This window comes from Marinobacterium weihaiense, assembly GCF_019061305.1.
GTDB lineage: Bacteria > Pseudomonadota > Gammaproteobacteria > Pseudomonadales > Balneatricaceae > Marinobacterium > Marinobacterium weihaiense.
Genome location: NZ_JAHQZT010000009.1, coordinates 1 through 175,718 on the forward strand (window position 1 = coordinate 1; position 175,718 = coordinate 175,718).

Sequence of the window (175,718 nt, forward strand, 5' to 3'; positions counted from 1 at the left end):
GTCATCACAAAAGCCAGTATCTGATCACAAATGCCTTGGTGGAGGAAAGCTCAAAGACTGAACTGATTACTTTTTGTTCACGCTCTCGCCCTGGGTTCCCTATTGTTCTAAAACCGAAAGAGCGGCTTGTTGAGCTGTATCGCAAGGATGAAAATGATGAACGAATGCGCTTAGAGTTACCAAGTGATCCTGAATCTGCATCATTTATAAAATACACTCAAGATACTCTATATGAATACAATGCTTTTATATCTAAACAGTGTATTTGTTTAGATTTAACAGATGATCATCTAAAGCAAACTGCTGAGGCCCTTAAACGCAACACTGTAAAAGACCCTGTATGCTTTTATTCAACACAGCTCAGACGCATATTTTCACGCGGAAGTATGCAACAGGGAGGTCGTTTCTATGGCGGCTGGTGGCAACAGTTACCGGAAAGGTTCAGAGCACATATTACGATCAATGGTGAAAAAACTGTAGAAGTGGATTTCTCATCTATTGCATACACTATTCTGTATGCTGAAAAAGGCTATTATATTGAGGCTGGTTCAGACCCTTATGACATTGGCTTACCGAACTGGCAGGGTAAGGATGACCAAAGGCGTAAGGTCATTAAGAAATTTATGAACGCCCTAATCAATGATTATAAGGGGAACTATAGCCTATCAAAAAGCCTAGAAGCAGAGATAGGTATGTCAAATAGTGATCTGAAAGCACAGGTATTGAAGCGGCACTCTGCCATTGCCGATGATCTTGAAGCAGGGAAAGGGCTATGGACACAATTTAAAGATAGCCAGATTGCATTCAGTGTTATGGAATCACTAACAAAACAAGATATACCTGTGCTACCTATACATGATAGTTTTATTGTCCGTTGTGAAGACTATAAAAGACTATTCACTGAAATGTTTATTGCTGCATCTATATATTGTAACTTTTTACTACAAACAGATGCTAATCCTCCAAGAAGGCTAAAGGATTTTGGATTAAAAGGTGTCGATTATGAATTTGATAAGAATACTTTATATCTGACAGAAGTTATCGGTGAGTCTTTCAATCATAACACAAGGATGAATCAGTTTTATTTAAGCTGGTTGAAGCAACAGCCAAAGACAGAAGAAACAGAGGATAAAACAGGGAATACTAAAAGAACAGGGTTAATATTCGGTAATGCTAAGTCTTAATAACCTATCTATAGGTATTTTATAATTTCTCTGTAGGGGCTACATCATTACAGATGTGTTTATAAAGGCAATATAGAATATTAACAATATGATTTATCAAGGGAAAAGTCCTCTATAGAGAATTAAGGGTTAGACATAACCACTGATAAAATATTCAGCCTTATACATCTCTATAGATTCTTTATATGATCTCTGTAAATACCAGATCATTACAGAGCAACCTATAAAGACACTATAGATTATTAACAGGGTAGTGTAATAACAGGAAGCATAGCTTCAATTACTTACATTCTGTTATTAAATATAACAGCCTCTATAAGGGAATCAATAGTAACGTAATAACACTTTTTATCTGGGGTCTCTTCTCTGACCCCTTTCTCTTATATTAATCTGTTATAGCGGCCTGTTAATGCCTTTAAAGACCCTTCTCATTACCCGGTACAAATTCATAAACCAGCACGAATGTTAGCCAACACCTCTCTCGAAAACATAAATTGTAACAACTCGCTTTCTGATCCTCAGAGGCTCTACAAGCTGCTTTAAGGTCCACCCACCTCTACCTACTGGTAATTCCTAAACGCAGCTTCTAACCTACTTCTCGTAACTCTCAGTGGTATATTCAAGTCTATCTACAACAGTGACCAAATCCCTCACTTCAAAGCCATGCGTATAGACATCAGTCTGTCCCAACGAAGTAACCTTGTGACCAACGATCTGCTGAATGGCTGATTCGTTAATACCACCCGTTCTTCTAAGCATAGTAACAACCGTATGACGGAAACTATGAAAGTCTCTCTTTAAACCCTGTTCATCATACCTTTCAACACCGACTTGCCTCTGAAGGCCATACAGCCATGAAGTCATTTTTTGACCATGGCAGTTTGGAAACAGCAAACCATCAGCGCAGCCTTTAACGTAGTCAATAAACCCATACTCAAGCAGCTGTTTATGAATCGGAACACTACGGTTACTGTTCTTGGTCTTTGTTGAACCAGCACTGTCAGAAATCACCATATAGTATCTTTCAGAAGCAGCATCTAACCGTATATCTTGCTTCCTGAGCTGAGTAATCTCCCCCGCCCTGCAGCCATGATAAAGCGCCAGCAATCCCACCCATTTGCGCTCAGTATGATCCATGGACAGAAACCCCTGCCCCATCAAAAGCGCTTCATGCTGGCGGTAGTAACCTCTGTTACTCTCCAGATCCAAATTCAGCTTCAACCCCCTTGCTGGTGAGTCTTTCAAGTGGTCTTCTGTCACTGCATAAGCAAACACGCCCTGAAGAAACTTTCTCAGGTTGTCAGCACTGCCCTGTGACTGGCGATCACTTTCAGGTATATCCACCTCATCGACATAGGCCACCAGCTCAGGCCAGCTCATCTGCTTGTAGGGGCTTGTGTTCAGACGGGGTAATCTCAGATAGTCCTGTACCACTGAACGGATCTGTTTGCGCTCTATGCAGTCGATAGCTGTACTGGTGAAATCAGGATGTATATGCCGGATATACGCCATGAAACGCTCATATTCCTGCTGCTGTTTAGGCTTCAATGGCTTTACGGGGTCATTCACTTTGCTGTGTAGAAACTGGTCATACAGATCTACAAACGATATAGCATCTGAAGCACCTTCATCCCTGAAATATTCAACAGCCTGATCGTACTCTGACAGCCTGTTGTCCATCAGAAGCTGGTTTGCATCTGCCCGCTTCTTCCACAGCTTATTGCGAAGTATGGCTAGTTCCTGAAGGGTTTCATCATCAACGGTGAAGCCCTTTTCTTCGAGCCACTCTGCCACATCAGCCTTGGCAGAACTCAAATCCAAGGTGCTCAAAGGGTTTAGAAACTGCCAATTCTCCATAACCGACAAGACAGCTTTAATGGAGCGAGGATCTTCACCGCCTGAAAGCTGCTCAGAGATGCTGGCTGGTCTGGATTTCAATGCTTGATAGTGGATTGCACGATGTTCCTGTTCGTACTCTTCAACAACTGATCGAGCCATTACCTTCAAGTCCTTTGCACATAGATTCCCTGCTCTGAACAATGCCACAGCACCAAGCAGCTTACCAACCAGTATTCTGGCTGTGCTGGCACTGTCAGTCTTGAGTGATACACGAATTGGTGGTTTTGCTGGCGCTCTGACTTGCAGGTAATAGATCCGGTTACGCTGAGTCAGATAGGAAGCTGCGTAGTCCACTCTGTAGTCCACCTTGTAGTCCAGTGGTACTGAGCGAACCTAAAACTGATACAAAACAACCAGTTGGAAGGAGTTGAGAGTCTGCCGATAAGCCGGGTTTTGTCGTGGACAATCATTCATCTAGGACCAGCGTCGCCACTGGTCTCAAGCGACCTACCCGGACCCGGCGCGGGCCACGCCTTAATGGGTCCCTATTTGGTCTTGCTCCGGGTGGGGTTTACCATCGCCGTGGAGTGTTGCCACCCACGCGGTGCGCTCTTACCGCACCATTTCAACCTTACCGTCATCCGAAGATGCTTAGGCGGTATACTTTCTGTTGCACTTTCCGTCGGCTCGCGCCGCCCAGACGTTATCTGGCACCTTGCCCAATGGAGCCCGGACTTTCCTCCCCTGCGCGAACGCAGCGACGATTGCCTGGCAGACTCTCGGCGCGAAGTATAACCGGCTGACGGCACGACGCAAGCAAATCCGGGACCAATCAGGCAATCAGCAGCTGATATAGCCGATTTTTCTTCTCGCCGGTAATCTCGGCGGCTACACCGGCTGCTTTTTTCGGTGGTAACTCCTTGGCCAGAATACGCAGAATGCGCTCGGCTTCGGGGTCGATGGCATCATCCGCCGTGGCCGTTTCAGCCCCCTGTACCAGCACCACGAATTCGCCCCGCTGCTGATTGCTGTCCGCTTCAATCCACTCCACCAGCCCTGACAGGGTATCGCCGTGGATCGTCTCGAAGGTTTTGGTCAGCTCGCGTGCCACCACGGCATAGCGCGCATCCCCGAACGCGGCCTGCATCGCCTTAAGGCTCTCCACGATACGGTGGGTCGACTCGTAGAACACCAGCGTTTCGGTATTGCTTGCCAGGGTTTCCAGTGCCTGGGCGCGCGCACCGCTTTTCGACGGCAGAAAACCGATGAACTGAAACCGGTCGGACGGCAGCCCCGACGCCGACAGCGCCGCCACAAAGGCACAGCAGCCCGGCACCGGTGCCACTCTGAAGCCGGCTTCACGCACGGCCCGCACCAAGTGAAAGCCGGGATCGGAGATCAACGGTGTACCGGCATCACTGATCAACGCCAGCGAATGGCCGGCTCCAAGCAGGTTGATGACATGCTCACACCGCTGCCGCTCGTTGTGATCATGCACTGATATCATCTGCCCTTTAATGTTAAAGTGTGACAGCAATCGGCCGCTGTGACGGGTATCCTCGGCGGCGATGTAATCAACGCTGGCCAGGACCTCGCGCGCGCGCTCCGACAGGTCTGCAAGGTTGCCGATCGGCGTGGCCACGATATAGAGAACGGGTTCTGACATTAGGACATCCATCTGTTGGCAAGGACTGGGATTATATGACGAATTTACACCGGCTGTCTTTCAGCCTGCTGCTGGCCACCGCCCTGCTGACCGGCTGTGCCAGCCAAACCACACCCCCCGAAGTGGTCGACAAGACAGCCGGCCCTGCTGCCGGTGTTGACAGCCTGCTGCGCCAGGCCGACACCCAACCGGCCACACCTGCTGCCGAGCTGCGCCTGCAGGCGGCACGCCAGCTGGCCCAGCGCGGTGAAAACGCACGTGCACTGGATGTATTGGACGCCATTGATGTCAGCCGCATCCCGCCCACACTGGCATTCGAGGTTGCCAAACTGACCGCTCAACTGAGCCAGAACGAACAGGACCCGGCCACCATACTGCGCCAACTGGACCCGAAACGATTTGACAACCTGTCCGCCCAGCAGCAAGCCACGCTGGGTCAGCTGCGTGCCGATGCCTGGCTGCAGCAGGACGACCCTATCGGTGCCGTCCGTGAACTGATCGTCAGCAGCCTGCTGACTCTGGACCCGCAGGAGCAGCAGCGCTATCACAACCAGATCTGGCAGCTGCTGCAAAACATCCCGTTCGATCAGATCAAGGCCGCAACACGCCAGGATAACGATTATCAGGAGCAGGGATGGTTCGAGCTGGCAGCAATGCTACAAGAACGTGCAGGCCTGGCCGAGCGAGAACAAGCGCTGCAGAAATGGGGCATGATGTGGCAGTCTCACCCCGCCCTGCTACTGCCCCCTGCCGGTCTGGTCGGTATCGACCGCGACGGCGAGCAGCTACGAGTACAACGCATCGGTGTCATTCTGCCACTAAGCGGCGAGCTTGCTAAACCAGCACAGACACTGCGTAAGGGCATGGAAGCGGCACTGGAGGTGGCCCGTCGCCAAGGCAAGTCAGTCCCCCGATTGGTCCTGCTCGATTCCACCGGGCTGAACGATGTTGCCCCCTTGCTGATGCAGGCGCGCCAACAGGGCGTGGAGCTGCTGATCGGTCCACTCAATCCGCAACTAATCAACCAGCTGGCGGCTCTGCAGAACCTGGAAATCCCAGTGCTGGCCCTGAACGCATCCGAGCCGGGACCTTCGCAACCCTGGCAACTAGAACTCTCTTCAGAACATGAGGCCCGCATGATTGTCCGTCGTGCCCTGTCCGAAGGGCATCGTCGCGTTCTACTGGTCACGCCTGGCGCCGAGTGGGGCGACCGTGTCGCCAGTGTTATGCGTGAGGAGCTGGAGAGTGCCGGCGGCCGCGTGGTGGGCACCCTGCGCTATGACACCAGCGGCAATTACAACGAGCAGATCGGTAACCTCATGCTGACCCCGCAAAGTGCAGCTCGTGAAAAGCAGCTGCGTGCCGTGGTTCGCCATCGACTGGAGTTTCAGGAACGCCGTCGCAAGGACGCAGATGCTATCCTGATGACCGCCCTGCCGGATGCCGCTCGCTTGATCAAGCCGATGCTGGACTACCATTTTGCCGGCGACCTGCCCGTTTACGCCACATCACATCTGTATGAAGGGCATCCCGATGCCACACGTGATGTCGACCTCAACGGTATCACCTTCTGTGACCTGCCCTGGCTGCTGCAAGCGCCGAGCGAAGCGCAGCGCCTGCTCAGCAGCAATGGTGAAAACACCCTGTCACGCTCGGGGCGACTCCTTGCCCTGGGCGTCGACAGCATCAATGTCTACCCTTGGCTACCTCAGCTGGAACGCAGCAGCGGTACCTTTCTGGTAGGGGAAACCGGCCAACTCAGCATGAGTGCCGGCAAGCGCCTTGAGCGCACCCTCAGCTGCACCCCGTTTGAGAACGGTATTCCGGCCAGCCTGGCCCAGGAGAGCAGCGACAACAACTGAAGGAGATAACGCGATGGACCGCAACCGAATCGGCATGGACGCCGAACGGCGGGCCAGCGAGTGGCTGTGCAGTCAGGGACTGTCACTGCTGCAACGCAATGCCCGTTGCCGTTTGGGTGAGATTGACCTGATCATGCAGGATGGTGACCAGATCGTATTTGTCGAAGTGCGTGCACGCGCCGGCAAGTACTTCGGTGGTGCCGCCGCCTCGGTGGATTGGCGCAAGCAGCAGAAGCTGATTCAGGCTGCACGCTTTCTGCTCAGCCGGAATCCGCACTGGAGCACGTACCCTTGCAGATTTGATGTTCTCGCCTTTGAAGGGGACTCGGAGACGACCCCACCAATATGGTATAAAGACGCCTTTCGCCCATGAAACATGCTCAAGAACACCGGAAACGCTTTTAATGGAACTTGAAGACCGTATCGTCAGTCAGTTTCACAACACCATGGAGATGCATGCGCTCACCATCGAGCAGCATACTCCTCTGATTGCTGAGGCCGGTGAACTCCTGCTGCAATGCCTGGTCAGTGAACAGAAGATTTTGTGTGTCGGCAATGGCGGATCCGCTGCGCTGGCACAACATTTTTCATCTCTGCTGCTGAATCGCTTTCGCCATGAACGCCCGGGCCTGCCAGCCATGACGTTGAATGATGCGGCAGCCATGAGCGGCATCAGCGAAGACACTGGCTTTGCCGATGTCTACTCGAAGCAGATACGCGCCCTGGGGCAGCCCGGTGATATCTTGCTGCTGATCTCGACGCACGGCCGCGCCAACAGCCTTGTACAAGCTATTCAGGCGGCGCATGACCGCGAAATGATGGTGATTGCACTCAGTGGTGGTGATGGCGGCAACATGGCTGCACTGCTGTTGCCGGACGAGATCGAGATTTGTGTACCTGAGGCCGAGGATGCTCTGATCCACGGCGCTCACCTGCTGGTGTTGCACTGCCTGTGCGACCTGATTGAATATCAACTGTTTGGAGGCTGATCGCTATGCTCAAACGCCCCCTGATCGCTGTCGTGCTGGCATCCACACTGCTGTCGGGCTGCTCCAGCCTGATCAGTGCCAGCCGTGAAGAACCCATCCAGGAAGACCAGGGCAGCCGCACCTGGGGCCGTTACCTGGAAGACGAGTCCATCGAAACCAAGACCCTGGTGAACATCAGTAAGGGCTCTCAGGCTCTGGCTCAGTCACACATCAATGTGGTCAGCTACAATGGTCAGGTACTGCTGATAGGCCAGGTCCCGGACGAGAACATCAAGCGTGAGGCCTCCGAGATTGCTCGCCAGGTGCGGCATGTTCGCAAGGTGCACAACGAGCTGGAGATTGCCGGCCCCACATCAACCATCGTGCGCAGCAACGATGTCTACCTGACCAGCCGCATCAAGGTGCAAATGCTGGCCGATAAGCGCGTTGAAGGCGGGCGCATCAAGGTGGTCACCGAAAATGGCGTGGTGTATCTGATGGGCCTGGTGACACCGGCCGAAGCGGATATTGCCGTTGACATTACCCGCTCGGTTGCCGGTGTGCGCAAGATCGTCAAGGTTTTCGAATATATCGGTGCCTGACAAGCAGCGCCTGCTGCCTGTCAGGCTGCAGACAGCTTACTTGACGACCCGCAGTGACGGTTTGCCCTTGCTTTTCGGGCGCGGCGCTTCTGCCGCCTCTTCCGGGTCCATATCCTGCGGGTCTACTGCTTCCAGCACCGGTGGCTGCTCTGCCTGCTCAGCCTGCTGCAACAGCTCCTCGACACCGGGCTCCATGCCAAAGCCCATGCCCATGCCATTCTCCCGCGTGAAGATAGCCAGTACCGCCACCATCGGCGCATAGACGTTCATCGGCACGCCGCCAAAGCGCGCGCTGAAACTGATACCCTGATCATCGATCAGCAGCCCCTGCACGGCGCCCGGGGCAATGTTGAGCGTGATTTGTCCGTCTTGTATAAACTGTTCCGGCACCTGCACACCCTGCAATGTGGCATCGACAGCGATGTGGGGCGTCATGTTGTTATCCAGCACCCACTCGTAGAGGGCGCGCAACAAATAGGGACGGCTGGGTTTGATTTCGCTCATGACAACTCCTGGTTGGTGCGAGTTCAGGCTTCCCTGCGACGCAGCATGTACATCCTGTATATAAAAAAGGGATGAAGTTGCCTCCATCCCCGGTCGTTCTGCATCATGCTACTGATGCTCAGTCGCGCAGCTCTCGCTCGTACTCGGACAGGCTGGCCTGGAAGGATTCACGCTCGAACAGGCGCTGCATGTACTCCTGCAACGGCTTGGTCTGCGCGTCCGGCAGCTCGATTTCCAGCTGCGGCAGACGCCACAGGATTGGAGCCAGACAGCAGTCTACCAGAGTAAATTCGTCACTCATGAAGAACGGCTTTTCGGCAAAGATTGGTGATACCGCTACCAGACTGTCGCTCAGCTCCTTACGGGCCTGATCCAGTTCGGCTTCGGTACCCTCATCCGCCAGAATGCGATCAACCAGCACACACCAATCACGCTGGATGCGGTGCATGTACAGACGGCTCTCAGCACGGGCAACCGGGTAGACCGGCAACAGGGGCGGATGCGGGAAACGCTCGTCGAGGTATTCCATCATCACATTCGGCTCGTACAACACCAAATCCCGATCCAGCAGGGTCGGAAGCGTGTTGTAGGGGTTCTGCGCTGCCACGTCCTCCGGCAGCTCGCTGGCTTTACACTCGACAATATCAACTGCCACGCCCTTTTCACAGAGCACGATGCGCACCCGGTGACTGTAATGGTCGGAACCATCCGAATAAAAGGTCATGGAAGAACGCTTGGCCACTACGCCCATCGAACTATCCCCATCAAAAATTTGCTGCTGAAAACAAAAAAACCTACGCGACCTTGCGGCCGCGTAGTCTCGGACTCATCACCCGATGGCTATCAGTGTACGTCTTTCCAGAACTCTTTCTTCAGAGCAAAGGCAAACACGAACAGGATGGCCAGGAAAATCAGAACCTTGGTACCCAGACGCTCAGACTCGAGACGTGAAGGCTCACCCATATAGGTCATGAAATTCACCAGATCGTAGATGGTCTGGTCAAACTCTTCCGGAGTCTGGCTGCCGGCTTCCTGCACCTTCAGGCAGCCGCCCATGGTCTTGCCGGTCAGCGGGTCGATCTCTTCGCTGCCACCGTGAGCCAGCTCTTCCGGTGTACAGTAATTGACCACCTTGCCCTGCAGATCTTCCAGCACATTAGGCATACCCACGTCCGGGAACACGGCGTTGTTCACGCCCCAGGGACGGTTTTCGTCCTTGTAGAAGCTGCGCAGGTAAGTATAGACCCAGTCAGAACCACGTAGACGCGACTCCAGAGTCAAGTCGGGCGGCGGCGCACCGAACCAGCCTGCAGCATCTTCCTTGGCCATAGCGCTCTTCATGTGATCGCCGATCTTGGTATTCGGATCGAAAATCAGGTATTGCTCGACCAGCTCATTCGGCATTTCCAAGTCCTGAGCGGCACGCTCAAAACGCTGGTAACCGGCTTCGTGACAGCCCATGCAGCGGTTGACGAATGTCTGCATGCCCCGCTGCAGTGAAGCCTTGTCAGTCAGATCGACATCAATCGAATCCAGCGGCACTCCAGCGCCGCCGGCGGCACTGGCTGTCATCGGAGCCAGCGCCATCATCAGTGTGATAAGGAACTTTTTCATTAGCCTGTAACCCTTTCCGGAACCGGTTTAGTGCGCTCCATGCGTGTGTAGAACGGCATCAGCAGGAAGAATGCGAAGTACAGCGCGGTACACAGCTGAGACAGCATGGTACGGCCTTCAGTTGCCGGCAGAACACCCAACACACCCAGAATCACGAAGCTTACAATGAAGATCAGCAGTGCGATCTTGCTCAGCCAGCCCTTGTAACGGATGGAGCGGACCGGGCTGCGATCCAGCCAAGGCAGTACGAACAGGATGGCAATGGCAGCACCCATGACGACAACACCCCAGAACTTCGCATCCAAACCGAACATCGGGAAAGTAATCGCACGCAGCATCGCGTAGAACGGCGTGAAGTACCAGACCGGTGCAATGTGGTCAGGTGTTTTCAGCGCGTTTGCCGGTTCGAAGTTAGGCTTCTCGAGGAAGTAGCCGCCGCCCTCAGGGAAGAAGAACACCACGGTGCAGAATACGAACAGGAAGACCACAACACCTACAATGTCTTTCACGGTGTAATACGGATGGAACGGAATGCCATCCAGCGGTACGCCGTTTTCGTCTTTCTTGTCCTTGATCTCGATACCATCCGGGTTGTTGGAACCCACTTCGTGCAGCGCGATGATGTGCAGGACAACCAGCGCCAGGATCACGATCGGCAACGCGATAACGTGCAGCGCAAAGAAGCGGTTCAGTGTAATGCCAGAGATCAGGAAGTCACCACGGATCCACTGCTGCAGATCGGGACCAATCACGGGGATTGCACCAAACAGGGAGATGATGACCTGGGCACCCCAGTAGGACATCTGGCCCCACGGCAGCAGGTAGCCCATGAAGGCTTCGGCCATCAGTGCCAGATAGATGGTCATGCCGAAGATCCATACCAGCTCGCGTGGCTTGCGGTAGGAACCGTACATGATGCCACGCAACATGTGCAGGTACACCACCACGAAGAAGGCAGAGGCACCGGTAGAGTGCAGATAGCGCAGTAACCAGCCATATTCCACATCACGCATGATGTATTCGATGGACGCGAACGCACCTTCGGCGCTCGGGTTGTAGCTCATGGTCAGCCAGATACCGGTCAGGATCTGGTTAACCAGCACCAACAGTGCCAGAGAGCCGAAGAAGTACCAGAAGTTGAAGTTCTTCGGTGCGTAGTATTTCGACAGATGGTCTTCCCACATGGCAGTTGCCGGGAAGCGGTCGTCAATCCAGCCCATCAGGCCCGGATTACCTTTATTGCGTGTACCAGCCATTATGCAGTCTCCGGATCAACACCGATAACCAGTGTGTTGTCATCTTCATACGAATGCGGCGGAATGACCAGGTTGGTCGGCGCCGGTACAGACTTGTACACGCGACCGGACAGGTCAAAGCGCGAGCCGTGACAAGGGCAGAAGAAGCCACCCAGCCATTCCGGACCCAGATCTTCTGGCGCCACTTCCGGGCGATAAGTCGGTGAGCAACCCAAATGAGTACAAATACCCACCATAACGGCGTATTCGGGGCGCACTGCACGCGCAGCGTTCTTCGGAATGTAATCCGGCTGCTGCGGCTTTTCAGACATCGGATCAGCCAGACGTTCGTTCAGCTTCTCCAGGTTGGCCAGTGCCTCTTCTCCACGACGGACAACCCACACCGGCTTGCCACGCCACTCAACGGTCATCTGCTGACCTGGCTCCAGCTTGCTGACATCCGCCTTTGCAGGTGCACCTGCGGCTTTCGCCTTGGCACTCGGATTCCAGGAAGCCACGAACGGGACGGCCGCTCCTACAGCACCCACTGCACCTACTGCAGATGTGGCACCGATCAGGAGACGACGTCGACCCTTATTCACGCCGTCATTGCTCATTAACTTCATCTCCCCTCAATCGATCTGCCGCCCCTTGTACGAGCACAATAAGCTGACAGGTCGCTCAGTCATGAAAAAACACAAAATCGGTTTGTTCAAATGCGCCGAATGTTAATGAAAATACCCTTTTTTTACAAGGTAAAAAGCCCCCGCCATTAGGCGAACACGCTTTTCATTGACATGGCGCTAAAACGAAAAAAGCCCACAACCACAAGGGTTGCAGGCTTTTCTGAATCGCCATGAGCGGCAATGCCGCCAGCAATTAACGCTTGGAGAACTGCGGACGCTTACGTGCTTTGCGCAGACCCACTTTCTTACGCTCAACCATACGAGCGTCACGGGTAACGTAACCCGCTTCACGCAGCGCACCACGCAGGGTTTCGTCGTATTCCATCAGGGCACGCGTGATGCCGTGACGAATCGCGCCAGCCTGGCCGAAGCCACCGCCACCCTTCACTGTGATGTGTGCATCGAACTTCTCAACATTGTCGGTCAGTTCCAGCGGCTGCATGACGATCATGCGCGCGGTAACGCGACCGAAGTACTCTTCGAGAGTACGGTTGTTGATGGTGATCTTACCAGTACCCGGGCGCAGGAACACACGAGCAGTAGAGGTTTTGCGACGGCCGGTACCGTAATACTGAGTAGTAGACATTTTCGCCTTCCCCTTAGATGTTCAGTTCTTTCGGCTGCTGAGCCTGGTGCGGATGTTCGGCACCAGCGTAGACCTTCAGCTTGGTGTACATGGCACGACCCAGCGGGCCTTTCGGCAGCATGCCCTTGACGGCCAGCTCGATGGTGCGCTCAGGGAAGGTCTGTACCATCTTGTTGAAGTTTGCTTCCTTCAGGCCACCCGGAAAACCGGAATGACGATAGTACATCTTGTCGTTGCGCTTGTTGCCGGTCACGTTTACTTTCTCGGCGTTTACAACAACGATGTAGTCACCGGTATCAACGTGCGGAGTGTATTCCGGCTTGTGCTTGCCACGCAGACGGCGGGCAATTTCAGTAGCCAGACGACCCAGAGTTTTACCTTCTGCGTCGACAACATACCAGTCGCGTTTTACTTCGGCCGGCTTGGCGGTAAAAGTAGTCATGGAGGTTTCACCTTACAATTTAAGTCTCGAATCGAAGATTCCGACTTACCTTATAGTTATTGGTTAGCGCATGGCACTAACGTACACTTTTTCGGCACCCTGCAATCAGGGAGCGCGCATTATACCTGCGCACCCGCCCTCTGAGAAGAGCTAAATGTATTTTCAGCCGGCGCGGTGCTCGCGTGCCAGATACTCGTGCGACTGCATCTCCAGCAAACGGCTCTGGGTGCGCTCGATCTCGAAGTTCAGGCGTCCTTCCGTGTAGATCTCGTGGATCGGCACTTCAGCAGAGATGATCAGCTTGACGCCGGAGTCGTAAAACTCGTCGACCAGGTTGATGAAGCGGCGCGCCGCATCGTCATTCTTCAACCCCATCTGCGGCACGTTACTCAACAACACGGCATGATAGATCTTGCCCAACTCGATATAGTCATTCTGAGAGCGTGCACCGAGGCAAAGATCATCAAAATTGAACCAGGCCACGTCCTCACAGATACGACGCGCCTGAATCGTGCGGTTATTGATTTCCACCTGGGCATTGACTTGCTCTTCTTCCAGATCCGGCGCCAGGCTTTCAAAGCTCTGCGCCAAACTCTGATCCGCCGCATCGTCCAGCGGCCAGTGATACAGCTCGGCCTGTTCCAGGGTGCGCAGACGGTAATCCACGCCACCGTCCACGTTGACCACTTCAGTGTATTGTTTCAGCATGTCGATCGCTGGCAGGAAGCGCTGACGTTGCAGGCCGTCTTTGTACAAACCATCAGGCACAATATTGGATGTGGCCACCAGCGAGACGCCGTTGCTGAACAGCTCCTGCATCAGGCCGCCAAGAATCATCGCATCGGTGATATCGGAGACGAAGAACTCATCGAAACAGATGATGCGCGCCTCTTCGGCGTACTTGCGACCGATCTCCACCAGCGGATTCTTGGTGCCATCCAGCACCTTGAGCTCGGCGTGAACACGCTGCATGAAACGGTGGAAGTGGGTCCGCATCTTGCGCTCGAACGGCAGACTGTCGTAGAAGGTATCCATTAGATAAGTCTTGCCACGCCCCACGCCTCCCCAGAAGTACAACCCTGTGACCGGCTCCTGCTTCTGGCGTTTGAGCTTGCCGCCCAGGCGCTGCATCAGGCCGGGCTTGGGTGCACGCTCCGCTGCGACCAAGTCATCATACAGGCGCTGCAAATGCCCTACCGCCATTTCCTGGGTCGGATCATATGAGAAGTCATCACGTTTCAGATCCTGCTGGTAACGTTCAAGCGGAGTCATTTTCAGTCTTTACCTCTGATCGGTTTATGCACACCACAACGGGGGCGAACTTTACTGCCGAAGCCCTCGTTGCGCAAATCCCGCCACACCGAAGCACCTCGACACAGGGTCAGATCAGGGCATCAAAGCCCCAACAGCCTGACCAACACAGGCACGATAAAGGCCGTCAGCAGCCCGGTCAGCCCCATCGCAAGGCCGGCAAACGCCCCGGCAAGGGTACTGAACTCAAATGCAAAGGCGGTGCCGAAGCCGTGAGCCGACAACCCAAGAGTAAAGCCCTTGACGGCGTCATCCTCGATTTTCAGCCAACGGAACAGCGGCGGTGCGACCAGGCAGCCAATGGCACCCGTAATCAACACCAAGCCCGCCGCCAGCGACGGGTATCCGCCGATTTTTTCGGCGATACCGATCGCAATAGGCGATGTGACCGACTTGGGCGCCAGCGACAGCAGGGTTGCTTCGGATGCGCCCAGCAACCAAGCCACGGCGATCACGGAGAGCGCAGCTGTTACGGCCCCGCAGCTGCAAGCGATCAACAGGGGCAGCAACATTTTCTTAACCCGCTCGAAGTGGTCATACAGCGGAACAGCCAAGGCTACTGTCGCCGGTCCGAGCAGGAAGTGGATGAACTGCGCCCCTTCGAAGTACGTGTTGTAGTCTGTGCCGGTCAGCTGCAACAACACGATTATCAAGGACAGCGCCACCAGCACCGGATGCAACAGCGGCGTACCGCCCACCCGCCGATTGAGCCAGCTCGTGAACAGAAAGGTGGCAATGGTCACGATGATCCACCACAGGGGTTTGGCAGCAAAGTAGACCCAGAAACTGCTCATGACTTGTCTCCCCGTGCACCCAGATCAAGATTGCGGGTCAGCCGCTTGAGTACCAGCGCCGTCACCAGCACTGTAACCACCGTGCTCACTACCAGTGACGTCAGGATCACCAGCCACTCCGCCGCAATCAGCTCAGCATGTACCATGAGGCCGACACCGGCCGGGACAAACAGCAGCGCCAAATGCCGGAGCAGCCCTTCGGCAGGGGTACGAATGGTCGCCGGAACCTTGCCGTGGGCAATCAAGCCCGCCAGCAATAACACCATTCCCATGACCGGACCGGGCACTGGCAGGCCGGCTGCCAGCACAATCCACTCTCCCAACAACTGACATACCAGCAGCAATAACAGCCCCGCCAACATGCTTGCCTCCTGTACTTATTGTTCTTGAAGCGGGCGAGTGTACTTATTTTCTTAACAATTTTCTCTTCGACTCTTGGCAAACGCCGCCAGCCTCTCTATAATGCGCTCCGTTCCTGATTGAGGGGCGTCATACGACAAACTCTTAATCAGAACAAATACTTAGCTTCAGCTTTGTCGGGGTGTAGCTCAGCCTGGTAGAGCACTGTCTTCGGGAGGCAGGGGTCGTAGGTTCAAATCCTGTCACCCCGACCACTGGCTGGAACTAAGTATCATTGCGTCGGGGTGTAGCTCAGCCTGGTAGAGCACTGTCTTCGGGAGGCAGGGGTCGTAGGTTCAAATCCTGTCACCCCGACCAATTCTTCTTTCCCGCCTTTCTGTTTCCTTCAGTATTTTTCAACTGATCAATCCATGCGACTAAGGTAGAATGCTGCCTTTAGTTTTTACTCGTGGATTTTTGTCATGCTGGACAAGCTCTTCAAGCTCTCCGAGCACCAAACAACCGTCAAAACCGAATTGATCGCAGGCCTGACCACCTTCCTGACCATGGCCTATGTCATCTTCGTCAATCCCACCGTCCTGTCGGATACCGGCATGGATCCGGGCGCCGTGTTCGTGGCCACCTGCCTGGCCGCCGCCATCGGCTGCTTCGTGATGGGATTCTTTGCCAACTACCCCATCGCCCTGGCTCCCGGTATGGGCCTGAATGCCTTTTTCAGCGTCACCGTCGTCGGCCAGATGGGCTACAGCTGGGAAACCGCACTCGGCGCCGTTTTCATTTCCGGGGTATGTTTTTTTCTACTGTCGATCTTTCGCATCCGCGAGTGGATCATCAACAGTATCCCCGCCTCGCTCAAGGGCGGCATCGGCGCCGGCATCGGCCTGTTTCTCGGCTTTATTGGACTGAAGAATGCCGGCATTGTCATCAATGAAGACACCACGCTGGTTACCATTGGCGACATGAGCCAATGGGGCGCCATCATGGCCTGTCTGGGCTTTATCATCATCGCCACCCTGTATTACCGCCGCATGACCGGCTCGGTCATGATCGGCATTCTGGCGATTACTCTGGTCAGCCTTGCGACCGGGCACGTCGAGTTCAACGGTATCCTGTCTGCCCCACCCTCTCTGGCACCAACCTTTGCCCAACTGGACATCCAGGGTGCCCTCAGCATCGGCCTGGCAAGTGTTGTATTCTCGTTCCTGTTTGTTGATCTGTTCGACACCTCGGGCACACTGATTGCCGTGGCCCAGAAAGGCAAACTGCTGGATCAGCAAGGACGATTGCCACGCCTGGGGCGGGCACTGATGGCCGACTCGACCGCCACCATGGCCGGCTCGGTCATGGGCACCTCCACCACCACCAGCTACATTGAATCCGGCGCTGGCATCGCGGCCGGTGGTCGTACCGGCCTGACGGCGGTCATCGTCGGCATGCTGTTTCTGGCCAGCCTTTTCCTGTCACCGCTGGCCGGTACCATTCCGCCCTACGCAACCGCTCCCGCCCTGCTGTTTGTGGCCGTATTGATGACCCACAGCCTGGTCAAAATCGACTGGGACGATATCACCGAAGCCGCACCGGTGGTCATTGCCACCGTCAGCATGCCGCTAACCTTTTCCATCACCACTGGCATCGCCTTTGGCATCATCTCCTACACCGCCATCAAGGCCCTGAGCGGTCGCTTTGATCAACTCAACCCGGCACTCTGGGTACTGTCGGCACTCTTCGTAATCAAGATGGCTCTGTACGGCTGATACGGCTTCAGGCGTCCTTCGGGGCGCTAACAACTGGTGCTGACCGACCTGCAGCACTTTCCGCTGAAGCCTGAGACCAAGCCCGCCGACACACAGAACAGAGAGCATGCGCCTACAGACAATAAAAAAGGGGTGAAGACTATGTCTTCACCCCTTTTTTTACCAATCGCCTGATCAGAGAATCAGACGACGGATATCACTCAGCAAGCCGTTCAGGTCGGTCAGGAAGCGACCGGCATCACCGCCATTGATGGCACGGTGGTCATAAGACAGGCACAGCGGCAGCATCATGCGCGGCTCGAACTCCTTGCCATTCCAGCGCGGCTTGATATCCGCTTTGGAGATCCCCAGGATCGCCACTTCCGGCGCGTTGACGATCGGCGTGAAGCCGGTGCCGCCAATGCCACCCAGGCTGGAAATGGTGAAGCAGGCACCCTGCATCTCATTCGGCTTCAACTTGCGATCTTTGGCCTTGCCAGCCAGTTCGGTCGCTTCACGCGCCAGCTCATAGACACTCTTCTTATCCGCATCCTTGATCACCGGCACCATCAGACCGTTCGGCGTATCCACTGCAATACCAATGTTGACGTACTTCTTGAGCACGAGGTGCTCGCCATCATGGTGCAGGGACGCATTAAACTTCTGATGACGCTTGAGCGCAATGGCGGCCGCCTTGATCATGAACGGCAGCGGAGTCAGCTTAACGCCCTCTTTCGCCGCCGCATCCTTCATGTCCTTGCGGAAGGCTTCAAGCTCGGTGATATCCGCATCATCAAACTGGGTCACGTGCGGAATGTTCAGCCAGCAACGCGACATGTTGTCACGGGTGATCTTGTCCACCTTGCTCAGCTTGACCATCTCGGTTTCACCGAATTTGCTGAAGTCCACCGGCGGAATCGGCGGAATACCACTGCCTGCCGTTACCGCTGCCGCCGACCCTTTCTCGGTCAGCTGCTTGAGCGCCGATTTGACGTAAGCCTGCACGTCTTCCTTCAGAATACGGTTTTTGCGGCCAGTGCCAGACACGTTGGCCAGCTCGACACCGAACTCACGCGCCAGCGCCCGCACGGCTGGACCGGCATGCACCTTGCGATTTTTCTGCTCCAGCGCATTCAGATCGACACTTTTATCTGCTGCCGGAGCAGCCTTGGCAGGTGCTGGTGCAGGAGCCGGTGCTGCCGCCTTGGGCGCTGCCGCAGCCGAGGCCGGGGCGGCTTCTGCCGGAGCACCCGCTACCTCAAGCTCAAGAATCAGGTCGCCTTCATTGACCTGAGCTCCTTCCTGAATCTTCACGGACACCACCTTGCCGCCTTTCGGCGCCGGCACTTCCATGGAGGCCTTATCGGTCTCTAACGTGATCAAGCTGTCGCCTTCGGCAATTTCGTCACCAGCCTTCACCAGCACTTCGATCACGTCCACATCGGTGGCACCGGACAGATCAGGTACCGTTACCGGCTCGACACCACCAGACTGTGCCGGTGCTGCCGCAGGGGCAGTCGAGGCAGCTGGTGCTTCTGCCGGAGCCGCTTCAGTTGCGGGCGCAGATGCAGCGGCAACATCACCGGCAACCTCAAGCTCCAGCAGCAGATCACCTTCATTGACCTGATCACCTTCCTTGATCTTCATGGAAACGACCTTACCCCCCTTGGGCGCTGGCACTTCCATGGAGGCTTTGTCGGTCTCCAGCGTGATCAGACTGTCACCTTCGGCAATCTCGTCACCGACCTTCACCAGCACTTCGATCACATCCACATTTTCAGCACCGGACAGATCCGGCACCAGCACCGACTCGACACTGGAAGCCGTTGATGCGGACGCTGCAGGTTGGGCCACGGACTCGGACGACACTTCAGGCTCAGCCTTGGCCGGCTCGGCGTCTGCAGGGGCTTCGGCTTGGGGTGCACCTTCAGCCTCTAGCTCCAGAATGGCGTCACCTTCGTTGCAGGTACCGCCTTCGGCCACGATGATGTTCTTAACCACACCGGCATGCGTGGACGGCACTTCCATGGAAGCCTTGTCCGTTTCCAGCACGATCAGGGAGTCACCTTCAGCAACGGTATCACCGACGCTGACGCACACTTCAATGATGTCGACGTTTTCGCTACCGCCGATATCGGGCACTGTAATGGTAGTCGTAGTCACAATAAGTCCTCTCGCAATAAACCAGTCAGATGTTCACTCGCCCGTCACTTACAGTGTCCAGGGCGCCGGCCTCTCCGGGTTGATGTTGAACGTCTGAATGGCCTTGGCGACAACCGAAGCCTCCAGCTTGCCTTCTTCCTGCAGCGCCTTAAGTGCCGCGACCACCACATAGTAGCGGTTGACTTCGAAGAACTCGCGCAGCTTGCCACGGGTGTCCGAACGACCGAAACCGTCGGTGCCCAGCACCTTGTAGCGGCGCGGGATGTATTCACGCAGCTGATCGGCGTACATGCGGATGTAATCAGTCGAAGCGACAACCGGACCTTCATGCCCTTCCAGGCACTCTTCCACATAGGACTTGCGCGCCTCTTCTTCCGGATGCAGCAGGTTCCAGCGGCTGACAGCCTGGGCATCACGGCGCAGCTCATTGATGGACGTGGTGCTCCAGACATCCGCCTCGACACCAAATTCATCACGCAGAATGGTCGCCGCTTCGCGTACTTCGCGCAGAATGGAACCACAGCCCATCAGCTGCACCTTGAGATCGGATGCCTTGCCCTCTTCCAGCAGGTACATGCCTTTGATGATGCCCTCTTCGGCCCCCTGCGGCATTTCCGGATGCTGGTAGTTCTCGTTCAGCGTGGTGATGTAGTAGAAGCGGTTTTCCTGCTCCTGGTACATGCGGCGCAGGCCGTCCTGCACGATCACCGCCAGCTCGTAGCCGTAAGTCGGGTCGTAGGAGACACAGTTCGGAATCATCTGAGCCATCAGGTGGCTGTGACCATCCTGGTGCTGCAGGCCCTCACCGTTCAGCGTGGTACGGCCGGAAGTGGCGCCGATCAGGAAGCCGCGCGCCTGGGAGTCACCGGCCGCCCAAGCCAGGTCCATGATGCGCTGGAAACCGAACATGGAATAGAAAATGTAGAACGGCACCATGGCGCAGCCATTGTTGGCGTAGGAGGTCGCCGCGGCAATCCAGGCCGACATGGCACCGGCTTCGTTGATACCTTCCTGCAGGATCTGGCCGTTTTTGGACTCCTTGTAATACATGATCTGATCAGAGTCGTGCGGCACATAGCGCTGACCTTCAGACGAGTAGATGCTCAGCTGACGGAACATGCCTTCCATACCGAAAGTACGCGCCTCATCCGGCACAATCGGCACCACGCGCTCACCCATCTGCTTGTCTTTCACCAGCGTGCTGAGCACACGGTTCAGCGCCATCTGGGTGGACAGGGTACGTTCGCCGCTGGACTTGAGCTGACCTTTGAAGGCTTCCAGCTCAGGGATCTGCAGCTGTTCGAACTCGGTACGGCGCGCCGGGTAGAAACCACCCAGCTGCTTGCGGCGCTCGAACATGTACTTCATCTCCGGAGAATCCGGCGACGGACGGTAGTACGGCACGCTCTTGAGCTGGTCATCGGACAGCGGGATGTTGAAGTTGTCGCGGAACGCCTTGAGGTCGTCCAGCGCCACTTTCTTCATCGAGTGGGTATCATTCTTGGCCTGGCCGGACTGACCGGTGCCGTAGCCCTTGACGGTCTGCGCCAGAATGACGGTCGGCTGCCCCTTGTGGTGGAACGCCTGGTGGTAAGCCGCATACACCTTGTACGGGTCGTGGCCGCCGCGGTTCAGGTTCATGATCTCGTCGTCGGACATATCCTTGACCATCTCGGCCAGCTCCGGATATTTGCCGAAGAAGTGCTCACGGGTGTAGGCACCACCATTGGCCTTGTAGTTCTGCAGCTCGCCATCGCAGACTTCATCCATGCGCTTGCGCAGCAGGCCCTTTTCGTCCTTCTCGAACAGCGGATCCCAGTGACGGCCCCAAAGAACCTTGATCACGTTCCAGCCAGCACCCTTGAAGACGCCTTCCAGCTCCTGCACGATCTTGCCGTTACCACGGACCGGGCCGTCCAGACGCTGCAGGTTACAGTTGATCACGAAGATCAGGTTTTCCAGCTGCTCGCGGCCGGCCAGAGAGATGGCACCCAGGGTTTCCGGCTCGTCACACTCGCCGTCGCCCAGGAAGGCCCAGACCTTGCGATCACCGCGCTTGACCAGATCACGCGCCGACAGGTAACGCATCACGTGCGCCTGGTAGATCGCCTGGATCGGTCCCAGACCCATGGATACGGTCGGGAACTGCCAGAAGTCCGGCATCAGCCAGGGGTGCGGGTAGGAGGACAAGCCATTGCCGTCCACTTCACGGCGGAAGTTATCCAGCTGCTCTTCGGTCAGACGGCCTTCCAGGTAGGCGCGGGCATAGATCCCCGGGGAGATGTGGCCCTGGAAGAACACCATGTCGGATTCGCGACCTTCGGGGCCATGGAAGAAGTAGTTGAAGCCGATATCGTACAGTGTTGCGGAGGAAGAAAAGCTGGAGATATGACCGCCAAGCGCATCTTCGTTATCGTTGGCGCGCATCACCATCGCCATGGCATTCCAGCGGATGAAAGAGCGGATACGACGCTCCATGAACAGGTCGCCCGGCATGCGAACTTCGTCACGTGGCGAAATGGTGTTCACATAGGATGTATTGATGGTGGCGCCCGCATCAACTCCCATTGTAGACGCCTTGGCGCCCAGCTCGCGCAGCAGGTAGCGCGCGCGCTCATCTCCATCGTTTTTGGCGACGGATTCAAGAGCATCCATCCATTCCTGGGTTTCGATTGGATCGATATCTTCAATCATGTCTCGCACTTTGCCTTCTCCGATCACTTGTAAGCGTGGATGTGCCAAGATCAGCCAGCGCCAGCGTGGATTGCACGCGAGAGCACATCGAGCCGTCCCGGTTATTGTGGTTTTATGTGTAGTAATACTACATTTGCATCATACTTTTGTCTATAAAGCCCCATGAGCTAGGGGTTTACCCACACAAAGACCCTGCCTTGTGTAGTATTATGACACTTGTCAAGCCTCCTCCTCTCGGCTCAGACTAGACCGTCTTAACGCTCTTTCCAAGCGGGTGCGCTCGCGCCCCTGTTCCAGCAGCACCTCCTCGACAAATGCCAGATGGTCATGCGCCGCCTGTCGGGCCGCCTCGGGCTTCGATTCCAGAATGGCCTGCAGCAGCAGCTGATGCTGCTCATGGATGCGCTCGCGCATGGCACCTTCGGGATAGATCTGCTGCAGGTTGTCCCAGATGTGCTGACGCAGCAGATTGAACAGGGCCCGCATCATGTGCAGTAGCACCACATTGTGGGTGGCCGCTGCGATGGCCAGGTGGAACTCGACGTCGGCGGCCACTTCCCGATCGAAGGACTTGTCGTCATGACAGGCCTGCAGACGGTCGAAGCAGGCCTGAATGGCCGCCTTGTCGGCCGGCGTCGAGCGCAGCGCCGCATAATAGGCGCTGACGCCCTCCAGCGCGTGACGAAACTCCAGCAGGTCATACTGCGACTCGGGGTGAGCCTTGAACAACTCCAGCAACGGATCCGACAGGCCAGCACCCAGATCTTCGGACACGAAAGTGCCGCCGCCCTGGCGGCTGATCAGCAGCCCACGCGCGGCCAGCTTTTGCATGGCTTCGCGCACCGAAGGACGCGAAACTTCAAACTGTGCCGCCAGCTCCCGCTCGGGCGGCAATCGCTGACCTGGCTGCAGCGTCCCCTCCAGAATCATTGTTTCCAGCTGCTGCATGATGACATCGGAAATACGCGGCTGCTTGACGCGTTTATAGACCATACTTGCTCATGTCCTGTCAGAGGTATCAATCTGCTTGAAAATAAATTGGTTTGACCAATATTTCAAGAAAGCGCATGCAAAATCACGTTGACAGGTCGATGCCGACACTCTTAAAGTCCATAAAACCAATCTGGTTAATTGGTCTTACCAATATCGGTGATTGTATGAAACCTGAGTTCCGCGCTTTCCACGAACAGCTGCAACGCTTCATCCCCTCCGAACGGCTGATAACCGACCCGCTGCGTACCTTGGCCTATGGCACCGACGCCAGCTTCTATCGTCTGATTCCACAGATCGTGGTGCGTATCGAAAGCGAAGACGAAGTCTCGCACTTGATCGGCCTGGCGCACGAGCACGCCATTTCGCTGACCTTCCGCGCCAGCGGCACCAGCCTGTCGGGACAGGCGATTACCGACTCGGTGCTGGTCCAGCTGGGCGACGGCTGGACCGACTATCACATCGGCGATAACGCCCATACCATCCGGTTGCAGCCGGGCATCATCGGCGCCCAGGCCAACCGCTATCTGGCCCCCTTCCAGCGCAAGATCGGCCCGGATCCGGCCTCCATCAATGCGGCTCGCATCGGCGGCATCGCCGCCAACAATGCCAGCGGCATGTGCTGCGGTACCGCTCAGAACAGTTACCGCACCCTGCACAGCATGCGCATGGTACTGCCGAACGGGGCCGTACTGGACACCGGCGATGCAAACTCGGTGGCACGCTTTCGCGAGCAGCACCCGGCTCTGCTCGATAGCCTTGCCGCCCTGGCCGAGCTGACGCGTGCCAACCCGGAACTGAGACAGCGCATCGAGCACAAGTACCGTCTCAAAAACACCACCGGCTACGCACTCAATGCCCTGATCGATTTCACCGACCCGATCGATATTCTTCAACACCTGATGATCGGCTCCGAAGGCACTCTCGGTTTCATCGCCTCCATTACCTACAACACCGTGCCCGACCACCCGCACAAGGCGTCGGCACTGATCTTTTTCGACAGCGTTCGCACCACCTGCGAAGCCGTGGCCAGGTTGAAGCCCACCCCGGTGGATGCCGTCGAACTGATGGATCGTGCCGGCCTGCGCTCCGTGGAAGACAAACCGGGCATGCCCGGCTTCATTCGCGAACTGCCGAACGATGCCGCCGCGCTGCTGGTAGAAACCCGTGCTGTCAGCGCGGAGGCTCTGCAGAACCAGATCGACGCCATCGAAGCGGTACTGGCACCACTGGATATCAGCCACCCCTACGCCTTCAGCACCGACCCGGAGGCGTGCGCCCGCTACTGGGCCATTCGCAAGGGACTGTTCCCGGCGGTCGGTGCAGTTCGTGACACGGGTACCACGGTGATCATTGAAGATGTCGCCTTCCCGGTGGAACGCCTCGCCGACGCCGTGACTGACCTGCACCGCCTGTTCGCGCGCTGGGATTACCCCGAAGCACTGATTTTTGGCCATGCTCTGGAGGGCAATCTGCACTTTGTCTTTACTCAGTCCTTTGAAAGTGACGACGCTCTGCGACGATATGAAGGCCTGATGGACGACGTGGCAGAACTGGTGGTCAACCGGTATGACGGTTCCCTCAAGGCCGAACACGGTACCGGGCGCAACATGGCCCCCTACGTCGAGCTGGAATGGGGGCCGGAAGGCTACCGCCTGATGCAACAGATCAAGCAACTACTGGATCCGGCCGGCATCCTCAACCCCGGCGTCATTCTCAACGACGATCCACAGGTCCACCTGAAAAATCTCAAACCCATGCCGGCCGCACACCCGCTGGTCGACAAATGCATTGAATGCGGCTTTTGCGAGCCGGTTTGCCCCTCCCGCGACCTGACCCTCACGCCACGCCAGCGCATTGTGGCCTGGCGCGAGATCAGCGCTCTGGAGCGCAGCGGCCAGGACCCGGACCGTCTGCAGCAGCTGCAACGTGATTACGCTTATCAGGGCGACGCCACCTGTGCCGCTTGCGGGCTCTGCTCCACCAACTGCCCGGTCGGCATCAACACCGGCGACCTGACCCGTCAGATACGCCACGATCGCAATATCTCGCGCACTCCGATGGCCAACTGGCTGGCCGAGCACTATGGCGGTGTCATGCACACCAGCCGCCTGTTGCTGGGCGCCGCCGACCGTACTCATCAGCTGCTGGGCACCGCACGCATGCGCCGCCTGACCGGGGGGGTTCGCACGCTCAGCGGCAACCGTGTGCAGCAGTGGACCCCGGCTATGCCCACGGCATCGCCCCGGGTTAAGATCGACGCGACTCCCGCGCCGACACCGGCCGGTCAGGTCGTGTATCTGCCCAGCTGCGCCAGCCGCACCATGGGCCCCATGCGCGGCAGCGTTGAAACCGCTTCACTGGCGGACACAACGGTGCAATTGCTGCACAAGGCAGGCTTTGAGGTCATCCTGCCCCTCCGGCTGGAAAGCCTGTGCTGCGGCATGCCCTTCCAGTCCAAGGGCATGTTCGAGGCCGCCGACCTCAAGCGTCAGGAACTCATGAAACAGCTGCTGGACGCCAGCGATGGCGGGCGGATTCCGATCTATTCCGACACCAGCCCCTGCAGCCTGCGCCTGCAGGAAGGGCTGCCGGCCTCGCTGCAGGTTTTCGACAGTATCGATTTTCTGGACCGTTTCGTCCTGACACGGCTCGACATTACCCCTGTCGAAGAGCCAATCGCACTGCATGTCACCTGCAGCAGCCAGCGCCAGGGGCTCGACACCGCACTCAAGCGCATCGCGTCGGCCTGCAGCCGGGATGTGGTGGTCCCGGAGCAGATCACCTGCTGCGGTTTCGCCGGCGACAAGGGCTTTTCGACGCCGGAACTCAATGCCAATGCACTGCGCTCCCTGAAGGCTCAGGTGCGTCACTGCAACGGCGGTTATTCCACCAGCCGCACCTGTGAAATCGGTCTGAGCCACCACAGCGGGATCGAGTATCGCTCGCTGGTATACCTGCTCAACCGCTGTTCACGTCCCAAGCCAGAAGAGGAGATTGCTCATGTCACTCCCTGAGATCAACACCATCCTGTATACCACGCCGCTGGACCAGTATTCGCGGCCGGTGTTTCGCCACGCCGTTCAGCTTGCCCGCATGACAGGCGCGCGCATTCACATGTTGCATGTCATCGAGCCCATTGGCGAAATGGGGCACGCTCTGATCAGCAACTATCTGCCGGAAGACCTGATCAGGCGCATGCACGATGAAGGCATCGACAAGGTTCTGGTGCAGATGCGCGAGCGCGTGCGGCAGTTCATCATCGATGAATGTGCGGCGCTGGCAGAAGACGACCTTCCGGTGATAGAGCCCAGGGTTGCGGAAGGTCCTCATGCCGATACCATTCTGGAACAGGCTGAAAAACTGGGGGCAGATGTTATCATCATGGGCGCCGAAAACCGGTTCGGCCACCACAGCAACACGGCAAACCAGGTCATACGCGCGGCCTGGATTCCCGTGTATGTGGTCCCCACCGGAAAACAATATCTCTGACCGGGCAGCCAGGCTGGCTCGTTCGGGCCAGCCCAAGGACTTTTCATGGACAGTACGCTTGCCCTGCTGGAGCGCATTTTTCTTACCGTTTTCCCCCTTGTCGCCATTGTCGGCACCGGCTTCTTCTACGCCCGGGCACGGCATACCGACATGTCGATTGCCAACCGCATCAACATCGATGTCTTCTGCCCGGCACTCATTTTCTCGGTGATGTCCGCCAAATCCTTTGATCTGCCGGCTTACTCCAGCCTGGCCATTGGAGCGCTTATCGTCGTGCTCGGCTCGGGCCTGCTGATCTGGCCGTTGTGTCGACTGCTGGGCGTCCAGCTGAAAACCTTCCTGCCGCCGATGATGTTCAACAACAGCGGCAACCTGGGCATCCCGCTGCTGGTGCTGGCTTTCGGCGAACAGGCACTGCCGGCCGCAGTGGTGCTGTTTCTAGTCGAGAACCTGCTGCATTTCACCGTCGGCATTTATATGCTCGACCACCGTACCAACCCGTTCAACGTGCTGCGCATGCCAATGATCATCGCTACCATTGCCGGCCTGATGTTCAGCACCCTGGACTGGACACTGCCCGATGCGGTACAAGTCCCCATTGACATGCTCGGTCAGATTGCCATCCCGCTGATGCTGTTCGCACTGGGCGTACGCATGACCAGTGTGGACTTCAGCAACTGGAAGATCGGACTCTGGGGCACGCTGCTGGCACCATTGAGCGGCATTCTCGTCGCCCTGTCATTGCAGCCCCTGCTGCAACTGGAACCGCTGCAGTTCAGCTATCTGCTGATTTTTGGCGCCCTGCCTCCGGCCGTGCTCAACTACATGATGGCCGAACGCTATCAGCAGGAGCCGCAACAGGTGGCATCCATTGTCCTGCTGGGCAATATCGGCAGCCTGGTGGTGATTCCACTGGTACTGGTGTTTGCACTACGGGCGGGATGACAAAAAAACGGGCAGCCGAGCGGCTGCCCGAAAGGTTACTGCGCTGGAGTGGGTGCAGGCGTCAGCAGAATGAATTCGCGATTCTTTTCCAGTGTGGCAGGACCGATGCCGCGCACATCCGTCAACTGCTCGGCAGCCACGAAGGGACCGTTCGTTTCACGGTAATCCACGATGGCCTGAGCCTTGGCCGGGCCAATGCCGTTCAACGAAGCCGCGATCTGTTCCGCAGTCGCCGTATTGATATCAACCGGCTCGGCCGCCAGCGAGAAAGGGGAAAACAGCAGGGAGGTGGACAGCAGAACGCTGCCAAGCAGACGCTTGATCATGATTGCTTCCTTTCGTTTGGAGTAAAGCCAGCCATCCTTGACCGGCTCTGTAAGCCTAGGGCAAAACGGTCTGCAAAACAGGCCCGCCTCGCCCTGAATTGATCTCGATCAGTTTCAGTGTCGTGAAAGTGCCTGTGCCACCTCGGCTTGTATGCGAGCGGCAACATCTGCCGGAGCCTCCGCCTGGGTAATCGGGCGTCCGATGACCAGGTAATCACTGCCGGTGGTAATAGCCTGCGCCGGGGTCATGATGCGGCGCTGATCACCCTGCTCGGCATCCGCCGGACGAATCCCCGGTGTTACCAGCGCAAACGGCTGCTCAATGGCCGCTCGAATCGCCGACACTTCCTGTGCCGAACAGACAACCCCGTCCAGCCCGGAGGCCTGCGTCAGCTTGGCCAGGCGTACCACCTGCTCCATCGGATCCACATCCAACCCCAGTTCGACCAGGTCCTCACGCTCCATGCTAGTCAGTACGGTGACACCGATCAGCAGCGTACGGTTGTCACGTACCTGCTCCAGCTGCTCGCGTGCGGCACTCATCATGCGGCGTCCGCCGGACGCATGCACGTTCACCATCCAGACGCCCATTTCGGCCGCCGCACGCACGGCACGGGCCGTGGTGTTGGGAATGTCATGAAACTTGAGATCCAAAAAGACATCGAATCCCAGGGCATGCAGCGCCTCCACGACAGACGGGCCACAGCGGGTAAACAGTTCCTTGCCGACCTTGACGCGGCAGACGGACGGGTCCAGTTGGCGTGCCATCTGCAAGGCCTGCACCTGATCCGGATAATCCAGGGCAACAATGATTCGGTTGGTATCGATGGTCATATCGGGTTCTCTTACTCGCCTTCCAGCCCTTGTATCGGGCCAGTCGTGCCCCACTGCTTGCAGGACGGACACTGCCAATGCAGTACCCGACCGGCAAAGCCACAGTGGCTGCACTGATAAATGGGTTTACTCTGTTCAAGCTGCCCGGTCAGCCCCCTGAGCACACTCAGGCTCTGTTTGGCGCTGCGGGAGCCATAGTCTATATGCATGTCGATCAAGCGGTTGAACCCTTTGATCGAGGGACGCTTTTTCAACTCTTCCGTGAGAAAGGTGCCGGCGGCATAGACATCCTTGCGCTGCCAGATGCGGTCGGCCAGTGCCATGATAACGCTGGCCGATGGCGCGCGAGACAACCAGTGCCGCAGCTGTTGTTCAAGTTCGTCGTTAGAACCGAGGGCATGGTGGCACTCCACCATGGGGACAACGGCTTCGGAAACAAACCGTGCATTCTGTAGCACCACCTGCTGCAATGACTTGATGGCCGGGCGCCAGCGTGCCTGCGCCATCAGCAGGCGTGCCCACAACAGGCTGGCGCGGCAGCAGCTGGCGTCATGAGACAGCGCCTGGCGCAGGCTGTGTTCGGCCGCCGCCACATTTCCATCACACCGGTACCGTTCAGCTAGCTCGCAACAATAGTGCGCCAGCTCGCGTTCGATCTCGGTCCGTTCCGTCACCGGTAATTCGAGCGCCGTATCCAGTGCCGCCTGCCACTCTTTTTCTTTCTCGTAGAGCTTTACCAACAACTTGACGGCGCGATGACGCACCGCACTTTCCGGTGCCTGACGAATGATATCATGTAGCAGGTTTTCGGCCCGATCCAGCAGACCCAGCGCCTCATAGTCGCGCGCCAGCGCCATCTGAATGCGCAAGGAATCGTCACGCGACAGATCCGGCCGAGCCAGCAGCGTCTGATGGATGCCGACTGCCCGATCAACCTCCCCCTTGCGGCGAAACAACTTTGCCAGAGCAAGATGGGCAGGAATGGTATCAGAATTGACTTCCAGCGCGCGAATGAAGCTTTCGATCGCTTCATCCGTATTATCATTGATCAGATGATCAAGCCCGATGAAATAGTCTCGACCAGGCTCCTGCCGTCCCGGCTCGCCACCGGAGTGTTGGGACGCCTGAAAGCGTCCCAGCCACCAGCCGATGCCCACGGCCAGAAACAGCGGGACGATCATCAAGACATCGGATGACATGCCAAAATCAGTCTTTCAGACCTGCCGTGCGCAATTGATCCAGTTCCTTGCGCAGCAGCTGCTCTTTGCGACGCCCTGAACGCAGCCGCGTTTTCAGCGCCAGCAGCGCAAAACTGCTCAGCACAAGCCCGCAGGCCGCTCCCAGGACAAAGACCGCAATCAGCCACAAGGACAGGCTAGCTTCAGGCAGGGTAAAGAACACCAGGTCGATGCTGACAGGCTGGGTGTTGTGGATGGTAAACAGAATGCCAATGCCGACAACGATCAGTGCCAGCAAGGTAAAAACAAGTTTTTTCAGCCAGTTCACGCGTTATTCCTCTGCAGTTGACCGGCACTATTATGACAGCGAATTCAGTAACCGGCTTTTAGCCCTTCGTTCACCTGGTCGCGCAGCTCCTTGCCCGGTTTGAAGTGGGGGACGTACTTGGCTGCCAGGGGAACCGCTTCTCCCGTTTTAGGGTTCCGCCCCATACGTGGGGCACGATAGTGTAACGAGAAGCTTCCGAAACCGCGAATTTCGATACGATCGCCCGTCGACAGGGCATCGGTCATATGGTCCAACATGGTCTTGACCGCCAGCTCCACGTCCTTCACCGATAGTTCGGGATGGGCATCAATCAAACGCTCGATCAACTCTGATTTGGTCATAACGCCTCCGGTTCAGACCGAAGGCCTCGCCATGCGAGGCCCCAGACTAGAGCGATGGTGGGTGAATCAGGAATCCTGCTTTTTCATTTGCTGCTTGATCAGATCACCAATAGTCGTCGGTCCCTGTTCCGGTTCAGCCTGGGCCTGCACAGTCTTCATTGCCTGCTTGGCCTGAGCCCGCTCCATCTGGCGCACGGACAGGTTGAGCACACGGTTGCGACGATCGATGCTCAATACGGCCGCTTCGACTTCCTGCCCCGTCTTGAGTTCGGTGGTCAGATCGTCCACATGCTCTTCCGACAGCTCAGACACCTTCAGCACCGCTTCCACGCCCTCGGCCACGGCAATGACCGCTTGGCGCGGCGTGACGGACTCAACCTGACCTTTCACCAGCGTGCCTTTGGGATGCCCGTCGGCAAACTGGCCGAAGGGGTCCGAGTTGAGCTGCTTGATGCCCAGCGCGATACGCTCACGTTCGGGGTCAACCGACAGGACCAGCGCTTCAACTTCATCACCCTTGTTGTAGGTCTTCATCGCCTCTTCACCTGTCTGGTCCCACGACAGGTCGGACAGGTGCACCAGGCCATCGATGCCGCCATCCAGCCCGATGAACACGCCGAAGTCGGTGATCGAGCGCACCCGCCCCTTGATCACGTCACCCTTGGCATACTGGCCGGCAAACTGCTCCCAGGGATTGGCCTGGCACTGCTTCATGCCCAGCGAGATGCGGCGACGCTGCTGATCGATGTCCAGAATCATGACCTCGACCTCATCCCCCAGCTGCACCACCTTGGAGGGATGAATGTTCTTGTTGGTCCAGTCCATTTCGGAAACATGCACCAGACCTTCGATACCCGGGGCGATTTCGGCAAAGCAGCCGTAGTCGGTCAGGTTGGTCACTTTCGCCGTGACCCGACTGCCCACCTTGTATTCGTCGACCAACTTGTTCCAGGGATCTTCCTGCAGCTGCTTGAGCCCCAGGGAAACACGCTTGCGCTCGGCGTCGTAGCGCAGCACCTTGACGTCGATTTCATCACCCACGGTCAGCACCTCACTCGGATGCTTGACGCGTTTCCAGGCGATATCGGTGATGTGCAGCAGGCCATCAATGCCGCCCAGGTCGATGAAGGCACCGTAATCGGTCAGGTTCTTGACGATACCCTTGATTACCAGACCTTCTTCCATTTTCTCCAGCAGCTTTTCACGCTCCTGGCTATAGGCTTCTTCCAGCACGGCACGGCGAGATACCACCAGATTGTTGCTGCGGGCATCCAGCTTGACGATACGGAGCTCCAGCTCCTGGCCATCCAGATGGGAGGTATCACGCAGCGGCCGCACATCCACCAAAGAACCGGGCAGGAAGGCATTGAGACCGTTGACACTGACGGTCAGACCGCCACGCACCCGACCCACAATGTGGCCTTGCACGTTGCTGCCGGCCTCGAACGCCTGCTCGAGCACGCCCCAGGCCTCGATGCGCTTGGCACGCTCGCGGGACAAAACGGTTGAGCCGAAACCGTCTTCAAGTGTTTCCAGTGCAACACGCACCTCGTCGCCCACCTGAATATTGCATTCGCCCTTGTCGTCACGGAACTGCGCCAGCGGGATAACCCCCTCCGACTTGAGTCCTGCATTGACGATCACCAAGTCGTTCTCGATCGCCACCACGGTACCGGTCACGATCGATCCAGGTACCATGTCCAGCTCTTTCAAACTCTCTTCAAACAGCTCCGCAAAACTTTCGCTCATTACCGTTCCTTCCCAAGTTTGGCTACATCAACGCAGCCCTCTGTGCCTGGCTTCATCCAGTACGGCTTGGAGCACCGCTTCAATACTCATGCGAGTGGTGTCGAGCCTCACTGCGTCCGGCGCCGGTTTCAGCGGCGCGACCACGCGATTCATGTCACGCGCGTCACGTGCCTTGATATCGTTCAATATATCATCAAGGCTAGCACCGGGTTCCTTGCTAATCAACTGCTTATAACGGCGCTGTGCACGCTCTTCCGCACTGGCATCCAGATAGATCTTCAGTTCGGCCGACGGGAACACCACCGTGCCCATGTCACGGCCGTCCGCGACCAGCCCAGGTGCCCGGGCGAAGTCGCGCTGGCGGTTCAAGAGGGCGGCACGCACCGGGCCCAGTGCCGCGATAACAGACGCATCTTCACCGACTCGCTCGTTGCGAATGGCATGTGTCACCTCTTCACCTTCCAGCACGATCTGCATCTCCTGCCCCTCGTCGGCCGGCCGGAACTGCACGTCCAGATGCGCGGCCAGTACTTCCAGTGCTTCCACATCCTCCAGTGCAACGCCGTGATGACGGGCCGCCAGCGCTGTCAACCGATACAGGGCACCACTATCCAGCAGCTCCCATCCCAGCTCGCGCGCCAGCAATTGACAGATCGTACCCTTGCCCGATCCACTGGGGCCATCGACGGTGATGACCGGCACCTGTTTCTCACGGATGGACATCAGTCCTCCTCCTTATGCACATTCAGACCCACGCGCTGTGCCTGCTCGACAAAATCGGCATAGGCCGCCAGCAGCACACCGCCTCGGGTCACTTTTACGGTTTCGGCACCACAGAGACCGGCAGCCACCGCCGCCATGGTCATCCGCAGACTGCCCTGCGCTTCGAAGCAGCCACCCGCAAGCGAGCCGCCCTGAACGCTAATACTGTCGTCATCCTGCTCAATCTCGGCGCCCAGCGCCTGTAGCATGCCGACCGTGCGATGCACGGGATCATCTTCCTTGTGCAGCAAAGCCTTGAGCCCGGTAAAACGGCTCTTTCCGGCCGCCACGGCCGCCGCCACCAGCAACAGCGGCAGCTCATCCAGCGCCGCGGCCAGGTCCAATGCCGTCAGCACCACAGCCTGCAGCGGTTGCGCGGCTGTAATGACCAGGTCCGCAACCGGTTCACCCAGCTGCTCGCCACGGTGCTGCACCTCGATTCCGGCCCCCATGCGCTGCAGCACGGCCAATGCGCCGGCGCGGCTGGGGTTGATTCCCACCGCCAGCAGGCGATATTGGCCGCGCGTGCGGGCCGCCCCGGCCACCAGCATGAACAGCGTGGCCCAGGACATGTCACCGGGCACCGCGATCCGGGTCGCACTCAGACGGCCCTGAAGCGGCTGCAGACACACCTGCCCTTCGCCCACAACCAGTCGGGCCCCCATCGCCGCCAGCATGCGCTCGGTATGATCCCGTGTCGCCACCGGCTCGTGAATGCGGGTTTCGCCTTGAGCCCAGAGCCCTGCCAGCAGCAGACAGGATTTGACCTGGGCACTGGCCACCGGCAGGGTGTAGTCGATGCCGACCAATGTCTGGCCACCACGAATGCGCAGGGGCGCACCACCCTGCGGCCCGGTTTCGATGCGTGCCCCCATGCGGCGCAACGGCTCGACCACACGGGTCATGTCACGCTGACACAGGGCTTCGTCACCGAACAACTCGGTATCAAACGGCTGTGCCGCCAGCACGCCTGCCAGCAGTCGCATTGCCGTGGCCGAGTGCCCCAGATACAGGGGACCAGGTGGCGGCTTGAGGCCCTGCAAGCCCACGCCGAATACCCGTACCTGGCCCTGATGCGGCCCTTCGATCACAACGCCCATGTCCCGCAGCGCCTGCAAAGTCGCCAGGCTGTCCTCGTTTTCTAGGAACCCGGTAATGTCGGTAACGCCTTCGGCAATCGCCGCCAAGATAATGGCGCGGTGCGAAATCGACTTGTCACCGGGCACGCGTACCTCGCCGCTCAACTCGCCACCGGACTGGGCTCGCAAGTGTACGGCCCGTGTATGATCATTCGATGAATAAGACGACTTGTTGAGCAGGCGCGTAAAGTGGTCGCGGGCCGCCTTGGCGCGGGTAAAAATGCCCAGCATGCCCTCACTGTCGCCCTGCTCGATGGCTTGGCGCAGGCGCGCCACGCCCGTGGTGTAGCGATCGATCTGGGCCAGAATGGCGCTGCGATTGGCGATACAGATATCGTGCCACATGGTCGGGTCACTGGCGGCAATGCGGGTAAAGTCGCGAAAGCCGCCGGCGGCATAGCGGAAGATATCCAGATTTTCCTCTTCCCGTGCCAGCGTATCGACCAGCGAGAATGCCAGCAGATGTGGCAGGTGACTGGTTGCGGCCAGTACCTCGTCGTGACGATCCACTTCCATCTGCAACACTTCCGCGCCCACCGCCTGCCACAACCGCGCCAGCTCAAGCGTGGCATTGGGGTCGGTATCCGCCAGAGGGGTCAGGATCACCTTGTGATGTTCGAACAGGTCGGCATCAGACGCACGCACACCGCTCTTTTCGGCACCGGCAATGGGATGTCCGGGGATGAAGGTGGGCGGCAGGTGGCCGAAAATGCGCCGCGCAGCCTGCACCAGGTTGCCCTTGGTACTGCCGACATCCGTCACCAGCGTCTGCAGTCTCAGGTGCGGCCGAATCTCTTCCAGCACCCTTTCCATCGCCTTAACCGGTACGGCCAGCACGATCAGGTCGGCCGCGGCCACTTCCTGCGGCAGGGCCTGCGCCACCCGGTCGATCACGCCGAGTTCGAGCCCGAGGCGGCATTCGTCGGCGTTGCGATCCGACCCGACCACCTCATCGACACAGGCACGCGTCTTCAGGGCTTTGGCGAGAGAGCCGCCGATCAGCCCCAAGCCGATGATCAGAACCCGGCGCAGCGGGTAATGTGAAGCCGATGAATAATTCAGCACGCGAGCACCTGCTTGAGTGCCCGCAGGAAGCGGTCATTCTCCTCCGGCAAACCAATGCTCACCCGCAGGTGATGCGGCATCCGGTAGCCGCCCAGCGGACGCACGATAACGCCTTCGCGTAGCAGCGCTGCAAATACCGGTTGCGCCTCTCGCGCCACATCCACGGTGATGAAGTTACCATGGGAGGGAATGAAGCCAAGCCCCTGCCGGATCAGCCCCTGCTCCAGCTGGTTCATGCCGGCACGGTTGACCTCGACGCTGCGTTGCAGGTAATCGGTATCGTCCAGCACGGCACAGGCAGCCGCCAGCGCGGGTTCAGAAACATTGAACGGCTGGCGTACCCGGTTGAGCAGGTCCGTGATGTCCGGACTCGCCGCAGCAAAGCCGACCCTGAGCCCGGCCAGGCCCCAGGCTTTGGAAAAGGTGCGTGTAACAACCAGGTTCGGGTAGTGCGGCAACAGTTCGAGACCGTCCGGTATGTCCTCCCCCTGCATGTACTCGGTATAGGCCTCATCCAGAACAACCACGATGTTGTCGGGCACCCCGTCCAGAAACGCGATCAACTGGTCGCGCGGCAGTGCGGTCCCGGTCGGGTTGTTGGGGTTGGCAATGAACACCAGGCGGGTACGCTCGCCAATGGCCTCGGCCATGGCCTGCAGGTTGTGGCCGTATTCATGCGCCGGGGCAATGACGGCACGTGCGCCGCAGGCCTGGGTCACGATCGGATACACGGCGAAGGCATATTCCGAGAATACGACCTCGTCACCCGGGTTGAGAAACACGCGCGCAATCAGCTCCAACACGTCATTGGAGCCGTTGCCCAACGTCAGCAGGTCGGCATCGAGTCCATAATGGTGGTGCAGGGCTCGCTTGAGTTCAAAGCCGTTGCTGTCGGGGTAACGCGTGGCTTCGGTCAGAGCGGCCCGTGCCGCGGCCAGTGCGCACGCGCTGGGGCCCAGGGGGTTTTCGTTGCTGGCCAGCTTGACGATATTGCTGATGCCCAGCTCACGTTCCAGCTCACTCACCGGCTTGCCGGCTTCATAGGGCATCAGCCCCTGCACGCCGAGTGTCGCCAGTGCCATAAAATCACATGACATGGGGTGACATCCTTCTGGTCGGTCGACTTTAGAGAACGGCTTTCGGGTAGGAGCCGAGGTGCTTGACCTCCACCTGCAGACCATTCAGCTCGGCCAGCAGCTCCTGAACACCCGCATCGGTGTTATGCCCTTCAAAGTCAATATAGAACAGCGTCTTCCAGTCGTGTTCACCGCTGCTGCGGGTTTCCAGCCGGGTCAGGCTGATACGGCGACGATGAAACGGTGCCAGCAGGTCATGCAGGGCTCCCGGCTCATCCTGACAGACCAGCAACAGGGAGGTCTTGTCATGGCCGCTGGGGCCAATGGCATCGCGTCCGACCACCAGAAAACGCGGACTGCGAGCGGTTGCGTCACTGGAGGCTTCCGGAGACAGCTCCACTTCACCGCAGATGAAGAGATCAAAACGGCGAAACAGGTCCAGCGTGTGGCGAATCAGGCCGGCGTCTTCAGTCTCGATCGGCACCACGGCGTAATGCGCCCGCCCCTGCTCGACGGCACGGAACACCTGCTCCAGACTGTCCATCGCATGGCACTGCGCCGCCTGGCCAAAGTGTTTCTGTGCCGCCTGCTGGGTGAAAGTGCCTTCGGGGCCGAGGAAGACCACATCCATCGGCTCTTCCAGCGCCAGGCACACCGACATGATTTCCCTGAACAGACGAGCGACCGTTGCATCCCCCAGCGGCCCCTCGTTGCGCGCCATCACGGCACGTAATACCTGGGCTTCCCGTTCGGGGCGATAGAACACTGGGATTTCATCCGCAGCACGATAGCGCTCCTTGACTTCTGCAACCTGCTGCGCCAGCCGGGCGCGATCGTTCAGCAGCTGGTGGACCTGACGGTCCACCCGATCGATCTGGTCACGCAGCACGCGCAGCTCGGCTTCTTGAGCATCCGCCGCCGGCGGTTGATTGCCACTCATGGTTCAGGCCTGCTCCTTCTCGAAGCGCTGCATGAAGTCGATCAGGGCATCAACGGCGGCCTCAGGCACGGCATTGTAGATGCTGGCACGCATGCCACCCACGGAGCGATGCCCCTTCAGGTTCAGCAGGCCTTCGGCGTCCGCCAGCTCCAGGAAACGCTTGTCCAGCGCCGCGTCCGCCAGGGTAAAGGGCACGTTCATGATCGAACGGTTGTTAATAGCCACCGGATTGGCGTAGAAATCGCTGCCGTCGATGGCAGCATACAGCTTGGCCGCCTTGCGACGGTTCAGTTCGGCCATCGCTTCGACACCGCCCTGGCGCTTGAGCCACTGGAATACCAGTCCGGCCAGATACCAGCCAAAGGTCGGCGGCGTGTTGTTCATGGAGTCCGCATCAGCATGGACCTTGTAGTCATACATGCTCGGCGTACCCGGAAGTACCTGACCGACCAGGTCGTCACGCACAATGACCACCGTCAAACCGGCCGGGCCGATGTTCTTCTGTGCACCGGCGTAAATCAGACCGAAACGGCTGACATCGATCGGAGCCGAGAGGATATCGGAAGACATATCCGCCACCAGGGGGACGTCACTGCTGTCGGGAATGTAGTCAAACTCGACCCCACCAATGGTTTCGTTGGTGGTGTAGTGCAGGTAGGCCGCATTCGGGTCCAGCTGTAGTTCAGACTGGGTCGGTGCGGATGTAAAACTGTTGGCCTCGGTGCTGGCCACTACGTTGACCTTGCCGTAACGCTGCGCTTCCTTGATCGCCTTCTTGGACCATACACCGGTATTGATATAGTCGGCCGATTCAGCGCCCCGCAGCAGGTTCATTGGCACCATGCCGAACTGTGCCGTGGCACCGCCCTGCAGGAACAGTACCTTGTAGTTGCCCGGAATGCCCATGAGATCACGCAGGTCCTGCTCAGCCTGCGCCGCCACGCCCACATACTCGGCGCTGCGGTGGCTCATTTCCATAATTGACAGGCCCTTATCGTGCCAGTCCAGCAACTCGGCCTGCGCCTGCAGCAGTACCTCTTCCGGCAGTGCCGCAGGGCCGGCACTGAAGTTGAATTTGCGCGTCATATCGTTGTTTACTTCCACGAGTATCAGAAATTAGTTGTCAGTTGCATCCGGTGCCGCTGCTTCAGCAGCTGCAGGTTCGGCAGTGATCGAGACACCCGCCGGGTCAGCCGCATCACCTGCATCGGTCACCGTATCATCGTCTTCCGGCTCCTCGATGCGTGCGATGCCGACCAGCGCCTCTTCTTCGGCCAGGCGGATCAGCATCACCCCCTGAGTGTTGCGGCTCAGGCTGGAAATTTCACTGCTGCGCGTCCGTACCAAGGTACCGCGGTTGCTGATCAGCATGACATCATCGCCGTCGAACACCTGCACCGCGCCGGCCAGCTGGCCGTTACGTTCGGTACACTGCATCGCGATGACCCCCTGGCCACCGCGCCCGCGTAACGGGAACTCATCAATGCGGGTTTTCTTGCCATAGCCGTGCTCGGATGCGGTCAGTACTTCGCCGCCTTCCTGAGGCACCATCAACGAAATCACGCGTACCTCATCGTCCATCTTCACACCACGCACGCCCCGTGCGGTTCGCCCCATGGCACGGACGTCACTTTCGTTGAAGCGAATCGCCTTGCCGGCACTGGTCACCAGCATGACATCATCCTGGCCGCTGGTCAGCGAAGCGCCGATCAGGCGGTCGCCCTCAACAATATCCAGCGCGATCAGGCCGGTGCTGCGCGGACGCGAGAAGGCATCCAGCGGAGTCTTTTTAACGGTGCCATTGGCCGTGGCCATGAAGACAAAGCGCTCGGGATCGAACTCTTTCACCGGCAGAATAGTGCTGATCCACTCGCCTTCGGACAACGGCAGGATATTGACCACCGGGCGCCCGCGCGAGGCTCGGCTGGCCGGCGGAATCTCGTACACTTTCAACCAGTAGACCTTGCCCATGTTGGTAAAGCAAAGCACGGTGTCGTGGGTATTGGCGATCAGCAGGTGTTCGATGAAGTCTTCATCCTTCATCGCTGTTGCCGACTTGCCCTTGCCGCCACGGCGCTGGGCCTGATAGTCGGTCAGCGGCTGGGTCTTGGCATAGCCGGCATGGGAAATGGTGACCACCATATCTTCTTCGGTGATCAGATCCGCCACGGTCAGATCCTGCATGGAGGCCTGAATTTCGGTGCGGCGCTCATCGGCATACTCGGCCACCAAGGTTTCCAGCTCTTCGCGGATCACCTCCATCAGCCGCTCGTAGGAGCCCAGGATGTGCAGCAGTTCGGCGATTTTTTCCAGCAGCTCACGGTACTCACCGATCAGCTTTTCGTGCTCCAGGCCGGTCAAGCGGTGCAGGCGCAAGTCAAGAATGGCTTGGGCCTGCACCGGCGACAGGAAGTACTGGCCATCACGCAGGCCATACTGCGGCTCCAAATCTTCCGGACGACAAGCGGTTTCACCGGCACGCTCCAGCATGTCGGTAACGTTGCCCGGCACCCAGGGGGTGGAGATCAGACGTTCTTTGGCTTCGGCCGGGGTCGGCGACTGGCGAATCAGCTCGATCACCGGATCGATATTGGCCAGTGCGATGGCCAGACCTTCCAGCACATGACCGCGCTCGCGCGCCTTGCGCAGCTGGTAGATGGTGCGACGGGTCACCACTTCACGGCGGTGGCGCACGAAGCATTCAAGGATGGTCTTGAGGTCCAGAATCTTCGGCTGGCCATCAACCAGCGCCACCATGTTGATGCCGAACACGCTTTGCAGCTGGGTCTGGGCGAAGAGATTGTTGATGATCACTTCGGGCACTTCACCACGGCGCAGCTCGATCACGATGCGCATGCCGTCCTTGTCGGACTCGTCACGCAGCTCGCTGATCCCCTCGATCTTTTTCTCCTTGACCAGGTCGGCGATCTTTTCGATCAGGCGGGCCTTGTTGAGCTGATACGGGATCTCGGTGATCACCAACATCGGGCGACCGTTCTTGGGATGATCTTCGATATGGTGACGGGCACGCACGTAGATACGGCCACGACCGGTGCGATAGGCCTGCAGAATGCCGGCACGGCCGTTGATGATGCCACCGGTGGGGAAATCCGGCCCCGGGATGGACTCCATCAGCTCGTCGATGCTGATATCCGGGTTGTCAATCAGCTCGATACAGCCCTTGACCACCTCGCCGAGGTTGTGTGGCGGGATATTGGTCGCCATGCCCACGGCAATACCGGCGGAACCATTGACCAGCAGGTTCGGCACCCGGGTCGGCAGTACGGCTGGAATTTTTTCGGTGCCATCGTAGTTGTCGACGAAATCAACCGTTTCCTTGTCCAGATCGGCCAGCAGCTCATGCGAGATCTTGGCCATGCGGATTTCGGTGTAACGCATGGCGGCCGCGGAATCACCGTCGACCGAGCCGAAGTTGCCCTGGCCGTCGACCAGCATGTAACGCATGGAGAAATCCTGCGCCATGCGCACGATGGTGTCATACACCGCACTATCGCCGTGCGGGTGGTATTTACCAATGACATCACCCACGACACGCGCGGATTTCTTGTACGGCTTGTTCCAGTCGTTGTTCAGTTCGTTCATGGCGAACAATACGCGCCGATGAACCGGTTTCAGGCCGTCACGCACATCCGGCAGAGCTCGGCCTACGATCACGCTCATGGCGTAGTCGAGGTAGGACTGTTTCAGCTCGTCTTCAATGTTGACTGGCAGAACTTCTTTGGCTAAATCACCCATTCGCACAGCTTTCCTTGATCCGGTACCCGAGCACGCCCTGATGGCGCGCTTGTAAACTGCGGAAGTATACCACAGCACGGATCAATTCACGCTAACCTGCCGCGCTCAACCGGCAGGTTATTGCCTTCAGACAATCCATGTCCGCAATGTAGCGGGCAGCGCATTGCGACGCTGGCGCAACAGCGGCACCAGCTGTTGCCACAGCTGCTCGAATGACTGTGACGACACTCCCAGCTGCTCCAGATACAGGTCGATGTACGGCGCATGCGTTGTGCGCGACTGCTGCCCATCCAGCAGCCACTGTGCAACATGCAACAAGGCCACGGCACTACACCACTGCCGCGGCAGCCGTGACGGCGGCACCCGGGCCGGATAGTGCTGCAGCGCTACCACCTGCCAGACCGGCTCCGGCAGCGACCAGGCCTGCAACAGCCCGGCCCCCGGAACGCCCACCGGCACCCGCCTAATCAGTTCTCGACAGGCTGGTTGCTGGCGCTGCATCAGTGCCAACACGACACGCCCGATATCCTGCAGCAGGGCAATGGTGGCCAGTTCCGCCGGTCGCCCGCGGCCGGTCAACTGGGCCAAGGCAAAGGCAATATAGGACAGCATCACCGAACGCTCGTGGCTGTGCCTGAAGGTATCGCTGTCTGGCAGGGATTTGCGCAGCGTTTCCGCCATGATGATCTGATACACTCCTTCAAACCCCAGCAGCGTGATGGCATGCGACAGGTCGGTGATATCACGCTCGAAGCCATACGCCGGGGAATTGATCACCTTGAGCAGAGTCGCAGTCATGGCCGGGTCCTCGCGCACCAGATCCACTACCTGGGCGCGCGTACTATCCTCATCCAGTAGGCGCTGCAACAGTTCAAGGCTGGAAACCGGCAGCCGCGGCATGCGCCCGATGACATTGAACATCAACTCGGTGCTTTCCAGACCCGCCGCCAGCAGACGCCCTTCTCGCCAGGCCAGGTCCGACAGTTGCTGACAGCGCTGCTGCAGACTCCGGTTGGCTTCCAGCAGCTGCGCAGATAGACGCGCGGCAAAGCTGTGCCCCCAGGCCAGCAAGGCCGCCTGGGTGGTCTCGTGCAACTGGTCAAATGCAGTACTGGACAGCACCAACAGCTGGCCGGGCGTAACCGCTCCCAGCGTCAGATCAGTTGCCGCCATCCCTTGCGCCGACAGCCGGTTCAGTACCGCACCGGCTTCCAGCGTCAGCGCCGGCGTGGTCAACCCGGACAACTTCAACGCTCCTCGTCGCACCAGTACCAGTTGATGCAACATATCCGGGTGCTGCTCCAGCAGGTTTTCCCCCGCTTCAAAGCGAATACTGTCAGCCCGATTGACCAGTTCCACCATGGCCGGGCCGGACAGCCCCATCCAGCCGGACTCCGCGTTGCCTTCGCGCTCGGGCTGACGCCGCGCACGCTTCCATAAATCGTTCATTGCCCCTCCATTACACTCCTTGTTCGACGCCAGATTTCACGCCACTGAGCATAGTGCTAGAATGCGCGGATCTGAAATTATGAGCAAGGGTAGCGATCATGAACGAGGACCGCGGGCTGAATCTGGACCCGGCTGAAATTGCCAAGTTTGAAGAACTGGCCAGTCGCTGGTGGGATCGCGACAGCGAATTCAAGCCCCTGCATGACATCAACCCGTTGCGTGTGGACTTCATCGACCGCATCGGCCAGCTGGCCGGCAAGCAGGTGTTGGATGTCGGCTGTGGCGGCGGCATTCTGTCCGAGGCCATGGCTCATCGCGGCGCTGACGTCACCGGCATAGACATGGGGGAAGCCCCGCTGAAGGTCGCCAAGTTGCACGGCCTTGAAAGCGGCGCCAAGGTCGTATACCGCCGCATCACGGTGGAGGACCTGGCCGATGAACAGCCCGAAAGCTTCGACCTTGTAACTTGCATGGAAATGCTTGAACACGTTCCCGACCCGGCGTCGGTTGTCCGCGCCTGCGCCCGCCTGGTACGCCCCGGCGGCACCGTATTCCTGTCGACGCTGAACCGCAATCCGAAGAGCTATCTGTTCGCCATCCTGGGCGCCGAACGTGTGCTCAAGCTGGTACCCGCCGGCACCCATGACTTCAACAAGTTTATCCGCCCGGCCGAACTGGGCGAAATGGTACGCCGCGCCGGCCTGGATATCGACGAAATGACCGGCCTGGTCTATAACCCGCTGACCAAGGTCTATCGCCTGGATGACAGCGACGTTGACGTCAATTACATGCTGGCCTGCCACAAGGGTACAGAAGCATGACGACCAGGGCAGGCGTTCTGTTCGACCTTGATGGCACTCTGCTGGACACGGCTCGCGACTTTCATCGCCTGGTCAACCACATGCTGGCCCAGGCGGACCGCCCTCCCATTGCCTTCGACAGCATCCGCACTCAAGTGTCCAACGGCGCGCGTGCCATGGTCTGCCATGCGTTCGAACTAAGCACCAACGATGCCGCGTTCCCCGCACTGCACCGCCAGCTGCTGGATGATTATGCTGAACAGCTGCTGATTGACAGCACCCTGTTTCCCGGCATGCCGGAGCTTCTGACCTGGCTGGATGACAACGATATCCCCTGGGGCATCGTCACCAACAAGCCGGCACGCTTTACCCTGCCGCTGCTTGCCGCACTGGGCTTGGATGCCAGCTGCGGCAGCACCGTTTGCCCCGAGGACGTCACACAACCCAAACCGGACCCGGAAGGGCTGCTACTAGCCTGCCAACAACTGGGGGTAACGCCGGAACACAGCTATTACGTCGGCGACCATATACGTGATATCGAGGCCGGGAAGGCCGCCGGCATGGCTACCATTGCCGCCGGCTGGGGGTACCTGAACCCAGGCGAGACACCGCAGCAGTGGCACAGCGATCACGTCAGCGAGCACTCTGCCGAACTGCAACCCCTGCTACACTCTCTACTGCAGGCCCGCTGAGCCGGTGCCTGCCGCCAGACTCTTGACCAAGGAGCTTAGGATGTTTCACTACAACGCCCCTGCCGACCTGCTGCGTGACCGCGTCATTCTCGTTACCGGAGCCGGCGAGGGTATCGGACGTGCCGCGGCCTGGCAGTATGCTGCTCATGGTGCCACGGTGGTGCTGCTGGGCCGCACGCTGGAAAAACTGGAATCATTGTACGATGAAATCGAAGCCGCCGGTTATCCACAGCCGGCCATCGTGCCGATGAATCTGGACTCTGCCGCCGAGCACGACTACATCGAACTGAGCAACCAGCTGTTTGATGAGTTCGGCCGCCTGGACGGCGTCTTGCACAACGCGGGCCTGCTGGGCATGCGCACCCCCATCGAGAATTATGACCCCATTACCTGGGAGCAGGTCATGCGCGTCAACGTGCACGCCCCCTTCCTGATGACCCAAACTCTGTTGCCGCTGCTGCACCGCTCGGATGATGCATCCGTCATTTTTACGTCATCCGGTGTGGGACGTACCGGGCGCGCCTACTGGGGGGCCTATGCCGTTTCCAAGTTTGCCACCGAAGGCATGATGCAGGTGCTGGCGGATGAGCTGGAGAATGATCCGAGCATTCGCATCAACGCCATCAACCCCGGTGCCACACGCACCCAGATGCGCGCCTATGCCTACCCGGCCGAACCGCCGGAGAACAACCCGACACCCGCCGAGATCATGCCGATATACCTGTATCTGATGGGACCGGATAGTCGCCAGATCAATGGGCAGTCTCTGGATGCCCAGGGCGAAGGCCGCGCCTGACGCCACGGCCTCGCAAGGAAGGAAGCCCCGAACAGGGCTTCCGCATCATGCCTTACACGCGGCGACCGCGCTTGTTGCCGGAATTGCGTTTGCCGACCGAGCGCGCCTTGGTGCGACTCTTGCCTGGCGTGCGCGGCTTGTCTTCTTCGGACTGGCCCTTGATCACCGCCTGCCGCACGCGTTGACGCTTATACAAGCGCTGCTCCCGTTCCGATTCCAGCGGTGTCGGGCGGTGCGTCCGCGCAGAGTCCAGTTCCAGCTCACGCGCCAGCAGTTCAACTTCCTTCGGCGCCAGTTCACGCCACGTCCCCACTTTGATATCACTGGGCAGAAATACCGGGCCGAAGCGCACCCGCTTGAGGCGGTTGACCTGCGCCCCCTGGGATTCCCACAGACGGCGCACCTCACGGTTGCGCCCTTCCATCACCACGCAGTGATACCACTTGTTGGCCCCTTCACCATCGAAATAGCGCACATCGGTAAAGCGCGCCATACCATCTTCCAGCAGCACTCCCTGCTGCAGACGCTCCAGCATGGCATCATCCACATCACCCAATACACGCACCGCGTACTCGCGATCAATCTGCATCGACGGATGCATCATCCGGTTGGCCAACTCGCCATCGGTGGTGAAGATCAGCAGACCGCTGGTGTTGATATCCAGGCGACCGATCGCTACCCAGCGCCCCTGCTTCAGCGGCGGCAGGTTGTCAAAAACCGTCGGACGCCCTTCGGGATCGTGGCGGGTACACACCTCGCCCAGCGGCTTGTTGTATACCAGTACACGACGCTCGGCTGTTGCCGCGAAGGTCAACGCAACCTCCTTGCCATCCACACAGACACGGTCCTGGGCACTGACCCGGTCGCCGAGCGTCGCTGGCTGGTCGTTCAGCATGATACGACCACTCTCTATCCAACGCTCCATCTCACGACGTGAGCCAAAGCCGGAACGCGCCAAAACCTTTTGCAATTTTTCATCCTGCATTTTGACGTCTCCTGCGGAAACCCGACGGGCTTCCCGACTTGGTAAGCTTCAATGAAAAAAGCCCCTTCGGGTATCCCGAAGAGGCTTTCTGTATCAGCATGATGCCCGATCAGTCGACGGTCGGCAACTGATCTTTGGTCAGATTATTCTGTTCCATGTATTCACGGAAGGGAATTGGCGTACGGCCACGCCCAGACCAGTGGTGCTCTTTGCCTTCGCTGTCCTTGATCACGTATTTGGCCTTTACGGACTTGCGCGCAGTCGGCTCGACACCCTGCTTGAGTTCTTCAAGGTCAATATCCGCTTCTTTCATCAGACGCTGAATTTCTTCAAGCTTCTGTTTCTTGGCCTGTTCGATTTCAGCCTCACGTTTGGCCTCTTCTTCGATTTCGGCACGGATCTCGTTAAGGTCGGTGATTACCTTGTCGATATCAGCCAGTTTCATACCCTGGCACTGCTTACGCAGAGAATTCTTGCGCGTCAGTGTCTTGATGAAGTCAGTCATTTTAAAGCGCCACTTTTGATAAGTTGATATTTCCAATTATCGCTATAAAAGACCATATTTCAATATGAGTGATGCAATTTATTTAAAATGTTCTGTATTCCCTGCCCCTTCACGAACAATCACGGGAACCTCATCTATCATATTAACAACACTGGTGGCCTCCATGCCGCAATAACCGCCATCAATCACCAGATCAACCTGGTGCTGTAACAGATCACGCATCTCATAAGGATCGGTTAAGGGTAATTCCTCATCCGGCATTATCAGCGAGGTGCTCATGATAGGTTCACCCAGCTCGGATAATAATGCTGCCACAATGGCATTATCGGGCACGCGAATCCCGATGGTACGACGCTTCGGGTGCAGCAGTCGACGCGGCACTTCCGTTGTGGCCGGTAAAATAAAGGTATAGGCGCCCGGCGTATGCGCCTTTAACAGACGAAAGGTCTGGTTATCCACCTTGGCATAGGTGCCGATTGCTGAGAGGTCGTCACATACCAGCGTAAAGTTATGCTTGTCATCCAGGCGCCGTATCTGTTTTATGCGATCAACGGCCTTTTTGTCGCCCAGATGACAACCAAGGGCATATGCACAATCGGTGGGATAAATGATGATACCGCCATTGCGCAGTATGTCGACCGCCTGTTTAATCAAGCGCGGCTGGGGATTTTCCGGGTGGATCTGAAAAAACTGGCTCATAAAGCCTCCTGCATATTGGTCCTGGGCGCGTGGTCCTCACGCACCCGCGTGAATCCGATGAATGATATGGCGTGGCGTTTCAACGCGCGGAAAACGCCCCAGCCCCGTCCAGTGATGTTTGGGGTCATGAAAGTCACTGCCCGAGGAGACGAGCAAGTCCAGCGTGTTCGCCACCCGCATCAGCAAACCGATCTGATCAGGACTGATACCGGGGTAGGCCACTTCAAACCCGTCAATACCCTTCTGTTGCAAATCGGCCAGCAATAGCCGCAGACGCGAGAATGTCAGCTTGTACTTGGTCGGATGCGCAAGTATGGCCTTACCTCCGCTGGCTTGCACGATGCCCATGGCTTCCTCAATACTCGGCCACTCCGCCTTTACATCGCCGACCTTGCCCTGCCCGAGATACCGGTCAAATGCCTCGTTCTCGCTGCTGACCACACCGGCCTGCAACAGAGCCCGCGCGAAATGGGGTCGACCAATCTGCCCGGCTCCGGCCTGCAGGCGTGCGCGCTCAAGAATATCAGCCGGTGCCCGCTTGCCAACCAGCCGTGTCGCTATCTTGGCCGCCCGCGCTTCACGCAACTCGACCAACCGCGCTTCGTATGCCTGCCAGCCCGGGTACGCCGGATCGATTCCCAGCCCCAGCAGGTGCAGGCTGCGCCGCCCCCATAGACAGGTCAGCTCAATGCCGGGAATGAAATGAATATCCCGAGCGGCTGCCGCTACCGCCGCCTCCTGCAGGCCGGCTAGAGTATCGTGGTCGGTCAACGCAAGGTAGTGAATGGACGCGTTGGCAGCACGCTCCACCAGCTCGGTCGGGGACAGGGCACCGTCAGATGCGGTACTATGCATGTGTAGATCGAACCTGGGTTCATCTGCACGGTTCTGGTCAGTCACGATAAAGGACACACCTCCGGACTCAATTTACTTCAAGAATAGTAGGCCGATGAAACTATTACTCGATTTTCTCCCAGTCATTATATTCTTTGCCGTCTACAAATTCAGTGGCGATTTCATTCTGGCAACTGCCGTCCTGATACCGGCCACATTGTTACAGATGGCTTACACATGGTTCAAAACGCATACCATCGAGAAAATGCAACTGGTGACCCTGGGCCTTGTCGTCGTACTGGGGGGGGCGACCATTCTGCTGGATAACAAGGCGTTCCTGCAATGGAAACCGACTGTTGTTAACTGGCTATTTGCCGCCGCCTTTTTGGGCAGTCATTTCATCGGCAGTAAAACCATTGTAGAGCGCATGATGGGCGCAAGCCTGGAGCTGCCTGCACGAATATGGCGACAGTTGAATACTGGTTGGGTTCTGTTTTTCACTCTGATGGGCATTTTGAACCTGGCCGTGATGTACACCCTAAGCGAAGAGGCCTGGGTGAACTTCAAACTCTTTGGCATGCTGGGCTGTACACTAGTATTCGTACTCGCGCAAGGGGTATATATCTCACGCCACATGCCACAGGACCATCAAGAAGGAGAAAAATAATGTATTACGCCATCATGGCTGAAGATCATGCCGACGTGCTCGACAAGCGCATGGCGGCACGGCCCGATCACCTGGCCCGTCTGGAGCTGCTCAAGCAGCAGGGGCGCCTGCTGGTCGCGGGTCCGCATCCGGCACTGGATACTGAAGACCCGGGGCCTGCCGGCTTTACCGGCAGCCTGGTGATCGCCGAGTTTGACTCCCTTGAAGACGCCCGACTCTGGGCCGATGCAGACCCTTACGTGACAGCGGGCGTATATAATAAAGTCACCGTAAAACCATATAAAAAAGTATTGCCCTGAGATAGTATACCTGTCAGCTGACACAGCTCTCGGATGTCATCAGCATGGCGTGCGGGCAGAACCAAGGTTCGGCTGCTGTTAAGGCGATATTTGTTGTAATTTGTACTAAACTTTTTTGCAAATACAAACATCCACCTGGCACAAGGATATGATGATGAAAAAGATTGCAATTGCTGCTGGATTGGCGATGGCCATGGGCGCGTCTGCCGCTCAGGCTGCAGTTCCGGGTTACGCCGTCAACTCCAGCGACACCATCTGGCGCACCAGCTTCGGCGAATGCTGGCACACCGGTTTCTGGACTCAGGAACAGGCTGTCGAAGGCTGCGACAATGTAATGGCCAAGGCGGAAGAGCCGGCCCCGACTCCGGCTCCGGCACCTGCCCCAACAGCTACCATGGCTGACGTTGAGAAGAAGTTCGCTGTTTACTTCGACTTCGACAGCACCAAGGTTGACGATGTCAGCAACGTCGTGAACTACATCGGCTCCCTGTCCAGCCTCCAGAGCGTCAAGCTGGTTGGTTACGCTGACTTCATCGGCTCCGCTGCCTACAACCAGAAGCTGTCCGAGCGTCGCGCACGCTCTGTTGCAGCCAAGCTGGAACAGGCCGGCGTTGATGCCAGCAAGATGTCCATTGGCTTCATGGGCGAGTCAGCTCCGGTTGCAAACTGCACTGGTCGCGGCGCCGAGCTGATCGCTTGTCTGCGTCCGGACCGTCGTGTAGACGTTGAAATCATGGGTCAGAAGCGCGTTCAGAAGTAACCTGAAACTCAGCTGAGACCTCGAAAAAGCCGGCCTGAGTGCCGGCTTTTTTGTAGCTTCATTCACACGGCCATGGATTTCTCGCATGCTGAAAGCCTTCTGCCTGGCCTGGGCACTGTGCTTGTGCACCCTGACCGCCCACGCCGCTTCGACCTATCCTGACCAAAAAGTGGTGTACCATATCAATTACAATGACAGCACACGGCTGTCGGCTACCCTCACCAATATCCGCAACCATATTGATACCCTGGGCGAAGACCATCTCGACCTACGCGTCGTGGTGCATGGTTCTGCCATTGAGTATTTCATGGAGGCGACCACCGACAGCAACAAGCAGATCACGCTGGATACCCTGCGCCTAAGCGGTGCCCGCTTCATCATTTGCGGCAATACTCTGGATGGCTACGGCATCGACCGCAAGGCGCTGTATGACGTTACTCCCGAAGACGTGGTCCAGGCCGGACTGCCGGAAATCGTCCGCCTGCAACAGCAGGGCTTCAGTTACGTCAGCCCCTGATTACACCTGGGCAATAAAAAACGGCAGCCAATGGCTGCCGTTTTCGGTTAACGCATCGAACTGGCAATATCAGCCAACCCAGACACGCGCGTTGCGGAACATGCGCATCCAGGCACCGTCCTCAGACCAGTCATCCGGCGCCCAGGAGTTCTGTACGCCACGGAAGACTCGCTCCGGGTGTGGCATCATGATGGTGACACGGCCATCCGGCGTGGTCAGACCGGTGATGCCCAGCGGAGAACCATTGGGGTTGGCCGGGTAAACCGTGGTGGCATCACCGCGGTTATCCACATAACGCACCGATACGGTACCGGATTCATTGAGCATGCGCAGATGTGCGTCGTCTTCAAACTCGGCACGACCTTCGCCATGCGCAATCGCAATCGGCATACGCGAGCCGGCCATGCCCTGCAGGAAGATAGACGGGCTGTCCTGCACTTCCACCATTGCCACACGCGCCTCGAACTGCTCGGACTGGTTGCGCACGAAGTGCGGCCAGAGGTCCGCGCCCGGGATCAGCTCGTGCAGGTTGGACAGCATCTGGCAGCCATTGCACACGCCCAGCGCGAAGGTGCCTTCACGCTCGAAGAAAGCAGAGAACTGCTCGCGCGCCACCGCGTTGAACAGAATCGACTTGGCCCAACCTTCACCGGCACCCAGAACATCACCGTAGGAGAAGCCGCCACAAGCGACAAGACCACGGAACTGATCCAGGGTGATGCGACCGGACAGGATGTCGCTCATGTGCACGTCGATCGCTTCGAAGCCGGCACGGTCAAACGCCGCCGCCATTTCCACCTGACCATTGACGCCCTGCTCGCGCAGGATCGCTACTTTCGGGCGTACACCGGATGCAATCAACTCGGCCGCCACGTCATCGTTCTGGTCGAAACTCAGGCTGACATTCAGCCCCGGGTCTTCACGATCCAGCAGACGGTCGAACTCCTGCTGTGCACACTCGGAGTTGTCACGCAGTGCCTGAATGCGGAAGGAGGTTTCGCTCCACCAGCGCTGCAGCTGGATCAGATCAGCACTGTACACTTCCTCGTCATCGAAGAAGCAGTTCAGCTGCAAATCCGGGTTCAGCGTACCCACCACCTTGGCCACGTCAGCCAGGCCCGCCGCGTTCAGTTCGTTGAGCACGGTCTCCATATCGTCGCGACGCACCTGGATAACGGCGCCCAGCTCTTCGTTGAACAGCGCCGCCGCCAGCTCGGAGGTATCTTCCGCCAACAGATCCAGATTCAGGTCAATACCGGTACGGCCGGCAAAGCCCATTTCGGCAATGGTCGCCAGCAGGCCACCGTCAGCCCGGTCATGGTAGGCCAGCAGCAGGCCCTGCTCGTTCAGTTCCTGAATGGCGGTAAAGAAGTTGGCCAACAACTCGGCGTTGTCCACGTCGGGCACGCTTTTGCCCACTTCGTTGTACACCTGAGCCAGTGCCGAAAGCCCCATACGGTTCTGGCCATTGCCCAGATCCAACAGAATCAGGTCGGTCTCGCCCTTGTCGGTCCGCAGCTGCGGCGTCAGTGTCTTACGTGCATCCAGTACCGGTGCAAAACCGGAGATGATCAGCGACATCGGCGCAGTCACGCTCTTCTGCTCGCCATTGTCATCCCAGACGGTGCGCATGGACATGGAATCCTTGCCCACCGGAATGGTGAGGCCCAGTTCCGGACACAGCTCCATGCCCACCGCTTTCACAGTGTCGTACAGCTTTTCGTCCTCACCGGCATGACCGGCGGCACACATCCAGTTGGCGGACAGTTTGATGTCGGCCAGTTCACCGATGCGGGCCGCCGCCAGGTTGGTGATGGTCTCGCCCACCGCCATGCGACCGGACGCCGGAGAATCGACCAGTGCCAGCGGAGTACGCTCACCCATCGCCATGGCTTCACCGGCGTAAGTATCGTAGGACGCAGTGGTCACGGCACAGTCGGCCACTGGCACCTGCCAGGGACCCACCATCTGATCACGGGCCACGGTGCCGGTGATGGAGCGGTCACCGATGGTGATCAAGAAGGACTTGGACGCTACCGCCGGCAGTTTGAGCACGCGCTCGACCGCATCGGCCAGCTCGATTTTACTGCTATCGAATTCCGGCACTTCGTAGGTCTTGCGCTCAACGCTGCGGTGCATCTTCGGCGGCTTGCCGAACAGCACGCTCATCGGCAAGTCGACCGGCTTGTTGTCGAAGTGGGTGTCACCGAGTGTCAGGTGGTGATCTTCGGTGGCTTCACCGACCACAGCAAACGGACAACGCTCGCGTTCACAGATCGCTTCGAAACGAGCCAGATCTTCCGGCTTGACCGCCATCACGTAGCGCTCCTGGGCTTCGTTGCACCAGATTTCCAGCGGCGACATGCCCGGCTCGTCGTTGTTGACGTTGCGCAACGCGAAGTTGCCGCCACGACCACCGTCCTTCACCAGCTCAGGGAAGGCGTTGGACAGACCACCGGCACCCACGTCGTGAATGAAGGCAATCGGGTTGTCGTCGCCCAGCTGCCAGCAGCGGTCGATCACTTCCTGACAGCGACGCTCGATCTCCGGGTTGCCACGCTGTACGGAGGCAAAGTCCAGATCAGCCGAAGAGCTGCCGGAGGACATGGAAGAGGCCGCACCGCCACCCAGGCCGATCAACATCGCCGGGCCGCCTAGGCAGATCAGCTTGGCACCGACGGTGATTTCGCCCTTCTCGACATGGTCTTCACGGATGTTGCCCAAGCCACCGGCGATCATGATCGGCTTGTGGTAGCCGCGCACTTCGTCACCGTTGGCACCCGGCACCTGCTGTTCGAAGGTACGGAAGTAACCGGTCAGGTTGGGACGACCGAATTCGTTGTTGAACGCAGCACCGCCGATGGGGCCTTCGATCATGATATCCAGCGCGGAAACGATACGCTCAGGCTTGCCGTAACCGGATTCCCAGGGCTGCTCAAAGCCCGGAATGCGCAGATCGGATACGGTGAAGCCGGTCAAGCCCGCTTTCGGCTTGGAACCACGACCGGTAGCACCTTCGTCACGGATCTCGCCGCCGGAACCGGTGGCCGCACCGGAGAACGGCGCGATGGCGGTCGGGTGGTTGTGCGTTTCCACCTTCATCAGAATGTGGATCGCTTCCTGGTTGTAACCGTACTGGCCGGTAGCCGGGTTCGGATAGAAACGGCCCGCTTCGCTGCCCACGATCACGGAGGCGTTATCCTTGTATGCGGACAGGACATTCTGGCCACCCAGGTTATAGGTGTTGCGAATCATCGCAAACAGGGAGTGCTCCTGACGCACGCCATCGATATCCCAGCTGGCATTGAAGATCTTGTGGCGGCAATGCTCGGAATTCGCCTGGGCGAACATCATCAGCTCGACATCGTTGGGATTGCGCCCCAGTCCCTTGAAACTTTCGACCAGATAATCGATCTCATCATCCGCCAGCGCCAGACCCAGGTCGACATTTGCCTTGACCAGCGCCTCGCGGCCACCGTCCAGAATATCGACCTGTGTCATCGGCCGTGGCTGCTCGTGGCGGAACAGAGCCTGCGCCTGATCCAGCTCGTCCATGACGGCCTCGACCATGCGGTCGTGCAGCAGAGCACTGACCTGTTCCTGCTGTTCGGCCGTCAGTGCCTGTTCGCTCTGAACATAGTAAGCCAGGCCGCGCTCAAGGCGCTCGATGGCGTCCAGGCCGCAGTTGTGGGCGATGTCGGTTGCCTTGCTGGACCAGGGCGAAATGGTACCCGGACGCGGTACAATCAAAAACAGTTGACCAACCGGTGCACCAGTGCTGGCCCGGGGACCGTAACGCAGGATACGATCAAGAACCTGGGACTCCTGGTCTTCCAGATCACGCTTCAGATCTGCAAAATGGACAAATTCTGCGTATAGTCCGCTGACGGCCGGTACGATGGACTGGACCTGTGACAGCAGCTTGGCATGACGAAAAGACGAAAGAGCGGGAGCTCCACGCAGTACGAGCATGTTGATATCGAGCCTCTTGGTTCTACCTGCGAATCAGGCGTTGGAGAGCATTAATTAAGTGGTGATTTTACCCGATCAGGGCATCGAGATACAGAATAGCAGAGCCTATGTTTAAACTGCGGCAAGCCCCCTACCTGCGCGCGCTCATCTATGTCATTGTCCTGGCCACCATCGCGGCGGGCCTGACACTGATGGGGTTGAACACGCCAACCCAACTCGAAGCCATCAAGGCCAAGGGCAGCGTTCGCTTTGCCACGACCAATACGCCGCTCACCTACTACATCCGCAAGGGCAAACCCGCCGGCTTTGAGTACGAGCTGGCCCGCGCCTTTGCCGACCATTTGGGCGTTAAGCTGGAGCTAGCCTTGCCTGGCAACTTTGCCGGCCTGTTCGATGTGCTCCAGCAGCGCAACGCCCATATTGCCGCCGCCAGCCTGACAGCCACACCGGCACGACGTGCCCATTTCGATTTTTCGCCGGCGTACCGTCAGAGTGCACCTGTCGTCATTTACCGAGTACGCCGGGGTAACCCGGCACCGGATGACATCAGGGATCTCCAAGGGCGCAGCATTGAAGTCCTGCCCGGCTCCAGTCATATCGAATTGCTGCACCGACTGCGCAAACAGCACCCCGAGTTGAACTGGCGCAGCCGTCCGGATGACACGGTCACCGATCTGCTGGACCGTGTCCATGCCGGCGAGCTGGACTACACCATTCTCGACTCGACTGTTTTCGAAGCCCAGAAATCCTTTCACCCGGGACTCAAGGCAGCCTTTGCGCTGCAGCCACCACAACCTGTTGCCTGGATGCTGAACCAGCACCATGACGGTACGCTCAAGGCCGAGCTGGATCGATGGTTCAACCTCGATAGCACTCAAAAGCTGATCAAGACACTGGAAGAGCGCTATTTCGCCCGAACCAACCCGCTGAATTTCTTTGACACCGTCACCTTTCGGCGCGACCTCGAGGAACGTTTCCTGCCACTGCTGCCCTGGTTCCAACAGGCGGCAGAGGAGACCGGCATCAACTGGCTGCTGCTGGCCGCCATCGCCTATCAGGAGTCTCACTGGAAAGCCGATGCGGTATCACCCACCGGCGTGCGCGGCATCATGATGCTGACCAATGCCGCCGCCCGGGAGGTGGACGTAAGGGATCGTACCGATGCCCGCCAGAGCATCATGGGCGGGGCGCGCTATCTGACTATCGTCAAAAAGAAGATCCCTGACCGTATTCCCGAGCCCGACCATACCTGGTTTGCTCTGGCCGGTTATAATGTGGGGTTCGGGCACTTGGAAGACGCCCGCATTCTGACTCAGAAAGCCGGCAAGAACCCGGACAAGTGGCAGCACGTGCGCGAGTTTCTCCCCAAGCTGAGCCACCCCAAGTACTATGCACAAACCCGTTACGGCTACGCCCGCGGTCATGAACCGGTGCAGTACGTCAGCAATATTCGCAAGTACATGGAGCTGCTGCGCTGGGAAGTAGACAGCGGCAACACGCTGGAACTCCCCACGACGGGCAAGCCGCCGGTAACGGAAACCCCTGTTACACCGGAAAATCCCGCACCGGACCCGCTGCGCCTCAACAACCTGCCCACGACCCTCTAGTCGGTTGCCTGGTGACGCAATTGCTTGAGCCGCTTCTTTTCGGCACGCCGCTGCCTGAAAAACGTACTGATCACGGCGGCACACTCCTCTGCCATGACGCCGCCCTGGTAGAGCGGGTGATGATTGAGCCAGGGCTGATCGAACAGCTGCTGGTTGCTCACCAGCGCCCCGGCCTTGGGCTCGGTGGTGCCGAACACCACCCGCTCGATGCGCGCATGCACAATCGCACCGGCACACATAGTGCAGGGCTCGATGGTCACGTAGAGGGTTGCACCCACCAGGCGGTAGTTGCCCACCCGGGCAGCCGCCTCGCGCAGCGCCATGATTTCAGCATGTGCCGTGGGATCATGACCACTGATGGGACGATTCCAACCCTCGCCAACCACTTCGCCATCCAGCACCAGCAGCGCGCCCACCGGCACTTCGCCCAAGCCGGCCGCCTTTTCGGCCAGCTGCAGCGCCTGCTGCATGTAAAACTGATCCTGCTGCTCCATACTCATATCGCCACACTTATCCACAGCCCGCTGCAACGCAGACAGAAAAAAGCCCGCATACGCGGGCCTTTTCAACTGATCATATCAGGACGCTGATCATTCCCACTCGATCGTGGCCGGCGGCTTGCTGGACACGTCGTAGGTCACACGTGAAACCTGAGCAATCTCGTTGATGATACGGCCAGACACCTTCTCCAGCAGCTCGTACGGCAGGTGTGCCCAGCGAGCGGTCATGAAGTCGATGGTTTCCACCGCGCGCAGCGCGATTACGTATTCGTAGCGACGGCCGTCGCCAACCACGCCCACGGACTTCACCGGCAGGAAGACCGCAAAGGCCTGGCTGGTCTTGTGGTACCAGTCAGCATTGTGCAGCTCTTCAATGAAGATGGCATCGGCCTCACGCAGAATGTCAGCGTATTCCTTCTTTACCTCACCCAGGATACGCACGCCCAGACCCGGTCCCGGGAACGGATGACGGTAGACCATGTCATACGGTAGACCCAGCTCAAGGCCGATCTTGCGCACTTCGTCTTTGAACAGTTCTCGCAGCGGCTCAACCAACTCGAACTTCATGTCTTCCGGCAGACCGCCCACATTGTGGTGCGACTTGATCACATGCGCCTTGCCGGTCTTGGAGGCGGCCGACTCGATCACGTCCGGGTAGATGGTGCCCTGCGCCAAGAAACGGCAATCTTTGAGCTTTTCGGACTCATCATCGAACACTTCGATGAAGGTGTTGCCAATGATCTTGCGCTTGGCTTCGGGGTCATCCACACCATGCAGACGACTCAGGAATTGCTCTTCAGCATTGGCACGAATCACGTTCACACCCATGTTGCGGGCAAACATGTCCATGACCTGCTCGCCTTCTCCCTTGCGCAGCAGACCATTGTCCACGAACACGCAGGTCAGCTTGTCGCCAATCGCCTTGTGCAGCAACGCTGCGACGACGGATGAATCAACACCGCCGGACAGCCCCAGCAGTACCTTTTCGTCACCGACCTGCTGCTGCACCTTCTCAACCAAATCCTGGATAATATTAGCGGCGGTCCACAGCGCTTCGGTATCGCAGATTTCGCGCACGAAACGCTCCAGGATACGCAGGCCCTGCTTGGTATGCGTCACTTCCGGGTGGAACTGAACCCCGAAGAGGTTGCGCTGCGGGTCACACATGGCGGCAACCGGTGCCGAGTCTGTGGCGGCAATGACATGGAAGCCTTCCGGCATCTCGGTCACCTTGTCACCGTGGCTCATCCAGACATCCAGCGACAGGCTGCCGTTGTTGGCAATATGGTCCTCGATGCCTTCCAGCAGACGACTGGGGCTGTCCGCCAGACGTACACGGGCATAACCGAACTCACGCTTATCAGAGCTGCTGACCTTGCCGCCGAGCTGCTCCGCCATGGTCTGCATGCCGTAGCAGATGCCCAGCACCGGCAGCCCCATGCTGAAGACACACTCCGGTGCACGCGGAGAGTCCAGTTCGGTGACGGACTCAGGGCCGCCGGCCAGAATGATACCCTTGGGGGCAAATTCACGAATCGCTGCTTCATCCATGTCGAAGGCATGAATCTCGCAGTACACGCCGATTTCGCGCACACGGCGTGCAATCAGCTGGGTGTACTGGGACCCGAAGTCCAGAATCAGGATGCGTTGCGCGTGAATGTCTTTGCTCATACTCAGTGACTCCACCGAATGCTGGCCGCCAGGCGGCACAAACAAAAAGTGGGGCAGTCTGACGCCCCACTTACAGGTTAGTGATTAATCAGTTCAGCCCACACGGTAGTTGGGCGCTTCCTTGGTGATGCTGACATCATGCACGTGGCTCTCGGTGATACCAGCATTGGTGATGCGAACAAACTTGGGCTTGTTGCGCATTTCTTCAACGGTGGCACAACCGGTGTAGCCCATGGAGGCACGCAGGCCACCCATCAGCTGGTGCACCACGCCACCCATCGGACCCTTACAGGGTACACGACCTTCAATGCCTTCCGGTACCAGCTTCTCGGCGCCATCTTTGGCATCCTGGAAATAGCGGTCGGATGAGCCGGTCAGGCCTGACATGGCACCCAGTGAGCCCATGCCACGGTAGGACTTGAAGGCTCGCCCCTGGAACAGTTCAACTTCACCCGGCGCTTCATCAGTACCGGCCAGCATAGAGCCGACCATGACAGCAGAGGCACCGGCAGCAATCGCCTTGGAGAAGTCACCGGAGAAGCGCACACCGCCGTCCGCGATAAGGGGCACGCCGTGCTCACGCAGCGCAGCCGCCACGTTGGCAATCGCAGAGATCTGCGGCACCCCGACACCGGCCACGATGCGTGTGGTGCAGATGGAGCCCGGACCGATACCGACCTTGACGCCGTCAGCACCGGCTTCAGCCAGTGCCACTGCAGCTTCAGCCGTGGCGATGTTACCACCGACCACCTGTACCTGCGGGAAGTGCTCTTTCACCCAGGCGACACGCTCAATCACGCCACGGGAATGGCCATGCGCGGTGTCCACAACCACCAAATCAACACCGGCCGCAACCAGTGCCTTGACGCGATCCGGCGTTTCCGGGCCGGTACCGACGGCAGCGCCAACAATCAGGCGACCCTGACTGTCCTTGGCGGCGTTCGGGAAAGCCTGCGCCTTGTTGATATCTTTCACGGTCATCATGCCGCGCAGCGCAAAGTTGTCGTCCACCAGCAGGATCTTCTCGATGCGATGCAGACGCAACAGTTCGCGAATCACTTCTGGATCTTCACCTTCTTTGGCCGTTACCAGACGATCTTTCGGCGTCATGATGGTGGAGACCTTGGCATCCATGTCGTGCTCGAAACGCACGTCACGGCTGGTCACGATGCCAACCAGCTCACCGTTGTCTACAACCGGAAAACCGGAAAAGCTCAGTTCACGTGACAGCTCGATGATTTCACGAACGGTCGTGTCAGAACTGCAGGTAACAGGGTCGGTCACCACACCGGACTCGAACTTCTTAACACGGCGCACTTCTTCAGCCTGCTGTTCGATGGTGAGGTTCTTGTGGATGATGCCGATACCGCCTTCCTGGGCCATCGCAATCGCCAGACGGGATTCGGTAACCGTATCCATTGCCGCCGAGACCAGCGGAATATTCAGTTCGATACCCTTGGTCAGGCGGGTTTTCAGTGAGACGTCTTTCGGGAGTACCTCAGAGTACCCCGGAACCAGCAAAACATCATCAAAGGTTAGCGCTTCTTCAACGATTCGCAACATACTGAACCAGCCTGTATTTCTATGAAAAATTAAACCGGAAATTATACACAAAATCTGTCTCAGCGGCAAACCAAAATAACGGCGGATGTCAAGTTTGACGGGGTGGTTTAAGATAGGCACATGAACCGACTTACTCCTACGCCCAACCGCACCGCCATCAGCGTCAGTGAGCTCAATCGGCAGGTCAAATCCCTGCTCGAACACTCCTTCATGACCCTGATGATCGAAGGCGAAATCAGCAACCTGGCCCGACCCTCGTCCGGGCACTGGTACTTTACCCTCAAGGATGACCGCGCCCAGGTACGCTGCGCCATGTTCCGTAGCCGCAACCAGCAGGTTCGCTTTCGCCCCAAGGAGGGCGACCAGGTCACTGTCCGAGCCAAGGTCAGCCTGTACGAAGGCCGCGGCGACTTCCAACTGATCTGCGAACAGATGCAGGAAAGCGGTCAGGGGCGGCTGCAACAGGCTTTTGAACAGCTCAAGCATCGCCTGGAGCAGGAAGGCCTCTTTACCCAAGCCCGCAAGCGCCTCCTGCCCCGACCACCTCGTCATATTGGGGTCATCACCTCACCGACCGGCGCCGCCATTCATGACATTCTGCAGGTCTTGGCCCGGCGCTGTCCGGCGATGCCAGTCGCACTCTACCCCACGGCCGTGCAGGGCGCCGAAGCCGCCGCTCAGATCGTCCGCGCCATTGAACTGGCCAACCGGGACGGTCGTTGTGATGTCCTGATCCTGGGACGCGGCGGCGGCTCCCTCGAGGATCTCTGGCCGTTCAATGAAGAAGCCGTGGCCCGGGCCGTGGCCGCATCCGTCATTCCTGTGGTCTCGGCCGTGGGGCACGAGGTGGATATCTCAATCAGTGACCTAGTCGCCGACCTGCGCGCCCCCACTCCGTCTGCCGCTGCCGAATTGCTCAGCCCGGACCAGAGCCTGCAGCAGCAACAGCTGCGTCAGCTACGCCAGCGCCTGGCCCGGCGCACGCGCCAGCTGCTGGAGCGCGAGCAGCGACGCCTGGATCACCTGCGTGCCCGGCTGCGCCACCCCGGCGAGCGCCTGCGCGAGCAGTCCCAGCGCTTGGATCAACTCGAACTCCGGCTGCAGCGCGCCCTGCAGCAGCGCCTGCAATGGCGCCACACCCGCCTTTCCGTGCTGGAACAGCGCCTTCAGCGCAGTTCGCCACAACGCCTGCTGGCACACAAGCAGGAACAGTTGCAGCCGCTGCATCAGCGCCTGCACCAGAGCATGCGTCAATTGCTGCAGCAGCGACGCCAGCAGCTGCAGTTCCAGGCACGCCAGCTGCACAGCGTCAGCCCCCTGGCCACGCTGGAGCGCGGTTACGCCATCGTGCAGACCGAACAGGGCCAGGCAGTCACGCGCCAGGATCAGGTCAAGCCAGGCGACCGGGTCAGGGTGCGCCTGCATCAGGGACAGCTGGCCTGCACCGTTGACCGGTGTTCGGACTGATCAGCCGCGCAAGCTGTGGTAGCATCTGCTCCCTTGTGAACAACTCGATACAGGCGATACATATGTCAGAACAGGCTTTGGAAACAACCGAACAGCACGCCAGCTACGGCATTGGCCGTCAGATGGGTGACCAGCTGGCCCAGGGCAGCTTCGACGGCGTGGACGTTGAAGCCGTAATCACCGGTCTGCGCGACTCCTTCCATGGTGAAGCACTGCGCGTGCCGGCAGAACAGATCCAGGCGGCCTTCCAGGAAATCACCCAGCGTCTGCGCGCCGAGCAGGAAGCCAAGGCCAAGGAAGCCGCTGCTGAAGGCGAACAGTTCCTGGCTGAAAACGCCAAGCGCGATGGCGTGATCACCCTGGAGTCCGGCCTGCAGTACGAAGTAATCAACGCTGGTGAAGAGGGCGGCGACAAGCCGACAGCCCAGAGCAAGGTCCGCACGCACTATCACGGCACGTTCATCGACGGCAAGGTATTCGACAGCTCCTACGAACGCGGCCAGCCGGCCGAGTTCCCGGTCGGCGGCGTGATCGCAGGCTGGACCGAAGCCCTGCAGCTGATGACCAAGGGGGCCAAGTGGCGCCTGTATGTTCCCTTTGAGCTGGCCTACGGTGCCCAGGGTTCTCCGGGCGGCATCCCGCCCTACTCCACTCTGGTATTCGATGTCGAGCTGATCGACATCCTGTAAGGCCCGAGGGCACCCTGGCGGTGCCCTTTTTATTGCGCATTGCGCACATGCAGTTGAACGGGGGACACCATGCTGCTGCATTTTCAACGCCACGGCCAGGGCGAGCCACTGGTCATCCTGCACGGCCTGTTCGGTACCCTGGAAAACTGGGGCGCACAGATCAAGGCTCTGAGCGAGCAGTTCGACGTGATTGCGGTTGACGCCCGCAACCACGGCCGCTCGCCCCACAGTGACGACATGAACTACGCGGCCATGAGCGCCGATCTGCTGGCGCTGCTGGAGCACCTGCAACTGGGGTGCATCAACCTGATGGGACACTCCATGGGCGGCAAGGCCGCGATGCAGTTTGCCCTCGACCACCCGGAGCGGGTGTCACGACTGATCGTGGTGGATATCGCCCCGGTACGTTATGAAGCCCGCCACAACGCGGTGATTGAAGGGCTCAAGCAGATCGACCTGGCGAGCCTGAAAAGCCGTGGTGATGCCGACCGCCTGCTGGCCGAGTACGTGGATTCGGCACCCACCCGCGCCTTTCTGTTGAAAAACCTCTACCGCAACGAGGCCCGGCAGTTTGCTTGGCGCATGAACCTGCCGGTACTGGAGCAGCAGTATGCCAACATCGGTGCCGCCCCCGAGGGCGCGCCCTATACCGGCCCGGTACTGTTTATCAAAGGCGGGGACTCGGACTACCTGCTGGCCGAGCACCAGCAGCCGATTCAGCAGCTGTTCCCCAATGCCGGTTTCAAGATCATTGCCGGTGCGGGACACCTGCCGCATGTGGAAAAGCCGGCTGCCTTCACGCGCCTGGTGGAAAAATTTCTGCGGGATTGAAAGCGTCAGGCCTGAAGGCTGAACAGGGAACCCGGTGGATACAAGGGGCTGTAGGCGCCGCTCTTGATCAGTTGCTGTTGCACGCTGTTAAGGCCGTTGGCACCGCTGTCGTTGGCGGCAGTGGCGCTCGCTGTGCCCGGGGCGGTATCGGTGGCCGGACGCGTGCCTGTATTGTCACCGCCGGGACCGGCCGACTCGGAACCACTGACAGCCTCGTTCTCGGTGTCAGACTCATCCACCGCCGACGCTTCTTCCTGCAGGCGGGTCAGCTCCGCACGAGCATCCGCTGCCATGGCGCGGGCACTGGCGGCCACGCGGTAGTCCTGTGAAGAAGGCTCTGCCGGAGCCATGGCGGCACGAATGATGGCTTCCGCCTTCTCTAGGGTCGCGCGCGGATTACCGCTGACCGCCGAGGTATCAATGCTGACCTCGCCACCAACGGCATACATGCGCCCGTCCGGTCCGCGCTGATAATCGTAGGACACGGCACCGGTATGACCACCACCGGCGGCCTGGTGCGCCATTTCGTGCTGCCGTACTTCCAGATCCCGCGCACTCAACTCACGCAGTATCTTCTGTTCCTGCAGTTGCTGCGCCGCATTCTCATCACCGGCGCGCAGGCTCGCCTGCCCCTTGTCGGTGGCCTCAACCTGGTCACGCGGCTCTGCCGAACGCCCACTGGCAGGTTCGACCGTACCATCAGCGACCGTCGTGCGCGCAGCAGGTGCACCACCACTCCCTTGGGCGGGCGCGTAGCCAGTCGTGACTGGACTGGATGAAATACTGGACAGCAGAGGCATGGCGTCCGTCTTCCCGTGTGCTCAGGCGCGCGTATCGATCAGGTTGCCCAGCACCTCATCGGTCTGGTTGACCACCTTGGTCGCGGCCGCTTCGGTGGCCTGATCGACACTGCTTTGCGCCACGGCCGGGTTAACGTCTCGACCGGATGCCAGCTCGGCATTTTCCGCACGCCCCACCCCCTGAGCATCGCCCGATGCCTTGGGTGTGTTATCCAGCGTACGGTTGACATTGAACATGCCACTATTCTGAGCGGAGGTGATATTCATGGTGAAACCTCTGTTGATCCTTGGGGCCGAAAGCACAACCGAAGGCTCGAGTCAGATTGACCTGCTCAAGCTTCAATGCCCACTACACTATGTACTCGAGTATAGATCAAGCCGGATCCTTGGTCACTTTTTAATCACTCAGCAATGGCTGCAAATCAAGATGATCGGCCACGGCTCCTGCCGATGGCTGATTCAGCCAGGGTACCCGCCCCAGCAACGGCGCCCGAAACAGTGTTTCCAATGTTGCCAGGTTTTCATCTGGACAACTCATTTCAGGATCCACATGATTGGCGACCCAACCCGCCAGGCGCAAGCCATCGCGGGCGATCGCTTCGGCCGTCAGGATGGCGTGATTGATGCAGCCCAACTTCATACCCACCACCAGGATTACATCCAGTTCCAGCAACTGTGGCAGTCGCGCCAGGCTTTCACGCATGCTTAACGGCACCCGCCAACCACCGGCGCCTTCCACCAGAATCAGGTCTGCAGGCTGCATCATGGCGCCACGGCAATAAGCGGCCAGACGGTCAGCGCTGAGGTTACGTCCTTCCTGCTGGGCTGCGATATGCGGCGCGATGGGGGGTTCGAATGCAATCGGGTTGACCTGCTCATAACTCAGTTTAACGCTGGCGGCCTGCTGCAGTTGCAACGCATCGGAATTGCGCAGGCCGTCTTCCGTTTGCTCACAACCCGCAGCCACCGGCTTCAACCCAATGGTTTTCAGGTTCTGGCGATTCGCAGCAGTTAGCAAACCAGCGGTCACCAGGGTCTTGCCGGCATCCGTATCGGTACCGGCGATAAAGAAACGCTTTTTCACTGGGGCTCCTTGAGCAGTTCCAGATAGTAGACTTCGTAGGTGGCAGGCAGCATGCCATCAGCCTGGCGCTGCTGCTCATAGGCCTCCAACAGACAGGTCAGGCGTTGACGACTGCTCAGCCCCCGCTCACGCCGGCTGTTGACGTTGTGTGCGCCCAGTGCCTTGAGTTCATGCATCAGCCCCTGCAGGCGACTGTAGCGAAGAACCTTGTATTCAGTCTCGCAACGGACCAGCTGCAAGCTGACATTGTGCGCCAACAACTGCGTCAGAGGGATGAAGTTGTTCACATGCACATCGTCGTCTACGACTGCCCAGGCCTGCTTGAGCTCGTGAAGGGTATCCGGCCCCAAAGTGGCCAGCAGGCAGCGCCCACCAGGCTTGAGTACACGCGCCAGTTCGGCTAGCAGACGCTCTGGCTGCTCACACCACTGCACGGCCAGGCTGGACCAGATCAAATCGACACTGGCATCCGCCAGCGGCAGCTGCTCGGCATCGCCACACAAGTAGTAAGCATCGGGCACAGGGCGCTGCTCACGTGCAAAACTGAGCATGCCGTGAGCAAGATCCAGGTGCAGCAGCGGGGTCTGTGGGTAACGCTCGCGCAGATAAGGTGCCGCATAACCGGTACCACAGCCCAGATCAAGTACATGGCCCTCTGCCTGTTGCGGCAGCCAATCCAGTAGCTGGTCGGCGATATCGCGCTGCAACTGAGCAACAGAATCGTAACTCTCGGCGGCGCGGCTGAACGCCTGGGCGACCTTGCGTTTATCGCGCTGCATCAATACCGTCCATCTGTCGTTGAATAGATGCCAATACCGCATCGGCATGACTGATAAATGGCAGGTGGGCGCTGTGCTCCAGCAACTGAACATTCAGGGTGTTATTCAGTACTTTAGCCGCTTCAGCCAGTGCCTGGGGCACCAACTGATCCTCGCTCCCCAGTATCAGCTGGGCCGGGCAGCTCAAGCCGGACAGCGCCGGACGCAGGTCAGACTCCAGCAGCCTCAGGGCCGGTGCCAGCGCCTGGGGCTCGGCATTCGCCATCACGGCTTTCAGGTGTTTGAGCGCGTCACGCGCCCTGACGGATCCCCGGGTTTGCAGAGCCGCAAAGCGCTGCAGCGTCTTGGTCTCGTTGTCGGCCAGTGACTCGACGAAGGCGCCGAACACCTCAGGTGCCATGGCACAGGAACAGTCGTCACGCGCCACAAAACAGGGGTTGGCGGCGATCAGGCTCAGGCTTTTGACCCGCTCCGGTGCCTGTTCAGCCACCGCCAGTGCCAGCTGACCACCCAGAGACCAGCCCAGCCAGTGAGCACTCTCAGGAGCAGTGGCCAGCAGGGACGCCACCACCGCGTCCAGCGACATATCGCCAGCGGGAGCAGAACGCCCCAGCCCCGGTAGATCGATCAGCGTCACCCGGTAACGCTCGGCGAGACGGTCGGCAAAGTCGCCCCAGATATTGGAGCTCAGCCCCCAGCCATGCAGCAGCACCAGGTCCGGACCACTGCCTCGCGTCTCAGTCCACAGGCTCACGCAGCACCTCCTGCACGAACGGCATCCAATGCATCCAGCAGACGGTCGACCTGTTCCTCAGTGTGAGCGGCACTAAGAGTGACGCGCAAGCGCGAGCTGCCCGCCGGTACGGTCGGCGGACGGATGGCACTGATGAAGATGCCGCGCGCTTCCAGTTCAGCACTGATGCGCATCGCTTCACCGGCATCGCCGATCAGGATCGGCTGGATCGGTGTCGGCGAGTCCATCAGTTCATAGCCCAGCTGTTCGCAGCCGCTGCGGAAGCGCTTGATCAGCTGCGCCAGCTTGTCTCGACGCCAGCCCTCGGTCTGAACCAGCTTGAGACTGGCACGGGTGGCCTGGGCCACGGCCGGCGACATGCTGGTGGTATAGATATAAGTGCGAGCAAACTGGATCAGGGTTTCGATCAGCACTTCGGAGCCGGCGACAAAGGCACCGGAGGTGCCGAAGCCCTTGCCCAGGGTGCCGATCAGTACCGGCACGTCCTCGTCGCTCAGACCCAAGTGCTCGACACAGCCGCCACCGGTCGCCCCCAGACAGCCAAAGCCATGGGCGTCATCGACCATCAGCCAGCCGTCGTGCTCGCGGGTGACACGGCTCAATTCGTGCAGATCGGCAATATCGCCATCCATGCTGAACACGCCATCGGTGACCACCAGCTTGCGCCGGGCCTCGGAGCGGCTCAGGCGCTGGGCCAGGCTGGCGGGATCGTTGTGCAGGTAACGCTGGAAACGAGCACCGCTGAGCAGGCCCGCATCCAGTAAGGAAGCGTGGTTGAGGCGATCCTGAAACACCGCGTCCTGCTTGTCGATCAGGGCATTGATGGCACCGATATTGGCCATGTAACCGGTGGAAAACAGCAACACTCGCTCACGGCCGGTGAATGCAGCCAGCTCTTCTTCCAGCGCATGATGCGCTTGTGAGTGACCATTGACTAGGTGAGAGGCACCGCCACCCACACCATAGGTATCGGCGCCCTGCTTGAGCGCCGCGATCACTTCGGGATGGTTGGCCAATCCCAGATAGTCGTTGGAGCAGAACGCCAGGTAACGCTTGCCATCGACGCTGACCTCCGGCCCCTGGGCCGACTCCAGCACCCGACGCTGGCGGTAGAGGTTCTCCTGCCGCCGCGCCTCAAGCGCGGCCGCCAGATCGTTGAAGGACATGGATCGGCCTCAGTGCGTGGCGCTGGCGTCGATGAACAGCTCGGCGTCCTGCTGCGCCTGAATCTCGGCCGCCAGTTTCTGCTCCTGGTCGGCATCGGAGTCTTCGATACGCTGCTCCGGACGGATACCCAGGCGCTTGAACAGCTGCAGGTCGCGGTGGGTTTCCGGGTTCGGCGTGGTCAGCAGGCACTCGCCATAGAAAATGGAGTTGGCACCGGCAAAGAACGCCATGGACTGAAGTTCGTCCGACATCTGCTCACGACCGGCGGACAGACGCACATGGGATTTCGGCATCATGATGCGCGCCACGGCGATGGTGCGGATGAACTCCAGCGGGTCCAGGTCTTCCACGTTTTCCAGCGGCGTACCCTGTACCTTGACCAGCATGTTGATCGGCACCGATTCCGGCTGCTGCGGCAGATTGGCCAGCTGCATCAGCAGGCCGTAACGGTCCTTGGCGGTTTCACCCATACCCAGGATACCGCCACTGCAGATCTTCATGCCGGAATCGCGCACGTGCTGCAGGGTATTCAGGCGATCCTCGTAGGTACGGGTGGTGATGATCTTGTCGTAGAACTCCGGCGAGGTGTCCAGATTATGGTTGTAGTAGTCAAGGCCCGCCTCGGACAGCTGCTCGGCCTGGGACTCCTTCAGCATCCCCAGCGTCATGCAGGTTTCCAGCCCCATCGCCTTCACGCCCTTGATCATCTCGATCACGTAGGGCATGTCGCGGTCGGTCGGGTGCTTCCAGGCCGCGCCCATACAGAAGCGGGTGGAGCCGGATGCTTTCGCCTGCTTCGCCTTGTTCAGCACCGCTTCCACTTCCATCAGGCGCTGTTTTTCCAGGCCGGTGTTGTAGTGGGCGCTCTGCGGGCAGTACTTGCAGTCTTCCGGGCAGGAGCCGGTCTTGATCGACAGCAGAGTGCTGACCTGTACTTCATTGGGATTGAAGTGCTGGCGGTGTACGGTTTGTGCCTGGAACAGCAGATCATTCATCGGCAGTTCGAACAGTGCACGGACCTCCTGTTCGGTCCAGTCGTGACGCACTTCAGCCTGGTTTTGCATGACTCCAATCCCCTTGTGACATAATCTTGATCCGGACACCCAAGGAGTGGGTGTCGACAATTTTTATGGTTCCGATCATAAAGCGGCAGAGGAAACTGTCAACCTATGTCTTCACAACAAATAAACAGCTGGATAAAAAACAAACAAATCTGTGCATTATGCTCGATTCGAGGGGCCGACCATCACGGACTCTGCGCCGGCTGCCATGCCGACCTGCCCTGGCTACTGCATTACTGCCGTTCCTGCGCCTTGCCGTTGCCGCTATCAGCATCGCCCGGCAGCCTATGTGGCCATTGCATCCGGCAGCCGCCGGCGTTTGATCGCACTCTGGCCGCCTTCGAGTACGACTTCCCCCTCAGCCAGCTGCTGCCGACCATCAAGTACCATCGCCAGCCCGCTCAGCTAGGCTGGCTGGGCCGCGTGCTCGCGGACTACATTCGTGACCGGCAGGACGGGGACTGGCCCGAGGTACTGGTCCCAGTACCCATGCACACACTGAGTGAGTTCAAGCGCGGCTTTAACCAGGCACGTCTGCTGACACAAGTACTGGGACGGTCACTGCACTTGCCGCTGGCAGAACCGGTCCGCAAGGTCCGGCGCACGCCGCACCAGATGGCCCTGAGCCTGGAAGATCGCTGCCAGAACCTGCAACAGGCGTTTGCAGTCCATGCCCGACCGCCCCGTCACTTGGCGCTGGTCGATGATGTCATGACCACCGGCACCACTGTAAACACGCTGGCCCAGGCACTGAAGGCTGCCGGGGCGGAGCGTGTCGATGTTTGGGTGCTGGCCAGAACGGCAGAGGTCCGTTAAATTGAAGCTATCACTTATCAACATCGACCGGAACAGGGATGCCCATGCGCCTTCGCCTGCTTGGCCTCGTGGCCGCACTCATGCCCATGACAGCAGCCACGGCCGAGCTGAATCTGGCCGTGGCCGCCAATTTCAGGGCTCCGCTGGAGCAGCTGGTACGCCAGTTTGACCCTCGGCAACAGCACACAATTGCCATTAGCAGTGCCTCTACCGGCGTGCTCTATACCCAGATTCGCCAGGGGGCGCCGTTCGACATTTTCTTGGCCGCCGACCGCGCGCGCCCCGAACGCCTGGCCAGGGAAGGGGCGGGGTTGGCTCATACCCGCATGACCTACGCCATAGGCCGCCTGGCCCTCTGGCAGCCAGGCCGTCAGCCTGACTCGCTGAACGACCTGCTGCCGGCACCGCTGGCCCTGGCCAATCCGAAAACCGCCCCCTATGGACTGGCGGCACAGCAGGCACTGGGCGCCTCGGGCCGCGATCAGGGCATCCGCCGTATTCAGGGCAGCAACATCGCCCAGGCGTTCCAGTTCGTCCACAGCGGCAACGCTCCTCAGGGACTGGTCGCCCACGCGCAATTGGTACAGCTGCAGATTCCGACCCGCGAATGGACGCTCGTGGCCGCCGAACTGCATGCCCCAATCGAGCAGCAGTTGATTCAGCTGCAGCGCAGCGCCGACAACCCACTGGCCGAGCGCTTCCTGCAGTTCATGCAGTCCGATACGGCACGCCGCATGATACAGGCCGGCGGTTATCAGGTGCCCCATGCTGCCGACTGAGCAGGACCTGGCGGCCCTCTGGTTGACCCTACAGCTGGCCGGACTGACCACCCTGATCCTGCTGCTGCTGGGTACGCCCTTTGCCTGGTGGCTGGCGCATACCCGCTGCCGCTGGAAAGTCATCCCGGAAGCGTTAGTGGCCCTGCCGCTGATCCTGCCGCCGACGGTGCTGGGCTTTTATCTGTTGCTGGCCTTTGCCCCCGATGGCCTGCTGGGCGCCCCCTGGCACTGGCTGACCGGCAGCGGTCTGGCTTTCAGTTTCAGCGGTTTGCTGATCGGCTCGGTGCTCTATTCACTGCCGTTTGTGGTGCAGCCGCTGCAGGGCGGTTTTGAACAGCTGGACCTGCGCCTGCTGCAAGCGGCCGAAACGCTGGGCGCCGGGCGCTGGTCACTGTTTCGTCGTCTGGTGCTGCCGCTGTGCAAGCGCAGCTTTCTGACCGCGACCACCCTGGGCTTTGCCCACACCGTCGGCGAGTTCGGCGTGGTACTGATGATCGGCGGCAATATTCCCGGCAGCACCCAGGTGCTGTCCATCGCCCTGTATGACCATGTGGAAACCCTCGACTACACCCGTGCGCACTGGCTGGCTGGCGGCCTCCTGCTGTTCTCGGTCACCCTGCTGCTGGTGCTGTACAGCCTCAATCGGCGCCCCTCGATGGAGCCGGCACGATGAGTCTGGAACTGGCCCTGTACCATGATTACCGACGCTTCGAACTGGATGTCAGCCTGACCCTGCCGGGCTCGGGAGTCACGGCGCTGTTCGGCCCCTCCGGCTGTGGCAAGTCGACCCTGCTGCGACTGCTGGCCGGTATCGAACCGGCCCGCAGGGGGCGGGTCTTCTTTGAGGGCGAATGCTGGCAGGACAGCGAAGCCGCGCTCTGGGTAGCGCCACGACAGCGGGACATCGGCATGGTGTTTCAGGATGCGCGCCTGTTCCCGCACCTGAGCGTACAGGACAACCTGCGCTTTGCCGGACGCTATGCACGCCGGGGCGTGGCGCTGGATGAGCAGCACCTGATCGAACGACTGCAACTGGAGCCTCTGCTGTCACAGCTGCCGGCCACGCTGTCCGGTGGCCAGCAACAGCGGGTCGCACTGGCCCGCGCCCTGCTCAGCCGCCCCCGACTGCTGTTGATGGATGAACCGCTGAGCGCCCTGGATCAGGCCTCTCGCCAGTTGCTGCTGGCCCTGATCGTCGACCTTCAACAGCACCACCGGCTGCCGATACTCTACGTAACCCATGCCGTGGACGAAGTGCTGCGCCTGGCCAATCACATGGTGCAGCTGGAAGCGGGCCGCGTGGTTGCCGAGGGCGCACCCACGGAGCTGTTTGGCCGCCCGGATACCGCGCCGGCACTGGAAGACTGCGCGCTGCTCAAGGGAGAGGTGATCGAGCAGGACCTGACCGACACCATGAGTGCGGTACGCTGTGCGCCCGACCTGCCCCCGATCTGGATTGCCGGCACGGCACATCCTGTGGGCAGCACCGTCATGCTCAGCCTGCAGGCGCGGGACGTTGCCCTGTCGCTGCATCCCCTGGCGGGGACCAGCCTGCAGAACCAGCTGCCGGTTCAGGTTGAAGCCATCACCATGGATCACCACGGGGGACCCCGGATTGCACTGCGCTTCGGCGAACATCGCCTGCCGGCCATGATCAGCCACCGCGCCCTGGCGCAGCTGCAGCTGCATACCGGGATGCCGCTCTGGGCCCTGATCAAGTCGGTGGCCGTGGAACATCAATAATCAGCCCCACCCCGGCGCTCGACCCTGCAGCTCCGCTTTGCTAGGTTGGTGGCCTCGGTATTTAAGGAGAGACACCGCACATGACATTGGAAATGCTGGGCCAATTGTTTGGCGGCATTGGCCTGTTTTTGCTGGGCATGCAGCTACTGACCAACGGTCTCAAACAGGCTGCCGGACGCTCGCTCAAGGCAACCCTGGAAAACGCCACCGGCTCACTCCTTCGAGGTGTACTGTCCGGCGCCCTGATCACCGCACTGGTGCAGTCCTCCAGTGCGGTGACCGTCGCCACCTTGGGCTTTGTCAATGCAGGTCTGCTGTCGCTGGCCCAGTCGGTCTCGATCATTTACGGCAGCAATATCGGCACCACCATGGTGGGCTGGCTGGTCGCACTGATTGGCTTCAAGTTCAAGATCAGCGCTTTTGCCCTGCCTCTGATCGGCATGGGCATGGTGCTGCGCGTCAGCGGCGGTAACAGCCGGCGCGCCTATATCGGCACGGCGCTGGCCGGCTTCGGCATCTTCTTTATCGGCCTGGATTTTTTACGCACCGGTTTTGACGGCCTCAGCGCTTCGATCCCCTTGGCCGAGCTGGGCGCGGGGCCGCTGGCACTGGCGCTGTTCGTGCTGGCCGGGATTGTACTGACCTTTCTGATGCAAGCCTCGGCGGCAGTCATCGCCATTGCCCTGTCGCTGGTGCACACCGACAGCATTTCCCTCGCCGCCGCCGCCGCACTGGTGATCGGGGCCAATGTCGGCACCACTACCACGGCGCTGCTGGCCTCCATCGGCGCAACGCCCAATGCCCGCCGCATCTCGGCCGCGCACGTGCTGTTCAACCTGCTCACCGGCCTGGTCGGCCTACTGCTGCTGATGGCACTGGCCGGCACCCTTGACCGGCTGGACCCGGCCCGGTTTGATCTGGTTACCATGCTGGCGCTGTTTCATACCCTGTTCAATATCGTTGGCGTGCTGTTGATGTGGCCCTTGACCGATCGCATGGTCAACTTCCTGAAAAAGCGTTTTCGCACTCAGGAGGAACGGGAATCCAGCCCGCGCTACCTGGATAACAATATCATCACCACCCCCTCGCTGGCGGTGGAAGCGATCAACATGGAGCTGGCCCGGGTCAGTCGCATCTGCAGCCGCATGTCCCGGGAAGCGATCAGTGCCGAGCGCGGCGCCTCCGAACGCCTGCAGCAACAGTATGAAAGTACCGGCCAGCTGATCAGTCGCATCGTGGCCTTCAACCAGGAGCTGGCACGGCAGAACCTGAACGTGGAAATCAGTGAAACGCTGCCTGTTTCATTGCGCGTGGCCCGTTACCTGAGTGAAATGGCACGACTAGCCGCCCGCCTGCCGGAGTATTATCCGGTGTTCGAGCAGCTGGAGGATTCCGGTATTCGCTCCAGCGTACACGACTATCAACAGGCCGTGATTCACCTGATCGACGCCTGCGAGGTCAGCGAAGACCGGGCGATCCAGGGCTACGAGGCCCATCAGATGAAGCGGGAAATGGAGCGCGAATACCAGCATCTCAAGAGCAATCTGCTCAACCAAACCCTGTCCAGCCAGCTGACTCCGGCCGACTCAGTCACCCTGCTGGACGCGCTCAGCCACATCCACCGCCTGGCGGAACAGGCCGAAAAGGCGTCCCGCTACTGGAGCAGCACCACCCCGGTGCAGCATCGTGCTGCACTGCTGGAGCCGGAGTGATGCGATATACTGCGACTTCCACGCCACAGCGGAGCCGCCGATGAACCAGCCCCATGACTACCCGATGCAGGCCATCGGGTTTATCCACAGCCCTTTTGACGAGAAATTCGGCATCCCGCGCCAGCCCGGTCTGGCGTCCATTCGCGCCAGCATCGAGCTGGTGCCGCCCTTTGCCAGCGCCGATGCCGTGCGCGGTCTGGAGCAGTGCAGTCACATCTGGCTGGTGTTCATCTTCAGCGCCACGGCCGACAAAGGCTGGAGCCCGACCGTACGACCGCCACGCCTGGGCGGCAACCAGCGCCTGGGCGTGTTTGCCACCCGCTCGCCCTTCCGCCCCAATCCCGTCGGCCTGTCCTGCGTACGCCTGACCGGCATCCGCTCGGAAGGGGAACGAGTCTGGCTCGATGTGGAAGGCGCCGATCTGCTCGACGGTACGCCCATTGTGGATATCAAGCCCTACCTGCCCTACTCCGATAGCCTGCCGGAGGCCGAATTTGGCCTGGCGTCCCGCATCGAGCGCCTTGAGCTGCCGGTCCTTTTCAGCGAGGAGGCCGAAACCGCCTGCCGGACCGCCGCCGTGCGGCTGAACCAGCCACTGGAGCGGCAGATCCGCGAGATACTGCTGTGCGACCCGCGCCCAGCCTACAAGAAAGGCGACGGCGAGCGGGTGTACGGCATCAGCCTCTACGGCCTCAATATCCGCTTTCGCATCGACAGCCAAAAAATCGACGTTCTGAGCATTACCCCCAACTCGGAGATCTGATTCATGCGCACTCGCCCCCCTTTTGTCCCCGCCCTGCTCATGGTGTGGCTGGTCATGCTGCTGGGGGGCTGCGATGCCGCGCAGGAAACCCCGCCCAAGGCCGAGCGCTCGCGCCCCGCCCAGCTGTTCACGGTGCGCAATGCCGATGCCGCCATGCAGCGCGAGTTTCCCGCCACGGTTCAGGCCTGGCGCAGCGCCAGCCTGGCGTTCCGTGTGCCCGGCACACTGGAAGCTCTGCCGGCACAGGCCGGCCAGGAAGTCAGCCAAGGACAGCTGCTGGCGCGCCTGGACAGCACCGACTACCGCCGCGTGCTGGACGAGCGCGAAGCCCGCTTCGAGCTGGCCCGGATCCGCTACCGCCAGCAGGAGTCATTGCTGGCCCGCAACTACACCTCGGAGGTCAGCTTGGACGAGGCCCGTGCCGAGCTGAAAGCCGCCCAGGCCGCACTGAACATTGCCCGCGACAACCTGGGCTATACCCGTCTGGAGGCGCCTTTCAGCGGGGTCATTTCGCGTCTGCAAACCGAAAACTTCCAGCAGGTTCAGGCACAGCAGCCGGTGCTGCTGTTGCAGGACGAGAGTCGGCTCGATATCCGTTTCGGCGTGCCCGAATCAATCATCAGCCGGCTGCGACCGGACTTGGAACCCAATGACGACATCTGTGGACAAGTCCGCTTTACCGCTCACCCGGCCCATGAATTCACCGCCTGTTATGCCGAACACGAAGTGGTGTCGGACAACCGCACCCGCAGCTATGAAGTCGTGTTCCGCATGGAACGCCCCGAAGCTTTTCCAGCGCACAGCGGCATGAGTGTCGAGATGAAAGTCAACCTGGCGCCCCTGCTGCAGCCGGTCAGTCAGCCGGGATTACCGGTCCCGGTGGGCGCCGTGTTCATGCGTGATGGCTATCACTGGGTCTGGCGCCTGGACGCGGACAGCCGCGCCCGGGCCCTGGCGGTCACGCCGCTGCAGGTGCGCGGCAGCCTGATGCTGATTGAGGCGGAGCTGAGCCCCGGTGATCAACTGGTGGCCGCTGGGGTCAGCCGGGTGCGCGAGGGCATGCGCCTGCATGCCATTCCCCGCGAGCGCGGACTCTGACCGGAGGCAGCATGAACCTGACCGAATACGCCATCCGCCAGCGGGTCATCAGCTGGATGTGTGTACTGCTGCTGTTGACCGGCGGCGTGCTTGCCTTTTTTGACCTGGGACAGTTGGAAGACCCCGAATTTACCGTCAAGGAAGCGATCATCGCCGTGTCCTATCCCGGAGCAACGGCGCTGGAAGTCGAGGAAGAGGTCACCCTGCCAGTCGAGATGGCCCTGCAGCAGCTGACGCAGGTGAAAACCATCGAATCGATCTCGTCGGCAGGGCTGGCCCAGATCACGGTGGAGATGAAAAGCACCTACCGGGAGCAGGAACTGCGCCAGATTTGGGATGAGATGCGCCGCAAACTCACTGATCTGGCGCCCGGCTTGCCGCCGGGCGTGGGCCCCATGCAGATCAACGATGACTTCGGTGACGTGTTCGGCATTTTCCTGGCCCTGACCGGCGACGGCTTCGATTACCGTGCGCTGGAAGACTACGCCGACTTCCTGCGCCGAGAGCTGGTACTGGTGGAGGGTGTCAGCAAGGTCAGCATCGGCGGCCAGCGCCAGCAGCAGATCATTGTCGAGGTGGACCGCAACCGCCTAGCCGCCATGCAGGTTTCGCCGCAGATGATCCAGCAGGCGATCAACTCACGCAGCCTGATCAGCAATGCCGGCAGCCTGCGCATCAATGGCCAGCGGCTGCAGATCCGCCCCGAGGGCAGCGCCACCTCGGCCGAGCAGCTCAACAACCTCCTGCTGGGCCAAACCGGTGGCCAACTGGTCTACCTCAGTGATGTCGCCGAGGTCTACCTCGACTACGTCGAGCCGCCCACCCACCTGTACCGCTTCAACGGCCAACAGGCGCTGACCCTGGGCGTATCCTTTACCTCGGGCGTCAATGTGGTGGAAGTCGGCCAGCGTGTGCGCGACCGTCTGGAAGCACTGGATTACCGGCGTCCGGTCGGCATGTCACTGGACACCGTGTACGATCAGCCGCGCGAAGTCGACACCTCGGTCAACGACTTCCTGATCAGCCTGGCACAGGCCATCGCCATCGTGGTGCTGGTCCTGCTGCTGACCATGGGCGCCCGTTCGGGGCTGCTGATGAGCCTGGTGCTGCTGCTGACCATTCTGGGTACTTTCATCATCATGAACCTGGCCTCAATCAACCTACACCGGGTGTCGCTGGGGGCCCTGATCATTGCACTGGGGATGTTGGTCGACAACGCCATCGTCATTACCGAGGGCATCCTGATCAACCTGCAGCGCGGCTACAGCCGCCTGGAAGCGGCCGTCCGCATCGTCAGCCACACCCGCTGGCCCCTGCTCGGCGCCACCCTGATCTCAATCACCGCCTTTGCACCCATCGGGCTGTCGCCCGACGCCACCGGCGAATTCACCGGCAGCCTGTTCTGGGTGCTGTTCATCTCCCTGCTGCTGAGCTGGCTGCTGGCCATTACCCTGACGCCCTTTCTGGCCTCGGTGCTCTTTCGCGAGCAGCCCGGCGACCAGCCTGCCATCGAGCCCTACCAGAGTCTGTTCTACCGGCTATTTGGCCGCCTGCTGGGGGGCGCCCTGCGCTGGCGCTGGCTGACCCTGAGCCTGGCGTTGGGACTGCTGATCGCGTCAGTTGCCGGTTTCAAATACGTCAAACAGGGCTTTTTTCCGGATGCCACCCTGCCGCTGGTACAGGTCGATTACTGGCTACCGCAGGGTAGCGATATCCGCACCACCGAGGCCGACATCGCCCGCATCGAGCAGGCCTTCCTGCAGCTGGACGGTGTCACCCGCGTCACCAGCACTTTGGGGCGCGGTGCCGAGCGCTTCATGCTTACCTATGCCCCCGAACGCCAGTACGCCAGCTACGCCCAGCTGCTGGTGCAGACCGATACCAGCGCACGGTTGGAAGCGGTCATGCCGACCATCCGCCGCTACCTGCAGCAGCATTACCCCCAGGCCCACAACAAGCTGACCCGCATCTCCATCGGGCCGACCGTCAAGTCGAAGGTGGAAGCCCGCATCAGCGGTCCCGATGCCGAGGTCCTGCGCCAGCTGGGCCAACAGATGATCACTGAGGTCTTCGATGCCACGCCGGGGGCGGTCAACATCCGCCATGACTGGCGTGAACGCACGGCCGTCATCGTACCCCGGTTTGACGAGGCCGAAGGCCGGCGTTTAGGCATCACCCAGGCGGACCTGGCCAGCGCCATTGCCCGCAACGCCCAGGGACAACAGGCCGGGCTGATCCGTGACGGCAGCCGCCTGTTGCCGGTGCTGCTGCGCCCGCCACAGGCTCAGCGCCAGGCGCCGGAGCAGCTGGAGTCCATCCCCATTTTCAGCCAGACACTGCAACGCTGGGTCGATGCCGGTCAGGTCATTACCGCCATCGACGTCGGCTGGGAAGACCCACTGATCATGCGCCGCGATCGCAAGCGTACGCTGACGGTCATGGCCGATCCCTCCGCCGCCAGCGGGCTGACGGCTGCCGAGCTGTTCAGTCGCATTCGTCCGGCCGCCGAGGCGCTGCCCCTGCCGGAGGGCTACAGTCTCGACTGGGGCGGCGAGTACGAGGTGCAGCAGGAAGCCAATCAGGCGCTGTTTGCCTTTGTGCCCTTCGGTCTGCTGGTAATGGTTATCATCACCGTCCTGCTGTTCGGGTCGGTACGCCAGACACTGGTCATCTGGCTGACCGTGCCCATGGCCGTCATCGGGGTCACGATAGGCCTGCTGACCATGCACACCGCATTCGCGTTTACCGCCCTACTGGGCATGCTCAGCCTGAGTGGCATGCTGATCAAGAACAGCATCGTGCTGGTGGAGGAGATCAAGCGTCTGCATGACGAGGAGGACTGCAGCTGGCATGATGCCATCGAAACTGCGGCGGTCAGCCGTCTGCGTCCGGTCACCATGGCAGCCCTGACCACGATTCTGGGCATGCTGCCACTGCTGCCGGACGCGTTCTTCCGACCGCTGGCCGTTACCATCATGTTCGGGCTGGGCTTTGCCACCCTGCTGACGCTGGTGGTCGTGCCAGTGCTGTTTGCACTGCTGTACCGCATCAAATACTAGTTGTCAGCCCGGGCGGGAAAGCATCATAATATAAGAAAATTCTGATATAAGGTGCTTATCATGCCGGATGCACACCCTGACCCGACCCGACGCCAACCCTGGCTGGCCCTGTTTCCCGTGGCCTTCTTTGCCAGTGTCATGGGACTGACCGGCCTTACCCTGAGCTGGCAGAAGGCCGTGTACAGCCTCGGGCTGGCACCGCTGGTCAGTCAAGTGCTGCTGGTTCTGACCGCCTGTGTACTGCTCGGCCTGACCTGCACCTATCTGCTCAAGGCACTCAAACACAGCGATCAGGTGGTAGCGGAGTTCCAACACCCGATCCAGATCAGCTTTTTCGCCGCTTTTTCCATCAGCCTGCTGCTGCTGGCCGTGGCCACCCTGGAAGTGTCCATGGCTCTGTCACATTATCTGTGGATCTGCGGTGCCGGACTGCACCTGATGCTGACCCTGCACGTGATGACCCAGTGGATTCATCATGCACGCTTCAAGGTGCAGCACAGCACGCCGGCCTGGTTCATTCCGGTTGTCGGCAACATCATTGCCCCAATTGCCGGGGTACAGCACGGCTATGTGGAAGCCAGCTGGTTCTTTTTCGCCATTGGCCTGCTCTATTGGCTGGTGCTGAAGACACTCATTTTCAACCGCATCCTGTTTCACGACCCGCTGCCAGAGAAGCTGCTGCCCACCCTGTTCATCATGATTGCCCCGCCCGCGGTTGGCTTTGTCGCCTATCTGCAGCTGAACAACGGCCAGGTCGATAACTTTGCGCGCCTGCTCTACTACGCCGCCTTGTTCATCACCCTGCTGCTGTTCACCCAACTGCCGCGCTTTTCACGCATCCGTTTCTATCTGTCCTGGTGGGCCTACAGCTTCCCGCTGGCGGCCTTTGCCATTGCCACCCAGAGCATGTGGTTGCATACCCGAAGTGATTTTTTCCTGGTATTGAGCTGGGCCACACTGGTGGGCGTCACCTTTGTCGTCATGCTGCTGCTGGTCAAGACGACTCGGGCCCTGGTCACGGGCCAGCTGTTTCAGCCCGATTGAAGCCGATACCCGCACTCTGGCAGCTCGGCGCACATGTGTTAAGCTGAGTTCAGTCCTATTGATGACGAGACCACAACCGCATGCGCAGAATCAGCTATATTCTGGTACTGGTGGGTCTGTATGCGGGCGTGGCACTTTTTCTGCACCATATACGCCAGGACAAGGAGCAGCAGTACCTTGATCATGCGGCCACCCTGTTGTCGACCACCTATACGGCAAGCCTGGAACGCTACGCCCTGGCCATGGATACCTTTCACTCCAGCATGAGCCAGCAACCCGGGCTGATGGCACTGCTGAATGCCGGGCTGAATGAACGCCCACCGAACGCCTTCATGCGCGACCAAATTCATGCCCGCCTGCTGCCGCGGTATCGCTATCTGCAGTCCCGTGGCATCGAGCAGTGGCAGCTGCACCGCCGTGACGGCAGCAGCTACCTGCGCTTCCACGCTCCGGGCACCCATGATGACGACCTGCTGCCGGTTCGACCATCGCTGCGCCAGCTACACGAAAACCCACGCCCCAGTTATGGCTTTGAAGTCGGCCGCCTGTTCATCGGCTTTCGCTTCATCTACCCTCTGATCGAGCAGGGTGAACTGGTCGGCAGTATGGAGACCGGCGTTTCTTTCGACCATATCCGACGCACACTGGACGATCTGGCCCCCGGCCAGGTATTCATGTTCCTACTGCACCGCGAAACCGTGGAAAGCATCGGCTTTGATCACCTGCGAGATCACCTGTCGGCATCGCAACTGAGCCACAATTTTCTGATAGACCATCTGCACCAGGCCTCCCCCGAACAACAGGGCCTGCCATTGCCGGCCCTGCTCGAACAGCTGGCCTCCTACCCCCTCGACACCCGTTTTAAACAGGGCCAGCCCTTTTCCCTGCCGCTCTATCATCAAAGTTTGGGGTACAGCGCTGCCTTCATGCCGGTGTACAGCTTTGACCAGCACCTGAGCGGCTACATTCTCGCCCTGCATCCCGAGCCGCCGCTCACCGGCATACAGTGGGAATACTACACCGGTCTGGTCATCAGCCTGGTGGTGATTCTGCTGCTGGGCTGGCTGGTGCTGAGCCTGCACCACCAGCGCCAGCGCTTCTGGTCACAGCAGCAACGCCTAGATGCCATCGGACGTGCCGTGGGCGAGGGCATCTACGTCACCGATCTGAACGGCCACACCCTGTTCGTCAATGAGGCCGCCTGTCGCATGACCGGTTACAACGCCGACCGCCTCTATGCCAGCAACCTGCACACGCTACTGCACATCCATTCCCCCTCCACCACGGCCGCACCCTGTCCGATGCTGCAAGCCGCCCGGACGGGCACGGCCTACGAGGGGGACGAGCTGTTCAGAACCCGCACCGGCCAGGAACTGCCGGTGGTGGTCACCAGCCTGCCGCTGATCGAACAGGACGAGATTACCGGTACGGTCAGCGTGTTCCGTGACATCTCTGAACGCAAGGAGAATGAGCGCAAGCTGGAAGAGCTCGCTACTACCGATCCTCTGACAGGCCTGCCCAACCGCCGCGCCTTTCTGCAATACCTGCAGGAAGAGATCCGGCTGAGCAAGCGTCTGGGGCATGAAAGCGCCTTGATGATGGTGGATTTCGACCACTTCAAGGCGATCAACGACCGCTATGGCCACCAGGCAGGGGATGACGTGCTGCAGCATTTTGCCCGCGAAGCTACGGCCTGCCTGCGTGAAACCGACCGCCTCGGGCGTCTGGGGGGCGAAGAGTTTGCCATCCTGCTGCCCGGTACCGACCCACAGGGGGCGCATCACCTGGCCGAGCGCGTGCGCCAGCGGCTGGAACAGCATCCGACTCACAGCGGCCAGACTCAGATTCCCATGACGCTATCCATCGGGCTCACGCCGCTTCAGGCCCAGGACGAGGATGCCTCGACGGCGCTCAACCGGGCTGACAAGGCACTGTACCGGGCCAAATCCACCGGCCGCAACCGGGTTGAAATCGGCTGAGGCAGGGTTGCACCCTGCTGCAAAGACCGCTCTAATGAGGCCCCTCACCCCTTCAGGAGGAGTTTCGCGCTCATGATGAACGGCCCCAATGCAGAACAGCTGGCCTTCGATGCCCGACACATCTGGCACCCCTATTCGTCAATGATCAACCCGCCGGCCATGTTTCCGGTGGCCTCGGCATCCGGGGTGCGGATCAAACTCAGTGACGGTCGCGAACTCATCGACGGCATGGCCTCTTGGTGGTCGGCCGTTCACGGCTACAACCACCCGCGCCTGAATGCCGCCGCCAAGGATCAGATCGACCGCATGGCCCATGTCATGTTCGGCGGCCTGACGCACACGCCCGCCATCGAACTGTCGCGCAAGCTGGTCGCGATGACCCCCGAACCGCTGCAGCGAGTATTCATCGCCGATTCGGGCTCCGTGGCCGTGGAAGTGGCCCTGAAAATGGCGATTCAGTATTGGCATGCCCGTGGCAGGCCCGGCAAGCACCGCATGCTCAGTATCCGCAACGGCTATCACGGCGACACCTTTGGCGCCATGTCGGTGTGCGATCCGGTCAACGGCATGCACGAGCTGTTCAGCGGTGTACTGGCGCAGCAGCTGTTCGCGCCGCGCCCGGAGGTGCCCTTCGATGGTACACTGACGCCGGCCGATACGGCGGAACTGGAGCAGCTGCTGGCCACTCACCAGAACGAGCTGGCCGCCCTGATTCTGGAGCCGGTGGTGCAGGGAGCCGGCGGTATGCGCTTCTATTCCCCTGCGTGGCTGCGCCGGGCCCGCGAACTTTGTGATCAATATGACGTTCTACTGATCGCGGACGAAATCGCCACTGGCTTCGGCCGCAGTGGTGAGCTGTTTGCCTGCAATCACGCCGGCATCAGCCCGGACATTCTCTGTGTTGGCAAGGCGCTCACTGGCGGCTACATGACCCTGGCCGCGACGCTGGCCACGGCCGAGATCGCCGAAACCATCTCCTCCGGCGGTGCTGGCTGCTTCATGCACGGCCCCACCTTCATGGCCAACCCACTGGCCTGCGCCGTGGCGCTGGAAAGCCTGACGCTGCTGGAAGAAATGGACTGGCAAGCCCAGGTCAAACGACTGGAAGCCGGCCTGAAACGGGGGTTGGAACCGGCCCGGGCGCTGGATTCGGTTGCCGACGTCCGCGTGCTCGGTGCCATCGGCGTCATCGAACGCAAGGCGCCGATCAGTCTGGCCGAGGTACAACCAATGTTCGTCGAGCGCGGCATCTGGGTACGCCCCTTCGGCAAGCTTGTCTATGTGATGCCACCGTATATCATGAGCGATGAGGACCTGGCGACCCTGACCGGCGCCATGGTCGACGTCATAACGGCATTGGACTGATTGGGAAGGAGTGTGCGGATATGGCACGTATCAAACTGGAAATGCCCGACAACTATCTGTTCAGCACCGAATTGGCCGTGCGCATCAGTGACATCAACTACGGCGGCCACCTGGGCAATGATGCGGTGCTGTCGATGGTGCACGAGGCCCGCCTGCGCTTTCTCAAGCACTACCACTACACTGAAATGGATGTGGAAGGCGCCAGCATCATCATGACCGACTCGGCGGTGGTGTATAAAGCGGAAGGGTTTCACGGCGACCGGGTGCAGGTAGACGTCACCGTGACCGACTTCAACAAGTACGGTTGCGACCTTTATTACCTGCTCAGCAACAAAGAAACGGCAGTGGAGATTGCCCACGCCAAGACCGGTATCGTGTTCTTCGACTACGATGCGCGCAAAGTACTCGGCGTGCCTGAGGGCTTTCGCAACAAGATGCTCAGGGAATCCTGAGCATCAGCCGGCCTTACTCATCCGGCCCATAGTCGTAGGCACCGTGGGCCAAATTCTCGAAACGGGTGTACTTGCCGATGAATGCCAGGCGTACCGAGCCGATGGGGCCGTTACGCTGCTTGCCGATAATGATTTCGGCCACCCCCTTGTCCGGGCTGTCCTCGTTGTAGACCTCGTCACGGTAGATGAACATGATGACGTCAGCGTCCTGCTCGATGGCGCCCGACTCACGCAGGTCGGAGTTGACCGGACGCTTGTTGGGCCGCTGCTCCAGGCTTCGGTTCAGCTGCGACAGCGCCACCACCGGGCAGTTCATCTCCTTGGCCAGTGCCTTCAGTGAGCGCGATATTTCGGAAATTTCCTGGGTGCGCCCTTCGCTCTTGCCGGTTTTCAGCGTCATCAACTGCAGGTAGTCCACCATGATCATGGCCAGGTCGCCATGCTCACGCACGATGCGGCGGGCACGGGTGCGCATCTCGTTAGGACTGATGCCCGGCTGGTCATCGATGAACAGCGGCTTGTTCTTAAGCATGTTGACCGCTGTCGTCAGCTTGGGCCAGTCATCCTCTTCCAGCTGACCGTTGCGCACCTTGGTCTGGTTGATCCGCCCCAGGGACGACAGCATACGCGTCACCAGCTGATCGGCGGGCATCTCCAGCGAGAACACCAGCACCGGCCGCTCGGTGGCCATCAGCGCGTTTTCCACCAGGTTCATGGCGAAGGTGGTCTTACCCATGGACGGACGCGCCGCCACGATCACCAGATCCGATTTCTGCAGTCCACCGGTACGATCATCCAGGTCATCAAAACCGGTGGTCACCCCCGTCAACGCATCAGCGTTGTTGAACAGCTCGTCAATGCGATCCACCGCTCTTTTCAGCAGCGGATTGACCGGCTCCGGGCCGCCCTGATTGGGCCGGTTCTCGGCGATCTGGAAGATCTTCTGTTCGGCTTCATTGAGGATTTCGTCCGAGGCACGGCCACCGGGGTGAAAGGCACTGTCGGCGATTTCATTGGCGACACCGATCATCTGTCGCAGCAGCGAGCGGTCGCGCACGATTTCGGCATAGGCCCGGATGTTGGACGTGCTCGGCGTATTGCGCGCCAGCGAAACCAGGCTTTCCAGCCCCCCGGCCTGCTCCAGTTCGGCCGTGCGGTCCAGCTCTTCCGACAGGGTGACGACGTCGATCGGCCGGCCATCATCGATCAGCTTTTGCATGGTGCGGAAGATCATGCGATGGGTCGGGCGATAGAAGTGTTCTTCCAGCAACACTTCGGACACGGCATCCCAAGTGTTGTTGTCCAGCATCAGGCCGCCCAGCACCGACTGTTCCGCCTCGACCGAGTGCGGCGGCTGCTTGATCGATTCCAGAAGGTCATCGTTCAGGTCGGTCATATCCACGCGGGGCTACCTCTTGCTGACGGGAAGGAAATGAGTGGCGTCCATTCCAGCGGGCAGTACGCGTTTGCGCCTGACCGGTACGAAGCGCAGCAGCGCTGCATCGCAAATAAAAAGGCACCGCGCAGTATATACCACGCAGTGCCTTTTTTAACCGATTGTCGGGCGGGATTATTCGCCAGCGATAACCAGTTTGATGGTCGCGGTAACTTCCGGGTGAACCTGGATGTCAACGTCGAATTCGCCGATGTGGCGGATAGCGCCTTCCGGCAAACGAACTTCGCTCTTGTCCGCTTCAACGCCGGCAGACGTCAGTGCTTCAGCGATGTCGCGAGTACCGATAGAACCGAACAGCTTGCCTTCATCACCGGCTTTGGTGACCAAAGACAGTTCCAGTTCGTTCAGCTGTTCAGCACGTGCCTGGGCGTTAGCCAGCTTGTCAGCTGCGGCTTTTTCCAGTTCAGCACGACGCTCTTCGAATTGCGCTACGTTGGCAGCAGTAGCCGGTACGGCTTTACCCTGAGGGATCAGGTAGTTACGACCAAAGCCTGACTTTACAGTCACTTTGTCGCCCAGCTGACCCAGCTTACCGATATTTTCGAGCAGGATAACTTCCATCTCGTAAAACCTCTTGTTCTGCAAAGGCTGCAGTTTGAATCCTGGCCATGGATATCAACCGTAAAACGGGAACCCATAGCATTAAACTTGATCGGGCCGTGCAAACAGTTCTACACGGCCTCCGGCTGTATCAGCCGACGCTTATACGTCGTGGCTGTCGGTGTACGGCAGCAGAGCCAGGTAGCGTGCGCGCTTGATAGCGGTCGCCAGCTGACGCTGGTAGCGTGCCTTGGTACCGGTGATACGGCTCGGAACGATTTTGCCGGTTTCAGTAACGTAGCCTTTCAGGGTGTCGAGATCCTTGTAATCGATCTGCTTGACGCCTTCAGCGGTGAAACGGCAGAACTTGCGACGACGGAAAAAACGTGCCATCTGAATTTCTCCAAAAATAGGTTAGTGATTACTCTGCAGCTTCAGACTTCGCTTCAGCAGGCTTGTCCTGCTTCTGCTCTGAGCGCTCTTCGCGACGCGGCTTGCGCTCTTCGCGAGATTCTGCAGCCTTGATCGGAGAATCTTCAGTGATCGCTTCGTTGCAACGGATCACCATGTTACGCAGAACAGCGTCGTTGTAGCGGAACATGCTGGACAGTTCGTCCATCACTTCCTGAGTCGCTTCAACGTTCATCAGCACGTAGTGTGCCTTGTGTGCGTTGTTGATCGGGTAAGCCAGCTGACGACGGCCCCAATCTTCCAGACGGTGGATAGTGCCTTCCGCACCTTCGATCAGCGCCTTGTAACGCTCGATCATCGCCGGAACCTGCTCGCTCTGGTTCGGGTGAACCAGGAATACGATTTCGTAATGACGCATTTTTGCTCCTTACGGTTTCACAGCCTCCAAGTCACTCACCGCATGCGAGTGGTTGAAAGCAAGGAGTTGAACAAATAAAAGGACGCAACATTTTACGGCCGCGCCCCAGTAATTACAAGCAAAAGCCCGTTAAAAAGACGGCTCTCACTCGACTTCAATGATTTCGAAACTGTGGGTGATCTTGACGCCCCCGCGCTCCAGCATCAGCGAAGCCGAACAGTACTGTTCTGCCGACAGACGCACAGCACGCTCCACGGCGGCTTCGCGCAGCTTGCGACCGCTGACGATGAACTTGACGTGGATATCGGTGAAGACCGATGGGACCTCGTCGGAACGCTCGGCGCTGATTTCGGCCACACAATTGACCACGTCCTGACGCGCCTTACGCAGAATGCCGACCACATCCACGCTGGTGCAGCCGCCCAGGCCCGCCAGCATCAGCTCCATCGGGCGCGGGCCCTGTTCCAGGTCCTTGTCGATCAGGACATCGAAACCGGAGCCGGTGGTGGCCTTGAAACGGTCATCGCCTTCCCAGTTAACACTGACACTCATACTCATGATGTTTTTTCTCTAATCCGGTTATGTTGCCGTTTGGGCGGCCGCAAAGAAATCGGCCAGGGTTTTCCCCGGCGAAGGGGCACGCATGAACGCTTCGCCGATCAGGAAGGCGTTCACCTCGCGTGCCTGCATGGCCACCACGTCACCAGGCTCAAGGATACCACTTTCCGTCACCACGATGCGGTCGGCGGGAATCTGGTCCAGCAGTTTGAAGGTGTTGTCCAAGCTGACCTCGAAGGTATGCAGGTCTCGGTTGTTGATGCCGATCAGGCGGGTGTTGAGCGGCAGAATGCGCTGCAGCTCCGCCTCGTTGTGGACTTCGATCAACACGTCCATGCCCAGTTCATGGGTCAGGGCAGTCAGCTCCGCGAGCTGCTGATCATTCAGCGCCGCCACGATCAGCAGGATGCAATCAGCCCCCAGCGCACGGGCTTCATACACTTGATAGGGGTCGACGATGAAGTCCTTGCGGATCACCGGCAGCGAACAGGCCGCGCGAGCCTGCTGCAAATAGGCATCACTGCCCTGAAAGAAATCCACATCGGTCAACACCGACAGGCAGCTGGCACCGCCGGCCTCGTAGTCCGGTGCGATCTCGGCCGGCACGAAAGGGTCTCGAATCACGCCCTTGGAAGGGCTCGCCTTCTTGATCTCGGCAATCACCGCGCAGCGGCCTTCGGTCAGCGCACGCTCCATGCTGGCCACAAAGCCGCGTGGGTCGGTGGCACGGCCCTGCTGGCGCGCGATCCGTGCCTTGAGATCGTCCAGAGACGTCTGTGCACTGCGCTCGGCCACTTCTTCGTGCTTGCGAGCAATGATCTTTTTCAGAATAGTCGGGGTGTCCGTCATCACGTGTTCTGCTCCAGCTGCTGGCTGAATGCCGCCAGTTGTTCCATTTTTGCCAGTGCCGCACCGGACCGGATCGCGTCAAGTGCACGGGCAACACCCGCCTTGTGGCTATCGGCCTGACCACTCAGATACACGGCCGCACCAGCATTGAGGGCCACCATGGCCGCGGCCTTGCGCGCCGCCGGCGCGTCGCTGTTGCCCAGTGCTGCACGGATCAGGGCCAGGGACTCATCAGCGCTGTCCACCACCAGCCCGATCAGGCTTTGACTGTCGATGCCCAGCGCTTCCGGCGTGATGCGATACTCGCGAATCTCGCCACCCTTGAGCTCGGCCACATGGGTGTGGGTGGCCAGACTGATCTCATCCAGGCCGTCATCAGCATGCACCACCATGATGTGCTCGGCACCCAACTGCTGCATCACCTCCGCCATGGGGCGGCACAGCTTGGGGGTAAATACGCCGATCACCTCACGCTTGGCACCGGCCGGGTTGGTCATCGGGCCCAGGATATTGAACAGAGTACGCATGCCCAGGGCACGGCGCGCGCCGATGGCGTGCTTCATGGCGCCATGGTAGCCCGGTGCGAACATGAAGCCGACGCCAACATCATCGATGCAACGGGCAACCTCGTCCGCGCTCAGATCCAGGTTGATGCCGGCCTTTTCCAGCAGATCGGCACTGCCGCTGCTGGATGAAACGCCCCGGTTGCCGTGCTTGGCAACATGCACGCCGCAGGCCGCCGCCACAAAGGCACTGGCAGACGAAACATTGAACAGGTTGGCGCCGTCGCCACCGGTGCCGACAATGTCCACCAGCGGTCCCTTGTGCGGACGCACCGGCGTTGCCAGCTCGCGCATGACCTGGGCGGCACCGGTAATCTCTTCAATCGACTCGCTCTTCATCCGCAGGGCAACCAGAAACCCCGCCACCTGGGACTCGCTGCACTGGCCGGTCATCACCTGACGCATGACATCGACCATCTCGTCGCGGCTGAGGTCAATATGGTCGACCACGCGGGCCAACGCTTGCTGAATGTTCATTCCCTCTCTCCTTTGATAACGGGTTACGTCTGGCGCAGAAAGTTGTCCAACAAGGCATGGCCCTGACGGGTCAATACCGATTCGGGATGGAACTGAACCCCCTGAATGGCCAGCTCACGGTGACGTACCGCCATGATCTCGTCCGGCTCGCCCTGGTCCGTTTCGGTCCAGGCCGTGACTTCCAGACAATCAGGCAGCGTCTCCGGGCGCAATACCAGCGAGTGATAACGCGTCACCTCAAGCGGCTGCTCCAGCCCGGCAAACACGCCGCTGCCGCCGTGTGCCACCTGCGAGGTCTTGCCATGCATGACCTGCCGGGCCCGCACCACTTCGGCGCCGAACGCCTGGCCGATGCTCTGATGGCCCAGGCACACGCCCAGAATGGGCAATTGTCCGGCAAACTGCCGGATCGCCGGAATCGAGATCCCGGCCTCGTTGGGCGTACAGGGGCCCGGCGAAATCACCAGATGGGACGGTTTGAGCGCCTCGATCTGTTCCAGACTGATGGCGTTGTTGCGAAACACGCGCACCTCGGTGCCCAACTCCTCGAAGTAACGCACCAGGTTCCAGGTAAAACTGTCAAAGTTGTCGATCATCAGCAGCATTGGACTGCAACCTTCTCACTCTTTTGAACACGCTGCCGAGGCATGTAGCTGATGATACAGGATGTAAGTGTAATAGCGAACTGATACATGCACTCGCGCGCAGCATAACGAAGCAGAGCCTCTCAGCCGACCGGCAACTCGGCCCGCACCGCCAGCCCGCCAAGCTTTGAGGCCGCGAAGACCAGGCGGCCATCGTAGCTTTGCACCACGGCCTGGCAGATCGACAACCCCAGACCGCTGCCCTCGCTCTGCTCGTCCAGCCGCAGCCCCCGTGCCGACAGCTGCTGCAGCGCAGCCGCGTCGACACCGGCGCCATCATCATCGACCTGTATGCGCCAGCAGGCCCGCTCGGGGGTCGGCGCCAGAATCTGCAGCCGCACCCGGCGCTCGGCATGACGCCAAGCGTTATCGAGCAGGTTGCCGATCAGTTCCAGCATGTCGTCGCGGTCAAAGGGGATGCTGCCGTCCGGCAGCCGGGTGTCCAGGCGGATGTCATCGCGCCCGATGCGCAGCAGCAGCTGCTCCAGATGGGGAATCTCGTCTTGGGGCTGAAAGTGGCGCCCGGGGCCGGGTGAACCGGCAATGCGTGCCCGTCGCAGCTCGCGCTCGATGCGCTCGAACAGCTGATGGTACAGGCGCTGCAGCTGCTCCTGCACGGCCGGGTCCTGCTGTTGCTGTGCCAGCCATTGCAGTTCCTGCAGCGGGCGCTTGAGCTCATGGGCCAGGTTGCCCAGTGCGGTGCGCGAGCGGCTGATCTGCTCACCGGAGCGGTGCAGCAGCTGCGACAGGGTTTGCACCAGCGGCATGACTTCCTGCGGCAGCGCATCGGGAAAGCGCGGGTCGTCACCGGCCTGCTGACGCTCAAGCGCCTGGCGCAAGGGCTCAAGGCGCGCGAAGCCCGCCCGCAACACGCCTCGCTGCAGCACCAGCATCAGAGGCACGCTCAGGGCCAGCAACAGCAGCAGCCAGAGTTCGAAACGACGCTGTTCCTGTTGCAGTTCGGCGATGTCCTCCGCGACCCACAGGGTGAAAGCTTGCCCCCCACGGCTGAAGCCCTGCTCCAGCACCAGCCACCGCTGCTCGCCTACGCCGTCACGCAGCTCATGACGCTGCTGCCCCACGGGCAGCGGTTGCAGATCGGGCTCCAGATCCCAGAGCGACCGGGAGCGCTGTTGAAACTCCGCTGACAACAGCTGGTAATAATACCCCGAGTGGACGCGCTGGTAGACCTGCGGCAGGGTCGCCGTAGCCAGTGTCCAGCGCCCGCTCATGTCCGGCTCCAGCGCCGCAATCAAGCTTTCGGCATCGTGCTCCAGTCGACTGAGCACCACCGCCTGTGTCAGCTGACTGACGCTGAAATGGATCAATGTCAGCAGACCGGTCATCACGACCAGCAGGACCAGCAGCAGCTGGCGGCGGATACGGGACTCCAGCGAAGGGGCCGCGGCTGGTTGCAGGCTCAAGCGTCACCCTCGCACCGACTGGGCAGCACATAGCCCTGACCGCGCCGGGTTTGAATGCACTGGCGCCCCAGGCGCTGGCGCAAACGGTTGACGTAGACCTCGATCACGTTGCTGTCGCGCAGGTCGTCCTCTTCATAGACATGCTCGCTCAGCTCGGTTTTCGACAGTACCCGGTCTGCATTCAGCATCATGTAGCGCAGCAGGCGAAACTCGCGCCCGGTCAGCCGGTGCACCTGCCCCTGGCCATCGCAGACCTGGCGCTGATCCAGATCCAGCGTCAGTCCAGCCACCTGCAGACGGCTGCTGGCATGGCCATGGTGACGGCGAATCACCACTTCCAGACGCGCCAGCAGTTCTTCGACATGAAACGGCTTGCCCAGATAGTCATCAGCACCGGCCTTGAGCCCATCCACCCGCTCGTGCCAGGCATCCCGGGCCGTCAGAATCAGGACGGGCATCTCCAGCCCGGACGCTCGCCAGTGATTAAGCACCTCCAGCCCCGGTCGCCCCGGTAGGCCCAGGTCGAGCACCACCGCATCGAAGGCCTCCTCCCGGCCCAGAAACTCGCCGTCGATCCCGTCTTTGGCATGTTCCACGGCATACCCGGCCCGCTGCAGTTGCGGTTTCAGCCGTGCCACCAGCTGCAGATCGTCTTCCACCAGCAGTATGCGCATGTTCAGTCCTCGATTTCTTCCTTCACGACCTGGCCGGTGGCCGCATCCAGATAGAATTCGCGCACCACGCCATCGGCACCCAGCACCTCGATTTCATATACCAGCAGCCCGTCTTCCAGCTCCAGCTCGACATCCAGCAGGTGTCCTTCCAGCCTCACCGGGTGCCGTGCCATCAGTTCGGACAGGGGACGAATCCGACCGTCCAGCATCAACTGCCGGGCCTCATCCTGGTCCAGGTCGCGACCGGCTTCCGCCTGTTCGGCCAACAGCGGCACGGCCAGGGCCAGGGCCACCAGTACCAGCAGTAGTGCGATTCCGCCCGTTTTCATATCCAGCTCCTCACCAAGGCGCCGCCACCGAAACAGGGTTCGGTGGCGGTTGTTTCACATCCGGTTTCAGCATACATCAGACTGGCCGGGACTGCGCTTGCGCCCTGTCAGCATCGCCCGCGGCAGATTCTCGCGATGACGCCAGCTGGCCAGCGCCACACCGGCCAGATGCAGGCCCACCAGCACCAGCAGCGCATTGGCCAGCCATTCATGTGCAGCTTCGACCCAGGCCTCGCCCCACAGCCAGTCGGTATACAGCCACCCGGTGGTGGCCAGTAACGCCAGGCCGGTCAGCAGCAGAACCACCATCATGCCCCCGGCGGGGTTGTGGCCCAGATACCGCGCCTCACGGCCCGTGCGCATCCGCTGCAGATAAGCCAGTACCTGACGCGGCGGACGCACGAACTGGCAAAAGCGTGCATAACGGGGGCCGCACAGCCCCCAGACCAGCCGGAAGAGCAACAGCCCGGCCAGGGTATACCCCGTGATCTCGTGCAGATCCTGCCACCGGTCGGCACTGATCCATGACAGGGCAAAGCACAGTGCCAGCGCCCCGTGAAACAGACGCACTCCGGGGTCCCAGACCTTTACGCCGGCATCCATGGCGGACCTCCTCAGTCGTCCAGTTCCATTTTGACCATGTCAAAGGTTTTGGGGTTGAAATAGGCTTCGACACGACGCTGTTTCTCGTCATAGCCATAGATTTCGTAGCAGCCGTCGTCGATTTTGAAGCGCTTGATTTCCCAGCCCTTGGCGGCGATGGCGTCACGGAAGGCCTGTTCACTCTGCCATTCGTTTACCGGTACCTTGCAGTCGTCATCCGCCAGTGCCAACGGGGAAACAACGGCGCCAGACAGCATCAGGGTTGCGATCAGTTTTTTCATGGGATGTGCTCCTGTTGATAAGTGACAGGAGCCAGTGTAAAGGTCAGGGCTGAAACCAAACTTAAAAGCGCGACCGATAGCGATGACGATCATTGGTGTTGTGGGCAGTGATCAATCCGGCAACCGCATCAGCTCGCCACGGGTCTGGGTCGTCAGCTGCTGCAGGCAGGCCTCCAGCGGCTGTGCCTCGCCACTCAGGCACGCCTGCACCTGCTGCGCATATTCGACCTCCAGCTGCAGCCCGGCCTGCTCGGCCAGGTGACGTACCAGGGCCTCGTGGGCATAGTCGAACTGCACCCGGGCAACACTTTGCGGCCGGACTTCCATGAACTCGGCTTGCTGCAGCGGCTCACTGACGGCCTGACTGTAGGCGCGCACCAGGCCGCCGGCCCCCAGCTTGATACCACCGAAGTAGCGCACGACCGTGGCCAGTACATGGTCCAGCCCCTTATGCTGCAACACGTTCAGCATCGGTTTGGCGGCCGTGCCCGAAGGCTCGCCGTCATCCGATTGACGCACCTGCCCGTCCACCAGCATGACATAGCAAACATGGCGGGCATCCGGGTGCTGGCGCCAGAGTTCGGCCACCCGCTCCAGCCCGGCCTGGTGAGAATGGATCGGCTCGATGCAGCCGAGGAAGCGTGACTTCTTGATCTCCAGTTCACTGTGCAGTGGGGCGGCAAGGGTCTTGTAATGGGCCATGGGGTCCTCGTGATCGGGTGCAGCCGCTGATGATAGTACAATTCACCCTCGACTGTCGGCCCGCGCTCGGCACCCCGGCCCCGATATTGGTACACTGCAGCCCTGTTTCATTCTGTTAAGCGTCACCTTGTTGAGCGGACCCCGAATGCCCGACCAGTCTCCCCTCCCCATCGACCCGCTGCTGCCCCGGATCTGCCAGACCCTGTGCGATCATGACGAACTGATTCTGCAGGCCGAGCCCGGCGCCGGCAAAACCACCCGCGTGCCCCTGGCCCTGCTGGATCAGTCCTGGCTGGGTCGGCAGAAGATTCTGCTGCTGGAGCCTCGGCGCCTGGCCGCCAAGGCCGCCGCCGCCCGCCTGGCACAGCAGCTGGGTGAAGCGGTGGGCGAGCGGGTCGGCTATCGCATCCGCCTGGAAAGCCGGATCAGTGCACGCACGGTCATTGAAGTGGTCACCGAGGGAGTGCTGACGCGCATGCTGCAGGAAGACCCCGGTCTCGAAGGAATCGGGCTGGTCATTTTCGATGAGTTTCACGAGCGCAGCCTGGACGCCGATACCGGCCTGGCGCTGGCCCTGCAGGGGCGCGAACTGCTGCGCGAAGGGCCGCCGCTCAAGCTGCTGCTGATGTCGGCTACCCTCGACAGCGATGCCCTCTCCACACTACTGAACCAGGCTCCTGTGCTGTGCAGCGAGGGGCGCAGCTACCCGGTGAGCCTGCATTACGGCAGCCCCGTACGTATCGACGAGCCGGTAGCGCCCAGAGTCGTGCGCTGCATTCAGCAAGCCCTGAGCGCACATGCGGGCAGCCTGTTGGTGTTTCTGCCCGGCCAGGGCGAGATTCGGCAGGTGCAACAGCAACTGGGCGACGCCGTGAATGACCCCGCGCTGCTCATTGCTCCTCTGTATGGCGACCTGCCCCTGAATGAACAGCAGCGCGCCATCGCGCCTGCACCGGACGGTCAGCGCAAGGTGGTACTGGCTACCGCCATTGCCGAAACCAGCCTGACCATTGACGGTATCGAAGTGGTGATCGATGCCGGGCTCAGCCGCCAGGCCCGCTTCGATCCGGCCAGCGGCATGACCCGGCTGCACACCACGCGGGTCTCGGCCGCTGCCGCGACTCAGCGCGCTGGCCGGGCTGGTCGTCTGGGTCCGGGCAGCTGCTACCGGCTCTGGTCGGAACAGCAGCAGGCCCAGCTGGAGGCCCATGCCCCCGCCGAGATCCTGCAGGCGGACCTGGCGCCGCTGGCTCTGCAACTGCTGCGCTGGGGTGTCAATGACCCAAACGAACTGGCCTGGCTGGATCCGCCCCCGGCAGCAGCCTACGCCCAGGCACTGGACCTGTTGCAGCGCCTTGAGGCCGTCGACTCGCCCGCGCCCGGACAGTATCGCCTCACTGCCCGGGGGGAACAGATGGCCGAACTGCCGGCGCATCCGCGCCTGGCCCACCTGCTGCTGTGCGGTCAGGCGCACGGCATGGCCGACCTGGCGGCTGACCTGGCGGCACTGCTGTCGGAACGTGACCCGCTCAACACCCGACAGGCGGATCTGCAGCAGCGCCTGGACTGGCTGAAGCACCCTGACGGCGGGCGCCATCGCATCCACCGCCTGGCCCGGCAGTTTCGGCACCTCTGCCCGCCCGCCGCCAGCACGGCCACTGCCAAGCTTACCGGGGAGCAGGCCCCGGGGTATTTGCTGGCCTGCGCCTACCCGGACCGCATTGCCCTTGGGCGCGACCAGCAGGCCGGCCAGTACCGACTCAGCGGCGGCCGCGGCGCCCGACTGGATTCCCAGGACCGACTGAGCCGCCACCCCTGGCTGGCAGTGGCCTCGTTGAGCAGCCGCCAGGGCCAGGCCACCGACCAGATCCGCCTCGCGGCGCCGCTGGACCCGGCCCTGTTTGACGGCCCACTGGCCTCGTTGAAGCAGCAGCGCCAGGTGGTCGACTGGGACACACGGGCGGACCGATTGATCGCCGAGCGGCAAGCCTGCATCGGAGCACTGGTCCTGTCACGCACGCCCGATACAAGCCTCGATCCGGCCCGCCGCACCGAGGCCATTCTGGCCCTGATTCGCCGTGAGGGCCTCGGGCTACTGAACCTGGATGAAAACTGCACCCGCCTGTGCCAGCGCATCGCCTTTGTCCGCCGCCATGATCCCGCCCCCGAGTGCTGGCCGGACCTGTCCGAGACCGGCCTGCTGGCCACCCTGGAAGACTGGCTGGCCCCCTGGCTGGACCGAGTCACCAAGCGCAGTGATCTGCAGGCACTGGAGCTGCTGCCGCTACTGCGCAACCAGCTGGACTGGCCACAACAACAGGCACTGGACAGTCTGGCACCGGAGCGCATGGAGGTCCCGTCCGGCTCACGCATTCGCATCGATTACAGTCAGGACGCACCGGTGCTGGCGGTCAAGCTGCAGGAGATGTTCGGCTGTGCCCGCACCCCCGAGCTGGGTTTTGGCGTGCCCCTGACCCTGCACCTGCTGTCACCGGCACAGCGGCCACTACAAGTCACACGGGATCTGGCGGGGTTCTGGCAGGGCAGCTATGCCGACGTACGCAAGGAGATGAAGGGCCGCTACCCCAAGCACCCCTGGCCGGAAGATCCGGCCAGGGCCGAGCCCACTGCTCGAACCAAACGTGCCCAGGCCCGTCAGTCGTCCTGACCGGCCTGCGCCAGCTCGATCCAGAACCGGCTGCCGTGCCCCGGCTGGCTGTCGCAGCCGATCCGCCCCTCCATCAGTTCCACCAGGTGTTTGCTGATGTTAAGGCCGATACCGGTACCGGGGATGGTGCCGGTTTCATGCCCCAACCGACTGAACGGCAGAAACAGTTCGGGCTGGCGCTCCGGTGCAATCCCGGCGCCGGTATCACTGACACTGATGCGCACTCGTCCGGCGGCGGCACTGGCTTCGACCTGCACTACACCACCGGCACGGTTGTACTTGACCGCATTGGACAGCAGGTTCAGCAACACCTGGTTGAGCCGCCCGGCATCAGCCTGCACGATTAGCTCCCGGCCCTGTTCGAACCGGCACAGCGCAACCTGCTGCGCCTGCGCCTGAGGTTCGATCATGCGCAGGCAGCTATCCACGGCATCGCTCAGCGGCACCGCCACCCGCTGCAGGTGCACCCGGTCCGACTGCACCTGTGCCAGATCGAGCACATCGTTGATCAAATGCAGCAAGTGCTGGGACGCCTGCAGGATCTCGTCGATACAGGCCTGTTCATCCTCGCCCAGCGACGGGCTGGCGCGCACCAGTTCGGCAAAGCCGATGATGGATGACAGCGGCGTACGCAGCTCGTGGCTGATGCTGGACAAAAAACGGTTCTTGGCGCGGTTGGCCCGCCCCAGGTCGCGTCCCATGCGAATCACCGCATCGGCACTGCGCTGTAGCTCCTGCAGGCGAAAGCGCGGCCGCGGCTGGTCATAATACTCGTGCCCGATCTCAATCAGGATGTGGTTCAGCGTTTCCAGCGGCGCCGAGATCGAGCGGCTCAGCCAGACCGAGCGGCGCCAGGTATAGGCAAAGAACAACAGGTAGAACAGCAACAGCCCGGCAATCAGCAGATAGCCGATATTGCGAAAGTGGTCCGCCAGCCGCTCCGTCGAGCCATACACCGCCTCCTCGTCCACCAGGGTCAGCAGCTGCCAGCCGGTGGCATCAATCTCGCGCCAGGCGACCCGCTTGCGACCGCCGTTCAGGACCAGTACGCCACCGCCGTCGGCAGCAGCGCGCATCATCCGGGCCAGCTCGGCCGTATCGGCACGCCGGGCGATATTGAACCGTTCCGGCTTGAAGCTTTCCTGCTCGATCGCCTCGCGGTAGCTGAAACGGGTCAGCTCCTGCAGGCCAAAGTCCGCTTCGGCTCGGGGCGGCAAGGCCATCAGGGTGCCCTGCCGATTGACCAGCACCGCATACCCTTGCCAGGGAATTTCCAGCTGCAGGATCTGCTCGACAATACTGGCCACGGTAATATCCAGCCCGACGACCCCTTCCAGAACATCTCCTCGGTAAACCGGGGCCACCGCCGAGGTCATCCACCCCAGACCGGCCGGATCGACATACACATCGGTCCAGACCACGTCACGGGACGGGTTGTGCTCGGCGTCCGCCGCGTAATAGAAACTGTATTCGGGAATGTTCATGCGCGGCGGATACTGCGAGGGCGTATCGAACCAGGGATAGATGCGGTTGTAGGAATCCCGGCTGTTGAAGTAGACCGCATTGACCAGGGGGTTGGCCCGCAGCAGGCTCTGCATCAGCGGGTCCAGGGACTCCAGGCGGCGCACCTTGTCCAGATCCTGCTGCTCGGGCGGCGTAATCGCCGAGTAGAAGGACGCTGCCCGGCCGTCATTACGCGGGCTGTAGAGCACCCCGGCAGCATTGCGGGCATATTCCTGGCCGGGCTGCATGGGCAAGGGGGCCTCAAGGGCTCGCCAGGTCGCTTGCCGATAGATGTCGGCCAGCGCACTCACCGCATGCAGCTGTTCATCGATGACATTGACTTCGAGCCGCGCCGTGTTGGCCAGCTGCTCATCCGCCTGCCGGCGCAGCAGCTCCACGTTGGCATCACGGATGTGCTGACTGGAAAACAGATAGACCGCCACCAGCAGGGTTTCCACCAGCAGTAGCGGAATCAGGGCACTGCGCACCAGTGCCCGCCATACCCAGCGCTGGGTGCTGAGCAGCTCGAAGGGGCGCAGCGGCCGGAATGGCATCAGTCGATTCCGGCAAAGATCTCCACTTCATGCATTTCAAGACCGCCACCGCTGCCGAAGGCTTCCTTGGGCAGCGACTGCTCGCGGTGCGCGGCCTTGAAGTCCTCGGAAGCCACCCAGGCTTCGAAGGCGCCCTTGTCACGCCAGTGGGTCATGACCACCCAGGGGCAGCCGTCATTGGCCGGACGCATGACTTCCAGACGTACGAAACCCGGCTGCTGCTCCACCTGCCCAGCACGCTGACGAAAGCGTTCGGCAAAGGCTTCTTCGTATCCGGGGTTAACCATAATGCGATTGGCAACAACAAACATGACGCTCTCCTGCACAGGGGAATTGTTTGCAGTCTAACAGACTATCGAAGCGAGGAAACGAACCGGCACCGCGGGGATAAAGGCACGGGACTAAAAAGGCACGACAGGAAAAGATAGGAGTGACGCGGGAAGAAAATGCGGCCCCGAAGGGCCGCCGATGTGGCACGATCAGCTGCGAACGATGGACACGTCTTCAGCCTGCAAGCCCTTTTCGCTTTCGCGCACGCTGAAGCGCACCTGCTGGCCTTCATTCAAAGAGCGGTGGCCACGGCCGCGGATGTTGCGAAAGTGAACAAAGACATCATCACCGTTATCGCGGGTAATAAAGCCAAACCCCTTGGATACATTGAACCACTTGACCACGCCCAGCTCTCGGGCGTCGTTGGCATCATCGGCTTCGTCATCAGCATTGGCCGCCACCGGCTGAGCAGCAGGCGCGACGGCCGCACTGTTGCCCGGCTGCCAGACCGCTGCCAGCGTGACCACAAATACCACAGCCGCCACAACCGCCAGCACCGGCAGGGTAAAACCGATTTCGATGGTCGCAACGCGCTGCAGCAGGAAAGGAATACTAAACGCGGCCACAATACTGGCCAGTACACTCTTGATTAACTGGTTACCACTCATTGATTTTCTCTATTATTGACAAGGTGTTAGATGAAGGTGCGCTACAGTCGGGAAAACCGCGCACTAACTGATCAGATATACTGTATCCTTCATTTTTTTTCAATGGCTTGAACATGGCTTGCTGTTCCCAACCGCCCGAATCGTCTATGCTTCGGGCGACTTGAACCACAATCGGAAGGAGGTCGGCATGACTGATCAAACACGCCTGGCAGAACTGGAATCCCGCATCGCCTTCCAGGAAGATGCCATCGACAAGCTCAGCGATGTGGTCGCGCGTCAGGAGATGGATCTGGAACGCCTGACCCGAATGATCAAGCTGCTCAACGCCCAGCTGCGCGAGCTGGGCCCCGATGGTGAAGCCCCGGCCGCCAATGAGGTGCCGCCCCACTATTGAGCGGCAACACCGCAGGTTGGCAATCTAATCGCTGCCCAAGGCCTTGAGTGCGTAGATGTCGTAACGGCTTGATTTGCCATCGACCGTAAAGGTAGGTGCCGGCCCTTCGATGGCCGGTGCCTTGCGCGCCCGCTTGACGACCACGCGACAGCGCGCGGCTTGCAGCGCCGCCGCCAGCAGCTCGCGATCATCGCTGTCGTAGCCCACCAGCTCACGGAACGCCAACATCTCCTTCTTCACCTGCGCCTTCTTGTCGGTATGCGGAAACATGGGGTCCAGATACACCAGATCCGGCGCCTGCTCGGAGCTGCACTGCTCCAGCCACTGGCGTCCATCGGCATGCTCCAGGCTCATCCGTGCCAGGATGTCGGCCAGCTCCGGCGACTGCTCCGCCTCGACCAGCCCCGATTCCAGCAGGGCATGGACCACGGGAGAGCGCTCCAGCATGTGTACCCGGCATCCCAGCGTGGCCAGTACGAAGGCATCGCGCCCCAGCCCGGCCGTGGCGTCAACAATACTGGGGCGTATTCCTCCCTTGAGCCCACAGGCCTTGGCTATCAACTGCCCGGCGCCGCCCCCGAACTGGCGCCGATGCGCCACCGCACCGGAAACAAAGTCGGCCTTCACCGGGCCCGGCCGCTTGCGCCCCGTTGCGCACAGCGACAGAGCCTCGCCCTCCAGCAGCAACACCTGCTCCCAGGGGGTCTCAAGGGCCAGATCAGGCTGCGCTACCAGCGGCAGCTGCAGGCGCTGAGCCAGCACTTCGGCATGTGCCTGATCCGCCTCAGCCACAAATCCGACCGCCAGACTCATGCCGCACCTCCCGGCCATGCAAAATAGGTCACCAGCAACAGCATGCCCAGCAGCAAACGATAGATCACGAAGGGTTTCATGCCCACGCGATCCAGCCACTTCAAGAACAGATGGATACAGGCCAGGGCACTAAGCCCTGCAATCAGGGCACCGGCGCCCACCTGCAGCCAGTGGGTGCTACTGCCTTCCTGATACAGCTCCAGCCCCTTGAGCGTGCCGGCGCCGAGAATGACGGGGATCGACAGCAGGAAAGAGAAACGCGCGGCCGACTGGCGATCAAACCCCAGCATGAGTGCTGCGGTAATGGTGATGCCTGAGCGTGAAGTGCCCGGGATCAATGCCAACGCCTGCGCCAGCCCAATCAGTCCGGCATCCTTGACGCTCATCTCCGTGGTGGTGCGCTGTTCACGACGGCGGGCATCGGCCCAGCCCAGGAGCACACCGAAGATCAGCGTGGTGCCCGCAATCACCAGCACCGAACGACCATAGACACCGATGATCTCGCTGCCGACAAAACCAGCCACCAGCGCCGGCAGGGTCGCCAGGACCACCAGCCAGGCCAGCCGCCCCTCGGCATCCGTGTGCCCACCCAGCGACCGGAACCAGGCCCGCGTCATCAGCAGGACCTCTCGGCGAAAATAGAACATCACCGCCAGCAGCGTGCCGACATGCACACCGACATCAAAGGCCAGTCCCTGGTCATCCCAGCCCCACAGCTGGGACGGCAGGATCAGGTGTGCGGAACTGGAGATGGGCAGGAACTCGGTCAGTCCCTGAAGGATGGCCAGCAGGGCCGTCTGGATCCACTCGCTGACGTTCACTGCTGGTCCTTCTTCTTCCAGGCAACCTGGTCACGCAGGTAAACAGGTCGCGCCTCGTCGGGCGCCACGGCCTCGCCCCGGGCCAGTGCTCCCTGCGCCAAGCGCGCCATGGCTTCCGCCTGTGGATAGACATCCGGCTGGCACTGTTCAACCTGTGCGACCAACGCTGCGTTCATCTGCTCCGCATAGCACCAGCCACTGCCCAGCGCCTGCAGCGGTTGTCCCTGCAGTTCGGCCGGCAGCACCATGGCGGCCGGGGCACACACCTGCTCTTCCACCTTCAACACGGGCAGACCGTCACGGCACTGCCAGGCACTCCAGTAGACTTCATCCATGCGCGCATCCAGCGCCGTCACCAGGTACTGTCCTTCCTGCGCAGCGGCGGCAAAGGCCATCGCTTCAAGGGTGGATACCGGTACCACTGGCAGGTCAGCAGCCAGTGCCAGGCCCTGCGCCGCCCCCGTGGCGATGCGAATGCCGGCAAAGGAACCCGGACCACGGCCGAAGGCAATGGCATCCAGCGCGCGCAGCGGCACATCCGCTTCGGCCAGCAGCTCCTCGACCATGGGCAGCAATAGATGGGTGTGACGTCGCGGCTCGACCTTGAAGCGCTGTAGAAGCTGACCATCCAGCAGCAACGCGGCCGAGCAGGCATCGGTGGAAGTATCCAGGGCAAGTATTTTGGACATGGGGAACTCGGGGTCTGTGGATAAACGCGGTTATTGTAAAGGCAGGACCGGAACAATGCATCCGACCATGCAAGAGCCACTCAACGGGGGGACTGCGAGTCGGATATTCGCGCACAACGTACGCCCCCACGAGACGCCCCAAAAGACTCCCAAAGAAGATACTCAAGGAGAATGTCATTCGCTTCTCCTTGAGCCCCCGCGACCGCCGGACGCTGCCGGAACACGGGAACATGCCGTGCATGTGTGGGACTAGAGCATGTTTTCGCCCCAGCGGGGCAGCAGTGTCTGTTCAAACCCCAGCTGTGACAGCAGGCGCGCCACAATGAAATCGACCATCTCTTCCACGCTCTGCGGACGCTGGTAGAAACCCGGACTGGCCGGGACCACCACGGCGCCCATGCGGGTCAGCTTGAGCATATGCTCCAAATGGATCTCGGAATAAGGCGCTTCACGCGGTACCAGCAGCAGCTGACGCCGCTCCTTGAGCGCCACGTCGGCCGCGCGCTCGATCAGGTTGTTGCTGGCACCACAGGCAATGGCGGACAGGGTGCCAGTGCTGCACGGGCACACCACCATGGCGCTGGGCGCGCCGGAGCCGGACGCCACCGGTGCCATCCACTGCTCTCGGCCATAGACCTTGATCTGGTGCTCGCGCGCAGCAAAGTGCTCGTGCAGAAACCGCTCCATGGCGTCGGGGGCACCCGGCAGCTTGAGGTCGGTTTCGGTCGCGATCACCACCTGGGCAGCCTTGGACACCATCAACAATACCTGGACATCCAGTTGTACCAGGCATTGCAGCAGGCGCAGTCCGTACTGGACGCCGGAGGCGCCGGTGATCGCCAGGGTTACCCGGCGGCTGAACGTTTCCTCAGAGGACATGTATCGATTCTCGCTGTTCCAGCGCCTTGAGCAGTTTCTGGTGAATGCCGCCAAAGCCGCCATTACTCATGATTACAACCTGGGCGCCGCGCGGCAACTCGCTGACCAGGCGGCCAACCAGCGCATCGATCTGGCGCTCCAGGCGTGCGGGTACCGGGCTCTGTTCAACCACCTCGTCCAGTGACCAGTCCAGCCCTTCCGGCTGATACCAGTAAACACGATCGGCCGCCGCCGTCGCCTGGGCCAGTTCAGCCTTGTGCGCCCCCAGCCGCATGGTGTTGGAGCGCGGTTCGATGACAGCCACCACCTCGGCATGCCCTGCACTGCGAGCCTTGATCCCTTCCAGCGTGGTCTGGATCGCGGTCGGGTGATGGGCAAAGTCGTCATATACGGTGATACCGGCCACTTCGCCCAGCTTTTCCATGCGCCGTTTGACGCCGGCAAAGCGACTCAGGGCCTCGATCGCATGCTCCGGCGTGACGCCCACATGACGTGCAGCCACCAGGGCATTGATGGCATTGCTGACATTATGCAACCCCGTCAGGCTCCAACACACCTCGCCCAGCGTCCCGCCTTCATGCTGAACAGCAAAGTGACTGCCGTCTTCACTCAGCAGCTGCGCCGACCACTGGGCACGGCGGTCAAACCCGGTGAGCACTTGTTCGCTCCAGCAGCCCATTTCGATCACTTCATCCAGCGCAGGAACATCGGCCGGCATGATGATCTGGCCGTTGTCGGGCACCAGACGAACCAGGTGATGGAATTGACGCTGGATCGCCGCCAGATCCGGGAAAATATCAGCGTGATCAAACTCTAGATTGTTCATGATCAGCGTACGCGGGTTGTAGTGCACGAACTTGGAACGCTTGTCAAAGAACGCCGTGTCATACTCATCGGCCTCGATCACGAAAAACGGCGTTTCGCCCAGGCGCGCCGAGGTCTCGAAGCCCAGCGGAATGCCGCCGATGAGGAAGCCCGGCGCCATGCCGGCCTGTTCCAGAATCCAGGCCAGCATGGTGGCCGTGGTGGTCTTGCCGTGCGTACCGGCCACGGCCAGCACCCAGCGGTCAGCCAGCAAATGATCGTGCAGCCACTGCGGACCGGAGGTATAACGCATATTGTGCTGCAGCATATACTCGACACAGGGGTTGCCGCGGGACATGGCATTGCCGACCACGATCAGGTCAGGCCGCGGCTCCAGCTGGGCCGGATCATAGCCCTCGATCAGCTCGATACCCTGCTGCTCCAGCTGGGTACTCATCGGCGGATAGACATTGGCATCCGAGCCGGTGACCCGGTGCCCGAGCTGCTTGGCCAGCACGGCCAGCGAGCCCATGAAGGTTCCGCAGATTCCGAGAATATGAATGTGCACCCCGGTACTCCTTTCTGTTTGGGAATGCGACTCATCATAGCAGGTCGGGATGATGAAAACCGCCCTGCCGAAACCATGCAAAACGCCTGCCGATAGCGTACAATTCAGGGGTCTTTCAAATCGGATCAAACCCAAAGGCCGACACCACCCATGCAGCTGCTCAGCAACTACCTGAAACACCACGAAACCGACCTCGAACTCGTTGAACTGATCGACACCCTGATGATCGCCTGCAAGGAAATTGCCCTGCAGCTGCGCGAAGGCGCACTGGCCGGCATCCTGGGCACCACCGAAGACACCAACGTGCAGGGCGAAACCCAGAAAAAACTGGATGTGATCTCCAACGATGTACTGAAAAAGGTATTGCTGGACAACCCACTGGTGCGCGGCATCGCCTCAGAAGAGGAAGATGACCCGGTCTTCGGCAACCCGGAAGGTCGTTTCCTGGTGACCTTTGATCCGCTAGACGGTTCGTCCAACATCGACATCAATGTTTCCGTCGGCACCATCTTCTCCATTCTGGAAGTGCCCGAGGGTGGCGGTGAAGACTCCGTTGAACTGTTCCTGCAAGCCGGGCGCAAGCAGGTGGCGGCGGGCTACGTACTTTACGGCCCGTCTGCCGTACTGTCGCTGACCACCGGCCAGGGCGTCAATATGTTCACCCTGGCCCATACCGGTGACTTCCTGCTGACGCGCGAAAACGTGCAGATCCCGACCCAGACCAAGGAGTTCGCCATCAACATGTCGAACCATCGCTTCTGGGAAGAGCCGATGCGTAACTACATCGACGACCTGCTCAAGGGCGCTGATGGCCCGCGTGGCAAGAACTACAACATGCGCTGGATCGCGTCCATGGTGGCCGAAGTGCATCGTGTGCTGACCCGTGGTGGCCTGTTCACCTACCCCTGGGATTCCCGCGATCCGTCCAAGCCGGGCAAGTTGCGCCTGATGTATGAAGGCAACCCGATGAGTCTGCTGATCGAGCAGGCCGGCGGTATCTCCAGCACTTGCTATGGTGACATCCTGGATGTGCAGCCGGACCATATCCACCAGCGCGTATCCGTGGCGTTGGGCTCCAAAGAGGAAGTGGAAGCCCTGCTCGAGTACCACTGCGAGTGCTGAATTTTCACCGGTAAGTCGTATTCCCGCGGGCTGCAGAGCTGTTTATACTCTGGCCCGCTATCCGTTCTGTCCTTGTAACCGATAACAGGAAAACAGCTCATGAGCTTCGAGAAAGTCCCTGCCGGCAAAGATCTGCCGAATGACCTCTACGTGATCATCGAAATTCCGGCGGAAAGCTCCCCGGTGAAGTACGAAATCGACAAGGATGCTGATGCCATCTTCGTTGACCGCTTCATGGCTGCGCCGATGTTCTACCCGGCCAACTACGGCTACATCAACAACACGCTGGCAGACGATGGCGACCCCCTGGACGTGCTGGTCCTGACCCCGAACCCGGTGATGACCGGTTCCGTGATCCGCTGCCGCCCGGTCGGCGTGCTGAACATGACCGACGAAGCCGGTGGCGATGCCAAGCTGGTGGCGGTTCCGCACGAGAAGCTGAGCCAGGCGTACAACGACATCCAGGACGTTGAAGATATTCCTCAGCTGACCCGCGATCAGATCTCTCACTTCTTCGAGAACTACAAAACACTCGAAAAAGGCAAGTGGGTCAAGGTCGAAGGCTGGGCGAACGCTGACGCGGCCCGTGCCGAGATCGTCAAGTCCGCCGCTGCATACGAAGCTGCCAAGTAAGGCCGCTTTGACCGGGGCGTAGCCACTGCGCCCCGGTTTTCAACCCCCATCCTGCTCTTTTCCACCCTCCCCGTTCTGCTACACTGGCCGCTGTCTCATTCAACCCGACAGAGAAGCCGATGAAGTTTTCAGGTACTGACCGCTACGTTGCCACCGACGATCTGCAGATGGCCGTGAATGCCGCCATTACCCTGCAGCGCCCGCTGCTGGTGAAAGGTGAACCCGGCACCGGCAAGACCATGCTGGCCGAGGAGCTGGCCGACGCCCTGGGCAAACCGCTGCTGCGCTGGCACGTCAAATCCACTACCAAGGCCCAGCAAGGTCTGTACGAGTACGATGCCGTTTCGCGTCTGCGCGACTCTCAGCTCGGTGACGACCGTGTGCACGATATCGCCAACTACATCCGCAAGGGCATGCTCTGGCAGGCGTTCGAGGCCGACGAACAGGTGGTGCTGCTGATCGACGAGATCGACAAGGCCGACATCGAGTTTCCCAACGACCTGCTCACCGAGCTCGACAAGATGGAGTTCGACGTTTACGAGACTGGTGAGCGTATCAGCGCCAAGAAACGCCCCATCGTGATCATCACCAGCAACAACGAGAAGGAATTGCCGGACGCCTTCCTGCGCCGTTGCTTCTTCCACTACATCGCCTTCCCGGACAAGGCCACGCTGGAATCCATCGTCGATGTGCACTTCCCGCAGATCGAACAGACACTGGTACGTGAAGCGCTGGAGATCTTCTTCCGCCTGCGTGAGGTACCCGGCCTGAAGAAGAAGCCCTCGACCTCGGAGCTGATCGACTGGCTCAAGCTACTGCTGGCCGACCGTATTCCGTCCGAGGTACTGGCGGATCAGGACCCGTCCAGCGCCATGCCGCCGCTGTATGGTGCCCTGCTGAAAAACGAGCAGGACGTACACATGCTGCAGCGCCTGGCCTTCATGACCCGCCGCGGAGCGCGCTGATGCTGATCGACCTGTTCAGCCACCTGCGCCAGGGCCAGGTGCCAGTGTCGGTGCGTGAACTGCTCGACCTGATCGCTGCACTGGAGCAGCGCGTTGCCAGTCTGGACGTGAACGACTTCTACCTGCTGGCCCGTGCCTGCATGGTGAAAGACGAGAAATACTACGACCGCTTCGACCGCGCCTTTGGCCAGTACTTTGCGGGCCTTCAGGCACAGGGCGATATCACCGATGCACTGATCCCCTCACACTGGCTCGACAGCGACTTCCTCAAGCAACTCAGCGACGAGGAAAAGGCCCAGATAGAAGCACTGGGCGGGCTGGACAAGCTGCTGGATACGCTCAAGCAGCGTCTGGAAGAACAGCAGGAACGTCATTCCGGCGGCAACAAGTGGGTCGGCACCGGCGGGACTTCGCCTTTCGGTCACAGCGGCTACAGCCCGGAAGGCATTCGTATCGGCGGCGAGAGCAAACACAAGCGCGCGGTGAAAGTCTGGGAAAAACGCGCGTTCCGCAATCTGGACGACAGCGTGGAGCTGGGCACCCGCAACATCAAGGTGGCGCTGCGCAAGCTGCGCAAGTTCGCCCGCACCGGCGCCGCGGATCAGCTCGACCTGGACGACACTATTCGCTCTACCGCCCGCAACGCCGGGCTGCTGGATCTGAAGATGGTGCCCGAACGCCACAATGCTGCCAAGGTGCTGCTGTTTCTTGATGTCGGCGGTTCCATGGATCCGTTCATCCGCACCTGTGAAGAGCTGTTCTCGGCGGCCCGCACCGAGTTCAAGCACCTGGAGTATTTCTACTTCCACAACTGCGTGTATGAAAAAGTGTGGCGCGACAACCGCCGCCGCTACGACGAAGCGATCCCGACGCTGGATGTGTTACACACCTACGGCCGGGATTATCGGGTGATCTTTGTCGGCGATGCCGCCATGTCGCCCTATGAACTGATCGACCGCTACGGCAGCGTCGAGCACATGAACGAAGAGCCGGGACAGCTCTGGCTGCAGCGGATCCTGGATACCTGGGACAAGGTGATCTGGCTGAACCCTTCTGCCGAACGTTACTGGCACTATACCCACAGCACCCAGATGATCCGTCAGCAGCTGGACGATCACATGTACCCGCTGACGCTGGCAGGGATCGAAGCCGGCATCCGCCACCTGTCGCGCTGATACCCTGCCCAGGACACTGCCCTGGACAGGGGTCAGGTGGCGGCTCAGGTCAGCTGAAAGGCTATCAGCGTCCGGCCTGTTCCCGCGCCGCCTCTTCCAGCCGCTGGACATAGGTCAGGTTTTCCCGGGCCTTGGGATAAAAGGTGGGCGACAGCGTCAGTGCCTGCTCGAAATACTGCTTCGCCAACGCATAGCGGCCGTCCAGCATGCAGATGTAGCCTATATCATTGTGCGCCCGGGCAGTATCCATCACCCGTTCCAGTGCATTCAACGCGGCCAGATAGCGTTCCTGGCGAGCATAGACCAGCCCCAGGTTACGCCAGGCCTGATCATATTCGGGCTCGACCTCCAGTGCCTTGCGAAACTGCTGCTCGGCCTCGCGCCAGCGAGATTCCAGGTAATAGGAATACCCCAGGTTGTTCAGGGTCGCCGCCGATTCCGGGCGGATAGCCAGTGCGGTCTGATACAGCTGTTGCGCCTGGGCCGTCTCGCCATCCAGATCCGCCAGCACCCCCAGGCCGTTATAGGCCCGGCCGGGCGAGCGGGCATCGTAGGCACCGGCACTGCCCTCGTCAAAACGCTTGCGGTCCAGTGCCACCGACTGGTGCAGATACTGCTGTGCCTTGGCATAGCGGTTCTGTTTCAGGTTCAGTACGCCCAGCGATTCCAGCACACCAATGTGCTCGGGCTCCGCGGCCAGGGCGCTGCGCAGTGCCAGCGAGGCCAGCTCGTTATTGCCGCGGTTCATGTGTACCTGCCCGATGCGCAAATAGGCACTGGCGTTGTCGTTATCCAGCTCCAACACCTGAACATAATAGAACAGAGCTTCGTCGCTATCGCCCCGCGCCAGTGCCTGATCCCCCATGCTGATACCCTGACGCACGGTTGCAGGCTGCGGCAGGCCGTTGTACGCCAGTGTTGGCTTGCCTTCATAGAAGGCGGCATTACCCTGACTGTCTGGCGGCGAGGTTTGAGAGCTGGCAGCGCACCCGCCCAGTAGCAGCACCACGGTCAGCATGCCGCTCGTTTTCAGGACACCCCTTGTACTCAACATCATGTTGAATCTCCCCTGTTCAGGTCGGTGCGGCACTGATATCAGCGCCCGAATACTTCCAGTACTTTCAGAATAGCCGGTCCTACCGCGACGACGAAAAATCCGGGCCAAATACAGAAGGTCAGCGGAAAGATCATCTTGGTGCCGATCTTGGCCGCCTGTTCCTCCGCCGCCTGCATGCGCTTGTCACGAAACTCTTCCGAGTACACGCGCAGAGTGTCGGCTATGCTGCTGCCGAAGCGCACGCTTTGATCCAGCAGCGCTACCAGGCTACGAATGTCCTCGACCCCGGTCCGTTGCGCCATACCACGCAAGGCCTCGATACGGTTTACCCCGGCACGAATCTCCACGTTAACCAGATGCAGCTCTTCAGACAGTTCCGGATGGCTGACCTCCAGCTCCTGGCCGACACGCTGCAGGGCGGCGGTCAGCCCCAGGCCCGACTCGACACAGACCACCAGCAGATCCAGCGCATCCGGGAAGCCATTGCGAATGGCGCGCATGCGGCGCTTGGCCAAGTGGTCCAATACCATGTTGGGTAGAATAAAACCGAGATAGGCCGCCCCGACACAGATCATCAGCACCTTGTCAAAGCTGAGCGTGGGGTTGAACGTCGTTCCTAACCAGACGCACAACAACAGACCCAGCGCCAGTAACACCTTCAAGGCATAGAGTGAATTGATGGCGCCGGGGTTGCGAAAACCGGCATGGACCAGCTGCGCCTGCAGCTTACTCTTGTCCCAATCCTTGCCTGGCAGCAAATGCCGGGTCACCGGATCCATGGATGACAGCACCTTACTGCGCTGGTCGCTGGATGTAGCTTTGGCTTCGGGATGACCGGTCAACACCCGTACGCGGTGCCTAAAGGGGGCTGCCAAGCCGTTCACCAACACCGTTAGGCTCAAGCCAAACGCCAGGGCTGCTGCCGTCACCAGGCCAATGACAATATAGCGGGCATAGACTTCACTCCCGACCTGCTGGGTGATCAGTTCCAATAAGGCATCCATAGGTCACACCTCGATTCTCAGCAAACGACGGATCCAAAAGGCGCCCAAGACCATCAACACGAAACTGATCATGATCAGCTGGTGCCCACGCTCGGATCTCACCAGCACTTCCATGTATCCTGGCGTTGTCAGGTAAATCAGAATGAACAGGCCAAAGGGGACCAGCATCAAGATCCAGGCTGATAACCGCCCCTCTGCCGACAGGGTTTTCACCCGGCGCTGGAAGCGGAAACGCCCCCGAATCACCTTGCCAATGTTCTCCAGAATTTCAGCCAGGTTACCGCCGGTTTCCTTTTGCACCAGAATGGCGGTGACAAAGGCCATCAATGTGACACTGGGCACACGCTCCAGCAGGCCCAGCATCGCTCGGCGCAGGTCGGAGCCGTAGCTCAGATCCGAATAGGTGATACCGAACTCTACCGAGACCGGCCCTTCCAGCCCCTCAGCCACCAAATTGAGCGACTCGCTGAAGGGGTGACCGGTCAGCAACGCGCGCTTGATAATATCAATCGCTTCCGGTAGCTGAGCCTCGAACTCGTGCAGCCGTTTACCGCGTAAAAACATCAGGCGCAGGTAAGGTGCCAACAGCAACACTCCCCCCACCACCAGCGCCACCGGCCAGAAACGCAACACCAGAAGGGCCAGTACAAACCCGCTGAGCCCCAACAACAATGACAGCAGCACAACCTTGTAGGCCATGATCTGACCACCGGACTGTTCGATCAGCCGTGCCAGGTATTCCATCCCGGGCAGCGATTCCAACTGGCGTTCCATGGGGTTGAGTTTTTTCAGATAACGAGATCGCAACAGGTTGCTGATGGAAGGTTGATCCGACTCCGTGGAAATTTCGCCCAGACGCTGCTGCAGACGCCGCTTGACCTTGCGCTGCTCACCGAATACCGGGATCGAAAGACTGGCCAGCAGGATAAAGACCGACACGAATACCATGGACAGTATTACGATGGTTTCATTGGACTCCAGTGCAAAGTTCATCGTTATGCCCTCCCCTATTCGGGCTCAAACAGCGCGGTGGGAATGTCGATACCGCGCTGGGCCAGTCGCTTGTGGAAGCCCGGCACGATGCCTGTGGCCTTGAACCTGCCCAGCACATTGCCCTTGGCATCCAGCCCCTGACGCTCGAAAGTGAACAGCTCGGACATGGTGATAATGTCGCCTTCCATGCCATTGATTTCCTGGATACTGACCAGCTTGCGGCGCCCGTCCTCCAGCCGCGTCACCTGCAGCACCACATCAATGGCCGAGGCGATCTGTGCCCGTAGCGCCTTGGTGGGAAAGCTGATGCCGGTCATGGCGACCATGTTCTCGATACGCCCCAGGGCATCGCGGGCACTGTTGGCGTGAATGGTGGTCAGGGAGCCATCATGGCCGGTGTTCATCGCCTGCAGCATGTCCAGGGTTTCACCGCCACGCACCTCACCCAGTACGATGCGGTCCGGCCGCATCCTCAGGCTGTTTTTCACCAAGTCACGCTGGGTCACCTCGCCCCGCCCCTCGATGTTGGGCGGGCGGGTTTCCAGCCGTACCACGTGAGGCTGCTGCAGCTGCAGCTCCGCCGAGTCCTCAATGGTGACGATGCGCTCGTCATGAGGGATGTAACCGGACAGAATATTGAGCAGGGTGGTCTTGCCCGAGCCGGTCCCGCCGGAGATAAGGATATTCAGGCGCGCCTTGACGATCCCTTCCAGCACCGGAGCAACGCGTGCATCAACAGAGCCTTTCTCGATCAGGTTCTCCATCGACAACAGTTCCACCATGAAACGGCGAATGGAGATCTGCGGCCCGTCCAGCGCCAGCGGCGGGATGATCACATTGACACGGGATCCGTCCTTGAGCCGGGCATCTACCATCGGCGACGACTCATCGATATGGCGCCCGACACTGGAGACGATGCGGTCGATGGTGTTCATCAGGTGGCCGGCGCTGCTGAAGCTCACCGGGCAGTGTTCCAGCTTGCCGAAACGCTCCACAAAAATGGAGTCCGGCCCGTTGACCAGAATATCGGAGATGGTGCTATCCTCCAGCAACGGCTCCAGCGGTCCCAATCCCATGATCTCGTCTTCGATCAGCTTGACGATTTTCTGCCGCGACTGGGAGCTGAACGGCACCGCGTGTTCATCCATCAGTTGGCGACACAGATCACTGATCTGGCGCCGCGCCTCTGCTTCCTCCAGGCTATCGATCAGGGACAGGTCCATCCGCTTGAGTAGCTCACGGTGCAGCTGCTGCTTGCATTCGATTTCTGCTGCGGACAGGGTTTCGATCATTAATGGCGGACGCTCCTGCACCGCTGCCTCTTCGATCTCGACCTCTTCCACCTGCGCCAGTTCAGTCACTTCTGCGACACGCAAACGGTTCAGTCGGTTACTCAATAACGACATGGCTCAATCCCCCTTGACCAGATGCAACAGCTTGCTCAGCAGCCCCGGCGATGTGGTGTCCTTATTGCCGGCCACCTCCTGACTGAGCCCCTGCAGTGCCCGCGTGATCGGCGCCCGTCGCGCCACGTTCAGCAGCGGCATGCCGTTGTTAAGCGACTCGCTGACATGCCGAAAATCATTGGGCACCGTCATAATCGGTTGATGTTTCAACGCCTTGGCCACCTCGGCCAAGGTGATCGGCGACGCCTTGTCATAGCGGTTAACCACCACCAGAATGCGATGATCAGGAATATCCAGATCCCGGCGCATCACATCAATCAGGCGTGAGGCATCCCGAAGGTAGGTGATGCCCTGCTGCAGGGTCAGCACGATCTGGTCCGCCTGCTCCAGCACCGTGGTCGTCACCAGATCAATCTGCCTGGGCAGGTCCACCACCAGATGCTGGTGGTCTTTGGCCAGCAAGCGGAACAGCTGCAGCAGCTGCTCGCAGGACACCTCATCGCTGAGCAACAGCCGATCCGACTCGGAACTGAGCACCTTCAGGCCGCTGACGTGGCGCGCCAGATAACCGTCCAGCGCCAGGCTGTCCAGATCCTCAACGTTTTCCAGCGCCTGCTTGATGCCGCGCTGAGGGTTGAGATCCAGGTAGTGCGACAGCGAGCCGAACTGCAGGTCCAGATCGACCAGCACTACCTTGCGCTGGCCATCACTGGCCAGCTGGTGCGCCAGATTGGTCGCGATCAGGCTGGCACCTGAGCCGCCCTTGGCATTCATGACCACCGTCAGGTGGGTATGCAGTGCACTCTGCTGGTCACGGGTCTCACGGTAGAGCTGATCCACGATGCGCAACAGCTCGCCGTCTTCCAGCGGCTCAGGGAAAAAGTCACGCGCCCCTGCCTTCATCGACAACCGCATCGCTTGCGCCGGTGCCTCGGCGCTGACCACTAGCATGGGAACGCGTGTCTCTACCGGACGAGCACAGAGGGATTCCAACTCGGCCTGCCAGCACTCGCCGACCCGGAAAATCAGCAGGTCCGGCAGCTGCTCCAACCCATGCAAGGGATCAGAGTGGCCATTGCTGATCAGTCGGCAGTTGATTTTCACCCCCACCGGCATCAGGCTCAGCGCCGCTTTCAGTTGCGTCAACGCATCCGCCGAACGGCTGGCGATCAGGATCGAGAACGCCTTGGCATTTTTAACGCCCGGCGGCGTTTTTACTTCGTAAAGATGGTTTTGCTTCATCATGGCGGTTCTCCTCTCCACTGCCATCAGCGGTTGAGAATTTATTTAAGTTCGCAAAGGTCTTGATCTGGATCTGCGGCTACGGGGTGTACTCCAAGACTTTCGGCAGGCAAGGTGGTTGAGAAATCCAGCGCGGCAATTGGATCAATATCAACAAGGGGAATAATCATCTGGTGTGAATAGTTAACAACCCGTGCTCTAACGTAGTAGGTATCCTCAGTGGCTATCGGCGGGCCAAGAACCGTCCCCGTTTGCGAGAGGTATTCAATTGCAATGTTGTCTTTGGAAAAGTTTAAAAGCATATCCCCACCGAAAGCCCCTTTATCTCTCGCAAACTGAGACCCACCGGACTCATCACTAACTGGGCAAACCGCCGCCAACCGCGCTGCCCGACGCGTCGCTTCATCCAGCACATTCCAGGTAAACATCAGCCGGCCAAACTCGATCAAGCCGAACAGCACCATGAACAGCACAATTCCCACCAAGGAGAATTCAACCGTGGTCAGGCCCTGCTGGCGGAAACGGCTATTGATGGGCTTCATCTTCAACCTCCTGCCAACACTTTCATATTGATGGCGCTGGTCAACGGGAAGTTGATCGAAACGGGGTCACCCAAACCAAAACTGGGCAACTCGTCAAACAACATGGGAGTGAAGGCATACTGAACCTGAATCTGCACCTCTTGGGTGCCGGTAACGCGACAGAAGCCGACATCGGCAGTGGTCAGGCCCGGCAGCAAGGGCTCGGCATCGGCGGACACACCTTCTGTACCGTATACCACCAAGTTCGCAGCACGCGTCATCAGGTTATTGGGTAACGTACCCCCCGTTTCGCCACATTCGCTCAAACCGGCCTGCTGGTTATATTTAAGACTCGCGGCAATCAGGCGCACACCATCACGCTGGGCCTTGGTCAGCGTGTTGTACTGGTACAGCATCCGACCGATTTCAGCGGTGGCCAGAAAGAGGAACAGCAATAGTGGCAATACCAGTGTCATCTCCACTGCTGCAAGGCCTTGTTGAGATTTACGCCACTTGGCAGTTCCGATATTCATCAGGAATCCTCGCTGCCAAAGTCGCGAAAGAGGACTATCTTGGTGGGTAAAGGCCCTGCAGGATCTGAGTCATCGGAAAAGCGACCATTGGAACTGCACCCGGGGGCTTCACCTCCTACAAATTGACCATATATCTCAGATTCATTGCCGTTTTTAAGTACTTTTTGCGTCAGGAAGAAACAACCAACCCCGTAAATTGGCACATCGTGAGCACCAGATGTTGCTGTTGAACACTGACCTATTGGCAGGGCGACTACACGACGCCAACAACCTGCATCGGGATTTTCGCTATTACAGCTTTCATTTTTTTCAGCTTCAGCATAGGTTGCAAAATCCACAATATCGTCATACCGATCAGGCTCCGGTGAGCCTTCTCGTTTGATCGAGCGGCTTCCGTCATCATTTTCTTCTACATACAAAGGGTAGGGGTTGTTTTCTTTCAGAGCGGGGCTATCAACATTCTGGCAGCTATTCTCACACCAGGTTTCTGTGACCGGGTCAGCTGGTACATCATACTTTTTAGAAGCATCACCAAAACGAGTATTGATGCCTTCTTCGACAGGGCCTGTTGAGTTACCTGGCTTTGTCGATTCCATCTCACCCACTGTCACACTATGTGTAGCAGCGCCAGCAAGCGCCGCCTGTATTTCGGGAAGTGTCATTTCCTTCCCGCCTTCATCTTCAAATCGCAGCAAGTGAAAATTGCCTGGTCCTGGATCACCACTGGTTTGAGATGAGGCCTTAAGCACCATAAGGTCATCTAATGATTCAATATGTTCTTCCGAATCCCTGTACGGTAAACCATGGTAGTAATGCACATCGCCATCTCCTGGCAGCTCATCATCATGGTTACAGCTCGGATCCGATTTATCACAACCACAAATCAGAATTGGCAACACATTATCAAATGTCTTATCCAATTTAATTGTCCCTGCCACAGCACTGGCCGATACCGGCAAATTATCCACCCCCACCACTCTTACCAACCAACTTGCCAAGCTCAGGTCATCAGCAATGACACGGACATAACCGGGTTCAGCCGAGCCGGGGTCAAAGGGGTTCAATGTTTTGGAAAACTCAACGGTAAAGGCGCCGCCATCCGCATAGGCATCACTCAATTCATTGTTTTCCGACAACTCCAGGTTGCTTATAAAGGTGGCCAGTGCTGCCGCTCTGGCAGCGGACTCAGCACCAGGAGCGTCCGGGCTATAGTCGGCAAAAGTACGAGCCCCACTCAACGCGGCAGCATCGACGGCATTCTGCAGTCGGGTCTTGTTCAGCAACAGATGGCCGCCATCCAGGGCCAGCCCGGCTATGGCGATCAGGGCAATCATGGCCACGGTGACCAATACCAGTACCGCCCCCTGTTGCGACTTCCGCAGTTTTGCTTCGATTGGGCGCTGCATGATGTTCGCCTCCTCTCGGCAGGGGCCGCGTGGCGGCTCCCACCCTGGTTACGGCTGGGCCGGTGTGGGGGTCAGTCCCCAATATTGATTTCGATATCACCGGCAACCCCGGTGGCACTTTCACTCTGGCCGCGATAGTCCGTGATAACCTGATGCGCCTTGACACCGTCCAGGCGTAGCGGACCATGTTGATCGGCCGCGTCCGGGTTGTGGGTCTGGCTCTGCCGCATCGTATCGACCGCCAGGCCCAGGGGCTCATGCGGCGGATTGGTGCTGCAGCCTGCCAGCAGCAGCGTCGCGGCGGTGATCAGGGCCGGTGTCCAACAGTGGCTTTTCATGACATCTCTCCTGTTGCGTCCGATTACTCGATACTGTGGCCAAAAGTGGATTCGGTGCCTTCCGTCATCGGGAAGACCCGTGTGCCGTCACCGCCCATGGCGTCCTGCATGCCATGTGTAGCCGCAACTTGGGCACCGCCAGACGAGGCACTGCCCCGGGTGCGGCCCAGCAGATAGAATTCGGCATCGGTCGGCTCGACGAAACCATCCCCCGGCAGGCGGATGCCCTCGTTCTTGAACGGCTGCGCCAGGGTCGGCGTGACCAGAATCACCAGCTCGGTCTCGCCGCTTTCAAACTGGGAACTGCGGAACAGGTGCCCCAGCACCGGCACATCGCCCAGGCCGGGAAACTTGTTGACGGCTTCACGGCTGCTTTCGCTGATCAGGCCGGCGATACCGATGGTCTGGCCATCACCCAGCTCCACGGTCGAGCGGGCGCTGCGCTTGGTCAGGGCCGGGATCAGGTAGGTACCGCTGTCGCCCACGCTGCTCTGCACCGAGCCGGTCGAAGCAAAATCGGTTACGGCCACATTCAGGCTGAGGTTGATCGTGCCCGAATCCAGCACCACCGGCAGGAACTTGAGGCCGACACCGAACTCCTTGAATTCGATAGTGATGCCATCGTCATCCGGCACTGGCACCGGGAACTCGCCCCCGGAAAGGAATTCGGCTTCCTGTCCGGTCAGGGTGGTCAGGGTCGGCTCCGCCAGGATACGGGCGCTGCCGTTCTGCTTGGCGGCATCGAAGGCCACGCTGAACAGTAGGTTACTGTCGAGATACTTGGCCAATATGCCCTGCTGGCTTAGGCCGGGGACGGCATTGCTGAAGTCGATCGCATCGAAATCCGTGCCACTACCGATGTTGCCGCCGATGCTGCTGGCACCCACGCTCCAGAAATCATCGCGCACATCGAGCATGTTGAAATTGATGCCCATGCGCTTGGTGAGATCGCGTGACATTTCCGCCACGGTGACTTTCAGCATCACCTGCTGGGAACCGCCCACCTTGAGCAGATTGACCACCTCCCCGGCCTGGGTGGCCCCTTCGCCGGACGGTTTTTGCAGGAAGCTGTCCGCCAGGCGTACGGCCATGTCCATGGTGCCCAGGTTGGAGACTTCGCCACTGAGCAGAATGGAGCCCTGTGATGAGTTCACCTTGATGTTTTCACTGGGTGCCATTTCGAACAACTTGGCCTTGAGGCTGTTCACATCCGGGGTGACTTCCACGTCGATGGACGCGGTAAGCCGGTTACGCTTGTCCCAGAGCAGCACGTTGGTGGTGCCGATGCCCTTGCCCAGCACGTAGATCTGCTGGGAGCGCATCACCAGAATATCGGCCACTTCCTCGTTGCCGATCGATACCTTGTGTACCGGCCCGTTGAGCTGTACCACCTTGGACTTGTACAAGGGGACGGTCAGACGTTCGACCGTGGAGTCTGCGTTAATTTCGGCGGCCCGGGCGTCGATTGCCAGCAGTGCCAGCAGCAGTACCAGCAGGCAGGCGGGCAGTGCCCCTTCCAGCCAGCGGTCAGTGCCTGCGGGGGTATTCGTGTGATGTGCTCGATAGTTGGCCATCATCCTGTCTCCTCAATGCCTGTACCTGGCCCGCGACTACATGGGCACTCGTTTGCGTTCCCAATCCACGCCCTTGATCACGATGACGGAGGGCGGCGCGGAGTAGCGGCGTGTCGGCTGTGGCTTGGCCACAGGCGCGGGTGCAGGCTCTCCCACCACCGGGGCTTCCGCCACCACTGGTGTCGGTGGCTCTTCGGTCTGCGGGTTACGCAGCGTCAGCTGGATGCGCCCTTCTTCACGGGCCTTGGCCAGCTCTTCGGACTCCTTCGGCGACAGCTCCAGGGTCACGGCACGCACCACGATGGGGTCGTTCTTGTCGGTGCGCGCCTTCTGATCCACCGCCAGCACCTTGATACCCTTGAGCACCGTACGCGCCTTGACGTTCTTGCCCTCGTTCTTGGTGGCGATGATATCGACGTGATTGCCCGGCAGCAGGAACCCGGCCACGCCCACCACATCGTTGACGCGCACGGTAAAGGCCCGCTTGTCAGGGTCGATCAGCGCCGCCAGTGTGGCGCCCTCCTGGTGATCACTGAGCCGCTCGCGACGCAGGGCATCACCGGCCAGAATATCCGCCAGCGGCACCATGCCCTCGACCTCGGCCGGGTCGCTGATGCTGTTGGCGGGCACCAGGTCATCCGGCATCGACTTGATCGTCAGATGACGTCGTTCAATGGCCTGGCCGTAAGGAATATCCATGGCGGCATAGACCACCGGAGTGCCCTGTGCCGCCGTGGCGGTGTTGCCCGGCAACTGCTGCTGCAGCCAGGCGTTGGTGTAAATCGCTGCACCGGCGGCCAACAGCACCGACAGGGTCAGCAACAGCAAGCTTCTGCCCTTAAACATGGTCATTCCTCCTGTTCAGGGTGGTCGAAGACATCTCTGTTTCCGCGTCCAGGCGAACAAAATAGCTGTCCCAGGCCCAGTGCAGAGATTCGGTATCCAGCGTGGCGCCGTCCTGGCCCAGGTAGCGCACACGGTCCTGTGCCATGCCCAGCAGGTCACGGGGGTGGCAGGGGCGCAACCCGACCTGGTGCCGGGCATGCAGATCCGTCAGTGCACACTGCAGCAGCGCCGGATCAAAGGTGATGCCTTTTTCCGCACACACCTGCTGCCAGATGCGGCTGTATTCGTCCGGCTGCAAAAAGCCGAAATAGATCTTGTAGCCGATGCGGCGCAGAAAGGCCTCGTCGGCCAGGTCCAGCGGATTGATGTTGGACGAGAACACCAGAATCTGGTCGAAGGGGGTCTGGAAATGACGCCCTGCCCCCAGGGTCAGGTAGTCCTGCTTCTCTTCCATGGGCACGATCCAACGGTTGAAGATCTCCATCGGCGTGGCGCGTTGGCGCCCCATGTCATCGATGATGAAAATGCCGTTGTTAGCCTTCAGCTGCAGCGGTGCCTGGTACTCCTTGGTCACCGGATTGAAATGCACTTCCAGCATATCCATACCCAACTCGCCGCCGGTGATCACTTCCGGGCGCCGGCAGTGAACAAAGCGCGGATCGTGGCCCTGGTTCAGCATCAGACTGGGTGACTGCTCGGCCGACTCAACCGGCTGGTGCAGCAGCGGATCGAACAGGGACACCACCTGCTCGTTGACCGATATGGCGTAGGGAATCAGGCAGGTGTCGGCAAACAGGCCGGTCAGCTTCTGGGTGATGTAGGTTTTGCCGGTACCGGCCGGGCCATAGATGAAAATGGCGCGGCCCGAGTTCATGGCCGGGCCGAGCTGCTGCTTGAGCGAATCCTTCAGCACCACATCGGCAAACAGGGCATTCAGCGACTCGGCGGTGACATGGGCGTTGTGGACGGTTTGAGCCGCAACCACCTCACGGTAGCGCTGAATCGGCACCGGTGCCGGTCCCAGGTAACCGCTGCGGGCGTAGGCATCGATGGCTGACTCACGGCCGCGCTGGGTCAGGCCATAGCTGAGTTCACGCTTGTCGAACCCCTTGCCGTGCACCTCGATCATCACTTCCTGGCGCAGGAATTCGATCAGCTCTTCCAGCACCGGCCCGGCCAGCGCCAGACGCTGCATCAGCTGTTTGGAACTCAGCAGACCGGCATCGTAAAGGTGCTTGATCATCAGTTCGGTGAGAAAGTGACGGCTCAGGCCGGTCTCGGCCAGCGCCAGCGGGCGCGGAGCCAGCTGCTGCAGCACATTTGACTGCACCGGCGCAGCCTCGGCCGTCATGCTCATGGCATCATTCATTGCATCACCCCCAGTGCCTGCAGCTGATAGCCGATTTGGGTGGTCAGATGGTAGAACTCCAGCTTGCCGGTCAGCCCCAGCTGTATCAGGGTGCCCAGTACAATGGAGAGCGAAAAGGGAAAGCGGCGGCGCGCTACCGAGCCGACCTCGGCCGGAATCAGGGTACGCGTTGTCACCATCACCAAGTAGCGGCGATACAGGCTCACCAGCTCGCCGCTGCGCAGAATCATGTAGACGGCGACACAGCCGCCGATCACCAGAGAAAAGGCGGCCGCCATCAGGACGGCCGAGGGCCCGATAAAGCTGCCGATGGCTGCCATCAGCTTGACATCACCGGCGCCCATACCGCCGGTGAGGTAAAAAGGTAAGAGAAATAACAGGCCAATCCCAACACCTTGTAAGCCAAAGTGAACAGCTGAGGTTGGTAGAAGCAAATAGTTCAAGGCCAAGCCAATGCCCAGAAGGCAGAGGGTTAACCAATTAGGTATTTTGTTGAAACGCCAGTCCAGAATCACAGCAAGCATCAACACCAGTATTAGCAAAGCTGTTGATATATCGTATGTATATAATGCGAGCATAAGATTCACCTGTATTTACTGGACTGGCATCAATTATCCAACCCCTTAAGCGATCTCATGCATCTCCGCATGCACCGCGCACTGCATCTTCACCATCTGAAATCACATCAGCTAGATACTGTACTGTTGCAGCTACTTCACAACCAAGATCAGTAAATGCTGCGACAACAATTGCAGCAACTAATGCCCCCGCAATCGCATACTCAACCGTAGTCAGCCCTTCTTCGTCCTTGATGAAGTCCATAATTTTCCGAGTCATCATGTTCATGGTTCCGCCCTCTGTCTTGAGTGCCCCGCGGGGCCGAAAGCCGATGCGGTTGCCTGGCTGGCGGTCTGCACCGGGTACGTGAGTGACTATAGAAAGATGAGAGAAGGGCGGCTGGGACTATTTTGTACAAAAACTAGGACTATTTTGCGCCGGGCTGTTTCAGGCCTGAAACAACAATCGGTTATAACGCAGTCGATACACCCAACAACCGTTTTGTATAAAAAAAAAACAGATATTCACCCACTTTTACTCAGGTTGTTCACTATACTGAACACTACCGGCAACAATGGACTGGCCGACTGCCCCCACACGACAACAATAAAACGCTCATTCCCGTGGGAGACCCATTGTCATGTCGCAACCTGTCACGTCGCCCGGCGCCCCTGTACTGCTGTGGCTGGACCTGCGCAGCTCGGACGATTCCAGCACCCTGCTAGACCTGTTTGCACAGCGATTTCAGATTGAAATGCTGGATATCCACAACCCGCGTTGCCCACGCGGCCTTGATCCTGCAGCCCTGTGTATCGACTTTGACTACCCCGACATGCATGGCCTGGCACTGGTACGCGAGCTGCAGGCCCAGTATCGATTGCCGGTGATCATGATGACCGAGCAGCACTCCGAGTCACTGCTATTGTGGGCGCTGCGGGCCCGTATCTGGGAGATCATGCTCAAACCCCTGCAGCGGTCGGCCGCCGACTATCAGGTCAATGCACTGCGCAACACACTGGGCGATACCGAAATAAAGCCCGACCCGTTCAGTGCCCCCAGCCCTATGCTGCGCCTGCCGGAGGAGTCACGCTTTCACGGCAGCGCACACGAATCGCGCAGCGTACACCCGGCGCTGTCATACATGCAGCTGCACTTGGGCGAGCGCATCAACGAAGAGCAGTTGGCCGGGTTCTGCAACCTGCGCCCACTGCAGTTCAGCCGTCAGTTCAAAAAAGCATACGGGGTCACGTTTCAAGAGATGCTGCAGCAGTTGCGGATACAGGAGGCTACGCGCCTGTTGGCCAATCCGGAGCTGCAGATTCTGGATGTGGCGCTGACCGTGGGGTATCGCGACCATTCCTACTTCTGTCGCGTGTTCAAAAAGTACCTGGGCGTCACGCCCAAGACCTATCAGGAACAGCAGGCCGCCGCTGGGCAGGAGGTATCAGCACGCCTGATCGAGGTCAAATTGCAGGCGGTTGCCGGCCTGGTACCGTCACGCCCGCTTGAGCAAAGGGAGAAGTGGAGCCACCGGCCGTCCTGCCAGGGCTCCATGGGGTAGGTCGTATATCAGCGGCCGTGGTCGACCAGGTCGTTGATCACATCCTGCTCTTCATGCAGGTCGTTATCCACAGGCTCACTGTTAGGCAAGATCAGGTTGAGGATAATGGCTACGGCCCCGCACAAGCTGACGCCCTGCAGGCTCAGATCGCCCTGCCCCAGCGCCATGCCGCCGATACCGAACACCAGCGTGGTGGCCACGATTACAAGGTTGCGCTGCTCGGCCAGGTCTACATGCGCCTTGATCAGTGTGTTCATGCCCACCGCTGCGATGGAACCGAACAGCAGGATCAGAATACCCCCCATTACCGGTGACGGAATGGTCTGCAGAGCCACACCGAACTTGGCGATGAACGCCAGGGCAATCGCCACAATGGCCGCCCACACCATCACCACCGGGTTGAAGGACTTGGTCAGCATCACTGCACCGGTCACTTCCGAATAGGTGGTGTTGGGCGGGCCGCCGAAACAGGCGGCGGCGGCCGTTGCCACGCCGTCACCCAGCAGGGTACGGTGCAGGCCCGGTCGACGCATGTAATCCTTGCCGGTCACGTTGGAGATTGCCAGGATATCGCCCACGTGTTCGATGGCCGGCGCCAGCGCCACCGGGATCATGAACAGAATCGCCTGCCAGTGGAAGCTCGGGGCCACGAATTCCGGCATCGCCACCCAGCGGGCCGCATTGATCGGCGCAAAATCGACCATATTCGTGAAGTACGCCGCAATATAACCGACGATGACCCCGGACAGGATTGGCAACAACCGGAAGATCCCGCGCGCGAACACCGCCACCACCAGCGTGGTCACCAGTGCACTCATTGACACCAGCATGGCCTGATCATAGGCAAACAGTACCTCGGAGCCGTCGCCGGTCTTGCCCATGGCCATGTTGACCGCCAGCGGTGCCATACCCAGGCCGATGATCATGATCACCGGCCCGGTCACCACCGGCGGCATCAGGCGATGCAGGAAACCGACGCCCTTGAGGCGCACGCCCAGCGACAGCAGCATGTATACGCCACCGGCCGCCATCAGGCCCCCCATGGTGGCAGAGACGCCCCAGTTGCTCACCGAGTAGGTGATCGGTGCAATGAACACGAACGATGACGCCAGAAAGATCGGTACACTCAGCCCCGTGACCAGGTGGAACATCAGCGTGCCCACCCCGGCGGTAAACAGCGCCACACTCGGGTTCAGTCCGGTCAGCAGCGGCATCAGTACCAGTGCGCCGAAGGCGACAAATAGCATCTGCGAACCGGCCAGCGCCGTACGCCAGTGGAACGCCCCTTGTTGTACGTTCTGCATCCGCCAGTCCTCAGTTATTTGGTGCCGAAGATCTTGTCGCCGGCATCACCCAGGCCCGGCATGATATATCCCTGTTCGTTCAGTCCCTCGTCCACTGATGCGGTAAAGATATCCACATCCGGGTGCGCCGCCTGCACCTTGGCAATGCCTTCCGGCGCCGCCACCAGGACCAGTGCACGGATGCTGGTGCAGCCCGCCTTTTTCAGCAGGTCGATGGTGGCGATCATGGAACCGCCGGTGGCCAGCATGGGGTCCACGACCAGCGCCATACGCGACTCGATATCGCTGGCCAGCTTTTCAAAATAGGTCACCGGCTCCAGGGTTTCCTCGTCACGGTACAGGCCGACCACGGAAATCTTGGCACTGGGCACCAGCTCCAGCACACCGTCAAGCATGCCCAGACCGGCACGCAGGATGGGCACCGCGGTGATTTTCTTGCCCTTGATGCGTTCAGCCTGGATCTTGCCGCACCAGCCATCCAGGGTATAGGGTTCGAGCTCCAGATCCTTGGTTGCCTCGTAGGTCAGCAGACAGCCGACTTCAGCCGCCAGCTGGCGGAAACTGCGGGTACTCTTGTTGCTTGAACGCATCAGGCCCAGCTTGTGCTGAACCAGGGGGTGCTTGATTTCGTGGACACTCATGTGCGGGCAGCCTCTTGGTGCAAGGACATATAGGACGTATGTCCGGCTTGACAAAATTTTCCCGGCAAGCCTAACGAATGATCCGCCGTCTGTCATCCGGGAAAACCTCAAGTTGCCCCACAACGAAAACCTGAGTAACCTTGCTCACTTTTTTTACAATCAAACCGCCCCTGGCGGTCATCAGGAAATTGCGGAGCCTGTCCCATGAGCACCATCAGTGCCGACGAAATCAAAAAGGTCTACGTCGAAGCCGATCTTCTTCACAGCCAGGCGGAAGTTGAAGCCGCCATCAACAAGATGGCCGCCGAGATCACGGCCGAACTCCAGGACAAGGATCCCGTCGTTTTTGCCATCATGAACGGTGGCCTGGTCATCACCGGGCAGCTGCTGACCAAGCTCAACTTCCCGCTGACCTCCAGCTACTTGCACGCCACTCGTTATCGCAACAGCACCTCCGGCCACGAGCTTGAGTGGAAGGTGCCGCCGATGGTGGATTTCAAGGATCGCCCGGTGCTGGTGGTGGATGACATTCTGGATGAAGGCCACACCCTGGCGGAAGTAATGGATTATCTGAAGGCCGAAGGCGCGGCGTCCGTGCAGTGTGCGGTACTGGTTGACAAGAAGCATGACCGCAAGGCGCGCCCGGACTTAAAGGCCGATTTTGTCGGGATCGAAATCATCGATCGCTATATTTTCGGCTACGGTATGGATTACAAGGGTTACTGGCGCAACGCCCCGGGCATCTTTGCCGTCAAGGGCATGTAATACGCGCTTGTCATCCGTGACCGTCCGGTTACAATGCAGGGGTCCCAAGAAATTTTGACAGGGTTTGCATGACGGAACTGGTCATTCTCGCGCTGTCGGCCACGGCCCTTGCCATCTGGCTGATGCGCTTGAGACGCAAATCGCTCGCCGCACGGGAAAGTGCCGCTCAGCGCGACTGCGTATTCATGAGTGATGGTCGGGTAATCGCGCCAGACAAGTAGTCGCCGGCAACGGCGGTTCTGGCACTTTACCAACGGCGATACAAAAACGGAGCCTCGCGGCTCCGTTTTTTTGTGCGTGCTTTATGATCAACAGGCGGGCATGGAGCACTGAGCATGCAGACAGCGAACGGTCAGACATTTGCCCGGCCGCTGCAACCGTACGCTATCGCCCATACCGGCCCGAGAAGCCAGGTCAGCTCCCGGCTTCCAGCTCCTCGAACAGCCGCACGAATTCCTGCGTCAGCTTGTGGCCGGGCGCCAGGTGAATCAGCGGACGGGCATCATTGTGGGATTCCTTCATCTTCACCGACGACGATAGCCGTGTCGCCAGTACCGGCAGCGCCTCCGCTTCCAAACCGGCAACAATCTTCTGTGGCAGCGAGGCACGCGGCTGATACTGGTTCACCACGATCCCTTCCACCTGCAAGTGTTCGTTGTGATCAGCTTGGGTTTCACGCACGTTATTCAGCAGATTGTAGAGCGCCTGACGGGCAAACTCGTCGCAGTCGAAGGGGATCAGGCAGCGCTCGGCCGCCACCAGCGCCGACAGGGTAAAAAAGTTGAATGCGGGCGGGGTGTCGATGTAGATCGCATCGTAGACCTGTGCCAGCTGCTCGATCGCATCCCTGAGCTTGTAGATCTTGTGCTTGCTTTCAAGCTTGGACTGCAGATCACCCAGCTCAGGGTGGGACGGCAAGATCGCCAGGTTCTCAAACGGCGTGTCGTGTACGAAGGCATCGGCCGTACGCGGCTTGAGCTGAAAACTGAGTGCCTGCTCGAAAAAGCCATAGGCGTCGGTTTCCGGCTGGTTGGAAGCGTCCCCCAATAAGTAATGGGTGGAGTTGCACTGGGGGTCCAGATCCACCACCAAAGTACGGATGCCCCGGCTGGCACTGATCGCCGCCAGGTTGACAGCGATGCTGGACTTGCCGACACCGCCTTTCTGATTGAACACCACTCGGCGCATGGCGCTGACTCCCCTCTTATCCCTGAGACAAAAGATCACGCAGGTCGATGATGGCGGCGTTGGCGCGCGAGATATAGGACGCCATCACCAGTGAATGGTTGGACAGGAAGCCAAACTCGGAGCCGTTCAGAATCATGGGGCTCCAGATGGTGCTTTGGGTGGCTTCCAGCTCGCGGATGATCTGACGCACGCTGGCACGGGCATTCTTTTTCTCCAGCGCATCACCGAAATCGTGCTCGATGGCCTCCAACATATGAATCAATGCCCAGGCCGTACCGCGCGCTTCGTAGAAGACATTATCGATCTCCAACCAAGGGGTTTTCACTTCCAACTCGTCACCGGCCTCGGTGGCCTGACGTCCGGCACTGTCACCGGCCAGGTCGGTGTTGATGCGACGCTGACCCACACTGGCACTCAAACGCTGGGACAGACTGCCCAAACGGGTGGACACATCACCCAGCCAGTCACGCAGGTTATCGGCACGGGCATAGAACTGGGCATTCGGCTGCGTGGTATCCGCCAAACGCTGGCGGTAATCGCGCAACTGCTTGAGGGCCTTGCGGTATTCGCCTTCGCTGGACGGCAGAATCCAGTTGCGATGGTCAAAGTGCAGTAGCGGTTCCGCCTTGGCCAGTGCCGGGTCTTCCGTGGACTGGGACTGGGAACGGCTGAGACTCTTGCGCAGGGCACGTCCCATGTCGCGCACCTGAACCAGCACGCCAAATTCCCAGGCCGGCATGTTATCCAGCCAGATACCAGGCGGCATGATGTCGTTGCTGACATAACCGCCTGGCTTGTCGAGCAGGGTTTCGGTCAGGTGGATCAGTGTGGCCGTGGTGTAGGCACCGGTCACGGGCGTCTCAGACTGGATCTGCGCACGCGCTTGGGCGCCCACATCAAAGCGGTCTGGCGCCACGCTCCAGTAGATGCCGATGACCACCGCCGCCAACAGCCACAGACAGATAAGGGCCAACACCAGCTTGAGCTTGCGGGCCGAGTTGACGTTGTCCCACAGGGTTAACCAGATCCGTTCTATTCGCTCCACCCGGATACTCCTTGATCGTTGCGAGGCCCGCAGACATTGCGGGCCTGATTGCTGCATTGCACTATGGCGAATTTCTGTAAAACGGTCAATTCGGCGCCGCCCGGCAAGTGTCACTGCTTATCAACAGGATACCGGCTTATATCAAGGCATCTTCGGCAAACAGGCCGCTAACAGCCGAAAATTGATGGCGCGGCGTAGACAGGGTTTTCAGTTTCATGCACACTAGTCGACCTTTGTTTTACCCCTTGGCAATTACGATCGTCGCGGAGCATCTGCATGGCTCATATCCTGGTTTTGAACGGTCCCAACCTGAACCTGCTCGGAACCCGTGAGCCCGGCATTTATGGTGCCACCACGCTCGCCGAAATCGAGCAGCAGATCCTGGCCCATGCCAAGTCACTGGGGCATTCGGCCGAATGTTTCCAGAGCAACGCCGAGTTTGAATTGATCGAGCGGATCCATCAGGCCCCCGCTCGCGGCACCGAGTTCATCATCATTAACCCGGCTGCTTTCACCCATACCAGTGTTGCCATACGCGACGCCCTTCTGGGGGTCGGTATACCTTTTATTGAAGTGCATCTATCGAATGTGCATGCCCGTGAACCTTTCCGCCAGCATTCCTATCTGTCGGACAAGGCCGTGGGTGTCATCTGCGGTCTCGGCCCAGCCGGGTACCGGTTCGCACTGGAAGCCGCTCACCAGCGCCTGGCGCCGGTGGACGCTTAATTCGATAGCGTCATCCTTAAACACATTAGAATCAGAGAAGCCGTCTTAGCATGGATATTCGCAAAGTTAAAAAACTGATCGAGTTGCTGGAAGAATCCAACATCAATGAAATCGAGATCAAGGAAGGCGAAGAGTCTGTCCGCATCAGCCGTGGCGGCAGTCAGGTAATCGCTGCACCGGCCCAGTATGCGGCACCGGCAGCTCCGATGGCGGCACCGGCTGCAGCACCGGCCGCTCCGGCGGCAGAAGCACCGGCAGAAGCGGCGGCGCCGGCCGGCCACGCTGTCTGCTCACCGATGGTTGGTACCTTCTACCGTGCCCCCTCGCCCACCTCTGCAGCTTTCGTTGAGGTCGGTCAGAGCGTCAAGGCCGGCGATGTCATCTGCATCGTTGAAGCCATGAAAATGATGAACCAGATTGAAGCGGACAAATCCGGTGTAATCGAAAGCATTCTGGTCGAAGATGGCCAGCCGGTCGAATTCGACCAGCCCATGATCACCATCGCCTGATTGCTGAGCAAGGATTTTCACTATGCTGGATAAAGTGCTGATTGCAAACCGTGGTGAGATCGCCCTGCGTATCCTCCGCGCGTGCAAGGAGCTGGGCATCAAGACCGTGGCGGTCCACTCTCAGGCCGACCGCGACCTGATGCACGTCCGCCTGGCCGACGAAGCCGTGTGCATCGGTCCGGCGCCGTCACCGCAGAGCTACCTCAACATCCCGGCGATCATCAGTGCCGCCGAAGTCACCGACTCCGTAGGCATTCACCCGGGCTATGGCTTCCTGGCTGAAAACGCCGATTTCGCAGAGCAGGTCGAGCGCTCCGGCTTCACCTTCATCGGTCCCCGCGCCGACACCATCCGCCTGATGGGCGACAAGGTGTCCGCGATCGAGGCGATGAAAAAGGCCGGCGTTCCCACTGTACCGGGCTCCGATGGCCCGCTGCCGGAAGACAACGAGTCCGTTTACAAGATCGCGCGTCGCATCGGCTACCCGGTGATCATCAAGGCGGCAGCCGGCGGCGGCGGTCGCGGCATGCGTGTGGTGCACACCGAGGCACACCTGGCCAATGCGGTACAGGTCACCAAGTCCGAGGCGGGTGCCGCCTTTGGTGATTCCACCGTGTACATGGAGAAGTTCCTCGAGAAACCGCGTCACGTAGAAGTACAGGTGCTGGCCGATGGCCAGGGCAATGCCATCCACCTGTATGACCGTGACTGCTCCATGCAGCGTCGCCACCAGAAGGTGGTTGAGGAAGCACCGGCACCGATGATCGATGAAGCGGCACGCGCCAAGGTTCTCAAAGCCTGTGTCGATGCCTGCATCGAGATCGGCTACCGCGGCGCCGGCACCTTCGAGTTCCTGTACGAAGACGGTGAGTTTTTCTTCATCGAGATGAACACCCGCGTACAGGTCGAACACCCGGTAACCGAGATGGTGACCGGCGTGGATATCGTCAAGGAACAGCTACGCATCGCCTCCGGCCTGCCGCTGTCCTACACTCAGGACGACATCAAGCTGCGCGGTCACTCCATCGAGTGCCGACTCAACGCGGAAGATCCGAAAACCTTTATGCCGAGCCCCGGCAAGGTCACGCATTTCCATGCGGCAGGCGGTAACGGCGTTCGCGTCGACTCCCACCTGTACAGCGGTTACAGCGTGCCGCCGCACTACGACTCCCTGATCGCCAAGCTGATCACCTTTGCGGATGACCGTGAAACGGCCTTGGCACGTATGGAAAGTGCGCTGGACGAAACACTGATCGAAGGGATCAAGACTAATATCCCGCTGCACCAGGATATTGTCCGTGATACCAACTTCGCCCAGGGTGGCGTCAACATTCACTACCTGGAAAAGAAACTGGGTCTGTGATCACCTGCGGCGGCCCGTGCTTCGGGCTGCCGTCCTCTCATTGCCTGCCCCACGAAACCGCATGACCTCCTCTGACCTGCCTTTGCGCTGTATCATGAAACCCGGGGTGTCACCGTCGCGTTTTTAGGACATAATTAAACCCTTGTTTGACAGGAGTGTTGCCATGCCCTGGCTACAGATCAAAGTTTCCATTCCGCCCGAGCAGGCCGAGACCTACGAAGACCTGCTGCTGGCTGCCGGCTGCGCCGCGGTAACCTATCAGGATGCCGCCGACCAGCCCATTTTCGAACCGGATCTGGGGACCACTCCACTGTGGAACGCCACCGTCGTGACCGGCCTGTTTGCCGCCGAGCATGACCTGAAGGAAACCCTGCAACTGCTGCAGACCGCGCAGCAACAGATGGCGGCCGAGCTGCCGTCGCTGCCGGAGTTCAAGGCCGAAATTCTGGAAGACAAGGACTGGGAACGCGAGTGGATGGACAGCTACCACCCGATGCGCTTCGGCACCCGGCTCTGGGTCTGCCCCAGCTGGCGTGAAGCGCCGGAACCCGAGGCGGTCAACATGATGCTGGATCCGGGCCTGGCCTTCGGCACCGGCACGCACCCGACAACGGCGCTGTGTCTGGAGTGGCTGGACGGCCAGGCGCTGGAAGATCAGCAGGTGGTGGATTATGGTTGTGGCAGTGGAATCCTCGGCATTGCAGCCCTGCTGCTAGGCGCACGCCATGTGCAGGCGGTGGATATCGATCCCCAGGCACTGACCGCCACACGGGATAACCTGTCTCGCAACCGCTTGCCGGACAGCGCCCTGGATACCTATCTGCCGCTGCAGGCGCCGGTCGTTGAGGCCGACCTTCTAGTGGCCAACATTCTTGCCGGTCCGCTGTGTGAACTGGCCCCCACACTGGCCAGCCGGGTCCGCCCCGGCGGCCGTATTCTGCTGTCTGGCTTGCTGTCACAACAGGCAGATGAGATTACGTCTACCTATAGCCAGTGGTTTGATATGGACGTGCCGGGTGAACGCGATGGCTGGATACGCATCAGCGGCACCCGCCTGCAGGAGAGCTGATCAGTGGTTGTAACGCGCTGCCCGGACTGTCACGCCCGCTTCAGGGTAACCGATGGCCAGCTCAAGCTGGCCCGGGGACAAGTGCGTTGCGGCGCCTGCCTGAGTGTGTTTGACGCGCGCGCGCATGCGATTGAAGACACGCCCCCCCTGGCAGCCACCACTCCGACCAAGCCGGATCCGGCACCGGTCGCCCCCAAACAATCTGCGCCAGCCCTCCGGGCCCGTCCTGCATCGACGGATACCCCACACCAGGAGCCCGAGCCGGTGCAAGCAGCTGCAGCCACGACCGCTGGACAGATTCCCTTCCGGGCCGAGCCGCTTGCCTTCTCCCGAAGCGACAGCGATAACAACCCGGTCGTGACTACCGGTTGGCTGCTGATCGGCCTGGCGGCTTTGCTGGGACTCTTTGCCCAGCTGCTCTGGTTCGAACGGGCCGACATGGCGCGCTATGTCGAACTGCGCAGCATCTACGCACTGCTCTGCCATCGGGTCGACTGCAGCCTTGACTACAGTTACCCGAGCCTGGTGAGCAACCAGGGGCTACACCTTCAACAGCACCCGCAGTTCAGCGATGCGCTGAAGGCAACCATTCTGCTGGAAAACCGGGCCGCATTCAGCCAGCCCTGGCCTGGATTACACCTAGTCTTCACCGATCTGAAAGGCCGCCTCGTCGCTCAGCGCACCTTCCAGCCAAGCGAATACCTTGACACCGATGCCATGGACGTACGTCGTATGCCCAGCGGCCAGCCGATGCAGGTCGAGCTGGAACTGGCCGACCCCGGTCGACGCGGCGTCAATTACGAGCTGCGCCTGGTTCCGGCACTGCCACCCTCGGCAAAATAGATCAAATTTTCATCAGAAACGGTTGGCCCTTGGAAGCCGAAAGAGTATCATTGCCCACCTTCCGAAAGTTGACCCCAAATTTGTTGCAGTAATGCGGCGAATGGAGTTTCTTTTACCTTTTTGACAGGATGTGGCATGTTCAGGATCGGCCCATACAGCATTGACAGTCGGGTGATTCTGGCCCCCATGGCCGGGGTAACCGACCGCCCCTTCCGGCAGCTGTGCCGCCGTATGGGGGCCGGGCTGGTGGTGTCCGAAATGGTCACCTCTGACAGCCGCCTCTGGCACACCCGCAAGTCCAGCTTTCGACTGGACCACACCGGCGAAGCCGAACCGCGCTCCATCCAGATTGCCGGGGGTGACCCTGAGATGATGGCCGAAGCCGCCCGTCTCAACGTGGCCAACGGCGCCCAGATTATCGACATCAACATGGGCTGCCCCGCCAAAAAGGTATGCAATAAGGCCGCCGGATCGGCACTTCTGCGCGACGAACCCCTGGTTCAGGACATTCTGCATGCCGTTGTCGGTGCAGTGGATGTCCCGGTCACGCTCAAGATCCGCACCGGCTGGTGCCCCGAAACCCGCAATGGCGTGCGTATCGCCAGCATGGCTGAAGCGGCCGGTATCGCCGCACTGGCCGTACATGGACGTACCCGTGCCGACCGCTATCAGGGGCATGCCGAATACGACACCCTCGCGCGTATTCGTGATGCCATCAACATTCCGCTGTTCGCCAATGGCGATATCGACTCGCCGGAGAAGGCCGCTCAGGTGCTGGCTCACACCGGTGCCGATGCCGTCATGATCGGCCGCGCCGCTCAGGGACGCCCCTGGCTGCTGGGGCAAATCGATCATTACCTGCGCACGGGAGAGCATCAGCCCGAGCCAGACCTGACGGCACAGCACCAGATCCTGCGCGAGCACCTGCACGCCCTGCATGCCTTCTACGGTGATTACCTGGGTGTGCGCATTGCGCGCAAGCATGTCGGCTGGTACCTGCAGAACGACGGCAACAATCGGGACTTTCGGCAACGATTTAATCAACTTGAAACAGCATCAGATCAGGTGAACGCCGTGGACGCATTCTTTGCGGACCGGTGTGCAGCCGCCTGATCCCTGGATTGGGTACAGAAGTACAGTGGATACCAACGACGTGAAACAGACAAACAACAGCGCACAGACACAGATTCCGCAACAGACCCTGCGTGATACCGTGCACCAGTCACTGACCAGCTACTTCAAACAGCTGGACGGTCAGCCTGTTACCGATGTCTATCAGATGGTTCTGTCCGAAATCGAGGCCCCGCTGTTCGAGAGCGTGATGGCCTATACCAAGGACAACCAGACCAAGGCGTCCGAGGTACTGGGTCTGAACCGCGGTACGCTGCGCAAGAAACTGAAGCAGTACGGCCTGCTGTAACGAATTCATCTTGAACGGGAACGCATACCATGTCTGAACAGAACACCACCCCAGTCCGCCGCGCGCTGATCAGCGTGTCGGACAAAACCGGCATTGTCGAATTCGCCCAGGCCCTGAGTGCACAAGGCGTCGAAATCCTGTCCACCGGCGGCACCTACAAGCTGCTGTGCGACAACAGCATCCCGGCGGTTGAAGTCTCCGACTACACCGGTTTCCCGGAGATGATGGATGGCCGCGTCAAAACGCTGCACCCGAAGGTTCACGGCGGTATCCTAGGCCGTCGCGGCACCGACGATGCCATCATGGGCGAGCACGACATCCAGCCGATCGACATGGTGGTGGTCAACCTGTACCCGTTCGCCGCCACTATCGCACGTCCGGACTGCGATCTGCCGATGGCGATCGAGAACATCGATATCGGCGGTCCGACCATGGTGCGTTCTGCCGCGAAAAACCACAAAGACGTGGCCATCGTGGTCAACGCCTCCGACTACGACAGCATCATCGCTGAACTCAAGGACAACGGCGGCCTGGGCATGAAGACCCGCTTCGATCTGGCTGTGAAGGCGTTCGAACACACCGCCGCCTATGACGGCATGATCGCCAACTACTTGGGCGCCATCGTCGAAGGCGACGAAGAGGTTCCGGCCGACTTCCCGCGCACCTTCAACACCCAGTTCATCAAGGCGCAGGACATGCGTTACGGCGAGAACCCGCACCAGCGTGCGGCCTTCTACGTTGAAGCCAACCCGTCCGAAGCCAGCGTTGCAACCGCACGCCAGCTGCAGGGCAAGGCACTGTCCTACAACAACGTGGCCGACACCGACGCCGCGCTGGAATGCGTCAAGCCGTTCCAGGAACCGGCCTGTGTCATCGTCAAGCATGCCAACCCATGCGGCGTTGCCATCGGCAATGATATTCTGGAAGCCTACAACCGTGCTTTCCAGACCGATCCGACCTCCGCATTTGGCGGCATCATCGCCTTCAACCGCGAGCTGGACGGCAAGACCGCTCAGGCGATCGTTGACCGTCAGTTTGTGGAAGTGATCATCGCGCCGACCGTGTCTCAGGAAGCCTCCGACATCGTCGCGGCCAAGCCCAACGTGCGCCTGCTGGAATGCGGCGAGTGGGGCAAGGAACGTATTCACGGTTTCGATTACAAGCGCGTCAACGGCGGCCTGCTGGTGCAGGATCAAGACCTTGGCATGATCGACGCATCCCAGTTGAAGATCGTCACCCAGCGTCAGCCCAACGAACAGGAGATCCGCGACCTGCTGTTCTGCTGGGAAGTGGCCAAGTACGTCAAATCCAACGCCATCGTCTACGCCAAGAACGGCCAGACCATCGGTATCGGCGCCGGTCAGATGAGCCGCGTGTACTCGGCCAAGATCGCCGGTATCAAGGCCGCTGACGAAGGTCTGGAAGTACCGGGTTCCGTGATGGCTTCCGACGCCTTCTTCCCCTTCCGTGACGGCATCGACGCCGCGGCCGAAGCCGGTATCACCGCGGTGATCCAGCCGGGCGGCTCCATGCGCGATCAGGAAGTGATCGACGCCGCCGACGAGCACGGTCTGGCGATGGTCTTCACCGGCATGCGCCACTTCCGTCACTAAGACTGCCACTTTAAGAAGGACACTGAACATGAATATTCTGGTTATCGGTTCTGGCGGTCGTGAGCACGCTCTGGCCTGGACTGCCGCCAAGGATGCTGCAGTAGAACGCGTTTTTGTCGCACCGGGTAACGCCGGCACTGCCACCGAACCCAAGCTGGAAAACGTCGCTATTGACGTGATGGACATTGATGCACTGGTTGCCTTTGCCCGTGACAACAGCGTTGCGCTGACCATTGTTGGTCCTGAAGCACCGCTGGTTGCAGGCGTGGTGGATCGCTTCCGTGAAGCCGGTCTGGCCATCTTCGGCCCGACTGCGGGCGCGGCTCAGCTGGAAGGCTCCAAGGCGTTTACCAAGGACTTCCTGGCGCGCCAGCAGATCCCGACCGCTGAATATCAGAACTTCACCGAGATCGAGCCGGCTCTTGCGTATGTACGTGAGAAAGGTGCGCCGATCGTGGTCAAGGCTGATGGCTTGGCTGCCGGTAAGGGCGTGATCGTTGCGATGACACTGGAAGAAGCCGAAGACGCCATCCGCGACATGCTGGCCGGCAACGCTTTTGGCGAGGCGGGCAGCCGTGTGGTCGTTGAAGAGTTCCTCGACGGCGAAGAAGCGTCCTACATCGTGATGGTTGACGGCGACAATGTGCTGCCGATGGCCACCAGTCAGGATCACAAGCGTGTTGGCAACGGCGACACCGGCCTGAACACCGGCGGCATGGGCGCTTACTCCCCTGCTCCCGTTGTGACCGCCGAAATCGATCAACGCGTCATGGACGAAGTGATCATGCCGACCGTCAACGGCATGAAAGCGGAAGGCAACGAGTACACCGGCTTCCTGTACGCCGGTCTGATGATCATGGCCGACGGTACACCGAAAGTGATCGAGTACAACTGCCGCTTTGGTGATCCGGAAACCCAGCCGATCATGCTGCGCCTGAAGTCTTCTCTGGTTGAGCTGTGTCAGGCCGCACTGGACAAGAAGCTGGATCAGACCACCGCCGAGTGGGATGCGCGCAAGTCGGTTGGCGTTGTCATGGCTGCGGGTGGTTATCCCGGCGACTACGCCAAAGGCGACGTGATCAGCCTGCCGGCAACCTGCCCGGAAGGTAGCAAGATCTTCCATGCCGGCACCCAGCTGGATGACAACGGTAACGTAGTCACCGCCGGTGGTCGTGTGCTCTGCGTCACCGCACTGGGTGACAGTGTGACCGAAGCTCAGCAGCGCGCCTACGAGCTGCTGAAGGAGGTCAGCTGGAAAGATGCCTACTTCCGTACCGATATCGCTTACCGCGCCATCGCACGCGAAAACGGTTAAGCCTTTTGAGTGTTAAAACAGCCGCCCTCGGGCGGCTGTTTGCGTTCCTGAGGAAAACAGGATGAATGTGGAAATCTGGCTGGCCCTGCTGGGCACCGCCGTGCTGATCAGCCTCTCCCCCGGTGCAGGGGCCGCCACCGCCATGAGCGCCGGCCTGACCTATGGCATCCGTGGATCAGGCTGGACCACCTGTGGCCTGATGGCCGGTTACGCGATTCAGATTCTGATCGTGTCCGTCGGACTGGGCAGCCTGATCGCCACCTCGCCCGAGCTGTTTAAGGTCATCAAATGGGTCGGCGTCAGCTATCTGGTCTGGCTGGGGTTGCAGTTTTGGCGCCAGCGTCAGAGTGCCGATATCGAGTCGCAGACGGCAGCCCCCGGACCCATGCGCTTCTGGCAAGCCATGCTGATCAATATCACCAACCCCAAGGGCATCGTCTTTCTGGTGGCGCTGATTCCCCAGTTCATCGACCCCCTGCATCCCCAGCAGGCCCAGCTGCTGTTGATCAGTGCTACACTGCTGGTGATTGATATGTGTGTCATGACCGGCTATAGCGGCCTGGCCGCCACCCTGCGCCACCGTTTTGTCGATCCGGCCGCCGTACTCTGGCAGCAGCGCCTGACCGGCAGCGCACTGATTCTGGCCGCCATGGCACTCTCTCTCGCGGCCCTCTAATGATCCGGAGGCAGGATGCCAGCATTCGTTCGGCCCGCAGCAGTCGTGACCTGTCTGCTGCTGGCCGGCTGCAGCAGTCAGCAGCCCAGACTTGTCGACACCGGTCCATCCGGCTATTGCCTGCGTGCCGGTGATCGTCAACAGTATGACTGCAGCGCGCCTCCCCTGCCGCCTGACGCCCTGCGCGACCCACTAGCCCCCCGGGCAGACATCAGCGATGAGCACCTGATGACACTGCTGGCCGAAATCAAGCGTTGGCTGGCCCGGCAACGACAACAGCTGTCGCCCGACGCGTCCCTCGCCACGGAAGCCTCAACCCGACCGATAACACCGGCCCTCCACTCACATACACTCCCGGACAACGCTGAGAACAACGCTGCAGCTCCCCCCCTGCACCGGCCCTGGGCGCTGATTCTGCACGACTTCGCACCATCATCATCGCAGCGCACCAATTCGAACCTGGCTCCCTGACAGTACCGCCATCCTGACCGCCTTGCCCGTATTCCGCACCTGCACACAATCGGCCCGACCACGATAAATCTTTGATCGATAAACTGTACTTTGTTCAGGCCTGTGCTATTCCAAAGGTAACGGCGCGGCGATCCACAAGATTCGACACGCCGCTTTTTATACCTGTTTTCCGGCTTGGCTTAACCCGCGGAGGACCCCGTCATGTTGAAGCAGATGGAAAACGCCGGCCTGTCCGATCTTCACTTCGGCCTGGATCCGGCCTCTGGCATGAAAGCCATCATCGCCATTCACTCGACTGCCCGTGGCGCCGCCATCGGCGGTTGTCGCTTCATTCACTATGCCCGTGAACAGGACGCCATCACCGATGCGTTGCGCCTGGCACGCGGCATGAGCTACAAGGCCGCTCTAGCCGGGCTGCCGCACGGCGGCGGCAAGGCCGTCATGATACAACCCGAGGGCGACTATGATCGTGCCGCCCTGATGCGGGCCTTTGGCCGTTTTGTCGATCAGCTCGGGGGGCGCTACATCACCGCCATGGACAGCGGCACCGAAGTCAGCGACATGGATGTCATTGAAACCGCCACGCCCTTTGTCAGCTGCACCAGCGCCAGCGGCGATCCGGCCCCCCATACGGCACTGGGGGTATTCGAAGGCATTCGCGCCGCGGTTCGTCATCGCCTGGGGCGGGACGACAAGATCCGTGAAATCGGCGCGACCCTGACCCACCTGTTCGAGGAAGCCGAACGCAGCCACCAGTCGGTACATCATGTCGCCGACCTGCATGCCGAAGCCCTGCTCAACCAGGCCAACATCGATGCTGCACAGGAGTGATGCCATGCATACGATCAGCTATCAGGGCGAGATCCGCCTGACCCGTTACCTGAATGACAGGGGGACACCACTGGGCGAGATGCCGGACTGGGCCCTGGGGGAACAGCCCTGGGTCGGCTACTACCAGCAGATGGTGCTGGCCCGTCAGTTCGACACCAAGGCGATCAGCCTGCAGCGTACCGGTCAGATGGGCACCTACGCCTCGCTGCTGGGCGGCGAGGCGATCGATGTGGTCTGTGCCTCATTAATGCAGACCGAAGATGTGCTGGTACCTTATTACCGTAACCACGCCATGCAGATGATTCGTGGCATGCCGATCTCTCAACTGTTTCTGTACTGGGGCGGTGACGAGCGCGGCAGTGCAACCCCGGAGATGAAACGCGACCTGCCCAACGCCGTCCCCATCGCCACTCAATGCCTGCACGCCTGTGGTGTGGCCACCGCGCTGAAGCTGCGTGGCGAACACCAGGCGGTGCTGACCATGATCGGTGACGGCGGCACCTCCAAGGGCGATTTCATGGAGGCGATCAACGTGGCCGGGGCCTGGCAACTGCCCGTGGTATTCATCATCAACAACAACCAGTGGGCGATCTCGGTACCGCGCAGCAAGCAGTGCATCGCGCCGACCCTGGCGCAGAAAGCCCTGGGCGCCGGTATTCGTGGCGAGCAGGTAGACGGCAACGATGCCATCGCCCTGCATGAAGTGGTTGGCCAGGCGCTTGAGCGGGCACGCGCCGGCAAGGGGCCGACCGTAATCGAGGCACTGAGCTATCGCCTCTCCGACCACACCACCGCCGACGATGCCACTCGCTACCGTCCGGCCGATGAACTCAAGGCCGCCTGGGTACGGGAGCCGGTCGCCCGGCTGCGCAACTGGCTGCACCATCAGGGGCTCTGGGACGAGGCTCGCGAGCAAGCCTGGCAGGCAGAAACCAAGCAACTGATCGAAGCCGCCGTGGCCGACTGGCAAGCCATACCCGAGCAAACCGTTGATGAACTCTACGACGATCTCTATGCCGAGTGCCCGCCGGGACTGGCCGAGCAGCGCGAACAGGCCCGCGCCCGTCAGCAGCGCCGCGTGCAGAAGGGAGGAAAGCATCATGAGTGATAACGCCATCACCCTGCTGGATGCGGTCAATCTGGCCATGGCCCGCGCCCTGGACGAAGACCCCAATGTGGTCCTACTGGGCGAGGATATCGGCGCTAATGGTGGTGTTTTTCGCGCCACCGATGGACTCCAGGCCCGCTTTGGCGAGCGTCGCGTCATCGACACCCCGTTGGCGGAAACCATGATCGCCGGACTCAGTGTCGGCATGGCCACCCAGGGCATCCGACCGGTGGCCGAAATCCAGTTTATGGGCTTTATCTTCCCCGCCTTCGAGCATCTGGTGGCCCATGCCGCCCGTATGCGCCACCGCACCCGCGGCCGCTTGAGCTGCCCGATGGTGCTGCGGGCGCCTTTCGGCGGCGGGATTCATGCCCCCGAGCATCATTCCGAGAGCACCGAAACCCTGCTGGCGCATATTCCCGGCCTGCGCGTGGTGATCCCTTCGTCCCCCGCCCGTGCTTATGGTCTTTTGCTGGCGGCAATCCGCTGTGATGACCCGGTGGTATTCCTCGAACCCAAGCGGATCTACCGCGCCAGCAAAACGCTGGTGGAAGACAACGGCGAGGCCCTGCCGCTGGATACTTGCTTTACCCTGCGCGAGGGCAACGACATCACGCTGATCAGCTGGGGCGCCATGGTGCAGGAAACACTGATGGCCGCCGATCGTCTGGCGGATGAGGGTGTCAGCTGCGAGGTGATCGACGTGGCCACGCTGAACCCCATCGACCACGCTACCCTGATTGCCTCGGTTCACAAGACCGGCCGCTGCGTGATTATCCATGAAGCCCCGCACCACGGCGGCATGGGTGCCGAAATATCGGCCACCCTGAGTGAGCAGATGCTTACTTCACTGCAAGCCCCAGTGCGCCGAGTCACCGGTGATGACACCGTGATGCCCTATTATCGTAACGAGCAGCTGTATCTGCCCGATGTGGATGACATCCTCATCGCGGTCAGAGAGACCATGGAGTATTCAGGATGAAATATTTCAAACTGCCCGATCTGGGTGAAGGCCTGCCCGAGGCCGAAATCGTCGAGTGGCATGTGCAGGAAGGAGATCAGGTCGAGGTGGACCAGACCCTGGTCTCGGTGGAAACCGCCAAGGCCATTGTCGAAGTCCCCTCGCCGCAGACCGGAGTGATTGCTCACTTGTTTGGCGTTGCCGGGGATACCATCCATACCGGTGAGCCGCTGGTGGAATTTGCCGGAGGCGAGGATGCCGACAGCGGTACCGTGGTGGGCCAGCTGAGCCAGGCCCGCAACACCGACAGTCAGCGCGAAAGCTTCATCATCGGCGCCGCTCCCAGCAGCCGCGAAGCCGCCCAGCAGCGCACCACGCCGGCCGTGCGCTCACTGGCCCAGCGCCTGGGTGTCAGTCTCGATACCCTGCGCGGCAGCGGCCCCGAGGGCCGGGTCACCGCCGGTGATGTGGAACGCGCGGCCGATATGGACCAGTCCTTCGGCGCACCTGAGCCCCTTAGAGGCGTGCGCAAACAGATGGCCAAGGCGATGGCCCAATCCCATGCCGAAGTGGTGCCAGTGACCCTGTGCGAGGATGCCGATATTGACCACTGGCCCGAAGGCACGGATATCACCATGCGCCTGGTCCAGGCCGTGGCGGCGGCCTGCGCCGCGGTGCCGGATCTGAACGTTTGGTTCGATGGCCAGCAGCTGGCCCGTCGGACGCATGGCAAAATCGACCTGGGGGTGGCCGTGGATACCGAGCAAGGGCTATTCGTGCCGGTGCTGCGCGATATCGGCAACCGCAGTTCGGATGACCTGCGTGACGGCCTCAACCGCCTGCGCGCCGATGTCAAGGCCCGCTCCATTCCGCCCGCCGAGATGCAGGGTGCCACCATCACCTTGAGCAACTTCGGCACCTTGGCCGGACGCTATGCCAGCCCGATCATTGTGCCGCCACAGGTAGCCATCGTCGGTGCCGGGGTGATCCGTCGCCAGCCGGTGGCGGCGGGTGACGCGGTGTGCGTGCACCGTGTCATGCCCCTGTCGCTGACGTTCGACCATCGCGCCGCCACTGGCGGCGAAGCCGCACGTTTCATGCAGGCGCTGATTCAAGCCCTGTCCGCCTGAGACCTTCCACCTGATGACTGAACGCTTCCGGGGTACCGAACGTACCCCGGAAAAGAGGGTCATACGCAGTATGGGCGAACAGGCCGGTATTTTACTCCTGCATCGCTTGACTCCCGCCAAACTGGACTACACTGAAATCAGCGAAGAACGCAGACCACTGGTCCCTAAGCGTTTGAATTAACAGTGGCTAGCGCACATAACAGGAAGGTGAGCATGAGTATCTTTGACCACTATAAAGCCCGTTATTCAGCGATCCAGCAGGAAGAGATGAGCCTGCAGGAATACCTCAACCTGTGCAAGGAGAAGCCGGACGTATACGCCAATGCCGCCGAGCGCATGCTCGAGGCAATTGGTGAGCCCGAGGTGGTCGATACCGGCCGAGACCCTCGCCTGAGCCGCATTTTTTCCAACAAGGTGATCAAACGCTACCCCGCTTTCAGCGAGTTTTACGGTATGGAGGAAGCAATCGAGAATATCGTCTCCTACTTCCGTCATGCCGCTCAGGGGCTGGAAGAGAAGAAACAGATCCTCTACCTGCTTGGCCCGGTGGGCGGGGGTAAGTCCTCACTGGCCGAACGCCTCAAGCACCTGATGGAGCATATTCCCTTTTATGCCATCAAGGGCTCACCGGTGTTCGAATCGCCGCTGGGGCTGTTCAAGCCCGAAGAGGACGCCGAGATCCTGGAGCAGGAGTACGGCATCCCGCGCCGCTACCTCAACGGCATCATGTCACCCTGGGCCGTCAAACGCCTGCATGAATACGGCGGTGACATCACCCGTTTCCGGGTCGTCAAGCTCTACCCCTCCATTCTCGACCAGATCGGCATTGCCAAGACCGAGCCCGGTGACGAGAACAACCAGGATATCTCCAGCCTGGTGGGCAAGGTGGATATCCGCAAGCTGGAAGAGTACCCCCAGCACGACCCCGATGCCTACAGCTTCTCGGGTGCGCTCTGCCGTGCCAACCAAGGCATCATGGAGTTCGTGGAGATGTTCAAGGCACCGATCAAGGTGCTGCACCCGCTGCTGACCGCCACTCAGGAAGGCAACTACAACAGTACCGAGGGCATGGGTGCCATCCCCTATGACGGCATCCTGCTGGCTCACTCCAACGAATCCGAGTGGCAAAGTTTCAAGAATAACAAGACCAACGAAGCCTTCATCGACCGTGTCTACATCGTCAAGGTGCCTTACTGCACCCGTCTGACAGAAGAAGTGCATATCTATGAAAAGCTGTTGGAAAACAGTTCCTTGAACGAGGCCCCCTGCGCCCCGGATACTCTGCATATGCTGGCCCAGTTCACGGTGCTGTCACGGATCAAGGAGCCGGAAAACTCCAGCATCTATTCGAAGATGCGCATCTATGACGGGGAAAACCTCAAGGATACCGACCCGCGCGCCAAGTCGATGCAGGAATACAAGGATGCGGCCGGGGTCAACGAGGGTATGGACGGTCTGTCGACCCGCTTTGCCTTCAAGATTCTGTCCAAGGTGTTCAACTTCGACCCCACCGAGGTGGCCGCCAACCCGGTGCACCTGATGTACGTGCTGGAACGTGAGATCAGCCAGCAGCAGTTCCCCAACGAAATTCAGGAACGCTATCTGGGCCACCTGAAAGAGTACATCGCGCCGAAATACATCGATTTCCTCGGCAAGGAAATCCAGACCGCTTACCTGGAGTCCTACTCCGAGTATGGTCAGAACATCTTTGATCGCTATGTCACCTATGCCGACTTCTGGATTCAGGATCAGGAGTATCGCGACCCTGAAACCGGCGACATCCTGGACCGTCAGGCAATCAATGAGGAGCTGGAAAAGATCGAAAAACCAGCCGGCATCAGCAACCCGAAGGATTTCCGCCACGAAATCGTCAACTTTGTGCTGCGTGCCCGCGCCAGCAACAACGGTAAGAACCCGGCCTGGAACAGCTACGAGAAGATGCGTTCCGTGATCGAGAAGAAGATGTTTGCCAACACCGAAGATCTGTTGCCGGTCATCTCCTTCAACCCGAAGGCCTCGTCCGACGATCAGAAAAAGCATGGCGAGTTCGTCAAGCGCATGATCGAGCGCGGCTACACCGAGAAACAGGTACGCCTGCTGTCCGAGTGGTACATCCGCGTCCGCAAGTCGCAATAACACCACAACAGGGAGCCGTACACTGAAGGAACTGAACCGCGCAGCCCCACCCTGCCAACGGCGTGAGGCTGCCGCTCTCGGGAGCCCGATATATGAGCTATATCATCGACCGCCGCGAGAATGCGAAGAAGAAAAGCACGGTCAACCGACAGCGCTTTCTGCGTCGCTACAAGCAGCACATCAAAAAGGCCGTGGAAGAAGCGATCCATGACCGTTCGATCCGGGACATCGATCAGGGCGGTCAGGTCACTATTCCCAAGCGGGATATCTCCGAGCCGGTCTTCCATCACGGCGAAGGCGGCCTGCGCCACAAAATCTTTCCCGGCAACAAGGAATTCGTTGAAGGGGACGAATTCCGCCGTCCCGAAAGCGGTGGCGGCGGCGGTGCCGGTGAAGGCAAGGCCAGCAACCAGGGTGAAGGCGAAGACGACTTCACCTTCAACATCAGTCAGGAAGAGTTCCTCGACTTCATGTTTGAAGACTTGGAACTGCCTTGGATGGTGCGCAAGCAGTTGAAGGATGCCACCTCATTCGAGACTCGGCGTGCCGGTTTCACCAGCAGCGGCTCACCGGAAAAACTGCACATTGTCCGGTCTCTGCGCGCGGCACATGCCCGCCGCATTGCGCTGACCGACAAGGAGACCCGGCAACAGATTCGCGCCCTGCGCAAGGAGCTTTGGGCCCTGGAAGGAGCACCGGCCTCCGATGAACGCAATGACAAGGTCGAGGCTCTGCGGGAGCAGATTCGGGCACTGGAGAAGGGGTCGCGCAAGCTGCCGTTTCTGGATGACTTTGACCTGCGCTACACCAACATGGTGCGTGTCCCCCTGCCCTCCAGCAAGGCGGTGATGTTCTGCGTGATGGACGTGTCCGGCTCCATGACACAAAGCATCAAGGATATCGCCAAGCGCTTTTTCATTCTGCTGTACCTGTTTCTGAATCGAAACTACAAGCAGATCGAGGTGGTGTTTGTCCGTCACCATACCCACGCCAAAGAAGTCGATGAGCAGGAGTTCTTCTACTCCCGCGAAACCGGCGGCACCATTGTCTCCAGCGCCCTGGCGCTGAGTGCCGACATCATCGACGCGCGCTATCCGCCGGCAGACTGGAACATCTACATTGCCCAGGCCTCCGACGGTGACAACTGGGACGGTGACTCGGCCACCTGCAGCAAAATTCTGACCGAGCGCATTCTGCCCAAGACCCAGTACTACGCTTATGTCGAGATCACCACTGGCCCGCACCAGAACCTCTGGCACGAGTACGAACACGTGCATGAAGCGTTTCAGGAGCAGTTCGCCATGCAGCAGATAACCGATGCCGGCGAGATCTATCCGGTGTTCCGCCGCCTGTTTGAAAAACGCACGGAGGGTGCCCATGAGCCGTCCTGATACCAAGACCCGCCAGCCGATCTCCACCGGGTCCGACTGGACCTTTGAACTCATCGAGGCCTACGACCGTGAAATCGGCCGTATTGCCGCCGAGTTCGGTCTGGACACCTATCCCAACCAGATCGAAATCATCACCTCCGAGCAGATGATGGATGCCTACTCGTCGGTGGGCATGCCGTTGAACTACAACCACTGGTCCTTCGGCAAGCAGTTCGTTGAAACCGAACAGAACTACAGCCGTGGCCGCATGGGACTGGCCTATGAAATCGTCATCAACTCCAATCCCTGCATCGCCTACCTGATGGAGGAAAACACCATCACCATGCAGGCACTGGTCATTGCCCATGCCTGTTACGGCCACAACTCCTTCTTCAAGGGCAACTACCTGTTTCGCACCTGGACCGATGCCAGTTCCATCATCGACTACCTGCTGTTCGCCAAGAACTACATCCGCCAGTGCGAGGAAAAACACGGTGTGGAAGAGGTGGAAAAGCTGCTCGACTCCTGTCATGCGCTGATGAATTACGGCGTCAATCGCTACAAGCGCCCGCGGCCGCTCACCGCCGAACAGGAGCGCGAGCGCCAGCGATCCCGGGAAGAGTATATCCAGCGTCACCTGAATGACTTGTGGAATACCACCATTCCCCGACACGACGACCCAAGTGCCGACCAGCAACCGCACTTTCCGCCGGAGCCGGAAGAGAACATCCTCTACTTCATTGAAAAGAACGCCCCACTGCTGGAGCCTTGGCAGCGCGAGGTCGTGCGCATCGTGCGTCGCGTGGCGCAGTACTTCTATCCACAGAAACAGACCCAGGTGATGAATGAGGGCTGGGCCTGCTTCTGGCATTACACCCTGCTGCACCAGCTGTTCGACGAGGGCCTGGTGACCGAAGGCTTCATGATGGAGTTCCTGCACTCGCACTCCAGCGTGGTGTATCAACCGCCGTTCGACAGTCCCTATTTCAGTGGCATCAACCCCTACACCCTGGGGTACAACATGATGCAGGACATCCGTCGCATCTGCGAGCAGCCCACAGACGAAGACCGGGAATGGTTTCCCGACATCGCCGGCAGCGACTGGCAACAAACGCTGGACAACGCCATGCGCAACTACAAGGATGAAAGCTTCATCCTGCAGTTTCTGTCGCCCCGCCTGATGCGCGAGCTCAAGCTGTTCTCGATCATGGACGACAGCAACCGGCCAACCCTGCGCGTGGATGCCATTCACAACGAAAGCGGCTACCGCGCCCTGCGCGAGTCCTTGTCCGCCCAGTACAACCTGGGCAACCGAGAACCCAATATCCAAGTCTACAACGTCAACATTCGAGGCGACCGTTCCCTGACCTTGCGCCACTACATGCACAACGGCCAACCGCTGGACGACTCCGCCGACGAGGTGCTCAAGCACCTGCACCGACTGTGGGGCTTCGATGTCTATCTGGAGTCGGTCACACCGGATGGCGAAACGGTGAAAACACGCGCCTGTCCGCCCCGCGAGCTACAGGTTGAGACCAGCGCCTAGGGCTGGCTATACTGGCGGGCATCATTCGAAGGACAACAAGGGCTCGTTATGGACTGTCTGTTTTGCAAGATCCTCGCCGGAGAGATTCCAGCCGAGGTGGTATACGAAGATGATCAGGTACTGGCCTTCCGGGATATCAATCCGCAGGCACCCTTTCACTGCCTGATTATCCCGCGCAAGCATATCGCCACCCTGAACGATATTGCCGATGAAGATCAGGCACTGGTCGGTCACATGATCCAGGCGGCCGGCACCATCGCGCGCCAGCAGGGCTTTGAACAGGATGGTTACCGCACCGTCTTCAACTGCAACACCCACGGTGGCCAGACGGTCTACCACATCCACCTGCACCTGCTCGGTGGCAAGCCCATGGGATGGCCACCCTATCAGGACACGCTGAAAACACCGGTTGCATAACTGTACGCGCGCCGGGCCAGACCGGCGCGCTTGCCCCTGATCAATACCTGACCACCTCGCGGCAATTTTATGTTGCACTGCGTCATAAAGCCTTCATTATGGATCTCTAACCTTGGTGATCAGATAAGCAGAGGGACCGTTCATGTCGATCAAACCCGCTTCTCCCGTTACGTCCGAGACGCCACCCGTCCATGACCAGCTCGAATTCTTCATTGAGCAGGCCCGCCTTGCCGGCCCCATCCGCACTGCCGTGGTGCATCCGGTGGACCACAACAGTCTGCTGGGCGCCATCGAAGCGGCCGAACAGGGCTTGATCGAACCGCTGCTGGTGGGCCCCGAGCACAAGATCCGTGCGGCCGCCGAGGCCGAGGGCATCGACCTGACGCCCTACCGCATCATCGCGACCGAGCACAGCCACCAGGCCGCCGAATGTGCCTGTGACCTGGTACGGGAAGCCAAAGCCGATGCCTTGATGAAAGGCAGCCTTGGTACCTCCGAGCTGCTCAGCGCCGTGGTGCACAAGACCAAGGGCATTCGCACCGAGCGTCGACTCAGCCACGTGTTCGTGTTTGATGTGCCCAACTACCATAAGCCGCTGGTTATTACCGATGCTGCCATCAACGTGACACCCGACCTGAGCGTCAAGCGCGACATCGTACAGAACGCCATCGATTTCTGTCAGTCACTGGGCAACCGGGCACCCAAAGTCGCCATTCTGGCGGCCGTCGAAAAGGTTAAGCCGACCATGCAGAGCACCCTGGATGCCGCGGCCCTGTGCAAGATGGCCGACCGCGAGCAGATTACCGGCGGCATTCTGGACGGTCCGCTGGCATTCGATAATGCCATTTCCCTGCAGGCCGCCATCGACAAGCATATCAATTCCCCGGTCTCCGGCGACGCCGACATTTTACTGGCGCCCGACCTGGAAGCCGCCAACATGATCGCCAAGCAGCTGATCTACTTGGCGGATGCCAAATCGGCGGGGCTGGCGGTCGGCGCCAAGGTGCCGATCATTCTCACCAGCCGTGCCGAGGGTACGCTGGGACGCCTGGCTTCCTGTGCCCTGGCTTCCTATATGGTCAAGCACGCACAGGGAGGCAACTGATGGATACCATCCTGACCGTGAACGGTGGCTCCTCCAGTCTCAAGTGCGGCCTATATGCTGTGCAGGATGGCCAGGCCGGCAGCCAACTGCACTGCCTGATCCATCTCAAGGTGGAAAACCTGCTGGGCAACCCGACCCTGTTCAAGGTCCGTGACGAGCAGAATCAGGTACTGGACGCCCATGAGCTGGACTGCAGCGGTATTCCCCAAGAGGAACGCCATCAATTTGCACTGCAGGAGGTACTGCAGTGGGTGGACACCCACCTGCCGGAATCGCACCTGATCGCCACCGGCCATCGCGTAGTCCACGGCGGTGACCTGTTCAGCGCACCGACCCTGCTGGACGACGCCAGCCTGGCACAGCTGCAGCGTTTCATTCCCCTGGCACCGCTGCATCAGCCCTACAACCTCAAGCTGGTGGAAGCCTGTCGTGCACTGGCCCCCGCTCTGCCCATCGTGGCTTGCTTCGATACCATGTTCCATGCCGCCCAGCCGCGCCTGGAACGGCTCTATGCCCTGCCCCGGCGACTGGTGGACAAGGGCGTACACCGCTATGGTTTTCACGGCCTGTCCTATGAGTACATTCAGCGCCAGCTGACCCTCGCCGGCGCCGGCGCATTGAAAACCGTGGCCTGCCACTTGGGGGCCGGTGCCAGCATGTGCGCTATCGCCAACGGCCAGTCCATCGCCTCCAGCATGGGCTTTACCGCCGTGGAAGGCCTGCCGATGGGCAGCCGCACCGGCAACCTGGACCCTGGGGTGCTGCTGTACCTGATGCGGGAAGAAAACATGGATGTGGATGCGCTGGAGAAGCTTCTATACAAGGAAAGCGGCTGGCTGGGCATTTCCGGCATCAGCTCGGACATGAAAACCCTGCACCAGGCGGACGACGCCCGAGCCGAAGAGGCCATCGACCTGTTCTGCTACCGCATTGCCCTTGAAATGGGTCGCCTGACGGCTGCGCTGGAAGGGGTGGAACAGGTGGTGTTTTCAGGCGGCGTAGGCGAAAACGACACCGATGTCCGGGCACGCGTACTGCAACGCTGCGGCTGGCTGGGCATTCGATTCGACGCCGAGGCCAACCGCCGCAATGCCGGCATCATCAGTACACCCGACTCAACTGTCACGGTGCGGGTGATTCCGACCAATGAAGAAGCGATGATCGCCACCCACGTCACTGAGTTGTTGCACTAACCAAGGGTGGACGCCTGCTATCCAGCGGCGCCTGACTACCCCGCTCGCCCCTTGTCGATGACAGTCGTTACGCCCTGTCCGGAAGTTTATCGGGCAGGGCGTAACGCCTTACCCCAGTGCCGCCTGGCGCTGACGCACGATCTCGAACAGACAGACCCCTGTCGCCACGGAAACGTTCAAACTGCTGACCTCGCCGGCCATGGGAATATTGATCAGCTGATCGCAGTTCTCGCGGGTCAGGCGACGCATGCCCTTGCCCTCTGCGCCCATCACCAGTGCGCAAGGACCGGTCAGGTCGGTTTCGTAAACGCTGGCGTCCGCCTCACCGGCGGTGCCGGTGATCCAGATACCGCGCTGCTGTAGGGACTGCAGGGTGCGTGCCAGGTTAGTAACCTGAATGTAGGGCACGACCTCGGCGGCACCACAGGCGACCTTGGCCACGGTGGCGTTCAGCGGTGCCGACTTATCCTTCGGTGCAATCACCACGGCGACACCGGCAGCATCGGCGGTACGCAGGCAGGCCCCCAGGTTGTGCGGGTCGGTGACACCGTCCAATACCAGCACCAGCGGTGCGGCCCCGGCGTTATCCAGCAGCACGTCCAGTGCCTTTTCCGACAACGCCTTGATCGGCTCGCACTCGGCGATCACGCCCTGATGGCGGCCACCCTCCGCACGCTGCTCCAGTTCGGCCTTGGCCAATTCGATCACCTTGATCCGATGCGCCTCCGCCTTGTCCAGCAGCGTTTGCAGGCGCTCATCACGACGCCCCTGCTGGACCAGCAGACGGCGCACACGGCCAGGGTTGCGATTGAGCAGGCTGGTAACGGCATGCAGGCCGAAAATATCGGTTTGGCTCATGGGACTCCCGAAGTGCAATCAAGGGTGTAATCAGAAATGTCATCAATGAAATGTCAGGCCGCTATTATGCGCCAAACCGGAACAAAATGCCGCAGCCCCCTCCCCCTCCTGCGGATAAAAAAACGCGGTCCCGAGGGACCGCGCTTGAGGTTTGAACCGATTGCCGCAACAGCTAGGACAGCAACGTCCTGGCAGCCGGTGCCTGTTGAGCAAAATCAGTCGCCATGGCGATGCTCAGGGCGGTAATGGTGACAATGGAGAACATGAACACCTGCCGTGCCCAGCCATCATCGTCCACTTCCATGGCCCAGCCCCACAGTGCCATACCCAACCACCAGAGGCTGGTGGCACAGGCCACAACCAAGAAACCGTCTCCGGCATAGCCCAGCAGCGTCAACAGAACCGTGACCAACCCGAAGGCCAGTATATAGAGCACGATGTGCAGCTTGGCCCTGGCAATGCCCTCCACCACCGGCAACACCGGAATCCCGGCAGCGGCATAATCCTGGTAACGGAAAATGGCAATAGCGTAGGAGTGCGGCATCTGCCAGAGGCAGAACATCAACAGCAGGACGGCGGCGCCGGTATCGAAGGTTCCGGTGACGGCGCAGTAGCCCACCACCGGCGGCACCGCACCGGACAGGCTACCGACCAAGGTGCCGTACACCGAGTGCCGCTTCATCCACAGGCTGTAGATGCCGACGTACACGCCATAACCCAGGGCGGCAAAAGCCAGGGCGGCCGCACTGGTAAAAGCCAGCAGGGCAAAGCCCGAAAAACCCAGCAATACCCCATGGGTCAATGCGGCCTTCACCCCGAGCTCACCGGTGACGGTGACCCGGTTGCGGGTCCGTTGCATGCGGCTGTCGATATCCCGATCGATACAGTTGTTGAGGGCACAGCCGGACGCCACCACCAGCGACAGGCCGGCCAGCGTTTGCAACAACAGCAGGTAATCGGCATCCCCCCGGGCGGCGAGGAAGAATCCCCCCGCCACCGAGATCAGGTTGCCCATGATGATGCCAGGCTTGGTGACCAGCAGGTAACGTTTGATATTCACCGGTTCACCCGCCCGTCAGTGCATCATCATGGCGTTGGAGGCGTAGATGATCCAGATCGACAAGCCCACCACCAGCAGGATGATCAGCGCCGAGAACAGGAAGGTCAGGGTGTTCACCTTGCCTTCCTCCGTGGTCTGCGTCAGGTGCAGGAAGTACTTCAGGTGCACCAGGATCTGGATGACGGCAAACGCCAGGATGGCGATGATCGTGGTCCACTTGTCCAGGGCACCGGACATCACCAGCCAGAACGGGATTACGGTCAGTACCACCGACAGCAGAAAGCCAATGCCGTAGGATTTCACGCTGCCGTGGGCAGCGTCATGATGATTGCTCATTAAACGGTCCCCATCAGATAGACAACGGTGAATACGCAGATCCAGACGATATCGAGGAAGTGCCAGAACAGGCTCAGGCAGTTCAGGCGTATCCGGGTCTTATTACCCAGGCCGCGCTTGCTGACTTCCAGCATCAGCACCAGCATCCAGATCAGGCCGGCGGTCACATGCAGGCCGTGCATGCCGACCAGCGAGAAAAACGCCGTCAGGAAGGCACTGCGCTGAGGCCCGAAACCTTCCACGATCAGGTGATGGAACTCGTTCACTTCCATGCCGATAAAGACGGCCCCCAGCGCGAAGGTCACCGCCAGCCACGTCAGGGTGGCGGAGCGGTTCTGGCGCTGGGCCGCCAGCATGGCAAAGCCATAGGTGATACTGGAGAACAGCAGGGCGAATGTTTCGACCAGCACATAGTCCAGCTCAAAGATATCCTGCCCGGACGGCCCGCCTGCCGTGTTCATGAAGAGCACGGCATAGGTGGCAAAGGCCGACGCAAACAGCAGGCAGTCGGTCATCAGGTAGAGCCAGAAACCGAACAGCGTATTCCCGCCGGTATCATGGTGCTCATGTTCATGCGCATGCGCGACGGCATGGGCGGGGGCGCTATGCCTCTGCGCCTGATGTGCAGGCACTTGAGGATTGAGTACAGTGGTCGACATGATCAAGCCTTCATTGCATTAGCCAATTGAACGTTGGTGCGGTGAGCATCTTCGATCCGCTCGATCTCATCCGGCTGCACGTAGTAATCCACGTCGTTGTCATAACAACGCACCAGGAATGCCACCAGCGTGCCGGCCAGAGCCGCAATTACCAGCCACCAGATATGCCAGACAGCACCAAAGCCTGCGACGGTCAGCAGCATGCCCATGACAAACCCGACGCCGGTATTTTTTGGCATGTGGATCGGGGCGTAGGTTTCCGGTCGCTGATAGGCGTGTCCCTTTTCCTTCATATCGGTGAAGGCATCGATGTCCTCGACCCGGGGATCAATCGCAAAGTTGTAGAACTGCGGCGGTGACGCGCTGGCCCACTCCAGGGTATGGCCGTTCCAGGGATCGCCGCTCAGGTCGCGGTTTTCTTCACGCTTGCGATAGCTGACGACGAGCTGGATCAGCTGGCAGGCGATACCCAGCGCAATGATGAAGGCACCGACACAGGCGATATACAGCCAGATATTCCAGTCCGGATTGTCGCTGTGGTTGAGACGACGGGTCATGCCGAGGAAGCCGAGCACGTACAGCGGCAGGAAGGCGCAGTAGAAGCCGATCTGCCAGCACCAGAAGGCGCGCTTGCCCCACTTTTCATCCAGCGTGTAGCCCATTGCTTTCGGGAACCAGTAGGCAAAGCCGGCCAGGTAGCCGAACACGGCACCACCGATGATGGTGTTGTGGAAATGCGCGATCAGGAACAGGCTGTTGTGCAGCACATAGTCGGCACCGGGTATCGATAGCAGCACACCGGTCATGCCACCGATGGTGAAGGTCACCATGAAGCCCAGGGTCCAGAGCACCGGCGTAGTGAAACGCAGTCGGCCGCGGTACATGGTGAACAGCCAGTTGAACAGCTTCACCCCGGTGGGCACGGCGATGATCATGGTGGTGACGCCGAAGAAGGCGTTCACATTGGCGCTGGAACCCATGGTGAAGAAGTGGTGCAGCCAGACGATAAAGCCCAGGATGGAGATGGCTCCGCTGGCCAGAACCATGGACTTGTAGCCGAACAGGCGCTTGCCGGTAAAGGTGGAAATAACTTCGGAGAAGATACCGAAGGCCGGCAGCACCAGGATGTACACCTCGGGATGACCCCAGGCCCAGAACAGGTTGATGTACATCATCGGGTTGCCGCCGAGATCATTGGTGAAGAAGTGGAAATCCAGATAACGGTCCAGCGTCAGCATCGCCAAGGCGCCGGTCAGAATCGGGAAGGACGCCACGATCAGGATGTTGGCCCAGGTGCAGGTCCAAGTGAAGATCGGCATCTGCATCAGCTTCATGCCCGGTGCACGCATTTTCAGTACCGTGACGAGGAAGTTCACGCCGGTCAGCGTGGTGCCGATGCCCGATATCTGCAGTGCCCAGATGTAGTAGTCCATGCCGACACCGGGGCTGTAATTGATCCCGGACAGCGGCGGATAGGCAACCCAGCCGGTCTTGGCAAATTCACCCACACCCAGCGAGATGTTCACCAGCAGAGCACCGGAAACGGCCAGCCAAAAACTCAGGTTGTTGAGGAAGGGAAAGGCCACGTCGCGAGCGCCGATCTGCATCGGCACCACGATATTCATCAAACCGATCATGAACGGCATTGCCATGAAGATGATCATGATGACGCCGTGGGCGGTAAAGATCTGGTCGTAATGCTCCGGCGGCAGATAGCCCTCGGCCCCATTGGTTGCCAGCGCCAGCTGGGTGCGCATCATGATGGCATCGGCGAAACCGCGCAGCAGCATCACCAGGGCCAGGATGATATACATCACGCCCAGGCGCTTGTGGTCCACCGAGGTGATCCACTCGCGCCAGAGATAGCCCCACTTGTTGTACTTGGTCAGCGCCACTGCCAGCAGCAGCCCCACCAGCCCGACAACGGCCAGGGTGCCGACGATGATCGGTTCATGGTAGGGAATGGCATCAAGCGTTAGTTTTCCGAACATCTTTACTCCCCGTCCGCCGCAGCGGCTTCAACCTGTTCCATCGCTTCATGCGCGGCCTGAGACGAACCGCCCCCATGCGCATCACGTGTGTGCGACATCGCCTGCTCATCCATCACCAGCGGTGTACGGCCGTGATGCTGCATGAATTTCATCAGGATCTAGTCGAACAGCCCGGACGTGACGCGGCCGTAATAGGTCACCGGATGATCCTCGGTCGGCTGGGCCAGAGCGGCATAAGCGGCGCTGTCCAGCGTCTGCTCCGAGGCCCTGACCTCCTCGACCCAGGACTGGAAATCAGCCTTGGTCGCCGTGGCGACGGTATCGAACGTCATGCCGGTAAAACCGGCGCCGCTGTAGTTGGCGGAGATGCCGTCATAGCTCCCCGGCTCATCGGCCACCAGGTGCAGTTGCGTTGCCATCGCGGCCATGGTGTAAATCTGGCTGCCCAGCTGGGGGATGAAGAAGGAGTTCATGGTGGACTCGGAGGTCAGCCGGAAGGACACCGGCACGCCAGTCGGAATCACCAGCTCGTTCACCGTGGCGATACCCTGCTCCGGGTAGATGAACAGCCACTTCCAGTTCAGAGACACCACCTCGACCTTGAGCGCTTCCTTGTCATGCTCCAGCGGCTTGTACGGGTCCAGCCGGTGGGTTGAGATCCAGGTGATGGTGCCCAACACGATGATAATGATGCAGGGAATCAGCCAGACCACCAGCTCGATCCTGGTCGAATGCGACCACTTGGGCATATAGGTGGCCTTGTGGTTACTCGCCCGGTACTTCCAGGCGAAGAACAGGGTCATGAAGATGACCGGAATGACGACGATCAGCATCAGCAGGGTGGCGATGATGATCAGGTTCTTCTCGTCGACACCGACCTGCCCCTTGGGATCGAGGACACCGCCCTCGCACCCCGTCAGGAAAAGAGCGGCGCCCAGCAAGAGCCCGCCTGACAGCCAGGGGACCTTTCTCTCTCTCATTGCGTGAGCCTTTAACAGATGAACACAGGACCGCTTGCCGCCATGGCGACAGGCGATGAAGGGATGACTCCCGGGGGCCTCGGGTCAGGGCATGACCAGAGGCAAATGACGAAACGCGTTCAGCCGCACGCACGCCTGGACACACAGGTATCCATACGAGTCAAAGCCGTGGCGGTAGAGCGTTTCAGCAGAACAGGGGCGGTGCGCGACTGCCGTGATCGAACAGGTTTTCTTTGCGCGGCAGCGCCAGCAGGCAACGAACAAACGGTCGGCTGACACGTCGCAGGAGGCTGCTGATAAAGCAGATGAGAAAGCAGACAAGCAGGGTTACGAATAGCACATCCAGTGCCGATACAAAGGTCAGGTCATCCAGCAAGGGCCACTCGAAACCGGCCCAGGGCTCCAGATACAGCTCGCCGGATATGCCGAGCACCGAGACCAAGAGGCTCAGTACAAAGCAGATCAATGTTAACCAGCGGGTGGCGGCTGAATAGTTCAAGGCATTTCCTGACAACTTCGTTGCCGATGCACGCTGATCGGCACACGCCGGAACGAAGCTCCGGCGCCCCCATACACGGGGCACAACAGGCGGCACTGATATCCATCAATGCACGTGAATAAAGGTGCGGCGGATTCTACCACAAAAGTCCGGCTTGGCCAGCGCCGCTACATACTGCCCGAATCGACCGACATGAAAAACCCGGACGCTGCTATGCAACGTCCGGGTAAAGGCCCTGCCCGTACGGGGAGCAGAACCTTGAATGCGCGTTCGCGATCCTGCCGGGGCTTAGCCCGCCAGACCGGCAAACACCTTGTCGCGAATATCGTCAACGCTGCCAACACCTTCCACGTATACGTAGGCCGGTGCCTTGGCTTCGCCGCGTTCGTTCCAGCCACGGTAGTAGCTGATCAGCGGTTCGGTCTGCTCGTGGTACACGTTCAGACGCTGACGCACGGTGTCTTCCTGGTCGTCTTCACGCTGCACCAGCTCATCACCGGTCACATCGTCCTTGCCTTCTTCTTTCGGCGGGTTGAAGACAACATGGTAGGTACGACCGGAGGCCGGGTGCACGCGGCGACCGCTCATGCGCTTGATGATCTCCTCATCGGCCACGTCGATCTCAACCACGGCATCGATGTCAACGCCGGCATCCTTCAGCGCATCCGCCTGCGGAATGGTGCGCGGGAAACCGTCGAACAGGAAGCCGTTGGCGCAGTCCGCTTCAGCGATGCGCTCTTTCACAAGGCCAATGATGATATCGTCGGATACCAAACCACCGGCATCCATCACTTCCTTGGCCTGTTTGCCCAGCGGCGTGCCCGCTTTCACCGCCGCACGCAGCATGTCGCCGGTGGAGATCTGCGGGATGCCGTACTTCTCAGTAATGAACTGGGCCTGAGTGCCCTTGCCCGCACCGGGTGCTCCAAGCAGAATAATGCGCATCTATCTTGTCTCCTGAATGTTGTTGTAATCGGTAAAGCTGACGTGCACCGGCAGAGGGCCGGTCCACGGAAATTCGTGCCATGGGGTTTCTTGAGGCTATATGGCCAGGCCCCGTGCATACAATTCGACATTAGCCCTAACGGCTGATGGACTGTTGACAAAGGCAATCGAGATTACGCAAAGCCCCATGGCGATTCAACCCCCTTTTGCAGGTCGCCGTCCCTAGCCGGTATTGCGCATGCCGGCCGATATGCCGGCCATGGTCACCATCAGAGCCTGCTCAAGTCGCTGGTCGGGCTGATTGCGGTCACGGAACAGCAGTTCGGCCTGGAGCACATGCAGGGGATCGATATAGGGGTTGCGCACGTCGATGGACTGACGAATGACACTGTTGCCTTCCAGCAGCCGCGCCTCCTGCTTGATCGCCTTGACCTGCTCCACCGCCTGCTGCAAACGGGCTCTCAGGCTGGAACCCAACGCGTGCAGTTCCGCCGAGACCAGACGCTGCTCGTAATAGGCACAGATGTTGACATCGCTCTTGGCCAACACCATTTCCAGCATGTCGATCCAGGACTGGAAGAACGGCCAGTCCCGATACATCTCGTGCAACAACGGCAGCTGGCCTTCATCGATGGCCATTTTCAGGGCCGCACCGGACCCCAGCCAGGCCGGCAACATGAGGCGGGTCTGGGTCCAGGCGAAGATCCAGGGAATGGCCCTGAGGCTTTCCACTCCGCCATCCGCACGGCGCTTGGCCGGTCGAGACCCCAGTGGCAGCTTGGCCAGTTCCTGCTCCGGCGTCAGGGCGCGGAAATAGGGCACGAACTGTGGATCTTCCCGCACCAGAGAGCGGTAAATGCTCATGCCGCACTGTGCCATGCGCCCCATCAGCTCGCGCCAGGCAGCCTCCGGCGCCGGGCCCGGGCTCAGAGTCGCTTTGAGCACGGCGGCGGTATACAGGGTCAGGTGACGGACCGCGATTTCGGGAATACCGAACTTGAAGCGAATCATTTCACCCTGCTCGGTTACCCGCAGACTGCCACCCACCGAACCGGGCGGTTGCGCCAGAATGGCAGTATGGCTGGGGCCGCCGCCGCGCCCGACGGTACCGCCACGGCCATGAAACAGGGTCAGGCGAATGCCCGCCTGCCGACACAGTTCGGTCAGTGCTTCCTGTGCCCGGTACTGGCCCCAGGCCGCCGCCACCTGCCCCGCGTCCTTGGAGGAGTCGGAGTAGCCGATCATCACCTCCTGATGGCCGTCGATGTAGTCCCGGTACCAGTCGATGGCAAACAGGTCACGCATGCAGTCCGGTGCGTGGTCGAGGTCATCCAGGGTTTCGAATAACGGCACAACCCGCATGTTGTGTTCCACACCGACTTCCTGCAGCAACAGGTTGACGGCGAGCACATCGGACGGCTGGCCGGCCATGGAGATGACATAGGAGCCCAGGCTGTAGGCCGGGTTGGCCGCGATCACGCGACAAGTGTTGATCACTTCCAGCACCGCCTCTCCGGGCTGCCAATGATGCGGCAACAGAGGACGGCGCGAGGCCAGTTCCTGCAGCAGAAAGGCCTGCTTGCGGGCTTCATCCCACTCCGAGTAGCGCCCCAGTTGATAGAACTCGGTCAGGGCATCGAAAACCTCGGCATGTCGATCCGCATTCTGGCGGATATCGACGCGGACCAGGGTCAGGCCGAAGCAGGCAATCCGGCGCAGCAGGTCTTCCAGGCCGCCGGCGGCAATGCAGGCCATGCCCGATTCCTGCAATGAGCGATGACAACACTGCAGCGGCTGGCGCAGCTCGTCCAGGTCACTGATCCAGCGTTCGGGGTTGCTGGGCTGGCCCTTGAGGTAAGCTTCGATACCATCGCGGGTTTCCACCAACCGCTGGCGCAGTCGGCCCAGCAGCTCCCGGTAGGGTTCTGGATGGCTATCGGTCAGGTGGCGCAGTTCCGCATTGGCGGCGTGCATCGACAGTTCGGCACGCAGCTGGTCCACGTCCCGAGCATACAGGTCGGCCGCCATCCAGCGCGCCAGCAGCAATACTTCCGAGGTCACGGCCGCCGTCACGTTGGGGTTGCCATCCCGGTCACCGCCCATCCAAGAGGAAAAGTGCACCGGGCTGCATTCCAGCGGCAGGTTGACGCCCAACTGGGCTTGCAAACGCCGGTCAAGCAGGCGCAGAAATTCGGGGATCGCGGTCCACAGGGAGTTTTCGATGACAGCAAAGCCCCACTTCGCTTCTTCCACCGGGGTCGGGCGATTTTGTCGAATCTCGTTGGTATGCCAGATCTGGCTGACCAGCCGATCCAGACGTGTCTGTACCGGCTCGCCGCGGTCGCGCTGTTTCAGCGTGTCGGCAATGGCGTCGTATTTCTGAATCAGGGTGCGTCGATTGACTTCGGTGGGGTGTGCGGTCAGGACCAGGTCGATACTGAGTTCGCCCAAGCGTTGCAGCAGGGTCTCGGCATCCAGCCCTGTGGCGGTCAGCTCATGCAGCAGTCCATCCAGCACGCCGGCATCCTCGTCACCCGCACTTTCCAGGTGGCGACGTACACGGTGATGCTCTTCGGCGATATTGGCGAGGTTGAGAAACTGGGTAAAGGCGCGTGCAATCGGCAGCACCTCGTCTTCATTGAGGTCATCCAGCGCCTGGCGCAGGGCATCCTGACTGGCATTTTCATCCAGCCGCGCGGACTTGGCCAGCTGGCGGATATGCTCGACCCGCTGCAGAAACGGCGAGCCCAAGTGGGCTTCCATGGTACGTCCCAGGCTTTCGCCCAAAACACGAACATCATCACGCAGTGCTTCGTGCAGATCACTCATGCCATCCCCTCCGTTCAGGTTCCATAGCCTTCGATGCTAACCGATCCGACCGGTGGACCGATAGCGCCCTTGGGATGAATTTGTGACCGGAAAGAACAACACCCGGCGGGAGGATACGCCGGGTGGAAAGGATCAGAGGCCGCGCGCCTTGGCGTCGTCCCACCAGCGGTCGAGCTGATCGAGACTCAGCTGTTCCCAGTTCTGGCCACTGGCTTCGACTTGCTGCTCGACGTGTCCGAAACGACGTTCGAACTTGGCATTGGTGTTGCGCAAGGCCTGCTCAGGGTCCATCTGCAGGTGGCGTGCCAGATTGACCTGGGCAAACAGCAGATCACCGATCTCTTCACGGGCATTATCCATATCCCCCTGCTCCAGAGCCTGACGTAATTCTCCGATCTCTTCCTCGATCTTGTCCAGTACCCCCGTGATCTCAGGCCAGTCGAAGCCGACACGGGCGGCCCGACGCTGCAGCTTGGCAGCCCGGCTCAAGGCCGGCAGGTTGAGCGGAATGTCCGCCAGCACGCCGGTACGTGCCTTGGCATCACGCTCCTGCTGCTTGATCGCTTCCCAGGTCTGGCTGACCTGGGCCGTATCCACGGCCAGGGCCTCGCCACCGGCCAGCGTACCGGCCGGGAACACATGTGGGTGACGTCGAATCAGCTTGCCCACCAACTGATCGATGATCGCATGCAGATCGAACCAATCGCGTTCGTTGGCCAGGCGGGCATAGAACACCACCTGGAACAGCAGATCGCCCAGCTCATCGCGCAGATGCGGCCAATCTTCACGCTCGATGCAATCAGCCACTTCATAGGCTTCTTCCAGCGTGTGAGGAACGATGCTGGCGAAAGTCTGCTGCAGGTCCCAAGGGCAGCCACTATCCGGATCCCGCAGCGCGTCCATCAACTGAATCAGATCATCGAGGGTATAACGCATCACTGGCCTCCCCGGCGCTCACGGTGCACATCCAGCACGTTGGGCACCTGGTGAATCTTGTCCATCAACCGCCCCAAGCGCTCCAGGCGCGGAATTTCCACGGTCATCGTCAGCTTGGCCATGTTGTTCTTGCGATCGGTCAGCGTGTTGGCGGCCAGAATGTTGAGTTTTTCATTGCTCAGCACCAACATCACGTCCCGCAGCAACCCGGGGCGGTCAAAGGCCTCGATAGTAATATCCACCGGATAGGTCTGCTCGTTTTCATCGCCCCAGTCCACGCTGATGACCCGGTCAGGATCACTTTCGCGCAACCCCATCAGATTCAGGCAATCCTCGTGGTGAATGGAAATGCCGCGCCCCTGGGTGATATAGCCCATGATCGGGTCGCCCGGTACCGGCTTGCAGCAAGTCGCCAGCGTGGTCAGCAGGTTGCCGATACCGGCAATATTGATACCGCTACCGCCCTTGCGCGGTTCTTGCGCACCGCCCTTGTTGGGCAGAGTCAGGTCCAGTTGCGGTTCGGGACGTTCCGGCTCCAGCTGGCGCTGGGCCTCATGGATGATCTGCGACAGACGCAGATCACCGGCTCCCAGGGCCGCGCACAGGTCTTCTGCGGTCTTGTAGTTGACCGCTTGGGCTATCTTGCCCAGGTCGATCGCCTGAGGATCGAGCGCCAGCCGACGCAGCTCGCGCAGAATGATGTCGCGACCAGCATCGGCATTCTGCTCCTTGGCTTGCAGCTTGAACCAGTGCGCCACCTTGGCCCGCGCACGTGAAGTGGTCACGAAACCGTAGTTAGTATTGAGCCAGTCTCGCCGCGGCGCCTCTTCCTTCGAGGTCATGATCTCGACCTGATCACCAGTCTTGAGTGGACGGTTCAGTGGGATGATACGGCCATTGACCTTGGCGCCCCGGCAGCGGTGGCCCACTTCGGTGTGCACGCGATAGGCGAAGTCGACCGCGGTTGCCCCCTTGGGCAGGTCGATGACGTGACCGTCCGGCGTGAATACGTAGACACGGTCCTGCACCACATCCCCGCGCAGCATGTCGCCCAGCGCTTCGCTGTCGCCCAGGTCATCATGCCACTCCAGTACTTGACGCAGCCAGGCGATTTTCTCTTCATAGCCGTCCCCGCTCGAACGGGTATCTGTGCCCTTATACAAATGGTGGGCACAGACCCCCAGTTCGGCCTCTTCGTGCATGGCGAAGGTACGAATCTGTACCTCCAATACCTTGCCTTCCGGGCCGAAGACGGCGGTATGCAGGGAGCGGTAGCCGTTGGGCTTGGGCGAGGCAATATAGTCATCGAACTCATGCGGAATGTTGCGCCATAGGCCATGCACGATGCCCAGCACGGTGTAGCAGTCACGGATTTCCGGTACCAGGATGCGCACAGCACGCACGTCATAGACCTGGCTGAAGTCGATGTTCTTGCGCTGCATTTTGCGCCAGATGCTGTAGATATGCTTGGCGCGCCCCATTACATCGCCATCGATACCGGCGTCACTCAGGCGACTGCGCAACAGCTCGACCACCTGATTGATGAACATCTGGCGATCCAGACGCTTTTCATCCAGCAGACGCGCAATGTGCTTGTAATCGTTGGGCTTGAGGTAGCGGAAGGACAGGTCTTCCAGTTCCCACTTGATATGACCGATGCCCAACCGGTGCGCCAACGGCGCATAGATATCGAAGACTTCGCGCGCCACCAGGTAACGCTTCTTGCGGTCGCCGTTTTTAACACCGCGAATGGCGCAAGTGCGTTCGGCGATCTTGATCAGCGCAACGCGCACATCGTCGATCATCGCCACCAGCATCTTGCGCACGTTGTCGACCTGGGCGATGCTCGTGCCAAGCACGGCATCATCGGAGCGCGGATTCTTGCGGCTGCCGATGGCGGCCATCTGCAACACGCCATCGATCAGGCCGGCGATGGTAGCGCCGAAACGCTCGCGGACAATGTCCAGCTTGAGTTTGTGCTCGCGGACGGAGCGGTAGAGGATGGCAGCCACCAGGGTTTCCTGGTCTTGCTGCAGCTCCGCCAGGATCTGAGCCATCTCGAGCCCGGTGCGGAAACTGCCAACGGTATTCTGTGCCCAGTCGTCATCCGACTCGGCAACGGCGGCACGTGCCTGCTTGGCCAGCAGACACGCTTGCCGGATCTGTTCAACGTCTTCAACGTCTACCTGCTGCTGCAAGCGCAGCAGCCAGAGATCCAGATCAACGGTGCCATCTTCTCGTATCGGGTGGTCTTCTCGAACCTTCACCATGGCCTAAGCCACTCCTGTGTTGCCTCCGGCGACGATTGCCGAACACCCGGGTCGGCCGGTTGATACAGCCCCGGTGTTCGTGATGGGCCCATATTCTAGTCCCTTAGCCGGTCCAGTGCGAGCACTGGCCGGTCGGGCCCCGGGTTGATCAGGCGTTGAAAACACCGGTCGAGAGATAGCGATCACCGCGGTCGCAGATGATGCAGACAATGGTCGCATTCCTGACTCGCTGTGCCAACTGCAGGGCACCGGCGACCGATCCGCCGGAAGAAACACCACAGAAGATACCCTCTTCGCGCGCCAGCGCTCGCATGGTATTTTCCGCATCCTGCTGGCTGATATCGATCACTTCATCCACCCGGCTGCGTTCAAAAATCTGTGGCAAGTAGGCTTCGGGCCAGCGGCGGATACCCGGAATCTGTGAGCCTTCCTGCGGCTGCAGGCCGACGATGCAGACCTCGGGGTTCTGCTCTTTCAGATAACGGGACACGCCCATGATGGTCCCGGTGGTCCCCATGGAGCTGACAAAATGGGTGACGGTACCCTGTGTCTGCTGCCAGATCTCGGGGCCGGTGCCGGTGTAATGCGCTTCGGGATTGTCCAGATTGGAGAACTGATCCAGTACCTTGCCCTCACCGGCAGCCTGCATCTCAAGGGCCAAGTCCCGCGCACGCTCCATGCCTTCTTGCTGAGTCACTTCGATCAGTTCGGCGCCGTAGGCGGTCATGGCCGCCTTGCGCTCGGCACTCATGTTGGCGGGCATAATCAGTTTCATGCGGTAACCCTTGATGGCGGCAGCCATGGCCAGTGCGATCCCGGTGTTGCCCGAGGTCGCTTCGATCAGGCAGTCGCCCGGCTGAATATCACCGCGCGCTTCTGCCAGACTGATCATGCTGAGGGCGGGCCGGTCTTTCACCGATCCGGCCGGGTTATTGCCTTCCAGCTTGCACAGGATGGTATTGCCGTTGGGCACCGGCAGGCGCTGCAGGCGGACCAGAGGCGTATGGCCGACATAATCAGCAATCGTAGGATATTCGATGGACATGATGACTCCGCAATACTTCCGCGATGGAGCTATGAGGCTATAAGAAAAGGGTTATTTATTCCCGACTGTTATGGTCGGAATAATATCAGTCTGATTGCGAGCACACAATCTCAACGCCCTTCGGCAATCACGAAGGCCGACACATAGGCACGCTCATCCGTATAGCTCAAATGCCAGTCCGTTATCCCCAGCGCTTGCGCATGCTCCGCGGCAGCCCCCTGCACCTGCAGCAACGGACGCCCCAGGGGGTCATGGTTGACGGCAAAATGCTGCCAGCTGATGCCGCGCCCAATGCCGGTGCCTAGCGCCTTGACGGCCGCTTCCTTGGCGGCAAAGCGCTTGGCCAGAAACAATACCGGGCGGGGATGCCGGGCATAAGCGCCAAGCTCAGTCGGCGTGAGGATGCGCGCGGGCAGACGCGGCGTGCGTGCCAGCGCCTGCTCGATGCGCGCGATTTCCAGCAGGTCGGTGCCAATGCCAACGATCATGAGCGAATAGCATCTCGCTGTGACTGCACCCGCTGCTGCACCTGCATCATCAAGTCACGCATTTCCTGTACCGCCGGCTTCAGGCCAACCAGTACGGCCCGTGCAATGATGCCATGACCGATATTGAGTTCGTTCATCTCCGGGATCTCGGCCACCGGCTCCACATTATGGTAGTGCAGACCATGGCCGGCGTTGACCACCAGCCCCTGCTGCCAGGCATGACGTGACGCCAGCTTCAGCCGCTCCAGCTCTTCACTGCAAGCCACCGGCGTATCGGCATCAGCATAGTTGCCGGTATGCAACTCGATCACCGGAGCGCCACAGCGAACGGCAGCATCGATCTGGGCCGGTTCAGGGTCAATGAACAGGGAGACTTCACAGCCGATTGCCGCCAGACGCTCGCAGGCGGCACGGATCTGCGCTTCCTGCCCGATTACGTCCAGACCGCCTTCGGTGGTCAGTTCCTCACGCTTTTCCGGCACCAGGCAAACATGGGGCGGACGAATACGCTCGGCCAACGCCAACATCTCTTCCGTAACCGCCATTTCCAGGTTCATGCGGGTCTGCAAGGTCTGCGCCAGCAGCTCGATGTCACGGTCCTGAATGTGGCGGCGGTCTTCACGCAGGTGCACGGTGATACCGTCCGCCCCCGCGTCTTCCGCCAGCGCAGCCGCCTGGACCGGGTCAGGGTAACGGGTGCCGCGTGCCTGTCGCAGCGTCGCGATGTGGTCAATATTGACGCCTAACAGCAGACGGTTGGGATGAGTCATCCTTACGCTCCTTTGCGTTTCAAGAAAAGTTCACGGCTGCGCAGGGGGCGTTCGCCCAGCAGCTCGGCCAGACGCAGGCGCATCAGGTACTTGGCGCTGCGCCGCACGGCAAGATCATCATAGCAGTCCTGCTCGATCGCCAGCAGGTGAGTACCGGGGATGCCCCGCGCCCCGCGGCTCGCTACCAGACCACTGCCGGCGTGCCAGTCGTATACGTGTTCCGGTTGCACGGCAGAGCAGTCGAGTGCAAATCCGAGCTGTTCCAGCAGCTGACGTTCAAAGGTGCGCAGGGCGCCTTCCACATCGGCGCCCTGTCTGAGTTCGTTCAGGGCATAACGGAACAGCACGAACAGGCGGGGATGGGGATCCAGGGGTTCCAGCAGACGCTGCACCAGCTCATTCAGATACAGACCGCACAGCAGCGACCGTCCCTGCAGCATGGCGCCGACCTCAGTGGCCTCGGCCGAGCGCAGGTTTTTCAGTTCGCTGCGCCCCTGCCAGCCAACCTGCAGCAGCTGAAAGGGCTGCAGGGTCGAGCGCAGCCGCGCACCGGGACGACGAGCGCCACGTGCCACCACACTAACCAGGCCATGCTCCAGGGTGAGCAGGTCAACCAGCAGACTGGTCTCGCGGTACGGGCGCGCATGCAGGACATAGGCGGCAGCCGCATCGACGCGTTGCGTCATCACTCGTGCCGGTAGCCCAGGCTCTGCAGTGCACGCTCATTGTCGGACCAGCCGCGCTTGACCTTGACCCAGAGGTTGAGCATCACCTTGGTGTCGAACATCTTTTCCATGTCCAGACGGGCATCGCGGCCAATGGTCTTGATGACAGCCCCCGCATCGCCGATAACAATGCGCTTCTGCCCTTCACGTTCCACCAGGATCAGCGCACTGATATTGAGAATGCGGCCATTGTGGCTGAATTCTTCGATTTCCACGGTGGTACCGTAGGGCACTTCGTCCCCCAGGTTGCGCATCAGTTTCTCGCGGACCAGTTCGGCCGCCACGAAACGCGAACTGCGGTCGGTGATCTGATCTTCCGGGAACAGGTGCACGCCTTCGGGGATGCGCTGCTCCACCTCACGCTGGAGGCGCTCGACGTTATGGCCCTTCTGGGCTGAAATCGGGATGATGGCATCGAAGTGACGCTTGCCGGCCAGCAGGTCCAGCTGCGGCAGCAATGCATCCTTGTCCTTGAGCTGATCCACTTTGTTGACGGCCAGAATCACCGGACAACGCACGTGTTCCAGCTTGTCGAGCACGATCTGGTCTTCTTCGGTCCAAGCTGTTCGGTCGACGATGAAAACCACCAGGTCGACATGGCGCAAGGCTTCTGAGGCGGTTCGGTTCATGAACCGGTTCAGTGCCTTGCCCTTGTCATCCTTGTGCAGCCCCGGCGTATCCACGTACACCACTTGCAGGTCACCTTCGGTGTGGATACCGAGAATCTGGTGGCGCGTGGTCTGCGGCTTGCGCGAGGTAATGCTCAGCTTTTGCCCCAGAATATGGTTGAGCAGGGTCGATTTACCCACGTTGGGGCGGCCCACTATCGCTACGTAGCCGCAGCGCTGGATAGGTTCGCTCATGCGCCTGTCTCCTGTCCAAGGGTTGTCAGCGCCTTGCGAGCCGCTTCCTGTTCGGCCTGGCGTCGGCTGCTGCCATGCCCTTCCGTCGGTTCATCCAGCAGTGCGATCTGACAGCGGATGTGGAACGTCTGGTCGTGCGGATCACCTTCGACCGAAATCAGTTCATAATGCGGCAACTCGGCACGGCGGGACTGCAGAAATTCCTGCAGGCGGGTCTTGGCATCCTTGAGCGAGACATTCAGATCCAGCTGATCCAGGTGGCCAGCAAACCAATGCAGGATGAATGCGCGGGCCGCCTCCACACCCTGATCCAGATAGACGGCACCGATGATCGCTTCCACGCTGTCCGCCAAAATGGAGTCACGGCGGTAGCCACCGCTTTTGAGCTCGCCCGAGCCCAGGCGCAAATAATCGCCCAGCTGCATTTCACGCGCGATCTTGGCCAGTGTTTCACCTTTTACAACCCGCGAACGCAGGCGGCTCATCTGCCCCTCACGGGCAGCCGGAAAGCGGGTATACAGATCGTCGGCGATGACAAAGCTCAGGATGGCATCACCCAGAAATTCGAGCCTTTCGTTGTTGCGCTTGCCGCAGCTGCGGTGAGTCAGCGCCAGCTCGAAAAGCTCGGAGTCGGTACAGGGGTTGCCCAGTTTACGGGCCAGTTCAGCAGCAGGTTTAATCAAGGTTTTATAGCTTCGTAGTGTTCTTCAAACATGACCAGTGCATCGACGTTGTAGAACATCGGCACGCGAACTTCATAGACCAGGTCAAAATACATCACGCCTTCTTCAAGACGGATCTTGAGCGAGTCCTTTTCGGGCAGCTCGACCTGGTTGATGTAAAACTTCTTGTCCATGTCTCGGCGCAGCTCACGCAGAGACTTGGACAGTTCATCCGGATCCTCACTGGCCGCCTTGACGATCGAGTTGATCGTGGCGTGATCCCAGTAGGGCGAAAACAGCTTGAAACCGACGGCGAAGAAGATACCCGCCACGATCAGACCGATCAGGGTCGAGGTAAATGAAGCGCCTCGTTGAAAGTGTGCAACGCCTTTATCCATGCAATCCATCCTCTAGTTTATGCGACGAACATCACTGAAGTCGGGCAGGCTGAACAGCCCCTCCCAATGCATCCATACTGCGGTGGCTTTGCCAACCAGCAACTCTTCCGGCACAAAGCCCCAGTAACGGCTGTCCTTGCTGTTATCACGGTTATCGCCCAGCACGAAATAGTGCCCTGGCGGTACTTCCCAGCTGCCATCGATCACCGGACCGTGGACATCACGGTAGATCCGGTGTGGCTCTCCGGCCAGCGCCTCGTTCAGCAACAGTTGCTGCGGCCGTGCCGGCGGCAGCTTGGCCAGCAGCGTTTGCTGCTGGGGCACGCCATTCACGTAGAGAATCTTGTCACGGTAGGTGATGGTATCCCCCGGCACGCCGACCACTCGCTTGATAAAGTTGATGCTGGTGTCTTCAGGATAGCGGAAGACGATGACATCTCCATGCTGCGGATCATGGTTGGCAAGGATTCGGGTATTCACCACCGGCAGGCGCAGGCCGTAGTGATACTTGTTGACCAGGATGAAATCACCGATTTTCAGGGTCGGCAGCATGGACCCAGACGGAATCTGGAACGGCTCATAGAGGAAGGAGCGCAACACCAGCACCGCCAGCAGCACCGGAAACATTGAACGCGAGGTGTCCGCCCAGCCCGGCTGCCGCAGCAGCGCCTTGCGCTGTGGCTCCGGTAGCGCGTGCTCAGCCTGCTCCTCGGCAGCCTGCAATGCCAGACGACGCTTGGGCGCGAACACCAAATGGTCCAGTAGCCAAAGTACGCCGGTGAGCGCGGTCACCAGTACCAGTATCAGTGAAAAATCCAGGTTCATGTTTGCTACGCCTTAACTGTCGACCTTAAGCACGGCCAGGAAAGCGTCCTGCGGAATTTCCACACGGCCCACCTGCTTCATGCGCTTTTTGCCTTCCTTCTGTTTCGCCAACAGTTTCTTCTTGCGGCTAACGTCACCGCCGTAACACTTGGCGGTTACATTCTTGCGCAGCGCCTTGACGGTGGTACGGGCGATAACCTTACCGCCCAGTGCCGCCTGAATGGCCACATCGAACATCTGTCGCGGAATCAGCTCTTTCATCTTTTCACACAACTGACGACCGCGGTATTCGGCATTGTCACGGTGCAGTATCACCGCCAGCGCATCCACGCGTTCACCGTTGATAAGAATATCCATGCGCACCAGCTTGGCGGCTTCAAAGCGCTGGAAGTTGTACTCCAGCGAGGCGTAGCCGCGACTGACCGACTTGAGGCGGTCGAAGAAATCCAGTACGACTTCCGCCATCGGCAGCTCGTAGGTGACCTGTACCTGCTTGCCGACAAAGTGCATGTTTTTCTGCACACCACGCTTTTCCACACACAGGCCGATGACCTGACCCAAATACTCTTCCGGTACCAGAATATTGGCCAGCACGATCGGCTCGCGCATTTCGCGGATGGATCCAGGGTCCGGTAGCTTGGAGGGGCTATCGATGTAGACGACATCACCGTTGTTAAGCTCGATCTCGTACACCACGGTTGGCGCGGTGGTTACCAGATCCATGTCGTATTCGCGCTCCAGACGCTCCTGGATGATCTCCATATGCAGCATACCCAGGAAGCCACAGCGGAAACCGAACCCGAGTGCGTCGGAACTTTCCGGTTCATAGAACAGGGATGCGTCGTTCAGGGTCAGCTTTTCCAATGCATCACGGAAATCTTCGTAATCATCGGCACTGACCGGGAACAGGCCGGCATAGACCTGCGGCTGAACCTTCTGGAAGCCCGGCAGGCTTTCCACATCCGGTTGTTTGGCGGGCACCAGGGTGTCACCTACGGGAGCACCGTGGATATCCTTGATACCTGCAACCACAAAGCCGACTTCACCAGCACGCAGTACGCCGGTTTCCTTGCGCTTGGGCGTAAAAATGCCAACCGAATCGACCTGGTGTGCTTGACCGGTAGACTTCATGATGATTTTGTCTTTCTTGTTCAACGTGCCCTGTTTGACACGCACCAACGATACCACGCCCAGGTAGTTGTCAAACCAGGAGTCGATGATCAGCGCCTGCAACGGTGCATCCACATCACCTTCCGGCGGCGGTATAACACGCACCAGCGCTTCCAGCACATCCTCAATTCCCATGCCGGTTTTAGCTGAGCAGGCGATGGCTTCGGTCGCATCTATGCCGATCACTTCCTCGATTTCCTGGCGCACGCGATCGGGGTCTGCCTGCGGCAGATCCATTTTGTTCAGCACTGGCAGTACTTCCAGCTCCTGCTCGATGGCGGTGTAGCAGTTGGCGACCGACTGGGCTTCAACCCCCTGAGCGGCGTCAACGACCAATAGCGCACCTTCACAGGCAAACAGCGAGCGAGACACTTCGTAGGAGAAGTCCACATGCCCCGGGGTGTCGATGAAGTTCAGCTGGTAAGTGTTGCCGTCTTTGGCATGGTAATCCAGCGTGACACTCTGAGCCTTGATGGTAATGCCGCGCTCACGCTCCAGCTCCATAGAGTCGAGTACCTGAGCCGCCATCTCACGGTCCGACAGCCCGCCGCAGGTTTGGATAATGCGATCCGACAGGGTGGATTTGCCATGGTCGATATGGGCGATGATCGAGAAATTACGAATATGATTCAGGTTACTCACGATAGGGCTACCCGACTCCAGCTGAAAACAGGTTAATAAGAAGCACGCAGTTTAACGCAAGAAGGGGTAGCAGGTCATCAGAACCGGCTCCCCTTCCCCCACAATAAACAAGGGGGCCAAAGCCCCCTTGATACAATACTCAGTTTGGTTTCAGCGCAATGAACAGCGGACTGCCCCGGCGCACGATGCGCACCGGCACCGATCGCTTGTCCGGCAAATCGGCCACAATGCGCTTGAATTGCTCCAGGGTTTCCACTCGCTCGCCGTTGAGCATGGTAATGACATCGCCACGGCTCAGGCCGGCGCGTGCACCCGCGCCTTCCTCAACCCGCTCGACAATAACGCCGGAGCGCAAGTTCCACTTTTCCTGCAGTTCTTCCGGCAGCGGTGCCACGACCAGCCCCAGACGACTGGTCTCCACCGGCTCCTCTGCCGGCACGGCAGCCTGGACATTCTCGTCCGGCAAGCGCCCGATGGTGACATCAATGGTTTGGCGACGGCCCTGACGAATAACTTCCACCTCAGCCGTCTCGCCCGGCTTGACGCGCCCGACCAGCGGCGGCAGGTCAGATGACAAGGTGACCGCATGATCATTGAAGGACAGGATGATATCACCTTCCTGCAAACCGGCCGCACCGGCCGGGCTATCCGGCAATACCTTGGCAATCAGGGCACCGGCAGGCTTGCGCAGACCGAAGGATTCGGCCAGATCACGATTCACTTCCTGAATGATCACGCCCAGCCAGCCACGCTCGACAAAGCCCTGCCCTTTGAGCTGTTCGGAGACCTCCAGGGCCACATCGATCGGGATGGCAAATGAAAGCCCCATGAAGCCGCCAGAGCGGGTGTAAATCTGCGAGTTGATGCCAACCACTTCCCCTTCCAGATTGAACAAGGGGCCACCAGAATTGCCGGGGTTGATGGCAACATCGGTCTGAATGAAGGGGACATAGTTTTCATTGGCCAGGGCGCGCTCGGTGGCACTGACGATACCGGCAGTGACACTGTGATCGAATCCAAAGGGAGAACCGATGGCCAGCACCCATTCGCCCACCTTGAGCTCATCAGATTGTCCCAGACGAACCACCGGCAGGTTGTCGGCATCGATCTTCAGCAACGCCACATCGGTTCGCTGGTCGGACCCTACCACCTGCGCTTCCAGTTCTCGCCGATCGTTCAAGCGCACCATGATCTGGTCGGCGTCCTTAATGACATGGTGATTGGTCAGAATGAAGCCGTCACGCGAGATGATGAAGCCAGAACCCAGTGATTGAGGCGCCTTGTGTGGGCGCTCACGAAACTGGGGCATATCACGGAAGAAATGACGGAAAATCTCGGGAATGTCCTCGCCGTTGGGGCCATGAAACTGACCGAATGGCGTGGAAATGCGTCCGCCATCCTGCTTCTGCACCGTGCTGATGTTAACGACTGCTGGCGAGGCTTCCTCAACCAGTTCGGTGAAATCCGGCAACGCTGCTGCGTGGGCCAAAGGCGCCAGCAGGCAGGCAAACACAAGAACAAGACTGAATTTAATGCGCTTCATTAAAGTCACCTTTCTGTTCACAGAGTTCTGAGCAATACCGGCTGATAGCGTTTGCCTGTCATGCGTCCGCTACTCCAGCGCCGAGCCATTATAAAACCGATCATCATCAGTCCCAGTGACAACAGCACCTGCTGCCACTCGGGCCAGGCAAACCCGCTGCCAACCAGGGCACCCAAAATCAGCAGAGCCAGCGGCAGCAGATACAACAGCAGTGATGCGCGCATCAGACTGCCCTCTTCAAGCCCGATCATCACCTGCTGTCCGGGGGAAACGAGAATGGCATCCGGGTTGTCGACATCAATCTCAACCGTTTTGCCTTCTCTCCACTCGGACAGCACGCCAGTGGCACAGTTCGATTTGCTGGCACACTGGGCACAGGCGCTGTTGCGCGCCGCTATGACGCGCACGCCGTCGTGCCCAATGGCACTGACGACGGCAAGCTCTTCAATCATGGATTAGCGCTCGGGCTGCACGGCACTGGCGATACGATCGGCAATCATCAGAGGGACATCACCGACCACGGTGACGAAGTGCTCGCCACGCTGCTTGCCAACCGCAATGTAGCCATCCGCCTGGGCGACACCTTCAGGAAGGCTCTGGTGCCCCAACTCTTCCACGCTAACCGAAAAGGCGTCACGGCCATTGGCAAATACCATAACCTCGCCGTGCGGGAGCAACTCATGGCGCACGATAGAGTAGCCTTCCGGCATCCAGCGCGTGCTCCACTGAGGGGCGCGCTGGGCACTGATCAAATGCTGGTGCTGATCAATATATTTCTTCAGTCCATCAGATAGCCGTATCACATCCGCAGACTCATATTGCGGCAAAACCGGTGCACTGCCGCCCAGTCGGGTGCGCAGGAGATCTTGGGATGCATCGCCGGCCGGCAGGGCAAAGCCCGGCGCCGGCGAGGGCGCATCGGAGAAGTTACCGGCCCCGAGAATAACCACGGCCGTGACCGAAGCCGCCACCGCCATACTGCTGACCGAGCGCCACCAGCGGCTGACAGCACTGCGGCGGGCGGGCGTGGCCGGGGCATCATAGGCCGATACGTGATAGCTGGGCTCCTGTTCCAAGGCCGACATAACCGCACCGCTGATGTCGATGCTTACCTGAGACTGGGCTTCGCCTTTGAGGCTGCTACGAGCCACCTGATAGCGACGCCACTGCTGTCTAAGTTCAGGGGTGTGTTGAATCTGCTCCAGTGTACGGCGCAATTCAAATTCGCCAACCTCACCGTCCATAAGTGCGGAGATGGATTCGTTAGCTTTATGCATGGCTATTCCTCGAGTGCCATAAGGGCAAACATCTTTCAACTCGATTAATTGGCGAGCAGAGGGGCGATCTCCTTGTCGATCGCCTCTCGTGCTCGGAAGATCCTCGACCTGACGGTACCGACGGGACACTCCATCACATTGGCAATGTCCTCATAGCTCATTCCCTCGAACTCGCGCAAAGTGAGCGCCACTCTCAGGTCTTCTGGCAGACGATCCAGTGTCGTCTTAACCACCCGCTCGAGCTCATCTCGATACAGTGAACGCTCTGGCGTATCCAGATCTCGCAACTCTGACTCATTGCCGATGTACTGCGCATCGTCCACATCAACGTCAACATCCGGTGGCCGCCGACTGCGCGATACCAGATGGTTTTTGGCCGTATTGATCGCAATGCGATACAGCCAGGTATAAAAGGCACTGTCACCACGAAAGCCCGGCAGCGCCCGGTAGGCCTTTATAAATGCCTCCTGGGCAACATCCATCGCTTCGTGCTGGTCGTATACATAGCGGCCGATCAGCCCGATGATCTTGTGTTGGTACTGCTTGACCAGAAGATCGAAGGCGTGTTTATCGCCCGCCTGTACACGCTTGACCAGTACCTGATCACTGGCTGCCTGACTCTCGTTAGACACTCGGTATCCTTAATTAAGTCACTGCGACTATCATCCCCTGCAGGAACCACAAGGGGCTTATTCAAATCGATGCAGTATGTAACGCCGACCTAATCCATTGCAACCTCATGTCTACAGCAGGCACGCAATGGTAAGAACCTGTACCCTGACTTAAGTTCCCGAAAAATTAGTTGGTTGTCAGGCTTACACTCATCGGTTTGAGCCCCCATAATAGATCGCAGCAAACGTACGGAATGTGAATATGAGCTCTAGCCAAGGCACCCCTCTGGATTACGATGTACTGGTCATCGGTAGCGGCGCAGCCGGTCTGACGCTAGCCCTGCAGCTGCCTTCCTCTACCCGTGTTGCCGTTCTAAGCAAGGCCTCCTTTGAAAGTGGATCGACCTGGATGGCACAAGGCGGCATTGCGGCCGTCCTGGATCCGTCAGACAGCTGTCAGGATCATATCCACGATACGCTGGTTGCAGGCGCTCACCTGAGCAGACCCGGTGCCGTAGAGCATATCGTTGAACAGGGAGCCGCCGGCATACAGTGGCTGATCGACCAGGGCGTACCCTTTACACGTGAAGGCGACCACTATCACTTGACGCAGGAAGGCGGCCACTCAAGCCGTCGTATCATCCACGCCGCGGACGCAACCGGCCGGGCGGTTCATGAAATTCTGCTGCAACGGGCACGGTCCGCTAGCAACATCACGCTACTGGACCAGCACGTTGCCATTGACCTGATCACCCGGCGCAAACTGCGCCTGCCAAACAACCGCTGCATGGGTGCTTATGTCCTGAACAAGCATACCGGTCACGTACAGGCCTTCCGAGCCGGGCAGATCGTATTGGCCACTGGCGGTGCAGCCAAGGCTTACCTGTATACCAGCAACAGTGACGGCTCTACCGGCGATGGCATCGCCATGGCCTGGCGTGCCGGCTGCCGTGTAGCCAACATGGAATTCAACCAGTTCCATCCAACCTGCCTGTATCACCCGCAGGCTAAATCATTCCTGATCAGTGAAGCGGTGCGTGGCGAGGGAGGACGGCTGCTGCTGCCGGACGGTACCCGTTTCATGCCCGACTTTGACGAGCGCGCCGAACTCGCTCCCCGGGATATCGTGGCACGCGCCATCGACCATGAAATGAAGCGCCTGGGATGTGACTGCGTTTATCTGGATATTTCACACCGGCCAGCAGGTTTTATCCGCGAGCACTTCCCCACCATCCATCAGCGCTGCCTGGAGTATGGCATCGACATCACCCGTGATCCGATTCCGGTCGTGCCTGCGGCTCACTACACCTGTGGCGGCGTGATGACAGATGAACATGGCAGAACGGACCTGGATGGCCTGTATGCCATTGGTGAAACGGCTTTTACCGGTTTACATGGCGCCAACCGTCTAGCCTCCAACTCACTACTGGAGTGCATCGTGCTCGGTATGGCCGCAGCGGATGCCATCACCCGGGAAACCGGTGCCAACGCACGGGAGCAGGTCGAAATTCCCCAGTGGGATGAATCGCTGGTCACCAATTCAGACGAGGACGTTATCATTTCACACAACTGGGATGAGCTGCGACGCTTCATGTGGGACTATGTCGGCATCGTGCGCACAACCAAGCGCCTGCAGCGGGCACAGCATCGTATCGAACTTCTGTTGCAGGAAATTGCTGAGTATTACAGCAATTACCGTATCGGTGCCGACCTGATCGAGCTGCGCAACCTGGCCACCGTTGCTGAATTGATTATTCGCAGCGCTATCGGCCGCAAGGAAAGCCGTGGCCTTCACTACACGCTGGATTACCCGGCCGCATCACAGGAGCGCCGGGACACAATCTTGGCACCGGTCAATTTTCAGTGGCCGGGGGCGGTGCGAGAGGAGCAGCCAAAGTGATGGCCACGTGCAGACGCCGGGCAGAGTCTGGTGAGAGGCAATAAGGAGTCAGCCAGAGCCAGCAGGGAAGTCCTCTGTCCCGACGCTGCACAACAAGCAATTGCACAATGCCAGGAATGGAAAGAGATCGACAAATTTCATCAACGGGTACCCACTGACCGGAGCCCGTCAGCACCGACATCATTCTGTGCTCCACATCCCAATTCAGGCTCATGATGCGGTCCTCCCGGCACTTTCTCAACTGCAGCCGGCAAATCAAACCTCCTGTCATCACATAGCTGATCAAGGACAGCCATTTGCGATCACTTTCCATCGGCATACCAGCCAGAGCCAGTATGCCGATGGAAAACGTCAACAGGTATAGAATGCGCAACGGCCTGTCGCCACTGCGCACATGCACCTCAATCGGGCTGAACGCGTTCAAGGATCAGGTCCACAATCCGCTTATGGTCAGGATCGGCCGGTTCTTCACGCTGCATGAACCATACAAACAGATCTTGATCTTCACAGTCCAACAGCTTTACAAAGCGCTCCTGATCTTCCAGTGGCAGATCACGGAAAGCTTCCTGCATGAAAGGCACAAACAATACATCCAACTCCAGCATGCCACGACGGCACTGCCAAGTCAGACGACGGACATCATCTTCTGTATACATCTGCATTTCCCGGTGCATTTAACAACAAAGACATGGTCTGCATCTTACCCTTAGACACACGGTAGGACCATCCCCAGACCTTCTGACAGGTAGGCGCGTGTGACAAGCGACAAGACCCTGGTTGTTACGCACCGTGGCAGTAGCCGGAGCAGAAGCCCAAACGCAAAAACCCCGATCTCAACGAGACCGGGGTTTTCACTGAATAAATGCTTGGCGATGACCTACTCTCACATGGGGAAGCCCCACACTA

173 protein-coding genes, 2 tRNA genes and 1 other RNA gene are annotated in these 175,718 nt (G+C 59.7%); 65 read left to right on the forward strand and 111 right to left on the reverse strand.

Annotation, left to right across the window (positions count from 1 at the left end; all coding sequences use genetic code 11):
* The coding region (locus tag KTN04_RS08525; RefSeq protein ID WP_456085650.1) for a hypothetical protein at positions 1-1,184 on the forward strand (1,184 nt) is incomplete at its 5' end.
* Between the two features lie 591 nt (positions 1,185-1,775).
* On the opposite strand, the gene KTN04_RS17285 is transcribed toward KTN04_RS08525, so the two are convergent.
* The 3 genes from KTN04_RS17285 to rsmI all read right to left on the reverse strand — a co-directional run bounded on the left by KTN04_RS17285 (position 1,776) and on the right by rsmI (position 4,689).
* Positions 1,776-3,377 (reverse strand): tyrosine-type recombinase/integrase, encoded by a 1,602-nt coding sequence (locus tag KTN04_RS17285; RefSeq protein WP_217334806.1) that lies wholly within the window; start codon positions 3,375-3,377, stop codon positions 1,776-1,778.
* 72 nt (positions 3,378-3,449) lie between these two features.
* Positions 3,450-3,803, reverse strand: an RNA gene (rnpB, locus tag KTN04_RS08535) — RNase P RNA component class A.
* Between the two features lie 52 nt (positions 3,804-3,855).
* Positions 3,856-4,689: a 16S rRNA (cytidine(1402)-2'-O)-methyltransferase gene (gene rsmI, locus KTN04_RS08540; protein ID WP_217334807.1), complete on the reverse strand. Its 834-nt coding sequence runs from the start codon at positions 4,687-4,689 to the stop codon at positions 3,856-3,858.
* Between the two features lie 35 nt (positions 4,690-4,724).
* Here rsmI and KTN04_RS08545 point away from each other — a divergent pair, with 35 nt between their 5' ends.
* The 4 genes from KTN04_RS08545 to KTN04_RS08560 are packed head-to-tail and all read left to right on the forward strand — an operon-like array spanning position 4,725 to position 8,121.
* On the forward strand, positions 4,725-6,551 hold the full coding sequence (locus KTN04_RS08545) for a penicillin-binding protein activator (RefSeq protein WP_217334808.1): 1,827 nt from the start codon (positions 4,725-4,727) through the stop codon (positions 6,549-6,551).
* A gap of 13 nt (positions 6,552-6,564) precedes the next feature.
* Entirely contained in the window at positions 6,565-6,924 is a 360-nt protein-coding gene (locus KTN04_RS08550) for a YraN family protein (protein WP_217334809.1), read from the forward strand.
* A 31-nt stretch (positions 6,925-6,955) separates the two neighbouring features.
* Complete coding sequence (locus KTN04_RS08555; protein WP_217334810.1) at positions 6,956-7,540, forward strand: SIS domain-containing protein; 585 nt, start codon at positions 6,956-6,958, stop codon at positions 7,538-7,540.
* 5 nt (positions 7,541-7,545) lie between these two features.
* Complete coding sequence (locus tag KTN04_RS08560) at positions 7,546-8,121, forward strand: BON domain-containing protein (RefSeq protein WP_217334811.1); 576 nt, start codon at positions 7,546-7,548, stop codon at positions 8,119-8,121.
* Between the two features lie 36 nt (positions 8,122-8,157).
* Here the strand turns inward: KTN04_RS08560 and KTN04_RS08565 are convergent, their stop codons facing one another.
* The 10 genes from KTN04_RS08565 to KTN04_RS08610 all read right to left on the reverse strand — a co-directional run bounded on the left by KTN04_RS08565 (position 8,158) and on the right by KTN04_RS08610 (position 15,655).
* Positions 8,158-8,616, reverse strand: a complete 459-nt coding sequence (locus KTN04_RS08565) for a ClpXP protease specificity-enhancing factor (RefSeq protein ID WP_217334967.1) — start codon at positions 8,614-8,616, stop codon at positions 8,158-8,160.
* Positions 8,617-8,743: 127 nt separating this feature from the next.
* Entirely contained in the window at positions 8,744-9,376 is a 633-nt protein-coding gene (locus tag KTN04_RS08570) for a glutathione S-transferase N-terminal domain-containing protein (RefSeq protein ID WP_217334812.1), read from the reverse strand.
* A gap of 92 nt (positions 9,377-9,468) precedes the next feature.
* Positions 9,469-10,239 carry a cytochrome c1 gene (locus KTN04_RS08575; protein ID WP_217334813.1) on the reverse strand — a complete coding sequence of 257 codons (771 nt, stop codon included), beginning with the start codon at positions 10,237-10,239 and terminating at the stop codon, positions 9,469-9,471.
* Positions 10,239-11,495 (reverse strand): cytochrome b, encoded by a 1,257-nt coding sequence (locus KTN04_RS08580; protein WP_217334814.1) that lies wholly within the window; start codon positions 11,493-11,495, stop codon positions 10,239-10,241. Before KTN04_RS08580 ends, KTN04_RS08575 begins: the two co-directional genes overlap by 1 nt.
* Positions 11,495-12,091, reverse strand: coding sequence for a ubiquinol-cytochrome c reductase iron-sulfur subunit (petA, locus tag KTN04_RS08585; protein WP_217334815.1), 597 nt, complete (start codon positions 12,089-12,091; stop codon positions 11,495-11,497). Before petA ends, KTN04_RS08580 begins: the two co-directional genes overlap by 1 nt.
* A gap of 262 nt (positions 12,092-12,353) precedes the next feature.
* On the reverse strand, positions 12,354-12,746 hold the full coding sequence (gene rpsI, locus KTN04_RS08590) for a 30S ribosomal protein S9 (protein WP_217334816.1): 393 nt from the start codon (positions 12,744-12,746) through the stop codon (positions 12,354-12,356).
* Between the two features lie 13 nt (positions 12,747-12,759).
* Complete coding sequence (gene rplM, locus KTN04_RS08595; protein WP_217334817.1) at positions 12,760-13,188, reverse strand: 50S ribosomal protein L13; 429 nt, start codon at positions 13,186-13,188, stop codon at positions 12,760-12,762.
* A 162-nt stretch (positions 13,189-13,350) separates the two neighbouring features.
* Positions 13,351-14,460, reverse strand: coding sequence for a cell division protein ZapE (gene zapE, locus KTN04_RS08600; RefSeq protein ID WP_217334818.1), 1,110 nt, complete (start codon positions 14,458-14,460; stop codon positions 13,351-13,353).
* Positions 14,461-14,582: 122 nt separating this feature from the next.
* Positions 14,583-15,293, reverse strand: coding sequence for an LrgB family protein (locus KTN04_RS08605; protein WP_217334819.1), 711 nt, complete (start codon positions 15,291-15,293; stop codon positions 14,583-14,585).
* Positions 15,290-15,655, reverse strand: coding sequence for a CidA/LrgA family protein (locus tag KTN04_RS08610; RefSeq protein ID WP_217334820.1), 366 nt, complete (start codon positions 15,653-15,655; stop codon positions 15,290-15,292). Before KTN04_RS08610 ends, KTN04_RS08605 begins: the two co-directional genes overlap by 4 nt.
* A gap of 175 nt (positions 15,656-15,830) precedes the next feature.
* On the opposite strand from KTN04_RS08610, the gene KTN04_RS08615 reads away from it, so the two are divergent.
* The 3 genes from KTN04_RS08615 to KTN04_RS08625 all read left to right on the forward strand — a co-directional run bounded on the left by KTN04_RS08615 (position 15,831) and on the right by KTN04_RS08625 (position 17,407).
* A tRNA-Pro gene (locus KTN04_RS08615) sits at positions 15,831-15,907 on the forward strand.
* A 26-nt stretch (positions 15,908-15,933) separates the two neighbouring features.
* Positions 15,934-16,010: transfer RNA gene (locus tag KTN04_RS08620), tRNA-Pro, on the forward strand.
* A gap of 104 nt (positions 16,011-16,114) precedes the next feature.
* Positions 16,115-17,407, forward strand: a complete 1,293-nt coding sequence (locus KTN04_RS08625) for an NCS2 family permease (RefSeq protein WP_217334821.1) — start codon at positions 16,115-16,117, stop codon at positions 17,405-17,407.
* A 174-nt stretch (positions 17,408-17,581) separates the two neighbouring features.
* On the opposite strand, the gene aceF is transcribed toward KTN04_RS08625, so the two are convergent.
* The 3 genes from aceF to pdhR all read right to left on the reverse strand — a co-directional run bounded on the left by aceF (position 17,582) and on the right by pdhR (position 23,236).
* Positions 17,582-19,549, reverse strand: coding sequence for a pyruvate dehydrogenase complex dihydrolipoyllysine-residue acetyltransferase (gene aceF, locus KTN04_RS08630; protein ID WP_217334822.1), 1,968 nt, complete (start codon positions 19,547-19,549; stop codon positions 17,582-17,584).
* A gap of 48 nt (positions 19,550-19,597) precedes the next feature.
* On the reverse strand, positions 19,598-22,243 hold the full coding sequence (gene aceE / locus KTN04_RS08635) for a pyruvate dehydrogenase (acetyl-transferring), homodimeric type (RefSeq protein ID WP_217334968.1): 2,646 nt from the start codon (positions 22,241-22,243) through the stop codon (positions 19,598-19,600).
* A 219-nt stretch (positions 22,244-22,462) separates the two neighbouring features.
* On the reverse strand, positions 22,463-23,236 hold the full coding sequence (gene pdhR / locus KTN04_RS08640) for a pyruvate dehydrogenase complex transcriptional repressor PdhR (RefSeq protein WP_217334823.1): 774 nt from the start codon (positions 23,234-23,236) through the stop codon (positions 22,463-22,465).
* Positions 23,237-23,400: 164 nt separating this feature from the next.
* Between pdhR and KTN04_RS08645 the strand changes: the two genes are divergently transcribed.
* From KTN04_RS08645 to KTN04_RS08655, 3 genes are read left to right on the forward strand one after another with little or no spacing between them, the layout of a single operon-like run.
* On the forward strand, positions 23,401-26,250 hold the full coding sequence (locus KTN04_RS08645) for an FAD-binding and (Fe-S)-binding domain-containing protein (RefSeq protein WP_217334824.1): 2,850 nt from the start codon (positions 23,401-23,403) through the stop codon (positions 26,248-26,250).
* Entirely contained in the window at positions 26,237-26,725 is a 489-nt protein-coding gene (locus KTN04_RS08650; protein ID WP_217334825.1) for a universal stress protein, read from the forward strand. Before KTN04_RS08645 ends, KTN04_RS08650 begins: the two co-directional genes overlap by 14 nt.
* Before the next feature lie 45 nt (positions 26,726-26,770).
* Complete coding sequence (locus KTN04_RS08655) at positions 26,771-27,670, forward strand: AEC family transporter (RefSeq protein ID WP_217334826.1); 900 nt, start codon at positions 26,771-26,773, stop codon at positions 27,668-27,670.
* 35 nt (positions 27,671-27,705) lie between these two features.
* On the opposite strand, the gene KTN04_RS08660 is transcribed toward KTN04_RS08655, so the two are convergent.
* From KTN04_RS08660 to KTN04_RS08720, 13 genes are all read right to left on the reverse strand, one after another.
* On the reverse strand, positions 27,706-27,996 hold the full coding sequence (locus tag KTN04_RS08660) for a ComEA family DNA-binding protein (protein WP_217334827.1): 291 nt from the start codon (positions 27,994-27,996) through the stop codon (positions 27,706-27,708).
* A gap of 114 nt (positions 27,997-28,110) precedes the next feature.
* A complete protein-coding gene (pyrF, locus tag KTN04_RS08665; RefSeq protein WP_217334828.1) occupies positions 28,111-28,830 on the reverse strand; it encodes an orotidine-5'-phosphate decarboxylase in 720 nt (239 codons plus the stop codon).
* 11 nt (positions 28,831-28,841) lie between these two features.
* Complete coding sequence (gene lapB / locus KTN04_RS08670) at positions 28,842-30,029, reverse strand: lipopolysaccharide assembly protein LapB (RefSeq protein WP_217334829.1); 1,188 nt, start codon at positions 30,027-30,029, stop codon at positions 28,842-28,844.
* Positions 30,030-30,036: 7 nt separating this feature from the next.
* Positions 30,037-30,336: a LapA family protein gene (locus KTN04_RS08675; protein ID WP_217334830.1), complete on the reverse strand. Its 300-nt coding sequence runs from the start codon at positions 30,334-30,336 to the stop codon at positions 30,037-30,039.
* A gap of 44 nt (positions 30,337-30,380) precedes the next feature.
* On the reverse strand, positions 30,381-30,677 hold the full coding sequence (ihfB, locus tag KTN04_RS08680) for an integration host factor subunit beta (protein ID WP_217334831.1): 297 nt from the start codon (positions 30,675-30,677) through the stop codon (positions 30,381-30,383).
* A gap of 66 nt (positions 30,678-30,743) precedes the next feature.
* On the reverse strand, positions 30,744-32,426 hold the full coding sequence (rpsA, locus tag KTN04_RS08685; protein ID WP_217334832.1) for a 30S ribosomal protein S1: 1,683 nt from the start codon (positions 32,424-32,426) through the stop codon (positions 30,744-30,746).
* A gap of 27 nt (positions 32,427-32,453) precedes the next feature.
* Positions 32,454-33,149 carry a (d)CMP kinase gene (cmk, locus tag KTN04_RS08690; protein ID WP_217334833.1) on the reverse strand — a complete coding sequence of 232 codons (696 nt, stop codon included), beginning with the start codon at positions 33,147-33,149 and terminating at the stop codon, positions 32,454-32,456.
* Positions 33,149-35,392, reverse strand: coding sequence for a bifunctional prephenate dehydrogenase/3-phosphoshikimate 1-carboxyvinyltransferase (locus KTN04_RS08695; RefSeq protein WP_217334834.1), 2,244 nt, complete (start codon positions 35,390-35,392; stop codon positions 33,149-33,151). Before KTN04_RS08695 ends, cmk begins: the two co-directional genes overlap by 1 nt.
* On the reverse strand, positions 35,386-36,489 hold the full coding sequence (hisC, locus tag KTN04_RS08700; RefSeq protein WP_217334835.1) for a histidinol-phosphate transaminase: 1,104 nt from the start codon (positions 36,487-36,489) through the stop codon (positions 35,386-35,388). Before hisC ends, KTN04_RS08695 begins: the two co-directional genes overlap by 7 nt.
* A gap of 28 nt (positions 36,490-36,517) precedes the next feature.
* Positions 36,518-37,408 carry a chorismate mutase gene (gene pheA, locus KTN04_RS08705; RefSeq protein ID WP_217334836.1) on the reverse strand — a complete coding sequence of 297 codons (891 nt, stop codon included), beginning with the start codon at positions 37,406-37,408 and terminating at the stop codon, positions 36,518-36,520.
* Positions 37,409-37,411: 3 nt separating this feature from the next.
* Positions 37,412-38,494, reverse strand: a complete 1,083-nt coding sequence (gene serC, locus KTN04_RS08710) for a 3-phosphoserine/phosphohydroxythreonine transaminase (RefSeq protein ID WP_217334837.1) — start codon at positions 38,492-38,494, stop codon at positions 37,412-37,414.
* 30 nt (positions 38,495-38,524) lie between these two features.
* Positions 38,525-41,164, reverse strand: a complete 2,640-nt coding sequence (gene gyrA, locus KTN04_RS08715; protein WP_254262465.1) for a DNA gyrase subunit A — start codon at positions 41,162-41,164, stop codon at positions 38,525-38,527.
* Positions 41,165-41,290: 126 nt separating this feature from the next.
* Positions 41,291-42,613: an HDOD domain-containing protein gene (locus KTN04_RS08720; protein WP_217334838.1), complete on the reverse strand. Its 1,323-nt coding sequence runs from the start codon at positions 42,611-42,613 to the stop codon at positions 41,291-41,293.
* Between the two features lie 98 nt (positions 42,614-42,711).
* On the opposite strand from KTN04_RS08720, the gene ubiG reads away from it, so the two are divergent.
* Genes ubiG through KTN04_RS08735 form a run of 3 tightly spaced genes read left to right on the forward strand, consistent with a single transcriptional unit; the run spans position 42,712 to position 44,901 of the window.
* On the forward strand, positions 42,712-43,434 hold the full coding sequence (gene ubiG, locus KTN04_RS08725) for a bifunctional 2-polyprenyl-6-hydroxyphenol methylase/3-demethylubiquinol 3-O-methyltransferase UbiG (RefSeq protein WP_217334839.1): 723 nt from the start codon (positions 42,712-42,714) through the stop codon (positions 43,432-43,434).
* Entirely contained in the window at positions 43,431-44,105 is a 675-nt protein-coding gene (locus KTN04_RS08730; protein ID WP_217334840.1) for an HAD family hydrolase, read from the forward strand. Before ubiG ends, KTN04_RS08730 begins: the two co-directional genes overlap by 4 nt.
* Before the next feature lie 40 nt (positions 44,106-44,145).
* Entirely contained in the window at positions 44,146-44,901 is a 756-nt protein-coding gene (locus KTN04_RS08735) for a YciK family oxidoreductase (protein ID WP_217334841.1), read from the forward strand.
* Between the two features lie 52 nt (positions 44,902-44,953).
* Here KTN04_RS08735 and rluB read toward each other — a convergent pair whose 3' ends face one another.
* From rluB to KTN04_RS08755, 4 genes are all read right to left on the reverse strand, one after another.
* Complete coding sequence (gene rluB, locus KTN04_RS08740; protein ID WP_217334842.1) at positions 44,954-45,886, reverse strand: 23S rRNA pseudouridine(2605) synthase RluB; 933 nt, start codon at positions 45,884-45,886, stop codon at positions 44,954-44,956.
* A gap of 109 nt (positions 45,887-45,995) precedes the next feature.
* Positions 45,996-46,391, reverse strand: a complete 396-nt coding sequence (locus tag KTN04_RS08745; protein WP_217334843.1) for an H-NS histone family protein — start codon at positions 46,389-46,391, stop codon at positions 45,996-45,998.
* A 78-nt stretch (positions 46,392-46,469) separates the two neighbouring features.
* Positions 46,470-47,090 (reverse strand): L-threonylcarbamoyladenylate synthase, encoded by a 621-nt coding sequence (locus KTN04_RS08750; protein ID WP_217334844.1) that lies wholly within the window; start codon positions 47,088-47,090, stop codon positions 46,470-46,472.
* A gap of 36 nt (positions 47,091-47,126) precedes the next feature.
* Positions 47,127-47,945, reverse strand: coding sequence for a PHP domain-containing protein (locus tag KTN04_RS08755; RefSeq protein WP_217334845.1), 819 nt, complete (start codon positions 47,943-47,945; stop codon positions 47,127-47,129).
* Between the two features lie 94 nt (positions 47,946-48,039).
* Between KTN04_RS08755 and KTN04_RS08760 the strand changes: the two genes are divergently transcribed.
* From KTN04_RS08760 to KTN04_RS08775, 4 genes are all read left to right on the forward strand, one after another.
* Positions 48,040-48,591 (forward strand): septation protein A, encoded by a 552-nt coding sequence (locus tag KTN04_RS08760; RefSeq protein ID WP_217334846.1) that lies wholly within the window; start codon positions 48,040-48,042, stop codon positions 48,589-48,591.
* Positions 48,591-48,890, forward strand: coding sequence for a YciI family protein (locus KTN04_RS08765; protein WP_217334847.1), 300 nt, complete (start codon positions 48,591-48,593; stop codon positions 48,888-48,890). The genes KTN04_RS08760 and KTN04_RS08765 overlap by 1 nt, the downstream gene beginning before the upstream one ends.
* 154 nt (positions 48,891-49,044) lie before the next feature.
* Complete coding sequence (locus tag KTN04_RS08770; protein WP_217334848.1) at positions 49,045-49,650, forward strand: OmpA family protein; 606 nt, start codon at positions 49,045-49,047, stop codon at positions 49,648-49,650.
* 85 nt (positions 49,651-49,735) lie between these two features.
* Positions 49,736-50,167, forward strand: coding sequence for a DsrE family protein (locus KTN04_RS08775; protein ID WP_217334849.1), 432 nt, complete (start codon positions 49,736-49,738; stop codon positions 50,165-50,167).
* Between the two features lie 69 nt (positions 50,168-50,236).
* On the opposite strand, the gene purL is transcribed toward KTN04_RS08775, so the two are convergent.
* Entirely contained in the window at positions 50,237-54,139 is a 3,903-nt protein-coding gene (gene purL / locus KTN04_RS08780) for a phosphoribosylformylglycinamidine synthase (protein WP_217334850.1), read from the reverse strand.
* Between the two features lie 107 nt (positions 54,140-54,246).
* On the opposite strand from purL, the gene mltF reads away from it, so the two are divergent.
* On the forward strand, positions 54,247-55,746 hold the full coding sequence (gene mltF, locus KTN04_RS08785; RefSeq protein WP_217334851.1) for a membrane-bound lytic murein transglycosylase MltF: 1,500 nt from the start codon (positions 54,247-54,249) through the stop codon (positions 55,744-55,746).
* On the opposite strand, the gene tadA is transcribed toward mltF, so the two are convergent.
* The 3 genes from tadA to guaB form a co-directional block, all read right to left on the reverse strand.
* Positions 55,743-56,246 carry a tRNA adenosine(34) deaminase TadA gene (gene tadA, locus KTN04_RS08790; RefSeq protein ID WP_217334852.1) on the reverse strand — a complete coding sequence of 168 codons (504 nt, stop codon included), beginning with the start codon at positions 56,244-56,246 and terminating at the stop codon, positions 55,743-55,745. The two genes, mltF and tadA, sit on opposite strands and share 4 nt — an antisense overlap.
* Before the next feature lie 90 nt (positions 56,247-56,336).
* Complete coding sequence (guaA, locus tag KTN04_RS08795; protein WP_217334853.1) at positions 56,337-57,917, reverse strand: glutamine-hydrolyzing GMP synthase; 1,581 nt, start codon at positions 57,915-57,917, stop codon at positions 56,337-56,339.
* A 93-nt stretch (positions 57,918-58,010) separates the two neighbouring features.
* Positions 58,011-59,480 carry an IMP dehydrogenase gene (gene guaB, locus KTN04_RS08800; RefSeq protein WP_217334854.1) on the reverse strand — a complete coding sequence of 490 codons (1,470 nt, stop codon included), beginning with the start codon at positions 59,478-59,480 and terminating at the stop codon, positions 58,011-58,013.
* A 120-nt stretch (positions 59,481-59,600) separates the two neighbouring features.
* Here guaB and xseA point away from each other — a divergent pair, with 120 nt between their 5' ends.
* The 3 genes from xseA to KTN04_RS08815 all read left to right on the forward strand — a co-directional run bounded on the left by xseA (position 59,601) and on the right by KTN04_RS08815 (position 62,467).
* Entirely contained in the window at positions 59,601-60,947 is a 1,347-nt protein-coding gene (gene xseA, locus KTN04_RS08805; RefSeq protein ID WP_217334855.1) for an exodeoxyribonuclease VII large subunit, read from the forward strand.
* A 62-nt stretch (positions 60,948-61,009) separates the two neighbouring features.
* Positions 61,010-61,636, forward strand: a complete 627-nt coding sequence (locus KTN04_RS08810; RefSeq protein WP_217334856.1) for an FKBP-type peptidyl-prolyl cis-trans isomerase — start codon at positions 61,010-61,012, stop codon at positions 61,634-61,636.
* 69 nt (positions 61,637-61,705) lie between these two features.
* A complete protein-coding gene (locus KTN04_RS08815) occupies positions 61,706-62,467 on the forward strand; it encodes an alpha/beta fold hydrolase (RefSeq protein ID WP_217334857.1) in 762 nt (253 codons plus the stop codon).
* Between the two features lie 5 nt (positions 62,468-62,472).
* On the opposite strand, the gene KTN04_RS08820 is transcribed toward KTN04_RS08815, so the two are convergent.
* The 7 genes from KTN04_RS08820 to bioB all read right to left on the reverse strand — a co-directional run bounded on the left by KTN04_RS08820 (position 62,473) and on the right by bioB (position 68,115).
* On the reverse strand, positions 62,473-63,267 hold the full coding sequence (locus KTN04_RS08820; protein WP_217334858.1) for a putative metalloprotease CJM1_0395 family protein: 795 nt from the start codon (positions 63,265-63,267) through the stop codon (positions 62,473-62,475).
* A gap of 21 nt (positions 63,268-63,288) precedes the next feature.
* The gene (locus KTN04_RS08825) at positions 63,289-63,534 is read right to left on the reverse strand and encodes a hypothetical protein (RefSeq protein ID WP_217334859.1); all 246 of its coding nucleotides are present in this window, start codon (positions 63,532-63,534) and stop codon (positions 63,289-63,291) included.
* A 130-nt stretch (positions 63,535-63,664) separates the two neighbouring features.
* Positions 63,665-64,351: a dethiobiotin synthase gene (gene bioD / locus KTN04_RS08830; protein ID WP_217334860.1), complete on the reverse strand. Its 687-nt coding sequence runs from the start codon at positions 64,349-64,351 to the stop codon at positions 63,665-63,667.
* Positions 64,348-65,130 (reverse strand): malonyl-ACP O-methyltransferase BioC, encoded by a 783-nt coding sequence (bioC, locus tag KTN04_RS08835; RefSeq protein WP_217334861.1) that lies wholly within the window; start codon positions 65,128-65,130, stop codon positions 64,348-64,350. The genes bioD and bioC overlap by 4 nt, the downstream gene beginning before the upstream one ends.
* On the reverse strand, positions 65,117-65,884 hold the full coding sequence (bioH, locus tag KTN04_RS08840) for a pimeloyl-ACP methyl ester esterase BioH (RefSeq protein WP_217334862.1): 768 nt from the start codon (positions 65,882-65,884) through the stop codon (positions 65,117-65,119). The genes bioC and bioH overlap by 14 nt, the downstream gene beginning before the upstream one ends.
* Positions 65,881-67,050 (reverse strand): 8-amino-7-oxononanoate synthase, encoded by a 1,170-nt coding sequence (gene bioF, locus KTN04_RS08845; protein WP_217334863.1) that lies wholly within the window; start codon positions 67,048-67,050, stop codon positions 65,881-65,883. The genes bioH and bioF overlap by 4 nt, the downstream gene beginning before the upstream one ends.
* A 9-nt stretch (positions 67,051-67,059) precedes the next feature.
* Complete coding sequence (gene bioB, locus KTN04_RS08850; RefSeq protein WP_217334864.1) at positions 67,060-68,115, reverse strand: biotin synthase BioB; 1,056 nt, start codon at positions 68,113-68,115, stop codon at positions 67,060-67,062.
* A gap of 105 nt (positions 68,116-68,220) precedes the next feature.
* Between bioB and KTN04_RS08855 the strand changes: the two genes are divergently transcribed.
* The 12 genes from KTN04_RS08855 (at position 68,221) to KTN04_RS08910 (ending at position 82,922) form a co-directional block, all read left to right on the forward strand.
* Complete coding sequence (locus tag KTN04_RS08855) at positions 68,221-68,928, forward strand: ComF family protein (RefSeq protein WP_217334865.1); 708 nt, start codon at positions 68,221-68,223, stop codon at positions 68,926-68,928.
* Positions 68,929-68,972: 44 nt separating this feature from the next.
* The gene (gene modA / locus KTN04_RS08860; RefSeq protein WP_217334866.1) at positions 68,973-69,707 is read left to right on the forward strand and encodes a molybdate ABC transporter substrate-binding protein; all 735 of its coding nucleotides are present in this window, start codon (positions 68,973-68,975) and stop codon (positions 69,705-69,707) included.
* The gene (gene modB / locus KTN04_RS08865; protein ID WP_217334867.1) at positions 69,694-70,380 is read left to right on the forward strand and encodes a molybdate ABC transporter permease subunit; all 687 of its coding nucleotides are present in this window, start codon (positions 69,694-69,696) and stop codon (positions 70,378-70,380) included. Before modA ends, modB begins: the two co-directional genes overlap by 14 nt.
* Positions 70,377-71,450, forward strand: a complete 1,074-nt coding sequence (gene modC, locus KTN04_RS08870) for a molybdenum ABC transporter ATP-binding protein (RefSeq protein ID WP_217334868.1) — start codon at positions 70,377-70,379, stop codon at positions 71,448-71,450. The genes modB and modC overlap by 4 nt, the downstream gene beginning before the upstream one ends.
* 80 nt (positions 71,451-71,530) lie before the next feature.
* Positions 71,531-73,162 (forward strand): Na/Pi cotransporter family protein, encoded by a 1,632-nt coding sequence (locus KTN04_RS08875; RefSeq protein WP_217334869.1) that lies wholly within the window; start codon positions 71,531-71,533, stop codon positions 73,160-73,162.
* Positions 73,163-73,202: 40 nt separating this feature from the next.
* Entirely contained in the window at positions 73,203-73,925 is a 723-nt protein-coding gene (gene tsaA, locus KTN04_RS08880; protein ID WP_254262466.1) for a tRNA (N6-threonylcarbamoyladenosine(37)-N6)-methyltransferase TrmO, read from the forward strand.
* Positions 73,926-73,928: 3 nt separating this feature from the next.
* The gene (locus tag KTN04_RS08885) at positions 73,929-75,023 is read left to right on the forward strand and encodes an efflux RND transporter periplasmic adaptor subunit (RefSeq protein WP_217334870.1); all 1,095 of its coding nucleotides are present in this window, start codon (positions 73,929-73,931) and stop codon (positions 75,021-75,023) included.
* Positions 75,024-75,034: 11 nt separating this feature from the next.
* Positions 75,035-78,082 carry an efflux RND transporter permease subunit gene (locus KTN04_RS08890; protein ID WP_217334871.1) on the forward strand — a complete coding sequence of 1,016 codons (3,048 nt, stop codon included), beginning with the start codon at positions 75,035-75,037 and terminating at the stop codon, positions 78,080-78,082.
* Between the two features lie 60 nt (positions 78,083-78,142).
* Positions 78,143-79,126: an SLAC1 anion channel family protein gene (locus KTN04_RS08895; RefSeq protein ID WP_217334872.1), complete on the forward strand. Its 984-nt coding sequence runs from the start codon at positions 78,143-78,145 to the stop codon at positions 79,124-79,126.
* A gap of 80 nt (positions 79,127-79,206) precedes the next feature.
* Positions 79,207-81,105, forward strand: a complete 1,899-nt coding sequence (locus KTN04_RS08900) for a sensor domain-containing diguanylate cyclase (protein ID WP_217334873.1) — start codon at positions 79,207-79,209, stop codon at positions 81,103-81,105.
* A 75-nt stretch (positions 81,106-81,180) separates the two neighbouring features.
* Complete coding sequence (gene bioA / locus KTN04_RS08905; protein WP_217334970.1) at positions 81,181-82,470, forward strand: adenosylmethionine--8-amino-7-oxononanoate transaminase; 1,290 nt, start codon at positions 81,181-81,183, stop codon at positions 82,468-82,470.
* A 20-nt stretch (positions 82,471-82,490) separates the two neighbouring features.
* A complete protein-coding gene (locus tag KTN04_RS08910; protein WP_217334874.1) occupies positions 82,491-82,922 on the forward strand; it encodes an acyl-CoA thioesterase in 432 nt (143 codons plus the stop codon).
* A 13-nt stretch (positions 82,923-82,935) separates the two neighbouring features.
* Here the strand turns inward: KTN04_RS08910 and dnaB are convergent, their stop codons facing one another.
* From dnaB to KTN04_RS08980, 14 genes are all read right to left on the reverse strand, one after another.
* On the reverse strand, positions 82,936-84,318 hold the full coding sequence (gene dnaB, locus KTN04_RS08915) for a replicative DNA helicase (RefSeq protein WP_217334971.1): 1,383 nt from the start codon (positions 84,316-84,318) through the stop codon (positions 82,936-82,938).
* Positions 84,319-84,492: 174 nt separating this feature from the next.
* Positions 84,493-84,939, reverse strand: coding sequence for a 50S ribosomal protein L9 (gene rplI / locus KTN04_RS08920; protein ID WP_217334875.1), 447 nt, complete (start codon positions 84,937-84,939; stop codon positions 84,493-84,495).
* 141 nt (positions 84,940-85,080) lie between these two features.
* Positions 85,081-85,311 carry a 30S ribosomal protein S18 gene (gene rpsR, locus KTN04_RS08925; protein WP_010321876.1) on the reverse strand — a complete coding sequence of 77 codons (231 nt, stop codon included), beginning with the start codon at positions 85,309-85,311 and terminating at the stop codon, positions 85,081-85,083.
* A gap of 28 nt (positions 85,312-85,339) precedes the next feature.
* Positions 85,340-85,747 carry a 30S ribosomal protein S6 gene (rpsF, locus tag KTN04_RS08930; RefSeq protein ID WP_217334876.1) on the reverse strand — a complete coding sequence of 136 codons (408 nt, stop codon included), beginning with the start codon at positions 85,745-85,747 and terminating at the stop codon, positions 85,340-85,342.
* Positions 85,748-85,891: 144 nt separating this feature from the next.
* Positions 85,892-86,305, reverse strand: a complete 414-nt coding sequence (locus KTN04_RS08935) for an OsmC family protein (protein ID WP_407659251.1) — start codon at positions 86,303-86,305, stop codon at positions 85,892-85,894.
* A 21-nt stretch (positions 86,306-86,326) separates the two neighbouring features.
* Positions 86,327-87,154: an indole-3-glycerol phosphate synthase TrpC gene (gene trpC, locus KTN04_RS08940; RefSeq protein ID WP_217334973.1), complete on the reverse strand. Its 828-nt coding sequence runs from the start codon at positions 87,152-87,154 to the stop codon at positions 86,327-86,329.
* Positions 87,154-88,194, reverse strand: coding sequence for an anthranilate phosphoribosyltransferase (gene trpD / locus KTN04_RS08945; protein ID WP_217334877.1), 1,041 nt, complete (start codon positions 88,192-88,194; stop codon positions 87,154-87,156). Before trpD ends, trpC begins: the two co-directional genes overlap by 1 nt.
* Before the next feature lie 23 nt (positions 88,195-88,217).
* Positions 88,218-88,799, reverse strand: coding sequence for an anthranilate synthase component II (locus KTN04_RS08950; protein ID WP_217334878.1), 582 nt, complete (start codon positions 88,797-88,799; stop codon positions 88,218-88,220).
* A gap of 122 nt (positions 88,800-88,921) precedes the next feature.
* A complete protein-coding gene (locus KTN04_RS08955; RefSeq protein WP_217334879.1) occupies positions 88,922-90,262 on the reverse strand; it encodes a sensor histidine kinase in 1,341 nt (446 codons plus the stop codon).
* Positions 90,259-90,936, reverse strand: coding sequence for a response regulator transcription factor (locus tag KTN04_RS08960; RefSeq protein ID WP_217334880.1), 678 nt, complete (start codon positions 90,934-90,936; stop codon positions 90,259-90,261). Before KTN04_RS08960 ends, KTN04_RS08955 begins: the two co-directional genes overlap by 4 nt.
* Positions 90,937-90,938: 2 nt before the next feature.
* The gene (locus KTN04_RS08965; RefSeq protein WP_217334881.1) at positions 90,939-91,265 is read right to left on the reverse strand and encodes a PepSY domain-containing protein; all 327 of its coding nucleotides are present in this window, start codon (positions 91,263-91,265) and stop codon (positions 90,939-90,941) included.
* A 66-nt stretch (positions 91,266-91,331) separates the two neighbouring features.
* Complete coding sequence (locus KTN04_RS08970) at positions 91,332-91,868, reverse strand: cytochrome b/b6 domain-containing protein (RefSeq protein WP_217334882.1); 537 nt, start codon at positions 91,866-91,868, stop codon at positions 91,332-91,334.
* 11 nt (positions 91,869-91,879) lie between these two features.
* On the reverse strand, positions 91,880-92,149 hold the full coding sequence (locus KTN04_RS08975; protein WP_217334883.1) for a PepSY domain-containing protein: 270 nt from the start codon (positions 92,147-92,149) through the stop codon (positions 91,880-91,882).
* 111 nt (positions 92,150-92,260) lie between these two features.
* Positions 92,261-92,851, reverse strand: coding sequence for an IMPACT family protein (locus tag KTN04_RS08980; protein WP_217334884.1), 591 nt, complete (start codon positions 92,849-92,851; stop codon positions 92,261-92,263).
* A 145-nt stretch (positions 92,852-92,996) separates the two neighbouring features.
* On the opposite strand from KTN04_RS08980, the gene hrpB reads away from it, so the two are divergent.
* Positions 92,997-95,519: an ATP-dependent helicase HrpB gene (gene hrpB / locus KTN04_RS08985; RefSeq protein WP_217334885.1), complete on the forward strand. Its 2,523-nt coding sequence runs from the start codon at positions 92,997-92,999 to the stop codon at positions 95,517-95,519.
* Here hrpB and KTN04_RS08990 read toward each other — a convergent pair.
* The 3 genes from KTN04_RS08990 to KTN04_RS17195 form a co-directional block, all read right to left on the reverse strand.
* Positions 95,507-97,576, reverse strand: coding sequence for a sensor histidine kinase (locus KTN04_RS08990; RefSeq protein ID WP_217334886.1), 2,070 nt, complete (start codon positions 97,574-97,576; stop codon positions 95,507-95,509). The two genes, hrpB and KTN04_RS08990, sit on opposite strands and share 13 nt — an antisense overlap.
* Positions 97,576-97,887: an antibiotic biosynthesis monooxygenase family protein gene (locus tag KTN04_RS08995; protein ID WP_217334887.1), complete on the reverse strand. Its 312-nt coding sequence runs from the start codon at positions 97,885-97,887 to the stop codon at positions 97,576-97,578. Before KTN04_RS08995 ends, KTN04_RS08990 begins: the two co-directional genes overlap by 1 nt.
* Positions 97,888-98,055: 168 nt before the next feature.
* Positions 98,056-98,514: a cold-shock protein gene (locus KTN04_RS17195; RefSeq protein WP_305799390.1), complete on the reverse strand. Its 459-nt coding sequence runs from the start codon at positions 98,512-98,514 to the stop codon at positions 98,056-98,058.
* 187 nt (positions 98,515-98,701) lie between these two features.
* Between KTN04_RS17195 and KTN04_RS09005 the strand changes: the two genes are divergently transcribed.
* Positions 98,702-98,908, forward strand: coding sequence for a SlyX family protein (locus tag KTN04_RS09005; protein ID WP_217334888.1), 207 nt, complete (start codon positions 98,702-98,704; stop codon positions 98,906-98,908).
* A 24-nt stretch (positions 98,909-98,932) separates the two neighbouring features.
* On the opposite strand, the gene KTN04_RS09010 is transcribed toward KTN04_RS09005, so the two are convergent.
* The 5 genes from KTN04_RS09010 to mpl all read right to left on the reverse strand — a co-directional run bounded on the left by KTN04_RS09010 (position 98,933) and on the right by mpl (position 103,482).
* Positions 98,933-99,721 (reverse strand): class I SAM-dependent methyltransferase, encoded by a 789-nt coding sequence (locus KTN04_RS09010; RefSeq protein WP_217334889.1) that lies wholly within the window; start codon positions 99,719-99,721, stop codon positions 98,933-98,935.
* Positions 99,718-100,542 (reverse strand): undecaprenyl-diphosphate phosphatase, encoded by an 825-nt coding sequence (locus KTN04_RS09015; RefSeq protein ID WP_217334890.1) that lies wholly within the window; start codon positions 100,540-100,542, stop codon positions 99,718-99,720. Before KTN04_RS09015 ends, KTN04_RS09010 begins: the two co-directional genes overlap by 4 nt.
* Positions 100,539-101,231, reverse strand: coding sequence for a tRNA (adenosine(37)-N6)-threonylcarbamoyltransferase complex dimerization subunit type 1 TsaB (tsaB, locus tag KTN04_RS09020; protein WP_217334891.1), 693 nt, complete (start codon positions 101,229-101,231; stop codon positions 100,539-100,541). The genes KTN04_RS09015 and tsaB overlap by 4 nt, the downstream gene beginning before the upstream one ends.
* 249 nt (positions 101,232-101,480) lie before the next feature.
* Positions 101,481-102,110, reverse strand: a complete 630-nt coding sequence (locus KTN04_RS09025) for a flavin prenyltransferase UbiX (RefSeq protein WP_217334892.1) — start codon at positions 102,108-102,110, stop codon at positions 101,481-101,483.
* Positions 102,100-103,482, reverse strand: coding sequence for a UDP-N-acetylmuramate:L-alanyl-gamma-D-glutamyl-meso-diaminopimelate ligase (mpl, locus tag KTN04_RS09030; RefSeq protein WP_217334893.1), 1,383 nt, complete (start codon positions 103,480-103,482; stop codon positions 102,100-102,102). The genes KTN04_RS09025 and mpl overlap by 11 nt, the downstream gene beginning before the upstream one ends.
* A 150-nt stretch (positions 103,483-103,632) precedes the next feature.
* Between mpl and KTN04_RS09035 the strand changes: the two genes are divergently transcribed.
* The 4 genes from KTN04_RS09035 (at position 103,633) to KTN04_RS09050 (ending at position 107,377) form a co-directional block, all read left to right on the forward strand.
* Entirely contained in the window at positions 103,633-104,604 is a 972-nt protein-coding gene (locus KTN04_RS09035; protein ID WP_217334894.1) for a class 1 fructose-bisphosphatase, read from the forward strand.
* A gap of 99 nt (positions 104,605-104,703) precedes the next feature.
* Positions 104,704-105,237, forward strand: coding sequence for an inorganic diphosphatase (ppa, locus tag KTN04_RS09040; protein WP_217334895.1), 534 nt, complete (start codon positions 104,704-104,706; stop codon positions 105,235-105,237).
* Between the two features lie 119 nt (positions 105,238-105,356).
* The gene (locus KTN04_RS09045; RefSeq protein ID WP_217334896.1) at positions 105,357-106,202 is read left to right on the forward strand and encodes an AAA family ATPase; all 846 of its coding nucleotides are present in this window, start codon (positions 105,357-105,359) and stop codon (positions 106,200-106,202) included.
* On the forward strand, positions 106,202-107,377 hold the full coding sequence (locus KTN04_RS09050) for a vWA domain-containing protein (RefSeq protein WP_217334897.1): 1,176 nt from the start codon (positions 106,202-106,204) through the stop codon (positions 107,375-107,377). Before KTN04_RS09045 ends, KTN04_RS09050 begins: the two co-directional genes overlap by 1 nt.
* Before the next feature lie 64 nt (positions 107,378-107,441).
* Here the strand turns inward: KTN04_RS09050 and KTN04_RS09055 are convergent, their stop codons facing one another.
* The 14 genes from KTN04_RS09055 to KTN04_RS09120 all read right to left on the reverse strand — a co-directional run bounded on the left by KTN04_RS09055 (position 107,442) and on the right by KTN04_RS09120 (position 120,512).
* The gene (locus tag KTN04_RS09055) at positions 107,442-108,434 is read right to left on the reverse strand and encodes a tetratricopeptide repeat protein (protein WP_217334898.1); all 993 of its coding nucleotides are present in this window, start codon (positions 108,432-108,434) and stop codon (positions 107,442-107,444) included.
* Positions 108,435-108,472: 38 nt separating this feature from the next.
* A complete protein-coding gene (locus KTN04_RS09060; RefSeq protein WP_217334899.1) occupies positions 108,473-109,438 on the reverse strand; it encodes a type II secretion system F family protein in 966 nt (321 codons plus the stop codon).
* 3 nt (positions 109,439-109,441) lie between these two features.
* A complete protein-coding gene (locus KTN04_RS09065) occupies positions 109,442-110,431 on the reverse strand; it encodes a type II secretion system F family protein (RefSeq protein WP_217334900.1) in 990 nt (329 codons plus the stop codon).
* A gap of 14 nt (positions 110,432-110,445) precedes the next feature.
* Entirely contained in the window at positions 110,446-111,837 is a 1,392-nt protein-coding gene (locus KTN04_RS09070) for a CpaF family protein (RefSeq protein ID WP_217334901.1), read from the reverse strand.
* Between the two features lie 3 nt (positions 111,838-111,840).
* Positions 111,841-113,082, reverse strand: coding sequence for an AAA family ATPase (locus tag KTN04_RS09075; protein WP_217334902.1), 1,242 nt, complete (start codon positions 113,080-113,082; stop codon positions 111,841-111,843).
* A gap of 38 nt (positions 113,083-113,120) precedes the next feature.
* A complete protein-coding gene (locus tag KTN04_RS09080) occupies positions 113,121-113,621 on the reverse strand; it encodes a TadE family protein (RefSeq protein ID WP_217334903.1) in 501 nt (166 codons plus the stop codon).
* A gap of 2 nt (positions 113,622-113,623) precedes the next feature.
* Positions 113,624-114,133, reverse strand: coding sequence for a TadE/TadG family type IV pilus assembly protein (locus KTN04_RS09085; RefSeq protein WP_217334904.1), 510 nt, complete (start codon positions 114,131-114,133; stop codon positions 113,624-113,626).
* Positions 114,133-115,539 (reverse strand): Tad domain-containing protein, encoded by a 1,407-nt coding sequence (locus tag KTN04_RS09090; RefSeq protein ID WP_217334905.1) that lies wholly within the window; start codon positions 115,537-115,539, stop codon positions 114,133-114,135. Before KTN04_RS09090 ends, KTN04_RS09085 begins: the two co-directional genes overlap by 1 nt.
* A 71-nt stretch (positions 115,540-115,610) precedes the next feature.
* A complete protein-coding gene (locus KTN04_RS09095; protein ID WP_217334906.1) occupies positions 115,611-115,877 on the reverse strand; it encodes a hypothetical protein in 267 nt (88 codons plus the stop codon).
* A gap of 23 nt (positions 115,878-115,900) precedes the next feature.
* Positions 115,901-117,451, reverse strand: a complete 1,551-nt coding sequence (locus KTN04_RS09100; RefSeq protein ID WP_217334907.1) for a type II and III secretion system protein family protein — start codon at positions 117,449-117,451, stop codon at positions 115,901-115,903.
* A gap of 36 nt (positions 117,452-117,487) precedes the next feature.
* Complete coding sequence (gene cpaB / locus KTN04_RS09105; RefSeq protein ID WP_217334908.1) at positions 117,488-118,297, reverse strand: Flp pilus assembly protein CpaB; 810 nt, start codon at positions 118,295-118,297, stop codon at positions 117,488-117,490.
* Entirely contained in the window at positions 118,290-119,666 is a 1,377-nt protein-coding gene (locus tag KTN04_RS09110; RefSeq protein ID WP_217334909.1) for an ATP-binding protein, read from the reverse strand. The genes cpaB and KTN04_RS09110 overlap by 8 nt, the downstream gene beginning before the upstream one ends.
* Complete coding sequence (locus tag KTN04_RS09115) at positions 119,663-120,244, reverse strand: A24 family peptidase (RefSeq protein ID WP_256449078.1); 582 nt, start codon at positions 120,242-120,244, stop codon at positions 119,663-119,665. The genes KTN04_RS09110 and KTN04_RS09115 overlap by 4 nt, the downstream gene beginning before the upstream one ends.
* Positions 120,245-120,299: 55 nt before the next feature.
* Complete coding sequence (locus KTN04_RS09120; protein WP_217334911.1) at positions 120,300-120,512, reverse strand: Flp family type IVb pilin; 213 nt, start codon at positions 120,510-120,512, stop codon at positions 120,300-120,302.
* 352 nt (positions 120,513-120,864) lie between these two features.
* Here KTN04_RS09120 and KTN04_RS09125 point away from each other — a divergent pair, with 352 nt between their 5' ends.
* A complete protein-coding gene (locus KTN04_RS09125; protein ID WP_217334912.1) occupies positions 120,865-121,785 on the forward strand; it encodes a helix-turn-helix transcriptional regulator in 921 nt (306 codons plus the stop codon).
* 8 nt (positions 121,786-121,793) lie between these two features.
* Here the strand turns inward: KTN04_RS09125 and KTN04_RS09130 are convergent, their stop codons facing one another.
* Together KTN04_RS09130 and upp are read right to left on the reverse strand one after the other, a co-directional pair.
* Complete coding sequence (locus KTN04_RS09130) at positions 121,794-123,089, reverse strand: uracil-xanthine permease family protein (protein WP_217334913.1); 1,296 nt, start codon at positions 123,087-123,089, stop codon at positions 121,794-121,796.
* A 14-nt stretch (positions 123,090-123,103) separates the two neighbouring features.
* Positions 123,104-123,730, reverse strand: coding sequence for a uracil phosphoribosyltransferase (upp, locus tag KTN04_RS09135; protein ID WP_217334914.1), 627 nt, complete (start codon positions 123,728-123,730; stop codon positions 123,104-123,106).
* Positions 123,731-123,934: 204 nt separating this feature from the next.
* Between upp and KTN04_RS09140 the strand changes: the two genes are divergently transcribed.
* Positions 123,935-124,495: a hypoxanthine-guanine phosphoribosyltransferase gene (locus KTN04_RS09140; RefSeq protein ID WP_217334915.1), complete on the forward strand. Its 561-nt coding sequence runs from the start codon at positions 123,935-123,937 to the stop codon at positions 124,493-124,495.
* Positions 124,496-124,563: 68 nt separating this feature from the next.
* Positions 124,564-124,716, forward strand: a complete 153-nt coding sequence (locus tag KTN04_RS09145) for a hypothetical protein (RefSeq protein WP_217334916.1) — start codon at positions 124,564-124,566, stop codon at positions 124,714-124,716.
* Between the two features lie 193 nt (positions 124,717-124,909).
* Here the strand turns inward: KTN04_RS09145 and KTN04_RS09150 are convergent, their stop codons facing one another.
* Positions 124,910-125,683 (reverse strand): ParA family protein, encoded by a 774-nt coding sequence (locus KTN04_RS09150; RefSeq protein ID WP_217334917.1) that lies wholly within the window; start codon positions 125,681-125,683, stop codon positions 124,910-124,912.
* A 16-nt stretch (positions 125,684-125,699) separates the two neighbouring features.
* Positions 125,700-126,728, reverse strand: coding sequence for a DUF2333 family protein (locus KTN04_RS09155; RefSeq protein WP_328515977.1), 1,029 nt, complete (start codon positions 126,726-126,728; stop codon positions 125,700-125,702).
* 276 nt (positions 126,729-127,004) lie between these two features.
* On the opposite strand from KTN04_RS09155, the gene aroQ reads away from it, so the two are divergent.
* From aroQ to KTN04_RS09260, 21 genes are all read left to right on the forward strand, one after another.
* The gene (gene aroQ / locus KTN04_RS09160) at positions 127,005-127,454 is read left to right on the forward strand and encodes a type II 3-dehydroquinate dehydratase (RefSeq protein ID WP_217334919.1); all 450 of its coding nucleotides are present in this window, start codon (positions 127,005-127,007) and stop codon (positions 127,452-127,454) included.
* Between the two features lie 50 nt (positions 127,455-127,504).
* The gene (gene accB, locus KTN04_RS09165) at positions 127,505-127,963 is read left to right on the forward strand and encodes an acetyl-CoA carboxylase biotin carboxyl carrier protein (RefSeq protein ID WP_217334920.1); all 459 of its coding nucleotides are present in this window, start codon (positions 127,505-127,507) and stop codon (positions 127,961-127,963) included.
* Positions 127,964-127,985: 22 nt separating this feature from the next.
* A complete protein-coding gene (gene accC, locus KTN04_RS09170; RefSeq protein WP_217334921.1) occupies positions 127,986-129,326 on the forward strand; it encodes an acetyl-CoA carboxylase biotin carboxylase subunit in 1,341 nt (446 codons plus the stop codon).
* A 163-nt stretch (positions 129,327-129,489) separates the two neighbouring features.
* Positions 129,490-130,395 carry a 50S ribosomal protein L11 methyltransferase gene (prmA, locus tag KTN04_RS09175; protein WP_217334922.1) on the forward strand — a complete coding sequence of 302 codons (906 nt, stop codon included), beginning with the start codon at positions 129,490-129,492 and terminating at the stop codon, positions 130,393-130,395.
* A gap of 3 nt (positions 130,396-130,398) precedes the next feature.
* The gene (locus tag KTN04_RS17290) at positions 130,399-131,238 is read left to right on the forward strand and encodes a DUF3426 domain-containing protein (protein WP_217334923.1); all 840 of its coding nucleotides are present in this window, start codon (positions 130,399-130,401) and stop codon (positions 131,236-131,238) included.
* Positions 131,239-131,373: 135 nt separating this feature from the next.
* Positions 131,374-132,351 carry a tRNA dihydrouridine synthase DusB gene (gene dusB / locus KTN04_RS09185; RefSeq protein ID WP_217334924.1) on the forward strand — a complete coding sequence of 326 codons (978 nt, stop codon included), beginning with the start codon at positions 131,374-131,376 and terminating at the stop codon, positions 132,349-132,351.
* Between the two features lie 25 nt (positions 132,352-132,376).
* The gene (gene fis / locus KTN04_RS09190) at positions 132,377-132,658 is read left to right on the forward strand and encodes a DNA-binding transcriptional regulator Fis (RefSeq protein ID WP_217334925.1); all 282 of its coding nucleotides are present in this window, start codon (positions 132,377-132,379) and stop codon (positions 132,656-132,658) included.
* Positions 132,659-132,687: 29 nt separating this feature from the next.
* Positions 132,688-134,271 carry a bifunctional phosphoribosylaminoimidazolecarboxamide formyltransferase/IMP cyclohydrolase gene (gene purH / locus KTN04_RS09195; protein WP_217334926.1) on the forward strand — a complete coding sequence of 528 codons (1,584 nt, stop codon included), beginning with the start codon at positions 132,688-132,690 and terminating at the stop codon, positions 134,269-134,271.
* A gap of 28 nt (positions 134,272-134,299) precedes the next feature.
* Entirely contained in the window at positions 134,300-135,586 is a 1,287-nt protein-coding gene (gene purD, locus KTN04_RS09200) for a phosphoribosylamine--glycine ligase (RefSeq protein ID WP_217334927.1), read from the forward strand.
* 61 nt (positions 135,587-135,647) lie between these two features.
* The gene (locus KTN04_RS09205; RefSeq protein WP_217334928.1) at positions 135,648-136,262 is read left to right on the forward strand and encodes a LysE family transporter; all 615 of its coding nucleotides are present in this window, start codon (positions 135,648-135,650) and stop codon (positions 136,260-136,262) included.
* A 15-nt stretch (positions 136,263-136,277) separates the two neighbouring features.
* Positions 136,278-136,733, forward strand: a complete 456-nt coding sequence (locus KTN04_RS09210) for a hypothetical protein (protein ID WP_217334929.1) — start codon at positions 136,278-136,280, stop codon at positions 136,731-136,733.
* A gap of 201 nt (positions 136,734-136,934) precedes the next feature.
* A complete protein-coding gene (locus tag KTN04_RS09215) occupies positions 136,935-137,564 on the forward strand; it encodes a Glu/Leu/Phe/Val dehydrogenase dimerization domain-containing protein (RefSeq protein ID WP_254262468.1) in 630 nt (209 codons plus the stop codon).
* A 4-nt stretch (positions 137,565-137,568) separates the two neighbouring features.
* Positions 137,569-138,672, forward strand: a complete 1,104-nt coding sequence (gene pdhA, locus KTN04_RS09220) for a pyruvate dehydrogenase (acetyl-transferring) E1 component subunit alpha (protein ID WP_217334930.1) — start codon at positions 137,569-137,571, stop codon at positions 138,670-138,672.
* Positions 138,665-139,654 carry an alpha-ketoacid dehydrogenase subunit beta gene (locus tag KTN04_RS09225; RefSeq protein ID WP_217334931.1) on the forward strand — a complete coding sequence of 330 codons (990 nt, stop codon included), beginning with the start codon at positions 138,665-138,667 and terminating at the stop codon, positions 139,652-139,654. The genes pdhA and KTN04_RS09225 overlap by 8 nt, the downstream gene beginning before the upstream one ends.
* Positions 139,651-140,763 (forward strand): dihydrolipoamide acetyltransferase family protein, encoded by a 1,113-nt coding sequence (locus KTN04_RS09230; protein WP_217334932.1) that lies wholly within the window; start codon positions 139,651-139,653, stop codon positions 140,761-140,763. The genes KTN04_RS09225 and KTN04_RS09230 overlap by 4 nt, the downstream gene beginning before the upstream one ends.
* A gap of 213 nt (positions 140,764-140,976) precedes the next feature.
* Positions 140,977-142,899 carry a PrkA family serine protein kinase gene (locus tag KTN04_RS09235; protein WP_217334933.1) on the forward strand — a complete coding sequence of 641 codons (1,923 nt, stop codon included), beginning with the start codon at positions 140,977-140,979 and terminating at the stop codon, positions 142,897-142,899.
* Positions 142,900-142,991: 92 nt separating this feature from the next.
* Positions 142,992-144,290, forward strand: coding sequence for a YeaH/YhbH family protein (locus KTN04_RS09240; RefSeq protein WP_217334934.1), 1,299 nt, complete (start codon positions 142,992-142,994; stop codon positions 144,288-144,290).
* On the forward strand, positions 144,277-145,815 hold the full coding sequence (locus KTN04_RS09245; protein ID WP_217334935.1) for a SpoVR family protein: 1,539 nt from the start codon (positions 144,277-144,279) through the stop codon (positions 145,813-145,815). The genes KTN04_RS09240 and KTN04_RS09245 overlap by 14 nt, the downstream gene beginning before the upstream one ends.
* A 48-nt stretch (positions 145,816-145,863) precedes the next feature.
* A complete protein-coding gene (locus KTN04_RS09250; RefSeq protein WP_217334936.1) occupies positions 145,864-146,232 on the forward strand; it encodes a histidine triad nucleotide-binding protein in 369 nt (122 codons plus the stop codon).
* Between the two features lie 142 nt (positions 146,233-146,374).
* Positions 146,375-147,337 (forward strand): bifunctional enoyl-CoA hydratase/phosphate acetyltransferase, encoded by a 963-nt coding sequence (locus KTN04_RS09255; protein WP_217334937.1) that lies wholly within the window; start codon positions 146,375-146,377, stop codon positions 147,335-147,337.
* Entirely contained in the window at positions 147,337-148,530 is a 1,194-nt protein-coding gene (locus KTN04_RS09260) for an acetate/propionate family kinase (RefSeq protein ID WP_217334938.1), read from the forward strand. Before KTN04_RS09255 ends, KTN04_RS09260 begins: the two co-directional genes overlap by 1 nt.
* A gap of 108 nt (positions 148,531-148,638) precedes the next feature.
* On the opposite strand, the gene rlmB is transcribed toward KTN04_RS09260, so the two are convergent.
* The 25 genes from rlmB to rpoE all read right to left on the reverse strand — a co-directional run bounded on the left by rlmB (position 148,639) and on the right by rpoE (position 172,933).
* On the reverse strand, positions 148,639-149,388 hold the full coding sequence (gene rlmB / locus KTN04_RS09265; RefSeq protein WP_217334939.1) for a 23S rRNA (guanosine(2251)-2'-O)-methyltransferase RlmB: 750 nt from the start codon (positions 149,386-149,388) through the stop codon (positions 148,639-148,641).
* 172 nt (positions 149,389-149,560) lie between these two features.
* Positions 149,561-150,448 (reverse strand): heme o synthase, encoded by an 888-nt coding sequence (cyoE, locus tag KTN04_RS09270; protein ID WP_217334940.1) that lies wholly within the window; start codon positions 150,446-150,448, stop codon positions 149,561-149,563.
* Positions 150,449-150,463: 15 nt separating this feature from the next.
* A complete protein-coding gene (cyoD, locus tag KTN04_RS09275) occupies positions 150,464-150,784 on the reverse strand; it encodes a cytochrome o ubiquinol oxidase subunit IV (protein ID WP_217334941.1) in 321 nt (106 codons plus the stop codon).
* The gene (gene cyoC / locus KTN04_RS09280; RefSeq protein ID WP_217334942.1) at positions 150,784-151,443 is read right to left on the reverse strand and encodes a cytochrome o ubiquinol oxidase subunit III; all 660 of its coding nucleotides are present in this window, start codon (positions 151,441-151,443) and stop codon (positions 150,784-150,786) included. The genes cyoD and cyoC overlap by 1 nt, the downstream gene beginning before the upstream one ends.
* 2 nt (positions 151,444-151,445) lie before the next feature.
* Entirely contained in the window at positions 151,446-153,434 is a 1,989-nt protein-coding gene (cyoB, locus tag KTN04_RS09285) for a cytochrome o ubiquinol oxidase subunit I (RefSeq protein WP_217334943.1), read from the reverse strand.
* A 2-nt stretch (positions 153,435-153,436) separates the two neighbouring features.
* Entirely contained in the window at positions 153,437-153,586 is a 150-nt protein-coding gene (locus KTN04_RS09290) for a hypothetical protein (RefSeq protein WP_217334944.1), read from the reverse strand.
* A 6-nt stretch (positions 153,587-153,592) separates the two neighbouring features.
* Positions 153,593-154,414: a ubiquinol oxidase subunit II gene (gene cyoA, locus KTN04_RS09295; protein WP_217334945.1), complete on the reverse strand. Its 822-nt coding sequence runs from the start codon at positions 154,412-154,414 to the stop codon at positions 153,593-153,595.
* Between the two features lie 184 nt (positions 154,415-154,598).
* Positions 154,599-154,913 (reverse strand): hypothetical protein, encoded by a 315-nt coding sequence (locus KTN04_RS09300; protein ID WP_217334946.1) that lies wholly within the window; start codon positions 154,911-154,913, stop codon positions 154,599-154,601.
* 288 nt (positions 154,914-155,201) lie between these two features.
* Positions 155,202-155,858 carry an adenylate kinase gene (gene adk, locus KTN04_RS09305; protein WP_217334947.1) on the reverse strand — a complete coding sequence of 219 codons (657 nt, stop codon included), beginning with the start codon at positions 155,856-155,858 and terminating at the stop codon, positions 155,202-155,204.
* Positions 155,859-156,080: 222 nt separating this feature from the next.
* The gene (gene ppc, locus KTN04_RS09310) at positions 156,081-158,687 is read right to left on the reverse strand and encodes a phosphoenolpyruvate carboxylase (protein ID WP_217334948.1); all 2,607 of its coding nucleotides are present in this window, start codon (positions 158,685-158,687) and stop codon (positions 156,081-156,083) included.
* Positions 158,688-158,819: 132 nt separating this feature from the next.
* On the reverse strand, positions 158,820-159,623 hold the full coding sequence (gene mazG / locus KTN04_RS09315; RefSeq protein WP_217334949.1) for a nucleoside triphosphate pyrophosphohydrolase: 804 nt from the start codon (positions 159,621-159,623) through the stop codon (positions 158,820-158,822).
* Positions 159,623-161,893, reverse strand: a complete 2,271-nt coding sequence (relA, locus tag KTN04_RS09320) for a GTP diphosphokinase (RefSeq protein WP_217334950.1) — start codon at positions 161,891-161,893, stop codon at positions 159,623-159,625. Before relA ends, mazG begins: the two co-directional genes overlap by 1 nt.
* Positions 161,894-162,041: 148 nt before the next feature.
* Positions 162,042-162,938, reverse strand: a complete 897-nt coding sequence (gene cysM, locus KTN04_RS09325; protein WP_217334951.1) for a cysteine synthase CysM — start codon at positions 162,936-162,938, stop codon at positions 162,042-162,044.
* A gap of 110 nt (positions 162,939-163,048) precedes the next feature.
* Positions 163,049-163,426 carry a holo-ACP synthase gene (locus KTN04_RS09330; protein ID WP_217334952.1) on the reverse strand — a complete coding sequence of 126 codons (378 nt, stop codon included), beginning with the start codon at positions 163,424-163,426 and terminating at the stop codon, positions 163,049-163,051.
* Positions 163,423-164,196, reverse strand: coding sequence for a pyridoxine 5'-phosphate synthase (gene pdxJ, locus KTN04_RS09335; protein WP_217334953.1), 774 nt, complete (start codon positions 164,194-164,196; stop codon positions 163,423-163,425). Before pdxJ ends, KTN04_RS09330 begins: the two co-directional genes overlap by 4 nt.
* A 2-nt stretch (positions 164,197-164,198) precedes the next feature.
* Positions 164,199-164,882, reverse strand: coding sequence for a DNA repair protein RecO (recO, locus tag KTN04_RS09340; protein WP_217334954.1), 684 nt, complete (start codon positions 164,880-164,882; stop codon positions 164,199-164,201).
* The gene (era, locus tag KTN04_RS09345) at positions 164,882-165,784 is read right to left on the reverse strand and encodes a GTPase Era (RefSeq protein WP_217334955.1); all 903 of its coding nucleotides are present in this window, start codon (positions 165,782-165,784) and stop codon (positions 164,882-164,884) included. Before era ends, recO begins: the two co-directional genes overlap by 1 nt.
* On the reverse strand, positions 165,781-166,467 hold the full coding sequence (gene rnc, locus KTN04_RS09350) for a ribonuclease III (protein ID WP_217334956.1): 687 nt from the start codon (positions 166,465-166,467) through the stop codon (positions 165,781-165,783). The genes era and rnc overlap by 4 nt, the downstream gene beginning before the upstream one ends.
* Positions 166,464-166,844 carry a DUF4845 domain-containing protein gene (locus KTN04_RS09355; RefSeq protein WP_217334957.1) on the reverse strand — a complete coding sequence of 127 codons (381 nt, stop codon included), beginning with the start codon at positions 166,842-166,844 and terminating at the stop codon, positions 166,464-166,466. Before KTN04_RS09355 ends, rnc begins: the two co-directional genes overlap by 4 nt.
* Positions 166,845-166,856: 12 nt before the next feature.
* Positions 166,857-167,669, reverse strand: a complete 813-nt coding sequence (lepB, locus tag KTN04_RS09360; RefSeq protein ID WP_217334958.1) for a signal peptidase I — start codon at positions 167,667-167,669, stop codon at positions 166,857-166,859.
* Between the two features lie 12 nt (positions 167,670-167,681).
* Complete coding sequence (gene lepA, locus KTN04_RS09365; RefSeq protein ID WP_217334959.1) at positions 167,682-169,481, reverse strand: translation elongation factor 4; 1,800 nt, start codon at positions 169,479-169,481, stop codon at positions 167,682-167,684.
* Between the two features lie 139 nt (positions 169,482-169,620).
* Positions 169,621-171,024, reverse strand: a complete 1,404-nt coding sequence (locus KTN04_RS09370; RefSeq protein ID WP_254262469.1) for a DegQ family serine endoprotease — start codon at positions 171,022-171,024, stop codon at positions 169,621-169,623.
* Positions 171,025-171,041: 17 nt separating this feature from the next.
* Complete coding sequence (locus KTN04_RS09375; protein WP_217334961.1) at positions 171,042-171,476, reverse strand: SoxR reducing system RseC family protein; 435 nt, start codon at positions 171,474-171,476, stop codon at positions 171,042-171,044.
* 3 nt (positions 171,477-171,479) lie between these two features.
* The gene (locus KTN04_RS09380; protein WP_217334962.1) at positions 171,480-172,301 is read right to left on the reverse strand and encodes a MucB/RseB C-terminal domain-containing protein; all 822 of its coding nucleotides are present in this window, start codon (positions 172,299-172,301) and stop codon (positions 171,480-171,482) included.
* Positions 172,302-172,345: 44 nt separating this feature from the next.
* Positions 172,346-172,933, reverse strand: coding sequence for an RNA polymerase sigma factor RpoE (gene rpoE / locus KTN04_RS09385; RefSeq protein ID WP_217334963.1), 588 nt, complete (start codon positions 172,931-172,933; stop codon positions 172,346-172,348).
* Positions 172,934-173,174: 241 nt separating this feature from the next.
* Here rpoE and nadB point away from each other — a divergent pair, with 241 nt between their 5' ends.
* Positions 173,175-174,812 carry an L-aspartate oxidase gene (nadB, locus tag KTN04_RS09390; RefSeq protein WP_217334964.1) on the forward strand — a complete coding sequence of 546 codons (1,638 nt, stop codon included), beginning with the start codon at positions 173,175-173,177 and terminating at the stop codon, positions 174,810-174,812.
* Here the strand turns inward: nadB and KTN04_RS09395 are convergent.
* Together KTN04_RS09395 and KTN04_RS09400 are read right to left on the reverse strand one after the other, a co-directional pair.
* Complete coding sequence (locus tag KTN04_RS09395) at positions 174,766-175,236, reverse strand: hypothetical protein (protein WP_217334965.1); 471 nt, start codon at positions 175,234-175,236, stop codon at positions 174,766-174,768. The two genes, nadB and KTN04_RS09395, sit on opposite strands and share 47 nt — an antisense overlap.
* Positions 175,214-175,468 (reverse strand): FAD assembly factor SdhE, encoded by a 255-nt coding sequence (locus KTN04_RS09400; RefSeq protein ID WP_217334966.1) that lies wholly within the window; start codon positions 175,466-175,468, stop codon positions 175,214-175,216. Before KTN04_RS09400 ends, KTN04_RS09395 begins: the two co-directional genes overlap by 23 nt.
* Between the last annotated feature and the right edge of the window lie 250 nt (positions 175,469-175,718).

Coding starts and splice junctions, on each gene's coding strand:
- rsmI (WP_217334807.1), bottom strand. CDS start 4,689: ATGTCAGAACCCGTTCTCTATATCGTGGCCACGCCGATCGGCAACCTT.
- KTN04_RS08545 (WP_217334808.1), top strand. CDS start 4,725: ATGACGAATTTACACCGGCTGTCTTTCAGCCTGCTGCTGGCCACCGCC.
- KTN04_RS08550 (WP_217334809.1), top strand. CDS start 6,565: ATGGACCGCAACCGAATCGGCATGGACGCCGAACGGCGGGCCAGCGAG.
- KTN04_RS08555 (WP_217334810.1), top strand. CDS start 6,956: ATGGAACTTGAAGACCGTATCGTCAGTCAGTTTCACAACACCATGGAG.
- KTN04_RS08560 (WP_217334811.1), top strand. CDS start 7,546: ATGCTCAAACGCCCCCTGATCGCTGTCGTGCTGGCATCCACACTGCTG.
- KTN04_RS08570 (WP_217334812.1), bottom strand. CDS start 9,376: ATGGGCGTAGTGGCCAAGCGTTCTTCCATGACCTTTTATTCGGATGGT.
- KTN04_RS08575 (WP_217334813.1), bottom strand. CDS start 10,239: ATGAAAAAGTTCCTTATCACACTGATGATGGCGCTGGCTCCGATGACA.
- KTN04_RS08580 (WP_217334814.1), bottom strand. CDS start 11,495: ATGGCTGGTACACGCAATAAAGGTAATCCGGGCCTGATGGGCTGGATT.
- petA (WP_217334815.1), bottom strand. CDS start 12,091: ATGAGCAATGACGGCGTGAATAAGGGTCGACGTCGTCTCCTGATCGGT.
- rpsI (WP_217334816.1), bottom strand. CDS start 12,746: ATGTCTACTACTCAGTATTACGGTACCGGCCGTCGCAAAACCTCTACT.
- rplM (WP_217334817.1), bottom strand. CDS start 13,188: ATGACTACTTTTACCGCCAAGCCGGCCGAAGTAAAACGCGACTGGTAT.
- zapE (WP_217334818.1), bottom strand. CDS start 14,460: ATGACTCCGCTTGAACGTTACCAGCAGGATCTGAAACGTGATGACTTC.
- KTN04_RS08605 (WP_217334819.1), bottom strand. CDS start 15,293: ATGAGCAGTTTCTGGGTCTACTTTGCTGCCAAACCCCTGTGGTGGATC.
- KTN04_RS08610 (WP_217334820.1), bottom strand. CDS start 15,655: ATGTTGGCGGGGCTGTTATTGCTGCTGGTATGTCAGTTGTTGGGAGAG.
- KTN04_RS08625 (WP_217334821.1), top strand. CDS start 16,115: ATGCTGGACAAGCTCTTCAAGCTCTCCGAGCACCAAACAACCGTCAAA.
- aceE (WP_217334968.1), bottom strand. CDS start 22,243: ATGATTGAAGATATCGATCCAATCGAAACCCAGGAATGGATGGATGCT.
- pdhR (WP_217334823.1), bottom strand. CDS start 23,236: ATGGTCTATAAACGCGTCAAGCAGCCGCGTATTTCCGATGTCATCATG.
- KTN04_RS08645 (WP_217334824.1), top strand. CDS start 23,401: ATGAAACCTGAGTTCCGCGCTTTCCACGAACAGCTGCAACGCTTCATC.
- KTN04_RS08650 (WP_217334825.1), top strand. CDS start 26,237: ATGTCACTCCCTGAGATCAACACCATCCTGTATACCACGCCGCTGGAC.
- KTN04_RS08655 (WP_217334826.1), top strand. CDS start 26,771: ATGGACAGTACGCTTGCCCTGCTGGAGCGCATTTTTCTTACCGTTTTC.
- KTN04_RS08660 (WP_217334827.1), bottom strand. CDS start 27,996: ATGATCAAGCGTCTGCTTGGCAGCGTTCTGCTGTCCACCTCCCTGCTG.
- pyrF (WP_217334828.1), bottom strand. CDS start 28,830: ATGACCATCGATACCAACCGAATCATTGTTGCCCTGGATTATCCGGAT.
- lapB (WP_217334829.1), bottom strand. CDS start 30,029: ATGTCATCCGATGTCTTGATGATCGTCCCGCTGTTTCTGGCCGTGGGC.
- ihfB (WP_217334831.1), bottom strand. CDS start 30,677: ATGACCAAATCAGAGTTGATCGAGCGTTTGATTGATGCCCATCCCGAA.
- rpsA (WP_217334832.1), bottom strand. CDS start 32,426: ATGAGCGAAAGTTTTGCGGAGCTGTTTGAAGAGAGTTTGAAAGAGCTG.
- cmk (WP_217334833.1), bottom strand. CDS start 33,149: ATGTCCATCCGTGAGAAACAGGTGCCGGTCATCACCGTCGATGGCCCC.
- hisC (WP_217334835.1), bottom strand. CDS start 36,489: ATGTCATGTGATTTTATGGCACTGGCGACACTCGGCGTGCAGGGGCTG.
- pheA (WP_217334836.1), bottom strand. CDS start 37,408: ATGAGTGGCAATCAACCGCCGGCGGCGGATGCTCAAGAAGCCGAGCTG.
- serC (WP_217334837.1), bottom strand. CDS start 38,494: ATGACGCGCAAATTCAACTTCAGTGCCGGCCCTGCGGCACTGCCGGAA.
- gyrA (WP_254262465.1), bottom strand. CDS start 41,164: ATGGGTGATTTAGCCAAAGAAGTTCTGCCAGTCAACATTGAAGACGAG.
- KTN04_RS08720 (WP_217334838.1), bottom strand. CDS start 42,613: ATGAACGATTTATGGAAGCGTGCGCGGCGTCAGCCCGAGCGCGAAGGC.
- ubiG (WP_217334839.1), top strand. CDS start 42,712: ATGAACGAGGACCGCGGGCTGAATCTGGACCCGGCTGAAATTGCCAAG.
- KTN04_RS08730 (WP_217334840.1), top strand. CDS start 43,431: ATGACGACCAGGGCAGGCGTTCTGTTCGACCTTGATGGCACTCTGCTG.
- KTN04_RS08735 (WP_217334841.1), top strand. CDS start 44,146: ATGTTTCACTACAACGCCCCTGCCGACCTGCTGCGTGACCGCGTCATT.
- rluB (WP_217334842.1), bottom strand. CDS start 45,886: ATGCAGGATGAAAAATTGCAAAAGGTTTTGGCGCGTTCCGGCTTTGGC.
- KTN04_RS08745 (WP_217334843.1), bottom strand. CDS start 46,391: ATGACTGACTTCATCAAGACACTGACGCGCAAGAATTCTCTGCGTAAG.
- KTN04_RS08750 (WP_217334844.1), bottom strand. CDS start 47,090: ATGAGCCAGTTTTTTCAGATCCACCCGGAAAATCCCCAGCCGCGCTTG.
- KTN04_RS08755 (WP_217334845.1), bottom strand. CDS start 47,945: ATGCATAGTACCGCATCTGACGGTGCCCTGTCCCCGACCGAGCTGGTG.
- KTN04_RS08760 (WP_217334846.1), top strand. CDS start 48,040: ATGAAACTATTACTCGATTTTCTCCCAGTCATTATATTCTTTGCCGTC.
- KTN04_RS08765 (WP_217334847.1), top strand. CDS start 48,591: ATGTATTACGCCATCATGGCTGAAGATCATGCCGACGTGCTCGACAAG.
- KTN04_RS08770 (WP_217334848.1), top strand. CDS start 49,045: ATGAAAAAGATTGCAATTGCTGCTGGATTGGCGATGGCCATGGGCGCG.
- KTN04_RS08775 (WP_217334849.1), top strand. CDS start 49,736: ATGCTGAAAGCCTTCTGCCTGGCCTGGGCACTGTGCTTGTGCACCCTG.
- purL (WP_217334850.1), bottom strand. CDS start 54,139: ATGCTCGTACTGCGTGGAGCTCCCGCTCTTTCGTCTTTTCGTCATGCC.
- mltF (WP_217334851.1), top strand. CDS start 54,247: ATGTTTAAACTGCGGCAAGCCCCCTACCTGCGCGCGCTCATCTATGTC.
- tadA (WP_217334852.1), bottom strand. CDS start 56,246: ATGAGTATGGAGCAGCAGGATCAGTTTTACATGCAGCAGGCGCTGCAG.
- guaA (WP_217334853.1), bottom strand. CDS start 57,917: ATGAGCAAAGACATTCACGCGCAACGCATCCTGATTCTGGACTTCGGG.
- guaB (WP_217334854.1), bottom strand. CDS start 59,480: ATGTTGCGAATCGTTGAAGAAGCGCTAACCTTTGATGATGTTTTGCTG.
- xseA (WP_217334855.1), top strand. CDS start 59,601: ATGAACCGACTTACTCCTACGCCCAACCGCACCGCCATCAGCGTCAGT.
- KTN04_RS08810 (WP_217334856.1), top strand. CDS start 61,010: ATGTCAGAACAGGCTTTGGAAACAACCGAACAGCACGCCAGCTACGGC.
- KTN04_RS08815 (WP_217334857.1), top strand. CDS start 61,706: ATGCTGCTGCATTTTCAACGCCACGGCCAGGGCGAGCCACTGGTCATC.
- KTN04_RS08820 (WP_217334858.1), bottom strand. CDS start 63,267: ATGCCTCTGCTGTCCAGTATTTCATCCAGTCCAGTCACGACTGGCTAC.
- KTN04_RS08825 (WP_217334859.1), bottom strand. CDS start 63,534: ATGAATATCACCTCCGCTCAGAATAGTGGCATGTTCAATGTCAACCGT.
- bioC (WP_217334861.1), bottom strand. CDS start 65,130: ATGCAGCGCGATAAACGCAAGGTCGCCCAGGCGTTCAGCCGCGCCGCC.
- bioF (WP_217334863.1), bottom strand. CDS start 67,050: ATGTCCTTCAACGATCTGGCGGCCGCGCTTGAGGCGCGGCGGCAGGAG.
- bioB (WP_217334864.1), bottom strand. CDS start 68,115: ATGCAAAACCAGGCTGAAGTGCGTCACGACTGGACCGAACAGGAGGTC.
- KTN04_RS08855 (WP_217334865.1), top strand. CDS start 68,221: ATGTCTTCACAACAAATAAACAGCTGGATAAAAAACAAACAAATCTGT.
- modA (WP_217334866.1), top strand. CDS start 68,973: ATGCGCCTTCGCCTGCTTGGCCTCGTGGCCGCACTCATGCCCATGACA.
- modB (WP_217334867.1), top strand. CDS start 69,694: ATGCTGCCGACTGAGCAGGACCTGGCGGCCCTCTGGTTGACCCTACAG.
- modC (WP_217334868.1), top strand. CDS start 70,377: ATGAGTCTGGAACTGGCCCTGTACCATGATTACCGACGCTTCGAACTG.
- KTN04_RS08875 (WP_217334869.1), top strand. CDS start 71,531: ATGACATTGGAAATGCTGGGCCAATTGTTTGGCGGCATTGGCCTGTTT.
- tsaA (WP_254262466.1), top strand. CDS start 73,203: ATGAACCAGCCCCATGACTACCCGATGCAGGCCATCGGGTTTATCCAC.
- KTN04_RS08885 (WP_217334870.1), top strand. CDS start 73,929: ATGCGCACTCGCCCCCCTTTTGTCCCCGCCCTGCTCATGGTGTGGCTG.
- KTN04_RS08890 (WP_217334871.1), top strand. CDS start 75,035: ATGAACCTGACCGAATACGCCATCCGCCAGCGGGTCATCAGCTGGATG.
- KTN04_RS08895 (WP_217334872.1), top strand. CDS start 78,143: ATGCCGGATGCACACCCTGACCCGACCCGACGCCAACCCTGGCTGGCC.
- KTN04_RS08900 (WP_217334873.1), top strand. CDS start 79,207: ATGCGCAGAATCAGCTATATTCTGGTACTGGTGGGTCTGTATGCGGGC.
- bioA (WP_217334970.1), top strand. CDS start 81,181: ATGAACGGCCCCAATGCAGAACAGCTGGCCTTCGATGCCCGACACATC.
- KTN04_RS08910 (WP_217334874.1), top strand. CDS start 82,491: ATGGCACGTATCAAACTGGAAATGCCCGACAACTATCTGTTCAGCACC.
- dnaB (WP_217334971.1), bottom strand. CDS start 84,318: ATGACCGACCTGAACGATGACCTTCTGGAATCGATCAAGCAGCCGCCG.
- rplI (WP_217334875.1), bottom strand. CDS start 84,939: ATGGAAGTTATCCTGCTCGAAAATATCGGTAAGCTGGGTCAGCTGGGC.
- rpsR (WP_010321876.1), bottom strand. CDS start 85,311: ATGGCACGTTTTTTCCGTCGTCGCAAGTTCTGCCGTTTCACCGCTGAA.
- rpsF (WP_217334876.1), bottom strand. CDS start 85,747: ATGCGTCATTACGAAATCGTATTCCTGGTTCACCCGAACCAGAGCGAG.
- KTN04_RS08935 (WP_407659251.1), bottom strand. CDS start 86,305: ATGAGTATGAGTGTCAGTGTTAACTGGGAAGGCGATGACCGTTTCAAG.
- trpC (WP_217334973.1), bottom strand. CDS start 87,154: ATGACGGACACCCCGACTATTCTGAAAAAGATCATTGCTCGCAAGCAC.
- trpD (WP_217334877.1), bottom strand. CDS start 88,194: ATGAACATTCAGCAAGCGTTGGCCCGCGTGGTCGACCATATTGACCTC.
- KTN04_RS08950 (WP_217334878.1), bottom strand. CDS start 88,799: ATGCTGCTGATGATCGACAACTTTGACAGTTTTACCTGGAACCTGGTG.
- KTN04_RS08960 (WP_217334880.1), bottom strand. CDS start 90,936: ATGCGCATACTGCTGGTGGAAGACGATCTGCAGCTGGTGGCACGGCTG.
- KTN04_RS08965 (WP_217334881.1), bottom strand. CDS start 91,265: ATGAAAACGGGCGGAATCGCACTACTGCTGGTACTGGTGGCCCTGGCC.
- KTN04_RS08970 (WP_217334882.1), bottom strand. CDS start 91,868: ATGGATGCCGGCGTAAAGGTCTGGGACCCCGGAGTGCGTCTGTTTCAC.
- KTN04_RS08975 (WP_217334883.1), bottom strand. CDS start 92,149: ATGAAAAAACTGATCGCAACCCTGATGCTGTCTGGCGCCGTTGTTTCC.
- KTN04_RS08980 (WP_217334884.1), bottom strand. CDS start 92,851: ATGGCCCATTACAAGACCCTTGCCGCCCCACTGCACAGTGAACTGGAG.
- hrpB (WP_217334885.1), top strand. CDS start 92,997: ATGCCCGACCAGTCTCCCCTCCCCATCGACCCGCTGCTGCCCCGGATC.
- KTN04_RS08990 (WP_217334886.1), bottom strand. CDS start 97,576: ATGCCATTCCGGCCGCTGCGCCCCTTCGAGCTGCTCAGCACCCAGCGC.
- KTN04_RS08995 (WP_217334887.1), bottom strand. CDS start 97,887: ATGTTTGTTGTTGCCAATCGCATTATGGTTAACCCCGGATACGAAGAA.
- KTN04_RS17195 (WP_305799390.1), bottom strand. CDS start 98,514: ATGAGTGGTAACCAGTTAATCAAGAGTGTACTGGCCAGTATTGTGGCC.
- KTN04_RS09005 (WP_217334888.1), top strand. CDS start 98,702: ATGACTGATCAAACACGCCTGGCAGAACTGGAATCCCGCATCGCCTTC.
- KTN04_RS09010 (WP_217334889.1), bottom strand. CDS start 99,721: ATGAGTCTGGCGGTCGGATTTGTGGCTGAGGCGGATCAGGCACATGCC.
- tsaB (WP_217334891.1), bottom strand. CDS start 101,231: ATGTCCAAAATACTTGCCCTGGATACTTCCACCGATGCCTGCTCGGCC.
- KTN04_RS09025 (WP_217334892.1), bottom strand. CDS start 102,110: ATGTCCTCTGAGGAAACGTTCAGCCGCCGGGTAACCCTGGCGATCACC.
- KTN04_RS09035 (WP_217334894.1), top strand. CDS start 103,633: ATGCAGCTGCTCAGCAACTACCTGAAACACCACGAAACCGACCTCGAA.
- ppa (WP_217334895.1), top strand. CDS start 104,704: ATGAGCTTCGAGAAAGTCCCTGCCGGCAAAGATCTGCCGAATGACCTC.
- KTN04_RS09045 (WP_217334896.1), top strand. CDS start 105,357: ATGAAGTTTTCAGGTACTGACCGCTACGTTGCCACCGACGATCTGCAG.
- KTN04_RS09050 (WP_217334897.1), top strand. CDS start 106,202: ATGCTGATCGACCTGTTCAGCCACCTGCGCCAGGGCCAGGTGCCAGTG.
- KTN04_RS09055 (WP_217334898.1), bottom strand. CDS start 108,434: ATGATGTTGAGTACAAGGGGTGTCCTGAAAACGAGCGGCATGCTGACC.
- KTN04_RS09060 (WP_217334899.1), bottom strand. CDS start 109,438: ATGGATGCCTTATTGGAACTGATCACCCAGCAGGTCGGGAGTGAAGTC.
- KTN04_RS09065 (WP_217334900.1), bottom strand. CDS start 110,431: ATGAACTTTGCACTGGAGTCCAATGAAACCATCGTAATACTGTCCATG.
- KTN04_RS09070 (WP_217334901.1), bottom strand. CDS start 111,837: ATGTCGTTATTGAGTAACCGACTGAACCGTTTGCGTGTCGCAGAAGTG.
- KTN04_RS09075 (WP_217334902.1), bottom strand. CDS start 113,082: ATGATGAAGCAAAACCATCTTTACGAAGTAAAAACGCCGCCGGGCGTT.
- KTN04_RS09080 (WP_217334903.1), bottom strand. CDS start 113,621: ATGAAGCCCATCAATAGCCGTTTCCGCCAGCAGGGCCTGACCACGGTT.
- KTN04_RS09085 (WP_217334904.1), bottom strand. CDS start 114,133: ATGAATATCGGAACTGCCAAGTGGCGTAAATCTCAACAAGGCCTTGCA.
- KTN04_RS09090 (WP_217334905.1), bottom strand. CDS start 115,539: ATGCAGCGCCCAATCGAAGCAAAACTGCGGAAGTCGCAACAGGGGGCG.
- KTN04_RS09095 (WP_217334906.1), bottom strand. CDS start 115,877: ATGAAAAGCCACTGTTGGACACCGGCCCTGATCACCGCCGCGACGCTG.
- KTN04_RS09100 (WP_217334907.1), bottom strand. CDS start 117,451: ATGGCCAACTATCGAGCACATCACACGAATACCCCCGCAGGCACTGAC.
- cpaB (WP_217334908.1), bottom strand. CDS start 118,297: ATGTTTAAGGGCAGAAGCTTGCTGTTGCTGACCCTGTCGGTGCTGTTG.
- KTN04_RS09110 (WP_217334909.1), bottom strand. CDS start 119,666: ATGAATGATGCCATGAGCATGACGGCCGAGGCTGCGCCGGTGCAGTCA.
- KTN04_RS09115 (WP_256449078.1), bottom strand. CDS start 120,244: ATGCTCGCATTATATACATACGATATATCAACAGCTTTGCTAATACTG.
- KTN04_RS09120 (WP_217334911.1), bottom strand. CDS start 120,512: ATGAACATGATGACTCGGAAAATTATGGACTTCATCAAGGACGAAGAA.
- KTN04_RS09125 (WP_217334912.1), top strand. CDS start 120,865: ATGTCGCAACCTGTCACGTCGCCCGGCGCCCCTGTACTGCTGTGGCTG.
- KTN04_RS09130 (WP_217334913.1), bottom strand. CDS start 123,089: ATGCAGAACGTACAACAAGGGGCGTTCCACTGGCGTACGGCGCTGGCC.
- upp (WP_217334914.1), bottom strand. CDS start 123,730: ATGAGTGTCCACGAAATCAAGCACCCCCTGGTTCAGCACAAGCTGGGC.
- KTN04_RS09140 (WP_217334915.1), top strand. CDS start 123,935: ATGAGCACCATCAGTGCCGACGAAATCAAAAAGGTCTACGTCGAAGCC.
- KTN04_RS09145 (WP_217334916.1), top strand. CDS start 124,564: ATGACGGAACTGGTCATTCTCGCGCTGTCGGCCACGGCCCTTGCCATC.
- KTN04_RS09150 (WP_217334917.1), bottom strand. CDS start 125,683: ATGCGCCGAGTGGTGTTCAATCAGAAAGGCGGTGTCGGCAAGTCCAGC.
- aroQ (WP_217334919.1), top strand. CDS start 127,005: ATGGCTCATATCCTGGTTTTGAACGGTCCCAACCTGAACCTGCTCGGA.
- accB (WP_217334920.1), top strand. CDS start 127,505: ATGGATATTCGCAAAGTTAAAAAACTGATCGAGTTGCTGGAAGAATCC.
- accC (WP_217334921.1), top strand. CDS start 127,986: ATGCTGGATAAAGTGCTGATTGCAAACCGTGGTGAGATCGCCCTGCGT.
- prmA (WP_217334922.1), top strand. CDS start 129,490: ATGCCCTGGCTACAGATCAAAGTTTCCATTCCGCCCGAGCAGGCCGAG.
- dusB (WP_217334924.1), top strand. CDS start 131,374: ATGTTCAGGATCGGCCCATACAGCATTGACAGTCGGGTGATTCTGGCC.
- purH (WP_217334926.1), top strand. CDS start 132,688: ATGTCTGAACAGAACACCACCCCAGTCCGCCGCGCGCTGATCAGCGTG.
- purD (WP_217334927.1), top strand. CDS start 134,300: ATGAATATTCTGGTTATCGGTTCTGGCGGTCGTGAGCACGCTCTGGCC.
- KTN04_RS09205 (WP_217334928.1), top strand. CDS start 135,648: ATGAATGTGGAAATCTGGCTGGCCCTGCTGGGCACCGCCGTGCTGATC.
- KTN04_RS09210 (WP_217334929.1), top strand. CDS start 136,278: ATGCCAGCATTCGTTCGGCCCGCAGCAGTCGTGACCTGTCTGCTGCTG.
- KTN04_RS09215 (WP_254262468.1), top strand. CDS start 136,935: ATGTTGAAGCAGATGGAAAACGCCGGCCTGTCCGATCTTCACTTCGGC.
- pdhA (WP_217334930.1), top strand. CDS start 137,569: ATGCATACGATCAGCTATCAGGGCGAGATCCGCCTGACCCGTTACCTG.
- KTN04_RS09225 (WP_217334931.1), top strand. CDS start 138,665: ATGAGTGATAACGCCATCACCCTGCTGGATGCGGTCAATCTGGCCATG.
- KTN04_RS09230 (WP_217334932.1), top strand. CDS start 139,651: ATGAAATATTTCAAACTGCCCGATCTGGGTGAAGGCCTGCCCGAGGCC.
- KTN04_RS09235 (WP_217334933.1), top strand. CDS start 140,977: ATGAGTATCTTTGACCACTATAAAGCCCGTTATTCAGCGATCCAGCAG.
- KTN04_RS09240 (WP_217334934.1), top strand. CDS start 142,992: ATGAGCTATATCATCGACCGCCGCGAGAATGCGAAGAAGAAAAGCACG.
- KTN04_RS09245 (WP_217334935.1), top strand. CDS start 144,277: ATGAGCCGTCCTGATACCAAGACCCGCCAGCCGATCTCCACCGGGTCC.
- KTN04_RS09250 (WP_217334936.1), top strand. CDS start 145,864: ATGGACTGTCTGTTTTGCAAGATCCTCGCCGGAGAGATTCCAGCCGAG.
- KTN04_RS09255 (WP_217334937.1), top strand. CDS start 146,375: ATGTCGATCAAACCCGCTTCTCCCGTTACGTCCGAGACGCCACCCGTC.
- KTN04_RS09260 (WP_217334938.1), top strand. CDS start 147,337: ATGGATACCATCCTGACCGTGAACGGTGGCTCCTCCAGTCTCAAGTGC.
- rlmB (WP_217334939.1), bottom strand. CDS start 149,388: ATGAGCCAAACCGATATTTTCGGCCTGCATGCCGTTACCAGCCTGCTC.
- cyoD (WP_217334941.1), bottom strand. CDS start 150,784: ATGAGCAATCATCATGACGCTGCCCACGGCAGCGTGAAATCCTACGGC.
- cyoC (WP_217334942.1), bottom strand. CDS start 151,443: ATGTCGACCACTGTACTCAATCCTCAAGTGCCTGCACATCAGGCGCAG.
- cyoB (WP_217334943.1), bottom strand. CDS start 153,434: ATGTTCGGAAAACTAACGCTTGATGCCATTCCCTACCATGAACCGATC.
- KTN04_RS09290 (WP_217334944.1), bottom strand. CDS start 153,586: ATGAAATTCATGCAGCATCACGGCCGTACACCGCTGGTGATGGATGAG.
- cyoA (WP_217334945.1), bottom strand. CDS start 154,414: ATGAGAGAGAGAAAGGTCCCCTGGCTGTCAGGCGGGCTCTTGCTGGGC.
- adk (WP_217334947.1), bottom strand. CDS start 155,858: ATGCGCATTATTCTGCTTGGAGCACCCGGTGCGGGCAAGGGCACTCAG.
- ppc (WP_217334948.1), bottom strand. CDS start 158,687: ATGAGTGATCTGCACGAAGCACTGCGTGATGATGTTCGTGTTTTGGGC.
- mazG (WP_217334949.1), bottom strand. CDS start 159,623: ATGCGTTATACCCTCGATGATCTGATTCAGTTGATGGACGCGCTGCGG.
- relA (WP_217334950.1), bottom strand. CDS start 161,893: ATGGTGAAGGTTCGAGAAGACCACCCGATACGAGAAGATGGCACCGTT.
- cysM (WP_217334951.1), bottom strand. CDS start 162,938: ATGTCCATCGAATATCCTACGATTGCTGATTATGTCGGCCATACGCCT.
- KTN04_RS09330 (WP_217334952.1), bottom strand. CDS start 163,426: ATGATCGTTGGCATTGGCACCGACCTGCTGGAAATCGCGCGCATCGAG.
- pdxJ (WP_217334953.1), bottom strand. CDS start 164,196: ATGACTCATCCCAACCGTCTGCTGTTAGGCGTCAATATTGACCACATC.
- recO (WP_217334954.1), bottom strand. CDS start 164,882: ATGACGCAACGCGTCGATGCGGCTGCCGCCTATGTCCTGCATGCGCGC.
- era (WP_217334955.1), bottom strand. CDS start 165,784: ATGAGCGAACCTATCCAGCGCTGCGGCTACGTAGCGATAGTGGGCCGC.
- KTN04_RS09355 (WP_217334957.1), bottom strand. CDS start 166,844: ATGGATAAAGGCGTTGCACACTTTCAACGAGGCGCTTCATTTACCTCG.
- lepB (WP_217334958.1), bottom strand. CDS start 167,669: ATGAACCTGGATTTTTCACTGATACTGGTACTGGTGACCGCGCTCACC.
- KTN04_RS09370 (WP_254262469.1), bottom strand. CDS start 171,024: ATGAAGCGCATTAAATTCAGTCTTGTTCTTGTGTTTGCCTGCCTGCTG.
- KTN04_RS09375 (WP_217334961.1), bottom strand. CDS start 171,476: ATGATTGAAGAGCTTGCCGTCGTCAGTGCCATTGGGCACGACGGCGTG.
- KTN04_RS09380 (WP_217334962.1), bottom strand. CDS start 172,301: ATGCATAAAGCTAACGAATCCATCTCCGCACTTATGGACGGTGAGGTT.
- nadB (WP_217334964.1), top strand. CDS start 173,175: ATGAGCTCTAGCCAAGGCACCCCTCTGGATTACGATGTACTGGTCATC.
- KTN04_RS09400 (WP_217334966.1), bottom strand. CDS start 175,468: ATGTATACAGAAGATGATGTCCGTCGTCTGACTTGGCAGTGCCGTCGT.